The following is a 225,523-nucleotide window of genomic DNA, read 5'->3' on the forward strand; positions in this document are numbered from 1 at the left end:
GCCCGAGCGGCTGGACGTCGCCGCAGACGATGTCGGCGCCGTACCCCGCCGGCGGGGCGGGCCCCCAGGGCCCGGCACCCCACGACCGCGATCAGGCAGAGAAACGCTTCAGGCGCAGGCTGTTGGTCACGACGAAGACCGAGGAGAAGGCCATGGCCCCTCCGGCGATCATGGGGGTGAGCAGGCCCGACGCCGCGAGCGGGAGGGCGGCCACGTTGTAGGCGAAGGCCCAGAACAGGTTGCCCCTGATCGTGCCCAGCGTGCGGCGCGCCAGCCGGATGGCGTCGGCCGCGGCGCGCAGGTCGCCGCGCACCAGGGTCAGGTCGGACGCCTCGATCGCCACGTCCGTGCCGGTGCCCATCGCCAGGCCGAGGTCGGCCTGGGCCAGCGCGGCGGCGTCGTTGATCCCGTCGCCGACCATGGCGACCGTCCGGCCCTCCGACTGGAGGCGCTTGACGACGTCCACCTTGTCCTGCGGCAGGACGTCGGCGATGACCTCCTCGATCCCCACCTCCGCGGCGACCGTGCGGGCCACCGTCTCGTTGTCGCCGGTCAGCAGGACCGGGCGCAGCCCGAGCGCGCGCAGCCGCTCGATCGCCTCCCGCGAGGTGGGCTTGACCTGGTCCGCGACGGTGATCACCGCGCGGGCCTCGCCGTCCCAGCCGACCGCGACCGCGGTGCGGCCGAGCGCCCGGGCCTTCTCCATGGCGCCTTCGAGGTCGGGCGTGAGGTGCTGCGACCACTCGGCGAGCAGCCGCGGGCGGCCCGCCAGGACGCCGTGGCCGTCCACCACGCCCTGGACGCCGAGGCCCTCGACGTTGGCGAAGTCCTCGACCGCGCCGAGGTCGCCGATCCGCTCGACGGCCCCCTTCGCGATGGCCTGGGCGATGGGGTGCTCGGACGCGTTCTCCAGCGCGCCCGCCAGCCGGAGCACGTCCTCCTCCGCGACGCCGTCGGCGGTGATGACGTCGACCAGGGCCATCCGGCCGGTGGTGACGGTGCCGGTCTTGTCCAGGACGACGGTGTCGATCGCGCGGGTGGACTCCAGCACCTCCGGGCCCTTGATCAGGATGCCGAGCTGCGCGCCGCGCCCCGTCCCGACCATCAGCGCGGTCGGGGTGGCGAGGCCGAGGGCGCACGGGCAGGCGATGATCAGCACGGCGACCGCGGCGGTGAAGGCGCCGGCGAGCGGCTCGCCGGTGCCGATCCAGAAGCCGAGCGTGCCGAGCGCCAGCGCGATCACGACCGGGACGAAGACGCCCGAGATCCGGTCGGCGAGCCGCTGCACCTGCGCCTTGCCGGTCTGCGCGTCCTCCACCAGCCGCGCCATCTGCGCGAGCTGGGTGTCGGAGCCGATCCGGGTGGCGCGCACCAGCAGCCGCCCGCCCGCGTTCACGGTCGCGCCGACCACGGTGTCGCCGGGCCCGACCTCGACCGGGACGGACTCGCCGGTCAGCATGGACGCGTCCACGGCGGACGAGCCCTCCTCGACCGTCCCGTCCGTGGCGATCTTCTCGCCGGGACGGACGACGAACAGGTCGCCCGCGGCGAGCCGGTCGACCGGGATCCGCTCCTCGCGCCCGTCCCGGACGACCGAGACCTCCTTGGCGCCGAGCTCCAGCAGGGCCCGCAGCGCGGCCCCCGCGCGGCGCTTGGAGCGCGTCTCGAAGTACCGCCCGGCGAGGATGAACATGATCACGCCGGAGGCGGCCTCCAGGTAGATGTTCATCGACCCGTCCGAGCGGGTCATGGAGAACTCGAACCCGTGCTTGATGCCCAGCTCGCCCGCGGTGCCGAAGAACAGCGCCCACAGCGACCACGCGAACGCGGCCAGCGTGCCGAGCGAGATCAGCGTGTCCATGGTCGCCGCGCCGTGCCGCAGGTTGACCGCCGCGGCCCGGTGGAACGGCCAGCCCGCGTACACGACGACCGGGGCGGCGAGCGTCAGCGACAGCCACTGCCACGCCTCGAACTGGATCGCCGGGATCATCGCCATCGCGATCACCGGGACCGACAGCACCACCGCGGTGACCAGCCGCTGCCGCAGCGGGCGCAGTTCGTCGGCCGGCTCCGGGGCGGCGTCCTCGGCGGCCTTCGGCGGGGCGGGGAGGGCGGCGGAGTAGCCCGCCTTCTCGACCGTGGCGACCAGCTCCTCGGGCGACACCCCCGACCCGAACTCGACCCTGGCCTTCTCGGTGGCGTAGTTGACCGTGGCGGTCACGCCGTCCAGCTTGTTGAGCTTCCGCTCGATGCGGTTGGCGCACGACGCGCACGTCATACCGCCGATCGCCAGCTCGATACGCCCGGACACAGCGTCCGTGCTCATCGCGTCCTCCTCTGCTTCGATCGTGCGGAACGTCAGTGGGTGTGGGGTTGGTCGTCGTGCCCCTGCTCGGGCTCCTCGCCCTGCTCCTGGACGGGGACGTGCCCGGCGTGCACCGTGAACTCGGCCGTGCGGACCTTGCCGTCGTGCTTGAAGTCCAGGTACAGGCGGTACGCGCCGGAGCTGGGCGCCTCGGCGAAGAACGTGATGCCGGGACCGGGCCTGGTCTCGCCGTCACCGGGCTCCCCGTCCGGGTGGACGTGGAGGTAGGCCAGGTCGCCCTGCCGCAGAGCGACGAGGTGCCCGTAGGCCTCCAGGTACGGCTGCAGGTCGGTGACCGGCTCGCCGTCCTTGCTCACGGCGAGGGTCAGCTCGGTGGACCTGCCGGGAGTGAGGCCCCCGGTGAGCCGCACCTCGTAGCCGTCCACCTTCGCGACCTGCTCGGGCTTGGGCAGCGGGGCCGGGCGCAGGTCGCCGGGGACGAACACGTCCGTGCCGAGCGTGATCTGCCGCTTCGCGCCGGCCGGCTGGATGTCGGTGAAGAACCGGTACACGCCGGGCTTGGCCAGCGTGATCGGGACGGTCCAGACGCCGCCCCCGGCCTCGGTCGGGTGCAGGTGCTGGAAGCCGGACAGGTCGCGCCGCGCCACGATCAGGTGCAGGCGCTTGCCGTGCAGCGGCGTGAACCCGGTGACGGGCCTGCCGTCCGGTCCGTTGATCGTGAACCGGAAGTCCGTCTTCTTGCCGGAGTCGAGGACGGTCCGCTCCGGGGCCAGCGTGAAGCCGTCCTCCGACACCTGGAGCCCGCCCGGCGCGTGGGACGCCGTGCCTTCGTGGCCTCCGGCGCCGTGCCCGCCGCCCTCGCCCGCACCGCCGTGGCCCCCGCCGTTCTGATGGGACGCCATCTCCGCCGTGCCGCCGACGGGACCGACGATCTTGCCGACGCCAGCGGCGCCGCCGAAGACGACCGCCACACCCACGGCGTAGGCCCCTAGCCTGGTCGCGCTGTTCATGCCGTTCACTCCGCTCGATGTTCCGAGGGACGCACCCCGCCCGGGGGCGAGGCGCGGTCCGCTCATGAGGTCAGCTGGTATCCGGCCTCCTCGACGGCGTCCTTGACCCGGGCGTCGTCGAGGGGGGTTTCGCTGGTGACGGTGACCCTGCCGGACTGGAGGTCGACGTCCACGCCGGTCACACCGGTGATCTGCTCGACCTCCTCGGTCACCGAGCTCACGCAGTGGCCGCAGGTCATCCCGCTGACGGTGTAGGTGGCGGTGCTCATCGGCGTCTCCTTCGCTTATTACCCCTGGGGGGTATCTCGTCGGCCTCATGCTGCCATAACCGGACACCTGTGACAACCCCTAGGGGGTATGGGTGATTCCGAGATCCGGGTCACACCGGCCCCAGGGTTTTCCACAGGTGTCCACAGGGCTGTGGACGAACGTTCCGGCGGCGCTGCTCTTCGCGGATACTGAAGCCATGCCTGAGCTACCTGAAGTGGAGGCGCTGGCGGGGTTCCTGCGGGAGCGCGCGGTCGGCCATGCCGTCGCCCGTGTCGATGTTCTCGCCATCTCCGCGCTGAAGACCTACGACCCGCCGGTGACCGCGCTCGGCGGGCTGACCGTCACCGGCGCGGCCCGGCACGGCAAGTTCCTCGACCTGGACGTCGACGGGCTGCACCTCGTCGTCCATCTCGCCCGCGCCGGCTGGCTGCGCTGGCGCGACGAGATCCCGGTCAAGCCCGTCCGGCCCGGGGGGAAGAACCCGCTCGCCCTGCGCGTGCACCTGGACGACGGCTCGGGCTTCGACCTCACCGAGGCCGGCACCAAGAAGGGGCTCGCCGTCTACGTCGTCCGCGACCCCGACGACGTGCCCGGCGTGGCGTCCCTCGGCCCCGACCCGCTGGACGAGTCGTTCACCACCGCGGCCCTGGCCGGGATCGTCAACGGCAAGCGCGGCCAGATCAAGGGCCTGCTGCGCGACCAGAAGGTGATCGCCGGGATCGGCAACGCCTACTCCGACGAGGTGCTGCACGTCGCCAGGATGTCCCCGTTCAAGATCGCTTCCTCGCTGACCGAGGAGGACGTCGCCGTCCTGCACGAGGCGATCGTCACCACGCTGCGGGACGCGGTGGAGCGCTCGCGCGGCCTCGAAGCGCAGGACCTCAAGGGCGAGAAGAAGACCGGCCTGCGGGTGCACGGGCGCGCCGGGCAGAAATGCCCGGTGTGCGGGGACACGGTCCGCGAGGTGTCGTTCGCCGACTCCGCGCTCCAGTACTGCCCCACCTGCCAGACGGGCGGCAAGCCGCTCGCCGACCGCCGCATGTCCCGCCTCCTCAAGTAGCGCCGGGCGAATCCGGCCGTGGGCCGGAGGGCCCGGGCGTATCCTGTCGCGCGTCGACTGCGGTGATCGCGTTCTCAGGAGCCGCCATGGGATACCCCCCACCCCCACCCTTCCCGCCCGGCGGCCCTGGTCACGGCGCCCCGCCGCCGCCCTACGGCGCGCCTCCGCCCGCTCCGCCGTACCCGCCTCAGGGCCCGCCTCCCGGCTACGGCCGTCCGCCGCAGGCGCCCGGTTACCCGGCACCCCAGCAGGGCGGTTACCCGGCACCGCAGCAGGGCGGCTACCCCATGCCGCAGCATCCGCAGCACCACCAGCCGCCGCCGCAGCAGCCCGCCGACCTGTACGGGTCGCCGATCCTCGTCTACGACCAGCCGGCGCAGTTCTTCTCCACCGAGGCGAACTACACGATCTGGAGCCCGCAGGGGCAGCCCGCGGCGTACGTCCGGGAGGAGGGTGTGAGCGGCGCGAAGAAGGCCCTGCGCGTCATGAACCAGGGCAGCCAGACCAAGGCCGAGCGCAAGCTGTCGATCTTCCGTCCGGACGGCATGCCGTACTTCCTGTTCCACAAGCCGTACGGGTTCATGGGCACGCCCCGGATGCAGATCCTGACCCCGCACGGCGGGCTGGTCGGGCACCTGCGCAAGCGGGCGATGCGCGGCTGGGAGATCCTCGACCCGCACGAGCGGCAGATCGGCTACTACGAGCTGCTGAGCGGCCGGATCACCGACTGGCAGCAGCAGGAGCTCGCCCGCATCCAGCGCGGCTTCGACGGGATGGGCGAGTTCCTCTCCCAGGTGTTCACCGGGGCCGACCGCTACGTCCTGCGCATGCACGTCCAGTTGCAGGAGCCGATGCGCACGCTCGTGCTGGCCTGCCCGCTGGCGTTCGACACCGCCGTCTCCCAGAACCGCAGCATCGGCGGCTGGCTCTGACCGGCGGCCGCACGCGCAGTGAGACGGGTCAGGCCCCGGCGGGCGCCGGGGCCTGGCCTTCGGGTCGTGAACGGAGCCGGAACGGGGATGGCTCGTCCGGATGGATCGAGATGGGTCGGGACGGGGTCAGCGGACCTTCGGGACGTTCCCGAAGACCGGGCCGATCTGGCTCCAGCGGTGCAGCTGGCAGCCGTCGTCGCGGGTGAACGTGGTGTCGATCTGCTTGCCCTGCCAGGTGCCCTTGACCGTGGCGATCTCCGGACCGCCGTAGATCTTGGTGCACATCTGGTCCTTGGGGACGGGTGTGAAGGGTTCCTTGACCTTGGTGAGCGCCGCGCAGGCGCCCGCCGCCTCGGGATGGTCGCCGCCGGGCGGGTCGCAGGTCAGCCGCCAGGTCTTGGCGGGCGCCTCCTTGGAGGCCTTGACCTGCACGGTCAGCGTGTCCGCCGGTGAGCCGGACGGCTGCACGGATGTCGTGCCCGAAGGTGCTCCGGCGGAGTTTCCGTTTGCCTGTTCGTCGCCGCAGGCGGCCGTGGACAGGAGCATGGCCAGCCCGGGCGCTGCCAAAAGGAGCGTCCGATACCGCATGCGTGATTCGACGCAGGGGGGCTTCGCGCGGTTCCATGGGGGGTGTGATGAATTTCGGGGAAGACGTACCGGCCGTGGTCGCCGCGGACGTTCCGCAGGACGGCTACCTGCTGGACGTCCGGGAACAGGACGAGTGGGACGCGGGCCACGCGCCCGCGGCGGTCCACATCCCCATGCGCCAGCTCGGCGACCGCGCGGGGGAGGTCCCGCGCGACCGGGAGGTCTATGTGATCTGCCGGTCCGGGGCACGGTCCGCGCAGGTCACGTCCGCCTTGAACCAGGCGGGGTGGCTGGCGAGGAACGTCGACGACGGCATGCACGGGTGGGCCGAGGCCGGGCGCCCGATGGAGGGTGCGGGGGACGGCCCGCCCTACGTCGCGTGATCTAACGGATGTTGTGTGATCTGACCCGGATGCCCTCTTTTAGGGCGTGACGGGCGGTTGTACGATCGGGCCTGACCGATAACCGCGGGAGCTCGGGCCACAGCCGGGCTGAGAGGGCGGCCTCCAAGGCGTCGCCGACCGCATGAACCTGTCCGGGTAATGCCGGCGTAGGGAGCGTGTCCCGTGACGTCCGATGTCGACAAGCGCCCTCAGGGCGAGCGCGCCCGCGACGAGGTCCCGTACACCCTCGACGAGCCGGCCCCCAAGGTCCTCGGATTCTGGGACCAGAGCGCCTTCTGGGGGAACCTCGGCGTCAGCCTTCTGGCCTTCTCCGGCGCCTACACCGTCCTCGCGCCGGACGCCGACGGCCGGCCGACGATCTCGATCATGGCGGGCATCGTCGCGATGGCCGTCGGGACGATCCTCGGCGGGCTGATGCTCGGCCTCGCCGCCGTGCCGGGCGCGCGCACCGGGCAGCCCGCAATGGTGCTGCTGCGCGGCCTGTTCGGCGCGAAGCTGTCGTACGCGCCGACCGTCCTCAACATCGCCCAGCTCGTCGGGTGGGGCACCTTCGAGCTGATCGTCATCGCCGACGCCGCCCGCGAGCTGTGGGACGGCGTCCCGCGCTGGGGCTACGTGGTCGCCGCCGGCGCGGTCACGACCGTGCTGACGGTCTGGCCGCTCGGCTCGGTGCGGTTGCTGCGCCGCTACGTGACCGTCGCGGTGGCGATCGCGCTCGTGTACTTCTACGTCCGGCTCGTCCGGGAGCCGCTGCCCGACCTGACGCAGGGCTCGTGGGGCGGGTTCTGGCTCGGCGCGGACGCCGCGCTCGCCGTGTCGATCTCCTGGGTCCCGGTCGCCGCCGACTACACCCGGCACGCGCGCACCGAGCGCGGGGCGTTCGGCGCCGCGGCCGTCGGCTACTCCGTCACGCAGATCGTCGCCTACGTCCTCGGGCTGCTCGCGCTGGCGCTGGTCGCGGGCGACTCGGGCAAGATCTTCGACCCGTTCCTCGGCGCCTCGCTGGGCGTGGTGTTCTTCGCGGTGTTCGTGCTGCGGGAGGCCGACCAGTCGTTCGCCGACACCTACTCCACCGCGGTGTCGATCCAGAACCTGTTCCCCCGGGCCGACCGCCGGGTGCTGAGCGTCGCGCTCGGCATCGGCATCACCGTGCTCGCGCTGGTCCTGGACATCGGCGACTACGCCGGCTTCCTGTCACTGATCGGATCGGTGTTCGTGCCGATGCTCGGCGTCCTCGCCGCCGACTTCTTCCTCGGCCGCCGCCGGGCGGGCGGCTGGGACGTCTCGCGGACCGCGCCGTCCCGCTGGGGCATGATCGCGGCATGGGCGATCGGGTTCGTCGTCTACCAGCTCGTCAACCCGGGCACGGTCGCCCGCTGGACCGCGTTCTGGTCGGACGTCCGGGACGCGCTGCACGTCACGCCGCAGACGTGGATGAGCGCCTCGCTGCTGTCGTTCCTGGTCGCAGGGGTCGCGGCCCTGCTCATCGGCAGGCTTACCAGACGGTAAGGTTTGGGTCGAAAGCAAGTTTCGGCGCAAGTTGCCCGGCGGCAGGCCGGAGTGCGGTGGCACGATGACAGACGTGTATCAGCACGTGCACGATCCGATCGCGCGGGCCGTCATCGAGAGCGCCGCCGACGCGATCGTAGCCGTGGACCAGCGGCACCGGGTCACCGTGTGGAACCCGGCGGCCGAGCGCATGTTCGGCTGGACCGCCGAGGAGGTGCTCGGCCGGGTCCCGCCGATCGTCCCCGACGAGCTGAAGGCCGAGCACAACGCCGTCCAGGAGCGGCTCCTCACCCGGCCCGGCGGCGAGGGCGACGGCGACGGCGGGCAGATCTCGATCGCCACCCGCCGCTTCCACCGCGGCGGACGGCTCATCGACGTCCGCATCGACACGAGCCTGCTGAAGGATCCGAGCGGCACGCTGCTCGGCTGGGTCGGGGTGTACCACCCGGTCGAGGACGACGAGATCGTCCAGCACCGCATGACCGAGCGGGCCCGGCTCGTCCGGCGGCTGAACGACATCGTCGCCGACCTCGGCGCCGAGCTCGACCTCGCCGTCGTGCTCGACCGGATCACCGCCGCGCTCATCGAGCTCACCGGCGCCGACGCCGGCGGCTTCGTCAAGATCGAGGGCGATCGGCTGCGGCTGGTCAGCATGTCCGGGCTGCCGGAGCGGATGCGCGGCCGGTGCGCCGAGCTGCGGCCGAGCCTGGTCGGGGAGCTGCTGCGGTCGGGCAAGACCGTCAAGCTGGCGACGGGCGAGCGGCGCCTCGGCGACCTGATCTGGTCGGAGCTGCCCGGCCTGCACACGATCGCCCTCGGCCTGTCGTACCTGCAGAACCGGCCGTACGGCGCGATGTACGCGCTGTTCTCCGGCCGCAAGGTCGGGCACACCGAGCTCGAACTGCTGGAGCTGCTCGCCGGGCACGCCGGGGTCGCGGTCGGCAACGCCGTCGCCTACGCGGAGGTCGTCCGGCAGCGGGCGCACGAGCGCGCCGTCATCGACTCCAGCGCCGACGGCATCGCGGTGCTGGACCACGACCTCGTCGTCCGGCACTGGAACAACGCCGCGCACACCCTCACCGGCATCCCGCCGGAGGACGCGATCGGGCGTCCGCTGCCGTTCGACATGCCCGCGCTCGGCGAGATGCTCACGTTCCGCCTGGAGTCGGGCACGTGGCTGAACGTGCTGGCCGCCGAGATCGAGGAGACCGGCGAGCTGGTCGTCGACTTCCGCGACGTCTCGGAGGCCAAGGCGCTGGAGGAGGCCAAGGACCTGTTCCTCGCCACGACCAGCCACGAGCTGCGGACCCCGATCACGGTCGTGCAGGGGTTCGCGTCCACGCTGGTCAACCGGTGGGACGAGCTGACCGACGCCGACCGCCGCGCCGCCGTCGCCACCATCGCCGAGCGCGCCCAGTCGCTCGGGCGGCTCGTCGAGCACCTGCTGCTCGGCTCCCGCGCCGGGGCCGACGAGCTGGCCGTGACGATCGAGCCGTTCGACCTCGCCCGCGTCCTGGAGGGCGTGGTCGCCGGGTTCCGCTCGCTGTCGCCGCTGCACCGGGTGGAGCTGGAGATCGAGCCCGACCTGCCGCTGTGCAGCGGGGACGCGATGGCCACCGACATCGTCCTCGGGCAACTGCTGGAGAACGCGTTCAAGTACTCCCCGGACGGCGGAACCGTGCGGGTGCGGGCCCGCCGCGAGGGCCCGGGCATCGTCGTCACGGTCTCCGACGAGGGCATCGGCATCCCGATCGGGGACCATGAGCGGATCTTCGAGCGGTTCGTCCAGGGGGACGCGGGGGACCGCCGCCGGTTCGGCGGAATCGGGCTCGGCCTGTACATCGTCAGACGGCTGACGGAGGCGCAGGGCGGCACGATCTCCGCCCATCCCGCTCGACGTGAGACATCTCACATCGAACCCACCCAAACTTCCAATAACGGGACTTTTGGCGCTGAAATCCCCGAAGAGCAGCAGACCACTCGACTACTCTCCGTCACCGAAAGGCGCGGACCCGCAGGTGGCGCACGGGCGGGCGAGGGGACGTGCATGCGCCTCGTGTTGCGTCCGGCGCGCTGAGCGGACGGTTACTTACCGTGCGGACAGTCCGTCCCGGGCGGTCCGGTGAGACGTGCGTGACCAGCGCTTTCGGCGGTCTCGCGGGGTGGCAGGCTGGGAACGGTGCGGAGAAGTGCGGTGTCGGCGGGGTGTGACGGACGAAACGCGTGTGTGAGGAGTAAATCCGCCGTTGGCTGGATAGATCCTTGGTTGGTCGCCGTTGGTGACGAGATTCCGATCCCGGGGGTGATCACCGTGACCGGACGGCCGATGACTCGTTGTGCAGGTGGTGAACTGATCCGTTCGGGTTTCCCGTCATGGCCATCAGGGCATTTCGGACGTACCGGAAGGGTGATGACGGGACTCGTCCGAGCGAGCGGAGTATCGGGGAGGTGAGGGCGTCGAGCGTCGTACTGCTGCCACACGCACCGTCCAGCGTCGCGGTCGCCCGCAGGCGCCTCAGCTCGGAGCTGACCGACTCCGGCGTCTACGACTCGGTCGTGGACGACGCCAGTGTCATCGTCAGCGAGCTGCTCAGCAACGCTCTGCGGCACGCGCGGCCGCTGCCGTCCGGCCAGGTGAAGGTCTGCTGGCTGTGCCGCGGTGACCTCCTCGAAGTGGAGGTCAGCGACGGCGGCGCCATGACCGAGCCGCGTCGCGGCCCGGGAACGCTGTCCTCGCTCGGCGGGCGCGGGCTCGGCATCGTCGAGGCCCTGTCCGAGGGCTGGGGAGTACGCCACGAGGACGGCACCACGACGGTCTGGGCCATTCTGCGGACGCCCAGGTCGTCCGGCGACGACCGGATGGACGCTCCTGCCGGTGCGCACGCCGTCGTACCGGATCTCTCCGCATTTCCGGACCTGCTCGACGAGCCGGACGAAGACCTCTGCAACGGAAGCAGGAGTGAAGTGGCTCGAAGCCGGGCATATCCGGCATAGAGCGACCCTGCCTGGAAGGAACCCCGCCCGACCTTGTATGGTCCTCTCCAACGCTCGGGCGATGTCGTGCCCCCGTCGACATCGCGAGCGTTGATGGTTCTTCCCGGCGCCGCGCGCCTCTGAGCCCCCGGCGCCGGGAAGAACACAAAATCCGCTCTTGAGCCGTGCGGCTCGGGCGAGGCTCAGATCTCCTCGCGGAGGATCGGGCACGACATGCAGCGGGGACCGCCCCGCCCCGTCCCGAGCTCGCTCCCGCTGATCCGGATGACCTCGATCCCGGACGCCTCCAGCTGCGCGTTGGTCTCGATGTTGCGTTCGTAGGCGACGCACAGCCGCGGGGCCACGGCCAGGGTGTTGTTCCCGTCGTCCCACTGCTCGCGCTCGGCGGTGACCGGGTCGAGGCCGGTGTCGATCACCTTGAGGCGGTCCAGGCCCATCGCGTCGGCGGCGGCCTGGAGGAACGGGCGCGGCTCGGCGACGTGCAGGTGGCCGTCGTCCAGCGTCACCGTGTAGGCGGTCAGCGAGTGCGCCACCGGCGGGTACATCACGACGGTGTCGACGTCGACCATCGTGCAGACGGTGTCGAGGTGCATGGTGGCGCGCTCCTGCGCGATCGGCACGGCCAGCACCGTACGGGCCAGGCCGGCCCCGATCACCTGGCGGGCCAGGCGCTCGACGCCCGCCGGAGTCGTCCGCTCGCCGGTGCCGACGGCGACCACACCCGGGCGCAGGAGCAGGACGTCGCCGCCCTCCAGATGCTCCAGCGACGGCGTGTAGACCGGCTCCACCCCGGCGAACCGCGGATGGTGCGCGTAGACCAGCCCGGTGAGGGCCGACTCGCGCCGCCGCGCCTCCATTGCGAGGCTCGTCACCGCGACGCGGTCGCCGATCCAGGTGCTGTTGTCGCGGGTGAACAGCAGGCCCGGCAGCGGGTCGACGATGAAGTCCTGCTCGTCCATCAGCCGGTAGACGAGGCCGTGCCCGGCCTTCAGCTCCTCGTGAGCGAGCCCGGCGATCAGGGTGTGCGCGAGGTTCTCCGGGTCGAGCCCGCGCAGATGGTCCTCGACGACGCGGCGGAGCTGGTCGCCGAGGCGCAGGTCGACGATGGCGTCGGCGATCGCCTGCTCGCGCGCGCCCTCGTACTCCAGGGCGTCCTGCAGCAGCTCGGTCACGTAAAGGACCTCGACGCCGCGCGACCGCAGCGCCTCGGCGAACGCGTCGTGCTCCTCCTGCGCGCGGCCCGCCCACGGGATCGCGTCGAACAGGAGCTTGTCGCTGTTGCGCGGGGTCAGCCGCTTGAGCTCCGCGCCGGGACGGTGCAGCAGCACCGTCCGCAGCCGTCCGACCTCGCTGGTGACCCGGTGCTCGTGCGCTGTCTTCGCTGCCGTCACCCTCCGCAGTCTAGGTGGCGGACGCTATGCCACCATTCGAGGGTGATCGGCAGGAACGCGGGGCTTCCCCTCCACCTCACGTCGGCGACGATGCTGCGCGTGTCCGCCGAGGGGGTCGCGACCGCGCTCGTCCTGACCGTCCAGGCGCGGACGGGCCACGCCGCCACCGCCGGGTACCTGCAGACCGCGATGACGCTGCCGTACGTGCTGAGCGGGCCCGTGATCGGGAACGCGCTGGACCGGGTGGCGCGCCCCCGCCGCGGCGCCGTCGCCCTCGCCGTCTGCTACGTCGCCGCGACCGGGCTGCTGCTGGTCCTCGCGGGGCGCTCGCCGCTCGTCCTGGCGCTGGTCGTCGCCGCCGTGATCGGCTGCACCGAGCCCATCGTCGTCGCGCTGACCAGCCTGCTGCCCCGGTTCGTCCCCGCCGGCCGGCTCTCGCGCGCCTACGGCCTGGAGGCCTCCAGCTACAACGTCGCCGGGATCGCCGGCCCCGGCCTCGCCGCCGGCCTGGCCGCCGTGGCCGGCGGCCAGTACGCCGGGATCGCCGTGGTCGCGGTCGGCGCCCTCGGCCTCCTGACCCTCCCGTTCCTGCCCTTTCCCGGCCCGTCCGCGAGCGCGGACGGCGCGGCTCCGGGTTCGGCTGCGGTGGAGGCCGCCGCCGACACGGGCGCGGTCGGCGGGCGGGCGGCGGCCATCGAGACGGCGACGGGCGCCGAGGCGCGTCCGGTGCCGGCCGGAGTGGTCTCGGTGATCACGGGCGGGCTGGTGGTGCTGGCGCAGGGCCGGGTGCTGCGGGCGCTGACCGTCGCGACGACGCTCGCGTGGATGGGCTTCGGCGGCGTCGCCGTCACGGCGGTGCTGCTCGCCGAGCACATCGGCGCGCCGCCCAGCGCGGGCGGACGGCTCCTGGTGGCCATGGCGGTCGGCTCGCTGATCGGCTCCCTGGCGGCCAGCCGGTGGCTGACGCCCAAGCACGCCGAACCCGTCATGATCGCCGGGCTCGTCGCGTTCGGGGCGTCGCTCGCCGCCCTCGCCGTCACGCCGTCCATGCCATGGGCGACGGCGGCGTTCGTCTTCGCGGGGATCGCGGAGGGACCGGTGTTCGCGGCCACGCTCATGCTGCGCCAGCGCGAGTCGCCCCCGGACCGGCTCGGTCAGGTCAACACCACGGGCGGCAGCCTCAAGATCGGCGCATCCGCGGTCGGCGCCGCGCTGACCGCCGCGTCCGCCGACGCGATCGGCCCGGTCGGCCTGGTCCTCGCGATCGCCGGATTCCAGCTCGCGGGCGCCCTCCTCGGCTACCTCCTCCTGCGCACTCCCGAACGCGAGGCCGGCGTCGTCGAGGACGGTGCCTGAACCGGAGGGACCCGCGCACGGCCGCACGGACAAGGGGGGAAACGTCCACGACCGAGAGGCCGGCGCATGCCGACAACGAGCCGCCCCTCGCCACCGCGGCCCGGGCCGGCGTCGACGCCGCGGGACGCCATGGGCTCGCGGTCACCCGTGTCCGGGACGGTGTCCGCGACGAGCTGGTCTTCGACCGCGTGACCCACCGCTTCCTGGGCACCCGCACCGTCATCGCGGGCAAGGGCCATCCGTTCGGGCCGCCGGGCACGACGACCCAGTCCAGCGCCCTTCTGAACACAGCGATCGTGGACCGGGCCCCGCGGGCGGCTGAATAATCGGTCGACTTCCGCCGGGGGCGGCCGTAATGTCCGAGGCATGTTCTTCGCAGCCGGCACCCGGACGCTCGCAGGCATCGCCCTGCTGAGCGCGGTGCCGGCTGCCTTCTCGGCAGTGGCAGCGGGCGCGGCAGTCCGAAGCTGACCCCTCTCCGTCCCGCCTCCGGAGAACCAGCGGAGGGGGGTGGTCCAGCACTGGGCGCCTGTGTGCGCCCAATCGGTTCTCACCGGATCCACCAGTGAGGACGAGACCATGGCCAAGCAGCTCTACGAGCGCGACAAGCCGCATCTGAACATCGGCACGATGGGGCACGTCGACCACGGCAAGACGACGCTGACCGCGGCGATCACCAAGGTGCTCGCCGACCGCGGGCTGGCGTCCCCGGTGCCGTTCGAGCGCATCGACCGCGCGCCCGAGGAGCGCGACCGAGGCATCACGATCAACGTCGCGCACGTCGAGTACGCGACCGCGACGCGGCACTACGCCCATGTCGACATGCCGGGCCACGCCGACTACGTCAAGAACATGATCTCTGGTGCCGCCCAGGTGGACGGGGCCGTGCTGGTCGTGTCCGCCCAGGACGGCGCCATGCCGCAGACGCGCGAGCACATCGTGCTGGCGCGGCAGGTCGGCGTCGGGCACGTCGTGGTGGCGCTGAACAAGGCCGACATGGTCGAGGACACCGAGCTCCTCGACCTCGTCGAGCTGGAGGTCAGGGAGCTGCTCACCGAGTACGGGTTCCCCGGCGAGGAGGTCCCGATCGTGCGCGTGTCCGGCCTCCGGGCGCTGGAGGGCGACCCGTACTGGACGGCCCGGATCGTCGACCTGCTCGACGCGATCGACGCCTACGTGCCCGTGCCGCGCCGGGTGCTCGACAGGCCGTTCCTGATGCCGGTCGAGAGCGTCCTCACGATCACCGGGCGCGGCACCGTCGTGACCGGCGTCGTGGCGCAGGGCGCGATACGGGTCGGGGACGCCGTGGAGGTCGTCGGGCTCGGCGCGACGTTCGGCTCCGTCGCGACGGGGCTGGAGACGTTCGGGCAGACGATGGACCACGCCGAGGCGGGCGACAACACCGCCATGCTGCTGCGCGGCGTCAAGCGGGACCAGGTGCGGCGCGGTCAGGTGGTCAGCGCACCGGGCGCGATCCGGCCGCACCTGCGGTTCCGGGCGCAGGTCCGGGTGCTGACCGCCGACGAGGGCGGGCGGAGCAGGCCCTTCCTCCACGGCTACCGGCCGCAGTTCCACTTCCGCACCACGGACGTGGTCGGCGGCGTCGACCTCGGCGAGGGCGGCATGGCGCTGCCCGGCGACTCGGTCGAGATGGCCGTCGAGCTGGGCAAGCCGGTCGCGATGACCGAGGGGCTCGGTTTCGCCATCCGTGAGGGCGGCCGGACGGTCGGCGCGGGCACCGTGACCGCGTTGCTCGACTAGCGGCAGAGGGGCTCCGGCATCCGCCGGGGCCCCTTAGCCTTGATCGGGTAGACCCCCGCCCTCCGGTGACCGAGTGGTCGCGAACGGCTGGCGGATGCGATCTTGATGTGGTGAGATTCCGGCATCACCCCCGCAGCATTCCCCGTCTGGAGCACGTGTGCGATCCCCCCGCGCCCTGATTCCCCTGCTCTCGGTCTGTGCGGCCGCCGCGGTCGTGGCCGCGGCCGCCACCGGTGCCAGCATCGAGGGCCTGCCGGGCGGCGGAGGTCCCGCCCACGCCGACGGGGCGGCCCCCCGCCCCGCCGCCGTGACGATCAACGCGGTGAGCTGGAACGTCTGCGGCGGCTCCGACTGCCCCTCCGGCGCCGCGCCCGCCAAGCTCACCAAGGAGGTCGTCCAGCGGATGCGGGCGACCGAGGTCGGCGGGCGCACGGTGCGGCCGAACGCCGCCCTCCTCCAGGAGGTCTGCGAGGGTCAGATCCGCACGTTCAAGACGTCCCTGCCCAAGTGGAGCTGGGCGTTCGCGCCCGGCGACGAGGCGTGCGCGGCCGGGCAGGGCCGCGCGGGCGTCGCCATCGGCACCGACGCCCCGCTCACCGCGCACCGGCAGGCCAGGCTGCCCGCCCCCTCCGGGAGCACCCGGATCGCCCTGTGCGGCGAGGTCACGTCCTGGACGACCCGCGTCTGCGTCGCCCAGCTCAGCGAGACCGAAAGCGCCCAGTGGCGCCGCAAGGAGGCCGGAGCCCTCACCACCCTCGCGGGCACGGACCGCGTCCTCGTCGGCGGCGACCTCGCCGACGCCCCCGAGAGCCCGGCGCTCGACCCCCTCTACGCCGCCTACGACGAGTGCGACCAGTCCGGCTCCTCCCGGACCGGGGCGAACACCCGGCAGAACTGGCAGGGCACCGCGCTCACCAAGACCGACTACCTGTTCATCGGCAAGTCGGCCGCCGTCTCCTGCAGCGTCCCGGCGACCCCCGTCAAGACCTCCGACCACCGCCCCCTCTCAGCGGTAGTCCGCTACCAGTAACCCCACCCCCCTCGCACCTCGCACCCCTCGCACCCCGCGACCTGGTAACCCCGCAACAACCTGAATGGTCGCGATCGCGTCCGAAGGCAGATTCGAGCGAAGCAAGAATCTGATCGCGCAGCGAGCCGCAAGGCGAGACGAAGCGATGCCAGCGATCGCCCGCAGTGCCCGACGATGGAGGGCGCTCAGCGCCCGAAGGAGAAGGGCGCTGCAGTAAATACGTCAGCGATCGCCCCGCGTTTCTCGACGATGGAGGGCCGCCAGGCCCGAAGGAGGAGAGAAATGCATAAATTACTGAACTCCGCGCTCCTTGCCCTGCCAGTAGGGGGCGCGGAGGTCGCGCTTGAGGATCTTTCCGGTGGGGTTGCGCGGGATCGCCTCGCGGCGCTCGACCGAGGTGGGGCACTTGAAGTGGGCCAGGCGGTCGCGGCAGTAGTCGATGATCTCCTGGTCGGAGACGTCCTCGGTCGTCACGACGATCGCCTTCGGCGTCTCGCCCCAGCGCTCGTCCGGGACGCCGATGACCGCGCAGTCGCCGACGGCGGGGTGGCCCATCAGGACGTTCTCCACCTCGGCGGGGTAGATGTTCTCCCCGCCCGAGATGATCATGTCCTTGACGCGGTCGTGGATGTAGAGGTAGCCGTCCTCGTCGAGGTAGCCGGCGTCGCCCGTCCGGAACCAGTTGTCCTCGGACAGCGCGCTCGCGGTCGCGTCCGGCATGCCCCAGTAGCCCTTCATGTTCTGCGGCGTCCGGCAGATGATCTCGCCCACCCGGCCGGACGGCAGCTCCTCCTCGGTGGCCGGGTCCACGATCCTGAGCTCGGTGGTGTCGTTCGGCAGGCCGGCGCTGCGCAGCCGGTGCGCGTTCGGACCGTCCGGGTCGTGGTCCTCGGGGGGCAGCGAGGTGATCGCACCGGTGACCTCCGTCAGGCCGTACACCTGCCGGAACTCGGTGGTCGGCAGCATCGCCATGGCGGTGCGCAGGACGTCCTCGCTGATCGGGGACGCGCCGTACAGCATGAGCCGCAGGCTGGACATGTCGGACGCGGTGACCTCGGGGATCAGCGGCATGAACTGCAGCAGCACCGGGACGAGGAAGATGTGCGTGACGCGGTTCCGCTCGATGCCCCGCGCGATCGCGGTCGGGTCGGGCTCGCGCGTGATCACCCCGGTGAGGCCGTTGTAGACCGCGGAGACGGTGAGCACGTTGCCGGCCACGTGGTACATCGGCATCGCGATCATCAGCACGGACGACTCGTCGATGTTCCACACGTCGTTGGTCGCCGCGAGCGCCGCGAGGAAGTTGTCGTGCGTCAGCATGACGCCCTTGGGCAGCCCCGTCGTGCCGGACGAGTAGAGCTGGACGAACACGTCCCCGCTGTCGGGCTCGTATGCCGGGATCTCGGCGGGGGCGGCGTCGATCCAGGCGGCATAGTCCTGGTGGGCGGGGTCGGCGCCGGCGATGACGACCGTCAGGTCGGTGTGTTCCAGCTTGCCGGCGATCGCGTCCAGGACGGGGAGGAACTCGGGGCCGACGACGAAGACCTTCGCCTGCGCGTTGTTGACGATGTAGGCGACCTCGTCGGGCGCCAGCCGGTAGTTCACCGGGACCTGCGCGGCGCCGATCCGGGTCGCGCCGAAGAGCAGCTCGGCGTATTCGAGGGAGTTCTTGTCGAGGACGGCGACCCGGTCGCCGGGGCCCAATCCGGCGGCGGCGAGGGCCGCGGCCACCCGGTCGACGCGCCGGTCGAAGTCGCGGTAGGAGATCTCGGTGTCGCCGGCGATGTACGCGACACGATCGGGATAGGCGAGCGCTCGTTCGCGCAGCACTCCGTCAAGACCTGGCACGTTGGGCCCCTTCGCCGATGACCGCCTGGTTATTCCGGCATCATGCGGTCACCGGTGACATCGCGGCAAGGGGATCGGGCCGCTCGCCTAGCGGCTTTTCGACATCTTGGAGACCGCGGTCACGGCGAGTACCACCACGACGGCGACGAGTCCGATGAAGAAGAAGAACTTCAGCATCGAGAAGACCGCGCCGATGACGGTGACCACCAGCCACACCGCGAGAAGCACACCGAGGATGGTCAGAATCGTCTTACCCATGACTCCACCGTATGCGCTCGCCCCCCAGGGGTCATCAGCCTGCGGGACGACCTGGGCACCGCCGTGCGGCGGAGGCGCACCCTGAGGACCCCCGGGGTCGGGACCCTGACCCCGACCAGGGCGGCGCCGCCGGTGGGGCTGCATGATCGACTCCTTACGGGGTGGTGACATCCGGTGTGGGGTCCGGCGGCCGGGGCCTAGCTTTGGGGGGTGAACACCCTCCCCCACGCCGGGCGCGTCCTGGTGGTCGACGACGACCCGACGGTCGCCGAGGTCGTCGCCCGCTACCTGGCCCGCGACGGGCACGAGGTCGTGTGCGTCGCCGATGGCCGGACCGCCCTGCGCCGGGCGCTCGACGAGCCCCCGGACCTGGTCGTCCTCGACCTCATGCTGCCCGGGATGGACGGCCTGGAGGTGTGCCGCCGGCTCCGCGAGACCTCGACCGTCCCGATCGTGATGCTGACGGCGCTCGGCGCGGAGACCGACCGGCTCGTCGGGTTGGAGACCGGCGCCGACGACTACGTGACGAAGCCGTTCAGCCCGCGCGAGCTGGCGCTGCGCGTCCGGTCGGTGCTGCGGCGGGCGCGGGGCGCGCTCGTCCCGACCGGCCCGTCCGGCCCGCTGCGCGACGGCGACCTCCTCGTGGACGTCAGCGCGCACGAGGCGGAGCTGGGCGGCGCGCGGCTCGCGCTCACCTCCCGCGAGTTCGACCTGCTGGCGTTCCTGCTGCGCCATCCGCGGCGGGCCTTCACCCGCGAGGAGCTGCTCGAACGCGTCTGGGACTGGACGTTCGGCGACTCCTCCACGGTGACCGTCCACGTCCGGCGGCTGCGCGAGAAGATCGAGGACGACCCGACCGCGCCGCGCCGCATCGTCACCGTGTGGGGCGTCGGCTACCGCTACGAGCCCGCGGAGACCGGCCCATGATCCCCTTCGAGGATCTGCTGTGGGTGGTCTTCTACGCGGCGCTGGCCGCGTTCGCCGTCGCGGCGGTCGCCCTCGCCGTCCTGCACGCGCTGCGCGGCCGCTCGGTCGGCACCCAGCTGATCGTCGTCGGCGCCGCCACGGTGCTGGCGACCATCTCCGGCATCCTGGTGATCTCGTTCCTGATGCTGCTGAACGACCACGACCGCTCCGTGGTGCTCGCCGTCGTGACGTCGGCCGGGCTGGTCGCGATGGCGGTGTCGGTCCTGCTCGGCCGGCGTCTGGTGGCCGCGAACCGGACCCTGGTCGAGGCCGTGCGCGCGGACCGGTTCCGTCCCCCGTCGGCGCACCTTCCGGCCGAGCTGGCGGAGCTCTCCCGCGAACTGGAGGCCGCCTACGACCGGCTGGCCGCCGCGCACGAGCGCGAGCAGGCCCTGGAGGCGAGCCGCCGCGAGCTGGTCGCCTGGGTGAGCCACGACCTGCGCACCCCGCTGGCCGGGCTCCGCGCGATGGCCGAGGCCCTGGAGGACGAGGTCGTCGCCGACGAGGAGACGACCCGCCGCTACCACGCCCGCATCCGCGTCGAGGTGGAGCGGCTGACCGAGATGGTGGACGACCTGTTCGAGCTGTCCCGCATCCACGCGGGCGCCCTGCGCCTGTCCCGCGAGCGCGTCGGCCTCGCGGACCTGGTCGCCGAGGCCGTCGCCGGCGCGGAGGCCCTGGCCCGCGCCAAGGGCGTCCGGCTGCGCGGAGACGTCCGGGAGGGCCTGCCCGTCCAGGTCGACGCGAGCGAGCTGGGCCGCGCGCTGCGCAACCTCGTCGTGAACGCGATCCGGCACACGCCGAGCGACGGCGCGGTCGAGATCACCGGCGAGGTCCGCGGCGGCGAGGCCCGGGTGACGGTGGCCGACGCCTGCGGCGGCATCCCGGAGGGCGACCTGCCCCGCGTGTTCGACGTGGCGTTCCGCGGCGAGGCGGCCCGCACCCCGGGCGGCGGCGCCGGCCTCGGCCTCGCCATCGCCCGCGGCATCGTCGAGGCCCACGCGGGCGAGATCGGCGTCGCCAACACCGGCCCCGGCTGCCGCTTCGAGGTCCGTCTCCCGTGCTAGCTCTGCGTTTTTCTCCTCCTTCGGGCCTGGCGGCCCTCCATCGTCGAGAAACGCGGGCGATCGCCGGCATCGCTTCGGCTCGCCTTGCGGCTCGCTGCGCGATCAGGTTCTTGCTTCGCTCGAATCTGCCTTCGGACGCGATCGCGGCCACGAGGTCGTTGCGTGGTGGTCGGGGTCTGCGCGTTCGGGTGTGGGAGGGAGCGGGTCAGGGGTCCAGGGCTTCGGTGATGGTGCGGTAGGTGGGGCAGGGCCAGCGGGACATGCAGGCGCGGCAGCGGCGGATGGGGCGGTCGGGGTCGCTGGTGATGCCGCCGCCGGCCTCCTGCGGGCGGTGCAGGTCGACGAGGCGCAGGGTGAGGTCGGCGAAGGCGATGACCTCTTCGCGGGCGCCGGCGAGGAAGGCGAGGTCCTCGCGGGAAAGACGCGTTCTGACGGGGACGAAGCCGTCCTTGTTCACCAGGCGGAACAGGATCTGGGTGGACGTCCGCCACGTGCTGGACTTCGCCGCCCGCGCCCGGACGGTCTCCAGGCGCTCGCGCAGTCGACCATGCCGCTGTTGCACCCGTTCAGGTTCCCCTACTCCGAGCGATCGTGCGGGGCGAACCCGCGATATCGGCGGACCGGATCAGCGCCTCCGGCCACTGGAATCCCCACATTACGGTGCGTAGTTCTCAAAGCGTGCGGGACTGGCAAGGCGGCGACACGCCCCGGAAACGCCCACGGCGCAGGGGACTTGGCGAACCGCCTGGCTCCCGGGCCGTTCGCGAGATAGTGTGCCGGACGTGGAGCTAAATGTCTCGACCGCGTCTCAGGGAGGTCACGCCGTTGTCACGGCGACCGGTGAGCTCGACCTGTACACCGCGCCACGGCTGCAGGCGGCCCTCGCGGGCCTCCTGCGCGACCAGGCCGACCACATCGTGGTCGACATGAGCGGCGTCGAGTTCTGCGACTCGACGGGCATGAACGTGCTGCTCTCGGCCATGAAGCGGCTGAAGGAGCAGGGCGGCGCGCTGGAACTGGCGGCGCCGCGCCCGGCCGTGAAGCGGATCCTGCAGGTGACCGGGCTCGACACCGTCTTCACCGTGACGGAGGCGGCGCCGGTTCTGGACGCCGGCTGACCTTTCCGACCACTCGTCCCTACCGCCGGCGCCGCGGGTGAACCCCGCGGGTCGCCGTCCGGTCGCACGGGTAACGGCTTGGGCCGTTCCCCGGTGCCCTGCGGCATCGCGCGCCCGTCCCCGACTACGATCGCGGATATGCAGGACGTAGCGGTATGCATCCCAGCCAAGGACGAAGCCGACCGCATCGCGGCCACGGTCAAGGCAGCGCAGGAGCTTCCCGGCGCCGACCTGGTCGTGGTGATCGACGACGGCTCGTCCGACGGCACCGGGCGGGTGGCCCGCGAGGCCGGGGCGCGGGTCGTGCGGCACAGCCGGAACCGGGGCAAGGGCGCCGCGATGGAGAGCGGGGCCGAGGCCGTCCGGCTGCTGGACGAGGGCCGCGACCGGCCCCGCCACCTGCTGTTCCTGGACGCCGACCTCGCCGAGACCGCGCGCGAGGCCGCGCCGCTGGTCGAGCCGGTCAGGTCCGGTGAGGCCGACATGACGATCGCCGTGTTCACCACGACCGTGAAGCTCGGCGGGCACGGGTTCGTCGTGCGGCTGTCGCGCGACGGGATCCGCCGCGCCACCGGCTGGGAGGCCACCGCGCCGCTGAACGGGCAGCGCTGCCTGACCCGGGCCGCGTTCGACGCCGCTCTCCCGCTCGCCGCCGGGTTCGGGGTGGAGACCGCGCTCACCGTCGACCTGCTGCGCGCCGGGTTCCGGGTGGCGGAGGTGGAGGTGCCGCTCTCCCACCGCGCCACCGGCACGGACTGGCGCTCCCAGCTGCACCGGGCCCGGCAGTTCCGGGACGTGGCAAGGGCGCTCGCCGTGCGCGAACCGGCGGTGACCAGAGGGCTGGACCGCCTGCGCGGCAGCCGCCCGTGACCCGTCTCGGCACGGGCGGGCTGTGGGGGATCGGGGCCGGCGTCGCCTGCTTCGTCGCCACCGCCCTCCTCGGGCCGTCGGTGTTCGAGCCGGAGCTGGAGGGCCCGCGCACCGAGCCGCCGTACGCGCTGGACGTCCATCCGTCGCCGTACCTGGTGATCGGCCTCGTCGTCGCGGGGATCGCCGCGAGCGCGCTGGGGCTCGGGTTGTGCTTCGCCGCCGTCCGCAGGGGCTGGCGCGTGCGGGCCCTGCCGCTGGTGGCCGCGGGACTGCTGGCGGCGGCCGCGTTCATGCTCATGCCGCCGGTCGGGTCCACCGACCACCTGAACTACGCCTCCTACGGGCGGATGGCGGCGACCGGCCACGATCCGTACCGCACGAGCGCCGTCGACCTGCCGAAGGACCCGGTCGCCGGGGCACCCGAGGAGTGGCGGACGACGCCGTCGGTGTACGGGCCGGTCGCCACGGGCGGGCAGGCGTTCGCCGCGTGGATCGGCAGCGGCTCGGTGCGGCTGACCGTCTTCGTCCTGTCGGTGCTGAACGTGCTCGCGTTCGCGGTGACGGCCCTGATCCTCTACCGGATGGCCGGGACGGAGGAGCGGCGGCTCCGCACGGCGCTGCTGTGGACGTGCAACCCGCTCGTGCTGTTCCACCTGGTGGCGGGGGCGCACAACGACGTCCTCGCGATCGCCCCGATGGTGGCCGCGCTGGCCGTCTTCGGCGGCGGGGCCGCGGGCCGGGCGGGCTGGGCGCGCTCCCTGGCGGCCGGGGCGCTGGCCGGGCTCGGGACGGCGATCAAGCTGCCCGCCGCGCTCGTGGCCGGGGGCCCCGCCTGGGGCCTGCTGCGCCGGACCTGGACGGAACGCCGCAAATGGCCGGTCGGCCACCTGATCGCGCTGTTCGCCGGGGGAGCGGCCGTCACGGCGCTGTCCTACGCGCTCGCCGGGCCGCACGCGCTCGACCAGGTCCGCGAGGCCAGCAACATGGTCTCCTTCGCGACCCCCTGGCACCTGCTGGACGAGTCGCTCGGCCGCGGCTCCCAGCGCGACGTCATCAAGCTGGGCGCGATGCTGCTCGGCCTGGTGCTGCTCCTGCTGCTCGTCCGGGCCCTGCCCAAGGAGGACGCCCTCGTGCCCGGCGCGGAGGAGCGGCGCGTCGCCGCCGCGATCGCCCTCGCGTGGCTCCTCGCCGCGCCCTACGCGCTGCCCTGGTACGACGGGTTCGGGTGGGCGCTGCTGGCGCTGCTGCCCTGGACGCGGATCGACTGGATCCTGCTCGCCCACACCACCGCCCTCAGCCTCGCCTACCTGCCGGCCCGCGCGCCCGCCCGCATCCGGCTGCCGGACGATCTGGAGTGGCTGTTCACCGTCGTTCGGCCGACCGTGGTCCCGTGGACGCTTCTGGCGATCCTGACGGCGCTGGTGGCGGCGTGTCTGCGTTCCTCAGGTCGATCTCCAGCGACCGGAGCCCCGCGGCGAGCATCAGCGGGGTCGCCAGGCTGAACGCCACCGACAGGATCACCACGCCCGAGTCGTTCACCAGCGTGCCGATGACGCCGACCGCCAGCGCGCAGATCACCGCCGGGCGCATCGTCATGTTCTTCTCGTAGGCGCCCTGCAGCAGCGACACCCGCCACCGCGTCGGCCGCGCCAGGACGAAGAACAGGAACACGACCGCGGCGGCGAGCGCGAGCGTGTAGGGCCAGTACCCGAGGCTGTTCAGCATCGCGTTGAACTTGCGGGTGACGACGTCCCACGCGTCCCCGGCCATGAGGTCCTGCCAGAACCGGCCGAGATGCGTCGGGTTGGCCGACCGGGCGTTCAGGTACGAGATGAACAGCACGAGCGCCAGGCCGGCCAGGAAGAACAGGCCGAGCTTGAGCGGCGACATGCGCTTGCCCGCGACCATCAGGCCGAGCATCGCGAACGCCGGGACGATCGCCAGCACGCCGCCGAAGTCGCTGCCGAACGCGGGCAGGCCGTCCACCGCGACCGTGAACGCGCCGATCACCGCCACGATCGCGACGGCGACGGCCTTGCCGCCCCTGCGCAGCGGGTACTCCGTCAGCCACGCCGCCGTCAGGATCGCGGCCACCGCGAACAGCGAGAACGCCTGGTTGCCGAAGCCGTAGAACCGTCCGGCGACGAGGGCGGTGTAGCCCATCAGCGTGTTGAGCTGGAGGGAGGAGCCCGTCATCACGTCCAGTGCGAGGACGAGCGCCGTCACGCCGGTGATCACCAGGCCGGGGACGACGGTGGAGCGGCGCCACGGCCCGGCGAGAGCCACGCCCGTCAGCAGCCCGGCGAAGCCCAGCACGGTGCAGATCAGGACGGGCGTCGGGTGCTCGGCCCGCCACCACGGCAGCAGCCCGGCGAGGAAGGACGCGCCGGGCGCCGCGCCGCCGAGCAGCGCTATCACCCGGGTGCCGCCGAGGATCCGCGCCCGCGAGCGGCGGTCGCCGCCGAGGCGCCGCAGCGCGACCACGGCGATCCCGTACAGGACGAGCTGCACCGCGAACAGCACCCAGTAGAACGACGTCTGGACGGCCCGGATCGCCTGCGCCGCGACGTCCTCGTCCATGAGCGCGTCGACCCGGTCGTGCGTGGACGACGTGGACGGCTGCGACCGCCACGCCGACCCGACGGCCTGCTTGGGCTGCTTCACCCCGAGCAGCTTCAGCGTCGTCGCGGTGAGGTCGGTCAGCGTGACCAGCCCGTCCTGGCGGGTGGCGCTGGAGGTCATGTAGCCGGGCCCGTAGGCGGCGCCCTTGGCCACGGCCACGCGCAGGTGCGGGTTGACGCCGGTGTCGGACAGGCCCGCGACCAGCACGGTCGTCCCCTCCGGGAGCCCGGTCACGACCTGCGCGATCCGCCGGTCGGCGGCCTTCGCGGCGGCGGCGCGGACCTCGTCCGACAGCGGGACCTGGTCGCCGTGCGGGTCGACGCCCGCGTTGATGTAGGCGCGGAAGAGGTCGTCCACGTCGACCGCGGCGAGCGGGCAGCGCGCCCAGTCGGCGGCGGTGACCTTGTCGGGCGAGGCGGCGTAGCGGTCGACCCGGCCGGCGCCGTCGGCGGCGCCGAATACCGCGCCGGGGCCGACCGCCATCGTGCAGCCGCCCGCCCGGTGGACCTCGTCGCCGAGCAGCCCGATCCGCGCGTGGTAGTTGGTGCCCGCGTTGTCGCTCTTGATCGCGGGCCAGCCGGCGGCGACGGCGCCGCCGGCGGGCGGCGGGCCGGAGGGGGAGGCCTGGCCGGGCAGGACCGGCGTGGACGGCAGCGCGCAGTCGCCGTGCGCCAGCCGCGACCGCTGCCCCGCCGACAAGGTCAGCCAGCCGTCGGTCGGGCAGGTGATGACGCGGGTGGTGCGGACGCTGAGGCCCGCGGCCGAGCCCTGCGAGGTCAGCCCCCACAGCGCCGGGGTGTTCTCGCGGGTGACGTCGCTCCACATCAGCGCCGGCACCCCGATGACCACCACGCGGCCGGTGACGGCCCGCTCGGCGGGGGCCGAGGGCGCGGCGTGCGCCGCCGCCGGGCCGAGAACGGCCGCGAGCGCCGCCGCGAGGGTCGCGAGGAACATGGCGATCTTCGTTCCCCGGGACGTCATGGCGTTCAGGTTACAAGAGCCCCACCACCGGGCAGGGGCCATATCCTGCGGGCTGTGGACGGTCTGATGGCGCGGGATGCCCGCGACTCCCCCGGCGAGGCTTCCGGCGCCCCCGCCCGGCGGGGCGTCCGCGACCTGCTGGTCCTGCTCGCCGGGATCGCCGTCGCCGTGGCCGCCGCCGCGCCGGTCGTCCACCAGTGGCTCGGCAACCAGCCCGACCAGCGGCTCGTCGATCTGGAGGTCTACCGGGAGGGCGGGCTGGCGGTCCTGCGCGGTGCGCCCCTGTACGACTTCCTCACGCAGCCGCCGCAACTGCTCCCCTTCACCTACCCGCCGATCGCCGCCGCCCTGGCGGTCCCGTTCACGCTCCTGCCGTGGCGTGCGGCGCAGTGGGTGTGGACGGGGCTGATCTACCTGTCGCTCGTGATCGTCGTCTGCTACGCCTTCCGCGACCTCATCCGCCGGACGGGACGCTGGGCGCCGCTCACCGCGGGCGTCCTGGTCGCGGCGATGACGTGGCTAGACCCCGTCCGCGACCAGGTCAGGTTCGGGCAGGTCGGGCTGTTCCTGCTGGCCATGTGCCTGGCCGACTGCTGCGCCCGCACCGCCCGCTGGCCGCGCGGCATGCTCGTCGGCCTCGCCCTGGCGATCAAGCTGGTGCCGGGCGTCTTCCTCATCTACTTCCTGGTCACCGGACGGCGGGACGCGCTGGTCAACGCCGTGCTGACCGCCGTCGTCGCCACGCTGGGCGGGTTCGCGCTGCTGCCGTCCGACTCGTCCGCCTACTGGTTCGGCGCGCTGCTGGAGGGCGGCGACCGGACCGGCGCGGTCGACGGCACCACCAACCAGGCGATCCAGGGGATCGTGGCCCGCGTCCTGGACGAGGGGCCGGCCCGGACGCTGGTGTGGCTGGCCCTCGCCCTGGTCGTCGCCTGGTTCGGCTTCGGCTGGGCGCGCCGGGCGACGCTCGCCGCCGACGCGGCGTCCGGCGCCGACGCCTCCAGCCTCCTGCTCGCCGGGGTCGCGATCGTCGGGCTGCTGTCCGTCGTCCTGTCCCCTGTGGGGTGGATCCATCACCTGGTGTGGATGATCGCGGTTGTGGGGGCTTTGGTGGGTGATGGGCGTGACACGCGAAGATGTCTTGTCGCGTTCGGCCTGTGGCTGCTGTTCCTGTTCCCGGTCCCGTGGTGGGCGCGGGGCTTGATCGGCCCGGATCATTCCCCCGTAACGGTTCTCGCGGGGCAGGTGCTGCGCGATTCGTTCGGACTCGCCGCCCTGGCATCGATCTTGGTCCTCGGAACATGGCTGGTGAAACGGCTCGATCCGGACAACCACCCCCGAGATCCTTCGCAACACCAGGTCGGCATGGGTACGCTCGGCCCGTGATGCTCGTCGCGGTGGCCGTCGCCGGCCTGGTCGCCGGGATTGCGGGGCTCTCCATCGCGGTGGTCGCGCACAACCGGGTCAACCAGGTCGTCGACGAGTGCGGGGAAATGCTGAGGCGCCAGCTCCAGGTCGCGAGCGGCGAGGTGGACGAGCGCGCCCTGCGCGACCTCGCGATCGTCCACTACGACGCTCTCAAGGAGATGTCCGGGCACCGGTCCTTCTCCCTCGCGCTGATCAACGCGGTCGGGGACGGCGTGGTGGTCAGCTCCATCAACGGGCGGACCGAGACGCGGACCTACGCCAAGGCCGTCCAGGGCGGGCACGCCGTCGAGACGCTCTCCCCCGAGGAGAACCAGGCCCTGCGGGCCGCCCGGCTCGGCAAGGGCCCCGTCGTCTCGATGGACGACCCGCTGCCCGACTTCGGCAACGGCGCCCGCACCCCCACGCCCAGCGCCTGAGGCGATGCCCGAACGGGCGCCCGACCGGCGCCTGAGGGGGTGGCGCCCCGGACGGTAGACTCGGCTTTCTCGCCTTGCCGCAAGACGGCTTCCGCACAGCCGAAACACCCACCGGGGGACCCTAGTGACCGCAGACGACAGGCCAGCGCGCTACGCCTACCTGGGTCCGCGGGGCACCTTCACCGAGGCCGCGCTGCTCACCCTCCCCGGTGCCGCCGGGGCCGAGCACATCCCCTACGCGACCGTCCCGGCCGCTCTCGAAGCCCTGCGCCGCGGCGAGGTCGACACCGCCGTCGTCGCCCTGGAGAACTCCGTCGAGGGCTCGGTCCCCACGACGCTGGACGAGCTGGCGACCGGCGAGCCCCTCCAGATCGTCGGCGAGATCCACCTGCCGGTCTCGTTCGCGCTCCTCGTCCGTCCCGGCACGGCGCTGGACGACATCAAGACCGTCGCGTCCCACCCGATCGCGCAGCCGCAGTGCCGCCGCTGGCTCATGGAGAACGTCCCGGACGCCGAGTGGCGCGCCGCCACCTCCAACGCCGAGGCCGCCCAGCACGTCGCCGACGGCCACTACGACGCCGCCCTCGCCGGCTCGTTCGCGGCCGCCCGCTACGGCCTGTCGGTCCTCGCGGAGGACATCCACGACGTCGCCGACGCCGTCACCCGCTTCGTCGTCCTGAGCCGCCCGTGCCCCCCGCCGCCGCCCACCGGCATGGACAAGACGACCGTCGTCGCGTTCATCGGCGAGGACCACCCGGGCGCCCTGCTGGAGATCCTCACCGAGTTCTCGGTCCGCGGCATCAACCTCACGCTGATCCAGTCGCGCCCGACCGGCGCCGGCCTCGGCTCCTACCTGTTCTGGATGGACTTCGAGGGCCACGTCATCGACGCCCGGGTCGGCGAGGCCATGATGGGGCTGCGCCGCGTCTGCGCCGACGTCCGCTTCGTCGGCTCCTACACCCGCGCCGACCAGGTCCGCCCCGAGATCCGCCGCGGCACCCACGATGCCGACTTCACCGAGGCCGCCGCCTGGATCACCGGCATCCGCACCGGCTACGCCTGAGCCCGCGCCCGGAAATCAAATCAGCCGGGGGCGCGTTGGCACGGTAGACCGTCCTGAGAGGGGTATTCCCGTGCGTGTTGAGATCTGGGCCGACGTCGTATGCCCCTGGTGCTATCTCGGTAAGCGGCATTTCGAACGCGCTCTGGAAGGGTTCGCGCACCGGGACCAGGTCGAGGTGGTCTACCGCGCCTTCCAGCTCGATCCTTCGTTCCCGCAGGGCGCGACGATCGACGTGGCGCAGATGCTGGCGGAGAAGTACGGCCTGACGCGCGAGGAGGCCGCCGAGAAGAACCGGGAGATGGAGGAGCGCGCCGCCGCGGCCGGTCTGGAGTACCACCTCGAAGGCCGCCAGGCGGGCAACACCGCCGACGCGCACCGGCTCGTCTACCTCGCGGGCCAGCGCGGAGTGCAGGGCGCGGTCGTGGAGGCTCTGTTCAAGGCCTACTTCACCGACGAGCGCCCGGTGTTCGACCGGGACACCCTCGTGGACGTCGTCGCCGAAGCGGGCCTGGACGCCGCCGAGGCACGCGACGTGCTCGCGTCCGGGAAGTTCGCCTCAGAGGTGGACACCGAGCAGAGCGCCGCGCGCGACATCGGCGCGACCGGCGTGCCCTTCTTCGTCATCGACCGCCGCTACGGAGTCTCGGGCGCCCAGCCCTCCGAGACGTTCGCGCAGGTCCTCGACCAGGCCTGGGCGGACGCGAACAAGTGACCGGCCACGCCTCCCCGGGCGTGACGCAACCGAGATCATCAACGACCGCCCCGGCGACAACCGGCTGTGGATCTTGAACGTCCTCTTCACACCAGTGAACAGTGGAGAGGTCGTCCCGTGCGCCGATTGCTCGCCCTCGTCACGGCCCTGGCCGTGACATTCTCCCTGGCCGCGGTCCCCGCAGACGCGGCGGCGACCCTGCGGGTGATCAGCACCCGCGTGCTGTCGCCCGGCGCCACCACGAAGATCGAGGTGGCGGCGGAATCGGGACTGGACATCACCAAGGTGCGCGCCGTCACGGAACCGTACGAGGGCGGATCCGCGACGCCGCTCACCGCGGACGACTTCGAACTCGTCGAGGGCACCGCGACGAACGGCGTCTGGCGGACGAAGACGGCCGTCACCGTCGACCCGGGACGCTGGTGGGTGAACGTCGAGCTGACCAACGCCGAGCAGACCGTCCTGGCCCGCCACCGCGCCACCGTCGACAACGGCGCGGACACGGTGATCAGCGACTTCACGGTGACCCCGGACGTGGTCGACATCGAGAACCCCTCGGCCACCTTCCGGGGGCGGCTGATGAGCCGGGCCGCGAACGGCGACCTGGTGCCCGTTGCGGGTGAGACGCTGCGCCTCATCCCGGACATCGGCCAGTTCGCGACGGCGGTCTCCGGTGCGGACGGCAGGGTGGAGGGGCAGGCCTCCTTCTCCGGCTACACCCGGATGTCCCTCGTCTATCGCGGCTCCTTCCTGTACCGGCCCACCGAGAGCGGGCTCGGCACCGTCGCCATGCGGCGGCTGAACACGCGGCTCACTGTGGACGTGCCCGAGCACCTCGTCGCGGGCGACCGGGTCAACGTGACGGGCCGGCTGGAACGCGAGGACCACAACGGCGTCTGGGCGCCGCTCGCGGGCAAGCAGGTCGAGATCAAGTTCGCCGGGTCGGCCCCCGAGCCGGTCTGGACGACCCTGGGCCGTGCCACGACCGGCGCCGGGGGCGCCTTCACGTTCCTGATCAACCCGAGCGAGGACGGCGCATGGTCGGCCTCCTTCGCGACGGACGCCCTCGGCTGGCCCGCCGACCACCCCGGCTACTTCAGGTCCGAGGGGCAGCCGCGCTACCGGAGCGTCGCGTACCGGACGTCCGTCACCGGGTTCAACGCCACGCCCGAGCCGGTCGGCCGGGGCGAGAACGTGACGGCGTACGGGCGCGTCCTGACCCGGCTCGCGGACGGCCGCTGGACCGGCGCCCCCGGCAACGCCTCCGTGCAACTGCAGTTCTCCACCGACCGCAAGACGTGGAGCACCAAGGGCGCGGTCGGCGTCTTCCGGGACGGCACGTTCAGCGTCGAGGGCAGGGCCGACCGGACCGGCTACTGGCGGGCCCTGGTCCCCAAGAGCGACAGCACCGAGCAGTCGGTCAGCGGTAACGACAACGTCGAGGTCCGGTACCGGACGAAGATCCTCGACTTCAACGCGGCGCCCGAGCCGGTGAAGAAGGGCGGCACCGTCACGGTGATGGGCACGGTCTACCGCCAGACCTCGAAGTGGTACACCTACGGCGGTAAGACGGTCGTCTTCTACTTCCTGCCCAAGGGATCCTCCAAGTGGGTCTACATGGGCAAGCAGGCCACCGACAGGATCGGCCGGTTCCGCAAGGGCTTCAAGGCGACCAAGGACGGCACCTGGCGCGCCTACTCCGGTGCCACCTCCACCTACGCCAAGACGTACCGGGACGACTACGTGGACGTGCGCTGACGAGCGCGGGGCCCGCCGGGATGCCGATGCGGCACCGGGACGGCGGGCCCGCGATCGGCGTGATCCAAGCGTGATCGGCGGTGGTCAACCGCCGACCGATCGTGGGCGTCAACTCCATACCAGTAATCAGTGGAGAGGTTCCCCATGCGCCGCTCGTCCGCACTGCTCGCCACCGCCGCCTTAACGTCGTCCCTCTTCCTCGTGCCCGGCGCCGCCCACGCCGACGCGACCGGGGTCAGCCTGACCCTCGACTACGACAAGCTCGCCAAGGACCGCGTGGTCAAGCTGACACTGGGCGCCAAGTCCGCGAGCGGGGTCACGAAGGTCCGCGCGAACATGCGGTATCAGACCCCCGAGGCGGAGCCCTATGCGACCGTCGAGTTCACCCGGAGCAGCGGGACGGACAACGACGGGGTCTGGCAGGCCGAGTTCCGCCCCGACATCGAGGCCCGCCCCGGCGTGACGCGGGTCGAGGTGCTGATCAACACGGCCGACGGCGCAACGTACACGCGCAACAGCGAGTTCGACGACTGCTACACGACGAGCATCACCGACTTCTCGAACTCGCCGGGCGTCATCGACATCGAGCACTCCGACGTGACGATGCGCGGCCGGGTCACGGTCCAGAAGTACCGCGAGGCCGCGCCCGAGCCGGCGTCGGGCGCGAAGGTCAGGACAGGGACGAGCACGGAGACGACGGCGGGCGAGGACGGCTCGTTCACGCTGACCTCCGGCGGCGACGCGTCCCCGGCCGCCTCCGTCCCCCGGGAAGGGCGGTTCTGCGGAACGACGCGCGCCGCTTCCGTCACCGTCGACAGGCAGGCCACGGTCATCACCGCGAACATGGTGCCGGGGCCTTTGGTGGCGCCGCAGTCGCTGGTGTCGGTGTACGGCAGGATCGTCCGGCGGGGCTCCACAGGTCCGGTGCCCGTGGCCGGGCTCGAGATCCAGCTCGACGTGCCGGACGGCCTCCATGACGCCGGAGGCGTCACGTCGACCCCGACCTCCGCGGACGGCACCTTCCGCGCCGCCTTCTTCGCCGCGCGGGAGGTCGGGAGGTCGGGAGCCGTGACAGTGCGGCTCGGGGAGACCGGCTTCCTCACCGGAGGCCAGGCAGGCCTCGGGACGGTGAGCATCCGGAACAGCTCCGAGATCACCGGCTTCGACGCCTTCCCCGGACCGCTCGCCTATCGTGATCCGATCACTGCGCGCGGGCGGCTGGACCTCCGGCCCGGCGACACCGGCGCCGCGAACCTGCCGGTGCACCTGGAGTACTCCCTGGACGGCCATGTGTGGAAGGTCTGGGCGACCCGGACCCTGGCGCGGCCGGGGCCCTTCTCCTTCGACGACGTGAGGCCGGTGACGAAGGACGCGTACTGGCGCGTCCGTTACCCGGGCAGCGATCTGAACATGCCAGTCATCAGCGACCTTCGCTATGTCGAGGTCAAGTACCGGACGCAGTGGTACGACTTCAACGCCTCGCCCGAGCCCGTGAAGAAGGGCGGGAGCATCACGGTCAAGGGGCGGCTCTACCGGTTCCGGGACGCGGCGGGGCCGGGGCCGAACGCGCCCGTGTACGTCTACTTCAAGGCCGCCAGGACGACGACGTACAAGCAGGTCGCCGCCACCAAGACCGATGCCGACGGCTGGTTCGCCAAGTCCTTCAAGGCGTCCGTGGACGGTACCTGGAAGGCGGTCTACAAGGAGACGTCCGGCTATCTGGGCTCGGTCTCGCAGGGCGACGCCGTGGACGTGCGCTGACGTAGGCTGCGGGGCGTGGCGCAGGACTTCGACCTTTACGAGCGGGAGCTGTGGGCCGGGCGGGCCCCCGCGTACGAGCGGGGGTTCGCCCACGTCACGCGGTACATGATCGAGCCGCTGCTCGACGCGGCCGGGGTGGCGGACGGCACGCGGCTGCTCGACGTCGGCACCGGGCCCGGGTTCGTCTCGCGGGAGGCGGCGCGGCGCGGCGCGCGGGTGTCGGCCATGGACGCCGAGCCGGGCATGGCCGAGACGGCGCGCCGGAACGTCCCCGGGCTGGACGCGCGGGTCGCCGTCCTGCCCGAGGTCCCCTTCGAGGACGGGACGTTCGACGCGGTCGCCGGCAACTTCGTCATCAACCACGTGGGCGCCCCCGACGTGGCGCTGGCCCGGCTGCGGCGCGTGCTCCGCAAGGGCGGGCGGCTGGCGGTGACCTGCTGGGTGATGCCGGGCAGCGGCGCCCTCGCGATCGTCCGGGAGGCGATCGAGGCGGCGGGCGTGCCGTGGCCGGACGACATCCCCGCGCCGCCGTTCCTGGAGTACGGCGAGGCGGCGGCGTTCCGGCGGCTGGTCGCCGAGGCCGGGTTCGCCGAGGTCGCGGTCGAGGAGGTGACCTGGGAGCACCTCGTCGACCCCGAGGAGTGGTGGGAGACGGGCGCGCTGGCCCGGGTCGGCACGAACGGCGTGGTCGTCGGACGGCAGGACACGCCTACCGTCGCCCGGGTCAAGGCCGCCTACGACGAGATCGTCGCCGATTACGCGGCCGGCGACGGGAAGGTCGCGCTGCCCGCGCACGCGCTGCTGGCGAGCGGCGTCCATGAACGGGCGCGAACCGCCGATACTCGCGCGCGGACGAGGGCGCCGGGCCGGTAGCCTCGGGTCTGTGATTGACCTGCGAGCTCTTCGAGAGGATCCCGAGCGGCTGCGCGCCTCGCAGCGCGCCCGCGGTGAGGATGACGGCGTCGTCGACCGGCTGCTCGACCTGGACGGGAGGCGCCGCTCGGCGCTGACCTCGTTCGAGCAGCTCAGGGCGGAGCAGAAGAGTTTCGGCAAGTCGGTGTCCAAGGCGCAGGGCGACGAGCGGCAGGCGCTGCTGGCCCGCGCCAAGCAGCTGGCGCAGCAGGTGAAGGAGCGCGAGGCGGAGGCCGACCGCCTCGGCGAGGAGCTCGACGCGCTGCTCAAGGGCGTCCCGAACCTCATCGAGGAGGGCGCCCCGCCCGGCGGCGAGCAGGACTTCGTCGTCCTGGAGCACGTCGGCGAGCCGACCGCGTTCGACTTCGAGCCGAAGGACCACCTGGAGCTCGGCGAGAGCCTCGGCGCCATCGACATGGAGCGCGGCGCGAAGGTGTCGGGCGCGCGGTTCTACTACCTGACGGGCGTGGGCGCGCGGCTCCAGTACGCGCTGCTCAACCTCGCCATGGAGCAGGCCGTCGCGAGCGGGTTCGTGCCGATGTACCCGCCCGTCCTGGTGAAGCCGGAGGCGATGGAGGGCACCGGGTTCCTCGGCGCGCACGCCGCCGAGGTGTACCAGCTCCCGCAGGAAGAGCTGTACCTCGTCGGGACGTCGGAGGTGCCGCTCGCCGCGTTCCACATGAACGAGATCATCGACGAGCTGCCGCGGCGGTACGTGGCGTGGTCGTCCTGCTTCCGCCGCGAGGCCGGCTCCTACGGCAAGGACACGCGCGGCATCATCCGCGTCCACCAGTTCGACAAGGTGGAGATGTTCTCCTACTGCGACCCGGCCGACTCCCACGCCGAGCACCTGCGGCTGCTGGAGTGGGAGAAGGAGATGCTCGCCAAGGTCGAGATCCCGTACCGGGTGATCGACGTGGCGGCGGGCGACCTCGGCGCCAGCGCGGCCCGCAAGTACGACTGCGAGGCGTGGGTGCCGACGCAGAACACCTACCGCGAGGTCACCTCGACGTCGAACTGCACCGAGTACCAGGCGCGGCGCCTGGCGGTGCGGCACCGCGACGCCGACGGCAAGAACCAGCCGGTGGCGACCCTGAACGGGACGCTGGCGACCACGCGCTGGATGGTCGCGATCCTGGAGAACCACCAGCAGGCCGACGGTTCGGTGCGCGTCCCGAAGGCGCTGCAGAAGTTCCTGGGCCTGGAAGTCCTGGAGCCGGTCAAGCGCTGAACGTCCGTGGAGCGGGGCCCGTCCTGGCTTGGACGGGCCCCGCTCGCGTCACCCGGGCCCTGGGGCGATGCCGGGAGTCGGGCGTGTCATGCCCCTGGCCTAGGGTGTGTCCCATCTGCCCAGGAAGGTGACATGTCTGAGTCCTCGCCGCGCGTGATCGCCACCGACCTCGACGGCACGATCGTGCGCTCGGACGGCACGATCTCCGCCCGGACCGTCGCCGCCCTCGCCCGGGTCGAGCGGGCCGGGGCGATGCTCGTCATGGTCACCGGACGGCCGCCGCGCTGGATGACGGAGATCGCCGCGGCCGTCGACCACCGCGGCGTCGCGATCTGCGCCAACGGCGCCGTCCTCTACGACCTGCACACCGAGACGGTGCTCCAGGCCAACGAGATCGCGCCGGACGTGCTCGCCGAGGTGATCGGGCGGCTGCGCGGCGTCGTGCCCGAGCTGCGCTTCGCGGTGGAGTACCCGACCGGCTTCGTGTTCGAGGCCAGCTACAACCTCGGCCGGTGGGACGCGGCGGCGCTCGGCGGCCGTCCCGTCGACGACGCCGAGCTGGTCAGCCGGGGCGGAACCAAGCTGCTCGCGTTCCACCCGGCCGCCGACCCCGACGCGCTCTCGGCGAAGGCGGTCCAGGCCGTCGGCGACCTCGTGACCGTGACGCACTCCTCCGGACGGGGGCTGCTGGAGATGAGCGCGCTCGGCGTCACCAAGGCCAGCGCCCTGGCGGCCCTGTGCACCGAGCTCGGCATCACGGCGGGGGACGTCACCGCGTTCGGCGACATGCCCAACGACCTGCCGATGCTGACCTGGGCGGGCACGTCCTACGGGGTCGCGAACGCGCACCCGCTCGTGCTGGCCGCCGTGTCGCACAAGACGTCCCGCAACGACGACGACGGCGTGGCCGAGGTCCTGGAGCGCCTCTTCCCCTAGCGCGGCCGCACCCGCTGCCGGGTGCGGCCGGGGGGCGGAGTCCTACAGGTAGGGGCCGGACGAGCGCGGCCCGGGCTGGGAGTCCTCCTCGACACCGGAGGGCATCATTCCCGCGGGCAGGGCGCGCCGCATCTGCTCGAGCTGCGCGCGCGCCGCCATCTGCTGGGCGAACAGGGTCGTCTGGATGCCGTGGAACAGGCCCTCCAGCCAGCCGACGAGCTGCGCCTGCGCGATCCGCAGCTCCGACTCGCTCGGCACCGTGCCCTCGGTGAACGGCAGCGACAGGCGCTCCAGCTCCGCGACCAGCTCGGGCGCGAGTCCGTCCTCCAGTTCCTTGATGGACGACTGGTGGATCTCCCGCAGCCGGGCCCGGCTCGCCTCGTCCAGCGGGGCGGCCTTGACCTCCTCCAGCAGCTGCCGGATCATCCCGCCGATCCGCATGACCTTCGCCGGCTGCTCGACCATCTCGGTCACCGACTTGCCCTCGGACTCGCCTTCGCCGACGCCCTCGACGGCGATGCCGTTCGGGCCCAGGACGAGCACCTGGGGCTCTTCCGACTGCTTCTTCGAAGCCTCGCTCATAAACTCCACATCCTCACACGGTCAGCAGGATCTTGCCGACATGACCGCCTTCTTCCATCAATTCGTGCGCGCGGGACGCCTCCGCCATGGGGATCCGCCGGTCGACGACCGTCCGGATCCGTCCCGACTCCAGGAGCGGCCACACCTGCTCCCGGACGCCGGCCACGATCTCCGCCTTCTCCTCCAACGGACGGGCCCGCAAAGTCGTGGCGTGCACCAGCGCCCGCTTGCGCAGCAGCACGCCGATGTCCAGCTCCGCCTTCGCGCCGCCCTGGAGCCCGATCACCATCAGCCGCCCGCCGGAGGCGAGGGCGTCCACGTTGCGCTTCAGGTACTTGGCGCCGATGAGATCCAGGATCACGTCGTAGGGGCCGCTGTCGACGAAGTCGTCCTCGCGGTAGTTGACCGTGACGTCCGCGCCCAGCTCCCGGCACCTCTCGGCCTTCTCCGGGCTCCCCACCGTCGTCACCACGCGCGCCCCGCGCGCCTTGGCGAGCTGGATGGCGAACGTCCCGATGCCGCTGCCGCCGCCGTGGACGAGCAGCGTCTCGCCCTCGCGCAGGCCGGCCAGCATGAACACGTTCGACCACACCGTGCAGGCGACCTCCGGCAGCCCGGCGGCCTCCGCGACGTCCACGCCGCGCGGCACCGGCAGCACCTGCGAGGCGGGGACCGCGACGCGTTCGGCGTAGCCTCCGCCGCCGAGCAGCGCGCACACCTCGTCGCCGACGTTCGGCCCGGTCACGCCCTCGCCCAGCTCGGCGATCCGGCCGGACACCTCAAGGCCCGGATACGGGGGAGCGTCCTGCGGCGGCGGATAGAAGCCCCTGCGCTGCATGACGTCGGCGCGGTTGACGGCGCTCGCCGTCACGTCGATCAGCACCTCGCCCGGCTTCGGCTCCGGATCCGGCACCGGCTTCCATTCCAGGACGTCGGCGTCGCCCGGCTCGCGAATCACGATCGCATGCATACCGGCCACGCTACCGGGCGCCTCCAAGGCGTCCCCCGTCCCCGGGTGCCGTCGAGGCAAGGCCGATCTACGCGTGGGATGCCCGGTATTGACGCACCGGTATCCTGCGTGGGGGTCTTTTTGCCCGCCTGCACCGTGTGGATCATCAGAGGCGTGCCCGAGGGGGAAAACGGTGGCGAGGAACGAGCACGACGGGCGCTCACTGGAGGAGCGGCTGGCCTCTCTGGACGCGATGAGCGGCGACACGACGGGACCGTCCCCCGCCCCCGAGGGAGCGCAGCCGCCGCAGGCGCCCGAGGAGCCGGAGAACGCGCCGCCCGCCCCCGCCGAGCCGGCCGAGCCGAACACCGAGCCCTGGCTCGCGGCGCCCCCCGCCTACCAGGACCCTCCGGAGAACTTCGGCCCGCCGCAGCCGGCGCCCTACGAGGGCGGCCCGATGCCGCAGCCGTTCGACGGCGGGATGCTCCCGCCCCCGTACGCGACGGGCGGCTACCAGCCCCAGCCGTCCCCGTACGACGCCAACGGCAACGCGGCCCCGCCCCTCGACCAGCTGCCGCCCTACCCGTCCGACCAGTTCGGCCGCCAGGACGCGGCCGGCCAGGTCTACCAGCCGATCGACCCCGCGACGGGCCGGCCCTACCCGCAGGACACGGACGCCTCGGGCCGTCCGTACGTCCCCCTCGACCCGGCCACGGGCCACCCCCTCGCCACCGACCCGAACGCGCCCGGCCAGCCCTACCCGCCCGTGGACCCGACCACCGGCCAGCCGTACGACGCCAACGCGGGTGCCCAGCCCTACCCGCCGGTGGACCCCGGCACGGGTCAGCCTTACGCGCCTGACCCGAATGCGGGCGACCAGCAGTTCCCCCTGGTCGAGCCCACCACCGGTCAGCCGATCCAGCCCGGTCCGAACCCGCCGGGCGGTCAGCCGTACCCGCCCGCGGACCCTGCCATGGGCCTGCCCTTCGCGCCTGACCCGAGTGCGGAGGGGCAGCCCCCCTTCCCGCCCGCCGACCCGAACATCGGCCAGCAGTTCCAGCCGGGCCCGAACGCGCCGGGCGGCCAGCCGTACCCGCCGGTCGACCCCGGCACGGGCCAGCCTTACGCGCCTGACCCGAACATGGCGCAGCCCTTCCTGTTCGGCCCGGCCCCGGAGGGACAGCAGTTCCCTCCGGCGGACCCGAACGCCGGCCAACCGTACGAGCCTTACCCGAACACGGGCCAGCCGTACGCGCCTGACCCGAGCGCCGCGGGCCCGCAGTTCCCGACGGCCGATCCGAACACCGGGCAGCCGTACGCGCCGGACCCGAACGCCGCAGGCCCGCAGTTCCCGGCGGTAGACCCGAACACGGGCCAACCGTACGCGCCGGACCCGAACACCGGGCAGCCGTTCCAGCCGGGCCCGCCCGCGCCCGGCCTGCCGTACCCCCCGATGGACCCTGCAATGGGCCAGCCCTACGCGCCGGACCCGAATGCGGGCGGCCAGCCGTATCCCCCGGTGGACCCGAACACCGGGCAGCCCTACCCGCCACCCGGCTACGGGTATCCGGCCGGGCCGCCGCAGGGGGAGGGGCAGTACCCGCCGGCGCTCGGCCAGATGATGCAGCCGGGCCACCCCGCCCAGCCCCAGCAGCAGGAGCCGCAGAGCGCCGACAGCCTCAGCTCCGAGAACCTGCTCGGCGAGCGCCGCATCGCACCCTCGTCCGGCTGGCGGCGCGCGGTCTACAAGGCGACCGCGGGCAGCATCCACCCGGGCGAGTCGCAGGTCGACCTGCGCCGCAAGGACCTGATCGGGCGGGCGCGCACCGCCGTGGCGGGCGGCCACCACCGGGTGGCCGTCATGTCGCTGAAGGGCGGCGTCGGCAAGACGACCACGACCACCGGCCTCGGCTCGATGCTGGGATCGCTGCGCGGCGACCGCGTCATCGCGGTGGACGCGAACCCCGACCGCGGCACCCTGTCGGACAAGGTCAGGCTGGAGACCGCCGCGACCGTCCGCGACCTGCTCAACAACCGCGACCAGATCCAGCGGTACGCCGACGTCCGCGCGTTCACCTCGCAGAACGAGGCGCGCCTGGAGATCCTCGCGTCGGACCGCGACCCGGCGGTCAGCGAGGCGTTCAGCGCCGAGGACTACGCGGCCGTCGCGGTCGTCCTGGAGCAGTACTACTCGGTCTGCATCACCGACTGCGGCACCGGGCTGCTGCACTCGGCGATGGCGGGCGTGCTGAGCCTGGCCGACCAGCTCGTCCTGGTCAGCTCCCCGTCGGTGGACGGCGCCCGGTCCGCGAGCGCGACCCTCGACTGGCTGGAGGCGCACGACCACGGCCACCTGGTCCGCAACGGCGTCGTCGTCCTGTCGATGGTCCGCAACCGCACCCGCAGCCAGGTCGACCTGGACAAGCTCCAGGCCCACTTCGAGAGCCGCTGCCGCGCCGTCGTCCGCATCCCCTACGACGACCACCTGGAAGAGGGCGCCGAGGTCGAGCTGGAGCAGCTCGCCCCCACGACGCGCGAGGCGTACCTGACGCTCGCCGCCGTGGTGGGCGACGGCTTCGCCTTCCAGCGCCCGCAGTCCTGACCGGGTTACCGTTGCCATCTGTGACGGGCGACGACGGTGTGTACGTGGGGAAGGCGGCGCCTGACGCGGCCGCCGACCGCGGCTGGCTGCTCGGGCACTTCAAGACGCCCGGCGACCTGCGGCACAGCGCCGAGGTCGAGATCAAGTGGGGCGTGCACCCGAAGGGCGAGCGCCGCGCCGCGTGGACGGACGGCGAGAAGCGCACCGCCCTGCTCGTGCTGATCAGCGGCCGCTTCCGGCTGGAGTTCCCCGGCCGCGACGTCGTCCTCGACGAACAGGGCGACTACGTGGTGTGGGCGCGCGGCGTCGACCACTCATGGGAGGCCGAGGAGGAGTCGGTGGTGCTCACGGTGCGCTGGCCGTCCATCCCCGGCTACCGCGTCCCCTAGAGGCGGTCGTCTTATGCGGTCGAACGCAGCCGCCCCCGCCCGCTATCGTGGGCGATGGCCGCCGCGAGGCGGTCACCTGGAGAGTTCGCATAGTGGACTAGTGCAGGCGCCTTGAAAGCGCCCAGGGCTGGGGACAGTCCTCGTGGGTTCGAATCCCACACTCTCCGCTCACGCTCCGGCAGCGTCCACGGTCACGTTGTTGAGCCGGGTAGACGGCTCGCTCCCGCTCGCCGAGCCACCGGGGTACCACCCTGGCGGCGGCGCACCGAGTTCGGCGGGACGAAGCTCACCCCGGGGCACGACGGCCTGGTCGCCTGGGTGAAGGAGCCTTGAAACCGGAGGACATGGGGCTGACCGGTCTGCCAGTCTGGTGAGCCGATCATGGAGGAGGCCCTGTGCCGGAGAGCGATGTAGCGTCGTTTCTCGGGGAGTTCAGTCAACGGCTGCACAGTGGCGACCTCGGTGTCGTGTGCGATGCGTTGAGCGACTACCAGCAGGCGCAGGCCGACACCAGATGGGGAGTGGACAACCCGTACTGGCCGCTGAACAACGAGGTGCTCTTCGTCGCCCGCGACCTCCTGGACCGGTCGTCCACGCTCGACGACGAGAACCGGCAACGGGCGATCTCCTGGTCGCTCACCGCGGTGTGGCATCTCGGTGAAGACGAGGACGCCGACCGGATCGCCGAGATTCTGGAAACCACCTCGGACCCCGGGCTGCGGGAGGAAGGGCTGATGGCCGCGTCCACTGCTCTCGAGGACGCGGAGGAGCCGAACCCTCGGCTCCTGGCGGCCGTCCGCGCGATCGCCCTCGACGAGGGCCTGGCCGCGCGGGATCGCGGCTCCGCGATCCATGCCCTGGGCTCTCTCGACATGCCCGAGGTGGACGCGCTCTTCATCCGCCTTACCGAGTCCGGCGACCTCAAGGTCCAGGTCAGTGCCGCCGGGCAGCTGACATCGCCCAAGAAGGTCCGTGTGCACCGCGAGCTGCTCCAGCAGCTCGTCGACTCCTGGCCGGAGGACGCGGGCCCCTTTTCCAGGGACGTTCGTGATGCGCTCGTGGGCTTCCACAGCACGTACTGGAAGGACGCCCACCTGGACGATCCGGCCCTCCGGAACGCTCACGACGAGCTGCGTTTCCCGCTGACCGACGAGACGTGCCTGGAGGCGTTCACCACGCTGCTGCGCAGCGACGACCCGGTCGCCGTGGGCATCGCGCTCGACCACTACGAGCACTGGGAGGGGCTGCGGCACGTCCTGGACGACTCCGACCTGGCGGACGCCTGCCTGCCCGAGGTGCTGGAGCGCGCCCGCGAGGTGCTCCGCCGTCCGATCTCGCCCGCCGAGGTGAGCGCGCTGAACATGATCGGGGCACAGCACGCGGAACCGGGTGACACCGACCTGCTGGTGGACATCCTCGGCCGGACGGATTCCGACACCGTCCGGTACAGGGCCGTCTGGATGGCGTACGGGCTCTTCGACGAGGCCGAGACCGCGGACGCCCGGCTCGTCGAGGCGGTGTGCGATGTGATCTTCGGCCCGTCCTCCCAGGGCACCAGGAAGGCGGCGATCCGGATCCTGGCCGACGGGCTCGGCGCGGGCGCCGACGACGTCCTTCTGCGTGCGATCCGCGAGGGAGAGACGGACGTGCAGGTGCACGCGGTCTCCTACCTGGTGAAGACCGGCGGCCTGGACCGCCACCGTGCGGTCATGGAAGAACTGGCCGAAAGCTGGGAGGAGCGTCCTCCGGTGCGCTTCTGGGGCCGGAATCCCATCGACCTGGTCTTCGGGAAGCCCCACAGCGTTCACTGGGAGGGGCATCGGCTGCAGGACCCGGACCTGCGTCGCGCGCACAGAAGGCTGCGCCTCCCCACGGCGGACGAGCCGTACCACGTCGCCATGCGCACGATGCTGGAAAGCGGTGACGTGGCCGCCGTCGGCATCGCCCTGGACCATTGGTGGGACTCGGAAGGCGCCCTCGCGCGAGGTGGTGAAGAGGCACGGCGACCGGCGAGGGCGCTCGTCCACACGCTGATCCAGGAGATCTTGCGGCAGCCGCAGTCCCCGCCCGAGCTCAGCCGCGAGTACGGTCCCCTCGCGGCCCACCTCACCGCCCTGTCCGCGCTGGGGGTCGCGGCGAAGGACGACCTGTCCGTGCTCGCCGACTCGCTCCAGTGCGCCGACTCGCTCCGCGGCCAGGTCCTCGACACCGTGAGGGACGTGCTCCGATCCGTCGACCACTCCCACCCCCGGCTCGTCCAGGCCCTTGGGGCCATCGCGTGCGACGAAGCCGTCCCGATGAGCGAGCGCAATCAGGCCATGTACCTGCTGGGGGAGTTTCGGAGCGACAACTCCGTCGACGTCCTCTTGAGCGCGACCCGCTGCCCCGAGCTGGAGATCCAGGCGGCCGCCGCCCTTGTCCTCGCACGGGACGAGACGTTCGACGAGCACCGTCCGATGATTCAGGCCCTCGCCGTGAGCTGGCCCGAGGAAGACGTCCCGACCGAAGTCATCGAGGTGCGCGAGCTTCTCGAAGACTCGGACGAAGAGTAGGGCTCGGGCTCCTCGGCCCACCCGCCATCTGATGGTCGTCGCGGACGACTCGGGTTGCTCTCGTGGTGAAATCGTCCGACTCGGGCGTAAGGGTTCGTTACCCTCTTCGGCATGTCGCAGACACCGCAGGACCCTGCAGGCACGACGCACCAGTTCCAGAACTTCGCCAGCCAGGCGCAGCCGGAGAAGTCCGGACCCAGTATCGGCCTGATCGTCGGCATCGTCGCCGTGGTGGCCGTCGTCGCGGTCCTCGTGATCGCCCTGATGATGATGTGACGCTCAGCGGCCCGAGCTGGAGAAGTGCTGGTAGTCGCGGGCACCGCTCCAGGTACCGCCCCAGCTCCAGCCGATCGAGGCGAACGCCTTGACGACCTTGTCGCCGGCGTGGATGACGCCCGGGTCGTCGTTCTTGCGGTTCTTGTACTTGACGCAGTCCTTGTGGGCGACGCGCCCGTCCGCGTAGACGTACGGGTTCTGGCACGGATTGATGTCGACCGCGAGACCGTAGGCGTGGTTGGAGAACGAACTCGACCCGGTCGCCTGGCGGCAGTTGAACGCCGAGGTGTTGTTCGCCTCGATCGAGTCGAAGTCGCTGCCCTTGTACTTGTCGACCGGCTGCATGCGCTCGATCGGGTAGCGCATGGCGTACAGCTTCCTGAACACCTTCACCAGGTCGCCGGCCGCCTTGGCGTTGACGACGAGCCGCCCACCGGTGTGCGGCTTGTCGTCCATCCCCCAGTAGGTCATCTCGATCATCCGGAGCCCGGACGGCGACACGGGGCAGCCGCGCCGCCACGAGTGGTCGAGGTCCCCGGCCGTGACCTTCTTGGTCGTGGACTGGAAGCCCTGCTTGCTCGGCGACGGGGACGGCGACGGGGAGCCGGGAGCGGACGCGGTCGGCGGGGTCGCCGGAGGCGCCGACTCGCCCGAGTCGTCGCCGCCGCGGCCACATCCGGCCGCGGCGAGCGGCACGGTCAGCAGCGTGGCGAGGAAAGTCGCGGTTCCTATAGCCCCTCTACCTGGCATCTTTGCAGCATACGCAGGCCACCGGGTGCGCGCGGCGGGCCGGGTATTCGCTACGGTGCGTTTGAAGGCGCGCCCGCCGGAAAAGGGCCGGGACGGACGGGCCGTGATCCCCAACCATCCGCCGGGCATGTCGCCCGGTGGCGTCCGGCCCCAGGGAGCCGGCATGGCGGAACCTCAGGAGAGGGACCTCCCCAGCCTCGAAGACGAGATCTTCGCGGTCGCGCACAGCGTGGAGGTCGAGCAGGCGGCGCATGCGCAGCCTTTGTTGCAGACAGAGAGGGCGCAGGTCGCCGCAGAGCGCGCGCGGGCGTTCCTCGGCCGGGACGTCAAGGCGCTGGCGGCCGGCATGGCGGCCTTCGTCTTCGTCGACGCCGTGATGATGTACCCGCCGCTGATGATGAGCCGCAGGCCCAGCCTGCTGCCGCAGTTCGTGACGCTGCTGGTGCTGGCGTTCGGGCTCGGCGGCCTGCTCGCCTGGAAGGTCGGCGGGCGGTGGCGGACGTTCGGCATCGGGATGATGCTCGCCTGGGGCCTGCTGACCCTGCTGTCCGTCGGGTTCCTGACCGGCGTGACCGCCCCGCTCTAGGACGGGCCGCCGAGGCGCTTGAGGACGACGCCGAACGCGCGCCCGATGGCCTCCAGATCCTGGGGCTCGACCACGTCGATGAAGAACGTCCGGACGACCTCGACGTGGTCGCGGGCGGCGCGCTCCAGCGCGGCGAAGCCCTCGTCGGTCAGGTGCGCGTAGACGCCGCGCTTGTCGTTCGGGCAGCTGTCCCGCTTGACCAGGCCCTTGGTCTCCAGGCGGGAGCAGGTGTGGGAGAGACGGCTGCGCGACTGGCTGGCGTTGTCGGCGAGCTCCGCCATCCGCAGCCGCCGGTCGGGCGCCTCCGACAGCCGGACGAGGATCTCGTACTCGGAGTTCGACAGGCCGTGCTTGGTCTTGAGATCGCGGTCCATGACCTCGGCGAGCCGGACGCTGCCGTCCACGTATGCCCGCCAATCGCGCTGCTGAGTGGCATCGAGCCAGCGAGGTTCGGTCATGTCCCGAGTATAGACCATTATGTTGAAGATTCAACTAACTCGCGCTATCTTCAGCCTAGCAGGACGGGTGCCTCCGTCCGAGGAAATAGTTGAAGCATCAACTATGTTGCAGGGACCAGTGCACCGCCCGACCGCGGACGGACACCCGGACGAGGGAGAACCCGATGCCTGCCGTGATGGCCGACCCGCTGACCCTGCCCCGCCTGCCGCTGCTGCCGCAGGAGGGCACCGACTGGCGCCGCGTCGCGAAGGTCGTGACCGCCAAGCGCCACCTGGAGGGCGAGGGCTTCCAGGTCAGGCGCCCCTTCCCGGGCATCGACCTGTCCCTGGCCGACCCGTTCCTGCTCCTGGACCACATGGGCGCCGTCGAGTACGCGCCGGGCGAGGCGAAAGGCACCCCGTGGCATCCGCACCGGGGTTTCGAGACCGTCACCTACATCATCGACGGGGCGTTCCAGCACCAGGACACCACCGGTGGCGGCGGCCTCATCGCCGACGGCGCCACGCAGTGGATGACGGCCGCGTCCGGGCTCCAGCACATCGAGCAGCCGCCGCCCGAGCTGGTGGCCAAGGGTGGCCTCTTCCACGGCATCCAGCTCTGGGTCAACCTGCCGCGCGCCCAGAAGTGGGTCCCGCCGCGCTACCAGGACATCGAGGCCCGCGACGTCAAGCTGCTCGCCGCCGACGACGGCTCGTCCCTCGTGCGCGTCATCGCCGGGTCGCTCGCCGGATACGACGGTCCCGGCGTCACCTACACGCCGATCAACTACCTGCACGCGACCGTCGCGCCCGGGGCGCGCCTGGCGCTGCCCTGGCCGCGCGACTTCAACGCGCTGGTGTACGTCCTGTCGGGCCGCGGGACGGCCGGCGTCGAGGAGGCGGCGCTGGACGAGGGGCAGCTCGCCGTGTTCGCCGGCTCGCACCACAAGGGCGAGGGGGACGGTCTCGTCGTCCGCGCCGCCGACAGCCAGCCGACCGCCAGTGCCGCGGGCTGGGAGATCCTCGTTCTCGGGGGCCTGCCCATCCGGGAGCCGATCGCCCGGTACGGCCCCTTCGTGATGAACACCCGCGACGAGATCGTCCAGGCGTTCGAGGACTTCCAGGCCGGGCGCATGGGCACCGTGCCAGCCGAGAAGGTCCCTCACCGGTCCGACGCGGACGAGCCCCTGTCCTGACCCTCGGGTCGGGACGTCGAGCTCCCCGGCCGCGGGGGTGGTGCCCGCGGCCGGGGTCTTCCGTGTTCGCGTGACGGAGGAAGACGGCGTGCGCTACTGTGTTCGAACAGTCGAACAGAAGTTCGACCACCTTGTTCGAACGCGCTCGCCCGGGAGGCGACATGGTGGCGACCATGGCCACACGGGGGCCCGAGGGCTCCGCGCGCTGCGGGCGGCGGCGTGACCACGCGACACGCCGCAGCGTTCTCTACGCAAATCTACGGCCGCAGCTATATCGCCTCATAGAGTCCGAGAGCGTGGACCCCGTGCGGAACCCCTATGCCCCCGGCGCCGGGCAGCGCCCGCCCGAGCTGGCCGGCCGCGACCGCGAGCTCCGGCAGTTCGAGGTGGTGCTCGAACGCGTGGCCCGCGGCCGCCCCGAGCGCAGCATGATCGTCACCGGGCTGCGCGGGGTGGGCAAGACCGTGCTGCTCAACGCCTTCCGGTCGCAGGCGATCCAGCGGCTGTGGGGGACGGGGAAGATCGAGGCCCGTCCCGACCAGTCGATCCGCCGTCCGGTCGCGTCCGCGCTGCACCGGGCGGTCCGGGAGCTGGCGCCCCGGCACCGCGCGCCCGACCGCATCGAGGAGTTCCTCGGCGTGCTCAAGTCGTTCGCGCAGGCGGGCCCCGAGCCGTCCGGCAAGGCCAAGGCGCGGGCGCACCGCTGGCAGCCCGGCATCGACGTGCCCGCCGCGCGCGGCCGCGCCGACTCCGGCGATCTGGAGATCGACCTCACCGAGCTGTTCGTCGACGCCGCCTCCGTCGCGACCGACGTCGGCGTCGGCATCGCCCTGTTCGTCGACGAGATGCAGGACATCCCGGCCGACGACGTGTCCGCGCTGTGCGCCGCGTGCCACGAGCTGTCGCAGGTCGGCGGCCCGCTGATCGTGGTGGGCGCGGGCCTGCCGCACCTGCCGGCCGTCCTGTCGGCGAGCAAGTCCTACTCCGAGCGGCTCTTCCGGTACGCGCGCATCGACCGGCTCGACCGCGAGTCGGCCGACGTCGCGCTGCTGGCCCCCGCCGAGCGCGAGGACGTCACCTTCACCCAGGACGCCCTCGACGCACTGTACGGCGCGGCCGACGGCTACCCCTACTTCGTCCAGGCGTACGCCAAGGTCGTCTGGGACGTCGCCCCCGACAGCCCCATCACCGCCGACGACATCAAGGTCGCCGCGCCGGAGGCGGAGAGCGAGCTCGCCGTCGGCTTCTTCGGCAGCCGCTACGAGCGCGCCACCCCCGCCGAGCGCGACTACATGCGCGCCATGGCCATGCTCGGCGACGACCCGGTGCCCACCGCGTCCGTCGCCGACGAACTGGGTCGCAAACCGTCCAGCCTGTCGCCCGCCCGCGACGGACTCATCAAGAAGGGCCTCATCTACAGCGCCGAACGCGGCATGGTCGCGTTCACCGTCCCGCACTTCGGCAAGTTCCTCCGCTCGCAGCCCGCCTGACCTATCCGTCTATCGGGCTCTCTAGCGACACCGCTAGAGAGCGGTAGAAGGCCGCATCGAGCCGCCCTGTCGCGGCGAGTATCCGGCTCCCTAGCGACAGTGCTAGAGAGCCGTAGATTTTGCTCGTCCTTCCTCTGGCGCCCTCTAAGCCTTTCTAGATCTTTTCTTAGAGAGCGCTAGAGAGTCGCAGAGAGGCGATCAGGTGTCGTCCGCGCGACGTGGGTAGGAGCCACGGCGCGTGCCCGCGAACGGGCACGGAAGCCGACGTCGGGAGAGACATGGCAGACCGATTCCGAGGCCAGGACCCGGACCACCAGCACGGCGGCCTGGACGAGGACGCCGTCGAGGACGAGTTCGCCGTCGAGGAGGAGTACGGCGACCAGAGCGACATGTCCCTGCGCGACGAGGAGGCGATGCAGCAGGAGCAGGGCGGCCTGCCCCCGGGTGCGGACGGCGACCACCCCGCCTCGTCCGACGTCTCGTTCGACGTGGCAGAGGAGGCCCCCGAAGGCGGCCCGTGAACCGCGCAGCCGATCCACCGGCGGCGGTCCCGTGTGTTGTCATGCCAGGTCGGCGGGTAGGAGACGGGTGGCGACCCGCGGCGGGCATCTGGGCGATGCCAGGGGAACACATGACAGTGCGACGCCGGCCCCGCGGCCACGAGACCGACGACGAGTTCGTGGACGAGGACGAGATCTCCGCCTCGATCCTCGGCTACGACGACTCCGCGATGCGGCAGGACCAGGGCGGCCGTCCGCCGGATACCGGGTCGGAGAACCGGTACATGGTCCGGCTGCGCGAGACGCTGCACGCCCGAACCCGGCGCCTCCTCTTCCGGCGCTCGCGCGGGGGCACCGCCCAGCAGTTCTGACGGCGCCCCGGCCGAGCGGTCTCTCACCGGCCTTCGGACACGAGATTCGGCTGGACGGGCGCGGCGACCTCGGACGCCACCACCTCGGACGCCACCACCTCGGACGCCACCACCTCGGACGCCACCACCTCGGACGCCACCACCTCGGACGCCACCACCACCGACCGGACGGCCCGGTCCCGCTCCGACGTCGACACCGCGAACACGATCTCCACGTCCCGCTCGCGCACCCGTCCGGGGAAGGCCACGAACCGCCAGCAGCCCTCCCGCCAGACGTCCAGCGGTACGGCGCTCTTGATCGCGTTCTCGTGGTCGGTCCACGCCGAGCTGTCGTACAGCCGCGCGTAGGTCTCCGGCATCGGGCTGCGGCGCCGCTCGCACGGGACGGCGCGCGGCAGCCGGTGCCGCCCGGCCAGCTCCGCCAGTTCGGGGGACAGCGCCAAGAACAGCGCGACCTCGACCGCGAACATGAGCCCGACCTGCGTGTGGACGTCCCGCAGCACCTCCACGCCCGCGTGCGGCGCGCCGAGCGAGACGACCGCCGCGCAGGTGAACAGCATCGCCCGCAGCACGCTGCGCCGGTCCACCTTCTTGGCGCTGAGCGCGCCGAAACAGCCGCAACCCGCGTCCGGCCTGTGCACCCGCAGCTCGCCGACGACCCAGGTCGCTGCGGCGAACGCCACCGTCGTCGCCAGCCGCACCGACAGGTGCGAGGTCACCAGCAGCGCGAGGCCGAGCAGGCCCTCGCCGATGCCGAGCCCGACCGTCATGCCCCGGCTGCGGCGCAGCGCCGACAGCCGCGCGAGCCCGGCCGGCACCGGGACTCCGTGCACGTGGTCCGGCGCGCCCGCCGTCCGCTCCCGCATCGTCAGCTTCGCCAGGCACGCCACCAGCAGCACCGCCGCCAGCAGCAGGACCTGCGTGTTCTGGATCGCCGTCACCATCGCCCCTCCACCCCCTGCGGCGCGCCCGGCCGGACGCTCGCGTTGAAGCAGCCGGCCGCGAGGTCGCCGCCGAGCCCGGCGAAGACGGCCGGGGTCAGTTCGACGATCCGGCCCCGCGGCGAGGCGTCGCACTCCACGCACCGGTCGCAGAACCGGGCCGCCGTGCAGCCGCACTCGATCACCGGTACCGGCGCCGACCGCCCCCCGCACTCGTTGCGGACGGTGATCTCACTGCCGATCGACAGGTACGGCATCGGCGCGCATCCGGACGGGGCGTCCGCGCAGCCCCCGGCGTCCCCCTCGGAGTCGACCGCCGGGTAGGACGCCCCGTCCCGCCACTCCCCCTCCACGCCGCCGAACCAGGTCGCGGTCCCGCTCGACTCCCGCGGAACCGGCGCGGCCGCCGCTGGCGCGGCGAGGTCGGCCACCCGGTACCCGGGCTGCGACGTGCCCGGACGCACCGCCTGCGGGCCGCCGGGGGACCCCACGCAGATCACGTCGATCAGGTAGCCGGGCTCCAGGCGCGGATGCCGGACCAGCACCGGGCCGAGGACGGACGGCGGGACCACCACATGGGCGCGCCCGCGGTGCGGCCCCATGTCCACCTCCACGGAGCCGCGCCCGCACGCGAGGATCGTCCCGCTGACCCGGCCGATGCCCACCCAGATCTTCTCGGCGCGGCCGGCGCCGGTCCGCCGGACGACCACGGGCCGGCCCGGCCGCAGCGCGGCGGGGCCCCCGCGCCCGCCGTGCCAGATCTCGGTGTCCTCGCTCATCGTGATGCGGGTCTCGGCCCCCCGCGCCCCCGCCTCGCCCACGACCAGCAGGTGCGGGCTCGCGTCCAGGACGATCCCGCTCACCCCGCGCGTGCGGCGATCGGCCTCCGGACCTTCGGGGGCCGCGAACAACGCCCGGCGGTGCGCCGCCCGGCGGAGGTGGGTCGTCGGCATCGCGGCACTCCGGCATCGATCGTCGTGACGTACGGCAACAGCTGTTAGGGCCGTGAGTCAAGAGTCACGCGCCGTGACCCGCCTGTCGACGGATTTGTCGCGATAAGTCAATGAGCGGAGGAAGTTTGATCTACCTAGGTTGAAGAATATAAACTGGTTGACCCGGATATGTTGTTCCAGTAGGCCCGAAATGACGCCGGACCTGCGATCGTCGTCATACCGGGAGTCGGCGCGGCTCCCCAACCCCTGGTCGGGTGGTGGGTGTGAACGCGACGCGGCACGAGGAGTTCCGCGCATACGTGGTGGAACGCGGCCCCGTCCTGCTGAGGGCCGCCACCCAGCTCACCAGCGACCGCGCCGAGGCCGAGGACCTCCTCCAGGCCGCCCTCGCCAAGACCTACCTCGCCTGGGACCGCATCGAGGACCGCTCCGCCCTGGACGGCTACGTCCGCCGCGCCATGGTCAACACCCAGATCTCCTGGTGGCGCCGCCGCAAGTTGGACGTCTACCCCACCGACCAGCTCCCCGAACGCCCCGTCGAGGACCACACCGACCGCAGCGAGATGCGCGACGCCCTGGGCCGCGCCCTCAGCCGCCTCCCCGAACGCCAGCGCCTGGCCGTCATGCTCCGCTACTACGAGGACATGTCCGAACGCGAGATCGCCGAAGTCCTGGGCGTCAGCATCGGCACGGTCAAGTCCACCGTCTCCCGGGCCATGGCCCGCCTCCGCGAGTTGTACTAGCTGTGTCTTCTCAGGGGGGCGACCCCCTGGAACCCCCGTTACGAGCCGACCGAAACTCACCCCACGGTGCCGGTGGCCCGTGCTCTGGCTCAGGTCAACTTCAGGAGGGGCGCAGAACGGTGTGTCAGGGGGACGTGCGGCCTGGATGATTCGCACCCTCTTGGAGCAGGGGCGGGCTTTAGTTCGAGAGGGTTGATTTGTCCCCATCCAGCGCTCTTGGATGAGGACACTTGTTTCCACTCACGAGGATCGCCCGGCTCGTGACGGGGGTTTCAGGGGGTCGCCCCCTGGGAGAAAGAGAGGCTTGCCGTGTGGAGCACGATGCAGGACTTTCCGCTGACCATTACGACGATCATGCGCTGCGGGGCCGGGGTCTTCGGGGAGGCCTCGGTCTCCACGTGGACGGGGGACGGGACGCGGCGCCGCACGTACGCGGAGGTGGGTGAGCGCGCCGCGCGGCTGGCGGGGGCGCTGCGGGGGCTCGGCGTGGACGGGGACCAGCGGGTCGCCACGTTCGCGTGGAACAACACCGAGCATCTGGAGGCGTACCTGGCGGTGCCGTCCATGGGGGCCGTGCTGCACACGCTCAACCTGCGGTTGTTCCCCGACCAGCTCGTCTACATCGCCAACCACGCCGAGGACCGGGTCGTCATCGCGGACGCGTCGCTGATCCCGCTGCTCGCGCCGGTGCTGGAGCGGCTCGAGACCGTCCGGCACGTGGTGCTCGTGGGGGAGGGCGACACCGCGCCGCTGGAGGGCGCCGGCAAGGAACTGCACGACTACGAGGAACTGCTCGCGGCGGCGCCGGCGACGTTCGCGTGGCCGGAGATCGACGAGCGGTCGGCCGCCGCGATGTGCTACACGAGCGGGACGACGGGCAACCCGAAGGGCGTCGTCTACTCGCACCGGTCGGCGTACCTGCACTCGATGTCGACGTGCACGGGGAACGCGATGGGGCTGAGCGCGTCCGACGTGGTCCTGCCTGTGGTCCCGATGTTCCACGCGAACGCCTGGGGGCTGCCCTACGCGGCGGTGATGGCGGGCGCGTCGCTGGTGATGCCTGACCGGTTCCTGCAGGCGGAGCCGCTCGTCCGGCTCATCGAGGCCGAGCGGCCGACGGTCGCGGGCGCGGTGCCGACGATCTGGTCGGACGTGCTGCGGCACGCGAAGGAGCACGGATCGGACCTGACCTCGCTGCGGCTCGTCCCGTGCGGAGGGTCGGCGGTGCCGGAGTCGCTGATGCGCGGGTTCGAGGAGATCGGCGTCCGGATCGTGCAGGCGTGGGGGATGACGGAGACCTCGCCGGTCGCGTCGGTCGCGCACCCGCCGCCCGGGGCGGCGGGCGAGGACGTGTGGCGGGCGCGGGCGAGCCAGGGCCGCGTCCTCGCCGGGCTGGAGATGCGGATCGTGGGGGACGGCGACGTGGTGCTGCCGCGCGACGGGGAGGCCGTCGGGGAGGTCGAGATCCGCGGGCCGTGGATCACCGGCGCCTACCACCTGGACGAGGACCCCGGGAGGTTCCACGACGGCTGGCTGCGCACCGGGGACGTGGGGACGCTGTCGTCGGACGGGTACCTCGTCCTCACCGACCGGGCGAAGGACGTCATCAAGTCGGGCGGGGAGTGGATCTCGTCGGTGGAGCTGGAGAACCACCTCATGGCCCATCCGGACGTCGTGGAGGCGGCCGTGGTGGGCGTGCCCGACGACCGCTGGCAGGAGCGCCCGCTCGCGTCCGTCGTCGTGCGGGACGGGGCGGAGGTCACGGCGGCGCAGTTGCGCGAGTTCCTCGCCGGGCGGGTCGCGAAGTGGCAGCTTCCCGAGCGCTGGACGTTCGTCGCGGAGATCCCGAAGACCAGCGTCGGCAAGTTCTCCAAGAAGACGCTTCGGCAGATGTACCGGGACGGCGACCTCACGGTGCAGAAGATCATCTGACGACCCGGCCCCCCGGTTTCCTCGCCGTCACATGAGGTGCTCGTCGTCCGCGTGCTCGTGCCCCCGTGCGGGCCGACCGCGAGCCGGGTCCGCCCCTGTGCGCCGATGCGCGGTCGGTGCGCGCCGCGGGAGCCGGATTCGACGGAAAGGTGTTCTGGTGCCGGTGCGCGGACGGTGATCCGGAAGGGCGGCAGGCCGATTGACACCGGTTCGATTACTGGATTCTGACGCCGAGTCATTGATCGGGTGGTCACTCAGAGACGTACTTGACTCACCGTCGGTCACTCTCGTTGCGATTTCAGTGGATCAAGTGGTGCGGGCGGGGTTCGGGGGTGTATGCAAGGTGGGCTGAATGTCCGGATGGCCCCCATGGGGGCAACTTCCACACTCCGCTGCCGGGAGCGTGAATGCCCAGGTTGACCACCTCCGCCCCCACAGCCGATCGCAAGCTTGTCAAGGGCCTGAACGAGGGTGACGAGGCGGCCCTGGCCGCGCTCTACGACGAATACGGTGAGCGCCTTTACGATTACGTGCTGTCCATGTCGGGGGACGAGAAAGCGGCCGCCGACATCGTCCATGACGCGTTCATCGACGCCTGCCGCCGCGCCCCCCGAATGCGCGACCACCTGTATCTGAGTTCCTGGCTGTACGGCGCGGCGCGGCGCCGCTGCATCCGCCGCGGCCGTCCCAAGGTGCTGTTCTGGGACCGGGAGGGCGAGTTCTCCGACGCGCCGTTTCTGGACCGTGCCGACGACGGCGACGCGCCGGACCGCCCGCGGTCGGACGAGCTGCACGACCTGCTGCGCGCGAGCCTGTCCCGGCTGGAGCCCGTCGACCAGGAGGTCATGCTCCTGACGCACCGGCACGGCCTGCGTGCGGCCCGCCTCGGGGCGACGCTCGGCCTGTCGGCGCGGCGGGCCGCCGCGCGGGTGCGCAGGACGCGCGCCCAGCTCGACGCCGCCGTGCAGCGGGAGATCGGCCGCGCGGGACGGGAGTGCGCCGCCGCCGCGCGCACGGCCGAGGAGTCCCGGTCCGCGGCGATCCCCGTCCTGGCCGCACGCGCCCCGGCCCCCCCGGAGGAGGCCCCTCCGGCGGAGCCGAGCAGGGGGCCGTGGTGGCGTTTCCAGCGCCGCGGCGAGGTCTCCCCGGTCGACCCCGCGATCGAGCTGCACGCCGCCGGCTGCGACGACTGCCGCGCCCGGGCCCGGGTGACCGCGGCCGCGCTGCTGGGACGGGCGCCCGCGCCGGTGCTGCCCGCGGCGCTGCGGCACCGCGTCATGCACACCGCGACGGACCCCGAGCTGGCGGGCTACCGCGCCGACATCGCGGCGCGCGGCGGGACGCTGACCCCGTCCGGACTGCCGAGCCAGCCGGACGTGCCGTCGCCTTTCACGCGCCGGTGGCTGTTCACCGGGGGCGGCATGGTGGGCGCGCTGGCCGCGGCCCTCGTCGTCGTGTTCGTGATGGGGCCCGGGATCGGCGACGGGACGCTGTCGTGGCCGCCGTTCCGCACGCATCCGCAGCCGTCGATCACGCAGGAGAGGCCGGAGGGCCAGGGGCACGGCAGGGGGGCGCCGCACGGGCCCGGCGGGGGCGCTCAGGCCCGTCCCGGCCAGCCGCCGCCCGACCCGCAGACCCACGAGAAGAACCAGGAGCGCCCGGAGGATCCGGCGCAGACGCCGCAGCGACCGCCGCCCTCGTCCAACCTGCCCAAGCCGCCCGGCGTCCTCGTGGTGAACCCCGCCAAGGTCGAGATGTACGGGACCAAGACCGCCCAGGTCAGCCTTGCGGCGAAGAGCGGCCCGGTGTCCTGGACGGCGATGACGTCGTCGAACCAGCTGATCCTGTCGCAGATGCAGGGCGGCATGCCCGAGGACGGCACGACGAGCCTGACGATCACGCTGCGGACGGCGCTCATCGGCCTGCCGGGACAGGGCACGCTGACCTTCACCGACTCCGAGGGCGCTCCGCACGAGGTTAAGGTCGTCTGGGGCGCGACGCTGCTGTAGCGGCTCAGCCCCCGGCGGCGGGGCGCTCCCCGAGGTGGCCTCTGATCATTTCGAGGTGGTCGCCGAGCGCCGCCTGGACGCGGGTCTCCATGGCCCGCGCGATGAAGGGGTCGACGACCATCTTCACCAGCGGCCGCATCCGGCGGACCACGGCGGCGACCTCGCCCACCTCGTCGCCGTCCGGGACGGGCTGGCGCTCCAGCCGCGTGAACACGTGCTCCTGGACGAGGTTCACGAACCGTCCGGCGATCACGTCGCAGTCGGCGCGAATCTGCCCGGCGATGTCGAGGACGGAGTCCAGCGGGATGCCGGCGGCGACGAGTTCGGCGCCGACGTGCAGCAGCCGCGGGCTCGGTACGCGGTACTTGTCCCCGTCCGGCTCGATCAGGCCGAGCTCGACCGTCCGCTCCAGGGTCCGGGCGACCTGGTCCTCGTCGAGGCCGGTGCCGAACTTCGCCACCAGCTCCTCGTAGGTGACGGTGCCGGGGATCTCGTCCGACCACGGGTCGGTGAGGACCTTCTCCAGTCCGAGGACCTCGGCGACGTCCTTGCCGGTCTCCCAGGCGCCCAGCAGGTCCTTGATGATCGCGAAGGTGTAGCCGCGGCCGAGCAGCTTGCCGATCAGCCGCAGCCGCGCCAGGTGCGTGTCGTCGTAGAGGCCGACCCGGCCTTCGAGGCGGGGCGGCGGCAGCAGGCCGCGGTCCTGGTAGGCGCGGATGTTGCGCACCGTGCTGCCCGCCAGCCGCGCCAGCTCGTCGATTCGGTACTCGGCCATGCCCCGTCCGCCGGCTCGTGTCGTCTCACCGCCGTGATCTTACCCCCACCTCATTGTTACATCGATCGATGGCACATAGGGTTGCCGCATGGCGGACGACATCGAGGAGACACTCCTCGGCGGCCCCCTGCGCTACACGCGCAGTGAGGTCGAGGCCCGGGCGGGCGTCTCGGACGACTTCGCGCGGCGCATCTGGCAGGCGCTCGGCTTCCCGGTCCCGCCTGACGACGAGGTCGCCTTCACCGACGGCGACGTGGCCGCGCTCCAGGAGATCCGCGAGGTCCTGTCCCACGAGCTGGTGGACGAGGACACCGTGCTCCAGCTCGTCCGCGCCGTCGGCCAGACGATGGGACGGCTCGCCAGCTGGCTCGGCGACGTGTGGCTCCAGCGCCTGAGCGCCCTGCCGTCCGACGAGCCGGTGACGTCCGACCTGGTCACCGCGGCCCTGGTCGCCACCGAGGAGCTGCGGCCCTCGTTCGAGCGGCTGCTGCTGCACGGCTGGCGCCGCCAGCTCACCGCCGCCGGCATGCGCGCCGCCGCGTCCACCGCCACCGCGCAGGCCGACCCGGCCGCGGGCGTCGCGCTCCTCGCCGTCGGGTTCGCCGACGTCGTCTCGTTCACCCGGCTGAGCCGCAGCCTCGACGGTGACGCCCTGGCCGGCTTCGTCGAGCGCTTCGAGTGGGCCGTCACGCACATCGTCGCCGAGTGCGGGGGCCGCGTGGTCAAGACGCTCGGCGACGAGGTCCTGTTCGTCGCGCCCGCCGCCGGCGCCGCCGCGGAGATCGGGCTGCGCGTCGCGGAGCGGTTCAACGAGGACCCCGACTTCCCCAAGGTCCGCGTCGGTCTCGCCTACGGCGAGGTCATCCAGCGGCTGGGCGACGTGTTCGGCACGCCCGTCAACATGGCCGCGCGCCTGACGTCCACCGCCTACCCGGGGACGGTCCTGGCCGACGCCGGCGTGGTCTCGGCGCTCCCGTCCGGGGTCTACGACGCCTCCGGCCTGCGTCCCCGGCCGTTGCAGGGGCTGGGCCGCGTGCGGCCGTTCCTGCTGCGCCGCCCCAAGGCGTAGGGCGACCCTTCACCGCCGCCGGTCCCACCGGTGTCGGCTAACGTCGCAGGTCAAGAGCTGGTTGTGCAGTGCAAAATCATGTGTTGCAAATCTGGCGCCGCGCTTGGTGCGGCCCATAACCTCCACGAGTACCGACACGGCTCCGGTTGCGCGCTCGTAGGGGTGAATGAGGTCAGATGTACGATCTGCTGCTTCGCGGGGGGACGGTGCTGGACGGCACCGGGGTCCCGGGGCGCCGCGCGGACGTGGCCGTCACCGCCGGGCGGATCGCCGCGGTCGGCGTCCTGGACGGCGCGCGGGCGTCCGCGGAGATCGACGCGACCGGCAGGTACGTCATGCCGGGCTTCATCGACACCCACGTCCACGGCGACGCGGCCGTGTTCGACCCCGACGTGCAGCTCGCGGCGCTGCGGCAGGGCGTCACCACGTTCGTCCTCGGCCAGGACGGGATCTCCTACGCACCGGCCGGCGCGGAGACGCTCCGCTATGTGAGCCGGTACTTCGCGCCGATCAACGGCGCGCACCCCGGGCTGGACGGCGGGCCGGTGACCGTCGCGGAGCTGCTCGCCGCCTACGACCGCCGCACCCCGCTCAACACCGTCTACCTGCTGCCGCACGGGACGATCCGGCACGGCGTCATGGGGACCGCGCGGCGGGCACCGGAGCCCGGCGAGCTGGCGGCCATGCTGGCGCACGTCGAGCGCGGCCTCTCCGAAGGGGCGGCCGGGCTGTCCACGGGGCTGGAGTACGTGCCCGGCGCCTACGCCGGCGCCGCCGAGATCGCGGCGCTGTGCGCGCCGGTCGGCTCGGCCGGGCTGCCCTACGTCACGCACATGCGCGGGTACGAGTCCGCCGCCGGCGCGGCGATGGCGGAGGTGCTGGAGATCGCGCGGGCCGGGCACGTCGCTCCGCACGTCTCGCACTACCACGGCCCCGGCGGCGAGCTCGCCGCGCTCGTGGACGGCGCACGCGCGGAGGGTATCGACCTGACCTTCGACACCTACCCCTACCTGCGGGGATCCAGCACGCTGACGCTGGTCACGCTGCCGGACTGGCTCCCCCTCGCCGACCTGGACGCCGCACTGGACGCGCTCGCCGACCCGTCCGTCCGGGAGAGGCTGGAGCGCGACTGGTTCGCGCACCGCCCCGAGGTGTGGCCCCGCATCACGCTCTCGCACGTGCCCGCCGACGGGTTCCGTTGGGCCGAGGGCATGACCCTGCCGGACGCGGCCGAACAGGCCGGTTCGGGCCCCGGGGCGTTCTGCTGCGACCTGCTCGTCGCGACCCGGCTGGAGGCCGGGTGCGTGTTCGGGCAGCCGCCGACCAACAGCGAGGAGTCGGTGCGGGCGCTGCTGCGGCACCCGGCCCAGACGACCGGATCGGACGCCATCTACCAGGGCGGGCACCCGCATCCGCGCGGCTGGGGCGCGTTCGCCCGGATGCTCGGGCGGCACGTCCGGGAGCTCGGCGACTGGACGTGGGAGCAGGCCGCCGTGCACCTGGCCGGACGCGCCGCCGACCGGTTCCGGCTCGCCGACCGGGGCCGCGTCGAGACCGGGCGCGCCGCCGACCTCGCCGTCGTCGACCCGGCCGCCGTCACCGACCTCGCCACCTACGACAGACCCAGGGTGCCCGCCGAGGGCGTCGAGCACGTCGTGGTCAACGGCGTTCCCGTCCTGTCCGGCGGCGTTCTCGCCGAGACCGCGACCCCGCCGGGACGGGCCCTCACACCAGCCTGACCGAGCCTGCCCGGTTCGTCCGAGCCGCCAGGGCCCCAGACCAGCACAAGGAGTCATCCGTGATCGGTAGGTTCAGGCGCGCTGCGCGGGACGTGCTGCGCCGCGGCCTGCTTGCGGGGGGCACCACATGACGACCGACCAGGCGAAACCGAGGAACCAGTCGTCGTCGCTGCGCCGCGCGCTCGCCGTCCTCGACCACGTCCGCGACCACGCCGGGGCGCGCGGGGTGTCGCTGACCCGCATCGCCGACGACCTCGACATCAGCAAGAGCACCGTGCTGCGGCTCGCGCAGCCGCTCATCGACGGCGACCTGCTCGCCCGCGACCGCGAGACCGGCTGGTTCCGGCTCGGGCACGGCGCGCTGCGGCTCGGCCAGGCGTACCTGTCGACGCTGGACATGCGGTCGGTCGCCGCCGACCCGCTGCGCCGCCTCCAGCACCTCGCGGGGGAGACGTGCCACCTCGTCGTCTACGAGGCCCCCGACGTCGTCTACATCGACAAGGTGGAGAACGAGCACAACGTCCGGATGGCGTCCCGCGTCGGGCTGCGGATGCCCGCCTACCGGACGGCCGTCGGCAAGGCCGTCCTCGCCTGGCTCGGCGAGGACGACCTCCAGAGGGTCGTCGCCGCCGGGATGCCGGCGCGCACCGAGCGGACGATCACCGACCCGGCGCGGCTGACCGCCGAGCTGGAGCGGGTGCGCCTCACCGGGTACGCCGTGGACGACCGGGAGAACGAGCCCGAGGTCCGCTGCGTCGCCGCGCCGATCTTCGACCACACCGACCGGCCCGTCGGGGCGCTCAGCGTGTCCGGGCTGACGTCCCGGATGACGCCGGCGCGGGTCCGGGAGGTCGGGCCGATGGTCGAGCGGGCGGGCCTGGAGATCTCCCGCGTGCTCGGCTCGTCCCGGCCGTTCCGCCGCCGCCCCGACCGGCCCCGCCACGACACGTCCCGCCACGACACGCAGGAAGGGAACCAGCCGTGAGCCTCACCATTCCCGGCGAGCACGTCGACTGGCGGACCAAGGGCCTCTGGGTGCCCGGTCCGCCCGTCCCCCTGGAGGAGTTCGCCGCCGCCCGGCATCCGCTGTTCGGCGGCCCGTTCACCTGGCCGGTGATGGTGGCGCGGCGGTCGGCGATGGACCACAACATCGCGGCCCTCGCCGCGTTCGGCCGGGAGCACGGGCTCGCGTTCGCGCCGCACGGCAAGACGTCCATGGCGCCGACGCTGTTCCAGGCCCAGCTGGACGCGGGCGCCTGGGGCATCACCGCCGCGACCGCCAACCAGGTGCTCGCCTACCGGACGTTCGGCGTACCCCGCATCCTGCTGGCCAACGAACTGCTCGACCCGACCGCGCTGCGCTGGCTCGGCGGCGAGATCGACCGCGGCCTGGAGTTCCTGCTGTACGCCGACTCCGCCGAGGGCGTCGCGGCGATCTCCGCGGCGGCCGGCGAGCGCCCGTTCCGGGTGCTCGTCGAGCTCGGCCACGGCAACGGCCGCACCGGCTGCCGCACCGTGGCGGAACTGACCGCCGTCGCCCGCGCCGTCGCCGACGCGCCCGGCACGGAACTCGCCGGCGTCGCCGGGTACGAGGGCGGACTGCCGGACGTCGCGGCGGCCGGCGCCTATCTCGGCGCGCTGCGCGACGCGACCGCCGAGCTGTCGCCGCTGCTCCCCCGCGACGTCGTCGTCACCGCCGGCGGCAGCGCCTACTTCGACCAGGTCGCCGAGAAGCTCGCGGGCGACTGGCTGCCCGGCCACGACCTCACCGTGGTGCTGCGCAGCGGCGCCTACGTCTCCCACGACGACGGCATCTACACCGAGCGGACGCCGTTCAACCGCGTCCCCGGCTCGCTGGACGCGGCGCTGGAGATCTGGGCGCAGGTCACGTCCGTCCCGGAACCCGGCCTCGCGATCGTCGGGATGGGCAAGCGGGAGGCCCCCTACGACGCGGGCCTGCCCGTCCCGCTGCGGATCCGCGGGGCGGACGGGAGGATCGCCCCCGCGGACGGCATGCGCGTCACCGACACCAACGACCACCACGCCTACGTCGCGACCGGGGACGCCTCCCCGCGTCCGGGGGACCTGATCTGCTTCGGCATCTCCCACCCCTGCACGGCCTTCGACAAGTGGCAGGTCATCCCCGTCGTGGACGACGACCACACGGTGGTCGACCTGATCCGCACGTACTTCTGAGACCGGTACCTCCGAGAAGGGAATCCCATGATCCCCCGCCTGGCGCCGGGACCCGCGCTGACCGCGACCGGAGTGGTCGCGGTCGGCGCCGGGGGCTCCCTCATCGGCGACGCCCTCGACGGCGGCTCCCTCACCGCCCTGGCCGACCGGGCGCGGGCGCTGCTCGCCGCGGCGGCCCCGCGGGAGGCCGTCCGATGAGCCTCGACCTCGTCACGTTCGGCGAGACCATGGCGCGGCTGGAGAACCCCGCCGTCGGGCCGATGCGGCACGCCCGCTCGCTCGACCTCGGCATCGGCGGCGCCGAGTCGAACACGGCGATCGGGCTGTCGCGGCTCGGCGGCAGCGCGGCCTGGTTCGGCCGCGTCGGCGACGACGAGTTCGGCCGGCTGATCACCACGGTGCTCGCCGGGGAGGGCGTCCGGCTCGGCCACACGGTGGTGGACGGCACCGCGCCCACCGCGCTGCTGTTCAAGGAGCGCCGCTCGGGCACGCTCACCCGCGTCCAGTACTACCGGACGGGCAGCGCGGGCTCCCGGCTGCGCCCGTCCGACGTCCCGCACGACCTGATCCGGACCGCGCGCGTCCTGCACGTCACCGGCATCACCGCCGCGATCAGCGACACCGCCCGCCAGGCGCTGGACGACGCCGTCGAGACCGCGCGGGACGCGGGCGTCCCGGTCTCTCTCGACCTCAACTACCGGTCGGCGCTGTGGACGCCCTCCGAGGCCGGCGCATGCCTGCACACCCTGGTCAAGCGCGCCGACCTGGTGTTCGCGACCGAGCAGGAGGCCCGCCTCGTCGTGCCCGGCGACGACCCGGGCGCGCTCGCCACCGCTCTGGCCGCGCTGGGCCCCCGCGACGTCCTCGTCAAGCGGGGCGCCGCCGGGGTGGTCGCGTTCTGCGAGGGCCGGCTGCACGTCCGGCCCGCCCACCGGGTCCCCGTCGTGGACCCGGTCGGCGCCGGGGACGCGTTCGCCGCCGGCTACCTCGCCGAGTTCGTCCGCGGCCTGCCCGTCGCCGCCCGCCTGGCCACGGCCACGGCCACGGGCGCCTACGCCGTCACCGTCCGGGGCGACTGGGAGGGCCTGCCCGGCCGCGCCGATCTGGAACTCTTGAGAACCACGGAAAGCGACGTCACCCGATGACCGGCGTCACCAGATGAGGAGACAGACATGAGCAAGCGCGAACTTCGCAGCGCGGACTCCGCCCCGCCCATCGGCACCTACTCGCAGGGGCTCGTGGTCGGCGACTTCGTGTACACGTCCGGCATGGGGCCGTTGGATCCGAAGACCGGCGAGATCGTCGGCACGGACGTCGCCGCGCAGACCCGGCAGACCCTCGCCAACCTGGCCGCGATCCTGCGCGAGCACGGGCTCGGGCTGGACGACGTGGTGAAGTCGACCGTCCACCTCCAGGACCTCCACCGCGACTTCGCCGCCTACGACGAGGTCTACCGGGAGCACTTCACCAAGCCCTACCCGGTGCGCACCACCGTGGGCTCCGAGCTGATGAACATCCTCGTCGAGATCGACTTCGTCGCCTACAAGAAGAGCTGACGGACTCGTCCCTCTTTGCCAGGGGAGGAGGAACTGCGAGGATGGTCGCATGAACGCGTGGATCACCGTCGTCACGTACGAGAACGTCCGGGGCTGCCCGGGCCCCGCGGCCGCGCTGCGGGGTTGACTGCGTGACCGCGGCATCGACTGGATGCCCTTCCAGGACGACGAGGTCATGATAGGGCTCGCCTGCGGGCGCGACGACGACGGGCGCGCACGCGGCTGGTACAGCGTCCAGGTGCGGGCCGAGGCCCTCCGGCCCCTCGGTCTGCATCCCGACCAGCCGACGTCCCGGGTCACCGGTCCCTCGCCCCCGGCGTGGTGGCACGCCGCCGCGGAGCGCGGGGCGCGCTCGCGGTGACTCAGTCGTCCGCGGCCGAGAGGCGGCGGGCGAACATCGGGATGATGATCGCCGCGGCCAGGACGTGCGCGGCGCACAGCATCACCTTCGTCGAGGTCGCCGTCGCCCCCGCGGCAACGGGCGTCGTGAACGACAGCACCGTCAGCGCGACCGCCGCCCACACGAACGTCCGGGACGGCCTCCCGGCGAACCGCGCGAGGAGCATCGCGAGGACCGTCCCCCAGAACGTGCAGATGACGGTCCCCATCGCGAACATGCCGACCATGATCGGTTCGGTGGCGTCGGCGCCGACGCCGCCGGCCTCCATCGGGACGCCTGCCGCGCGGGCGGCCAGGCCGAACAGTTCGGTGGCGACGGATCCGGCCAGCGCCGCGGCCGCGCCGGTCAGCCAGATCGGGCGGCCGCTGCCGGTGAACGTCTGAGCGATGTCCATGATGTGCTCCTTTCAGGGCTTCTGAAAGGAAGTCGAAGCCGCGGCGCCGGAATCGACATCATCCGCCGAATATCTCCGGCAGATCGAACGCGGCGAACACCCGGGCGTCCTGGAAGACGACGTTGCGCGCCACACCCCGCGGGGTCACGGTGAAGACCTGCAGCGTGTGCAGCCGGTACGCGCCCTCGGACCGCCGGTACGCGACAAGGGCCGGCTGCCCGTTGGCGGACGTCCGCGCCATCCGCCAGTCGGCGCCCGCCATCGCGAACACCCGCGCCATGAACCGCCCGTAGTCGCGCCGCCCGCGGTACCAGAGCGGCACGGGCGGCATCTCCATGACGGCGTCGTCGGTCAGCAGCGCCACCAGGCCGTCGACGTCGGCCGCCTCGAACGACCTCACGTACCGGTCGAGGACCGCGGCGATCTCCGCGTCGTCCGGCTCGGCGATCTCCTCCTCCGCCGCGACGCCCGACAGGCCCGCCCGGGCGCGCTGCAGGGCGCTGTTCACCGCGGCCGGAGAGGTCTCCAGCAGTTCCGCCGTCTCGGCCGCGCCGCACTCCAGGACGTCCCGCAGAATCAGCACGGCCCGCTGTCGGGGCGGCAACACCTGCATCGCCGCCACCAGCGCCAACCGCAGGCTGCCGCGCCGCACGACCCGCGCCGCCGGGTCGTCCAGCAGCGCGTCCGGGAACGGCTGCAACCACGGCACCTCCAGCGACGGGGTCAGCGGCGCGTCCGGGTCGTCGCTCGGCCCGCCGAGCCCGGACGGGAGCGGGCGCCGGGCCCGCCCCCGCAGCGCCGTCAGGCACACGTTCGTCGCGATCTTGTAGAGCCAGGTGCGGACGGACGCCAGGCGCGGCTCGTAGCGGTCCCGGGCCCGCCACGCGCGCAGCATCGTCTCCTGGACGAGGTCCTCCGCCTCGTGCACCGAGCCGACCATCCGGTAGCAGTGCACCAGCAGCTCGCGCCGGTAGGAGTCGAGATCCTCGTCCACGGTGGTCCTCCGGTCAGCGGGCGGGCGCGTTGGCGTAGGCGGCGACGAGCCACCGCCCGTCCCGCCGCGACAGCACCCAGGTGGCGAGCCGCTCGCTTTCGGGCGGGAACTCCTGCTCCCCCGCCATGATGATGCCCGCCCTGCTGACGACGATCGCGGTGTCGCCGTGCACGCGGACGTCCTGCGGCTCGTCCACGCCCCGGGAGCCCTTGAGCGGCCCGTCGAACGCGGCGGCCATGTAGCCGCGCACCGCCTCGCGGCCCTGGTTGAACACACCGGGCATCACCACGGTCGCGTCCTCGACGTAGAGGTCGGCGAACGCGTCGGCGTCGCCGTCGCCCCACGCCTTGTACAGCCGCTCGAAGACTTCGCGGACGGCCGTCTCGTCGCTGTTCATCGCTTGAGTCCCTTCTCGAACCGGATCGGTCGAGGTGTGTACTGCGGGGAGCTCACCGATTCATCGCTCCGCCGCAGGAAATCTCGCGGCGGAAACGACAAGGGGCCCGGCGTGAACCGGGCCCCTCGGCCGTGATCGATGAGGGGTCGATCGCGGTCGGTCGGTGCGTCAGACCTCAGACCGTGACCGGTCCAGAGCCTTCAGCGCCGTGTGCACCAGCAGCTGGACGCCGAGCGCGATGCAGCTCTCGTCGACGTCGAAACCGCCCTGGTGCAGGTCGTACTTCGGCGTGCCGGGCCTGCGCACGCCGAAGCGTCCGAGGGCGCCCTTGGTCAGTTCGAGGTACAGGGCGAAGTCCTCCCCGCCGATGCTCTGACCGGTGGGGTTGATCTTGTCCTCGCCGAGCGCCAGACGACCGGAGTCCCGGAAGATCTGCACGCTCGCCGCCTCGTTGATCGTGGGCGGCAGGCCGATCGAGGTGATCAGCTCCGCCTGGATCCCGTAGAGCCCTGCCAGATGGCCGAGCAGCCTCCGCAGCTCGACCAGGGCGAACTGCCGGTCCTGCGGGTCCAGGCAGCGGAGCGTCCCCTCGAGGAACCCCTCGGTGGGAATCGAGTTCGCCGCCGCGCCCGCCTCGATGCGGCCCCAGGCCAGCGCGTGGGCGGAACGCGCGTCGATCCCGCGCGACAGCACCGCCGGCAGGCCGACCTGGATGGCCCCCATGGCCGTGATCAGGTCGGCGGTCAGGTGCGGCCGTGCGGTGTGCCCGCCCGGCCCGGTGACCTCCACCCGGATCTTGTCGTAGGACGCCGTGATCGCCCCGGTCCGCAGACCGAGGTATCCGACCTCCTGCGCCGGATCGCAGTGCAGCGCGAAGATGCGCTCCACCCCGTCCAGACCGCCGGCGGCGATCACGTTCCGCGCGCCGCCGGGCAGCTCCTCGGCGGGCTGGAAGATCAGCCGCACCGTTCCGGGAAGCAGGCCGGCCTCGGCCAGCATCGCCAGGAAGCGCCCCGTGCCCAGCACCATGGTGGTGTGGACGTCGTGGCCGCAGTTGTGCGCGACGCCCGGCACCGTCGAGCGGTACGGGACGTCCTTGGTGTCGTGCTGCGGCAGCGCGTCGATGTCCGCGCGCAGCGCGATCATCGGACCGTCGCCCCCGCGGATGTCGCAGATGACGCCGGTACCGCCGGGCAGGACCCGCGACTGGAGGCCGATCGCGGTCAGGAACCCGACGATGGCCGTGGTCGTGCGGTGCTCCGTGAATGCGACCTCCGGGTGCGCGTGCAGGTCACGGCGGAAGCCGATCAGCTGCTGCTCGCACCGGGAGAGGTATTCGTCGACCCGGCGCCTCAGGCCGCCGAGGTCGAAACCGGACGCGCCCGCGCCCGGAGTCCAGATTTCGGACATGGCTTTTCCTTACGTGTCTTGTTTGTCGTGTGGCGTCTGATGATCACCACGGGGAACAACGTACACGGATAGTGCGATTTTGCAACACGTGCCGACCGCGGTAAGCGAGCCTTAGGAATCGACCAAACCCGGGAAAAAGGAAAAATGGTCGGAAAGGGGAAGAAGGTAACTGTATCCCGGCGCAGAGAAGCGGGTCAGAGACGGGCTCGCTCGGCGCGCGTGAGCTTGGCGACCACGAGGTCGTAGGAGTGGTCGACCAGCTCCCACACCTCCTCGGCCGGCACCGAGCCGTCGAGGACGACGGTGTTCCAGTGCCGCTTGTTGAGGTGGTAGCCGGGCGTGACCGAGGCATGGCGGGCGCGCAGCTCCTCGGCCAGGCCCGGGTCGCACTTGAGGCTGACGCTCGGCGGCGACGCGCCCAGCGGAACCAGGGCGAACATCCGCCCGGCGACCTTGAACACGGCCACGTCGTCGCCGAACGGGTAGTCCTCCACCGCGCCCGGCTTGGCCACGCACTCCGCGATCACCCGATCACGCCACGACCCGTCCGTCACCCCTCACACCCTAGAGCCCCGTCCCGGCGCGGCCCCCGTCTCAGCGGAGGTAGACGAGGCCGTCGATGCCGACCATGGGACGGCCCGAGGTGCCCGCCACGACGATCTTGATGGTGTGGCTGCCGCTGCTGCTCCAGGTGCGCGTCCACATCAGCTGGCGGTAGGCCGTGGTCGACGCCCGGGTGTCCAGCGTGCCGATCTTGGCGCCGTCCACGTAGACGTCCACGGCGCCCAGGTAGGAGGCGCGCTTGAAGATGAGGCCCGCGGTGCGCCCGGTGAACGTCCAGCTCGCGCTCGCGCCCCGGTACTTGCTGTAGAGGCCGCGTCCGCCCAGGTAGGAACTGGTCGTGCTGAGACCCCAGGTGCCGGTGCGGCGCGCGGCGCCCTCGCTCTGGCCGCCGGTGTAGCGGCTCAGGCTGGAGGTGCCGGCGTTGCCCGCGGCGTCCGTGGCGGCCAGCGTCCAGGTCTGGGTCGTGGACGGCTTGGCGACCGCGGCCCACTGCGTCGTGGTGGTGGAGAACGTCTTGGCCGCGGGGGACGTGGCCTTCAGCGAGCCGAGGAGGGCGTTGTCGCCGGCCTTCCAGGTGAGCCAGACGGGCCACGCGCCGCTGTTGACCGTCGCCTTGCGCAGCGAGAGCGCCTCGGACGAGATGACGGGGCGCGTCGTGTCCGCGACGACCGTGAAGACGGGGGACGCCGAGGCCGTCCCGTCGGCGAAGGCGGCGTTCAACCGGACCGCGTGCGTCCCCGGCGCGAGGGTCACCGTGGCGGAGGCGGCGCCCGCGGCCGGTGTCGCGGCCGTCGCGCCGTCCACGCTGACGGTGTAGGTCGCGCCGTCCGCCGGCGTCCAGTTCAGGGTGGCCGTGCTCTTGGTGTAGTAACGGCCCCCGGCGGCGTTCGCGCCGGTCACGGTGGCGGCCAGGGCCGGGACGGTGATCTGCTTGGCCGCCGTCCGGACGGCGGGAAGCGCGGAGTAGAGCTGCGCGCCGGGGCACGCGGTCGCGAACCCGTCGCGGTGGCCGGAGATCGTGTTGAACTCGACCTGCTGCCCGAAGGGGTACTTCCCGCCCGTCCCGTTGGGCGCGGCCGACGTCAGCGTCGTTTTGGCCGTCGGATCGACCCCGGTCAGGCCGAGCTTCCACGCGGCGATCCTCGCGACGCCGTCCAGGGCGGCCTTGGTGGGCGCGACTCCGGGAACGTCCGGGTCGTTCGCGGCGGTGTAGGTGCCGAGGACGGCGATCCCGGTGGTGTCGGTGTTGAACCCGTAGGTGTGGGCGCCGTGGACGGGACGGTCGACGCCCCCGCCCCGTCCCTCGAAGACCGTGCCGCACTTGTCGACCAGGAAGTTGTAGCCGATGTCGTCCCAGCCCTGGCTCTGCACGTGGTACAGGAACACCGACCGGATCACCGACGCCGACTCGGTGCAGGAGTAGCCGTTGCCCGTGTCGGTGTGGTGGACGAACGCGGCCTTGACCGAGGTGTCATAGGCCGGCGGGTTCCGGACGATGGACTCGTCCGCGCCCCACCCGGCCCGCGCCACGATCGCCGGCTTCGGCGCGGTGACGGGCCCGGCGAGGGGCGTGGTCGCCGCCACGAGCTTCATCCCGGTTCCACCGGCCGGTCCCGCCGCCCGCGGCGTCGGCGCCGCCGCGGAGGCGCCCGGGTCGATCAGGTCGACGCGCAGGCCCGCCGGCAGCGCGCGGCCCTGCCCGGTCACGCGCACGTCGACACCATTGGACGGGCCGACCCACAGCCCGTTCGTCCCGCCACGTCCACCCTGGTCAGGGGCATCGGCCAGCTCCGGCTCCAGCGTGCGCCAGCCCGACCAGCGGCCGGTCTTGGCGTCCCGCGTGCGGAGCCGGACGGTTCCCCTGAGCTCCTCGCGGGGCTTGTCCCAGGTGACGCCGACGAGGCTGAACGGCTCGGTCTCCGCGGCCGGCAGCCCCTTGACCCTCTTGTCCGCGGCGGCCGCGGTGGCCATGTCCGCCAGCGGGCGGGCCTGGACCCGTCCCGGCCCCGGCCGGGTCGCGGAGGCCGTCGTCGCCGTGGAGGTCGAGGAGACCGTCCAGACCACCGTCCCCGCCACCGCCATGGCGGCGAGCGAGGTCCCGATCACTGTGCGCTTGAGCATTCTTCCCCGTTCACAAGGCCGACCCCGGTGATCATTCAGCGCCGAGATCATCCAGAACGTTACAGCTCGCCCGCGTCCGTCTGCCTGGTGCCCCCGGCAGGGTCGGCGGGAGGCAATGACCTGCCCAAACCCGTATCGAAGGGCACTTGCCGCGCCACCGGCGGGTACCTCGCACACGAGCCGCGATCGGGGGTGGGGGCGGTGCGCATCCAAGGGCCCGTCGCCCCCATGGCCGCGACCGCCCTCGACCACGTCCCGCAGGAAAGGGCCTGCTCGGGCGGCTGCCGCTACGAGCCGAAGTTCGACGGGTTCCGCTGCGTCGCGCGTGTGAGCGAGGAAGGCGACGTCCAGCTCTGGTCGCGCCGCCTCAAGCGCCTGGACGCGGCCTTCCCCGAGATCGTCTCGGCCGTCTCCGGAACCCTCCCGCCCGGCACGGTCGTGGACGGCGAGATCGTCCGCTGGGGACGCGACGGCCGCCTGGACTTCTCCGCCCTCCAGCGCCGTCACGTCACACGCCGCACCGGCTCCCCGATCACCGAGCCATGCCACTACGTCGTCTTCGACGTCCTGGAAGCCGGCGGAACCGACCACCGCTCCGCCCCCCTCGCCTCCCGCCGCACCGAGCTGGAGCGCCTCCTGAGCGACCTCCCCGGCACGTCCCGCATCGTCCTCTGCCCGCAACTCCGCGACGTGGGCGAAGCCCGCCTGTGGTTCGAGATCCTCGTCGCGCAGGGCGTCGAGGGCCTGGTCGTGAAGGCCGCGGGCGACCCCTACCAGGAGGGCAAGCGCGGCTGGTGGAAGGTGAAGCACCGCACCACGACCGAGGCGATCATCGGCGGAGTGACCGGCACCCGTGAACAGCCGGAGGCCCTGCTTCTGGGCAGGCACACGACCGCCGGAACATTCCGAGTGGTCGCGCGCACCACACCACTCAACCCCCGAGCCCGCACGGCACTGACCGGCGCCCTGTCCCAGGCGGGCGCGGACCACCCCTGGCCGGAGCCCCTGCCCGCAGGCTGGGCGGGCGGCCTCCCCGCCACCAGGGATCCGATCCACTACACCCGCGTCACCCCGAACACCGTCGTGGAGATCAGCGTGGACGCCGCAGTGGAACACGGCCGCTGGCGCCACGCCGCCCGCTTCGTCCGCCTGAGACCCGACCTCGCTCCCGAAGACGTCCCCCACGACCTGAACCTGGAGTGACCCTGAAGTGCTCGGTAGCGGTGCCCCCGGCCCGGTCAGGCGGTCCCGGCGGAACGGCCGAGTCCGGCGAGGTGGACGGCGATGATCTCGCGCATCCGCGCCGGGGTGATCAGGTGGGGATGGGTGGCGGCGTGGACGGCCAGACCGTCGACGAAGGCGTGCAGCCGGTCGGTCTCGTACTCCACGGCGGGTTCGGGAACGTCAAGGGAGCGCACTAGGGAGCGGCAGCCCTCGCGCAGGAGGCCGTACCCCTCGCTCTGCAGGGCCCGCAGCTTCGGATCGACCATCGCGCGGGCGGTGAAGGCCAGCCACACCCGGTTCTCGACGGCCCGCTCCTCGTCCATCGGCAGGAGTTCGGCCAGCACCAGCTCGGCGCGGCGACGCTGGTCGGGCTCGGGGGGAAGCGCCGCCATGCGTCGTTCGATCCGCTCGATGATCGCGCGCAGGGTGAACGCCAGCAGCTCGGACTGCGTCGCGAAGTAGTGCCGCAGCGACCCCATCGACAGCCCGGCCTCACTCGCCACGTTGCGGACCGAGGCCCGATCGAGTCCGTCGCGAAGGATCACCCGCAACACCGCCCCCGCCACGTCCAGGCGCCGTTGCTCGCCGTCCACCACTCTAGGCATCCCCCATTACTAGCACAGTCGTGCTACTATCCGCCCGTAAGTAGCACAGGTGTACTAGTAAGCGCCGAACGGAGACCGCCCGATGTACCTGAGGTCCCCCTCGCGACGTCCGTCCGGCACCGGTCCGCCGGCAGGCGGCCGCACGGCCCCGTCGCTGCTCCGCAGCCGCACCGTGGGGCTGGCCGCCCTGGGATGGGTGGCGGCGAACGCGCTGACGCTGGCCCTGGCCGGCCGCAGGCTCCCCCTCGATCTGCACGATGCCGGGGAGCGCACCACGTCCGCCCATCTGGTGGACCTCAACGTCCGGCTCGCAGAGGTCCTCCTCATCATGGCCCTGGTCTTCCTCCTCACCCGGCGCCGGACCATGCCCGACCTGGCGGCCCGCGCCCCCGAGCGCGCCACCGCGCTCCGCGAGACCCTGCTGCTCCTCGCCTACGGCGCGGGCGGGCTCGCCCTCGGGTTCGCGGTGGGGCGGGCGTTCGGCTGGCACCCGTTCGGCCTGCACCTGGCCGGCTCGATGAACGAGACGAACGACCACGTCACGCGGGCCGAGGCGATCGCCTGGGCCGGTTACAACCTGGTGGTGTTCGCGATCGCGCCGCTGGTGCACTTCCGGCGCCGCTACTCCGCCCGGGCTCTCAACCTGGTCTCCGCAGACCGGCGCCGCGACCTCCGCCTGATCGTCGTCGTGCTGCTGGTCGAGGCGGCCGTGCAGACCGCCGCGCTGCGACCGGAGATCTTCGGCCTCGGCGCCAGGCAGCTGCTGCTGGGCGCGCCGCTCACCTTCGTCCTCTACATGGCGGGGACGGTCCTGCCGACCATGGTGTTCGTCTACGCGATCCTGATCCCGCGCTTCGTCAGGCTGACCGGCTCGACCGCGACCACCGTGGTCTTCGGCGGACTGGCCTACGCGGCCCTGCACGTGAGCGACTCCTGGACGGAGTACGGCTCCCTCCGGGAGGCGGCCGTCTCGATCGCCTTCCTGCTGCTCACCTACTTCGGCCCCGGCATGGTGAAGGCCTGGCTGACCGTGCGCACCGGCAACGCGTGGGTGCACGTCTGGGCCTACCACGCCCTGGCGCCCCACACCTTGGTCGACACACCCCACGTCGCCCACACCTTCGGCATCCACCGATGATCACGGTCACTGCTCCAGTGCGCTGACCAAGGCGTCCTGAGCCGGTTCCTTGACCGCCCCCGGTCCCTCGCCGGCCTCGCGGAACCGCTCGGCCACCGGATCCCCGGCGACCCGTCGCGGGGACGAATCGGATCACTGATCGTGGTTCTCTGGCGACTCTCCCTCGTTCTACGGTAAAACAGACACTGATGTTCTTCTGAGCTTGTCGCCGACGACCGGGATCCATCGATCCTCGCCAAGGGCTGCGGCGCCAAGGGCATCTCCAGTGCACGAGAGTCGACCTGAAAGGCATCGCCAGATGACACGTCCATCGGACGACAAGGGCACGGCCACCAGCGGTCTCTCCCGCCGCAAGCTCCTCAGGGCGGGTGCCGGCGTGGCGCTCGGCGCGGGGGCGGTCGGCGCAGGCTGGGTCGGGTTCAGCCAGGACGGGCGGCAGGCGACGGTGAGGACGGCCGGCGGACCGGGCGACCCGTCCAGCCCGACCCTCGCGACCAAGATCAAGAACTTGAGCGGCCCGATCGAGACCGGCCCGTTCGCCTCGCCCTGGACCGACCTCGGCATCCCCGTGCGGTGCCCGGACGGCACCATGCTGTTCGTCTGCGGCGACACCTTCAACGGCGACCACGTGCCGAACCCGGGCGAGCCCGCCGACGACTGGCGCGCCCCGGTGGGCCTGCGTTCCAGCAACGGCGACGTGAACAACCTGCGCATCGACGGAAGCGTCGGCGGAGGCCACGCCCGGGCCATGGTCGACGAACCGCACAACCCGGTCGGTGACAAGGCCACGACCGCGATCCCGTCCGACGCGTTCGTCGTGGACGGCGTCATGTACATGCACCTCATGCGCGGCGTCATCTACGACACCCACCACACCGACTTCTGGCGCTCCACCGACAACGGCGAGACCTGGGAGTACCTGTGCCAGTGGCCGGGTGACCTGCACGGCGGCCAGTTCCAGCAGAAGACCTACGCGGTGGCCGACGACGGGTGGTGCTACGTCCTGTCGACGGTCTTCAACCGCGACCGGGACTCGGGGATGCTGCTCCACCGGGTCCGCAAGGAGAGGCTCGGCGACCCTGGCGCCTACGAGCCGTGGGGATACGCGGACGGCGACTGGCGCTGGGGGGCGCCTCCGACGACGGTCTTCGGTGTCCGCAAGTGGGGCGAGATCTGCTTCCGCGCCATGGACGGCAAGTACGTTCTCACCTGGCTGAACATGAACGCGCTGTCGATCCGGGCGATGGTCTTCCCGCTCCCGACCTCGGACCTGACGAGGACGCTGGAGCAGACGATGATCCTGCCGTCCGCTCCCGGGGCGGAGGCGGCCAACCTGGTCGCCAGCCCCTACGGCGGCTTCGTCGTCCCCGGCTCGACGTTCGGCAACTTCCACATCATCGTCAGCCAGTGGTACGACCCGAAGAACTACCGGATCATGCAGTACAAGATCAACATGCTCTCCTGAGCCGGGACCGGGCGCCGTCCCCGGACGGCGCCCGGCACCGCCCGACCGCCCACAGCCCAGGCACTTGCCCTGCCGGGTCTGTGGGCCGTTCTCATTCCGGCCAGATCGGAGCGCCGGGCCCGGGGGAGGCATGGCCCATGCGTCACCGGCAGGCCGGGCGTTCCCCGGCCTGCCGGTGACGAGTCCTCCTGGACGGACGATGGGGATCAGGCGGTCTCGATGCGCTGGGCGAGCCAGTTCTCAAGGACCTCCAGCGCGGGGCGCCCGCTGCCGTCGACGGGGGCGGTGCCGTACATCACGTGCCGCTGCGTGCCGTAGAAGACCGCGGCGTCGAGGCCCTCCTTGACCAGGTTGCTCGGGTTGAGCCGGGTCTTGAGCAGCCCGTTGAGCGTGCCCTTGGGCAGCGGCACGCCGGCGACGTTCAGGCCGTGTTCGGTCAGATCGGTGACCTGGGGGACCAGGGAGAGGAGATCGACGCCGTAGAAGGCGTTGAGCGACTTGACCGGGTCGGCCGGGTCGATGGCCGGAGGACGCTTCGGGTCGAAGTCGTCCAGCTTGTTCTGGATGGCGCGCAGGTCGCGGGTGATCCGGACCCAGTCGACGCGGTCGAGGACGGCGAGGGCCTCCCCGACGGCGCGCTCCGGGGAGCCGGGGGGCCACATGGCCAGCAGCGCGGCGAGGGGGGTGAGGTCGACCCGGTTGGCCGTCTCGGCCAGCGGCATCAGCCGGTCCTCGATCGCGACCAGGGAACGGTAGACGCCTCGCGTGTCGCCCCGCTGCGCGTACACGGGGACGGCCCGCGCGGCGCGCTGGATGCCGCGGTAGTCGATCCTGCTGATCCCGCCGATGACGTTGCTCGCCTGGGCCAGCAGCGCGACGGGCTGGAGCCCCTGGATGACCTTGGTGACCTTGGCCACCTGGTCGGAGGGCAGCCCGGTCAGCGGCGCGGCCTTGGCGGCGGCGGCCAGCGCCGCCCGTGCCAGCGCGGCCGTGTCCCCCGCCTTCGCGGCGGCCTGCACCGCGTCGAGGTCGGTGGCGAGTCCCACCAGGTCGGTGTTGGACAGCGCCTGGAGCACCTGGCCCGCCATGTGGTTCTGCGAGCCGGGCGGGGAGTTCAGCAGCGTGTTCACCAGGACGGGGTTGGCGACCAGGCGGGTGAGCGTCTGCAGCGGGCCGACGAGTTTCGCCAGCTCGCCGGCGGTGCCGGCCGCCCCGGTGGTGTCCTTGCCGCGCGCCTGGCCGGTCAGCGTCTTCAGGCCGGTGGGGACGGCGGTGAGGTCGGCCGGCTTGCCGTTGGCGGTGCCGAGGTCGGTGGAGAGCTCGCGCTCGGCCGAGCCCTGGAGGTTGGCGAGGCCGACACGGCTCAGCACGGTGCCGAGGGTGGCGGTGAGCTCGTTCTCCTCCGGCAGGGCGCAGTACAGGTCGCCCTTGAGGCACACGTTCGCGACCCGGCCGGACAGCTCGCCGAATCCCTGCGGCCGCGGCCCGGCGAGGCCCCTGGTGCCGGGGAGCGGATCGCCGAGGTTCACCTCGCCCTTGGTCCCCCTGCCGGGGTCGGCCGCGCCTCCGCCCGCGATGTAGGAGGCCGCGGGGACCGGACCCTGTCCCGCCCCGATCTGGGCGGCGATGTCGCCGTTGACGTCCGCGCCCTGGCTGAAGCCGAGCCCGACGAACCGGGTGCCGGGGCAGTCACGGGCGATGTCCGTCATCGCCTTGCGGGCGGCGTCGATCCCGGTCTGCTTGGAGTCGTTGTAGGTCTTGCCCTGGTCGAACGCGGTCGCGTTGTAGCCGACCCAGTACGCGGATATCCGGTCACCGAACCGTTGTTCCAGCGGTTCGGTGACGCCGCGGAGCATGCCGACGGGCGTGTCGGGGTCGGCGGCCGACGTGGTCTCCCAGGTGCCGGGCACGACGATCAGCTTGATCGGTGTGCAGGACATGGCCTCGGACGTCCGCGCCGCGTTGACCGTCCCGTCGGTGTTCAGCAGCGGCACCGCGGCGGCGGCCGCGACCGCTCCGGCCACCGCGACCGCGATGGCCGACCTGCGGTAGCGCTGCCTCATCGGCTTTCTGGCATGCAGTCCGGAGCTCATCACTGGCCCTTCAGCGCGCAGTAGGAGTCCTGGGCGGCCTTGACGACCGCAGTTTCGGCCTTGCCGGGGATCATGTTGTAGCGGTTGGTGGCCACGACGGCCTGGGTCTTGCCGTCCGGGCTCGTGAACCACTGGCTGAAGTAGCCGAGCGCGGCGCCGTTGTGCGACCACGCGGTGCCGCACGGCGTCTTCGCCATGATCACGCCGAGGCCGTAGGGCTTGTCGGACGCGACCTGCTGCAACTCCCGCTGCTGCGCGGGGGGAAGCAGGCGGCCGGACGCGAGCGCGCGGGTGAAGTCGGCGAGGTCCTCCTGGGTGGACACGATGGCGCCCGCCGCACCGAGCACCTGGACGTTGGAGAACGAGATGTCCCGGATGGTGAAGTAGCCGTGCAGCCAGTTCCCGTACAGCTTGGGGTCGGCCTCGGGGAAGGTGGTGTCGGTGAGGCCGAGCGGCTTGATGATCCGGCTGCTCACCTCGGCCGCCGGGTGGTGCCCGGTCGCGGCCTGGATGATCAACCCGCCGAGGATGTAGTTGGTGTTGGCGTAGTTGAACTTGGTGCCGGGCGCCGACAGCGACTTCTTGGACGTGGCGACCTTCACCAGAGCGCGCGGATCCCACCGCTTGTGGGGGTTGATGTCGACGACGTAGGACCCCGAGATCCACAGGTCGTTGAGGTAGTCGGGGAGCCCGCTGGTGTGGTTGAGCAGCTGCCGGATCGTGATCTTGCGGCCGTCGTTGCCGTTCGCCGCGACCAGGCCGGGCAGCCACCGGTCCACGGTGTCGTTCATGGACAGCTTGCCCTCGGCCTCCAACTGCAGCAGGACCGTGGCCACGAACGCCTTGGTGTTGCTGGCGATGCGGAACTTCGCCTTCGGGTCGGCCGGCACGCGCCGGAACATGTCGCCGTAACCGGACGCGGCATACTGGGTGTTGGTGCCGCTGCGGACCATCCCGATCATGCCGGGCAGCTTCTGCTCCGCCTGGACCTTCGCCACGCGCTCCTGGAGGAGGGCGCCGGCCCGCACTTCGTTACCGGTCCCGGTCTTCGCGCCGACCGAGCCGACCGTGGCCTCCCGGTCCTGCACGCCCACCGTCACCGCCGTCACGGTGGCGGCCGCCGCCACCAGCGTCGCGCCGGCGCGGACAAGGAACTTCCGACTTCGCATTCGGTCTCCCAGACAATTCGACGATCGTGTCCGCGACGCTAGTGAGACCCGTTGACATTACGATGACAAGCGAATATCGAGGCCGCCTTGCCCGTCGTATCGGCCTGGCATTCCATGGACATGCCGAAAACGCGCCGAACGCTTCTGGGAATCGTTCGGCGCGTGCTGCCGGAGAAATGGACGACGAACGGCGGCTAAAGGCGGGAAGGCGTGCCTGCGACGGCGACCAGGCCCGCCATGCCCGGGGTCTGTGACTCCTCCGCGGCGAGTTCTTGCGCGAACAGTGCGAGCAGTCCGTTCAGCCGGTACTGGTGGACGGACGGCTGCTGCACGAGGTTCGCGTCCACCAGGTTCTCGAGCGCCCGCTCGGCCCCCTGGGCGGCCCAGCCGAGGGCGGCCGCCAGCGCCCGATGGCCGGATCGCCCGTCCGGAGCCGTTCCGAGCGCGCGGAACGCCCGCCGCTCGGCGGCCGGAAGCCGGTCGTAGGAGAGCCGGAACGCCCCTTCCACGCTCCGGTCCTCCGCGGTGAGCTCGGCCAGGCGGCCCCGAGCGTCGGCCATCCGGTGCACCAGATGGCCGATCGCCCAGGACGGGCGGCTCTGGAGGCGCGCGCCCGCGATGCACAGCGCCAGAGGCAACCGGTCGCACATGGCCGCCAGCTCCCGCACGGCGACCGGCTCGGCGGCGGCGCGCTCGGCGCCCACGATCCGGGTCAGCAGCGCCTCCGCCGCCTGCCGGGTGAGTCCCCCCAGCGAGACCCGGCGGTCCACGTCCAGCCCGACCAGCCGCCGGCGGCCGGTGACCAGCACCCGGCTGCCCGCTCCCGCGGGGAGCAGCGGGCGCACCTGGTCGGCGCCGGACGCGTCGTCGAGGACCAGCAGCAGGCGCAGCCCGGCGGTCGCGCTCCGCCAGGACGCCGCGAGCTCGTCCAGGTCGCCGGACGCGTTCCCGGCGCCGACCGCCCGCAGCAGCCGCCGCAGCGCGCGTTCCGGCGGCACCGCGTCCCGCCGCTCGTCGTGCCCGTGCAGCTCGACGAACAGGCAGCCGTCCGGGTGGTCGCGGCGCAGCGCACGCGCGGCGCACACCGCGAGCGCGGTCTTGCCGGCGCCCGCCACCCCGTCCACCGCCACCACCGCGGGCCCGCCCCCGCCGGTGAGCAGCGCCAGCTCGTCCTGCCGCCCGACCAGCTCACCGACCTCCGCGGGCAGCTCGTCGGGGACGCGCCGCGCGGACGGAACCGGCGAGCTCGCCCCCCGCCCGGCCTCGTCTCGCGGAACGAGGTCCAGGGCCGCGTCGTCACCGCGCAGAACCGCCTGATGTACCCGCCGCAGCCGCTCGCCCGGCTCCACCCCGAGGTCCTCCACCAGTCGGTGGCGCAGGTGCGAGTACGCGGCCAGCGCGTCGGCCTGGCGGCCGCTCCCGTACAGCGCGCGCATGAGCAGCGAGGTCAGCGACTCGCTGTGCGGGTGCTTGGGCATCAGGGCGTGCAGCTCACCGACGGCGTCCACGAACCTGCCGAGCTGGAACTGGCATTCGATCTTCTCCTGCAGAAGGGAGAGCCTGCGCTCCTCCAGCCGCAGACGTTCCGCCTCCGCGAACGGCCCCGGAAGCCCGGCCAGCGGCTCGCCCTGGAACAGCGCGAGGGCATCGAGGCAGGCGCTCGCCGCGGCCGCCAGATCGCCGGACCTCCTGGCGGCGGCCGCCTCGTCCGCGGTCTCGTCGAGCCGCATCAGGTCGACCGCCGTCCCCCGGCTGACGAAGCGGTAGCCGCCCCGCTCCCGGGCGATCACCGACTCCTGCGCGTGCTCGCCGAGCGTGCCGAGGCAGCGGCGCAGCCGGTGGACGTACACCGGCACGATCTTGCTTCCCGAGCCCGGCGGTTCGACGCCCCAGACGCCGTCGAGCAGCTCCCGCTGGCTGACGGTCATGTCCGGGCGCAGCAGCAGGGCGGCCAGGAGGGCCTGCTGCCTGAGGGGGCCGAGGTCGAGCCGGGTCGCCCCGCGCCACGCCCGGACCGGGCCCAGCACGGTGAAGTCGAGCAGGCGGGGGGCCGGGTCCGGCGTCGTGTCCGAGGTCATCGCCATCGCCATCATCAGACCGATCTCTTCGAACTGCTGATCAAGGACGATCCGCGCGTACAGGGGAGCGCAACGGACCTTGGCATAACTTTGTAATGGGTAGGTTATTACTATGTGATGGCCCGGTGCGGCGATTGGTTCGGACCATCGGCGTGGCGATCGTCACGTCACTGTGCGGGGCGCGGCCGCCGGCCCCGGCGGGGCGCGGGCTCCGGTGCGACGGCCGCGGCCGCCTCGACGTTCAGCAGCGACTGCCCGGCGGAGTGCTCGGCCGCCGCGCGGTCGTCCCCGAGCCCCACCAGCAGATTGATCACGTGCGGGCCCAGGATGTGCAGGACGCCGCGGCTCTCCTGGCCGAACACCCCCGTGCTCTCCAGCAGCACGTAGCCGTGGATCATGCACCAGATCTGCCCGGCCACCAGGACCGGGTCGTCCCGGCGGATCCGCCCGGCGTTCATGGCGCGCCGCACCAGCCGCGGCAGCAGCGCGAAGGCGTCGTTCACCTCGGCGGCGGTCGCCGGCGTGCCCTCGGCGGTGAGGTCGTGCCCGAACGATGGAAGCGCCCCCGGCGAGGCGATCCCGAACATCAGCCGGTAGCGCTGCGGGCTGGCCATCGCGAACTCCCGGTAGGCCAGCCCCAGGACCAGCAGGTCGGTCACCGGGTCGTCGGTGTCGGGCACCTGCCGCAGGTGCCGCTCGAAGCGCGCGAACGCCTCCCGCCCGATCGCCTCGTACAGCCCGGCCATCCCGCCGAAGTGGGTGTAGACGGCCATGGTGGACGCCCCGATCTCGGCGGCGAGCCCCCGCGCGTTCAGCGCCTCGGGACCCCGTTCCTCCAGCAGCCGCATCCCGGCTTCGATCAGCTTCTCGCGGGACCCTGCCGACGTCTTGGACATGACAATGTTATAGCGCGCCCAGAAGGGTCCGCTATCACCTGAACGGCCCTGTCTTTCTGTTGCGACACCCTCCGCGGGGTCAGGCGGTACCGGGGGCCCGCTCGGTGGACATGGTCGGCACGACCTTGAGGAAGGCATCGGCGATCTCCTGGTACCCCGCCGCCGTCGCATGGCCGTCGTCGTCGCTGCACTGGTACGTCCACGCGCAGATCCGTGCCACGGCCCGGGGGACGGTGCCGTACGGAGGGGCCGGCACCTCGGTGAGGTCGTGTCCGGCGAAGGCGCCGTTGACGTCCGCGACCCTGAACCCGGCGGCCACGTAGACGCCGTGCTCGTAGGCGTTGAAGGTGTCGATGACCGGAATCGAGGCGAGGGCGGCGGCCCTGCCGCCCGACACCCAGGACGCCAGGCCGGGGTTGTAGTAGTTCATGGCGGTGTAGAGGGGGGAGCCGCCTCCCGCCAGCCGCAGCCGCGCGGTGATCTGGGGCAGATTGACGATCAGCGAGCCCACGCCCTGGAGCGCGCAGCCCGCGTCGACGCCACCGCCGGGCAGGCACCCGTTGGTGTCATTGGCCCCGATGTCCAGAGTCACGTACCGGACGTGGCCAGGGTGCGCCTTCAGAAAGGCTTCGGCGGCGTCCGTCTGGGAGCCGGCCGCGTACCGGCAGATGCCGCCCTTGAGCATCGTCGTGGTGGTCTCCCCAGGGCAGCCGAGTTTCACCAGTTTCAACCGGGGATTCCGCGCCTTCAACGCGGCATGGAGCCGGTCGGTGTAACCCTGATCGGTCCTCCCCGCACCGGCCTGCACGCCCACGGACAACGAGTCGCCGAGCGCCAGGTAGTACTCCGGACCGCTCGCCGAGGCGACCGGCCCCACCAGCCCCAGCCCCGCCACGGCGGCGACCACGACGGCGATCGATCTGACCAGCCCCATCCCCGCTCCAGCGACCTCGGCACAAGCGCACCCCACCCGGCACGCACGTAACAGACGGCCCAAGCTAACAAACATCGCTGTCTATTTAAAGGCCCGGGCGTCGTCGGCGCCGAGTCGGCGGGGTCGACATGAGAGCCCACCGGGGCTCCGTCCGAATGCCCGGGACGAATTCCGACACCAGGCGCATCCATTTCGACTGACGCCGGGCCCCGCGTGTCACGGCGCGCGGTCTGGCGGGTGGGTCAGCGGGCTCGGGGTGGGGCGCAGGAGCCTCGCTGGACGAGTTGGGCTCCTACGCGGTAGGTGCGGCCGTTTCGGGCGGGGGGCACGTTGCCCCGGCCGCGTTCCAGTTGCTGGAGGAGCAGGTCCATGGCGAGTTCGCCCAGTTCCCGGGCGCCGTTGTCGACGACGGTGACGGGTGGGTGCCACCAGCGCAGCCAGCTGATGTCCTCGTAGCAGATGAGGGAGAGGTCGTCGGGGACGCTGACCCCGGCGGCCACGAGGGCGGGCAGGACCCCGAAGACGGCCTCGTGGTTGGCCGCCAGCAGGGCGGTCGTCTCCGGGGCGCGGCGCAGCAGCCGGTCGGTCGCGTCGGAGCCGAACGCCGGCTCGAACGGGCCGCGCTCGACCAGCCGCTCGTCGACCTCCAGGCCGCGCTCGCGCAGGGCCTGCTCGTATCCCGCGAAGCGCTCCTGCCCGGAGTTGGTGTCCGACGGCCCGCCGATGTAGCCGATGTGGCGGTGGCCGAGGTCCAGCAGGTGCCGGGTCGCCTCGTGGGCGCCGTCGCGGTCGGCCGCGAGCACGGTCGGGGCGGCGCTCTCGGGCGCGCCGCGGATGAGGTTGACCACGGCGGTGCCGCTCGCCAGCAGGGCGTTGGAGGCGGCGGCGTTGGAACCGGTGCCGATCAGGATGAGGCCGTCCACGCCGTGCTCGCCGAGCGTCTTGAGGATGGTCTCCTCGCGGCGCGGGTCGGCGTCGGTGATGTAGAGCATCATCTGGTAGTCCTCGGCCGCGGCGCGGCGCTGGACGACCTCGGCGACGGTGTGGAACGAGGCGTTCACCAGGTTGCCGACGACGAGCCCGATCAGGTGCGACTGCCGGGACCGCAGCGAACTGGCCGCGCGGTTCGGCCGGTAGCCCAGCCGCCGGGCGGCGTCCTCGACGAGGGCGCGCGTCTCGGCGGCGATCAAGGACGAGCCGCTCAGCGCCCGGGAGGCGGTGCTGCGGGACACGCCGGCGGCGGCGGCCACGTCCTTCAGGGTGACGCTCATCGTGCTCCGCTTCTGCAATCGATCCCACTGGCGGGCCAATCATGCCACAGGACGACGGGGGAGGGCAGGGCAACAAAAAGGAAGAAGACGACTCTTGACACCCGAGTTGGCTCTGCCGCAACCTTGTGCAACCGATCCCAGCGGGATGAGCTCTACAGACTCGGGGAAAGATCTTGGATCGCGACGACGTCTCATGGCACGGCTACTGGCCGGCGGCGCCCACGCCGTTCGCCGCGGATGGCGCGCTGGACGAGGACGCCTGGCGTGCGCTGCTGCGGCTGTACCTGCGGCAGGGCGTGCACGGCGTGCTGGTCAACGGCAGCACCGGCGAGTGGTTCGGCCAGAGCCCGGCCGAGCGCCGGCGGGTCGCCGAGATCGCCGTCGCCGAGGTGGCCGGCCGGGTTCCGGTGGTCGTCGGCGTCACCGCCTACACCCCGGCCGAGGCGATCGGGCTGGCCAGGCACGCCGCCGACGCGGGGGCCGACGGCGTGCTCGCCACCCCGCCGCCCTACGTCCACCCGGGGCCGGAGGAGCTCCTCGCGTTCTTCGCCGAGGTCAGTGCGGCCACGGACCTGCCGTTCATGGTCTACAACTGGCCGCGCGGCGTCGCCGTCGACATCGGCGACCACCCGGACCTGGTCCGGCGGCTGGCGGACCTGCCCCACGTCGCCGCGATCAAGGACAGCACCGGCGACTGGCTGCGGATGCTCGCGACGGTCGAGGCCGTCGCCGACCGGGTCCGCGTCTTCGGCAGCTTCCTGCACCGCCGCGGCCTGGCCGTGCTGCTGGAGCTCGGCGGCGACGGCAACATCGACGGGGGCGGGCTCGGCGCCCCGTTCGCCGTCCCGTACTACGAAGCGGTCGCGCGCCGCGACGGCGCCGCCGCCCGCACCTGGGCGGACCGCTACACCGGCCTGTCGGGACGGCTCATCCGCCCCGACTACAGCGGCGTGTTCGGCTCGCCGATCGCGCAGCTCAAGGGGGCCATGTCCCTGCTCGGGCAGCCGGGCGGGCACGTCCGCCCCCCGCTGCGGCCGGTCACCGGCGTCGCGCTGGAGGCGATCGGCGCGGTCCTGGAGGAGTCCGGCCTGACGAAGGCCCTCGCGCGGGAGCGGGACGCGGCCGGGGCGCGGCCGTGACCACCGGCACCCGGATCACCATCGACGGGGAACCCGTGGACGCCGCCGCGGGCGCGTCCCTGACGGCCGTGTTCGTCGCCGCCGGCCGCTGGCGGCTGCGCGACAACCCGGTCAGCGGGGAGCCGCGCGGGCCGTTCTGCGGGATGGGCGTGTGCTTCGAGTGCGAGGTCACCGTCGACGGACGGCCCGGTGTGCGGGCGTGCCTGACCAGGGTCCTGCCCGGCATGGCGATCGAGACGGGGACGGTCCGATGACCGCCTCGCGCGACGTGCTGGTCGTGGGCGGCGGCCCGGCGGGGCTGTCGGCCGCGGCCCGGCTGGCCGCCGCCGGGCTCGGCGTGACCCTCGTCGACGAGCAGCCCGAGCTCGGCGGCCAGTACTACCGCCGCCCGTCGCCCGCCGTGCTGCGCGAGCACGGCGATCACCGCCCGGAGGGCGGACGGCTGATCGCGCACGTGCGGAGCCTCGGCGTCGACTGCCTGACGGGCCACCTGGTCTGGGGAGTCGATGACGACGGACGGACGCTCCTGGCCACCGGCCCGGACGGGACTCCGGTCCGGCTGCGCGCACGCCACGTGATCGTGGCCACCGGCGCCTACGAACGGACCCACCCGTTCCCCGGCTGGCAGCTTCCCGGCGTCACGACGCCCGGGTTCGCCCAGCACCTGGCCGCCGCCGACGGCACCCCGCCGGGCAGGCGGGTGCTGGTCGCCGGGTCGGGCCCCTTCCTGCTGCCCGTCGCCTGCTCGCTGCTGGCCGCCGGCGCCGACGTGGTCGGTGTGGCGGAGGCCGGGCACCCCTACCGGCCGTCGCTGCGGGCCGCCCCGGCGCTGCGGCATCCCGCCCGGCTCCGCGAGCTGGCGGGATACGTGGCGCGCCTGGCCCGTGCGCGCGTTCCGCTCTGGCAGGGGCGCGTGGTGAGCGGGGCCGCGGGCGGTGACCGCGTCACGTCGGTCACGCTCGCCGCCACCGGTGATCCGGGACGGCCGCTGCGGACGCTGGACGTCGACGCCCTCTGCGTCGGCTACGGCTTCCGGCCGCAGACCGAGCTGGCCCGCCTGCTCGGCTGCGAGATCAGCGCCGACGCCGTGACCGGCGACGCCGAACCCGTCACCGACGCCTTCGGCCGCACGAGCCGCCCCGGCGTGTACGTGGTCGGTGAGGCGGCGGGCGTCGGCGGCGTCCACCGGGCCCGCGTCCGCGGGGCGATGGCCGCCGCGCACATCCTCCTCCGGGAGGGGAGCCCCGCCGCCCCGGGTCCCCGGGAGATCGCCCGGCTCGCCGCGCAGGGCCGCGCGCTCACCCGGTTCACGGCGATGAGCGACGCCCTGTACCCGAGCCCTGCCCGGTTGCAGGAGGTGCTCGCAGCCACCCTGGACGACGACACGATCGTGTGCCGCTGCGAGGCGGTGACCGCCGCCGCCGTGCGCTCCGCCGCCGGGGAGCGGGCCGGTGGCGATCTGAACGCCGCGAAGTCCTGGTCGCGCGCCGGGATGGGGCCCTGCCAGGGCCGCTTCTGCGGGTTCGCCGTCGCCGGTCTCGTCCGCGACGCCGCGGAGGCCCCGCCCGCGGGCGGGTCGCGGTGCGGCGTCCCGGTCTTCCCGGCGCGCCAGCCCGTCCGCCCCGTGCCCGTCGAGACGCTGCTCGCGCTCGGCGAGCAGGACGGGGGCGACGGATGAGCGCGCAGACCGCCGACGTGGTCGTGATCGGCGCCGGGGTGCTGGGCGGCGCGGCGGCCTTCCATCTCGCCCGGGGCGGGCACCGGGTGATCGTCCTGGACCGCGGCGCTCCGGGCCGGGAGGGATCGGGCACAACAGCGGGTAACCTGCACGTTCAGGCCGTCCACACCCGGCGGCCGGGGCAGGAGGTCCCGCTCGACAGCGCCCGGTTCCTGCCCCTCCAGCGTGCCGCGAGCGACCGGTGGAACTCGGTCGAGGCGGAGCTGGAGGCCTCGGTGGAACTGCGCCGCAGCGGCGGTTTCACCATCGCCGAGACGCCCGAGCAGCGTGCCGAGCTGATCGCCAAGCACGCGTGGGAGGAACGGGCCGGGATCCGCACCGAGGTCCTGGACGGCGACGGGGCCCGCGCCGCGCTGCCGCTGCTCGGCCCCACCGTCACCGCGGCCACCTGGTGTCCGCTGGACGGGTACGCCAACCCGCTGCTGACCACCCCCGCCTACCTGGCGGCGGCGGTGCGGCACGGAGCCCGGCTGCACCCGTTCTGCCCCGTCCGCGCCGTGGAACGTTCCGGATCGGGCTGGCGGGTCACCGCCGGGGACCTCACCGTCGAGGCCCCGCACGTGGTCGACGTGGCCGGGCCCTGGCTCGGGGAGATCGCCGCGCTGGCGGGGATCGGCCTGCGGATGACGCCCGTCGCCATCCAGATGCACGTGACCGTGCGGCTGCCCGAGACGCTGCGGTACCTCGTCCAGCACATCGGCGAGGGCCTGTCGGTCAAGCAGGTCACCGCGGGGAACCTGCTGATCGGAGGCGGCTGGCCCGCCCTGCGGCTGGAACCCGACGGCCGGAGCCCGGTCAGCCTGTCCAGCGTCCTCGGCAACGTCGCCCAGGCCGCCCGTGTCCTGCCGTTCGTGCGGGACCTGCGCCTGCTGCGGACGTGGGCCGGCCCCCTGGCCGCCACCCCGGACGAGATGCCGGTGATCGGGGAGGTGCCGGGCGCGCCCGGCTTCCTGGTCGCGGGCGGAACCTACGCCTTCACGTTCGCCCCGCTGTGGGGCGAGACCCTGCGCTGCCTGGTCGAGGGGAAGCCGACCCCGGTCGACGTCCGCGACCTCGGGCCGGACCGGCTCCTGGAGCCCGCCGCGCCCGCCGCGCCTTATGAGGAGGCCCGATGAGAGAGGAGACAGCGGTGCCGACAACGACCACCGCGCGGCGTCCCGTGCCGCGGGAGGGGACCCTCTGGCTGACCGGCGGGCACGTCGTCGACGTGCTCGGCGGGACGGTCCGCCGCAACGCCAACGTCGCGGTCGCGGCGGGCCGGATCGAGAAGATCACCACCGAGGCGCCGGAGCCGGGCGCCCAGCGCGTCGATCTCGGCGGCCGGTACCTGCTGCCCGGCCTGATCTCGGTGCACACGCACCTGTCGGTCGTGTACCCGTTCTCCGCCACCGACGAGGCCGAGAGCCCCGGCCTGACCGCGATGCGGGCCCTGTCACGGGCGCAGGACGCGCTGCACGCGGGCGTCACGTCGATCCGCTGCGTCCACGAGCAGAACCGCGCCGACCTGCTCGTCCGCACCGGCGTCGAGCAGGGCTGGGTGGACGCGCCCCGCATCATCGGCGCGGGCCGCGCCGTCTCCACCACCGGCGGCCACGGCCACGGCTCCGCCTGCTCCTACGCCGACGGCCACGACGGCTTCCTGCGCGCGGCGCGCACGGAGCTGGCCGCGGGCGCGGACCTGATCAAGGTGTTCATCACCGGCGGCATCGCGCACGAGGGCGAGTCGTTCACCGGCGCCCAGATGACGCTGGACGAGATGCGCGGGGTGGTCCGGGCCGCGCAGGAGCACGGCACCTACGTCACCGCGCACGCGGGGTCGGGGTCGGCGATCCGGGAGGCGCTCGCCGCCGGGGTCCGCGGCTACGAGCACGCCTACGAGCTGGACGACGCCACCGCGAAGGAGATGGCCGAGCGGCGCGTCTTCCTCACCCCCACCCTGTGCGTCACCCGCTGCCCCGACTGGATGGCCGAGCACTCCTTCAGCGAGTGGCAGATCCAGCGCGCCCTGGAGGTCGGCCCCGGCCACCTCGCCAGCATCCGCCGGGCGGTCGCCGCGGGCATCGCCGACCCGCGGGACCCGGGCGCGCCCGGGATCACCATGCTCGCCGGCACGGACTACCCGCCGGGCGAGCCCATCGAGGACACCGTCGTCGCCGTCCGCGAGATGGAGTTCCTCACCGAGGCCGGGCTGAGCCCGGAACAGGCGCTGCGCGCCGGCACCAGCGACGCCGCCCGGCTCGTCGGCCTGCACGGCAAGGCCGGGGCGGTCGAGGAGGGCCTGCTCGCCGACCTGATCGTCACCGACCGCGACCCGCTCTCGGACCTGTCCGCGCTGCGCCGCATTCCCTTCGTCATGCAGGGCGGACGCGTCGTCCGCGACGACCTGCCCGCCGCGCCGGCCGGACGGGCCGCCGCCGACGCCCCCGGAGGCACCCTGTGACGTCCTCGCCCCGTACCCGGCTCGCGGTCGACATCGGCGGCACGTTCGTCGACGCCATCGCCTACGACGAGGGGACCGGCGAGCTGCGGCTGCACAAGGCCCCGACCACTCCGGACGCCCCCGCGCGGGGTGTCCTGGACGCCGTCGGCGGGCTCGCCGGACGGCTGGACGACGTCGAGGCGTTCGTGCACGGCACCACGCTCGGGCTCAACGCCATCCTCCAGCGCCGCGGCGCCGACGTCGGGATCATCACCAACGCCGGGTTCCGGGACCTGCTGGAGATCGCCCGCGCCAATGTGCCCGGCCAGCACATGTACGACTTCGCCTACGCGCCCCCGCCGCCGCTCGTCCCGCGCCGGCACCGGACGGGAGTGCCCGGCCGGATCGACGCCCAGGGCGCCGAGGTGGAGCCGCTCGACGAGGACGCCGTCCGCGAGGCGGGCCGGATCCTGGTCGAGGAGCACGGGCTGCGCTCCCTCGCCGTCTGCTTCCTGCACTCCTACGCCGAGCCCGCGCACGAGCGGCGCGCGGCGCAGATCCTGCGCGACGCCCACCCGGACGTGTCGATCTCGGTGTCGACCGACATCAGCCGGGAGTACCGGGAGTACGAGCGGACGAGCACCGCGACCCTGGACGCCTACATCCGGCCCGTCCTCAGCGACTACATCGGGGCCCTGGAGGGACGCCTCGGCGACGCCGGGCTCGCCCGCCCGCTGCACATCATGCGGTCGGGCGGCGGCGCGATGACCGCCGAGCTGGCCCGCCGCGCGCCGCTGATGACGGTCCTGTCGGGTCCGGCGGGCGGCGTGGTCGGCGCCTCGTTCCTGGCCCGCGAGCTCGGCCGGGACAAGCTGATCTCGTTCGACGTCGGCGGCACCAGCGTGGACTGCTGCGTGATCGAGGACGGCTCCCCCGGCGAGGTGCACGAGGCCGCGATCGACGGCTTCCCGCTGCTCATCCCGATCTTCGACATCCGCACGGTCGGCGCGGGCGGCGGCTCGATCGCCTGGATGGACCACGGGCTGCTCAAGGTCGGGCCGCAGAGCGCCGGCGCGGTGCCCGGCCCCGTCGCCTACCGGGCCGGCGGCACCGAGCCGACCGTGACCGACGCCGCGCTGGTGCTCGGCTACCTCGATCCGGCCGCGTTCCTCGGCGGCGACATGAGCATCGACGCGGACGCGGCCCGCGCCGCCGTGGCGGACAGGCTCGCCCGCCCGCTCGGCGTCGGGGTGACCGAGGCCGCCGCGAGCGTCCTGCGCGTCCTGCTCGCCCGGACGGTCGGCGCGCTCCGCGAGATCACGGTCGAGCGGGCCCTGGACCCCCGCGAGTTCGCGCTGCTGGCGTTCGGCGGCGCCGGCCCGCTGCTCGGCCCGATGCTGGCCCGCGAGATGGGCATCACCGAGACCGTCGTCCCGCAGGTCCCGGCGGCGTTCTCGGCGTTCGGGATGCTCATGTCGGACCTGGAGTACGAGTTCGCCACCACCGTGCTCAAGCCGCTCAGCGACGCCACCCTCGCCGAGCTGGAACCGGCCTTCGCCGATCTGGAGAACCAGGGCGAGGAGGTGCTGTCGCTCCAGGGCGTCAAGCCGGAGGACCGCACCCTCGTCCGCCGCCTGGACGTCCGCTACCACGGCCAGGAGCACACGCTGGCCATCGACCTGCGGCCCGGGGACGACGCCGCCGCGATCCTCGACCGGTTCCACGGGCTGCACCGCGCCCGCTACGGGCACGCCATGCCGGACGGCGGGCAGATCCTCACGCTGCGGGTACGGGCGGTCGGCGTCCTGCCGAAGCCCGGCCTGCGCAGGCTCTCCGGCAGCGGCTCCGGCACGCCCGACCCCGCCGGGAGCCGCCCCGCCTTCGACGTCGCCACCGGCGAGACCGTGCCGTTCCCCGTCTACGAGCGGCAGGCCCTCGCGCCCGGCCACGCGGTGCCGGGGCCCGCGATCGTCGAGGAGGGCACCTCCACCACCGTGATCTTCAGTGACCAGCGGCTCACCGTGGACGTCCACGGCCACCTGCTGGTGAGCAGCCCGGAGACGGCCCAGTGAGCCAGACAGGAGATGGTCCGATGAGCACGACCCGGCCCAGTGGAGAGGCGGCGGCCGCGCTGGACGGCGCGACCGTCGAGGTGATCCGCAACTACCTGGTCTCCGTCGGCGAGCAGATGCGCCGCACGCTGGTGCGGGCCGCGTTCAACCCCGTGATCTACGAGGTCCTCGACTTCGGCATCTCGATCTACGACGGGGACCTGGAGCTGATGGCCGAGGCCGCCGGGATCACCTCGTTCCTCGGCGCCAACGACCACGCGATCGTCAAGGGCGTCGAGTACGTGGGCCGGGAGAACCTCGCGCCCGGCGACGTCTACCTGCTCAACTACCCGTACTGGAGCGGCGCGCACTCCTACGACGCGATGCTGTTCGCGCCGGTGTTCCGGGAGGGCCGCGACGAGCCGTCCGCCTACCTCGCCGTCCGCGCCCACTGGATGGACCTCGGCGCGAAGGCCCCGGGCTACGTCCTCGACTCCACCGACATGCACCAGGAAGGGCTGATCTTCCCCGGCACGAGGATCGTGCACGGGGGGGAGGTCGTCCGCGACGTCGTCGAGCTGATCCGCTTCAACTCGCGGCTGCCGGACCTCACCGTCGGCGACTTCCACGCCCAGCTCGCCGCCCTGCGCACCGGGGAGAACCGGCTCGCGCAGGTGTGGGACAAGTTCGGCGGCGAGGTCGTGGACCGGGCCGTCAAGCAGATCATCGAGCACGGCGAGCGCGTCGCGCGCACGGCGGTCGCCGCCCTGCCGGACGGCACCTGGACCGCCGCCGACTACTGCGACGACGACGGCATCACCGACGACCTGATCCGCATGGAGGTCAGGGTCACCATCGACGGCGACCGGATGGAGGTCGACTTCAACGGCTCGGACGGCGCCGTGCTCGGCCCGGTGAACCTTCCGATCGGGGCCACCGAGAGCCTCGCCAAGTCCACCTTCAAGGAGCTGACCACGCCGGACGAGCCGTCCAACGCCGGCCACTACCGGGCCCTGACCGTCAAGGCGGACCCGGGGAACTTCTTCCACGCCGTCTACCCGTCCGCGACCTTCACCCAATGGAGCGGCATCGTCGCCTTCGAGCTGATCCACAAGGCGCTCGCGGGCGTCCTCGACTCGATCCCGGCCTCCTCCGGGGGCGACGAGCCCGGATTCATGGCCCTCGGCCACGACCCGCGCACCGGCGACGACTTCGTCATCAGCAACAACGAGGGCATCGGCTGGGGCGCGCGGCGGGACCACGACGGCGCCAACGCGCAGCAGCACCCGTCGCAGAGCGTTGTCCGCAACACCCCGATCGAGGTGCTGGAGCACAAGTCGACGGTCTTCCACGAGCGGCTGGAGCTGATCCCCGACTCCGGCGGCGCGGGCCGCTACCGCGGCGGCGTCGGCGTCCTGCGTGAGGTCCGCTACCTCGCCGACGGCGAGGTGCTGTCGATGAAGAAGAAGAGCAAGACGCGGCCGTGGGCGCTGCACGGCGGGCTGGAGCCCGAGCCCAGCGGGATGACGCTGTGGCCCGGAACCGACCGCGAGAAGCGGGTCGGCATGTACCGCGCCGCGATGCGGGCCGGCGACCGGTTCGTCAACCGCACCGCGGGCGGGGGCGGCCACGGCGACCCCCTCGACCGCGACCCCGCCGCCGTCGTCGCGGACGTCCTGGACGGCTACGTCACCGCCCAGACCGCCGAGCGCGACTACGGCCTGGTCATCGCCCCCGACGGCTCCCACACCGAGACCCCGGCCCGCGCCGAACGGCGCCGGACGCAGCCCCCCGCCGATCGGCACGACACCTGACACCGTCCGCCCGGACACGTCCACGAAGGGGAGACACCAGTGCTCCACACAACTGTCACGGCCGGTGAGCCGTCGAGGACCAGGTGGTTCCCCGGTCCGCTCCGCACCCGCGGACGCGCCGGGCTGCGGCTGACGGCCGTCCTCGCGGCGGGGGCGCTCGCCGCCGCCGCGTGCGGCGGCTCCGCCGGCGGGACCTCCGCCCGCACCCAGACGCTGATCATCGCCGAGAACGAGCCGCCCGCGACGTTCGACCCCGTCCAGGCCGACAACTCCACGGTCGACGAGGTGGCCCGTCCCGCCTACGACACCCTCGTCAGGTACGACGCGAACAACAAGATCGTTCCGAGCGTGGCCACCGAGTGGAAGGTCTCCGGGGACGGCCGCTCCATCGACGTCACCCTGCGCGGGGACGTCACCTTCCACGACGGCGCGAAGCTCACCGCGGCCGACGTCCGGTACAGCCTGGACCGGATCAAGAAGCTGAAGGTGGGGGTCGCGTCGCTGCTGACGCCCTACGAGTCCACCACGGTCACCGACGACACCCATCTGACGATCAAGCTGGCCCGGCCCTACGCCCCGATGATCCCCGCGCTGACCCGCGTGTACGTGCTCAACGCCAAGCTGGTCGGCGCGCACGAGGGCGACGACCAGGGGCAGAAGTGGCTCGCCACCGCCGACGCCGGCTCGGGCCCCTACAGGCTGACCGGCTACACCGCCAACCAGGAGGCGAAGTACACCCAGTACGCCAAGTACTGGGGCGGCTTCTCCGGCCAGGCCAAGAACGTCGTGTTCCGGTACCTGCCGCAGGCCGCGACGCAGAAGAGCTCGCTGCTGGCCGGTGACATCGACATCGCGATGGACATCGACCCCAACGACTGGAAGTCCTTCGAGGGCAACGGCGGCTACAAGGTCGACAAGGCCGACACCAACGTCCAGCTCTACGTGTTCTTCAAGATGAAGGACTCGCCGGTGTCGAGCAGGCCGCTGCGCGAGGCGATCGCGTCCGCCTACCAGTACGACCAGCACATCGGCTCGATCCTCAAGGGCGCCGGCAAGAAGGCGGTGGGCGTGCTGCCGTCCACGATGGCCTGCTTCGACTCGTCCGCCCCCCAGCCGGCGTACGACGTCGCCAAGGCGCAGGCGGCGCTGAAGTCCGCCGGGCTCTCCGGCGTCTCCCTCACGATGACCTACCTCAAGGCGACCGCCGAGATGGAACAGGCCGCCACGCTGCTCCAGTCCGACCTGGCCAAGGTCGGGATCAAGCTGAAGCTGGAGGCGATCACCTACCCCGAGCACGTGGAACGGCTGAAGAGCAACAAGACCACGCCCGACCTGGCCATGATCTACGCCTTCCCGCCCAACCCCGACCCCGACTCGGTCCTGTACCAGCTCTTCGACTCCAAGTTCATCAACAACGGGCAGAACACCGGCGGCTACGACAACCCGAAGGTCGACTCGCTGGTCGAGAAGGCCCAGGCCCTCACCGACGAGAACGAGCGCTGCGGCCTCTACAAGCAGGCGCAGCAGCTCATCGCGGCCGACGTCCCGTCGGTCAACATGTCCAACCCGCAGACCGTGACCGTCCTGCGCAAGGGCGTCGAGGGCTACGCCTACCAGGCGTCGCACCACCAGACCGTCGACGTCTACGGCGTCAAGGTCGGCTGACCCGCCCGCGCCGGGCCCCCGGCCCCCGCGAGGGACGCCGCGGGCCCGGCGCACACCATCCATGAGATCTCCAGCGAGGGGAGGCACGGCATGGCGCGTTTCCTGCTGAGGCGGCTCGTCACCAGCGTCGTCGTGCTGTTCGGCCTGGGCGTCGTCACGTTCCTGATGACCCAGGTGCTGCCCGGCGACCCCGCGCGGGCGGCCGCCGGCCGCAACGCCACCGCCGAGCAGGTCGCCGCGGTGTCCGCGCGGCTCGGACTCGACCGGCCGATCTGGGAGCAGTTCCCGCGCTACCTCGGGAACCTCCTGCAAGGCGACCTCGGCACATCGGTGTTCACCCAGCGCCCCGTCCTGGACGACATCGCCGGCGCGCTGCCGTCGTCGATCGAGCTCGTCCTCGCCGCGATGCTGATCAACGTGGCGGTCGCGGTGCCGCTCGGCGTGTACGCCGCCTACCGCCGGGGGCGCGCCGCCGACGTCGCGGCCCGGCTCATCGTGCTGTTCGGCGCCGGCGTCCCGGTGTTCTGGCTGGGGCTGATGCTCCAGCTCGTGTTCGCCGACCGGCTCGGCCTGCTGCCGCTGACCGGGCAGCTCGGCTTCGGCCGCGAGGTGCCCGAGATCACCGGCATGACCTCGCTGGACGCGCTGCTCGCCGGGGACCCGGCCGCGTTCGGCGACGCGGCGTCCCACCTGCTGCTGCCCGCCGTCACGCTCGCGGCCGCGTTCGTCGCGGTGGTCGCCCGCACCGTCCGCTCCTCCATGATCAGCGTGCTGGACTCGGACTACATCACGCTGGCCCGCGCGACCGGGGCCTCAGAGCGCCGGGTGGTGATCCGGCACGGCCTGCGCAACGCGCTCGTCCCGGTCAGCACCATCCTCGGCATGCAGCTCGGCTGGATGCTCGGCTCCACGGTGCTGGTCGAGTCGGTGTTCGGGCGCAAGGGGATCGGCGCCTACGCGGTCAACGCCGTCCTGCAGAACGACCTGTACGCGGTGATCGGCAGCGTGCTCGTGATCGGAGTGGTGTTCGTGCTGGCCAACATCGTCGTCGACCTCGTCCAGCTCTGGCTCAACCCGCGCCTGCGCCAACCCGCGCGGGCACGCCCGGCGGCCGTCCCCGGTGGAGAACCGCTGGAGAAGGGCGCCATGGAAGGGGCGGCACTGTGAAGACCGCCGCCGTCCCCGCGACGAAGCAGGATTCCGCGGCCCCCGGACGCGGCAGGTCCGTCCTGCGCCGGAGGCGCGCAGGGTCGGGACGCATGTCCATCGTGGACCGGGCCGCCCTGGCGGTCGCGGCGCTGATGGTCCTCATCGCGTTGGTCGGCCCCTTCCTGGCGCCCCACGACCCCTACGCGGTCGACCTCGCGCAGGCGCTGCACGCCCCCTCGGGCGCGCACTGGTTCGGCACCGACGCCAACGGCCGCGACGTCTTCAGCCGCGTCCTGTACGGCGCGCGGGTGTCGCTCCTGGCGACCGTGATCGTGATCGCCGTCGCCACGCTGATCGGCACGCTGATCGGCACGCTCGCCGCACTCGGCGGGCGGGTCGTCGACGAGGTCCTCATGCGGATCTGCGACATCGGCCTGTCCCTCCCGGCGATCATCCTGGCGCTCGGGCTGGCCGCCGCGCTCGGCCCCGGCCTGCGCTCCGCCGTGATCGCCCTCTGCCTCACCTGGTGGCCCGGGTACGCCCGCCTCGTCCGCACCCTGGTGCGCGACGTCCGGGACGCCGAGTACGTCGAGGCGGCCCGCACGCTGGGCGTCTCCACGCCGCGGCTGGTGTTCCGGCACGTCCTGCCGAACTCCCTCGACACCCTCTACGTGCAGACGACCCTGGACGTGTCGGCGGTCATGCTCGTCATCTCCGGCCTGTCGTTCGTCGGGGTCGGCGCCCAGGTCCCCTCCGCCGAATGGGGCGCGACGATCGCCGGAGCCGCCGGGAACCTGACCAACGGCTGGTGGGCCGTCGCCCTCCCCGGCCTCGCGATCATGCTGACGGCGATCTCCTTCAACCTCGTGGGCGACTGGCTGCGCGTCCGCAACGACCCGACTCTCCGCGGGAGGCGGCCATGAAGCCACTGCTGGCACTGCGGGACCTGCGCGCCGCCTTCCCCGGGCCGGACGGGCCCGTCGAGGTCCTGCGCGGAGTGGACCTGGACATCGCGGCGGGCGAGAAGGTCGCGCTGGTCGGCGAGTCCGGCTCCGGCAAGTCGGTCACGGCGCGTGCCGTCCTGCGCCTGGACCACGACGCCGACCTCACGGGCCGCGCCACCCTGGACGGCGCCGACCTGCTCGCCCTGTCCGAACGGGAGATGCGCGACGTCCGGGGCGCCCGGATCGGGCTGGTCTTCCAGGACCCGCTCGCCTCCCTCAACCCGGTGATGACGATCGGCTGGCAGATCACGCAGCCGCTCCTCATCCGGGGCGTCCGCAAGAAGGAGGCCCGGCGGCGCGGCATCGACCTGCTCGGCCGGCTCGGCGTCCGCGACGCCGCCCGCCGCTTCGACGACTACCCGCACCAGTTCTCCGGCGGCATGCGCCAGCGCGTCGTCATCGCCATCGCGGTGATCGCCGAACCCGCGCTGCTCATCGCGGACGAACCGACGACCGCGCTCGACGTCCGGGTGCAGGCGCAGGTCCTGACCCTGCTGCGGGAACTCGCCGACGAACGCTCCATGGCCGTGCTGCTCATCACCCACGACCTCGGCATCGTGGCGGGCTTCGCCGACCGCGTCGTGGTCATGCGGCACGGCGCGCCCGTCGAGGAGGGCCCGGTCGACGAGATCTACGCCGAGCCCGAGCACCCCTACACGCGCGGGCTGCTGGCCTCGGTGCCGCGCATCGACGACGACCCGTCCCGCCGGCTGAGCACCGTCGACGCCGCGGACGTCCCGGCGGCCCTGGAAGGAGGGGGCCGATGACCGCCCTCAGCGTGCGGAACCTGGTGAAGAGCTTCGGCGGACGTCCGGTGGTGAAGGACGTCTCGTTCGACCTCGCGCCCGGCGAGGTGCTCGGCCTCGTCGGGGAGTCGGGTTCCGGCAAGTCCACGGTGGCCCGCTGCGTCGCCCGGCTGACCAGGCCGGACTCCGGCCAGGTCCTGCTCGGCGGCCGCGACGTGCTCGGCGCGTCCCACCGCGAGATGCGCGCGCTCCGCCGGGACGTCCAGATGGTCTTCCAGGACCCCTACTCGTCCCTCAACCCGCGGATGACCGCCGGCGCGCTGGTCGGGGAAGGGCTGCTCGTCCACGGCCTGGAACCGGACCCCCGGGCACGCGCCGCACGGGCCGCCGCGCTGCTGGAGACCGTCGGGCTCTCCGCCGCCGACGCGGGCCGCCATCCGCGCTCCTTCTCCGGCGGCCAGCGGCAGCGCATCGCGATCGCCCGCGCCCTCGCCGTCGAACCGAAGGTGCTGATCTGCGACGAGGTCGTCTCCTCCCTCGACGTCTCCGTCCAGGCGCAGGTGCTCAACCTCTTCCGCGACCTGAGGGAACGGCTCGACCTGTCGATCCTCTTCATCGCCCACGACCTCGCCGTCGTGCACTACCTGTGCGACCGCGTCGCGGTGCTCGACCAGGGCGTCCTGGTGGAGACCGGCACCCGCGAGGAGATCTACCGCCGCCCCCGGCACCCCTACACCCGTTCGCTGCTGGACGCCGTGCCCGTCCCGGACCCGGCCGCCGAACGAGCCCGCCAGACCACCTGAGGAAGGCCCCCATGGAAACCCTGCGGATGTTCGTCAACGGACAGGCCATGTCCGGCGGCTCGCTGAACGCGGCGCTGGAGGGCGCCCACTTCCTCGGACCGGCCGAGACGGCGCCCCGCTACCGCTTCTACTCCGTCCGCGACGAGTTCCCCGGCCTCCACCCCGTCCCGTCCGGCGGCCGCGCCGTGCCCGGCGAGCTGTACGCCGTCACCTACGCGATCCTGCGCGACCACCTGCTGCCCGGCGAGCCGCCCGAACTGGAACTCGGAGCGATCGAACTCGCCGACGGCTCCGGCTCCCTGTGCATGCGCATGCGCGCCGAGTCGCTGACCCTGCCCGGAGTCGCGGACATCAGCTACGCCGGCGGCTGGCGCGCCCACCTGGCCGCCCGGTGAAGGCCGACGTGGTGGTCCGCGGCGGCACCGTGGTCGAGGCGAACTGGTCGGGCCCCGCCGACGTCGTCATCGCGGGCGGCCGCGTCACCGCGCTCGCCGCCCCCGGCACGGCGCCCCCCGCCGCGACCGTGATCGACGCGAGCGGGCACCTCGTCATGCCCGGCGGCGTCGACCCGCACTGCCACGTCGGCTTCACGTCCGGCGACTTCACCTCGCTGGACGACTACCGCCGCTGCACCACCGCGGCCGTGCACGGCGGCACCACCACGATCGTGGACTTCGCGATACCGCGCCCCGGCGAGAACCCCGCCGACGTCGCCTACGCCCAGCGCGCCAAGGCCGCCGAGGGCCTGTGCGACAGCGCACTGCACGCCTGCGTCGTCCAGTGGGACGACACCGTCCCCGACCAGCTCGCCTCGCTCGTCGCGGACGGCATGCCCACCGTCAAGATGTTCACCACCTACCGCGGCGAGACCATGGCCGACGAGGACACCGTCCTGCGCACCATGAAGACGCTCGCCGCCCTGGGCGGCATGGTCGTCGTCCACTGCGAGGCCGACCACATCATCGGCGACGCCCAGCAACGCGGCGCCGACGCCGGCCGCATCGGCGCGCCCCACATGGCCGCCACCCGTCCCGGCCTCGCCGAGACCGCCTCGGTCGCCGAGATCCTCGCGATCGCCGAGTCGGTGGACGCGCCCGTCTACTTCGTCCACCAGTCCACCGCCGAGGCCGTCGAACTCGTGGCCGCCGCCCGCCGCCGCGGCGTCCGCGCGTTCAGCGAGACGGTCGCGCACCACCTCGTCCTGGACGACTCCGCCTACCGGGGCGACCACCCCGAACGCTTCGTGTGCTGCCCGCCCCTGCGTTCCGCCGACCAGGTGAGGGCACTCGGACGGCACCTGTTCACCGGCGAGGTCACCACCATCGGCAGCGACCACTGCTGCTACGACACCGCACAGAAGGAGTCGCGCAGCACCGACGTCCGCGCCATGCCCAACGGCCTCCCCGGCGTCGAGACCCGCCTCCCGGTCATCTTCTCCGACTACGTGGCCCGCCGCGGCCTGCCGGCCACGCGCTTCGTCGAACTCACCTCCGCGAACCCGGCCCGCACGAACGGCCTCTACCCCCGCAAGGGAACCCTGCTCCCCGGCGCGGACGCGGACATCGCCATCTGGGACCCGTCCGCCAAATGGCAGGTCACCGCCGCCTCCCTCCACATGGCCACGGACTACACCCCCTACGAGGGCATGACCCTCACAGGCCGCCCGAGAACAGTCCTGGTAGGAGGCCGAGTCATCATCGACGACGGCACCCTCACAGACCCCACCCCCCAAGGCCGCCACCTCAAGGCCACCCCGATCTGACCGGAAGAGCCGGTGGTCAGCAGATCGCGGGCCGGGGTTCCCAGGATCACGTGGCGTTCTTGAGCGTCCCGCAGAACGTTCGCCATGGAGGAGCCCGGGCACCCTTCACGGGTTGGGCGAAGATCACCAGCAGGCCCGTGACCATGGTCAGTGTGGTCGCCGGGTTGCAGGCGTGCAGGACGGCGCGGCCGGGTCGGCGGGCGCGGTCGGTGAGTGCGCTGACGGTTTCGGTACGCAAGGCCCGCACGGTCGGACCGAGGGTGGTGAGGCCCGCCACGGCCAGGGCGACGATGGTCGTGAGGGCGATGGTGTCGGCGCTCGGCCCGGTGGCGGCGGTGTTCGGCGGGGGCTACGTGTTAAGGCGCCGGCCTGGGGTTGCCGGGACCACGCCCGTCGCTCACGCGCGAAGGGTCGCGGCGAGGCGCTTGGGGGCTGAGAGCCGCCAGGCCTCGGTGACCAGTTCGTTCAGTTCGCCGGGGTCGACGGCGGCCAGCTTGATCTTCAGCCATGCGAAGCGTCCGCTGGCCCAGGACGGGGCGAAGGTGTCCGGGTCTTCGGCGACGAGGGCGCCCTGCTCCTCCCGGGTGGCTTTGAGCATGACGACGCCTTCGGCCTCGTCGAGGTAGCAGAATCCCTTGTCGCGGACTCGAAAGCCGATCATGTTCCCGTAGGACTCGCGCTCGGTGACCTCCGGCAAGCCGAGCACGATCTGCAGGAACTCCTCAGGACCCATGCCTCAAGGTCTACCAGCCGGATCGGACACTTCACCGCGCCTGCGGTCCGTGCCCGGCTCCCGCTGGACGGACGCAGCCGCAGCGGCGTCGCCACGCCGGGCACTGCCTGTCACTGCTGCGTCCTCGGGTCCTGGGTGGGGTCGGCATACATGCGCGGGCAGCCTTGAGCGATCGCGTTGGTGCGCAGTTCGTAGTGCCAGGGTTCATTCCTGTAGATCTGGCACAGCCCGTACTCGGCCCCTTGCTTCGACAGCCATTCCGCGGCATCGGGACGTCCGATGTCGACCGCCTTCCCTTTTACGTGCAGCGAGGTCGCCGCAGTGGCCACCCAACGAGCGGCTTCCTTTTCAGATCCGTACTTGGAAACCGCCTCGCGAAGAAGCTGATTCTGGTACGCCGGGGAGCGCCAGCCGCTGTTGACGTAGAACTTGGTTCCGTCGTCCGCGGCTTCCGACGCGGCCTGCCGGAGGGCCGTGAGGAGACGCGGATCGAGGTTGGCCACGGCTGGAAACGCGTCGTCGAAGACGGTCACATCGTCGGGGACGACACCGTCGCTCTCGCCCACCGGACCACGAGGCACGCGGCGAGGAGGGTGCTTGCCGGGCGCGGCGCGCTGCTCTTCACGAGGACCATTCGAGGGTGATGCGGCAGAGGAAGGCCATGACGAAATCGAGGGAGGTGAAGAATACGACTGGTGGCCGATAGCTGAGACGATCAGCGCTATGGTGACCATCAGGCCGATGCCGATGAACCAGTAGATCTTGCGGGACGACTTTCGCGTCGTCGGCGGTATTTCTGGCATGCCGCCAGTGAAGGCAGTGGGGTGTTGCCGGGACGTATGGGGTTTTCCATATGCCGACGATAATGACCGGTTCGTAGCATCGCCCGTCTGCGCGTGCTGGTCGTCGAGACGAACCCGATCCGTGGGGGGCAGGACGGCGGTCCCGTTAGGGTCACGTGATGATGATCTTTGGCCCGGCCGTCGACGTTCGTCCCCTGTTCCCACGCGAACGGCAGGCCATGCTCGACCTGCTCGGCGCCCTGGGCCCCGCCGAGTGGGCCATGCCCACGGTCTGCCCCGGCTGGGACGTGCACGACGTCGTCGCCCATGTGCTCAACGACTACATGCGGCGCTTGTCCGGCAGCCGCGACGGGTACGGCGGCGCGATATTCGCCGATGATGAGACGCTTCCCGCCTATCTGGCGCGCACCAACGACGAGTTCGTCCGGGCGTCCCGCCAGCTCAGCCCCCAACTGATGATCGAACTGCTGGACCACCTGGGACCACGACTCGACGCCGTGTGGGCGGCACGAGACCTCCAGGCCGCCGCCGACCTGAACGTCTCCTGGGCCTCCACCGACATCGCCAGCCCGACCTGGCTGGACATCGGCCGCGACTACACCGAGTTCTGGGTCCACCAGCAGCAGGTACGCGACGCCGTCTCCGTTCCGGGCGCCGTCGAACCCGATCTCATGGCTCCGGTGCTGGACGTCTTCGCGCGCGGCCTGCCGCACGCCCTGCGGATGCACGGCCGCCCCGACGGCGCCACGGCTCACCTGGAGGTGCGCGGCCCGGCAGGCGGGCTGTGGGGCGTGGTCCGGCAGGACGCACGATGGCAGATCACCCAGCCCCTGGGGGAGCCGACCGCACGCGTCTCGATGGACCAGGACACCTTCTGGCGGCTGGCGACCAGAGGCATCACCGTGGAGCAGGCCCGTCAACGATCGACGACGACCGGCGACGCGGACCTCGCCTCGTCCATCACGGCCCTCCTCGCGGTCGTCGCCTAGCCCGGCACCGTGGGGGTCCGTTCCTGATCAGGCGGGGTCCACCGTGAACTGCAAGATCAAATGTGCACGCGATGGTCCAGCCCACCAGGCTGGACCATCGCTGTTGACGGCGTGTCAGTGCCCGGCCGTGTCGAGCAGACGGGCGGTGATCGCCGCCGGGCCGTCCTTGGTTCCGGGCTCGACGACGGTCTCCGCGCTCCCGTAGACCACCGTCACGGGCTCGCCGGACGCGTTGGCCTCTTCGATCGCGTCGTACGCGACATCGTCGAGGTGCACTTGCGAGTCAGTGGGCACGTCGATTCGTTTCGGCATATGCCTTCCATCCCTCCATCTGGTTTGCATTGGCGCCCTTGCCGATGTGCCGGGCGCGCTTCAGGGTCGACCGTCCGAGCCGGGCGGGCGGACGCAAGGGGACTCACGAGACGGTGCCGCCGCAGCCGGCCAGCGCTGATGTGAGCGGCCACCGGCGGCTTGTCGAGGTCGACTGCCTTCGGAGGCGGAAGAAGCAGGTGTCCGACTTCGCGTGGCCTGAGCGTGTTCCACCTGCAAGGGCCGTTGTTTCTCGGCCGCCCGATGATCATCTAAGCGCCTGCGAAATGCGTTCGCCATGCCTGGACGGTCTGAGGCAGCATGGGAGAGCGGCGGGCGCGGAGGGCGGGTGGCGGTGCTGAAAATACGGGGTGGATCCAGGGGCGTACAGTCGGCCCGGCAGCGAGCGGTTCTGCTGGCCCTGCGCCATTACCTCGGTGTGCTGCGCCGTCAGTGGCGTATCTCGCTTCCGGCGATGACTTTACCGGCGCTCGGGAATACCTGCCTGTTCTACCTGACCCCGCTGCTGGTCGCCGCCCTGGTAGGGCACCTGGCCGAAGGCGGGGAAAGCGACCTCGCCGCTCTCCTGCCCTACGTTCTCGGGTTCGCCGGGATGCTGCTGGCGGGCGAGGCGCTGTGGCGAGTGGGACTGCACTTCCTCAACCGGTTGAACGGCCGCGGCATCGAATATCTCGGCATCGCCGGCATGGACGAGTTGCTCGCCAAAGACACCGCGTTCTTCCATGACAACTTCGCCGGTTCACTGACCAAACGGATACTGAGCTACTCCGGCGGCTTCGAAAACTTCGCCGACACTCTCACCTTCTCGGTCGTGGCCAACGTGATCCCGTTGTCCTTCGCCTCGGTGATCCTGTGGCGGTACCACCCGCTCCTGGTCGTCGTCCTCGTGGGGCTGATCGTCGTCACCGGCTTCCTCGTCACCCCGTTCATCCGCCGCAGGCAGGTGCTGGTGGACCGGCGCGAGGCGGCCAAGGTGCGAGTGTCGGGCCACGTCGCCGACGTGCTGACCAACATGGAGACGGTCCGCGCGTTCGCGGCCGAGGAGCGGGAGGCCGCCGAGTTCCGTGGCCGGGTCGTCGAGCAGCACCGCCTGTCCCTGCGCTCCTGGGACTACGCCAACCTGCGGGTCGACACGATCGTCGCTCCGATGTCGATCCTCACCAGCGCCCTGGGTCTGCTCGTCGCGGTGGCGCTTCGCGGCGGCCTCGGGGTGGAGGCCATCGTGGTGACGTTCTCCTACTACACCAACGCGACACGGATCATGTTCGAGTTCAACCAGATCTACCGGCGGATGGAGAGCACGCTCACCGAGAGCGCGCAGTTCACCGAGTTGCTCCTGATGCCGCCGACGGTCGTGGACCCGCCCGACCCGCAGCCGTTGCGTCCGGTCGACGCCTCGGTCCGCTTCGAGCGGGTGCTCTTCGCGCACGGCGACGGCCCACCCCTGTTCGAAGGGCTGGATCTGGAGATCCCCAGCGGCGCCAAGATCGGCTTGGTGGGCCGGTCCGGCGGTGGCAAGACCACCCTCTCCCGGCTGCTGCTGCGTCTCATGGACGTCGACGGCGGCCGGATCCTCATCGGCGGACAGGACATCGCGCGGCTGCGCCAGAGCGACCTGCGCAACCTGATCGCGTACGTCCCGCAGGAACCCGCGATGTTCCATCGGTCGGTGCGCGACAACATCGCCTTCGCCCGTCCGGGTGCCACCGAGACCGAGATCCTCCGAGCCGCGCGCGCGGCACACGTCACCGAGTTCGTCGAGAGCCTGCCGGACGGGTTCGACACGCTGGTCGGCGAGCGAGGCGTCAAGCTCTCCGGGGGTCAGCGGCAGCGCGTCGCGCTGGCCCGCGCCATCCTGCGAGACACCCCGATCCTCCTCCTGGACGAGGCGACCAGCGCGCTGGACTCCGAGAGCGAACTCCTCGTCCAGGAGGCTCTGTGGCACCTGATGCGCGACCGCACCGCACTGGTCGTCGCGCACCGTCTGAGCACGGTCGTCCGCATGGACCGACTGGTCGTTCTCGACCGCGGCCGCGTCCTTGAGGAGGGCTCCCACCGGGAGCTCCTCCAGTCCGAGGGCCCTTATGCCCGCCTCTGGCACCACCAGTCCGGCGGCTTCCTCACCGACGAAGCCACCCCGGACACCGTCCACAACACCCAGTCGGTGACGGGCTGACGCCCAGGCCACCTCTTCGACCGGGCCGCGGCGATCATCCCGAGCCGTCAGAGCAGGTCGGCCACCGACGCATGCAAGGCGAGCAGGGCGGGGATCTGTTCGGGCGGACGTCTGCCCATGCCGCATTCGGTGGCCACGCCGAACGTCTTCACCGCCCCGCGTGCCGCCTCGATCCTCGCTGCGGCGCCTTCGAGCCCGTCCGTGGCATGCACGAGTCCAAGGAACAGGGTGGTCTCCGCCGGTAGCGACAAGGTCGCCAGCGGCGCGAAGTACGCCTCGTCGGCACGGTCGCGCGGGACGGGCATGTGCACCCAGTCCAAGCGCCGCCCGAGCCCATCGGCCACGCTCCTGGTAACGGCCGCGAGTTTGGACGTGTCGGGAGGCTCGACGAAATGCCTGTGCTCGAAGTCGCCGTAGCACAGGTGGTATCCCAGCTCGGCCTCCTCCGGTACCGCGGTGCCGAGCCGTACCAGGCGCGTCACGATCTCGGCCAGGCGGGACGGATGGTCGGTGCCGAACCAGGCCGGATAGACCCCTTCGAAGACGGCGAACTCGACCGCGGTGTCCCACTGGACGGCCAGGTCCCCGGCCGGGATCACGGCCAGGATCTCCTCCAGCTCGGCCAGCAGCCGGGCCTCGTAGGCGGCCTCGAGCTCCGCCTGATGCGCACCGACGAACGCGGCGACCACGGCGACCGGTGTCGGCAGGCTGACCTGGAACCGCACGTCCGGTGGGATGACGCCGTCCGCGCGCAGGCGCCTGAACACCTGCCAGGAGTCGAGTGCGGCCGCCGCATACCCGAGCGGCCCGAAGGTCACCGACGCCGGGTCGACGCCGGGTCGCGGCCGTACCCGCATCGTGGGCCCGTACTCCCGGCCGGGCGGCGGCACCGTCTCCAGGTCCGGGTGCGCCGCGAGTTTCGGCAACTGCCAGACGACCCAGTTGTCCCGCTCACCCGGCTCGCCGTCCGGGATCCGCCGCACACGGCCGTTGAGCGTGTTCGCGACCGTGCAGAACACGGTCTCGGAATCGGCGAGCGGCACGCTGCCGCACAGGTGCACGGTCGGTTCCACGGAGGTCACTCCAGATCTACAAGTTGCATGTGGTGCGTGGTGGGGGGTGCGACGGCAGGTCCGCCGGCTCGGCCGGTTCCGGCACGGCGCCGCCGGACGTTCTGTCGCGGCGGGGAGGTCAGCGGCGCTCGGCGCCGAGGCGGATGGGGAGTGACAGCGGGCCCACGGTGAAGAAGGACGGCGAGTAGGGGATGTCGTCCGGGTCGATCGCGAGGGAGAGGCCCGGCAGCCGCCGGTACAGGGAGGTGAGCGCGAGCCTGCTTTCCAGGCGGGCCAGCGGGGCGCCGATGCAGTACCGGGGACCATGGCCGAAGCCGAGACCGTCCCTCTGCTCGCGGGTGATGTCGAACCGGTCCGCGGTGTCCCCGTACCGCTCCGGATCGAGGCCGCTCGCCTGGTACACCACACCGACCGCTCTGCCCTTGGGAATGAGCACGTCCGAGATCGTCACGTCGGTGAGCGTGAAGCGGAAGCTGGTCATCATCACCGAGTGGCGGTACCGCAGAGTCTCCTCGATCACGTCGCCCCAGCGGTCCTCGGCCATGGCCAACGCCAGCTGGTCGGGATGCTCCGACAGCGCGGCGATGGCGTGCCCCAGCAGGTGGACCGTGGTCTCGTGTCCCGCGACGAGCATCAGCCACAGAACGGCGACCAGTTCGTCGGTGGTGAGCCTGTCGTCCCGGTCACGGGACTGGACCAGGCCAGAGGTGAGGTCGTCGCCGGGGTCCAGCCTCTTGCGCTCCGCCAGTGCGTACAGGTACGCCATGAGCGCCCTCTGGGTCTCGAACGCCTCCTCTGGAGGGGTGGTGTGCGCCAGCAGAGCGGCCGTCCACCTCCGCAGCCGGGCCCGTTCCGGCTCAGGCACACCGAACAGTTCGCAGATCACCGCCATCGGCAGCGCCTCGGTGAAGGAGGGCACCAGGTCGACGCCGTCGCCGGCCGCCACCACGTCGTCCAGCAGCCGGTCGATGATCTCCTGGATCCGCGGTTCCAGCCCCTGCACCCGGCCCGGGGTGAACGCCCTGCCGACCAGGCCCCGCAGCCGCCGGTGATCGTCACCGTCCTTGGTGGACAGGTGGTCGCCCTGGACGATGGCGCGCAGCGGCCAGTCCTCGGGGATCGATCCGTCGTGCAGGGCCGGCCAGTGCTTCGGGTCGCGGGCGAAGGTCCTGTTGTCCCCGGCGAGGATCTCGCGTGCGGCTCTGTGGGTCAGTGCCAGGTAGGCCGGCACGCCACCGGGGAACTCCACCTCGACCACGGGCGCGATCTCCCGGAGCCGGATGCAGGTGTCGAGCGGGCTCTCGTCGAGGGCGGGAAACGCGGGCAGGCTCATCGTCAACGGATTCCCCTCGGTCTCACACCCGCCGAGGCCTCTTCTGCCGGGGGCTGGGCCCGAGTATCGCCGGGGGCGGACCCACCGGCCACGTCCGGAGACGGATCCTGCCCCGAACCAGAAGTCGGACGTCACGAAAACAGAGGACCGGCGGGCCGACGAGGGGGGAACACTTGACAGCGACCGTGCGGAGACGTTGGGTTACCGGGCGATGTGCGGGCTCACAGCGGAGGTAGGCCCCATGCTGTACCACTCCTGGACCACCGACGACACCGACGCCTGGCGCGATCTCAGCAACAGCATCCTGCCGATGGACCACCGCTTCCGGAATCCGGGGAGCTGGCGTGCGGACCTCACCGCCCAGGAAAGCGGCAGCTACAGGCTGATGCACTGGGACCAGCGCGGGGACCGGATCGCCGCCAGGACACCGTCGCACGTCCGCAGAGTCCCCGGCGACGAGCACTACTGGATCGTCGTTCCGCAACACGGCGTCTACACCGTCCGGCACGGCCAAGACGAAACACGGACCCCGCCGGGGCACGCTTCCGTGATGGGCATGGACGAATCCTGCTGGCTCACCGTCCCGCAGTCCGCGGCATACGCCTTCCAGGTCCCGCGCCCCGAACTCGACAACCACATCGGCTCGCCCACACCACTGCGTCTGGTCCTCGACCTGAACACCGGTCTCGGCCGCATCCTCAGCAACCTGCTGGGAAGCACCCATGCCGAACAGGACGATCTCTCCGACCACGAGTTCCACGCGGTATGCGATCGGATCACCGAACTGTTCTGCATGATCGCTCTCAGGGACACGCGACCGCCGGACGCCCACCTCACCGACGTCGCCCGACTCGTCCGCGAGTACGTACGGCGGCATCTCGGCACCGGCAAGGTCCCGCTCGCAGCCGTAGCCGACGCGCTCGGCTGGTCGCCACGCCACCTTCGCAACGCCCTCCACCAAACCGGCACCACCTACCGCGACCTGCGCCATGAGGAAACGCTGCGAGACGCCAGGGACGTCCTCCAGGACCCGGCCCGCAGCGACCTCAGCATCAGTGACATCGCCTCCCGCGCCGGCCTCACCTCCACCTGGTTCTCCTCAGCCTTCAAAAGCCGCTACGGCGAAACCCCCAGAGAATTCCGCCGCCGCAGACTCGCCGAAATCCCCACCGGGGAAAAGCTCGGCGATGCCCAGGCCGCCGAGGGCAACGACCACTGACCAAGAGCGCGCCCATCACAGCCGTGGGCTTCAGCGCCCGGTCACCAGCCTCTCGGCCGACGACCCACGACCCTGCATATGGTGGACGCATGGCCTTCGAGGAACGGTTGGAAGCGCATCGGGTCGACCTGACCGGCCATTGCTACCGCATGCTCGCCTGCGCCGCCGAGGCTGAGGACGCCGTTCAGGAGACCCTGTTGCGCGCCTGGAAGAACGCCGATCGCTTCGACGAGCGCAAAGCCGGTCTGCGCACATGGCTGCACAGGATCGCCACCAACGTCTGCCTCGACATGACCCGCAGCGTCCAGCGGCGCGCGCTCGCGATGGACCTCGGCCCGTCCTCCCCCGCCGGCGCCTTCCTCGGCGCGCCGTTGGGAGCCGCCGCCTTCGTGCAACCGGTCCCCGACCGGCATGTGCTGCCCGCCGACGGCGATCCGGCCGAGCTGGCCGCCGGGCGCGAAACGATCCGGTTGGCGTTCGTCGCCGCCCTGCAAGCCCTGCCGCCGCGCCAGCGGGCCGTCCTCATCCTGCGTGAGGTGCTCTGCTGGTCGGCGGAGGAGGTGGCCGGGCTGCTCGACAGCAGCCCGGCCGCGATCAACAGTGCCCTGCAACGAGCACGTGCCACCATGTCCGCACGTCGCACACCGGGCGGGAGCGGCGAGGTCGACGAGGACCTGCTCGGGCGGTACGTCGAGGCGTTCACCGCCTACGACGTCGACGGCCTGGTGTCGCTGCTCCACCAGGACGCCACCATGTCGATGCCGCCGTTCGCCTGGTGGCTCGGCGGCCGGGAGGCGATCCGGGCCGCCCTGCTGGGTGCGGCCGGCGCCTGTGCCGATGACCGGCTGGTCCGCACGGCGGCCAACGGATCGCCCGCAATCGCGCAGTACCGCGACGGGAAGGCGTTCGGCCTGACCATCATCGACTTCCGCGACGGACTGATCGCGAACACGACGACCTACCTCGACCCCTCCCTGTTCGCGTTGTTCGGACTGCCGATGACTCCGGAGCCGTCGTCCCGTATGTAGTGCATGACCGACATCGTTCACATGTGGCATGACCAGCGCGGCGAGGGCGACCCGGTGGTGCTCCTGCACGGCGGGCTGACCGACGGCCGCTGTTTCACCGGCAACCTCGACGGCCTCGCCGACACGTTCACGATCTACCTGCCCGACCGCCGCGGCCACGGCCGCACGCCCGACGCCCCCGGCCCGATCACCATGGAGCTCATGGCGCAGGACACGATCGCGTTCTTGGAGCGGGTGGTCGGCGGCCCGGCCCGGCTCGTGGGCTACAGCGCCGGCGGAACGGTAGCGCTCTGGGTGGCGATGCGTCGCCCTGACCTGGTCGAGCGCCTGGTCCTCATCAGTGCGGCCTACGACCTGGACGGACTGATCTTCAAGCCGTCCGCGGACGGCGAGATGCCCGCCGCGCTCGTTGACGCCTACGCCGAGGTGTCGCCCGACGGCCGTGACCACTTCGCGGTCGTCATCGGCAAGATCGCGCACGCGGCGGCGACCGAGCCGAGCCTGGACCCGACCGAGCTGCGCGCGGTGACACCCCGGACCCTCGTCCTGGCCGGCGACGACGATCTGGTCACGCTCGACCACACGGTGGCCCTCTACCGGGCGCTGCCCAACGCCGAACTGGCCGTGCTGCCCAACGCCAGCCACCTGCTGCTGATGGAGCACGCCGAAGCGGTGCGCGCCATCGTCCTGGCGTTCCTCACCACCGACGCGGCCCCGACGTACATGCCCATCGCACGCGGCCACCAGGGCACCCCCGAAGCGGGGTAGCTACAAGATCAAGGAAACCACTGGTCAGAGTGACGGAGGATCGGGTGATGCGCCGTCCCATGGCGTCGTAGGACACATGTCTCGCTGATTTACGTCAAGCAGCCGACGCGACGCCATGGGGCGATCGACCAGCCTTGGCACGGACCGTTCGCATCACCAACTGGGGCTGATATGAAACGCCGTGCCATCGTCGTCGCCGTGGCGTTGGTCGCCGCGTCCGCCGTTTCCGGCTTGGGTGCGGTGCTGTCCGGATCGGCGTCGGCGGGCACCGCTTCGGCCATCGACTGGGCCCCGTGCGAGGAGGACGTCACCGCCGAGTGCGGCACCCTGTCCGTCCCGGTGGACTGGACTCGCCCGCGGGGGCCGAAGATCGACCTCGCCTTGATCCGCCGACACGCCATCGACCCGGCGGCCCGAATCGGGTCGCTGATCGACGCCCCCGGCGGCCCGGGCGATTCCGGCGTGGACGGTGTGCTGGCCAACCGCAGCCGGTTCATCACCGACCTCAACCGCCGCTTCGACATCGTCGGATACGACGCCCGCGGTATCGGCCGCAGCCATCCTGTGATGTGCTCGGCCGACCTGTTGGCGCACGAACCCCCGCCGGTACTGTCCGGCCAAGCCGACTTCGATGCTCGCCTCGTCTACAACCGGAGGCTGCGCGAGGACTGCCGGGCGCGTACAGGGCCGCTGTTCGACCATGTGGACACCCTCAGCGGTGTACGCGACCTCGACGCCATCCGGGCCGCCCTCGGCGAGGACGCCCTGACCTTCCGCGGGCGTTCCTACGGCACCCTGCTCGGCGCGCAGTACGCCGAACGGTACCCGCGGCGGATCCGCGCGATGGTGCTGGACAGCGTCACCGACCACAGCCTCGGCACCCGCTCCAATTTGGATACGCAGGCGGCGAACGTCCAGGACTCCTTCAACGAGTTCGCGGCATGGTGCACCCGCACCAGCACCTGCGCCCTGCACGGCCGAGACGTCCGCACCGTCTTCGCCGACCTGCGGCTTCGGGCCGAGCGCGGAGAACTGCGCCACCCGGACGACCCGCAGACCGCGCTGACTCCGTTCTCCCTCATCGATCTCGCCGAACAGGGCTTCCGCGGCCCGTACTGGGCGGAGCTGGCGCAGGTCCTCGCCACACTGGTGGCCGGTCCGCCTGCCGCGGCGGCCGCCCCGGCCGCGCGGACGATCCCCTACGCGCCCCTGGCGATCTTCTGCTCGGACTACGGCCTACCGGTCCGCGACTACCGCGAGTACGCCGCCCACCTGCGCCGCACCGCGAGAATCGCGCCCGACATGCGGTACAGCACCTTCGCGGTGTACGGAACCACGGCGTGCCTGGGTGCGCCCGCACCGGTCAACCCGCAACACCGGCTGAAGGTCCGTGGCAGTGCGACGCCGCTGCTACTGATCAATGCCCGCCACGACCCCGCCACCGGGTACAGCTGGGCCACCGGCATCGCCAAGCAACTTCGCGGCGAAGCGGTACTGCTCACTTACCGGGGTTGGGGTCACATCGTCTACGGCCGCAGCGCATGCATCGACAACGCCGTCAACCGCTACCTGCAGACGCAGACCCTGCCGGCGTCCGGCAGCGCCTGTCCGGCCGTGCCACGTCCGCCCCAAGCGGCTGCGAAAGCGTGAGACGGATAATGATGCTGGATCAGGGTGACGAGAGTCAGGATCACGGTGGCATGGACCACGACTACCGGGTAGGCGACACCGAGCGGGACCGGGTCACCGACCGACTGCAGACGCACTGCGGCGCGGGTCGGCTAAACCTGGACGAACTGCTACAGCGCACCGAAGCGGCCCGTAACGCCGTCACATGGGCCGAGCTGGCCACGCTTCTCCACGACCTTCCCGACGAGGAACCACCGCAACGCGGGTGGCGGGCCCCGGTCTGGGGTGCTCACGCCTTGATGGCAGGCCTGCCCATCGGCGGTCTGATCGGGCTTTGGCAGATAACCCGTGATCCCACCCCCACCCCGAAGGACTACGGAGCCGACTACTGGTGGCCGCTGTGGGCCGCATTCTTCTGGGGCATGGCAGTGCTCCTGCACTACATGTTCACAACAGGTCGGCTGACCTTGCCCAGGTGGCGTCACCCGACGGTGCAGGCGCCTCCATCCGCACCTGGCCTGCCGCCACAGATCCGTCAGCACGGTAACGAGCCCACCAGCCGGCGTCCGACCGCGCCGGCGCCACCGCTCGGGCAATCAACGTCCGACACCCCGAGCCCCGCCCAACTCGACACGCTCACACCGCGCGAACGGGAGATCCTCGTCCTGGTCGCCGAAGGACACGCGAACAAACAGATCGCCCAGCGGCTGGTCATCAGCGAGCGCACCGCGCGCACCCATGTCAGCAACATCCTGCATAAACTCGGTCTGCCATCGCGGACGCACGCCGCGCTCACCGCAGTCCGCGCAGGTCTGACCCAGCCGATTCACCAACCAGACCGGTCAGCCGCAAGCCCTCCACATGGAGCCTCGCCCGGTCCGAAGCCGTGACACCTCCGAACTCCGGCCCCGCCCCAGCAGGACCACCCGGGATGGATCATTCGGTCAGGGACCGTAGGTAAGCCATGAGGGCCTTGCCGCGCGGGGAGAGGCGGTATCCGGTCTCCAGGCTTTCGGTGAGGCCGAGGGCTTTGAGACGGCGGACGTCGGCCTTGAAGGGGAGTTTGTCGCGGTCCAGGTGTTCGGCCAGGTCCAGGGCGCGCAGCCCGGGGTGTTCCTCGATGACGCGGAGGACCTCGCGAGTCCAGGGGCCGCGGTGGCTGCGGGTGTCGATGGCGTCCAGGGAGGCTTTGAGGTCGGCCAGTTCCTGGTCGGTCAGGTCGGCGTTCCCGGCCAGCTCCGATCGGGGGTCGGGGCCGCCCAGATGAAGCATGACGCGGTGGTATCCGCCCTCCTTGGTGCTCTTGGACAGAGCGGTGAGCAGCGCCGCGCGGCCATCGAAGCCCGAACGCAGCGCGTCCTCCTCGGTGATCTCCTCGGGGGTGACGGCCGTGACCGAGTCGATGACGATGATTCCCGCCCAGGTGCGCTGAGTGCTCCCCGCGCGGACCCGGGGGGCTCGGCCCACACCCGGAACACCCGGTCGATCCGCCCACCCGCGATCCCCTCAAGAACCTCCCGCCTGAACAGCATCGTTCCCCCCCGGGGTGATACGCCTCTCCTCCTGCAATCTTCGTCGGAAGCACCTCAGAAGACCACCTGCCCGGCCCCGCGGCCGGAGGTTACCGAGGCGGTGCCGCGGGTCGGCGGGCGAACAGGATCGCACCCGGCTTCGGCTCGTCCGGATTCAGTAGATGTTGCGCCTCCACGGTAAAGCCCGCCTCGCGGAGCCAGTCGGCCACGCGGGACGGTTGGCGGTGGTGCACATACGCCTGCACTGCCTGGTCGCCGTCACCGGTCGTCTCGATCTTCGTCTCGTCACCGACGTGGAATCCCACGGCCAGCACCCCACCCGGCCGCAGCACCCGGTGGAACTGTCCGAGCACGCCCGGCACCGCCTCGTCCGGGATGTAGATCAGCGACCACCACGCGAGCACACCGGCGAGAGAGTCGTCGGCGAGTTCCAGGTCGGTCATCGAACCGACCTCGAACCGCGCGTCGGGGTGCTCGCGGCGGGCGTTCTCGATCATCGCGGGTGACAGGTCGATGCCGAACGCGTCCGCGCCCAGCTCCCGCAGCAGGGCGGTGGTGTGCCCCGGCCCGCAGCCCACGTCGGCGACGGGCCCACCGCCGATCGCGCGGACCAGGTCGGCGAACAGCACAACCCCCGCGCGGACGTGCAGCAGCCTGTCGAGCAGATCGCGGGTCTCGTCGGCGTAGCTGGCCGCGAGGGCGTCGTAGGAGTTCCGGGTATCGGTCAACCAGGTCATCAAAGGACCGTAGCCCCTCCAACCGACCGTTTGCAGGGCGCGCACCCTCCTCGACCGCCGAACCGCCTCGTCTCGGCGGGGCGCAGGGCCGCGCGGTTCAGCAGGAGGACGAGCTCGTCCGGGTCCTTGCCGTCCCGCACCGCCACCACACCGGTCGCGCCCGCCAGTTCGACGACGTCCCCACCACTGTGGCTACGCGGATGTCGATGAGGTCGCGGCAGAGCCGGAACAACTCCGAGACCGTCTGTACGTCGCCCACGTGCGCGGCCGCGGCGATACGTGCGAACGCCGGCCGCTCCAGCGCGGGCGTCTGGAGGTGGTCGCCAGGTCCTCGAACAGCAGGACGCCTTCGGCGCGTCGGTCCGGGCCCGGAATCGCTCTTCTGGAGGGGCGTTTCTCTCCCCACTATTCGGTTTCCGGGTGGCGCGGGCGCAGGTCGGCGGGGTGTCGGGAAACCTTCGGAACTCGACACCCACTCCCCGGCGATCGGAGTCCCGGGATCGGACTGCGAAGATCAGCCGAGCGTGAACGTCCTGGCTCGGATACGGCGCCGGCTGGGAGGGTGGGCCTCATGGAAGACTTGCGGGACGCCGAGCGCCGACTTCAGACCGCGCAGCTCGCTGGAGACGTCGAGGCGCTGGATCGGCTGCTGGATGATCGGCTGATCTTCACCTTCGGTGCGAACGTTCAGACCAAGGCGGACGACCTGGAGGTGCACCGCACTCGGGCGCAGGTGGTGACGAGGGTGGCTGAGGAGGAGTTGACCGTGCTCGCCGATGGGCGCACCGGGGTGACGTGGTTTCTCGGCACCATCGAAGGGACCGTCTCCGGGGCGCCGTTCTCGGCCAGGATGCGCTACACCCGTACTTGGCTACACGACGAGACGCACGGCTGGCGAATCATCGCCGTGCACGCCAGCACGACCGATTGACATAGCCGACACGTTGTAGGGCGAACCACCACACAACGGTAGACGGCGCTAAGCTTGTTCTTTATCTACCAAGATCTTCCAGGCTTGCCGATGGCCTTGAGGGTTTCGGGGCGTTTGACAGTCTTGCCGACGTCGTAGCAGGGTGCCCGGTGTCTGTTCTTGGCGCCGGGTGGACGCCCGGGACCAGTTCCTTGGGGTTTGGGAACACGAGTCGGGCAGGCGAGGTGAGCGCGGATGTTCCTGAACACCCGGCGAACCCGGGCCGGTGTGAGCCGGTCCGCGGCGGTGGGTTTCTCCCAGGGCCGACGGAGGTCGGTGGCTAGCAGTCGCGCGAGTCGGAGCTGAGTGTGAGCGACGATCAGGATCCAGGTCCAGCGGTCCGCCGCCTGGGGAGCGCGGAGTCTTGGGGTGGTCCAGCCCAGGGTCTGCTTCGCGAAGCGGAAGGTGTGTTCCAGGTCGAAACGGCGGAGAAATGCCTGCCAGAAACGATCCACATCGTCGGCAGTGGCACCGATCTTCGAGGACCACAGCCACACCGGCGGAGCATCCCGGTCCTTCGACAGATGCTCGACCTTCAGCCGTATCAACGTGCCCTCGACCAAGGGCAGTTCGCCGTCGTGGTCCAGCCATGAGGAACGGTGGGTGAGCCGGGGGGGTGGACCCGGTCCCATGCCTGCGTTTGGGCCTTGCCGTAGTTGGTGGTGTCGGTGACCGTGGTGATCGCGGGTTCGGGCCAGGTCTGCGGCTTGGTGAAGCGGAACTCCGGGCCGTGCTTGGGCGGCCGGCCGTTGGTTCCCGGCTGACGGGGCGGCTTGGGTAGCCGCATGACGCGGTCGGGACCGGACCGGACCCTGCCAACCAGCTCGACGGGTAGGTCACGCAGAACCCACGCCAGGCGGGTGACGTCATATCCGGCGTCACTGACGATCACGATATGCGGGTCCCCGGCCTGCCACTGCCCCGCGGCGATCAGCCGCTCCACGACACCTCGCAGCTGGGCGACGGTGACCGCGGTCGCGTCGTCGGTCGGACCGAGCCGAACCCCGTCCAGGATCGCGGTCCAGGATGTGGCGCCCGGCTCCAGCGCAGCGACAAAGGAGTAGGGCCAGCCCGGGTTGAACTGCGAGGCTGTCTTCGCCCGGCCGTAGACGTGGCAGAACAGCCTCTCGGCCGAGCACGGCGCGTCCGAGCGAAGCCACGGTGACACATCGACCGCCAGGACCAGGCGCCCGCCCTCGAAACGAGGCAGCGGCTGCCCGGCCAGCACCGTCCGCAGCCGATCGACATCGATCCGGCCGCGGTTCAGGCCGCCGTACATCGCTCCGTGCCCACGACGACGTTCGGGCAGCAGCGTCAGATCCACCGGGGACCTCACCGCCCCGTCCGCACAAAGCACCGCGTCCATCAGCTCGAACAACTCATCGCGTCGAGCAGTCAGACACTCGTAGAACTCGCTCCGGAAGCGTGACGCTTGCGCGAACGCTTCCCTCTGGACAGCATCAGGCAGCAGACTCACCCTCACGGCCTTCGTCTCGGTCAGTGCACCTTGGTCGGAGCACATGATCAGGCGAAGGCCGCCCTCACGTCCGGCAAACCCTCAGATGAGCGACTCAGCTTGAGATGCCGTTCGAGGTGACAGCGGCCAGAGCAGAGTCCCATGTACGGCTAGTTAGGTGAGCACTCTCTGTGACTGCCCTTGAGCGTCAGGGTCGTTCGCCAAAGGGCCGGGGAGTGGCCGGTCCTGTTCGTTGCCGACTTACCCGATCGCCTTCCACCGGACCCAGGTGTCGATCCCCTCGGCCCGGTAGCGGGCGCCCGGGCCGAACCGCCACTCGGCCACCAGGCGCAGCGCATCAGCCGGCGCCCGGCGGTGCGGCATGAGCAACGATGTCAGCTCGTCATACCGCGCGTCGATCCCTCCGTGCCCTGGATGGCTGTCCACCCCGGCCTCTCCGGCCTCATAACGCCGGTTCCACTCGACATAGATGACCCATTGCTCGCGTTCCATCGCCGCAACGTCGTCGCTCGCGGGCCACACGTAGTACTCAACTTCATCAACCATGTCGAGCTGGTTGAGGCTTTGAAAGTAGTGCACCTTGCCGTCTACCTCGGCAAGACCTGCGCGTACGCCGTCATACCAATCCAATTCGACGAGGACACGCCGAAAGCCGTCGGCAACAAGTCGATCTTCGCTCCAAGTCTCAGCCACATCGGCAGACTAGCGTCCGCCACCTTCACGAACTTTCCCCAGATGCACGCCAGGCTGGATCCACACAGAGTGACGAGTGACGGCCAGATGCCTCCCCACCATCTGGCCGCCGGTGGGGAATTCCGAACTGGCCGCTGACATCGAGGCCGGTAGATAAAGAACAAGCTAAGAAGCTGTTTTCGAACCACGCGGCTGTAGCCGTCGTCAGAGATGAACTGCAAAAGGTGCAGGGTCTTGAAGATTCGCCCGTAGTGGGCGAACGCGTCCCCCAGGCCGGTGGGGTCGCCGTCGCGGGACAGCCTCCGGATCAGGTCGTAGGCCCGCACCTTCCCGGTGGTCAGGGATCCGGCGACGCGGAGCATGTCGTCCCAGTGCGCGCGAATGCGGTCGAGGCGGACGGTGTGCCGGGAGCATGTGGTCACCGCAACCGGCGCGGCCAACACGCAGGGTAACCACAGCCGGTCCGGTCAGCACCCGCATCGTCCGGGGACGAAAGCACCCCGCCGACCTCCTGTGCACACCGGACCAGGAAAAACGGACGTCTGGAATGCGACAGGGACTTCGCTCAAGATCGCAATCTTGGACGAAGTCCCTGGTCAGATGAGCGGAGGATCGGGGATTTGAACCCCGGATGGGCTTGCACCCAAACCGCATTAGCAGTGCGGCGCCATAGACCGGACTAGGCGAATCCTCCAGGAGCCATCAGGCCCAGGTCAGGTTACCGGGTTGGCGAGCCAACCGGCAAAGTCTGAACCTTGGCCCCGACAGCATAGTCGGAAACACGTCCGGGCGCCGCGCTCCCGGGGCCGCGGGAGCGGATCGCGCCGGGCGTCAGCCGCCGAGCCGGAACCCGGTGAATCCGCAGGCCTCAGCGAGGTCGTTGCCGTGCTGCCGCATTCCCGCGAGGTCGGGCTGGCGCGGGGTCGTGCTGCCGGACTGCACCTGCCGCAGCATCGACGCGGTCTCGTCGAGGTCGCCCGCGAACGCGGTCGCGGCGGTCTCGACGTCCCCGCCGGCGCTCTGGCCCTCGGAACGCACCTTGGAGGCCGTGTCCGAGAACTTCTGCGCGGTGGCAGAGGCGCCGCTGGGGGACGACATCGACATTCCGCCGGTGGAGAAGCTCCGCAGCTCCGTCTCGATGTTCTTGCAGGCGGTCTTCTTCTTCCCGCCGGCGATGGCGTCGACCGCGCCACAGCCCGTGGAACCGAGCATCAGTCCACCGACGGCGAGGACGCCGACCAGCTTGGTGGCGGACATGCGCATGGGGTTTCTCCTTCAGGGGGGTTGGGCTTTCGGACGGGCTACACCCTCGCAGGTCACACCCGGCCTAATCACCCCTTTGGCGTACCTACCCCACCAAGGGTTCCGTGACTCAAGTCACACCGCAGGCCGCTCGCGTCCGTCAATCGATTCGCAGTCGAGTCCCCGGAGCCGGTACAGTAACTCCGGCAGGCACCCGTAGCTCAACGGATAGAGCATCTGACTACGGATCAGAAGGTTAGGGGTTCGAATCCCTTCGGGTGCGCACAGCTCAGAGGCCCCTTCCGATCCCGGGAGGGGCTTCTTGCGTGCGCCATGGGAGCCACGTTGGGAGCCACAGGATCCGATCAGGCCCCGAGGAGGGCACCGCTCATGGCCTCAGCCGCCGCCCGCTTGTCATCGACGAGCAGATGCCCATAGACGTCCTTGGTGATCGCGATCGACGTGTGCCCGAGGATCTCGGAGACCACGTGCAACGGCGTCCCTTGAGCCAGCCTCAGCGAGGCCCCCGAGTGCCGCAGCTCATGCGGATGCCAGTTCCCGAGCTCCGCGCGCTTGGCCAGCTTGGAGAAGGTGCGCGAGAGGTTGTCGGGATCCATCGGTGTTCCGACCTTGCTCGCGAAGATCAGCCGTGATCGTTCCGCAGCTCACCGGCCGCGATCTTGGCCTCAGCCTGCTGGACATGGAGCCGCCGAAGCTTGGCCACGAGCTGTGGCGTGAGGACCAGCGTCCGGCGTGACTTGGGCGTCTTCAGTTCGCTGAGCACCAGGCGCGTCTTACGTTTGATCGCCTTGTCTCGGTTCTTGATTCGCTTCACGGCGTGCGTGAGCCGCACCGTGCCTGCATCCCAGTCCAGCGACGAGTGACGTCCGAGAACCTCACCGCGGCGCAGCCCGTAGGCCAAGGCGATCATGACTGTTACCTCGAAGCGGTGGCCGGTCACCGTGTCGAGCAGCGATTTCGCCTGATCGATCGTGAGTGTCCGCCCTTCTTTGGCCACGTGAGGCGCTGCCGAAAGAGCGCCGACGTTGCGCGCGATGATGCCCTCACGCTCAGCCTGACCGAGCGCCTTGCGGAGGACGGTGCGCATGATCCGGATGCTGTTGGCGCTGTAGCCAGCTTCCCGCTTGGGGGCCTGCTACAGCTTGTCGACATCCAGGACGGTGAGCTTGGCCAGTCGCTTCCGCCCCAGCGTCGGCGACAGGTGGAGCCGAACCGTGTCGTGGTAGTCGTCTTCCGTCGACTCGGCCACCACGCCCGGCAGGTTGTGAGCCGACCAGCGCTCCAGGAACGCCTTGACCGTGATCCTTTCATCGGGAACCGTCCCGGCGTCGGGATTTTCGAGAGCCACCGGACCGGACCGACCGCAGCGCACCAGGGCGCATCAGGTCATAGACCTTGGTGCGTCCGATGCCGAGCTTCACGGCCGCCTGTTCCGGCTTCCAAATGAGCGGTTCATCCGCCCCAGTCGCCGCAGTCGTCACGTTGCCTCCGCAGTTGCCGAGAGTTCGGGGGTGGGGTTGTGGGTCGCGGCGTCGAGTTGGCGGCGCCGTTGGACGCGTTCGTTGATCAGGTGCAGGAGCCTCGCTTCGGTCGGCTTGACGTAGGGATCGGCGGGCCCGGCGCGTTCCCAGACGTGGACGGCGTTCGGGTCAGCCGGGTTGGATACCGGGACGCCAGCCTCAGCGAGCCGCGCCAGGACCCGGGCCTTCCGGTCGGCTTTGTTGGTCGGCGAGGGTCTTGCCGGACCCTACGGGGCGGCCTTCGGCCATATCCGCCGGCCCCGCCCCTCACGTGACAGCGAAAGGGGAGCCGCGGCACTTATTCCATGTGGCAGAATCTAGCAGCCGACAAGGGGGGTCTTAGGGTCCCTTCTGTGTGGCAGATTCGAAATTCTGGTTGCCAGGAAACTGGACTTGAGCGTGCTCTCGTCGCCCATCACTCCAGTCAAGCCGTCGGACTCTAACGACCCTTAGTCATGGCGCCTTCGGAGCTGTTGCGGTGATCGGTCTTCTCAGCCGTGTCAATCGATCGTACGATCGGCATTGTGGACAAAAGAATATGGATCTGCACAGCAGTGGCCATGGCCGTGCTCCTCACCGGGTGCGGGGGCGGTCACCCGAAGGCCGGAGCCACCTCGGGCAAGTCCGCGACCGGACGGTCGAGTGCCGCGACGGCCCCGGCCGTCCCCGTCGCCGACCCTCCCGTCCGGTTCGACACCCGGCGCGCGGTCGAACTGCCGGCCGAGGCCAGGCAGTCCGGTTACACGACCAGCTACGGCGCGCTTCCCGTGCTGCTCGACGATCGCACTGCGGTGTCGGTCGCCGATGGCGTGATGTACGGAGTGGACATCCTCACGGGTCGGCAGGTGTGGAAAACAGGACCGCGCAAGAAACTGTTCAGCCGGTCGAGTGACACGCGCGCCACGGTGGTCATGCTGCAGGGCCGCCGGACGGCGCTCGCGGCGTTCATGACGGAGGTCCCCGGGCAGGGCACCACGCCCTCGGGCGCGGCGATCGAACTCATCGGAGTAGACCTGGCGAGCGGTAAGAACGTCCTCAACGATGACCTGCCTCTGCCCCAGGACAGCGCCCCCTGGGGTAATCCGGTCAGCGTGGTCGGGGTCGACGCGACGACCGCGGTGCTGAACTGGAGCGGCGGCGGGACCGTGGTGGCCGATCTCGCGGCCCACAAGGTGCGCTGGATCCGGCGCGGCTTCGACGCGATCGGGCTGGACGGCGGTGTGATCGCGGGACAGACCGGAGACCTGCTCCACTACCGGCTTCTCGGGCTGCGCGCCACCGACCAGCGGCAGGAGTGGGCGTCCAAGGAGTACGAGGTGCCGACCTTCGAGGCCGAACCGGCCGGACCCGGCCTGTATTCACTGCACCATTCGACGGGTTCCGTCAGGGACAGGAGCTCCACGGTCCTGCACGACATCAAGACTGGAAAACCCCGCAAACACCTCGGCCTCGAATACAGGTGGCACTGCGTCTCCGACGGCGCCGAGACCCTGTTGTGCAACGGGGCGGACGGCGGGATCGTCGGGCTGGACGCCGGCACGCTGGACACCCTGTGGCGCCTGCCGTCCGACGGGCGGCTCGCCCCGAAGGTCACCGCGTTCTGGCATGGCGCGGTCTACGGAACGACGCCCAACGGCCCGGTCGTCCTGGACGCCCGTTCAGGCAAGGACCGGGAGGTCAGGCCTGGTGCCGCTCCGCGCGTGGTGAGCCGGTACGGCGGGCTGGTAGTGGGCCCCGAAGGCGCCTGGATGGTGTATTCGACAGCCCCCTAAGAGGTCATAACAAATTGTGCATGTGATGCGACATGGCGTGATGTCCGGGTGTGGTGTGGGCAGGTGCGTAAGGGTGAGCAACCTCCATGGATCGTGGGGCGGCCCAAAACCGGGCCGAGCCCTCGCGGTCGACTGGGCTCGGAACACCACGTGCTGACCGGCGGGCGCGGCACCCCGCTCGCCCCTGTCGTTGACCGGCGGCAACCGCAACGACGTCACCCAGTTGATGCCGCTGCCGAACAAGGTGCCGCCCATCCGAGGCCGGGTCGGACGCCCCCGCCGCCGGCCCGAGCGGCTGCTGGCCGACCGCGGCTACGACCACGACAGATACCGCCGACTGGTGTGGGCCAAGGGCGTCAAGGGGCGGCGGCGCTCAGGCCGCTGCGCGGCCCCGCGCCAGGCCGCCCGGAGCGTGCGGCGTGGGCGCCGGTCACCGGCCGACCGCGCCGAGCCGCGCATCGCGACGCCTCCTCACCGCCCGCCAGCCGTCGGCGGTCAGCAGGGCGCACCGCCGCCCAGAATTCGAAGCCCAGCCGAAGAGGGGCATCGCCACCACAGGGACGTTGTCAGCTGGCCTGGAATGGCACAGGGCTCCCCCGACCCCGGAGCCTTGAGGGTGGCGGCGGCCAGAACCCGTCAAGGGCGCCCTATGGGCGTCACGTTGTGATGGCTGCGCCACCCTTGACAGAACCTGTCCGCCGCTAGTGCAGGACGCGTCGGGGCCGGGGGAGGAATGTGGGGGATGGAACCGCGGCTACGCCGAAAAAGCTTCGGCGACATCGAAAGTTGCATCGCAACTATGATTTTTTTTGAAGCTTTCGGCGGCTGCGCCAGCGGCGATGCCCAACCCGGCCAGGCCGCTTGCGCCAAGAAGAGCGAGTAGCTGGGTCTCTGCCGGTGCTTCGGAGTACCCCGCGATACCTGCCAAGAAGGTACTCAGGGAGGTCATCATGGTCATGCTGGTGAGAACCCAGCGATTGCTGGGTCGCCAACGCCGTTTCTGCCCCACCCTGACCTCCGTCTCCAACCGAGACGTTATCCCGTACGAGTGAGACGCGTAGGTCCCTGCTTAGTGCCATGTTCGTACCAGCGTGCTCTGAGCAATCGCGGAGGGGGCGTCCCCGTTCGGGCGGGGTAGCTCCCGGGAGCCACGGTGGGAGCCACGCGGATGGATGATCTCGGATTGGGGTGAACGAGATCTGACGGTGTGCAGGTCAAAGGCCGAGCGCGCGGACTGATCCGGACGGGGCCGGTGATCGTTTGGGAATCTCGGATCAGAAGGTTAGGGGTTCGAATCCCTTCGGGTGCGCACAGTTCAGAGGCCCCTTCCGATCTCGGGAGGGGCCTCTTGCGTGCGCCATGGGGGCCTCGGCCGCTGGTTGCACTTGTGCGCCCGAGATCCCGCAAGCATCCGGGCGGGACGGAGAACCCGGTCGCGGATAGCTTCGTACGGGATGTCGGTGGCAAGGGCACCGGGCCGTGATCGCCTGCGCCCGAGCCGGGCGTGACGCTGCGCTGGGAGCGATTCGTGAAGCTGCGAGACGAGATCGAGACGACGCTGCGAGGGTGGCACGCCTACGAGGCGGAGCGCGGGTCGGCAGCCGTCATCGACTTCGATTGCGCACCCACCACCGCACCCACCGAGCCGGCGACCAGCCGTCTTGCGGTCTACCGGCGCCTGGCCGATCTGCGCGCCCGCACCGTCGAGGCCGGCGCCGACTGTCTCACCACCCGTCTGACCGCCGATCTCGCCTATCTCGGCGCGCTCATGGGTGAACATCCGCCGCTGGGCGACTACGTCCGGGCCACTCAAGGGTGCGCCGCGCTCGGTTGGCGGGACGAATACGTCGCCTACCGCGGTGACCAGGCCCGCCAGGCACTCGGCGCGCTGGGGGTCGGGTGGGGTTCCGAGACCGTCCGGGAGTTGAGGGCGGTCGAGGGGCCGATCGAGGCCGGGGAGGCGCCCGACGCGATCAGGCAGGCCGCCGCAGACTACGAGACGGTCGTCCGCCAGGCCACCGGCAGCCAGGCCCCGTTCAACCTCACCATCGAGACCGCCGAGGTGGACGCCTACTGGGCGTACTGGCTGGACGGTTCCGGCGACAATGTCCGGCTGCGCCTCAACCTTCGCCGCGCCGGCTTCACCAAGGTCGCCGCCCGCCAGTTCGCTCTTCATGAGGTCCTCGGCCACGGTCTCCAAAGCGCGAGTTGGACGGCCCGGGCCGCTGCGCAGGAGGTCCCCTGGGTGCGTCTGATGTCGGTGCACGCGCCGCAACAGGTCCTGCTCGAAGGGCTCGCGCAAGCGCTCCCCCTGTTCGTCGCTCCCGATGACGAACAACTGGTCGCTCGCACCAAGTTCGACCACTACAACCAACTTGTGCGCGCCGAGTTGCACATCGCCCTCAATCAGGGGGCAGGTATCGCGGAGTTGGCCGAGCGCGCCCGTTTCCGGGTGCCCTGGACGACCGAGGCCGCGGTTGCCGACGTCCTCGCGGACAGGGGAGCCGACCCGCAACTTCGCTCATACCTTTGGGCCTACCCTGCCGGAATCGACTGGTTCGCCAACCTCGCCGCCGCAGACCAGGCCACCAGGACAGCCGCCCTCCAAGCCGCCTACCGAGACCCGTTGACGCCCACGGATCTGGCAACGCTCTGGCCGGCAGGCCCCGCCATCGGCGGCCAAGACGCCTCCGGGAGCATCACGGCTGATTCCCGAGTGGCCGTGAAGCGTGGCTCGTAGCCTGAGGCATGCCGAGTGGGTGGGATGTGCGAGAAGTCAGGTTCGGTGCAGAGGACGTCTCGTTGGCCGGCTCGCTCGGGGTTCCAGGTGAAGGGGCAGCGGCAGGCGTGGTTCTGATCGGGGGATCGGGGCCGTCGGATCGGGACAACGACGGCTACTTCCGCCCGATCCGTCGATATCTGCTGGAGGCCGGAATCGCGGTCCTCGGCTACGACAAGCGCGGGGTGGGGCGGTCGTCGGGCCGGTGGCGTGCGGCGACGATGGACGACCTGGCCTCCGACGCGCTGGCGGCGCTGGACTTACTACGCGCGCAGCCGGAGGTGCCGGACGAGGCGGTCGGGTTGTTCGGTCACAGTGAGGGCGGCTGGGTGGCCCTGCGCGCGGCCGCCCGCGATGCACCGTCCTGGGTCATCACCAACAGCTGCCCTGGAGTGACCCCGGCAGAACAGGAACGTTACGCGGTGGCCAACGCTGTCAAAGCGTCCGGCACCCAATCTCAGCAGGACAATGCCGACGTCTTGGCGCTCTACGACCGGCTGGTGGAGGCGGGCCGACGTGGTGTCGACTTCGCTGAGGCGACCCGGCTCGTTGCCCGGGCCGGGCATCCGCCAGGTCTGGCCGCCTACTGGGGTGATGTCGACGCCGATGGTTGGGAGTTCCTCAAGCGCAAGCAGGATCACGACCCCCTGCCCGATGCGCGCCGATTGCGATGTCCCCACTTGGCGATCTTCGGTGGTTCTGACGTGCTCGTTCCCGTCGCCGACAGCATCCGGCTGTTCAGTGCCGTCGCCTGTTCCGGCGACCGTGACCAGCGGGCGACGTTGACCGTGGAGGTGTTCCCCGGAGCCGACCATCGAGTGCAACGGGGTGGTGTGCTTGCCCCGGGTTACCTTCGAACCCTCGCGCAGTGGATTCACGCGGCCGCCCCGGATCGGGGATCGAGGTCGAACGCGTCCAGATGAGGGTCCGCTCAGGACGGTTCGCGCTCAGTGGGACGCCGTACTGAGGTCGTGTCGCTCGTCAGGGGGGCGCCGTTCGCTGCGATGGGCAGGAGGTCGGGTACGCGGGCGCCGTCGTCGTCGACCAGGACGGAGTGCGTCTCGCCCGCTGTGAAGGCGTGGCGTTCGCCCCACTGCCGCAGCGTGACGATCACGGGGAAGAGGTCCTTGCCCGCCTCGGTGAGCGCGTACAGCCGGCGCCTGCCCGAAGGGGCGTCGACCTGGGTGAGCAGGCCGTGGGCGGTCAGCTTGCGGAGCCGGTCGCTGAGGATGTTGCGGGCGATTCCGGTGCGCTGCTGGAAGTCGGTGAACGAGCGGGCGCCGTCCATCGCGTCGCGGACGATGAGCAGGCTCCACCGGTCGCCGACCAGGTCGGCGGTGCGGGCGACCGGGCAGACCGGGTCCGTCCAAGCGGGGTTCTGTCCGTCGGTCTCGTCGCGTGCCATCAGCCCTCCAACGAGTTGCGTAATGAAACCATTCTGACCTAACCTCCGTTCGGTTTCAAAATGAAACCAAACGGAGGTGGACTGTGCACGGGAGGACGAGGCTGCTGCTGGCGGCGGTGTGCGGGGTCGCGGTGGCGAGCGTCTACGCCGGGCAGCCGGTACTGGGCGTGATGGGACGCGATCTGGGCGTTCCGGTCGACTCGCTCGGCTGGTTCGTGGCCGCCGGCCAGCTCGGGTATCTGGCAGGGCTGGTGCTGCTGGTGCCGTTGGGCGACATGCTCGACCGCCGGCGCCTGATCGCCGCACACCTCGGCCTCGTGGCCGCGGGTGCGGTGACCACCGCGGCCGCCCCGGTCGCCTGGGCGGCCTTCTCCGGACTGGCCGCGGCGGGCGTGTTCGCGGTGGTGGTGCAGACCGCGGTCGCGTACACGGCGTCGATCTCCCCGTCGGCCGAGCGCGGGCGCAACCTCGGCATCGTGACCTCGGGCGTGGTGATCGGCATCCTCGGCGCGCGGGTCGTGGCGGGAGTCCTCGCGGACCTGTGGGGATGGCGGAGCGTCTACCTGGCCCTGGCCGCCCTCGCCGGCGTGCTCGCCCTGCTCACCCTCACCGTGCTGCCCGCAGATGTCCGCTCTGACGGGGCACGGTACGGACAGGTGCTCCGGTCCCTCGGTGGGTTGTTCGTGCGGCCGGTGTTCCTCAGCCGTGGGCTGATCGCGTTCTTCCTGTTCGCGTCGTTCGGCACCCTGTGGAGCGGCATGGCCCTGCCGCTGGCCGCTGCGCCGTGGCATCTCAGCGAAGCGCAGATCGGGCTTTTCGGTGTCGCGGGGCTGGCCGGGGCTCTGGGCGCCGCCCGGTCCGGACGGTGGGGCGACGCCGGGCACGCGCGCCGGGTCACCGGCCTCGCACTCGGGCTCCTGCTCGTCTCCTGGGCCGCGATCGGACAGCTCTCGTGGTCGCTGCCCCTGCTGGTCATCGGCGTGATCGTGCTCGACTTCGCCGTCCAGGCCGTCCACGTGAGCAACCAGCACACTCTCACCGCCGCCTACCCCGACCGCACCAGCACCACCATCGGCGCCTACATGGTCTTCTACTCCCTCGGCTCGGCCCTGGGGGCGGCCGCGACGACGGCCCTGTTCGACGCCGCCGGCTGGATCGGCCCCACCGTCCTCGGCGCGACGCTTGCGCTCTGCGCCCTTGCCACCTGGGCTTTCACCCCCTACACGGCGGACCGCGTCGCCCACCGTCCGCAGCTCGAACAGGCGGAGAACGTTTGAGCGGGTGGCGAGATCGTCACCGACGACGTCGAGTCGGCGCGGCGGTGGTCGGGTCCGAGCCGGGTCGTGGACGCGAGGGCCGCAAGGCCGGGGAATCGCTAGCGGCGGGCGTGGCGGATCTTGAGGCGGCCGAGGCCCATGGCGCCGGTGATGCGGATCTTGGGGCCGCCGGGGCGGGTGGGACGGCGGGGCGTGTAGCGCGCGTCCTTCAGCCCGGTGTGCAGACCCTCGATCTCGACGATCGCGTCACGAGGGACGGTGATCTTGGCACGGCCGGTGCCGACCTGCAGTTCGATGTCGACCACCGGGTGATCGATGATCGCCTTGGACAGGTCCAGGTGCACCCGTCCGAAGGCGGACTCGACCTTGAGGACGCGGGGTACCCGCCAGGGGCCGCGACGCTTGATCCGTCCGGTGGCGGCGCCGATCGTGGACGTGGTGCCTGCGTCCTCGTCCGGGAGTGCGGCCAGGGGCGTCGCGAGGTCGCCGTGGGTTCTGGCGCTGAGCACCTGGTCGAGGCGCTCGTCCATCTCCTCGTGCGTGAGGTGCCCTTTGGCGTACGCCTCCCGCAGGCGCTGCACGGCGGTGTCGCGCTCGTCGTCGCCGACGAGGCGCGCCAGATTCTCCGGACGGGGGGTCACGCCATCACCTTAGCGCCGTCCCCGCGATCCGGCCCGGGAGGGAGCCGCGGATCAGCGGGGTTCGATGCCGGGGACCAGGCGGTGCCTGAGGGGCTTGCCGACGCCGAGGAAGGTGTGGCCCGTCATGCCGTTGATGACCCCGGCGGCGGAGGCGTACCAGGCGCAGATCGCGGTGAGGACGCCGAGGTAGCCGCCGATCTTGATCGTGGTCTCGCTGGTGGCGAAGTTCCCGATGAACAGGATGATCTCCGTGGCCTCCAGGGCGACGAACACCGCCAGGACGGCCTGGTTGACCTGGGTCGCCCAGAGCATCATGTAGGTGTTGAAGATCGCGAAGGCGAGCAGGATCCAGCCGAGGTCGTTGGCCTCCTGGGCGGGAGTCGTCTCCCCGGCGATGAGGACGGCGTACAGGCCGAGACCGAGCCAGAAGCCGCCGTAGGACGAGAAGGCCGTCGCGCCGAACACGTTGCGACCGCGGAACTCCCACATCCCGGCCAGGATCAGGACGAGGCCGCCGTAGGCGAGGGCGTAGGCCAGCCAGGCGTCGGTGCCGTCGGTCCACCCGGCGTTCTTGACGGACAGAAGGAACAGGGTCAGGGCGAAGGCCGCCAGGCCCAGGGGGGCCGGATCGGCGATACCGGACGGGGTGTGCGGGATGGACTCTTGCTCGACGTGGGTCATGGTGCCTCCTCGCTGGAGTCCCATCGCCTTGTCTCGCGCGGTCTCGGCCGGACAGGGATGGACGAAGGAATGCGGACAACGGACGTCCGGACGTCCCGGATGGGACCGTTATCTCCTCGGCCCTGATTCGGATCATAACTCCGCTCGCACGTCAGGTCAGGCGCCCCTTCGTGGGGCATTTCCGGCATATCCCCACTAATCACGGTCACCGAGGCGGAGGGGCGAAACGGCGTCCCCCGATATGGGAAATCATTTGCCTCGTGCGGAAGGTGTTCCCTCTCCATGGGGAAGCTTCGTTGAATGGCCGATCGGTTGGGCGGGCAAGCCTTGGCGAAGGCGTTGCCGACTACTTGACGACGGCGGGGCTGAAGATGGGCGGGTCGCCGAGGTGCCCGCGGTGGGAGCGGGGACTGCTTCCGTCGACGTCCACCACGCCCAGTTCGGCGCCGAGTTCGGCCCCGATGTGGACCTGCCCGCTCCACCGCATGAACTCCGGGTGCCGGGCGAGCGCGTCGATCACCCGTCCGCTGAACTCGGCGGACTCCGCCCCCGCGGCGAACGACTTGTACCGGTCGGGGACGCCCTCGAAGAGCGCTCTGTTGCGCTCGGTCTTCAGCAGACCCATCCACAGCGAGATGACGGCGACATTGTAGGGCTCGAAGTCGACCGCCATGTCGTGCGCCATCTTGTCGACGGCGGCCTTTCCCGCGCCATAGGCCGGGCCGTGCATGTAACAACGTCCGCCGAAAGAGGAGGTGTTGACGACGAGGCCCGCATTGTTCCTCACCAGCAACGGGGCGGCGTAGTAGCCGGCCACGTAGGCGGAGCGCATCCCCACGTCGAACATGCTCTGGAGCCCCAGCGGCTTTTCCCAGAACGGCCCTTCGCGGGTGAGGCCGTCCGGAATCGTGAACGCGTTGTTGACGAGGACGTCCAGCCTGCCGTGCTCGCGTTCCACCCGCCTGAACAGGTCCGCGACCTGCGCGTCGTCGGAGTGGTCGCAGATCACGGGCACGCCGGTGCCGCCGCGGGCGTCGATCTCCTCGGCCGTGGCGAGGACCGTGCCCGGAAGGTCGGCGTCGCCCTCCGAGCGGGTCCGGCCCGTCACGTAGACCGTCGCGCCGGTCGCGCCGAGGGCCAGCGCGATGCCCTTCCCGGCGCCGCGGCTGGCGCCGGTGACCACGACGACCCGGTCTCCGGTCAGGCTCACCTGTCGCTCCCCGCGAGGAATCCGAGCATCGCCGCCGTGGTCTCGGCGGGCCTCTCCATCTGCATCATGTGGCCGGCCTGCTTGATCATGTGGACGCCGCGGACGTCGGCGTGGTGGTCGCCGAGCCTGTTCAGGGGGTCGTCGCCGTGCCAGCCCTCAAGGTCGGCGTCCTGCTCGCTGCCGATGAAGTAGTACGGGACGGGATTCTTCCGGTCGCCGTAGGACTTGCGGTACTCCCAGGACAGGTCCATCGCCCGGTACCAGTTGAGCCCGCCGGTGAAGCCGCTGCGGCCGTAGGCGTCGACGTAGAACTCCAGTTCCGGCTCGGTCAGCCACGTCCACGGGAGCGGCGGCGTCTCGGGGAGGGCGTCGATATAGGACGTGCCCGGAGGTTGCCGCCAGACGTCGAGGTAGTGGTAGTCGCTGGAAAGCGCGTAGAAGACCTTGCGCAGGAACGCGCGGGGCGCGGCGGCGAGGTCGCGGTCGGCGACGCCCGGCTCGACGAAGTAGTGGATGTGGTTGAAGTGCCGTTCGGCCTGGCGGGCGGCCAGCGTCAGGGGCGACTCGTCGCTCGGGGTGAAGAACGGGTTCTCCAGGCCGATGATCGCGGCGACGCGGTCCGGGTGGTGGTGGGCGAGGTCGTAGGCGGCGAAGAGGCCGAAGTCCAGGCCGCTGAAGACGGCCTTCTCCTCGCCGAGGTGGTCGAGGAGGCCGGTGAGGTCGCCCACGATGCGGTCGACGTCGTACTCGCGGTGGTCCCGGGGGCCGCTGGTGTGCCCCATGCCGCGCATGTCGGGCGCGACGACGCGGAATCCCGCGTCGGCGATCGGACCGATCTGGTGGCGCCAGCTGAACCAGATGTGCGGGAAGCCGTGCAGGAGGACGACGAGCGGCCCCTCGCCCTGCTCCACGTAGTGGACGTCCAGGCCGTTGATGCGCGCGTACCGATGACTCCAGCCCGCCATGCTGCGGTTCCTTCGGTTCGGGGAGCCGACCTTCGGACTGTGCAGGACGATGCCCTCGGCGGCACCGGCAGGTCCCGCTCAGTGGGAACCCAGCGTGATGCGGACGATCGTCCCCTTGGACGGTTCGGACAGCAGTTCGGCCCGTCCGCCATGGGCGGCGGCGATCGCGGCGACGATGGGAAGGCCGAGGCCGGTACCGCCCTGCGTGCCACGGTGGAAGCGTTCGAAGGCGCGGGCGGCGTCTTCCGGGGACATGCCCGGTCCCTCGTCCGCCACCTCGATGAGGCCCGGCGCCAGACGGATGGTCGTGGGCGTTCCGGGGGGTGTGTGGGCCCGCACGTTGGCCAGAAGGTTGGCGAAGACCTGGCGGATGCGGGCCTCATCGACGGTCGCGACCAGGGTGTCAGGGGCGTCCAGCACGATGGGACGGTCGGGGGCGGCGACGGCCGCGTCGGCCACGGCGTCCCGGGCGAGGGCGGCGAGGTCGGTGGGGGCGGGGTGCAGGGACGCCTCGCGGTCGAGGCGGGCGAGTTCGAGGAGGTCGGTGACGAGACTGTTCATCCTGCGGGCCTCCTCCTCGATGCGGCGCATCGCGTCGGGCAGCTCGTCCGGCCCGAGCGCACCGTGCCGGTAGAGCTCGGCGTAGCCCTGGATGGCCGTGAGCGGCGTGCGCAGCTCGTGGGACGCGTCGGCGGCGAACTCGCGGACGCGGGCCTCGGAACGGCTGCGCGCCCAGAACGCATGCTCGATCCGCTCCAGCATCACGTTGATGGCGGACGCCAGGCGGGCCACCTCGGTGCGCCGTCCGGGAGCGGGCATGCGGGCGCGCAGGTCGCCGCCCGCGGTGATGGCGTGCGCCGTGGCGGCCATCCGGCTCAGCGGCAGCAGGCCGCGGCGGATGAGCCACCGGCCGAGCACGAGCAGGACCGCGAGCAGGAGGGCGGCGGTGGCGATCTCGGACAGCACGAGGTTGCGGACGGCTGCGTGGATCTCGGTGAGGGGGGACGCCACGACGACGAAGCCCTTCCCCCAGGGACGCGCCACCGCGCGCAACCCGGGGAGGGAGAACGGTTCGAGGTCGCGCGCGCGGGCGGCCAGCTCGTCCGGGCCCAGCCGCCCCACCTCGCGGACGGCCTGCTCGGGCGCGGGCCCGTCCCCGCTGAGGACCCGGACCCGCCCCGCCGGGCCGACGGCCAGCACGACGAACTGCGCTGGAGCGACGCCCTGCTCGGGCAGGCCGGGACGCAGCAGACGCGTCACGGCGCGGTCGCGGGTGGCCTGGAGCTGGCCGTCCACGCGGTGCATCAGGTACCCGTTCAGGACGAGCGCGCTGACCAGGCCCATGATCGCCAGCCCGGCGGTGGTGATCGCGAGCAGGCCGGTGAGCAGCCGTGCGTTGAGCGTCATGGCCGCAGCGCGTAGCCCACCCCGCGCTGGGTGTGGATGAGCGGGGTGCCGAGCGGGTCCAGCTTGCGGCGCAGGTAGCTGATGTAGGTCTCCACGACCTGCGGGTTGCCGTGGTCCCAGCCCCACACGCCGTCGAGGAGCTGGGCGCGGGAGAGCACCATGCCCGCGTTGCGCATCAGGTAGGCGAGCAGCCGGAACTCGGTAGGCGACAGCTCGACGGGGACGCCGCCGCGCCGCACCGTCCAGTGCGCCTCGTCGAGTTCGAGGTCGGCGACGCGCAGCACGGGCCCGGCGGAGGGCTCCGGCGGGGCCGCCCGGCGCAGGACGGCCCGCACCCGGGCGATCAGCGCCTCGATCGAGAACGGCTTGGTGACGTAGTCGTCACCGCCGAGCGTGAGACCCGTGACGGTGTCGGACGGCGTGTCCCGCGCGGTCAGGAAGATCACTGGGATCTGGTCGCCGCCCCCGCGCAGCCGCCGGCACACCTCGAAGCCGTCCAGGTCGGGCAGCATGACGTCCAGCAGGACGAGGTCGGGCCGAGACTCCCGGACGGCCCCGAGCGCCTCCTCGCCCGTGCCGGCGGTGGCGGTCGCGAAGCCGTGGAAGCGCAGCGCGACCTCGATGAGGTCACGGATGTTGGCCTCGTCGTCCACGACGAGGACCCGCCGGGTCTCGCTCATCGGCTCCCGCAGCTCGCTCCCTCGCCGGCCTCGTGCCGGCACATCGGGCTCACCCGCCCGAAACTACCCGGCACGGTGAGCGCCGGTGCACTAGCGGTGCCGGGGGACGCGGATCAGGCGCGCGGTCCGGGTGCCGCCGGAGCGCTCCCCGGCCACGAGCACTTGGTCGCCGCCGGCCAGGCCCTTGAGGGACGACTTCTCGCCGTTCTTGCGGACGTGGGTCTTGCCGTCGGACGTCCACGTCCAGGAGACGCCGTCGTCGCTGCGGACGGTCACCCCGGTCGCCGAGACGGCGGTGATCTTGCCGCGCTGCCAGGTGGCGAGGTGGAATCCGTCCTTGCGCTTGACGGTGGCCTCGCCATGGACGCCGCGCAGAGCGCGCGCCCGGCGGAGGGGGTGCCCCTTGCCGGGGTGGCCCTTGCCCGCGTGCGCCGTGGGGGAGGGGGAGGGAGCGGGGTCGTCGGCGAAGGCGGGGACGGAGAAGTAGAGTCCGAGCCCGAGGAGCCCGGCGGCACCGGCCCCGGCCGCGATCGTCTTCCGGTTGTTTCGCATGCCGGACATGTAAGCGGTCGCGTCTGGCAGAAGTCCACGCGGAACCCTGGGAGAACCCTGAGAGTTCCCGAGCACCGCCTGGAGGATCGGACGCGTTCCGCCGCCTCTCGTCCCTCGCCTGAGGTCGGGGCACCGCCCGCTGCCCTGCGGAGAAGGCGGGGCGGTGGCCTTGGTCTAGTCGGAGGCCAGGGTTTCGAGGACCTGGTCGCCGTACTTGGCGAGCTTGTTCTCGCCCACGCCGTTGACGCGCCCCAGGGCCGCCAGGGAGGTGGGGAGGGCCGTGGCGATCTCGCGCAGGGTCGCGTCGTGGAAGATGACGTAGGCGGGGACGCCCTGCTCCTTGGCGGTCGCGGCGCGCCAGGCGCGGAGGCGCTCGAAGATCGGCATCGACTCGGCGGGGAGCTCGACCTGGGCCTTGGCCGCCTTGGCGGTCTTCGCCGCCTTCGCGACGGGGCGTTCGGCCTCGCGGCGCATCATCACCTTGCGCTCGCCGCGCAGCACGCCGGCGCTCTCGTCGGTCAGGACGAGCGTGCCGTGGTTGCTCTCCACCGCGATCAGGCCCTGGGCGAGGAGCTGGCGGACGACGCCGCGCCACTCGACGTCGCGCAGTTCGGCGCCGATGCCGAAGACCTTCAGCGAGTCGTGGTCGAACTGGATGACCTTCGCGTTCTTCTTGCCGATGAGGATGTCGACGATGTGGCCGGCGCCGAACTTCTGGCGCCGCTCGCGGTCGAGCCGGACCACGGTCGACAGGACCTTCTGGGCGGGGACGGTCGCGTCCCACGTCTCGGGCGGCGTGAGGCAGGTGTCGCAGTTGCCGCAGGGCTCGCCGGACTGGCCGAAGTAGTTCAGCAGCTGGACGCGGCGGCACTCGACCGTCTCGCAGAGGGCGAGCATGGAGTCGAGGTGCATGCCCTGGCGGCGGCGGTGCGCGGCGTCGCCCTCGCCGCCGTCGATCATCTTGCGCAGGTTGACGACGTCCTGCAGGCCGTAGGCGAGCCAGGCGGTGGACGGGAGGCCGTCGCGTCCGGCGCGGCCCGTCTCCTGGTAGTAGCCCTCGACGGACTTCGGCAGGTCGAGGTGCGCGACGAAGCGGACGTCGGGCTTGTCGATGCCCATGCCGAAGGCGATGGTCGCGACCATGACGAGGCCGTCCTCGCGGAGGAACCGCGCCTGGTTCGCCGCGCGGATCTCGGCGTCGAGGCCCGCGTGGTAGGGGAGGGCCTCGATGCCGTTCTCGCTCAGGAACGCCGCGTTCTTCTCCACCGAGTTGCGGGACAGGCAGTAGACGATGCCCGCGTCGCCCTTGTGCTCGCTCTGGAGCAGGCGCAGCAGCTGGCGCTTGGCGTCGGTCTTCGGCTCGATCCGGTACTGGATGTTGGGACGGTCGAAGCTCGCCACGAAGTGGCGGGCCTGCTCGAGCCGGAGGCGTGACGCGATCTCGCCGCGGGTGGCCTCGGTGGCGGTCGCGGTCAGCGCGATGCGGGGGATCTCGGGCCAGCGTTCGTGCAGGCCGGACAGCGTCAGGTAGTCGGGGCGGAAATCGTGCCCCCACTGCGAGACGCAGTGCGCCTCGTCGATCGCGAAGAGGGAGACGTCGCCCCGGTCGAGCAGCTCGACGGTCGCGGCGAGCTTCAGCCGCTCCGGCGCCAGGTACAGCAGATCGAGCTCGCCCGCCGTGAACTGCGCCTCGGTCACGCGGCGCTCGTCGAAGTCCTGGGTGGAGTTGAGGAAGCCCGCGCGGACGCCGAGGGCGCGCAGCGCGTCCACCTGGTCCTGCATGAGGGCGATGAGGGGCGACACGACGATGCCGGTGCCCTTCCGGACGAGCGCCGGGATCTGGTAGCACAGCGACTTGCCGCCGCCGGTCGGCATCAGGACGAGGGCGTCCCCACCGGCGACCACATGCTCGATGATCTCCCGCTGGCCGTCCCGGAACGCGTCGTAGCCGAACACGCGCCGCAGGGTGTCGAGGGTCTCCGGGGTCTCAGGGGAAGTCACCGGGCCATACTACGAACCGCCGCGGACACCCGTCCCCCGAACCTTCACCTGTGGACGACCGCCTCCGCGAGCTCGGGCGTCAGCTCGTCCAGGCCGTCCGCGACGTGCGCGGCCAGCGCCAATGCGTCGGGCGAGGGCGGGTGCGCCGGACGCGGGATCGCGATCACCGCCATCCCCGCCGCGTGCGCCGACCGGAGCCCGTTGCCGGAGTCCTCGACGGCGACGCAGTCGCGCGCCGCGACCTCCAGCCGCGCCGCGACGGTGAGGTAGCCGTCCGGGGCGGGCTTGCCGCGCTCGACCTCCTCGGTCGACACGGTGGCGCGGAACAGGCCGTCCACCCCGAGATGCCCGAGCACGAGGTCGATCAGGGCGCGCGGGGACGAGCTGGCCAGCCCCAGCGGGCGGTACCCGGCCATCCGGCGGACGGCGTCCTCGGCGCCCGGCAGCAGCGGCGGCCCGTCCGCGTACCGCTGCGACATCCGGTCGACCACCTCGTAGGCGACCTCCTCGGCCGTGACGCCGTCGACGAGGTCGGAGGCGATGTAGTCCGCCCACTCCTCGGTGCTCATGCCCATGAGCCGGTCCTGGGTGTCGGGGAGCCAGCGCCCGCCGCGCTCGGCGACGTAGCCGCGCCGCACCTCCTCCCACACCGGCTCGGAGTCGATCAGGACGCCGTCCAGGTCGAACACGATGGCCTGCACGGGCATGGGCCCTCCACGGATCTCGTCGCGACGTCCCGTCACTACCCGCCGCGATCACATCGGAACCCGCCGCGGTCGGTTCGGACGAATGCCTCTGACCAGCATTTATCCGGCGAATCCGACATGATCGACTTTTGGTCTGGCATGGTGGGGGGCCTCCGTTCCCCCTCCGGAGTCACTGCAGAGGAGATCTGCCCATGGTGTTCCTCGGTTTTCTCCTGGTCGCGGCCGCCATCACGGTCGGCGCCGGTGTCGTCATGGACAACACCGGCCCCGCGAACCTCGTCGTCTTCGGCCAGACCGTCCCGGGCCTGGAGAGCGAATGGCAGGTGTTCCTCTCCGGCGCGGGCGTGGCCCTCGTCTTCCTCGCCGGCATGTCGCTCGCCTTCACCGGCGCGGCCCGCCGCATCCGCACCCGCCGCGACCTGCGCGACCTGCGCGAGGAGCACGAGGAGTCGCTGACCACGCTGGAGATGGAGAAGCGCCGCCTGGAGCGCGAACTTGCCCGCGTCCGGCAGAGCCCGCCCCGGCGGGACGCCGCGCGGACGGGCGCGCCGCGCGAGCCCGCCGTGCAGGGTGCCCGCGTCGCGGGCGGGAGGTCCGACACCCGCTCGCAGGCCGCCGCCACCTCCCCGTTCTTCGACCGCACCGAGTAGGACGCGGCGCCGGCGGGTCATCCGCGGTGATGACGGGAGTCACCGCCTGGATCGTCTCGCAGTGGGATGACATGGCCGGTTCCCGGCCAGCATGATGCGTGGCGTGCGCATTCTTCTCAAGGTCGGCGCCACCGCGGTCGCCCTGTGGGTCGCCACGGTCCTGATCGACGGCATCACGCTCGGCGATCAGACCACCGCCCGGCGGATCCTCACGCTGCTCGCGGTCGCCGTCATCTTCGGGCTGGTCAACGCCGTCCTCAAGCCGATCATCAAGACCCTCGGCTGTGCCTTCTACGTCGTCACGCTCGGGCTCATCGGGCTCGTCGTGAACGCGCTGCTCCTCTGGCTGACGAGCGAGCTGGCGGAAAGGCTCGACCTGCCGTTCCACGTGACCGGGTTCTGGCCGGCCTTCTGGGGCGCGATCGTCGTCGGCGTCGTCGGCTGGCTGCTCCACCTGTTCCTCCCCGACGGCGACGAGGACAGGGGCCGGGACCGGGACTAGCCCGCCAGGCCGGGCGCGGCCGTCGAGGCGCGCTCGAACGGGCTCAGCTCCAGCCGCCCGGACGGCGAGCCCGCGTACTCCCGGTATCCCGGCGGGCGCGTTCCGGCCGTCCCCACGAGGATCCAGCGGCGCGCCCGGACGGCCCCGATGAGGAACTCGCCGTCGGTCACCGCCCCCGCGTCCGCGACGATCAGCGCGTCGAACTCCTCGTCGCGGACGGTCAGCCCGGCGCCCGCCGGGGTCCCGACGACGAGGTCGGCGGTGCGGAGCAGGACCTCGCTCCCCGCCGCCCGGCCGCCCTCCAGGTACCCGGTGAGCTCCTCGATCCGGGCCATCGCACGGCGCTGGTGCGCGGGGACGACCTCCGGGTCGTCGTCGGGGTCGGCGCCGCAGATCTCCAGGACGTTCGACCGCGACCGCCCCTCGGCCGCCGCCACCGTCTCCAGCTCGGCCTCCCGCGCGGCGATCTCCGCCGCCGCCTCCTCGGCGCGGCGCGCCAGCTCGGACGCGGTCTCCGCCGCGCGCGCCGTTGCGGTCTCCGCGTCCGACCGGGCCCGCGCCGCGGCCGCGAGCGCCGCCTCGCGGGACGTCCGGGCGGCGGTCACCCGCTCCTCGATCGCCTGCGCGGCCTGGTGCGCCGCGCGGGCCCGCAGGCCCGCCTCGGTGGCACGCTCGACCGCCTCCGACGCCTGCCGCGCCTGCTCCCGGTGCTCGGCGCCGACCTTCTCCCGCTCGGCCGCGAGCCAGGTCAGCTCCGTCCCGAGCCGCTCCTGCGCCTCCTGCGCCGCCTTCAGCCGCGCCCCGCCCTCGGACACGAACGACGCCAGCCCGCGCCGCAACCGCTCCGCGTGCTCCGCCGCCTCCTTGGCCTCCCGCGCCCGCGTCGCCGCCTCGTCCGCCTCCCGCGTCCGGGTCCTGACCTCGGCGCGCAGGCCGCGCAGCTCCGACGGCGGCGACGCCACGTGCAGCCGCTGCCCGAGCGTCATCTTGCGGCGCAGCGCCGACAGCGCCGACTCCGCCGACACCAGCCGGTAGTAGGCGGCGTGCCCCTCCGCCGCGGCGTCGGCGTCGGCCGCCGTCAGCCGGTGCGCCTCCTCGGCCGCGCCGGGCAGCGCCTCCCGCGCCCGCGTCAGCTCGTCGGTGAGGGACGCCTCCGCCTGCCGCGCGCCCTGCAACTCCGACTGCGCCGTCTTGGCGCGCTCGTCGATCTGGACGCACCGCGCGTAGGTGGCGTCGGCCGTCCGCGTCAGCGCGGCCGCGTCGGCGCCCGCCTCGTCCGCGGCCCCCTGCAACCGCTCCGCCTCGGCCCGCGGCCCCGCCAGCTCCGCCTCGGCCTCCTCCTGGACGCCGGAGAGCCGCTCCGCCTCGGCGTCGCCGGCGGCGGCCGCCTCCTCCGCGCCCGCCGCCGCGGCCCGCGCCTCCTCGATCGCGCGGGCCAGACCCGCCTTCTCCGCCTCAAGCTGCTCGGACCGCCGCAGGTTCTCCGCCTGGACGGACTGGAGCGCCGCCGCGTCCCGCGGCCACTGCTCCAGCGACATCAAGCCGCGCTGCAGCAGCCGCGCCTCCGTCTGCCACGACAGCCGCCACGCCTCTCCGACCGGACGGAGCGCCGCCGACCGGACCCGCGCCTCCGGCGCCGACGGCCCCTCCCCGGGCTCCACCGGCTCCACGGGCGGCAGCGTGGGCAGCGGCTCGGCCCTGGTCACCACGGCCTCCGGCTCCGGGAGCGGGCCGACCAGGGGCCTGAACTCGACCGTCCCGTGGGACCCCGGCTCCCGCAGGGGCGGCGGCTCCTGCTCGGCGGGCGGCGCCTCGACGGGCGGCGCCTCGACGGGCGGCGCCTCGACGGGCGGCAGTCCCTGCGTCCGCACCGACCGGGCCTCCGCCGTCTCCGGCTGCGTCTCGATCAGCAGCGAGAAGACGTCGGGGTCGCCCTCCACGGCGCGCAGCAGCTCGGCGGCCTTCTCCGGGGTGGGGGCGATCAGCAGGGCCCGCCCGTCCGACTCCGTGAGCTCCTTGACCGCGTCCCGTACGACCTGGGCCTCGTCGCCCTCGTCCACCTGGACGAGCCGCAGCCCCTCCGCGCCCTCCAGCGTCCCGGGCGCCACCAGGAACCGGGCGAGCACGTCCCACTCCCCCGCGGCCCGACCGTCCCGCAGCGCCCGGACGGCCGCGATGTGCGGCGCCCACCCCACGGGCGGGACGTCCTCGGGCACCTCGCGCAGGCGCGCGTCGATCCCCTCGTAGAACTCGCTCAGCGGCCCGTAGACGCTCTCGACCAACTCGCGCCAGCCCCCTTCGCCGGCGTCCGTCCCCAACGGAGGCGTCGGCTCGGCGACGTCGATGGGCACGGTCCCCAGGACCGCCCGAGGATCAAGCCCCTCGCCCCCGACGCCCTCCTCCACGCCGGGCACCTCATCGGCGGGCCCCTCGTCCACGACCGGCTCCGCGCCCGCCGCGGGCTCCACGTCCTCTGCCGGTACGTGCCGCGCCGCCTCAGCGCCACCGGCAGCCCGGCCGCCGACGAGCGACGCCGCCTCGGGCGGTTCGTGAGCGGCCGTCGACCCGCTGTCGGCAAGGTCGCCGGCGGGCGGGACGGCAGGCACCGTCTCCTGATCGGTCATGCCGCCGTCGGCCACTTCCGCCGCGGCCGCGTCGTCGGCGAGCTGATCGGCGATCGGCGCCGCCTCCGCCGGGGCGTCCATGGGACGGTCGCTGCCGACGGGCTCCGCGCCGGCGGCGTCCCCTGCCGGAAGCGGGTTCTCCAGCGGGCTGTGCTGTGTCGACTCGGCGTCCACCTCGCCGAGGTCTGGCAGATCAACGGCCGTCGTCTCCGCGGCGGGCGCGTCACCGAGGGGCCGGTCGTCTGCGGTTTCCTCTGGTGGGACGTGCTGTGCCGCGTCGTTCATGGGCTGTTCAGGGGCCGTCGCGGCCGGGCTCTCGCCGGGCGGGCCGCCGACCGGCGGCGTGGCCTCGGACGGTGCGTCAGGGATTTCGTCGGTCTGAGCGGGCTCGGGCTCCGGCTCGGGGGACGGCGGGATGACAGGGAGGGCCTGGGTGGCCTCGGCCGACGGTTCCTGCTCGTCCGTGCCGGGGAGGGGGACGATGACCGTGGGGAGGTCGGAGTCCGGGACGTAGGGGGGTCTGGTGTTCTCGTCGGGTCCGTTGGTTTCCGAAGGCTGGTTCACGACGCCATCCCGTCCCAGATCGATCGTCCGGGGCCAGTATGTTCCCCTTCTGCTCCCGACTAACGTCTCACAGGCCGCAGACTCAGCGGTGTCCCGCGAGAGCGGCGTGATGATCTTCACCGGGGCGGGGTTCGGGGTCGGGGTGGACCACCGCGCCGGTGAGGCGGGGCAGGGCGTGCAGGAGGCTGTGCTCGGCGTCCACGGCGATCTGGTGGGCCCGGACGACGGTGGAGGCGGGGTCGACGACCACGTCGCACTCGGCGCGCAAACTGTGGCCGATCCACCGGAGGCGGACGTCGCCCACGCCCCGGACGCCGGGCGTGGCGGAGAGAGCGGCTTCGGCCTGGTCGACCAGGGCGGGGTCCACGGCGTCCATCAGGCGGCGCCAGACCTCGCGGGCCGTCTGCCACAGGACGGTCAGGATCGCCACCGTGATGAGCAGTCCGACGACCGGGTCGGCCCAGGGGGCGCCCAGCGCGACGCCTGCGGCGCCCAGGAGGACGGCCAGGGACGCGAAGCCGTCCGTGCGGGCGTGGAGGCCGTCGGCGACGAGCGCGGCGGAGCCGATGCGGCGGCCCGTGCGGATGCGGTAGCGGGCCACCAGCTCGTTGCCCAGGAAGCCGACCAGCGCGGCGCCCGCCACGGCGGCCACGTGGTCCACAGGCTGTGGATGGGCCAGGCGCTGGACGGCGGCGTACCCGGCGACGGCGCAGGACGCGGCGATGGCCAGGACGATGACGACACCGGCCAGGTCCTCGGCGCGTCCGTAGCCGTAGGTGTACCGGCGGGACGGCGGGCGGCGGCCGAGCAGGAACGCGATGCCCAGCGGGACGGCCGTCAACGCGTCGGCGGCGTTGTGGAGCGTGTCGCCCAGCAGCGCCACCGAGCCGGTGAACGCGACCACGGCGGCTTGCAGGGCCGTGGTCGCGCCGAGAGCCGCCAGGGAGATCCACAGAGCGCGCATGCCCTGGGCGCTCGCCTCCATGGCCGAGTCCACCTTGTCGGCCGCCTCGTGCGAGTGCGGGCGCACCAGGTGGGCGAGGCGCCCTTTCCGCGAGTGACCGTGCCCGTGTCCGTGACCGTGTCCGCTCATCCTCCGATGATGGACCGGAAAACCCGTTGCAGCACCTCGACACCTGCGGTGTCGTCGCAGGTACGCGGGCTGTGTCAGTGCGGATTGGTGGCCAGAAGCTCCGCCAGGAGGTCGTCCAGGGTGACGATTCCGGCGAACTCGTCGCCGTCGCCGTTGACCACGGCGAGCTGGGCGCGACCGCGGCGCATGCGGCTGACCGCGTCCAGCACGGTCGTCTCCGCCGTGAGGACGGGGGCCGGGTGCGCCAGCTCGCCCGCGCGGCGCTCGTCGCCCGGCTCGATGATGGCGGCCCGGACGTGGACGATCCCCGTCATCGCGCCGTCCAGGTCGCGGACCAGGAGGCGGCTGTGGCCGCTGGCGGTGGCGGTCCGGCGGATCTGCGCGGCGGTCGCGTCCGCGTCGATCGTGGTGACGGACGTGGCGGGCACGACGAGGTGCCCGACCGTGGCCTCCCGCGCGGAGATCGCCCGGTGCAGGAGCTCGTGGTCGCGGCGCCCGATGAGGCCGAGGCGGCGGGACTCGCCGACCAGGTGGCTGAGCCGCGCCGGGTCGGTGTGGCTGTCCAGCTCGTCCTTCGGCGTGACGCGGATGAGGCGCAGCAGCGCGTTGGTCACCGCGTTCAGCGCCGACAGGATCGGGCGGGACACCTTCGCGAACGCGCGGAACGGCAGGGCGAGGATCATCGCGGACCGCTCCGGGTGCGCGATCGCCCACGACTTCGGGGCCATCTCGCCGACGACCATGTGCAGGAACGTCACGACGGCGAGCGCGCAGCCGAGCGCGATGGCCTTGGAGCCCGCCTCGGGGACGCCGAGCGCGTGCAGCGGCGGTTCGAGGAAGTGCTCGAAGGCGGGCTCGGTGACGATGGCGAGGCCGAGCGAGCACATCGTGATGCCGAACTGCGCGCCGGCCAGCATCAGTGACAGCTCGCGGACGCCCGCGACGGCGGCCACGGCGGGACGGCTGCCCTTCGCGGCGGCGCGTTCCAGCTGCGGGCGGTTGGCCGCGACCAGCGCGAACTCGGCGGCGACGAAGAAGCCGTTGCCGAGCAGCAGCGCGGCGGTGATCAGCAGCGAGGTCAGCGGGTCCACGCGACCTCCTCCTCGCCGGACGGGACGTCCGCGGGCGCGGCCGCGCGGATCAGGATCTTCTCGGCGACCCGGCGGGCCACGCTCACGACCTCCAGCTCGACGGCGCCGCCGTCCAGTTCGAAGGTGAGGCGGTCGCCGGGGCTCGGCAGCCGGCGCAGCTCCGCCATGACCAGGCCGCCGAGGGTGTCGTAGGCGTCGCCCTCGGGCAGGTCGAGGCCGGTGAGGCGGCCGACCTCGTCGATGCGCATGCCGGCGTCGACCAGCCAGGACCCGTCCGGCCCGGACGTCGGGGCGTCCTCGGGGCCGTCGGTCTCGTCGGCGATCTCCCCGACGAGCTCCTCGGCGACGTCCTCGAAGGTGAGGATGCCGGCGAGCCCGCCGTACTCGTCCACGACGCAGGCGAACTCCTCGCCGGAGTCGCGCATGTGCTCGATGACGCCGTACAGCGGCTGGCTGCCGGGCACCAGCAGCGCGGGCCGGGCGACGGACCCGACCGGGGTGGACGGGTCGAGCGTGTCGTCGGCGACCTCGCGGACGCCCGCGACGCCGACCACGTCGTCGACCTCCTGCCCGTAGACGGGGTAGGCGCTGTGACCGGTCTCGCGGATCAGCGCGACCAGGTCGGCGAGGGGCGCGGTCGCCGGCAGCGCGCGGACGTGCGGGCGCGGCACCATGACCTCGTCGGCCGTGAGGTCGCCGAACGACAGGGCGCGGTCGAGCAGGCCGGACAGGTCGGCGGGCAGGTGCCCGGCGCTGTGCGACTTGCCGATGATGTCGCCGAGCTCCTCCAGCGTCGCTCCGCTGTGCAGCTCCTCGACGGGCTCGACGCCCACGGCGCGCAGCAGCCGCTCCGCCGCGCGGTCGAACAGCCGGATCAGCGGCCCCGCGACCGTCAGGTAGACGAGCGTGGACGCGGCCAGCACGCGCGCCAGTTGCTCGGCGCGGGCCAGGGCGAGGTTCTTCGGGAACAGCTCGCCGAGCAGCATCTGGATGAGCGTCGCCACGACGAAGCCGGTGGCGAGGGCGATCGCGCCCGTGGCCCCTTCGGGGATGCCCACCAGGCCCAGCAGCGGCTGGATCAGCTCGGCGAGGGCGGGTTTGGCGATGAAGCCGACGACCAGGGTCGTCATCGTGATGCCGAGCTGCGCGCCCGACAGCATGAAGGAGACACTGCCGATGACCTTGAGGGCCCTGCGGGCGGAGGTGTCGCCGCGTTCGGCGGCCTGTTCCAGGGTCGCGCGGTCGGCGGCGACGTAGGCGAACTCCTGGGCGACGAAGTATCCGGTGGCGGCGGTAAGGACGATCACCGCGAGAACACCCAGTGCCGCGCTCAGCATGTGGCACCGGGTCTATGACTGGGGTCCGACACCGCGGACTCACCACTCCTCTCGTTAAATGACGTATCTGTCGTAACGTCACCAGGGACAACGAGGTTCCCCCTGCACAGGGTACGGGCACGTGAGGATCAGCGGAGAGCGGCGGTCTCGCGACGCGGACCTGTCGAGACGGAAAGCACCTTGTCTCGGTTAGTGTCACGGATCACACTTGTATGAGAGCGTACGTCCGATAGTGGACCGGTCCGTGCTCCCAGACCGGCTCTGCGGGCATGCTCAGGGGGGACCGGAGAAGACGATCGCGGGGCAGACGTTGGACCAGAGCGGGGCAGGGGCCGCTGCGCCCATGAGCCGTGAAGGCGTCGACCATGCCCTGCGCACGCTGCGGGACGAGCGCGACCGCATCGCCTCGAACCTCCTCGAACTGGAGAGCCACGACGGAGGCCGCCTGCTCCAGGGCGCCCGGCTCACCGGCGAGACGTGGCGGCGCTGGGAGGTCGCGCAGGCCCGGCTGGCGACGCTGTGGCGGCTGTTCGACGCCTACCAGCGCGTCCTGGACGCGGCGGGGGAGCTGCGCGAACGGTCGCCCCGGCTGGACCCGGCCGCGCTGATGGAGCTGTCGGGCCTGCTGTCGGGCCAGTCGGTGGAGCTGCCCGACGGGGAGATCCCGCTGGAGCACCGGACGCTGCTCGGCCCGCAGGAGCGCCGCATCACGCTGGACGAGGCCGTCGCGATGATGGCGGACGCCTACGAGTTCGTCGCGGGCGAGATCGCCGCCGCCGACGCCGCCTGGTCGGCGCTGCTGCAGCCGCTGGAGGACGCCGAGGAGAGCTGGCGCAGGACGGCCCGGCTGGCGCACGCGCTGGACGGCACCCGGCATCCGGAGCTGGACCGGGTCGGCCGCGAGCTGACCGCGCTCGGCCGGCTCGTCCGCACCGACCCGCTTTCCCTGGTCAAGGACGGCCGCGCCGACACCTCCCGCCTCGACCGGGTCTGCGCCATACTGACCTCGCTCGGCGACGAACTCGCCGGCGTGGCCCGCATGCGCGAGGACTACGAGGAGCTCGCGGCGCGGGTCGCGGCCTCCGTCGAGGAGGTCGAGGAGACGGAGCGGCGGGCCCACGACGCCCACGCGACGGCCCTCGACAAGATCCACTCCCCGAACCTCCCGGAGCCCGCGCGGGGCCTCGGCGCCGCGCTGCGGGATCGGCTCGCCGCCCTCGAACGGCTGCGCGAGGCCGGCCGCTGGGTCGAGATGGCGGGACGGTTCGCCGAACTGGAGCGCGCCGTCGAGGAGGCGCTGGAACGGGCGCGCGGTGATCTGCGTCTCAGTGCCGGCCTGCTCGACCGGCGGGGCGAGCTGCGGGGGCGCCTGGAGGCGTACCGGGCGAAGGCCGCGAGGCTCGGCCTGGCCGAGGACGAGCGGCTCACCGTGCTGTACGGGGAGGCGCGCGAGGTGCTGTGGACGGCGCCCTGCGACCTGCGCAGGGCGACCACGGTCCTGGCGGAGTACCAGCGAGCGATCAGGGCGTGCGAGAGCGAGACGGGGACCCGGCGATGAACCGATGCACCCAGCCCGGCTGCACGGGCGAGGTGGAGGCGGACGGATTCTGCGACGTCTGCGGCATGGCTCCCGCCGCCGCCGCGCCCCCCCCGGCGAACTCGTCACCGCAGTGGGCGCCCCAGCAAGCACCTTCCGCGCCCCAGTCGGCACCCCATCCAGCACCCCATCCAGCACCCCAGTCGGCGCCCCAGTCCGCGCCGTCGCGTCCCTCCGGGCCGTTCAGCCCGTCGCACACCGGTCCGGCGCCCATCAGTCCGTCGCCCGCCGGTCCGGCGCAGCCCGCGCGGACGGCGGCGCCCGTGCGTCCGGCCGGGCCCGCGATGCCCGGCTACCCGGGCGCGTACGGGCGGCCCCCGGGCCCGGCTCCGGCCGCCGCCCCGGGGCAGACGCCGGTGACCAATCCGGTGACCCCCGCGCCGCCCGCGGGCATGCCGCCGGGTTCGTCCGGCCAGAGCGGGCGCGGCGGGCAGGGCTCCTCGTACGGCAGCGCGCCGACGAGCGGGTCGGGCAGCGTCGGGTCCGGGCGGACGGCCTCGCGCGGCGGCACCCGGGGGACGGGCTCCAGCGGCTCGGCCAGGCGCGGGATGCTCGGCGCCGGGCTCGTCGAGGTGCCGCCGGTGCCGGCCCGCGACCCGGCCTCGGCGATCATGGAGAACCCGGAGGTGCCGGAGAACCGGCGCTTCTGCAGCAAGTGCGACGAGAAGGTCGGGCGCAGCCGGGGCGGGCGCCCGGGACGCACCGAGGGCTTCTGCCGCAACTGCGGGCACCCGTTCTCGTTCACCCCGAAGCTCCGGCCCGGCGAGATGATCGGCGGGCAGTACGAGGTGCTCGGCTGCCTCGCCCACGGCGGGCTCGGCTGGGTGTACCTGGCCCGCGACCACAACGTGAGCGAGCGGTGGGTCGTCCTCAAGGGCCTGCTCGACACCGGCGACGCCGACTCGCTGGCCGCCGCCACCGCCGAGCGCGCGTTCCTCGCCGAGGTCGAGCACCCCAACATCGTCAAGATCTACAACTTCGTGCGGCACGGCGAGTCCGGCTACATCGTCATGGAGTACGTCGGCGGCCGCTCGCTGAAGGACATCCTGCTCAGCGCCCGCCAGGCGCAGGGCGACCAGGCGTCGCTGCCGCTCGGCCAGGTCATCGCCTACGGCCTGGAGGTGCTGAGCGCCCTCGGCTACCTGCACGGCGTCGGGCTGCTGTACTGCGACTTCAAGCCCGACAACGCCATCCAGTCCGAGGAGCAGCTCAAGCTGATCGACCTCGGCGGCGTCCGGCGGGCGTTCGACGCGGACAGCCCGATCTTCGGCACGCCCGGCTACCAGGCCCCCGAGATCGGCTCGCAGGGTCCCTCGGTCAGCTCCGACCTCTACACCGTCGGCCGGACGCTGGCCGTGCTGAGCTTCGCGTTCCGCGGCTACACCGGGCGGCACCTGCGCAGCCTGCCGCCGCGCGAGGAGGTGCCGCTCTTCCAGCGGCACGAGTCCTACCACCGGCTGCTGCGCCGTGCCACGCACCCCGATCCGGCCCGCCGGTTCCAGACCGCCGCCGAGATGGCCGAGCAGCTCACGGGCGTGCTGCGGGAGGTCCTGTCGGCCGAGGACGGGCGCCCGCGCCCCGCGCCGTCCCCGCTGTTCGGGCCCGAGCAGCAGACCGCCGGAACGGAGATCGTCGGCGGCCTGGACGGCGCCGGGCGCGGCGAGGGGGCGCCGCCGATCCTGGCGCCGGTGGAGCCGGCCGCCGCCGCGGCGGCGCTGCCCGTCCCGCTGGTGTACGCCTCCGACCCGGCCGCGGCGTTCCTCGCCGGGCTCACCGCCCGCGACCCCGCCGACCTGGCCGCGGCCCTGGCCTCCGCGCCGGCCGCGTCCCGCGAGGTGCGGCTCGCGCTGGTGCGCGTCCGCATCGAGCTGGGCGACCTCGACGGCGCCGCGCACCTCCTGGAGGACATCGCCGCCGAGGCCCCCGACGACTGGCGCGTCGACTGGTACCGGGGCGTGCGCGCCCTCGCCGGCGGGCGCGGCACCGAGGCCGTCGCGGTGTTCAACGACCTGTACGACCTCGCTCCCGGCGAGCAGGCGCCCAAGCTGGCGCTGGCGTTCTGCCACGAGACCCTGGGCGAGACGGCCGCCGCGGGCTACTACTACGAGACGGTGTGGCGCACCGATCCCACCCACGTCAGCGCCGCGTTCGGGCTGGCCCGCACGCGGCTCGCGGCGGGCGACCGCGCGTCCGCCGAACGCGTCCTCGACTCGGTCCCGCGCATCTCCAGCCACTACCTCGCCGCGCAGCTCGCCGCCGTCGCCACCACCGTGCGGGGGCGCGGCCCTTCCGAGCTGGACGCGCCCGCGCTCGTCGAGGCGGGGCGGCGGCTGTCGGCCCTGCGCCTGGACACCGAGCGGTCGGCCGCGTTCGCCGCCGAGGTGCTGGAGGCGGCGCTGACCTGGGTCCGCGCCGACCGCGGCTCGGCCCCGCCCGGCGTGCGGCAGCAGATCCTCGGCACCGACCTGGACGAGCAGGCCCTCCGCAAGAAGCTGGAGGACGTCTACCGCGTGCTCGCCAAGCTCGCCGACGGGGCCGAGCAGCGCCACGCGATGGTCAAACGGGCCAACGCCGTCCGCCCGAGGACGCTCTTCTGACCATGAACGCGGACCAGCACACCCCCGTCGCGCTCTGCCGTACCTGCGGCGAGCCCGTCAACGAACGCGACCGCTTCTGCGAGGAGTGCGGACGCCCCGACCCCACCACGCCCAGGACCCCGCCGCTCGGCACCGCCCTTCCGCACGCCTCGCCGCCCCCGGCGTCGCGCGACGTCGCGTCCGTGCCCGTCCCGGCCCCGCGCCGGGCCCTCCCGCCGGAGCGGCGGCCCGACCCCCGCACGCCCCCGGCCGGTCCGGGCGGGGGCATCGCCGCCGGGAGCGCCTGCGTGGACTGCGGCAGCGGGGCCGTCGGGGCCGACGGGTACTGCGAGCAGTGCGGGCTGCGGCAGCCGAGCGGGCGGGAGCACGTCGAGGCCGAGGCCGGGCGGTTCGGGGCGGCGGTGAGCGACCTCGGGCTGCGGCGCAGCCGCAACGAGGACGCGTTCGCGCTGGCGGCGCTGCCCGCGGGCGTGTGCGCGGTGGTCTGCGACGGGGTCGCGACGGCGCCCGGGTCGGAGGAGGCGTCGCGGCTGGCCGCCGAGGCGGCGCTGGCCGTGCTGACGGGCCGCGTCACGGCCGGCGTGGACCCGCGGGGCGCGATGCGCGACGCGGCGGCGCGGGCGGGCGAGGTCGTGGCGGGGATGCCCGGCGATCCCGACTCCTCGCCCGCGTGCACGTTCGTGTCGGCCGTCGTGGACGCGGGCGGCATCACCGTCGGGTGGGTCGGCGACAGCCGCGCCTACTGGCTGTCGGCGGCGGGCTCGTGCCGGCTCACCACGGACGACTCGTGGGCCTCGTCCATGATCGAGCAGGGCGCGATGAGCGCCGAGGACGCGTGGGCCGACCGGCGGGCGCACGTGCTGACAGCCTGGCTGGGGGCGGACGCGGGCCCGCTCGACCCGCACGTGGCGGCGTTCCGGCCGACGGGCCCCGGGCTGGTGGTGCTGTGCAGCGACGGGCTGTGGAACGACCTGCCGGAGCCGTCCGACCTCGCGGCCGTGGCCCTCACCGGCCGGGACGGCCCGCTGGACGCGGCACGGCGGCTGCTGCGGGCGGCACTGGACGCGGGAGGGCACGACAACGTGACGGTGGCGGTCCTTCGCTACCCGCCGCCAGGACCGAGCAGGGAGCGGGGCAGATGAGCGATTTTCCGGAGTTCACCGTGCGGGTGGACCAGAACCCCTATCTCCCGGCCGGCGGACGGGAGATGCACGCGATCGTCTCGGTGGAGGCGCGCTCGTCCGGCGGTCCGGGCCCGGTGGCGGACGGGGGGCGCGCCCCCGCCGCGGAGATCATCATGATCGACACCTCCGGGTCGATGTCCTACCGGGGCAAGATGGCGGCGGCGAAGCGGGCGGCGCGGGCGGCGGTGAACGTGCTGCGCGACGGCGTGCACTTCGCGGTGGTCGCGGGCGCGAACCGGCCGCGGATGGTCTACCCGCAGGGGGAGCGGCTCGTCCGGGCGGACGCGGCGTCCCGGCGCGGCGCGGTGGACGCGGTGGGGCGGCTGGAGGCGGCGGGCGGGACGGCGATCGGGTCGTGGCTGCGGCTCGCCGACCGGCTGTTCACCGGGCACGACGCCGTCGCCGAGGGGGCCGTCAAGCACGCGATCCTGCTCACCGACGGCAAGAACCAGCACGAGTCGGACGAGGAACTGGACGCGGCGCTGCGCCAGTGCACCGGCCGCTTCCTGTGCGACGCGCGGGGCGTCGGCACCGACTGGAACGTCGCCGAGCTCCGCAAGATCACCTCGGTGCTGCTGGGCGGGTTCCTGGACGTCCCCGACCCGGCCGACCTGGAGGCCGACTTCCTGGCGATGACGCGGGCCGCGATGAGCAAGCAGGTCGCGGACGTGACGCTGCGCGTGTGGACGCCGCAGCAGGCGCGGCTGCGGTTCATCAAGCAGATGGTCCCCGCCGTGGAGGACCTCACCGGCCGCCGGGGCGCCTCGGGCGCGCAGACCGGCGACTACCCCCTCGGCGCGTGGGGCGACGAGAACCGCGAGTACCACCTGTGCGTGGAGGTGCAGCCCGGCGACGTGGGGCGGCAGATGCGGGCCGCGTGGGTGAAGCTCGTCGCGGGCGACCATGTCCTCGCGTCCGGCAACGTCATCGCCGAGTGGACCGACGACGAGGCCAGGTCGACGCGCATCAACGGCCGGGTCGCGCACCACACCGGGCAGTCCGAGCTCGCCGAGGCGATCCAGCAGGGCCTGGAGGCGCGGCGGGAGGGCGACGAGGACACCGCGACCGCCCGGCTCGGGCGCGCCGTGGTGCTGGCGCGGGAGGTCGGCAACGAGCAGATCTCCGGCCTGCTCGACAAGGTCGTGGACGTGGTCGACCCGGCGCGCGGCACCGTGCGGCTGAAACGGGACGTGGCGAAGGCGGACGAGATGTCGCTCGACACCCGTTCCGTCCGGACCGTGCGGACCCGGCACGGCGACGAGGCAGGGGGCTGAGGCCCATGCCGGTCTGCCCGAGCGGGCACACGTCCCAGTCCACCGACTACTGCGACGTGTGCGGCGACCTCATGGACGGCGCGCAGCGCGCCGAGTTCGCCGAGCCCGCGCCCGAGCCCGCGCCGGTGCCCGCGCCGGCCGCCGAGCCCGCGGCGGCGGAGGAGCCGGCCTGCCCGCACTGCGGGACGCCGCGCTCCGGCCGCTTCTGCGAGGAGGACGGGTACGACTTCGAGACCGGCACGGTCTACACCGTCGAGTTCACCCCGGCGGGCACCGCGCACGCGGTGCCGCTGGTGCCGCAGCAGCGGGACGGCAGCGTGCCCGTCGTCCCACGGCCGGTCCCGGCCCCCGCGGCCGGCCCGCACGCGCTGGTCATGGCCGACCGCGCCTACTTCGACTCGGTCGTCGCGGAGATGGGACCGGACGGAGGCGGACTCGCGTTCCCGCCGTACTGCCCGGAGCGCCGCGTCCCGCTGCTCGGCGGCCAGATCCGGATCGGGCGGCGCAGCGCCACCCGCGCGCTGCTGCCCGAGATCGACCTCAGCGCGCCGCCCGAGGACCCGGGCGTCTCGCATCTGCACGCCGTCCTGCTCGCACGGCCGGACGGCGCGTGGAACCTGATCGACCCCGGTTCGACCAACGGCACCACGGTGAACGGCGGAACGGAGCCGATCCCGGTGAACGTGCCCGTTCCGGTCGGCGACGGCGACCGCATCCATGTGGGCGCCTGGACGACCATCACGCTGTCCCTGCAGGAGGGCACGTCATGACGATGAGTCCCGCACCGCCGGCGGCTCCCGCTCCACGGCCGCCCGCCCCGCCCGCGCCGCTCCCGGACAGGACGCCCGCCGAAACGCGGCGCGGCGGCCGCCTGAGGACGTTCGTGCGCGGACGGTGGCTCAAGACGATCCCGGGCCGCATCCGGGCGCATGTCGTGCTCTGCGTGGCCGCGCTCGTGGCGCTGCTGGCCGTCCTCACCGTGGCCATCGGCAACGCGCGCGACTCCGTCGAGACGATCGGGCACGACGCCGGCCCGCAGGTCGTCGCGACCGGCACCCTGTACTTCGCGCTCAGCGACATGGACGCGCAGGTCTCCAGCATCCTGCTGATCGGCCGCGAGCACGGCCTCGGCATCGGCTACGACGAGACCCTGCGGGTGTACGAGAGGCGCCGCGCGGAGGCCGACGCGGCGGCGGTGCAGGCCGCGCAGCTCGCCGGGCGCGACCCGGCGCTGCGGCGGACCGTCCAGGAGGTGCTGAACGGCCTCGGCAGGTACGAGCGGCTCGTCGGCCAGGCCATGCAGCTCGACGCGCAGTCGAACCACGCGCCCGGCGAGACGCCGCAGCAGGTACTGGAGGCCTACCGGCAGGCCACCGACCTGATGAGGCTGCAACTGCTGCCGAAGGCGTACAACATCACGCTCGACACCGGCGCGAACGTCCGGCAGTCGTACGAGACGAAGCGGTCCGCGGTGCTCACCGGGCGCACCTGGGTCGCCCTCACCGGTCTGGTCGTGCTGCTGCTCCTGATCGCGACGCAGTTGTACCTGGTGCGGACGTTCCGGCGGGTGCTGAACCCGGCGCTGGTGCTGGCGACGCTCGCGACCGTCGTCCTCACCGCGGTCGGGGCGGGCCTGCTCACCGCCCACGCGGGGCACATCAGGACCGCCAAGGAGGACGGCTTCGACTCGATCCTGCAGCTCTCGCGGGCCCGCGCGATCAGCCACAGCGCGTTCGGGGACGAGAGCCGCTACCTCCTCGACCCCGGCCGCGCCGACACCTACGAGCAGACCTACCTCGACAAGTCGCTGTCGGTCATCTACCCCGACATCGGCGACAAGCCGGTGAACCTGGAGAACTACTACGCGGGCCTGGAGCAGAAGGTCGCCCCGTACCGGCCCGACAAGGGCCCCGAGCCGTTCCTCGGCCTCTTCGAGAGCGAAGCGAGCACGGCCTGGAGCGGCCGCGAGGGCGACGCGGTGGTGAAGATGCTGCGCGCGTACATCGCCGTCCAGCGCAACGACGCGCGGATGCGGCAGCTGGCGTCGGCGGGGAACCGGTCGGGCGCGGTCGACCTGCGGATGGGCCGCACGTCCAACGCGATCCGCGACTTCGACGCCTACGACGCGGCGCTGAGCTCGCTGACCGCCGTCCACCAGGACGCCTTCGACAAGGCGATCAGGGACGCCGACGGCGGGCTGCGCGGCTGGAACGCGGTGCCGCCGGTGGCCGCCGTCGTCATCGCCGCACTGATCATCGCGGGGGTCCGTCCCCGGCTGGCCGAGTTCCGCTGACCGAGTTCGCCTGATCAAGGAGACCAAGCCATGCGCGCGACCCGTGCCATCGCCGCCCCGGGGGCCGTCCTCGCCGCGGGGGCGCTGCTGTCCGCCTGCGGCCTCGGCGCCGAGGAGGAGCAGTCCGTCGCCGAGAAGGGCTCCCTCGTGATCGGCGTGAAGGAGGACCAGCCGGCCCTCGGCGTGAAGCGCCCGGACGGGGTCTACGAGGGTTTCGACGTCGACGTCGCGACCTACATCGCCGGCAAGCTGGGCGTCCCGAAGAGCCGCCTGACGTTCAGGACGACGAACTCCTCGGTCCGCGAGGACGCGCTCGCCAAGGGCGACGTCGACATGATCGTCGCGACGTACTCGATCACGGCGAAGCGGAAGTCGAAGGTCACCTTCGCCGGGCCGTACTACGTCGCCCACCAGGACACCTTCGTCCGTGCCGACGCCGCCGCGATCAAGGACGTGCGGGACCTGAAGGGCAAGCGGATCTGCGAGGTGAAGGGGTCCAACTCCTGGCGCCGCGTGATCGAGGAGCGCAAGGTGGCCGCGCAGCCGGTCACCGTGGACACCTACGGCGCCTGCATGGACGCGCTCGCCGGCGGCCGGCTCGACGCGGTGTCGACCGACGACCTGATCCTCGCCGGGTTCGCCACCGGCCGCCCCGGACGGATGATCAACGCGCCGTTCACCGACGAGAAGTACGGCGTCGGCCTGAAGAAGGGGGACCTCAAGGGCTGCGAGGAGGTCAACCGGGCGATCACGGACATGTACCAGGACGGCACCGCCCAGCGGCTGCTGAACACGTGGTTCGGCAAGTCGGGGCTCAAGCTGACGACCAGCGTGCCCCAGTTCGAGGGCTGTACCTGACCCGGCCGGGCAGGGCCCTACGGAGTGGTGGACGGGAAGGCGGTGACGGCCTCGCGCAGCGTCTCGTGGATCGGGATGAACTTGTCGAGCCCGGTGATGCGGAAGACCCGCTGGACGCGGGGCGGCAGCGCCACCAGCGCGAGGTGCGTCCCGTGCTCGCCGGCGCGGCGGTTGGCGGCGACGATCGCGTTCAGGCCGGTGGAGTCGCAGAACGTGACCTCGCGCATGTCGACGACCATCGCCTCGCCCGACTCGACGGCTTCGAAGAGGGCCTCCTCGAAGCGCGCTCGGGACACGACGTCGATGTCGCCCTTCACGCGAACGAGCGTGCAGCGGTCGTCGCGCATCAGGCTGATGTCGAAGTCCATCGTCACCTCACGCCCCACTCCGGTGGTACCCGGCCATCTCAGGTGACTCCTCAGGATTGCGCACCCGTGCCCGCATTCCAAGCAGTTCCCGGGTAAGGGACCAGGTCGCCCGCCCCCGGCTCGGACCGTAACGTGGGTCCGGACGCCCGTCTGATCCCCGGTCCCGACTGTACCTGACGATGCGCCCGGGGCATCCGGGTGCCTCCCGGGAGATCCGGTAAACGAGGTAATAACTTACCGAAGAGAAACTTACTTGGCAGTAAGGAATGGTCTCGAATCCCGTCCACCCGGCCTTTGACCAGCACTTTGGTCATTCATGGCACTCTCTGGGGCGGGGAAAGGAGGACGCTGACCCGGGCCCGGATCGGTGCAGAGGTTACAGTGGCGGTGGCGAAATTCGGGAGGCTGGGTGTTCTACACGTTCATGACGCGCGTGGTGCGTCCGATCCTCTGGCTGCTTTTCCGTCCGCGGGTGGTGGGCGGCGAGAACGTGCCGAGCTACGGGCCGCTCATCGTGGCGAGCAACCACCTGTCGTTCATCGACAGCTTCATCATCCCCCTGGCGGTCCCGCGCCCGGTCACCTACATCGCCAAGGCGGCCTACTTCGAGGGCGGCGGGCTCAAGAACCGCTTCGTCCGCTGGTTCCTCACCAACCTCGGCCACGTCCCGGTGCGGCGCGGCGCCCGGCGAGCCGCCATGGGCGCCCTGGAGCAGGCCGCCGAGGTCCTCGACAACGCCGGCGCGTTCGCGATCTATCCCGAGGGCACCCGCTCGCCCGACGGCCGCCTCTACCGCGGCCGGACGGGCATCGGCTGGCTCGTCCTGGAGTCCGGCGCCCGCGTCCTGCCGGTCGCGTTGGAGGGCACCGAGAAGATCCAGCCGATCGGCGCGGGGCTCCCGCGCGTGTTCGGCCCGCGCCCCACCGTGCGGATCGGCCCGCCGATGGACTTCTCCCACTACCGGGACCTGCCGCCCGCCAAGGCCCGCCGCGCCATCACCGACGAGATCGTCGAGACGATCCAGAAGATGTCCGGCCAGGAGTACGCCGCGGAGTACAACGAGCGGGCCGAAAAGGGCTGACCCGCGTGTCGTCCGGGGCGGTGCGCCCCTTTCGCGCCGTAGTGTCGCCGCCATGGCGCACAGGCTCCTCCCGGTCACGCTGCTGCTGTCGACGGCCGTCGCGGCCACCGCGTGCGGCGGCGACGCCGAGCGCGCCCGCCAGGTGCGCGGCACCGCCCGCGCCGAGGTGGCGGGCATCGGCCACACCTCCGCCCAGCTCGCGCAGGCGCTGCTCCAGCAGCCGTCCGGCTACCGGCGTGCGGGCGAGCCCGACTGGGGCGAGTACGGCTCGCTGAAGGCCATCCAGAACGCCTCCAGGCTCCAGCGGGAGGCCGTCCTGGACAAGCCCTCCTGCGGGAAGGCCCGCCCGGGCGGCGACGTGGCCGGCGACGTGCCCGCCGCGCTCGTCTCGTTCACCGGCGGCCGCGGCCTGACCGCGACCGAGACCCTCATGAGCCTGTCCGCCGCCGACGCCGAGAAGCAGGTCAACGCCCGCGTGCCTCCCGGCTGCCTGAAGTTCCGCACCCGGGTGGGCACCACCTGGGCCGCGCACAAGGTGGCCGAGGCGCCGAAGGGCGAGATCGGCGAGGGCTCGCGCACCATCGGCGTCGCCACCGTCGGCGGCGGCACCCGCACCCGGACGTGGTACGTCGTGTTCCGCGGCCCCCGCTACCTCGCCACGATCACCGTCTTCGGGCCCGGCGCCACCCGCGCCGACGCCGAGCGCCTGGCCGGCGAGGCGCTGGCCCAGGCCGGCCGCGTCCTGTCCTGAGTCCCGCCGCTCGCCGTCCCCGCCGCGCAGCGGATAGCGTTCGCCCTACGCGGCGCGGAGAGCGGCTCCGGGCGGACCGGGCCAGGGGGTTTCCTTGATCGGTAAGGAGGGCCGGGTGACCGGCCGGATCGGACCCGGGCTGGTCGGCGAGGTCATGATCGCGGTCCGCGGCGGGGCGGAGGCGTTCTACGCCCATTCCGTCGACCCGCGCGACGAGATCGGCGTCGGCTCGATCGTCGTCGTGGTCGAGTACCACCCGCCCCGGACGGTGTACGTGGCGCCCGCGCTGGCCCACTGAGCGTCCCGCGGAGCCTGGCCTGATGCGGACGTGAAGATCCGGTTCGGAGACCGAACCGAACACCCCTCCGCCGCGTCTGATGGGAAACGCGGACGGGCCTGACGCTTCGGGCCGGCCGCCCTACCCCCGGAGGAGGAGGCCCGTATGCCCGTGCTCGTCCTGGCGATCGGTGTCGTCGTCGCCGTCATCGTGCTGATCGTTCTGTTCAAGATGGTGTGGCGGGTCGCCGAGCCGAACGAGGCCCTGATCATCTCCGGGCTCGGCGCCAGGTCCAAGCCGATCGACGGCGTGGACAGCCTCGGGTTCAAGATCGTGACCGGCAAGGGGACGTCCGTCCTGCCGGGCTTCCAGGTCGCCCGCCGGCTGCGGCTCGACAGCCGGGCCGCGAACCTGGAGGTCAACTGCGTGACGCAGCAGGGCATCCCGGTCAAGGTCCGCGGGGTGGTCATCTACAAGGTCGGCGACGACTTCGTGTCGATCGCCAACGCCGCGCGCCGCTTCCTGGAGCAGCAGAACTCGATGGACGGCGCGATCCACGAGCTGTTCACCGGCCACCTGCGCTCCATCATCGGCAACCTCACCGTCGAGGACCTGATCCTCAACCGCGAGCGGCTCACCTCCGAGACCCGCGGCTCGGCCGCCGACGAGATGAGCAAGCTCGGCCTGGTCGTCGACTCCCTGCAGATCCAGGAGATCGACGACGAGACCGGCTACATCACCAACCTCGGCCGCCCGCACGCCGCCAGGGTCGCCTCGTCCGCCCGCATCGCCGAGGCCGAGCGCAACCAGGAGGCCACCGAGCGCGAGCAGGAGACCGAGCGGCAGAACGCGGCGGTCATCCGGGACACCGAGATGAAGAAGGCCGAGTACCAGGGCCAGGTGCAGCAGGCCGCGCAGCAGGCGCGCCAGGAGGTCATCCTCAAGGAGACCCGCAACGCCGAACTGGAGGCCGAGCGCACCGAGAAGCGGCTGGAGAGCGAGATCCGCAAGCCCGCCGACGCCCGCGCCTACGAGCAGGTCAAGCTGGCCGAGGCCGAGCGCGAGGAGCGCATCTCCTACGCCCAGGCCGCGGCGACCGAGGTCCAGCTCAAGGCGCAGCGCGAGTCCGAGGCCATCCGGCTGATGGGTGAGGCCGAGGCCGACGCGATCCGGCGCAAGGGCCTGGCCGAGGCCGAGGCGATCAAGGCCCGCGCGGAGGCGCTGGCGGAGAACACCGACGCCGTCATCGCCCAGCAGCTCGCCGAGCAGTGGCCGCAGATCGTCGAGGCCGGCGCGGGCGTGTTCGGCAACGTCGACAACATGGTCGTGCTGAACGGCGCCCAGGGCGTCGAGGACATGCTCGCCAAGGCCCTCACGCTCGGCGGCACCGGCCTCGGCGTCGCCCGCCAGCTGCTCGCCGGGCTGAACCAGAGCGCCCCCGCGGGAGCCAACGGCCACAACGGCGTCCCGGCCGCGACCGTCCCCGTCGAGATCCCCAAGGAAGACTAGGCGCCGATGCGCGGAAGGCCCGGCCCCGCCGGGCCTTCCTGGCCTCAGTGGGGGGCCGGCCCCGCTAAGTTCGTTGCATGCCCGTGCCCCGGCTTGCCGTCTCCGTCGACCTCGTGGTGCTCACCGTCCGGGAGCAGCGCCTGTGCGCTCTGCGGTGGCGGCGCGACCGGCCGCCGTACGAGGGGGCGTGGTCGCTGCCGGGCGGGTTCATCCAGCTCGACGAGGACCTGCCGGTGGCCGCGGCCCGGCTGATGGCCGAGCGGGCCGGGCTCGCGGACGTGCGGATCCACCTGGAGCAGCTCGCCACCTACGGGTACCCGGACCGCGACCCCCGGCAGCGGGTGGTGAGCGTGGCGTACCTGGGGCTGGCGCCGGACCTGCCCGCCTCCAGCCGCGCCCAGGTGCTGTGGACGGCCGTGGACGACCTCCTCCACCACGACCGGGCCGCGTTCGACCACCGCCGGATCCTCGGCGACGGGATGGAGCGGGCGCGCGCGAAGCTGGAGTACACCTCCCTGGCGGCGGCGTTCTGCCCGCCCGAGTTCACGGTCGCCGAGCTGCGGCGCGTCTACGAGATCGTGTGGGGCACCACCCTGGACCCGCGGAACTTCCATCGGAAGGTGACCGGCGCCGACCGGTTCCTCATCCCGACCGATCAGACCACGACGCGCGACGGCGGACGTCCCGCGCGCCTTTACCGCAGGGGCGATGCCGAGCAGTTGAGGCCGCCCATGCTGCGGCCCCGCGGATGAGCTTTTACCTGGGGTGATGTTCCGAGCAGCGCCGGACCGTTGCTAGTTTCACCCCCTATGAACGGTGACTCGCCCGAAGTGCTCGGCCTGCTCGTCCGGGACATCGGTGAGGCGGGCGTCGCGGAGATGGCCGGTTCGCCGGGCCTCGCGGCGGCCGTCGACCAGCACGTGGCCGGCCTCCGCGACGAGCTCGGCGCGCCCGGCGAACCGCCCGGCGTGGACGAGCTGATGGGGTACCTGCACGGTTTCGCGGAGGACGCGTTCAGGCGGGGATGGTGGCCGCAGGACACCCAGGACTGGGAGTTCGTCCGGATCGTGGCTGTTTGTTGGATGATGAGGAACGCTGCGTAGGCTGGGGATCACCACCCCTGTGCAATCTGGAGGACAACGGTGTCCGAGGCAACCACACCCCGCTTCCGCTCCGTCCTCGACCGCTTCGTGGCCTACAGGCCCGGCAAGGTCGTGGTGTCGCCCGAGGGGCGCTCGTTCAAGCTGTCGTCCAACGAGTCGCCGCACGGGCCGCTGCCCTCGGTCGTGGAGGCGATCGGCGAGGCGGCGCGCAACGTCAACCGCTACCCGGACAACAACGCGACCTCGCTGACCGAGGCGATCGCGTCGTTCTGCGGCGTCCCCGCCGACCACGTCGCGGTGGGCTGCGGTTCCGTCGGGATGACCCAGATGCTGCTGGAGGCGGTCGCCGAGCCGGGCGCCGAGGTCGTGTACGCGTGGCGGTCGTTCGAGGCGTACCCGCTGCTGGTGTCGCTGTCGGGCGCGACGAGCGTCCAGGTGCCCCTGCGGGACGAGACCCACGACCTGCGCGCGATGGCGGACGCCATCACCGAGAACACGCGCGTGGTCTTCGTCTGCAACCCGAACAACCCCACCGGCACCGCCGTCGGCCGCGCGGAGATCGAGGCGTTCCTGGACCGGGTCCCCGCCGACTGCCTGGTCGTCCTGGACGAGGCGTACCGCGAGTACGTCCGCGACGACGACGTGCCCGACGGCCTCACCCTCTACGGCGACCGCCCGAACCTGGCGATCCTGCGCACGTTCTCCAAGGCCTACGGGCTCGCGGGCCTGCGCATCGGCTACCTCGTGGCGCATCCGCTCGTCGCCGGGTCCATCCGCAAGACGTTCCTGCCGTTCAGCGTGAACTCCGTCGCGCAGGCCGCCGGCATCGCGTCCCTGGACGCCACCGACGAGCTGATGGAACGGGTCGAGGGCACGGTGAAGGAGCGCGACCGCGTCCGCGCCGCCCTCCTCGCCGACGGCTGGACGGTCCCGCCCACCGAGGCCAACTTCGTCTGGCTGCGCCTCGGCGACCGCACGATGGAGTTCTCCGCCGCCTGCGACGCCCACGGCGTGAGCGTCCGCCCCTTCGACGGCGAGGGCGCCCGCGTCTCCATCGGCTCCCCCGAGGAGAACGACGCCTTCCTGACCGTCGCCGGCACCTTCAGGCGCTGACCGCAGCCCGCCCCCTCAGCTCGTCTTCGCCGGGCCCAGCTTCTCGACGATCAGGCGGTAGAGCTGGCGGGGGCGGCCGGGCTGGGGGGTGCGGTTCGGCGGGAGCGGCCAGGCGAGGCCCTCCTCGACGAGCGTGCGCAGGAGGCGGCGGGCCGTGCGGGGCGTGACGCCGAGCATCTTGCCGGCGTTCTCCGCGTCCACGATGAGGGGCTGCTCCTGGTCGCCGAGCTTGTCGGCGAGCCGGGCCAGGATCTCCAGGCCCTTCGGCTTGGCCTGCGGCTGGGTGCGCGGCGGCGTGCGGGGCGCGGGGACGAGCGCGCGGCCGTCGCGGTCCAGCGCGAAGCCCTGCGCCCGCTGGGAGCTCTGGGAGCGTGCCAGGGCGGCGCGGGCGTGGTTCTCCGCCTCGTGGGCCGTGCGGCCCATCCCGATGCCGACCTCGATGGCCAGGCCGAGCTCCTCGCGGACGCGCTCGACGAACGGCGGCGTCCGGAAGCCCTCGGTGGACGCGGTGACCGAGCCGCGCGTGGCGATGACGAGGTAGCTGTGGTCGTCGACGGGCCACACCGAGGCGTTCATCCGGTGCGCCTCCTGGAGGAGCACCCGGTGCAGGGCCAGCTTCAGCTCGTCGCGCCAGTAGCGCGGGGTGACGCGGCGCGGAGTCTCGCGGAGGGTCGGCACGTCCACCAGGACGACGACGAGCTGCGACTCCTCCAGGCGGTGGTGCGCGCCGAGGAGCGCGGCGGTCTGCAGGGAGCTGCGGATCGCGGCGCCGGTCGGCCGGACGCGGATGGTCGGGACGCCCGCCATCTCCATGCGCTCGGCGGTGGCGTGTACGCAGGTCATCGCGACGGTGGTCGCGCCGCGCCGCCAGAGCCGCTCGTGGAACGCGGCGAGCGTGCCGGGACCGGCGGCCTCCTCGCGCAGGTGCACCTGCTCGGTGCCGAGGCTGATCTCGGAGTAGGCCTCCTCGACCTCGGCCCGTCCGAGCACGTCGATGCTGACCCTGGACGGGTCGAAGCGCTCGTCGAGCGAGGCCCGCAGCAGCGCGCCCTGCAGTGCGGCGCCGTTCAGCGGCACGTAGGTGGCGGGCATCGTCAGGACGCCGGCCTTGCGCGCGAAGTCGTACGGGACCGGGCTGGCGAACAGGCACACGTCCACGCCCGAGCCGAGGCGCACGACCTTGTCGGCCGCCTCCTGCTCGTCGCGGTACGCGGCGGCCACCAGCCTGCTCGGTACGGGTGTGGGGCCGTGGCCCATGAGCATGACCCGTTCGACGAGGTCATGGGGGCCGACGACCCCGATCGTGAGGTCGGGGGTGACGGACCCCGTTCGCGCCGCGGTCATCGGTGATCGCTCGCTTCCCATCCGGCCTCTCGGCGGGGGCGCCGCCCCGGCCATCTGATCGCGCACGTTCCGCCCAACGGTTGACTCATGGCTTGACGCCCCTGCCTTCTGACCCAGCACCCGCAGTTCCCGTGCGATTCGACTTCCCGCGAACCCGCCTCCGGAAAGTGGAGGAGGTCCGTCTTGCCCGAGCTCCCTCCCGCCTCGCGAAGCGGGGGAGATCTCCTTCTAGCTGGCAGATCGGGTCAGGGCGACGCGATGTGACACCCAGACGCGAAATCGAATCAAGAGTGCGGCGAAAAAGTAACCTACGCGACCCCTTGGTCAGTAATTTGTCACCAATCGGCCAGTCTTGATCCTGCATCTTCGGATGTCCGAAGTTGAAAAACAAGACCCGAAATCACAGCGGGGGCCCCTTCCTGACGCTCCTACGTACTGGAGGGACCCCTGCGGTGTCCGTTTGGTTTACGCGAGGGCCGAAATCCGGCGACCCGATCTCGCCTGCTCCGGAAAGACGAGTGATCCGTCCAGGCCGTGCGGCCCGAGGCGGTCGGTGATTTTTTACCGCGTTACGGTCCGGTCGATTCGGACCGTTCCACGCATGACATCGCAGGTCAGAGAGTCGGTGTTCGGGCGGTAAGGAAGCTCCGCCCGAGCCGTGCGTGACCAGGCGGTAACGCACGGCTCAACGGATTTGCCGCGGATCGTTACACGGCTCGTCAGGGATCAACCAGGAGTTGGTCAGGCCCGAGGCCACATTCGGCCGAGCGGCGCGCGGTGGCCCCGGACCTCGCGGCGCCGCGAGAGCGCCCCGGCGCTAGCCGACTTCTCGGACGATCTCGGCACCGAGCTGGGAGAGCCGCTCGGCCGTGTGCGCGTGCCCGCGGTCGAGGTAGTAGGCCGAGGTGATGGTGGTCTCGCCCTCGGCGGCGAGGCCGGCCAGCACCAGGGCGCTGCCGCAGCGCAGGTCGTGGGCCTCGACCTCGGCGCCGCGCAGCCCGCGCGGGCCGTTGACCTTCGCGCGGTTGCCGTCCACCTCGATGTCGGCGCCCATCTTCGCCAGCTCGCCGGCCAGCTTGAACCGGCCGTCGAAGATCCGCTCGTAGATGTAGGACGGGCCCTCGGCCAGGCAGGACACCGCCATGATCGGCGACTGCAGGTCGGTGGCGAAGCCCGGGTACTCGTCGGTGATGACGTTGATCGGGCGGAGCGTCCGGTCGCGGCGCACCTGCAGGACGGCGCCCTGCTGGTGGAACTCCACGCCCATCTGCTCCAGCTTGTCGGCGGCGACGCCGAGGTGCTCCAGCGAGGCGCCGACGAGGCTGAGGTCGCCACCGGTGATCGCGGCGGCCATCACGAACACGCCGGCGTCGATCCGGTCGGGCATCACGGTGTGCTCGACGGCGGTCAGCTCGTCCACGCCCTCGACCGTGATGAACCCGGTGCCGCCGCCGCTGATCCGGGCGCCCATCGCCTGGAGGATGGCGATGTTGTCCAGCACCTCCGGCTCCAGTGCCGCGTTCTTGATCAGCGTGGTGCCGTGCGCCAGCGCCGCAGCCATGATCAGGTTCTCGGTGCCGGTGTGCGAGGGGGTGTCGCAGTAGAGCGTGCCGCCGCGCAGGTCGCCGGCCTTGATGTGGATGATGCCGTCGCCGTTGTCGGCCACGTGCTCGGTGACCGTGGCGCCCATCCGCTTGAAGCCGTTGTAGTGGAAGTCCAGGTTGCGGCTGCCGAGGTTGCAGCCGCCGACGCCCTCGATGACCGCCTCGCCGAGGCGGTGCAGCAGCGCCGGGACGAACAGGAACGAGCCGCGGAACCGGGACGCGATCTCTGCGGGCAGCACGGGGCTGCTCAGCGTCGAGGCGTCGATCACCAGCGTGCGCTCGGTCTCGTGGAGCTCGGCCTTGGCGCCGATGGCCCGCGCCAGCTCCACCGCCCGCCGCACGTCCTCGATGATCGGGACGTTGCGCAGCACGGTGCGTCCCCGGGAGGCCATCAGCGAGGCGCCGATCATCGGCAGGACGGCGTTCTTCGCCCCCTGGATGAAGACCGTGCCGTGCAGCTGTCGGCCGCCGCGCATGCGGTAGCGAACCTCGTGGCCCATGCTCATGCCGCCTAACTTCCTCTCGGGTGCGCTTGCTGTGCGATCCAGTTGGGAGCACGAGGGCCGAGCGTGCCTGACGGTGTCCCCCCGCTGCCGACGCGACCCCAGTAAACCATCGGGCCGGAGGTGTGGCGTCCGGCCCGGCCCCGCGGGCGTCAGTCTGCTCGTTGAGACCTCCGGAACACGCCAAAGGTTCGCGTTCCCTGGGAAAATTCCCAGGGGGGAGCCTAGGGGCGGCGGCCCTCCGCCGCCGGGGTTTTGAAGATCATCAGGGGGTGCGGGCCGCCACGGCCTCCACCGGGTCGCCCACCCTGAGCGTGCCGAGGACGCGCGGGACGCAGTTCTGGCCGAACTGGATGCCGCGGTCCCGGGTGCGGTAGGAGGCGAGCGTCCGCAGCGGCTCACGGCCGCGCTCGGCGGTCCGCTGGTCGGTGGTGGTGATGACGCAGCGGGTGCACGGCTTGACCATCTCGATGACGGTCTCGCCGACGCGCAGCAGGCGCACCTCGTCCTCGCCGTAGGGGCCGAGGCCCTCGACGACGAGGGACGGGCGGAACCTGTTCATCGGGAGCGGCTCGTCCAGCCGCGCGTTGAGGTCGGCGAGGGACTCGGCGGAGATCACCAGCAGCGGGTAGCCGTCGGCGAACATGACCTCGCCCCCGCCGCGGGACGTGGGACGCAGGCCGGTGAAGCGCACGAGGCGGCAGTCGGCGCCGAGCAGGTCGCCGAACCAGGCCGCCGCCTCGTCGCCCTGGTCGACGCCCTGGCACTGCGACCGCTGGACGGAGACCTCCCGCACCTCGCCCTCGTCCGCGGCCTTGTGGACGAGCCGCGGGGCGCCGGGGGCGTCCACCGTGAGGACCGTCCCGTCGTAGGACGGGCGCATCAGCGCCATCCGGGCGTGGTCGCGCTGGGACAGGAAGCGGCCCTCGGGGGTGACCAGCATGAACTCGCGGTCGAACGGCAGGCCGCGCGCAGTCAGCTCGGCGCTGCGCAGCGCGGTCCCGCCGCCGCTCTTGAGCGGGTAGGCGTTCAGCTCGGTCAGGGTCCCCTGCACGGCCCCTCCTACCTGAGAGCGGTCAGGCGGTCGAACATCGGGCCGAGGCGCTTGACGAAGCGCTCGGGGCGGCACACCTCGTCCAGGCGCTTCTCGTCCAGCGTGAGGCCCGCCTCCGCCGCGTGCACGCGCAGGGTCTCGCGGAACGGAGCGCCGGTCTCCCACGTCTGCATGGCGGCCTTCTGGACGAGCGGGTAGGCCTCGTCGTCGCGCGACATGCCCGCCTCGACCAGCTCCAGCAGGACGGTCGAGGTGTAGATGAGCCCGCCGGTCGAATCCAGGTTCTCCCGCATCCGCGCCTCGTCGACGACGAGGCCGGACATGAGGCGGTTCGTCAGGTTCAGCATGTAGTCGAGCGCGACGGAGGCGTCCGGCAGCGCGATCCGCTCGGTGGAGGAGTGCGAGATGTCGCGCTCGTGCCACAGCGGGATGCCCTCCAGCACCGGGACGATCTGGGCCCGCACGATCCGCGCCATCCCCGCCAGCCGCTCGGAGATGATCGGGTTCTTCTTGTGCGGCATCGCCGACGAGCCCTTCTGGCCCTTGCCGAACGGCTCCCACAGCTCCCGGACCTCGGTGCGCTGCCCGTGCCGCACCTCCAGCGCGATCGCCTCGCACACCGTCGCCATGATCGCCAGGGACGAGACCCACTCGCTGATCCCGTCCCGCAGGACGACCTGCGTCGACACGTCCGCGGCCTTCAGGCCGAGCTTGCGCGCGACGTGCAGCTCGACCGCCGGGTCGATGTTGGAGTACGTCCCGACCGCACCGGAGATCGCCATCACGCCCACGGCCTCGCGGGCGCGCCGCAGCCGGTCGCGGGACCGGCCCATGGCGAACGCGAAGTCGGCGACGCGGTGGCCCCACACGTCCGGCTCGCCGTGGATGCCGTGCGTGCGCCCGACCCGCAGCGTCGCCCGGTGGGCCAGCGCGTGGTCGCGCAGCGTCGCGACGAGCGCGTCCGCCTTCTCCAGCAGGATGTCGGTGGCCTCGACCAGCTGCAGCGCGAGCGCCGTGTCGAGCAGGTCGGACGACGTCATGCCGAAGTGGACGAACCGGGCGGCCTCGCGGGGCTCGGTGTTGTCCGCCCACGCCGACAGGAAGGCGATCACGTCGTGCTGCGTCACCGCCTCGATGGCGTGCACGGCCTCCGGCGTCGGCGGCGGCGCCTTGCGCACCGGCTCCACCACCTCCGGCGGGATCGTGCCGGCCTCGGCGTGGGCCTCGACGACGAGGACCTCCACCTGGCACCACAGCTCGTACTTGTGCGCGTCGCTCCAGACGCGTCCCATCTCCGGAAGGGTGTAGCGCTCAATCACCCGACGATTGTCCCAGGCCGGGAACCGCGGCGTCCGGCCGGGTCGCCGCGTGTTCGAGCGCCAGCGCCGCGGCGACCACCAGGACGAGGGCGGCGATCTCGGCGGCGGCCAGCCAGAGGCCCAGCGGGGCGGCCGCGAGCGCGACCGCGGCGGCGCCGAGCCGGATGCGGGACGGCCCGATGCGGACGGCCCGGCGGAACGCCACGTCGCCCGCCAGGTAGAGCGCGACGCCGCCCGCCAGGGCGAGCGCGGAGCCGGTGTGCAGGCCGTCCCAGGCGTGCCCGACGGCCGTCCCCATGCCGGCCGCCGCGACGATGATCCCGACGACCAGCGGGATGTGGGCGTAGAAGTAGCCGAACATCGTCATCTGGGTGCGGCGCACGTCGTCGGCGGCGGTCAGCGACTCCTCGGCGCGCTCGTCGTCGCGGGCGAAGTAGCTCCACCAGAAGGCCGCCGCGAGCGCCAGCCCGAGCAGCACGGCGACGACCAGCCCCGCGTCCAGGTGCGCGTGCTCGGCCCCCGCCCCGACCGCGATCACCGACTCACCGATCGTGATCATGACGAGCAGCCCGTGCCGCTCGACGATGTGCGCGGGCTGGATGGTGAACAGCCCGCCCGCCGGCACGATGTACGGCTGGACGATCGGGACGACGAGCGCGAGCGTCCACAGCACGTACACCGCCGGCCCGTGGTCGAAGATCCCGGCGACGATGATGAGCACGGCCGCGAGGAGGTTGGCCGGCAGGACGCGCAGGATGTTCGGGTTGCCCTGCGCGTACAGCGTCACGTGGGCGAGCACCAGGACCAGGTACCCGACGCCCCACAGGACGCCGCCGCCCTTGAACGCCGTCGGGGTGGCCAGCGCGACCATGAAGAACCCGCCCATCCCGACCAGGAGCAGCAGGCGCCGCCCCGCGGTCGTGGGCGTGAGGGTGTTGGTCAGCCAGGCGTAGCCGCCGTACATCCACCACAGGACGCCGAACATCAGCACGACCTGGACCAGGCCCAGCACGTTCAGTTCCTTGACCAGCACGTGGCTGAGCTGGGTCACCGCGAAGACGAACACCAGGTCGAAGAAGAGCTCCAGCGTCGTGACGCGGTACACCTCTCCGCCCACCGGCACGGAGGGGGAAGCCATGCTCGACCTACCTTGTATCGATGTAATCAGGTAATCAGGTAATCATGGCATGGAGATCGCCTTCAGCGCGATGTCCGTCCGGTGGTGGGACCCGCGCAGGCCGATCTTGGACGCGGCCTCGTAGGCGGCGGCGCGGGCGGTGGCGAGGTCGGGTCCGGTGCCGACGACGTTGAGGACCCGTCCGCCGTTCGCGACCGGCTGCCCCTCGCCGCCGAGCGCGGTGCCCGCGTGCAGGACGTAGGTCCCCTCGACCGCGGCGGCCTCGTCCAGGCCGGTGATCTCATCGCCCTTCACCGGGGCGGCCGGGTAGCCCTCGGCGGCCACGACCACGGTGACGGCCGCGCCCGGCAGCCATTCGAGCCGCAGGCTCGGGTCGAGCCCGCCGATCGCGCACGCCTGGAGCAGCGTGGCGACGGGGGTGGCAAGCCGGTCCAGCACCACCTGGGTCTCGGGGTCGCCGAAGCGCGCGTTGAACTCCACCACCCGCACGCCCCTGGACGTCAGCGCGAGCCCGGCGTACAGGACGCCGACGTACGGGGTCTCGCGGCGGCGCAGTTCGTCCACGGTGGGCTGGACGACCGTGGACATGACCTCGTCCACCAGTTCGGGCGGCGCCCAGGGCAGCGGTGTGTACGCGCCCATCCCGCCGGTGTTCGGGCCCTCGTCGCCGTCGTAGGCGCGCTTGAAGTCCTGCGCGGGCAGCAGCGGGACGGCGTGCTGCCCGTCGCACAGCGCGAACAGGGAGACCTCGGGACCGTCCAGGTACTCCTCCACAACGACGCGGTCGCAGGCGTCGGCGTGCCGCAATGCCTCGTCGCGGCTCTCGGTGACGACCACGCCCTTGCCGGCCGCGAGCCCGTCGTCCTTCACCACGTACGGCGGGCCGAAGGCGTCGAGCGCCTCCTCGACCTCCCCGCTCGACTCGCACACCCGCGCGTCGGCGGTGGGCACGCCCGCCGCGGCCATGACCTCCTTGGCGAACGCCTTGGACGCCTCGATCTTGGCGGCGGCCCGGTCCGGCCCGAAGCAGGGGATGCCGGCCTTGCGCAGGGCGTCGCCGACGCCGGCCACGAGCACGGCCTCCGGACCGATGACGACCAGGCCGACCCGGAGCCGCGCGGCCAGTTCCACCACCGCCGTGCGGTTCGTCGGATCGAGCTGGTGATTGTCCGCGATCTCTGCCGTGCCCGGATTGCCCGGGGCGCAGTGGAGGGCGGTGACGGAAGGGTCGCGGTGCAGGGCGCGGGCGAGCGCATGCTCGCGGCCACCTGATCCAAGGACGAGTACTCGCACGTCGCGAGCCTACTGGTCCCCCGTCCCGTGCAGGGCGGGCATAACCCTTGCGCGAAGGGGCATGCAGCGGGGTGAGGCCCCCATCACACCGGGGATGTGTGAACCTCAACGATACGGGCGGCGTCCTACATATCGGCTGGTAGGCTGCCACGGGCTTGACCGCCCGGTGTCGAGGTGCCCGAAAGGAGGTGGTCGGGATGAGTCCTGGTGATACTTGCAGTTCGCCGGAGAACCCTCACAGTCCGAGCAGGACTGTTCCACCGTCCGCCTACCTCTGGCGCCCGGCCGTCGCCCTCGCGCGCTCCCTTCGCTGACCAGCTTGGGTTGAGCGCGCGCTACGTGCGTGGCCGGCGGGTTAGGAGCACCTCCCATGGCCATGACACGAGTCCGCCCGAGCCGCGCGCTGTTCAAGACGCGCGGCCGCCCCAGCGGCGTGCAGGCTGCGAACCGCGATTCCGCCGTCATCGACTGGGCCGCCTACATCGACGGCCACCGCGTCTGCACCGCCACCGTCGCCGACGCCGTCCGCCTCGTCCGCGACGGCCGGCTCGTCCCCGACGGCGACAGCGCCGGCTTCGTCTGGGTCGGCCTCCATGAGCCGTCCGCCGGCGAGCTCTCCGACCTCGCCGAGGTCTTCGGCCTGCACCCGCTCGCCGTCGAGGACGCCATCCACGCCCACCAGCGCCCCAAGCTCGAGCGCTACGACGACGTCCACTTCGTCGTCATGAAGACCGTCGGCTACGTCTCCAGCGGCCCCAGCGGAGCCGAGGTCGTCGAGACCGGCGAGATCATGCTGTTCTGCGGCCCCGACTTCGTCGTCACCGTCCGGCACGGCGCCCACGGCGCGCTCGGCCCCGTCCGCCGCGACCTGGAGAAGGACCCCGCGCGCCTCGCCCTCGGCCCCGCCGCCGTCCTCCACGCCGTCACCGACCGCGTCGTGGACGGCTACGTGAGCGTCGCCGACGCCGTCATGGAGGACATCGACGAGGTCGAGGAGGCCGTCTTCTCCCCCGAGCGCACCGACGAGTCCCGCCGCATCTACCGGCTCAAGCGCGAGGTCATCCAGCTCAAGCGCGCCGTGGGCCCGCTCGCCGGCCCGCTGCGCAACCTGACCGGCCGCCGCTTCGTCCCGACCGAGATCAAGGAGTACCTCCGCGACGTCGAGGACCACCTCACCCGCGTCCGCGAGCAGGTCGAGTCCTACGACGAGCTCCTCAACCCCATCCTCCAGGCGCACATGACCCAGGTCACCGTCGCCGACAACAAGGACATGCGCAAGATCTCCGCGTGGGGCGCCATCTTCATGGTCCCCACCGCCATCGCCGGCGTCTACGGCATGAACTTCGACCACATGCCCGAAACCCGCTGGCAGTACGGCTACCCCATGATCCTCAGCGTCATCTCCCTCGCCTGCTTCGCCCTCTACCGAGGCTTCCGCCGCAACGGCTGGCTCTGACACTGCATTTCTCTCCTCCTTCGGGCCTGGCGGCCCTCCATCGTCGAGAAACGCGGGCGATCGCTGGCATCGCTCCGGCTCGCCTTGCGGCTCGCTGCGCGATCAGATTCTTGCTTCGCTCGAATCTGCCTTTGGACGCGATCGCGGCCCTTGAGGTTGTTGCGGGGTTGCCGCGGTGGCTGGGGTCTGTGCGCTTGTGGGCGCGGGTCTGGTGCGGCCCTGTTTCAGAGGGCGGGGGCTGGTGCTTGGAGGGATTTGAGGCGGTCTGGGTAGTCGGTGACTATCCCGTCTACGCCGTAGTTGATGAAGCGGGCCATGTCTGTGGGGGTGTTCACCGTCCAGACGATGACCGGGAGGGCCAGGGAGTGGGCCTGGTCTATGAGGGCGGGCGTGGTGATGTGGTGCTCGGGGGAGACCGCGGTGGCGCCGAGCGTGAAGGCGGCGGCCACCGGGTCGGCCGGGGAGTGGCCTGCGCGCCAGTCGCTTTCCGGGACGAGGGTCTTGCGCTCCATCAGGGCGACGCGGCCCAGGTCCGGGTGGTTTCGGCGGGCTTCGGCCAGGACGCGCCAGTCGAAGGCCAGGAGCTGGGAGCGTCCGGTGCAGCCGAAGGCCCTCAGCACGGCCGCCACGGAGGCGGTCAGGAGCTCCACCTCTTCGCCGGTCCAGGACGGGTCGGTCTTGAGCTCGACGGAGAGCCCGACGCCGCTGGGGGCCAGCAGGGCGCACGCCTCGGCGAGCGTGGGGATGCGGGTGCCGGGCATCGGGGCGGCCTCGCAGCCGCGGCCCGCGTCGAGCGTCCGCAACTGCGCGAGGGACAGTTCGCGGACGGGCTTGCCGAGGTAAGGGTAGGCGGGGTCGCCCGGCCAGGCGGGGCCCGTGTCGGCGAGGACGGCGGGGGAGAGCACCTGGTCGTGGCCGAGGACGACGACGCCGTCCGAGGACAGGCCCACGTCCAGCTCGATCGTGTCGACGCCGAGGTCGAGGGCGTGGGCGAAGCCGGGCAGGGTGTTCTCCGGACGGAGGCCGCGCGCCCCCCGGTGTCCGTGCACCTCGACGGAAGAGATCACCGAACGCACGCTACCGTCCGTCACCGAACACCCGGTGAGGAACGGGTGAGCTCAAGGGGAACGCGAGGTCAGACCAGGGGACGTATCGAAAGGGTCTGGGTGCGGCCGGGGCCTACGCCGATCGCGGAGATCTGGGCGCCGGACATCTCTTCCAGCGCCCGGACGTACGCCTGCGCGTTGGCGGGGAGGTCCTCGAACTTCTCGGCGCCCGTGATGTCCTCCTGCCAGCCGTCCAGGTACTCCAGGACGGGCTTGGCGTGGTGGAACTCGGTCTGCGTCGTGGGCAGCTCGTCCACCCGGACGCCGTCGACCTCGTAGGCGACGCACACCGGGACCTGCTCCAGGCCGGACAGGACGTCCAGCTTCGTCAGGAAGTAGTCGGTGATGCCGTTGACGCGGGTGGCGTAGCGGGCGATCACGGCGTCGAACCAGCCGCAGCGGCGGTCGCGGCCCGTGGTCACGCCGTACTCGCCGCCGGTCGTGCGCAGGTACTCGCCCTGCTCGTCCAGCAGCTCGGTGGGGAACGGCCCGGACCCGACACGGGTCGTGTAGGCCTTGAGGATGCCGATCACGCGGCTGATCTTGGTGGGGCCGACGCCGGAGCCCGCGCACGCGCCGCCGGCCGTGGGGCTGGACGACGTCACGAACGGGTAGGTGCCGTGGTCGATGTCCAGCAGCGTGCCCTGCGCGCCTTCCAGCAGGACGACCTTGCCGTCGTCCAGCGCCTTGTTCAGGACGAGCGTGGTGTCGGCGACGAACGGCTTGAGGCGCTCGCCGTAGGCCAGGTACTCCTGGACGATCGGCCCGGTCTCGATGCGGCGGCGGTTGTAGACCTTCGTCAGGACCTGGTTCTTCTCGCGCAGGGCCAGGTCGAGCTTCTGCGTGAGGATGTTCGGGTCGAACAGGTCCTGGACGCGGATGCCCATCCGGTTGATCTTGTCGGCGTAGGTGGGGCCGATGCCGCGGCCGGTGGTGCCGATCCGGGCCTTGCCGAGGTAGCGCTCGGTGACCTTGTCGAGGGCACGGTGGTGGGGCATGATCAGGTGCGCGTTCGCCGAGATCAGCAGCCGCTCGCAGCCGATGCCGCGGTCCCGCAGGCCGTCGATCTCCTGCAGCAGCACGGCCGGGTCGATCACCACGCCGTTGCCGATCACCGGGATGACGTCGGGCGACAGCACTCCGGACGGCAGCAGGTGCAGCGCGTAGCTCTTGTCGCCGATGACCACGGTGTGGCCCGCGTTGTTGCCGCCCTGGTAGCGGACGACGTAGTCGACGTCCCCACCGAGCAGGTCTGTCGCCTTGCCCTTGCCCTCATCTCCCCACTGGGCACCGACAAGAACGATGGCAGGCATGCCACTTTCCTTCCCACGACGAAGGCCCCGGTCGCTGCAAGCGCGAAGGGGCCTCTTGCGATCAAAGCGTACCCGCAGGAGCGCGACAAGGAAACCGGAGGCCGGTTCCTCGCCGCCGGTCACCGGCCCCGGCGCGGCCAGTAGTTCTCGGCGAACAGCTTCGCGACCAGCTCGCCGCGGCTCGACACGCGCATCTTGGCGAACACGGTCTTGACGTGGTCGCGGACGGTGTGCGGGGAGATGACCAGCTCGGCGGCGATTCCGCTCGTGGTCAACCCGCGCGCGATCAGCTGGGTGATCTCCAGCTCGCGAGCGGACAGACCGTACGCCTCCGCGATGACCGGCGCCATGTCGGAGCCGGCGGCCGGCTGGACGACCACGGCGGTGGGGCCGGGCGAGCCGGGAACCCCGTCCATGCAGGAGGCGTGGACGACGAGCCACTGGCCGTCGCGGGTGCGGATCCGGATGCGGGCCGCTCCGCGGTCGTGGCCGGCGGCGACGGCGCGGGCCTGCGCGGCCGTCCCAGCGAGCCAGACCGGCAGAGGCGGGCCCAGCGGGGACGGAACGGACGGGCCGTCCGGGAGCCGGGAGAGGAGGTGGCGCGCCTCGTCGTTGATCGAGAAGGGCGTGCCGGCAGGGTCGAACAGGATGAGCCCCGGGTCCTGCCCCGCGGCCTGTCCCGGCGGCCGGACGGGCCGGGCCAGCTCGCGTAGGCGGTCGGCGAGGGGCACGGAGAGGCCCGCGACGAGGGAGACCTCCGCGGGGCCGAACGGCTCCCGGCCCTTCTCGCGGAACAGGCTGACGACGCCCCAGGGCCGGCCGCCGGTCCGCATGACGGCGCGCAGCTCGTCCCCGATCCCCTGGCGGCCGAGCAGCCTGCGGTACTGCGCGCTGCGGGCGGGCAGGCCGTCGGTGCTCGCCACGAGCCCGGCGGCCGGGACGGTGGCGCGGGCCAGGTCGCGGTAGGGCAGCACGGTCTCTTCCAGGAGCGCGCACTCCCAGTAGGCGAAGCACTGCTCACCGCGCCCGAGGTTATCGAGCAGCATCGGCGCGGTGATCAATCCGGTCTCCGGGTCGGTGGCCGACCACGCGGCGGCCTGGAAGCCCAGCAGCCGTCCGAGCCGCGACGAGGCGCCCGCGAACAGGCCGGACGCGTCCCGTGCGCGTGCGGCCCGGTCGAGCAGGGCCCGCCGTTCCCGCTGGTCGATCATCGTTCCATTCTGCCCGCCGTGCGCGGCGGAGGTTCCCCCTCAGATGGGGGATCGCGGTCCGGAACGTCCCCTTGCCCGCGGGGATGGGGCGGACGCGGCCGGGCGGCGAGGCTCGGCGCATGGACATCGCGATCATCGGGGCGGGTGCGGCGGCCGTCGCGCTGCTGGACGCCCTCGACCCCTCGGACATCCGGTCCGTCACCGTGTTCGACCCCTCGACGCCGCCATGGCGCGGCCGTCCCTACCAGCCGGACCTGGACTCCGTGCTCGTCAACGCCCCGCCGGAGATCATGTCGATCCGGTTCGGGGACCGGGAGCATTACCGGCGCTGGCTGGACGGGGACGCGCCCGCCGGAGCCCACTCCGACGAGCGGCTCGGCAGCCCGATCCCACCGCGCGCAGTGTACGGGCGGTACCTGGCGGACACGGTGAAGGCCGCGCTCGCCCGGTTCGCCCGGACGGAGCTCGTCGACGCGGCCGTGACCGGGGTGTCCCTCGCGGGCCGCCCGGCCGTGCGAACGGCGGACGGGCATCGGTACACCGCCGACCAGGTCGTCCTCTGCGTCGGCGGGGGCGCCCCCCGCGACGGCTACGGGCTGGCGGGCGCGCCCGGCTTCGTCGCCGACCCGTATCCCCTGCGGCGGACCCTCGCCGACGTCCCGCCCCGAAGGGACGTGGCGGTCATCGGGACCGGCCTGACCGCGGTCGACATCGTGGCGTCACTGGCCGCGCGCGGGCACACCGGCCGGATCAGCATGGTGTCGCGAAGCGGGACGCTCCCGTTCGTCTGGCAGCGTCTCGCTCCGACCGACCTCCAGTACCTGGCGCCCGACCGCCTGCGGTCCCTGGAGGGCCCGATCCGGCTGGCGGAGTTCACCGACCTGATCCGCATGGAGCTGGCGGGGCACGGCGAGAGCTGGGACGCCCTCGCGGCCTGGATCGCCGCGGCACCGGACCGGGACCCGGCGGCGAGCCTGCGCGAGCAACTCGCCATGGTGGACGCGCCGCAGCTCGGCCGCCGGATCGTGCAGGAGGCCGCGCACACCGCCGGTCCGGTCGCGTGGCGGCTGCTCCCGGCGAGCGACCGGGAGCGGCTCCGCGGCCGCCACTTCCGGACGATCACGAGCGTGGCCTCGCCGATGGTGCCCCGCAACGCCGCTCTGCTGCTGGAACTGTTCGAGGCGGGGGCGCTGGAGGCGCTGTCCGGGATCGAGAAGATCGAGGCCGGGTCCGGATTCGAGATCACGCATGCGGCGGGCGTCCGCACCGCCGACGTCGTGATCAACGCGGTCAACCCGCCGCCGCACGCGATCCCGCGGGCGGCCGAGCCGCTCGTCTCGTCCCTCCTGGCCCGGGGCGCGGCGCTGGACCCGGACGGCGGCCTCGCCACCGACCCCGGTACGGGACGGGTCCTCGTCGGCGGCCGTCCCGATCATCGCCTGCACGTGGCCGGCGACCTCGCCGGCGGCGGCCCCTTCCTGGTGTCGGGCATCCCCGGCGTCGCCGCCCAGGCATCCCGGGCGGCGCGCTCGATCGGTGGCGTCAGGAGCCGTTGAGGGCGTCGGCGGCCTCGGCGCTGCTGTCGCGCAGGAACGTCTTGCAGCGCTCGGCCTCGGACTCTTCGCCGATGGCTGCGGCGGCCCTGGCGAGGGCGTGCAGGGCGCGCAGGAAGCCGCGGTTCGGTTCGTGCTCCCACGGGATGGGGCCGTGGCCCTTCCAGCCCGCCCGGCGCAGCTGGTCCAGCCCGCGGTGGTAGCCGGTGCGGGCGAACGCGTAGGAGTCGATGACGCTGCCCTTGGCGAAGGAACGGTCGGCCAGCTCGGCCCACGCGCCCGGGTGGTCCGGGTGGCGCGCGGCGACCTCGAACGGGTCGACGCCCTCCTCCAGGGCCGTCCGGGCCTCGACGTTGTCCGGAAGTTCGGTCGGAGCGGGGCCGCCGAGCAGGTTCTGGGTCATGCCGGTCATGGTAAGCGGGCGCCCCCGTCCGGATTCAACCGGCCGGGGTCAGGCGGGCACGGGGAGCGGCAGGCGGAAGTGGGCGGAGCCGCCGTCCCTGGTGGATCGGGCCGCCGGCCAGCCGCTCCGGACGAACATCAGCGCCTGCCGGTTGGTGAGGATGACGTCCGCGTCGAACTCGGTGATGCCGCGCCGTCCGGCGAGCTCGGACAGGCAGCCGACGAGGACGCTGCCGAGGCCCCGGCGCTGCCAGGGGTCGGCGACGAGGACGGCGAGGTCGGCGCGCCAGGTCCGCGATGCGTCGCGGACGTACTCGGCGATGCCGAGGATCTCGTCCCCGTCCAGCGCGACGAGGGCCTCGCGGTCCCAGTGGTCGAGGCTCTCCAGGAGGCCGACGTAGTGGTCGGGTATGCGGGGCATGCCGGAGAAGAAGCGCGTGTAGAGGCTGGCGGCCGACAGCCGGTCCGACATCCGCCGCACGCGGTCGCGGTCGGTGACGCCGTACGGGCGGATCCGGACGTCGTCCGGCGCGGTGGGGATGCGGGCGACGCTGCGCACATCGAGTTGCTTCACGAAACTTATTGGATCGCAGAAAGTTGTGTGAAGCAACCTCCTGCGAGGGTTCTCTCAGGTCATCGGGCGGCGGCCGAGGAAGGCGACGAGACGGTCGCCGGGCGACGCGTGCGGGCGGGGATCCACCGGCTCGCCGAACAGCGGCCGCCGGCAGCGGGGCGGCGCCAGCGTCCTCGACACGTCCAGGAGGTCGGCGGCCAGGTCCGGAGGTAGGGGACGCCTCTCGCCGGTCGCCTGGGCGATGTCCCAGCCGTGCACGGCCGCTTCCAGGGCGCCCGCGCCGGCCACCGTCTCGACGGGGAGGCTCAGGTCGCCGACCGCCGCCGTCCCCGCGCCGCGGTCCGGGCGGCCGGAGGAGGCCATGGAGTGGCGGAGCAGGCGGACGGCGCGGACGCGCAGCGCCGACACCGGATCGCCGGACGCGTCGGCCGCGACCGGACGGATGCCGACCCGGCCCGCCGCCAGGCCCTCGTGCACCGCCGCGAGGGAGTCGTCGACGTGCAGCAGCAGCATGTTGAGATCCCATGCCGCACACGGCGTCGGGTGCGCGAGCATGGACCGCGTCACGGGCTGGACGGCGGTCAGGAGAAAACCGATCGAGCGCTCCAGGACGCACGCGCTCGATCGGGGGGGCGCCGATGCGCCGGTCGCCTCACGCATTCGGCTCCTCAGCTCGCTGGAATGATCACCTGTATAGACCTCCGGCGCGGCGAGAAGTCATCGGTGACGGCGGTCGCTTCCCCCGTGAGGGGGGCCGGCGAAAGCGAAGCGTCGCCGTTTATGAGGGAAGACGCATGATGCGGAGGAACGCGGGGAGCACCCAGGGCCGCCGGCCCCGAATGACGACCTTCCGGCCCAGCACCGCCCGCGCTCTGCCGATCCGTCCGAACAGCATCAGGTTGAGCGCCGTCGGGTCGAAGAAGAGCCGCACGTCGGGGCGGTCGCCGGGCTCCTCCACGGTGACGAACCCGTCGGTCATCGCCATCACCACGGGGGCGGTGTGGTCGGAGCGGAACTCGACGGCGATCCGTCCGGCGGGCGCGGGGCCGTGGCCCTCCAGCAGCCGCCCGTATCCGTACTCGGTCACCCCGACGAGGAACATCTCGAAGAAGGGCGCCGCCTCCTGCGGCGGGACGTCCCAGCGCATGCGCAGGGGCCGGGCCATGTCGCGCCCGTGGATCTGGAGCTCGTTGAGCAGATGCGCCAGCAGCCCGCCGACCGGGACGCGCGAGCCTCCCAGCCAGGGCAGCGCCGTCGCCGGATCGGCGTCCCGGGTCGCCGTCAGGAGCCGGTCGATATCGCGGACCAGGACGTCCGCGAGCGCTTGCGGATCGCGCTCGGGGAAAAGGCGCAGCAATTCCTCGTTCGCGGTGTCGACCGTATCGACGATCGTGCTCCGGATGAGGTCCTCGGATACGGCCAGTGGATCCTCGCAACCGGCGGGATCGACCATCTGGTGATACATCCGCGCGAGGGTGGCGACGTGCGCCGCCGTATCGGTGACCGTCCAGGTGGCGGTGGCCTTGGTCTGGGAACCGGGCGAGGTCAGCAGCCCGGCGAACCGGTCGCCGGTCTCGCGCAGATACTTCCGGGTCGCCGCCCAGTTCTCCTCGGTGAGCCGAACCACCATGGGCCGATGGTCGCAATTTCCTGCGGGCCGGGCAAGGGCCCCAAGGAGGACGGAATTGTGCGAGGCGGCCCCGGTCGCCGCGGTCCGCAGGTCAGGCCGTCGCCGCCCGCGCGGCGGTGAACGCGGCCCATGCGAGGCATTCCAGCAGGCGGGCGTCCGCGCCGTCGTCGCGGCGGAACTCCGCGATGACCGCCGGGCCGACCCGGTACGAGGCGAGCGCGGTCAGCAGCACGAGCCGCCCGGCGGGACGGTCCGGCGCGGGCAGACCGTCGACGGCCTCGTCGATCCGCGCGGGCTCGGCCGTGCGCCCGTCCCATCCGGCGAGCTCGGCGACCAGCAGGTCCCGGACCGGCTCCGGCACCACCCGCTCGCCCGCCCGGTCGATGACCGCCGACGCGCGCGCGAACGCATCGGCGATCACCTCGTTGCCCGCCGTCCAGGGCAGGTCGCCGGACGCCGGCGCGGCCGGCAGCAGGTCGAGGGACTCGCCGGGGGCATGGCGGGCGCGCGAGCTCGCGGCCATCAGGCGGCCCACCACCCGGCTCACCGCGCCGTGCGCGCGCGCCGGGGCGTTCGGGGGGAACGGCGACTCGCCCAGGAAGATGTTGACCATCCGGTTGTAGTAGTGGAAGACGAACGCGGTCCCGACGATCTCGGGCGCCTGCTCGGGCGGGAACGGTCGCTCGGGGGCCCCGGGCGTGCCGAACCGTTCGCCCCACCCGGCGACCGCGCGGATGTGCGGGTCGCCGATGTCGCCGAGCCTGCCCGCCGCGATCGCGGCGGCGTCGCGCCCCCGCACGAGGCCGTGCAACGTGGTGCTGTGCGCCGCCACGCAGTAGGGGCAGGAGTTGCCGAGCGACACCGCCGCGGCGGCGGCCTCCTTGGCCGCGCGGTCGGCCCTCCCCGTCGCGACCAGGGTCTCGCGCAGCATCATCCACACGGCGGCGAGCAGGTCGGGGACGGGGGAGTGCAGGATCACGGGCGGCGCGAGGATGCCGAAGTCGCGTTCGAGCTGGTCGTAGACCCGCGCGACCAGCCCCTCGGCGGAGGCGTGGCGGACGAGCGAGACGTGCGCGATCTGTTCCTCCGCGCCGCTCCGGGCCACCCGGACGAAACGGTCGTTCATCGAACCGCCGATCAGTCGCGGGTCAGCGGCGGCGGTAGCGCGCCCGGGCCCCCGGCGGCCGCGGGTCGACCACGGCTGCCAGCGCTTGAGCAGCTCTTTCTTCTCCACGCCGAACCGCGCGCCCTGCCGTCCTCTCTGCGCGCCTGCGCTCGGATGGTACCGAGGGAGGGCGGGAAGCACAGCCGCTCCGCCGAGGTCCGCGGGTCCTCGGGCGGCGTCTCGGGCCGTCCGGAAAGGGAGACGAGGCGGGAACCGACTCCGGTTGCAGGGGCGTCCGGCTGATCAGGCGCTGGGGCCGGGGCGGGGGTCGACGTCGGCGGGGCCGAGGTGCGCACCGCAGGAGCCGCACGTGAACGCGGGGGTCAGCGTGCCGTCGCAGCCCCGGTGTCCGATGATCAAGGGCGGGCCGCCCGGCGCGTAGTGGCGGTCGCCCCACATCATCAGGGTCATGACCGCGGGCCAGAGCTCCACGCCCTTGCGGGTGAGCCGGTACTCGTGCCGCTCCGGCCGCTGCTGGTACGGGACGCGGCGCATGATGCCCTCGTCGCAGAGCCGGTTGAGCCGGTCGGTGAGGACGTTGCGGGCCACGCCCAGGGCGTCCTGGAAGTCGTCGAAGCGCCGCACTCCCTGGAACGCGCTGCGGATCAGCAGCATCGTCCAGCGGTCGCCCACGACCTCCAGCGAGCGGGCGATCGAGCAGTTCTGCGAGTCGTACGTGCGGGGCAGTGCCACGCTTCGGAGCCTACCCGCGTTTCGTCAGGCAACGGGCGTGGCCGGGGGCCGTGCGGCCCCCGGCCGGCTCCGCTACTTCAGCTTCTTGCCGGCGGACTGGAGGTTCTCGGCGGCCTCGACGATGCGGGCGGCCATCGCGGCCTCCGCCGCCTTGCCCCAGGCGCGCGGGTCGTACTGCTTCTTGTTGCCGACCTCGCCGTCGACCTTCAGCACGCCGTCGTAGTTGCGGAACATGTGATCGGCGACCGGGCGGGTGAAGGCGTACTGCGTGTCGGTGTCGATGTTCATCTTGACGACGCCGTACGACACCGCCTCCCGGATCTCCTCCAGCGTGGAGCCCGAGCCGCCGTGGAACACCAGGTCGAACGGCTTGTCCTTGCCGTACTTGGCGCCGACCGCGTCCTGGATCTCCTTGAGCACCTCGGGACGCAGCTTGACCGACCCCGGCTTGTAGACGCCGTGCACGTTCCCGAACGTCGCGGCCAGGATGTAGCGGCCCTTCTCGCCCACGCCGACGGCCTCGGCGGTCGCGAGCGCGTCGCCCGGCGTCGTGTACAGCTTCTCGTTGATCTCGTTGGCGACGCCGTCCTCCTCGCCGCCGACGACCCCGATCTCCATCTCCATGATGATCCGGGCCTTGGCGCACTCCTCCAGCAGGTCGGCGGCGATCCGCAGGTTCTCGTGCAGCTCGACCGCGGACCCGTCCCACATGTGCGACTGGAACAGCGGCTCCTCGCCGCGCGCCACCCGCTCCTGCGAGATCTTCACCAGCGGCCGCATGAAGCCGTCCAGCTTGTCCTTCGGGCAGTGGTCGGTGTGCAGGGCGATGTTCACCGGGTACTTGGCCGCCACGACCCGGGCGTACTCGGCCAGCGCGGTCGCGCCCGTGACCATGTCCTTCACCGTGGAGCCGGACAGATAATCGGCTCCGCCGGTGGACACCTGCACGATGCCGTCGCTCTCGGCCTCCGCGAACCCGCGCAGCGCGGCGTTCAGCGTCTGGCTGGACGTCACGTTGATCGCGGGGAAGGCGAAGCCGTCGCGCTTCGCACGGTCGAGCATCTCCGCGTAGACCTCGGGCGTTGCGATGGGCATTGTCAGCGTCCTTTCATACGCAGGGTGCCGCCGGGCATCCGGCCGGGCGGTAGCTCCCGGACGTCCGCGTACCCAGTGACTGCCCAGGTCACGCGGTTTCCGGGTCGGGCATGCCGTCCGCGCCCAGTATCTCGCCTAATCGGAGCGTGGGGAAAGGTACGCTCGCGGTGTGGATCTCACTGCCCTTCCCCTTGACATCACCGAGTGGCTGCATCCCACCGCATGGCTGCAGCTTTTCGGCACGTTCGCGACGATCGGCGTGCTCGCCATCATCTTCGCGGAGACCGGCCTGCTGGTCGGCTGCATCCTTCCGGGCGACTCGCTGCTGTTCACGGCGGGGATCCTCACGGCGGTCTCGACCGTCAACGGCCAGGAGTTCCAGTCGCTGTCGCTGCCCTGGCTGCTGGTCGGCGGCCCGGTGGCGGCGATCGCCGGCGCCCAGCTCGGCCACTTCCTCGGCGCCCGCTACGGCCGCAGGCTCTTCGACCGGCCCGACTCGCGCATCTTCAAGCAGGAGTGGGTGGAGAAGGCCGAGCACTACTTCAACCGGTTCGGCCCCGCGAAGGCGGTGGTGCTGGCCCGATTCATCCCGATTGTCCGGACGTTCCTGAACCCGCTCGCCGGGATGCTCGGCATGGACGCGAAGAAATTCTTCATCTGGAACGCGATCGGCGGCATCGTCTGGACGGACGCGCTGTTCCTCCTCGGCCACTTCCTCGGGTCCGAAGTGCCCGACGTTGAGAAATACATCCTCCCGGGCGTAGCGGTCATCCTGGTTCTCTCGGTCATTCCGATCATTCGGGAGGTCCTGAAGGGCCGCAAAGCGGACCACGGTCCGAATAAGAATGGTCCGGAAGAGTCCCGTCCGTCGCTCAGCGGTGACAGTTATCGCTAACCTCCCCATGTGGGACGTCACCGGTCGGACCCTAGGGGTCTCGCGCGCATAGTCATCGCGGCCTTGGCCGTGATGGCTGCCTTGGCCCTGCTCATCGTCGGGGGCATGGCCCTGGTCAACGCGATCATGAGCGAGCCCGACAAGAAGGGCCCGGCGACGGGGGCCTCGCCGTCGGGTGGCGGCGGGCGGACCACGCCCAGCAGCAACGAGACCACGACGTCGCCCACGGCGCCGCTCCCGCTGGTGATCCGCGTGACCGGGCAGCCCACGACGGTCGTCGTCCGCGTCGCCGACGCCGGCGGCAAGGTGCTCGCCAACAGCACGCTCAACACCGGCGACACCCTGCAGTTCAAGGAGGCGCCCCTGCAGGTCGTCGCCCTCAACGGCGGCTCCCTGCAGGTCGCGATCTACGGCAAGGTCCAGCCGCGCGAGCCGAACGGCCAGCGCGCCCAGTGGCTCGTCAAGGCCCGCTAGCCGAGACCGAGGTCGGCGACCTCGTAGGGGTGCCGGTACTCCAGGCCCTCCCCGGCGATCCGGCCGGCGGCGCCGCGCTCCAGGATGGTCGCGACCGCCACCACCTCCGCCCCCGCCTCGCGGAGCGCCTCCACCGCCGTGAGCACGGAGCCGCCCGTGGTCGAGGTGTCCTCCACCGCGAGGACCCGCCGGCCCGCCACGTCCGGCCCCTCGATCCGGCGCTGCAGCCCGTGGGCCTTGCCCGCCTTGCGGACGACGAACGCGTCCAGCGCCCGTCCGCGCGCCGCCGCCGCGTGCAGCATCGCGGCGGCCACCGGGTCCGCCCCGAGCGTCAGCCCGCCCACGGCCTCGTAGTCGAGGTCGGCGGTCTCGTCCAGCATGACCCGTCCCACCAGCGGGGCCGCGGCCCCGTCCAGCGTCACCCGGCGGAGGTCCACGTACCAGGACGCCCGCTTGCCCGAGGACAGGACGAAGTCCCCGTGCACCACGGCCTTGTTCTTGATCTTCTGCAGCAGCTCTTCACGATCGCTCACGTGCAGAACCCTAATCACCCTGCGTACGCGCTCCGCCGCCGCCGTGTACGTTCGCGGGGTGACACCCGGAACCGTCGTCCTGCTGCACGCCCCCGGCGCCACCGCGGCCTCCTGGGGCGACCTGCCCGAGATGCTCCGCTCCTACGGCCTGGACGTCGTGGCACCGGACGTCCCGGACGACGCCGGCCCCCGCTACATCGCGCGCGTCTCGCTCACCATCACCGCGACCGACCCGGTGCCCCCGCTCGTCCTCGTGGCCCACGGCGCCGCCGGCCCCCTGCTGCCCGGCATCGGCCTCGCCCAGCGCGCCGCCCACCGCCCCGTAGGCGGCTACGTCTTCGTCGACGCCGATCTCCCCCGCCCGGCCCGACACGACCACGGCGCCCCGCAGGACGACCTCCCCACGGCCCCAGATTGGCCGGAGGCGCCCTGCGGCTACCTCCGCACCCACGCGGACCGCTCCGCCTCCCCCGAGCACGATCAGGCCGTCAGAGAGGCGCACCTACGCGGCTGGCTCGCAACCGAACACGAACCCCCCACCGCCGCCGCCCAATCCCTAAGCGAACTCATAGCCCGGTTGTGAGGTGTCTGCCCAGGGGGACGCCTCCCGGGCAAGCACAGCCCGGCTCGTGACGGGGGTTCCAGGGGTCGCCCCCTGGGGGATCAGGAGTTTTTCAGGAGGTCGTCTAGGAGGGCGTCGTAGTCGTCTTCGTTGCGGCCCAGGTCTATGCGGGCGCGGTACCGGAGGCGGAGGAGGGCTTCGAGGCTGTCCTCGGCCAGGGCGACGTCGTCCAGGCCCGGAGTGAGGGAGTCGGCGTCCGGGGCGGGGGCCTCGTCGGGGCCGCCGCCCATGCCGGTGCCCACGGCGCGGTCGCGGAGGGCCAGGACGACGTCGGCGCCGCTGGTGGCCCATTCGTGGGCGCCGGTGGCGTCGCCCTGGGCGTAGAGCACCTCGGCGACGGCGCGGTACACCTCGGGGTCGCGCGGCTTGTCGGCGCGGATCTCGTCGACGAGGGCGCGGGCCTCGTCACCGCGGCCCAGTTCGAAGAGCGCGTCGGCGAGGTAGGCGCGCGGGTCGCCGTAGGTCTCGCCGCCGTCCTCCATGGCCCTGCGGTACAGCTCGGCGGCCCTCGCGTGGTCGCCGGCGTGCTGCCACTGCTCGCCGGCGCGCAGCAGGACGTTGGCGCGTGTCACCCCGCCGGACACCGACTCGGCCAGCTCGGACAGCCGACGGGCCGCCGAGATGTGATCGCCGGTGCGCAGGGTGTCGAACTCCAGGTCGTCGAGATCGTCTTCCGTCACATGCGTCACGGTTCAACGCTACCCGGCACCGCCCGGCCGAAGCGGGCGAATCGATGATGATCGTGGAATACCGGTGCTAATGACTGGACGTCACCTGCGTGAACGTTCGAGCGCGTCCCAGAAGCCGCGGCGCAGGGCGTGGCGGACCTCGTCGTGCAGGAGGAAGTCGATGGGCAGCGAGGAGCCCTGCAGGAGCCGGGCCTCCAGGTCGGACGGCATGCGCGGCTTGCGGGCGAGGACGGCCTCCAGCCACAGCGCGGGGGCGTCGCGGGCGACGGACTCGCCGAAGTCCTGGCCTTCCTGGTGGGCGGCTTTGACGGCGTCCGAGAGGGTCGGCGTCTGCTGCACCGGGACGGGGGAGATCTGCTGCGGGCCGGTGTAGGGGCCGTGCTGGCCGCCGGACGGCGCCGGCTGCGAGTGCATGGTCTGCGGAGGAGGCGGCGGGGAGGGCGCCGGGATGGGGGAGGAGGTGTACTGCGGGCTGGGGGAGGAGCTGTACTGCGGGCTGGAGGGCGGCGGCGCGGGCGGAGACGGGGCCTGCGCCGGGGACGGCCCGGCCGTCGGGGCGGGGTTCGGCGGGAGCGGCAGCCCGCCGGTGCCGTAGGACGATCCGCCGAGCCCGCCGCCCGTGCCGCCGGGCAGCGGCATGGGGCCGGTGCCGTAGGACGATCCGCCGGCCGGCGAGGATCCGCCGCCCAGCCCGCCCGTCATGGCCGGGCCGAGGTCGCGGACGGCCGGGGACGGGGACGCGGGCGCGGGCGGGATGCTCAGCGGGGACGAGGGCGGCGGCCCGTTGCTCGACGTGCTCTGGAGCGGTCCGAGCGAGGCGGCGTGCCCGTTCGTGGCGCCGTGCCCGTTGGACAGCGGGCTCGTCCCGAGCGAGGAGCCGCCGTCGACGCCGGCGAGAAGGTTGACGTAGGGGCGCAGGTGGCCGGAGCCGATCTCGATGAGGTCGTCGCACTCCTGGCGCAGCACCCGGGAGATCGTCCAGTTGCCGTCGACGGCGACGTGCACGACCGTGACGCGGACGCCGAGGTCCTGGGCGTCCGCGACGACCTGGGCGAGGTCCTCGTCGCCGCTGACCAGGACGGCGTCGGCGAGCGCGGCGTTGCGGGCCAGGGCCATCAGGTCGCGGTGGATCTCGGTGTCGACGCCCTCGCGGCGGCCGGGGCGGATCCGGCCGAGCCGCAGCTTGAGGCCGGGCAGGTCGGCCAGCGCGTCGTGCTCGGGGTTGCGGCGCCCCTCGACCGTCGCCTCGTACCAGTAGCAGCGCAGCAACGGCATGCCGGTGCGTTCCCTGGCGAGGTTGCCGAGTAGTTGCAGGAGGCCGCCGAAGTCCCACGAGACGGTCTCGCGATGGCGCGTGCCGTGTACCGCCATGGCACCGTCCGCCAGCAGGTAGCCGGCGTCCACGAACAGCGCGCAGCGATCCATGCGGCACCGTCCTTCCTCAACACGGGAGCTCACAGCGTGCCCATTTCGGCGTAACGTCACCGGGCGCTTATAGCGTAGTGAAGCCCGTCTGCCCGGTAGGCCGTTACGGCGATTCGCCACTCTTTCATGGCAAGCCGCCGGTTGGCGACTCCTCGGTAACAAGGATTCGGGAGCCGCGGCGGACGCTACCAGCCCTTTAGGCTCCGTCCGGCCCTTCCGAAGGATCTTTACGGGAAGAATCAGGTGGCGGGTTCAGTCCAGGCGTGCCCGCGACCCTCGCTTCAACCCCGGATGGCGGCCGTGCCCGTGAGCGGTGCCGTAAGGGGGGCGCAGTGCCGTATGGAGGGGATTTCGCCGCTTGGCAGGTCGATGTCCAGATGGACGCCCACCTCGGCCGACAGCAGCGGCACCCGCACTTTGATGTGGACCAGCAGCCCTCCAGGGCTTTCGATCGGACGAGATGGGGCCGGGCTGGGCTCGGCGGGCTTCTTCACATGCGGCGGTCTCTCCCGAGGCTTCGGCGCCGGGTGCGGTGGTCGGGCCCGAGGCTCGGCCGCAGCCGGACGGACGGGAGCATGCCGCTTCGCAAGCGGCTCGGGGGCGGGCGGCCTGGCCGCGGGCGGCGTCACGGGGGGCGGTCGGGCGGCGGGCGGGGCGACCGGCTCGGCGGCGGGCGGCGGTGTGCGCGGTTCGGGCGCCCGCCGGTCGTCGGACACGAGCGCGAGGCCGAGGGCCATGGCCCCGGCGACGGTCACGACGGCCCCGGCGAGCACCTGCTGCTGCCGCCTGGGCAGGCGCCGCACCCACAGGAAGAAGCCGCCCCTGGACGCCAGGTAGGCGGCGCTCGCCGAGCCCAGGACGAGCGGTCCGATGACGTCGCGCAGCGCCGTGTTCGCCTGCGCCAGTTCCCCATGGAGGCCCTTGCAGCGCTTGCAGCCGTCCAGGTGGCGCTTGACCCTGCGGGACTCGCGGCCCGGCAAGGCGTCGCGCACGTAGGAGCCGAGCTTGTCCAGGACGGGACGGCACGCGTCGCCGGCGTCGAGGCCGTCCAGGTGCATCCGCAGGTAGGCCTCCCGCAGCCCCTCGCGGGCCCGGTGGGCGAGCGCGGCGGTGCCGTTCGCGGTCAGGCCGAGGATCGGGGCGACGTCGACCGGCTTCCCGTCCTCGACCTCGGTGTGCCAGAGGACGGTCTGCCATCGCGCGGGCAGCGACAGGAACGCCCTCGCGACGATCGAACGCTCCCACTCCTCGACCGCGGGGTCGTCGAAGGGCTCCCCGACGTCGTACGTCTCGGTGTCGTCGGTGTGGTGGACGTCGGGGCGCTGCCGGTCGTAGACCGTCCGCCGCACGGCCGTGAGCAGGTAGGGCCGGAACCCGGAGTCGGGCCCGCCGCCGCGCCTGAGGGCGGAGAGGACCTTCGCGAACGCGTCCTGGACGGCGTCGTCGGCGGCCTCGCGCCCGGCCAGATGGCCGGCGAGCCCGCGCGCGGCGGGCAGGTGCCGCTGGTAGAGCGTTCCGTAGGCGGCGTCGTCCCCCTCGCGGATCCGGGAGATGAGCGCGGCATCGCTGGGCTCGGCGTCGCCGGGCGCCGTCCTTTCGTCCCGTGGCTCCATGCTTGCTCATTGTGACTGAGTGACCACTTGTTGTCGCTCGTTTTGGTCACAGATATCCACGCGAGCCGCGTCATGGCCGGGACACCCTGCCCGTCACGTGATGCCGGCGCGTCCCATCTCGGACATCGTGCCGCTGGTCCCCGGCGTCTCCCACCGCACGCCGCAGTCGCGTCCGGACAGCTCGACGGTGGCGATGGCGTTGTCGAACCAGGGGCCGCTCGTCATCCGCCACCGGACCGGCGGGGCCGGCACCTTCGCCAGCTTCGCCAGGACGCGGAACGGCCGTCCGGCGGCCCGCGAGTAGGCGATGCGGTTCGCCCACCGGAACTTGCCCTCCAGCGGGTTGCGCAGCGGCGAGCAGACGATCTGGGTGATCTTCGACTGGGTGGCGGGCTCGGTGATCCGCGCCAGGTAGGAGTAGTGGATGTCGCCGGACAGGAACGAGATGCTCGCCGGCGCGGGGCCGCGCTCCCCGCGCCCGACGGCGACGACGCCGGCGGCGACGGCGCGGAACGACCGTTCGAACGCGGCCCAGTGCTCCAGGTCGGCGGCCTGGCGGATCTTCTCGCCGACCGCCGCGCCGCGCCTGCCCCACGCGCCCTCGGCGACGGCCTCGTTCCACGATTCGGCGTGGTGGATCGCCATGGGCAGGAGGTAGGGGAGCGAGCTGGCGATGAGCAGGTGGTCCATGCCGCCCTGGCAGCGGCCGTCCAGCCAGTCGGACTCCTCGTCGTCGAGCATGCCGCGCCGGTCGGCCGTGAGCAGGCGGGAGCACCGGCTGTCGACGACGATCAGGCGCGTGCCGGCCCAGTCGTGGGAGTAGCTCCAGCGCATCGTCTCGGGGTGCTTGTCGGCCTTCTCGGCGAACGCGTCCAGGACGTCGCCCGCGTCGCCGGTCTCGTCGGAGGCCGCCCGGACGGCCTCGAAGACGGCATCGGACGCCCGGTCCTGGGGCGACATGTTCCCGAGGTGCTGGTAGATCCAGTACGACCCGATGCCACCCGTGATGCGCGCCTTCCACCAGGGCTGGGCCCACATCTGCCGGCGCCAGGTGTAGGAGGTGTTCCAGTCGTCGCGGATGTCGTGGTCGTCGAAGATCGTGAAGGTGGGGACGGTGGACAGCAGCCACCGGACGGCCGGGTCGTCGTGCCAGGCGAGCTTGTAGAGCTGGGTGTAGTCCTCGTAGTCGGCGACCTCGCCGTCCGGCGGCGAGCCCGGGGCGCGGCGGCCGCCGATGAACTCGCGCATCTGGGGGGTCAGCTCGTCGGCGTACACCTGGTCGCCGACCATGAGCAGGACGTCCGGCCAGACGGCGCCCTCCCCGCCGATGCGGAGCCTGTCGGCGAACGCGGTGAGGGCGTCGTGCCCGTACTCCTCCACGGTGCCGGGCGAGCGGCGGCAGGAGCCGAAGGAGATGCGCAGCTCGCCGTGCTCGCGCAGGGTCCTGATCTGGGACGGGGGGAATCCTGCGCCGGCCTCGGGCCAGACGGTCTCGCCGTCCGCCACCACCTCGTACGGGATCCGCGCCCCTGGCGCGAGCCCGTCGATCTCGACGACGGCGTAGTGGTGGCCGTGCGCCGTGAAGGTGCGGGCGGCGGCGTCGACCCCCTGCTCCCGGTTGACGACCCTGACCTCGCACGGACGATCGGTCTCCACCCAGATCGTCGCGGTGCGGTGACTCACGTGCCGGAGGTGGGGGCCGAGTACCAAAGCGGTCATAGAACGCCTCTCTAGCGGACGGGCGCCCCTGTGTCCACCGCGCGGCCGGCCGCACGGCGTCCCTGTGACCGGGCCGCGAGGGTGGTGAGGGCCGGGCCCGCGCCGGAGGTCAGCGGGGGTTCAGGACCTCGTCCTCCTTCTCGGGAGGCAGGCCGAGCACGGGTCGGTCGGGACGCTGCGGTGCCGTGCCGCCTATCGACTGGAGCCAGGCCCAGGTGTCCGCGACCGTCTCCTGGACGGGCCTGCAACGCAGCCCCGCGGCAAGGGCCTTGCCGACGTTGCCCTGGTGCAGGGTGTCGTAGTCCTCGCCAGGCGGAAGCCAGGCGGGAAGGTCGGTCCACGGCTCGATGCCCGCTTCCAGGATCGTTTCCGGGGCCGTCCAGACGAGGTTCGCGCTCGACCCCGTCACGTCGGTGCAGGTTTGGAGCAGCTCGCCCATCGTCGTGTGGCCGGGCGGGCTGACCAGGTCGTAGGGGCCGCCGAGTCCGTGTTCGACAGCGTCCAGGGTCCAGATGGCGAGGTCCCGCACGTCGATGTACTGGAGGCCGGCGTCGCGCGGGCCGGGCGCCAGGACGTCGCCGCCCCGTGCCATACGTGACAGCCACCAGGGCAGCCGCCCGATGTTCTCGTACGGGCCCAGGATGAGGCCCGCCCGCACCAGGAGGGCGTTGTCCCCGTACACGTCGAGTGCTGCCAGTTCTCCGCCGCGCTTCGCCGCCGCGTAGTCGACCTCGCCGTCGTCCGGGGAGCCTTCGACCACCTCGGCTTCTTCGCCGAGCCCGGACGGTTCTGGATACCGGTACACCGAACGGCTGGAGATGTAGACGTACCGCGCGACACGTCCATCGAGCAGGCGCGCCGTTTCTCGGACGACGAGCGGTGCGCCGGACCAGGTGTCGACGACGGCGTCCCATTCCCCGTCCTCAAGCGCCTTGAGGCCGCCCTCTGCGGTGCGGTCGCCGCGCAACGACGCGACTCCCTGGGGCGGCTCATGGCGCCCCCTGTGGAAGACCGTGACGTCCCAGCCGCGGGCAAGCGCCTCTTCGGTGATGGCACGTCCGACGAACTCCGTCCCGCCCAGCATCAGAAGCCTCATGAGAGAACTCTGCCTTCTGTACGTTCTGTACGGAACGACTGCACGCTCACAGCGTAAAGAGCCGCCTGGCGCGCCGGCCGACGCGGTTGCGGACGACCCCCATCGGTGGCCCGGAGGGAACCGATTTCCAGGGCCGGCGCCTCACAACGATCCTGACCGCCCGTCATACCGTGCGGTATTTATACCCCATACATGATTGTCGCGGGAAATTTACGGATTGGCGTTGCGAGCGGCAATGTTCTGGCTATGGTCGAGTTCTTGCAACTCTCATTCGGTGGGGAAATGGGCTTGGGCATTGACGGGTGCCTCGCGTCGATGATGACCATTCCGGGGGCGCGGCGGGTCACGCTGGTCGACTGCGCCAGCGGGCTCGCCGTGGCGGCGGCCGGCCGGGAGGACGTCCTCGACCAGCACGAGGACGCGGCCGGCGCGACCGACGTGGTGCGGGCGGTGCTGGCGTCGCCGGCGCTCAGCGCCACCGCGGCGGGGGACGACGTCGAGGAGATCATCGTTTGCGGAACGGACGGATATCACGTGTTGGCCCTGACCGGAGCGAATCTCGACGGACATCTCTTCGTCCATTTACTGCTCGATCGGGAAAAGGGCAACATCGCGCTCGCCCGGCTCCGCATGCGCGACCTCCTCGGCGAGATCACGGGCGGATGACATGGCGGACGCGAACGCGGGAGGGGTCGCCGGAGCCTTGGCGGCGCTGGAACGGGAGAAGGCCACCGGCCTGCTGCGGGTGGGCGGCGACGGCACGTTCCATGTCGACCGCGGGGCCGTCACCCTCGCCGAGAGCCGGCACACGCCGGGTCCCGGCGACCTGCCGGACGGGCCCGACCCGGAACTGGCGGGGCTGCTCGCGATGTTCGACGCCGCCTGCCTCCTGCTCGCCTCGCGGGCCGAGCCGGCGTTCACCGAGGGGCCGCCGGGCGGCGGCTCCCGGCGGGTCACCGTGGCGACGCTCGTCCACGAGCAGCGCCGCCGCCGCGCCCTCCTCGACGCCGCCTGGCCCGACGGGAGCGTGGACGTCGCGCCGGTGGTGCCGGTCCGGCGCGTCAGGCGGCAGCGCGTCATCCTGACCGGCCTCCAGGCGGAGATCCTGCTCAACGCCGACGGCCTGCGCACCCCCGCGCAGCTGGCCGGCGAGCTCGGGCGGACGGTGTTCGCGTGCCTGCTCGCCGTGCGCGGGCTCGCCGCGGCGTCGCTGGTAAGGACCGGCCCGCCGGACGGGCCCGGCGCCGCGCCGGTCCGGGACGAGGTCTCCGCCGACTGGGCGCCCGCGGACCGCGACCTGCTCGTCCGGCTCCACACGGCGCTGGTGGAGCTCCGCTGACCGTGCTGGGGACCGAGTGGCTCACTTGATCGAAAGGCTGGCGAAGGTGGCGAAACGAGCGGGGGCGGGCCTACCGGGCACGCCCGGCGGGCCGGCCGCGGGGGTCGCGGCGGTGCGGGCGACCGAGCAGGCGGTGGTGGCCGAGCTGAGGTCGCTGCGGGCCCGCGTCCCGCAGCTCGGCGGGAGCCTCGTGGCCTCGGTGGACGGGCTGCTCATCGCGCACGACCTGCCCGGATCGGTCGAACCCGCCGGCATGGCGGCCGTGACGGCGACGGGCCTGTCCCTCGCGCACCGGATCGCGCAGACCGCGCACGGCGGCGCCTTCCACGAGGTCGTGATCCGCGGCGTGGACGGCTACGTGGTCATCTACGCCGCCGGCCCCACCGCGTCCCTCACCGTCCTCGCGGATCCGGACGTCAACGTGGGCCGCCTCCACCTGGAGTCGCGGCCCGCCGCCCGCGCCGTCGCCGCCTGCCTCACGGGCACGCGCCGTCCCTGACGGAGCGGCGCCCACGACGGCGCGGCACCACGACAACGAACCACCCACGACCAGGAAAGAGGAGTACCCATGTCGAACCTCGACCTCGCCCTCAAGGACATGATGACGATCGACGGGGCCATCGGCGTCGCCGTCGTCGACTACAACAGCGGGATGACCCTCGGCCAGCTCGGCAGTTCCAAGGGCCTCGACCTGCAGGTCGCGGGCGCCGGGAACACCGAGGTGGTGCGCGCCAAACTCCGCACGATGGAGCAGCTCGGCATCAAGGAGGAGATCGAGGACATCCTCATCAGCATCTCCAGCCAGTACCACGTCATCCGGCCGGTCACGGGCCGCAAGGGCAAGGGGCTGTTCCTCTACATGGCCCTCGACCGCACCCGCGGAAACCTGGCGCTGGCCCGCCACCGCCTCCGCGAGATCGAGGAGAACCTCGAAGTCTGACGCACCGCGAAGGCGGCCCCGGGGAGTCCCCGGGGCCGCCTTCCTCACGTCACCTCGTCAGCGCGTCACTTCGTCAGCTTCAGGCCGCCGGACCGCTGTACGGTCAGGCGGTCGGCGGCCTCGTCGAGGTCGACGACCACCTCGTCGCCGTCGCGGACCTCGCCGGACAGCAGCTCGCGGGCGAGCTGGTCGCCGATCGCCGTCTGCACGAGGCGGCGCAGCGGGCGCGCGCCGTACAGCGGGTCGTAGCCGGTCAGCGCCAGCCACTCGCGGGCCGCGGGCGTGACCCGCAGCGTGAGCTGCCGGTCGGCGAGGCGGTCGGCCAGCCGGTCCACCTGCAGGTCGACGATGCGGGTCAGCTCGTCGGTCGACAGTGCGTCGAAAAGGATCACGTCGTCCAGGCGGTTGAGGAACTCCGGCTTGAACGAGTTCCGGACGGCGTTCCACACCGCCTCCCGCTTGGCCCCGTTCTCCAGCGTCGGGTCGACGAGGAACTGCGACCCGATGTTGGACGTGAGGATCAGGATCGTGTTGCGGAAGTCGACCGTGCGGCCCTGACCGTCGGTGAGGCGGCCGTCGTCCAGCACCTGCAGGAGGATGTCGAAGACCTCCGGGTGCGCCTTCTCCACCTCGTCCAGCAGGACCACCGAGTACGGGCGGCGCCGGACGGCCTCGGTGAGCTGGCCGCCCTCCTCGTACCCGATGTATCCGGGCGGCGCGCCGACCAGGCGGGCGACGCTGTGCTTCTCGGAGTACTCGCTCATGTCGATGCGGGTCATCGCCCGCTCGTCGTCGAACAGGAACTCCGCGAGCGCCTTCGCCAGCTCCGTCTTGCCGACGCCCGTCGGGCCGAGGAACAGGAACGAGCCGGTCGGGCGGTCGGGGTCGGAGATGCCCGCGCGGGCGCGGCGCACCGCGTCCGACACCGTGCGGACCGCGGCCTCCTGCCCGATCAGCCGCCGGCCGAGGTCGTCCTCCATGCGCAGCAGCTTCGCGGTCTCGCCTTCGAGCAGCCGCCCCGCCGGGATGCCGGTCCAGGACGCGACCACGTCGGCGACGTCGTCCGGGCCGACCTCCTCCTTGACCATCGTGTGGCGGGTCTCGGTCGCCTCCGACGCCTCCTCCAGCTGCTTCTCCAGCGCCGGGATCTCGCCGTAGACGAGCCGCGAGGACGTCTCCAGGTCGCCGTCGCGCTCGGCCCGCGCCGCCTCGCCGCGCAGCTGGTCGATCCGCTCCTTGATCTCGCCGACCCGGTTCAGCTCCGCCTTCTCCCGCTCCCAGCGGGCGTTCACGCCGCTCAGCTGCTCCTGCCTGTCGGCGAGGTCGGCGCGGAGCCGTTCGAGGCGCTGCCGGGACGCCTCGTCGGTCTCCTTCTCCAGGTTCATCTGCTCCATCTTGAGCCGGTCGACGGCGCGCTGCAGCTCGTCGACCTCGACCGGCCGGGAGTCGATCTCCATGCGCAGCCGGGACGCGGCCTCGTCCACCAGGTCGATCGCCTTGTCCGGCAGGAACCGGGAGGTGATGTAGCGGTCGGACAGCGTCGCCGCCGCCACCATCGCCGAGTCGTTGATCTGCACCTTGTGGTGCGCCTCGTACCGGCCCTTCAGCCCGCGCAGGATCGCGATCGTGTCCTCGACGGTCGGCTCCCCGACGAACACCTGCTGGAACCGGCGCTCCAGGGCGGCGTCCTTCTCGATCCGCTCCCGGTACTCGTCCAGCGTCGTCGCGCCGATCATCCGCAGCTCGCCGCGGGCCAGCATCGGCTTCAGCATGTTGCCGGCGTCCATCGCGCCCTCGGCCGCGCCCGCCCCGACGACGGTGTGCAGCTCGTCGATGAACGTGACGACCTGCCCCTCGCTCTGCCTGATCTCGTTCAGGACGGCCTTCAGCCGCTCCTCGAACTCGCCGCGGTACTTCGCGCCCGCGACCATCGCGCCGAGGTCCAGCGAGACCAGCCGCTTGCCCCGCAGCGACTCGGGGACGTCGCCCGCGATGATCCGCTGCGCCAGGCCCTCCACCACGGCGGTCTTGCCGACGCCGGGCTCGCCGATCAGCACCGGGTTGTTCTTCGTCCGGCGCGACAGCACCTGGATCACGCGGCGGATCTCGGGGTCGCGGCCGATGACCGGGTCGAGCCGGCCGTCGCGGGCCGCCGCCGTCAGGTCGACGCCGTACTTCTCCAGCGACTGGTAGGTGCCCTCGGGGTTCTCGCTGGTGACGCGGGCGTGGCCGCGCACCTTCTCGAACGCGTCGAGCAGCGCCTCCGGCGTCGCGCCGAACTCCTTCAGCAGGCCCGCCGCCGGACCGCCGTCCGCCGCCAGCCCGACCAGCAGGTGCTCGGTCGAGACGTACTCGTCCTCCAGCTGCTGCGCGCGGTTGGCCGCCGTGTTGACCGACCGCTGGAGCTGGCCGGACAGCCGCGGCGTCGCCACCGTCGACCCCTGCGCCTTCGGCATCGCCGCGAGCTGCTCCTCGGCCCGCCGCCGGATCACCTGCCAGTCGGCGCCGACCGCCTCCAGCAGCGGCACCGCCGTCCCGTCCGGCAGCCCGATCAGCGCCACCAGCAGGTGCTGCGGCTCCACCTCGGGGTGCCCTTCGGCCGCCGCCCTGCGGACCGCGACCGACAGCGCCTCCTGGCTCTTCTGCGTCAGCTTGTAGTCCATGACCCCACCCAGTAGCCGTGTTCCATCTGGGGGACCCCCCAGACCCCCGACAGTTGCCCTGTTCAGTCCGAGTTGCGCTCGTGCCACACCACGACGCTCGTGCGCCTGATGGGCACGAGGTCGGCGCCGGGAGTGCGGCCCGGTTCCCCGTGCCGCCGCTGCTGCGCCAGCCGCGCCGCGACCGCACGGGTCGATTCGAGTTCGTTCGCGAGCTCCTCCAGCGCCGCGTGCGCCTTGGTGAGCTCCTCGCGGAGCCGCACGTTGTCGCGCTGCAGCTCCAGGATGTGCTTGATGCCGGACAGGTTGATGCCCTCCTCCTGGGAGAGCCGCTGGATCTCGCGGAGCATCACGATGTCCCGCATCGAGTAGCGGCGACCCCGGCCCGCCGTCCGGCCGGGGGACACCAGGCCCATCCGGTCGTAGGTGCGCAGCGTCTGCGGGTGCAGTCCGGACAGCTGCGCCGCCACGGAGATCACGTAGACCGGAGTGTCGTCGCCGAAGGGATCCATGAAGATCACTCCTGTCTGGCCTGCTGGAGGAGGTCGGCGCGCAGGTCGTCTCCCGTCCCCGCCGTCCGGAGCCGGTCGAGCGCCTCGCGCGTCTGCTCGTCGAGCTTCTGCGGGACGTGCACGTCGACGGTGACCAGCAGGTCGCCCTTCGTGCCGTCGCGCCGCGGCGCGCCCCGGCCCTTCACGCGGAACTTGCGGCCGTTCGGGGTGCCCTCGGGCAGCTTCAGCGTGACGGGCTGCCCCTGGAAGGTCGGCACCCGGATCTCGCCGCCGAGCGCCGCCTCGGGGAAGGTCACCGGGACGGTCAGCGTCAGGTTGTCGCCGCTGCGCCCGAACACCTTGTGCGGCAGCACCTTGATGTTGACGTACAGGTCGCCGGCCGGGCCGCCGTTCTCGCCGGGCGCGCCCTTGCCCTTCAGCCGGATCTTCTGCCCGTCCGCCACGCCCGCCGGGATGCGGGCCTGGATCGTGCGGGTGCCGGTCGCGCGGCCGCTGCCGTGGCAGATCGGGCACGGGTCGTCCACGACCAGGCCCCGGCCGCGGCACTCCTTGCACGGCTCCTGGAAGCCGAAGTTGCCGAGATTGCGGGTCTCGTGCCCGGTGCCCTCGCAGTTCGGGCACACACGCGGCACGGTGCCGGCCTTGGCGCCCGTCCCGCGGCAGCCGTTGCAGGCCGCCTCGCTGGTCAGCTTGATCGGGACGGTGACGCCGTTCATCGCGCGGCCGAACGACAGGGTCACCTCGGTCTCGACGTCCGCGCCGCGCCGCGCGCGCCGCGTCCCCGCCGTGCGGGTGCCGCCGCCTGCGCCGCCGCGCCCGCCGAACAGGCCGCCGAACAGGTCGCCGATGCGCTCCCCGGCGCCGCCCGGCTGCGTCCCGCCGCCGGTCTGGCCGAACAGGTCGCCGAGGTCGAAGCCGAACCCGCCCCCCTGCTGGCCGCGGAAACCGCCCGGCATCGAGCGCACCGCGTCGTACTCCTTGCGGCGCTTCTCGTCGGACAGGACGTCGTAGGCCTCCGAGACCTCCTTGAAGCGGTCCTCGGCCTCCGCGTCGCCCTTGTTGGCGTCCGGGTGGTACTTGCGGGCCAGCTTCCGGTAGGACTTCTTGATCTCCTCCTGCGAGGCCGTCTTCGCGACACCGAGGACCTTGTAGTAGTCCTTCTCCAGGTAGTCCTTGGTGCTCACGGCGCCCCGCCTTCTGCTATCGCCACTTGCCACATGTCTTCAGGCCCCTGCGGGGCCCGCCCTCGCGGGCGGGCCCCCTGGGAGTCATTCGCCCGGTTCGTCGTCCGCGTCGCCCGGCCCGTCGCCGGGCTCGCCGGCCCCGGAGCCCGGGTCGGGGTCGGCCACCGCCACGCGGGCGGGCCGCAGGATCCGCTCGCCGATCCGGTAGCCGGGCTGCAGGACGTCGGTGACGCTCGTCTCGGTCACCTCGGCCGAGAGCGAGTGCATCAGCGCCTCGTGCACGACCGGGTCGAAGGGCTCGCCCTTCTCCCCGTACCGCTCCAGGCCGAGCTTGCCGGTGACCGCCTCAAGGCTCTCCGCGACGGACTTGAACCCGCCGGTGAGCTCCTCGTGGTCCCGGGCGCGGCCGATGTCGTCCAGCACCGGGAGCAGTTCGGACAGCACCTGCCCGAGGGCCTGCTCGCGGACCGCGACCCGGTCGCGCTCGACGCGCTTGCGGTAGTTGTCGTACTCCGCCTTCAGGCGCTGGAGGTCGGCGAGCCGTTCCGCCAGCTGGGTCTTCAGCGCGGAGTCCTCCTCACCCGTGGCCTTGGCGCCGCCCCCGCCCACCGGGGCCTCCGGGGCCGGCGAGGACTCCCCCGCCTGCGCCCGGACCTCCCCCGTCTCGGGATCGATGCGCCGCTTGTCGCGGATCACCGGGCCCTCCTTCTCCTCGCCCCCGTTGGGAGAGGACGTCACGATGCATCACCCTTCGGCTTGTCCTCGTCCACGATCTCGGCGTCGACGACCTCGTCGTCCTGCGGCTCGCCGCCCTGGGCGCCGGCCGTCGGCCCGTGGTCCTCGGCGCCGGCCTGGGCGCCCTCGGGGTTCTGCGCGTACATCGCGGCGCCCATCTTCTGGCTCACCTGCGCGAGCTTCTCGGCGCTGCCCTTGATCGCGTCGACGTCGGTGCCCTCCAGGGCCTTCTTGACCTCGGCGACCGCGTCGTTGACCTCGGTCTTCAGCTCCGCGGGGACCTTCTCGTCGTTCTCCCGCAGGAACTTCTCGGTCGAGTACGCGAGGGTGTCGGCCTGGTTGCGGACCTCGGCCTCCTCCTTGCGCCGGCGGTCCTCCTCGGCGAACTGCTCGGCGTCGCGCATCATCTTCTCGATGTCGTCCTTGGGCAGCGCGCTGCCGCCCGTGATGACCATCGACTGCTCGCGGCCGGTGCCCTGGTCCTTCGCGCTGACGTTCACGATGCCGTTGGCGTCGATGTCGAAGGTGACCTCGATCTGCGGGACGCCGCGCGGCGCCGGCGGCAGGCCGGTGAGCTGGAAGGTGCCGAGCTTCTTGTTGTACGCGGCGATCTCGCGCTCGCCCTGGTAGACCTGGATCTCCACGGACGGCTGGTTGTCGTCGGCGGTGGTGAACGTCTCCGACCGCTTGGTCGGGATCGTGGTGTTCCGCTCGATGATCTTGGTGAAGATGCCGCCCTTGGTCTCGATGCCGAGGCTCAACGGGGTCACGTCCAGCAGCAGGACGTCCTTGACCTCGCCCTTGAGCACGCCGGCCTGGAGGCTGGCGCCGATCGCGACGACCTCGTCGGGGTTGACGCCCTTGTTCGGCTCCTTGCCGCCGGTCAGCTCCTTGACCAGCTCGGAGACCGCGGGCATCCGGGTGGAGCCGCCGACCATGACGACCTGGTCGATCTCCTTCACCGAGATGCCGGCGTCCTTCAGCACCTGCTGGAACGGCGCCTTGGTGCGCTCCAGGAGGTCGGAGGTCATCCGCTGGAACTCGGCGCGGGTGAGCTTCTCGTCCAGGTGCAGCGGGCCCTCGGCGGACGCGGTGATGTAGGGCAGGTTGATCTGTGTCTCGGACGAGCCGGACAGCTCGATCTTGGCCTTCTCCGCGGCCTCGCGGAGCCGCTGCAGCGCCATCTTGTCCTTGGCCAGGTCGACGCCGTTGGCGTTCTTGAACCGCTCGACCAGCCAGTCGACGACCTTGTTGTCCCAGTCGTCGCCGCCCAGGTGGTTGTCGCCGCTGGTGGCCTTCACCTCGACCACGCCGTCGCCGACCTCCAGCAGGGACACGTCGAACGTGCCGCCGCCGAGGTCGAAGACCAGGATGGTGGCCTCGTTCTCCTTCTCCAGGTGGTAGGCCAGCGCCGCCGAGGTCGGCTCGTTGATGATGCGCAGGACGTTCAGGCCCGCGATCTGGCCGGCCTCCTTGGTGGCCTGCCGCTGGTGGTCGGAGAAGTAGGCGGGGACGGTGATGACCGCGTCGGTGACCGTCTCACCCAGGTAGGACTCGGCGTCCCGCTTGAGCTTCTGCAGCACGAACGCGCTGATCTGCTGCGGGTTGAAGTCCTTGTCGTCGATCTTGGTCTTCCAGTCGGTGCCCATCTCGCGCTTGACCGACCGGATCGTCCGGTCGACGTTGGTCACCGCCTGGCGCTTGGCGACCTCTCCGACCAGGACCTCGCCGTTCTTGGCGAAGGCGACGACGGACGGCGTGGTCCGCGACCCCTCCGCGTTCGCGATGACGGTGGGCTCGCCGCCCTCCAGGATCGCGACGACCGAGTTGGTCGTCCCGAGGTCGATGCCGACCGCACGTGCCATGTTTCTCGTCCTCCGTCGTATCCGGTGTTATCGCAGCCCCGGTCGCCCCCGAGGCGCGGCCGGTTGAGTCTTCTGTCCGCTAGGTTGCCCGGCGCCCTCGTCCTTGTCAAATGACTTGAGTCGGCCGGACTCAACTTTGCTGACGACCTCTACAACAGGACGAATGAGTGCCCTATTCCGGTTCCCGGCACGGGTTCCGTCGGCGGGTCCGCCCACCGGCCATGACGGCGACGTCCCCGTCCCGACCGTGATCGGCCGTCCTCAGCGAGGGTCGGGACGGCGGCCCGGGACGACGATGCCGTGCTCGTAGGCCAGCACGACGGCCTGGACGCGGTCGCGGAGGTGGAGCTTGGCGAACACGCTGCCGACGTGGCTCTTGACGGTGGCCTCGGTGACGACGAGCCGCGCCGCTATCTCCTGGTTCGACAGGCCCTGGGCCACGAGCAGGAGCATCTCGCGCTCGCGCGGGGTCAGCGCGGTCAGCAGGTCCGGCGACGGCCGGACCGGGTCGGTGCGGTCGGCGTAGTCCTCGATCAGGCGGCGGGTGATCGACGGGGACAGCAGCGCCTCGCCCTGGTGGACGACGTGGATCGCTTCCAGGAGCCGCTCGCGGGGCGCGTCCTTCAGCAGGAATCCCGACGCCCCCGCACGCAGCGCGCCGAACACGTACTCGTCGAGGTCGTAGGTGGTGAGGATCAGCACGCGAGGCGGACGGCCGGCAGCGGTGAGGCGGGCGGTGGCCTCGACGCCGTCCATCCGCGGCATCCGGACGTCCATCAGGACGACGTCGGGCCGCAGCTCCGCCGCCCGCTCGACGGCCTCGCGGCCGTCCGCGGCCTCGCCGACGACCTCCAGGTCGCCCCGGGTCTGCAGGAACAGCCGGAAACCGATCCGGATCAGTTCCTGATCGTCGACGATCAGCACCCGGATCGTCACGCCCGCCCCCCGATCGGCAGCCGTGCCGCTACCCGGAACCCGCCGCCGGGGCCCCGGCCCGTCTCCAGCTCGCCGCCGAGGACCGCGACCCGCTCCCGCATCCCCACCAGGCCGTGCCCGCCGGGACCCGGGTCGCCGGTTCCCGCCCCGTCGTCGTGGACCCGGACCTCCAGGTCCGCTCCGCGGTAGTCCAGCCGTACCGTGACCAGTGTCGCCCCGGCGTGTTTCAGCACGTTGGTCAACGCCTCCTCGATGATCCGGTAGGCCGACAACTCCACCCCGCTCGGCAGGTCCAGCGGTTCCCCGGCGATCTCCAGGCGGACCGGCAGCCCCGCCGCGCGGTACCCGGCGACCAGTTCGCCCAGGTCCGCCAGTGACGGCTGCGGTCGCGTGTCCGCCGCCTCCCGCCCGCGCAGCAGGACGAGGATCCGGCGCAACTCGGCCAGGCTCTGCTCGGCGCTGGTCTCCACCCGCTCCAGCGTCCGCGCGGCCACCTGCGGTTCGGTGGCGAGGACGTCGCGGGCGCCGCGCACCCCGATCAGCATCACCGTCACCGAGTGGGCGACGATGTCGTGCAGTTCCCGGGCGATCGAGTCGCGTTCGCGCTGCGCCGCGATCAGGTCGAGCTGCTCCCGTTCGCGTTCGAGGGTGGCGGCTCGTTCCTCCACCGCCTGGACGTAGCGGCGGCGCGTCTGCATGTAGGCGCCCAGCATCCACGCCCCGATCGACACCGGCGGGCTGCAGATGTTGTCGGCCTCCAGGAACACGACCATCGGTGCCAGCACCGCGAGCGAGACGCGCCGGTCGCGTGTTCCGGCGAGCGACCACAGCGCGACGACGGCCGGCGCGCCTCCGGGCGAGTACCCGGCCGCGGTCACCGCGGCGGCCGTCACGGCCGTCACCGCCGTCACCGCCACCCCGAACCGGCGGCGGGCCAGGAGCGCCGCACCGGCGAGGACGGTCACGGCGATCGGCAGGGGCGCGGCCCGGGTGCCGTCGTTGAACAGCAGCCCCACTTCCACGACGGTCGCCACCACGGCGAGCACGATGTCGAACAGCACCGGGCGGTGCGCGGCCTGCAGGCCCCGCACCGCCCGAATCCTCTCCGCGACGTTCACGCCAGGTCACGCCGTCGTTCGAACCCGACCGCGACCAGCACCACGAGCACCGTCCAGACCGCGAACACCGCGCCGGCCTGCGTGACCGTGAGGGTCGTGTTGTGGGTCCCGCCCGTCATGATGCCCGCCGCGCCGAACGGTGAGAGGTTCGCCTCCCGCTCATACGCCCCGCCCACCAGGGGCTGCACCACCAGTGCCAGGATCAGCAGGACCACCGCGCCGACGACCGGGACGCGGATCAGCGCACCGAGCGCCGCGCCCAGCACCGTCGCCAGCACGAGCGCGGAGACGTTGCCCGCCACGACCCCGGCCACCTGGCCGGACGTCAGGTCCGGACCGGGCTGGTCGGCCAGCAGCGGCAGCGCCACGCCGACCGCGACCGCGTTGATCAGCAGCGCCAGCCCGAGCCCGGTCAGCGCGTACGCCGCGATCCGCACCGAGAGGACGGTTCCGCGGCCGCGCCGGGCCACCAGCGCCGTGGGCGCGGCGGTCCGGTGGCGGTACTCGCCCGCCGCGCCGACCAGTCCCCACAGCAGCAGCAGGACGGGGAGCCCCGACAGCGCCTCCTTCTTCTCCGGCACCTCGTCGAGCGTTCCCGACGCCACGGCGACGAGCACCGCGTTCAGGGCGGCGAAGGCCATCCCCCCGGCCGCGAATCCCCACACGGCACGGGTCGTCATCGACTTGAGCAGTTCCCCTCGAAGCAGGCCGATCACCGCTCCAACCCTCCGGTGAGCTCCAGGAACACGTCCTCCAGCGACTCCACCTCACTGATCGGTCCCTCGTGCACCAGCCTGCCACGGTCGATGACGACCACGTCGTCGACCGTCTGCGCGGCCTCCGCGAGCAGGTGGCTGGACAGCAGCACCGTGCCGCCCTTCGCCGCCCTCTCCCGCAGCATCGTCCGGAGCCAGCGGATCCCCTGGGGGTCCAGCCCGTTGGCCGGCTCGTCCAGCACCAGGATCTCCGGGTCGCCCAGCAGCGCGGCGGCGAGCCCGAGCCGCTGCCGCATACCGAGCGAGAAGGCGCCGACCCGGCGGCCCGCCGCCCGCGTCAACTCGGCGACCTCCAGAACCTCCTCGACGCGGCGGCGCGGCAACCCCGCCGACAGCGCCAGCGCCCGCAGATGCGCGCGGGCCGACCGGGCCGGGTGCGCGCCGCACGGCTCGATGTGGACGCCGATCCGGCGCGCGTCCGGCACCGTCGAGGCCACCGGCGCTCCCAGGACCGACACCGTGCCCGCCGACGGCCGCGCCAGTCCCACGACCGCCTTCAGCGCCGTCGTCTTGCCCGCGCCGTTCGGGCCGAAGAAGCCCGTCACCGCGCCCGGCCGGACCGTGAACGTCAGATCGTCGACCACCGTGCGCCGGCCGTACCGTTTCGTCAGCCCCTCGACCCTGATCGCCGGGGGAGCCTTCGTCTGTGATGTCATGCCGCCCAGCTTCGGCCGCCCGCGTCTCCCGGTCATCCGACCACGGTCGAAACCCGTTCTCCGACCGCGGCATGACTTTCGCCCTTCGTCGTTCGGCTCCGGAACCGGGCCCATCGAGTCTCCGCCGTGAAGCCGATCAGCCGCTGCGGTTGATCAACATCGACCGTCCCATCGCGGGACGGCGATGGCTGAGGAGACTCGATGACCCACAGACGCCGGAGCCGGGCCCTGCTCGGCCTCCTGCTGGCGGCCGGGGCGCTGGCCGCGGTCCCGCCGCCCGCCCAGGCCGCACCCGGCCCGGCGGGCGGCCTGGACACCGGCCGCTCCTGGAAGGTGACCCTGCTGACCGGGGACGTGGTCGGGGTGCGGACGGTCAAGGGCCGTCCGCCCATGGTCTCGGTGACCCCCGCCCCGGGCCGGGAGAAGCGCTCGTTCCGCAAGGAGATCCGTCCGGACGGGCACGTCGTGGTCACCCCGGTCGACGTCGCCGGCCTGGTCGGCCGGGTGATCGATCCCGAACTGTTCGACGTCACCGCCCTGATCGCGCAGGGCTACGACGACGCCCGCAGCGACGACCTGCCGCTGATCGTGCAGCGGTCCGCGGGGACGAGCCCCCGCAAGGCGCTCGGCGGGACGCTCGCCACGACGCGGGAACTCCCGAGCATCGGCGCCGTCGCCGCCCGGCAGCCCAAGAGCGGCGCGCGGCGCCTCGGCGACGCGCTGGCCGGGATGCCGTCGGTCAAGGCCACCGGCGGCATCAGGCACATTTGGCTGGACGGGAGGGTCAAAGCGAGTTTCGCCCCGCCGCCCGGCGCCCTCGCCCCGGCTCACGCGGACAGGCTCGACCGCAATCTGCGGCAGGTCGGCGCGCCGGGAGCCTGGAGCGCCGGATACACCGGCAAGGGCGCGAAGGTCGCCGTCCTGGACACCGGCGTGGACGCCGGGCACCCCGACCTCCGGGGACGCATCGTCGAGACGAGGAACTTCTCCGAGGCGGCCGACGCCCTCGACCGTGTCGGGCACGGCACGCACGTCGCCTCGACCGTCGCCGGAACGGGCGCCGCCTCCCACGGGGAGCGCAGGGGCGTCGCCCCGCAGGCGGACCTGCTGATCGGCAAGGTCCTCGACGACGAGGGCTCCGGCACGGACTCCGGCGTGATCGCCGGGATGGAGTGGGCCGCGCCGCGCGCCGACGTCGTCAACATGAGCCTCGGCGGCGGCCCCACCGACGGCACGGACCCCCTCTCGCTGGCCCTGAACGACCTGACGAAGACGCACGGGACGCTGTTCGTCGTCGCGGCGGGCAACGACGGCCTGGTCGGGTCGGTCGGCGCGCCCGGTACGGCCGACGCCGCGCTGACCGTCGGAGCGGTCGACGCCCGCGACCGGCTCGCGGAGTTCTCCAGCCGGGGGCCGCGCGGGCACGTCGCCAAGCCGGAGATCGTCGCGCCGGGCGTCGACATCATCGCGGCCCGCGCCGAGGGCACCGCCATGGGCACTCCGACCGGGGCGGCCTACACCAGGGCGTCCGGGACGTCGATGGCCACGCCGCACGTCGCCGGCGCCGCCGCGCTGCTCGCCGCGAAGCACCCGGACTGGGAGCCCTCCCGGCTCAAGGCCGCCCTGGTCGGGACGGCCGACCCCGCGACCGGCGGTGACGCCTACGAGCGCGGTGCCGGGCGCCTCGACGTGGGCGAGGCCGCGAGCAGCCCCGTCCTCCCCGCGCAGGGCATCGTCGACCTCGGCACGTCGCGGTTCCCCGAGCACGGCGCGCTGTCCGCGAAGCTCGGCTGGACGTCCGAGGCCCCCGAGGCCGTCCGCATGCGGTTGAGCGTGGAGGTCGTCGACCGCGGCGGTCACCCGGCGAACGGCGCCGCGAGCGTCCCGTCCGATGTGGAGGTCCCGGCGGGCGGAACCGGCGAGGCCCCGCTGACCGTGGACGCGGCCGGGCTCGCCGGCCGTCCCGGCCTGTACACGGCCGTGGTGACGGCGGAGGGCGGCGGCGCCGTCCTCCGAACGCCCGTGACGTTCTACGTCGAGCCTCCGTCGCACGATCTCACGATCAGGGCGACGCCGCTGCCCGGCACCGACCCCGCGAACTTCTCCGCCTCGGCCACGGTGGTCAACCTGGCGGACATGGCGCTGTTCGCCGAGTGGGTCGACGCCACCGGGACGGCGACGGTCCGCGTCCCCGACGGCCGCTACTCGGTCCTCGGCAACGTGGACGACGGCGGCGACCGGCGCTCGGCCCTGGCCGGCGATCCCGAGGTGGTCGTCGGCGGGCCCACGACCGTCACGCTCGACGGCGCCGCCGCCGTACGGGTCGGCGCGCGCGTCGAGGGCACCGAGACCGAGCAGGCGATGGTGTCCGCGGACATCGTCCGCGACGCGGGCCAGGGGCTGTGGTGGTTCAGCGCGTACGCCTTCGATCCCGCGAAGGCGCCCGTGTACGCCCAGCCGATGGACGGCGTGGAGACCGGGACGTTCCGCGCGTACACCAACCATCGGCTGACCGCGCCCGGCACGGTCTACGACGTCCTCCACCCCCTGGGCAACGGCGTCCCCGCCGATCTGACGCACGTGGTCACCGGCGCCGAGCTCCAGCGGATGGCGCGCGTCGACCAGCGGTTCGCCGCGTTCGACGGGGACCCGGGCACTCCCATGATCGAGAAGCGCTACGGCACCACCCCGGAGGGCCTGCCGGCGTTCGAGGGGAGCGGTGACGTCAAGCCCGGAACGGCCCGTACCGACTACGTCTCGACCGGCCCCGGCCTGCTGTGGGGGGACGAGGGGTTCGTCAAGTTCGGTGAGGAGTTCTGGGTGGACCAGGCGCCCTTCAGCGAGCTGAAGCCGGGGGAGCGGGTCTCCGAGCGCTGGGGCCGCCAGCCGCTGCGCCCCGGGCCCTATTCGGGCACCGGCGTCACGCCCAGCGGCTGCGCCCGGTACCCCGCGGCCCGCACCGGGCAGAGCATGCGCGTCGCGCTCGTCGACCTCCAGACCCGTCCGGACGGTTTCGACTGCGCCATGCACGAGGTGAAGGGGCACCTGGCGCTGTTCGCGGGAGACGAGAAGGTCGGCGAGAAGAACGGCCCGTTCGGCGCGTTCACCGTCCCGTCCACGGAGGCGGAGTACCGGCTGACGTACGAGAACGACGCGTCGGCCGTCATTCCGGTGTCGACCCGCACGTCGACGTCCTGGACGTTCCGCTCCAGCGAGCCGTCCGGCCACAGGAGCGCCAACCTGCCGCTCCTTCTCGTCGACTACGACCTGAAACTCGACCTGCTCAACCAGCCGTCCGGTGAGCCCGCCCTGTTCACCGTGGCACGGATGGCGGGCTCCGGGCGGGCCGAGGTCACCGGGCTGCGGTTCTGGACGTCCGCGGACGACGGCGTGACCTGGCAGGCCGTCCAGGCGAGGTCCCTCGGCGGCGGACGGTTCAGCGCTCCGCTCCCGGCGCCGGTCAAGGGGCAGGCCGTGTCGCTGCGCGTCAGCGCGAAGGACGCGGGCGGCAGCGGCGTCGACCAGCGCATCATCCGCGCCTACCGCGTCCGGTAGCCGCGTCCGCCCGCGCGCCCTCCGCCCGACGTCCGGGCGGAGGGCGCGTTCGCGTGAAGGGTGATCGGGGGATCGGTTGAGAACGGGTGACCGAGCACTCCCCCGACGACGAGGATCACCCCCATGGCCCACCACCACCCGCCGGATCCCGGGTCCCGTTCCGGTGCGGAGCCGGACGCTTCCGGCTCCGACGCCTCGGACGCGGCGGCGATCGTCCGGTCGCGGCGCGAGCCCGCCGCGTTCGCGGAGATCTTCCACCGTCACTTCCCCGCGATCCACGGGTACGCGGCGCGGCGCCTCGGGGCCGACGCGGCGGACGACATCGCCGCCGAGACCTTCCTCGCCGCGTTCAACAAGCGCGGCCGGTTCGACCCCGACCGCGGCACGGTCCGCCCGTGGCTGTACGGCATCGCGACCCGGCTGATCGGGCTGCACCGGCGGACGGAGGGCCGCCGCTACCGGGCGCTGGCGCGCACGCCCGCCGAGCACGTCCAGGACGGCCACGAGGACCGGGTCACGGCGCGCGTCACGGCGGGCGGCGCGGGCGCGGACCTCGCCGACGCGCTGGCCCGGCTGCCGCGCGGGGACCGGGACGTCCTGCTGCTGGTGGCGCTGGCCGACCTGACCTACGAGGAGGTCGGGCAGGCGCTCGGCCTCAAGACGGGCACCGTCGCGTCCCGCCTGCACCGTGCCCGGCGCCGCCTGAGGGAGTCGCTCGGCGGAACCAATCCCGCGCTGATCGTTGAGGAGACCCCCGCGTGAACGAGATCGACATGAACGAGACGGCCCGGCTCCGGCGGCTGCTGGGCGAGCCGCCGCCCCCGTCGGCGGAGGCGTCGGCGCGGGCGCTGGCCAGGCTGGAGGACGCGATGGCGCCGGGCGGGAAGCGCGTCCGGCCGTCCAGGACGGGAAGGCGCCGCTTCGGCCGGCCGGTCCAGCTGGGCGCCGGGCTCGTCGCGGCCGGAGTCGCGGCGGCCGTCGCCATCGTGGTCACCGGCCAGGGTTCGCCGGGTTCGCCGCCGGACGCGCCCCCCGGGGCCCTCGACCTCGGCAGGCAGGCGGTGCTCGTGGCGGCGGACAAGGCCGCCGAGCAGCCGACGGGCAACTACTGGTCCGCCGAGAGGATCAGCGGACAGGCCTACGTGGTGCGGGCGAGGACGGGAACGTACGCGATCTTCGGTGCGCACGACGAGACGTTCAACTGGGCCGGTGCGAGGAAGGGCATGGGCGAGGCCTACTACGCCCGTGACCTGCCGGCCCGCCCGCAGACCCCGGAGGACGAGGCGCTGTGGCGCAAGGCCGGGTCGCCGTCGGCCATCCGCGTCTGGTCCAACGACCACTACTTCACCTACACCACCAGGGCGTCGAGGTGGCGGTCGGAAGGTCCCGAGGTCGGCATCGACCGGGAGGGGGGCGGGACGTTCCTGGACAAGTCGGTTGAGGAGCTGCGGAACCTGCCGACCGACCCGGCCAAGCTCGCCGAGATGTTCCTGGACGACGACGCGATGACCATGGCGGTCGGCCGGGACCCGAAGCGGGCGAAGGCGGAGAAGCTGCGGCTGGGGCCCGGGCAGCTCGCCACCCTCAAGATCATGCGGGTGTCGGCGCTGCTCGGCACGCCGATCCCGCCGAAGGTGCGGTCGGGCCTGATGAGGGCGCTGGCCGCGCAGCCGGGCGTCCACGCGATCGGCCGGGTCACCGACCCGCTGGGCCGCCGGGGCGTCGCGCTGGCCTCCGACGACCGCGCCGTCACGGTCACCGGGGAGTACGGCGGGCCGAAGGCCGAGCAGGGGACCTACCGCGCCCGCCAGACGATCGTCTTCGACGAGCGGACCGGCGCGCTGCTGTCCCGGCAGTACGTGCTGACCCAGCCGGGCGGTCCGTACGCGCGGATGAAGCCGGGCTTCGTCATCGAGTACCAGGCCGTCCGCGGGGCGGGCTGGACCGACGCCAGGCCGAAGCCGCCCGCGGAGCTGCCCTTCTGATCGGGTTCCCGGCCGGCGTCCGCCGCAGGCCCCCCGCCCGCTACCGGGCGGGGGGCCTGCGCGCTTCCAGCCCGTCGAGGACGCAGGCGAGCCCGAACGCGAAGCGGCCCTCCAGGACGTCGCCGGTCTCCTTCATCCAGATCTCGCGGATGTGGGACGCGAGACCGGGGCGCTCCTCGTCCAGCCGGTCCAGGTAGGGGCCGAGGTTGTCGACCCATTCGGCGGCGGACGTGCCGGGCTGGGCGCGCTGCCAGCTCGCCTCGCTGCCGGCCGCGCCGATGACGTAGTCGACCACCGCCGACCACGCGTATTCGAGGTCGAAGCCGGTGAACCCGGCGGAGCCGAACGCGGCGAGGACCTCGTCCAGGACGCGGGTCGCGTTCGGGCCGATCATCGGGCGGCCGCCGAACAGCGTCACCGTCCACGGATGCCGGTGGATCATCGCGCGGAGGCTGCGCGCGTAGCCGGTCGCGGCGGCCCGCCAGTCGTCCCCGGACGGGACCGCCACCTCGGCCATGACCCGGTCGAGGGCGAGCTCCAGCAGCTCGTCCTTGTTCGCGACGTGCCAGTACACCGACGTCGCACCCGAGTTCAGGCGGGTGCCGAGGCGGCGCATGCTGAGGCCGTCCAGCCCCTCGGCGTCGAGCAGGTCGAGCGCGGCGTCGACGATCTGCGTCCGGCTGAGGGCGGGCTGGGCGCGCCGCGCGCGCTCCGGCCGCACCCAGACGGACGGCGTCCTGTTCTCCTCGGCCATCGGCATGCCCCTCCCCAGTTCTCGTACAGGGTACCGGGACTTGAACACCGTGCGAGTCAGGTCGTACAGTGTGCGAGTCAACTCGAACGCTGTACGAGAATTGGGAGTGGTCATGGACGAACCCCCCGCCCCGCATCCGCGGCGCTGGCAGATCCTCGGCGTGCTGTGCCTCAGCCTGTTCGTCGTCGTGGTCGACAACACGATCCTCAACGTGGCGATCCCGTCCCTGCTGCGGGACCTCGACGCCACCACGTCCGACGTCCAGTGGGTGATCGACGCCTACTCGCTGGTGTTCGCCGGCCTGCTGATCACGGCGGGCAGCCTCGGCGACCGGTACGGGCGCCGCCGCGCGATGCTGGCCGGCTTCGCCCTGTTCGGCGCCGGCTCCCTGCTCGCCGCCTTCGCGGAGAGCCCCGCCCAGCTCGTCGCGATGCGGGCGCTGATGGGCGTGGGGGGCGCGTTCCTCATGCCGGGGACGCTGTCGATCATGGCGCAGGTGTTCGGGCCGGACGAGCGGGGCAAGGCGTTCGCCATCTGGGGCGCGACCTCCATGGTCGGGCTCGCCGCGGGGCCGACGCTCGGCGGGTTCCTGCTGGAGCACTTCTGGTGGGGCTCGGTCTTCCTGGTGAACGTCCCCGTCGCCGTTGCCGCCGTCGCCGGGCTGCTCGTCCTCGTCCCCGAGTCGCGCGGGGTGCGCCGCCGCCCGGACGTGCCCGGCGCCGTGCTGTCCACGGCGGGGATGTCGGCGCTGGTGTGGGCGGTCATCTCCGGCCCCGCGCACGGCTGGACCGGCGCCCGCACGCTCGGCGGGCTCGCCGCCGGCGCCGCCGCGCTGGCGCTGTTCGCCGCCTGGCAGCACCGCAACCCCGAGCCGATGCTCGACCTGCGCCTGCTGCGCGACCGCGACTTCTCCGGGGCCGCCGCCATGATCGCCCTGTTCGGGTTCGCCCTGGCCGGGATGCTGTTCGCCCTGACCCAGCTGCTCCAGTTCGTGCACGGCTACGGGCCGCTCAAGGCCGGGCTCGCGCTGCTGCCGGTCGCCGTCTCCGCCGGCCTCGGCAACGGCCTCGGCGCGTCGCTGGAATCGCGGTTCGGTGCCCGTCCCGCCCTCGTCGCCGGGTTCTGCGTCCTCGCGGCCGCGTTCGGGGCCCTCGGGCTGACCGGACCGGACGACGGCTACGCCGCGCTCGCGGCCGGACTCGTCGTCCTCGGATTCGGCGCCGGGCTCGGCACACCGCCCGCCTACAGCACGCTCATGGCCGCCGTCCCGCCCGACGAGGCGGGGGTCGGCTCGGCGGTGAACGACGCGGGCCAGGAGCTCGGCAGCGCGCTCGGCGTCGCCGTCCTCGGCAGCGTCGTCTCCGCCGCCTACGCCCGCGACCTGCCGGGCACCGCGCCCGCGGCGGCGCGCCACTCGCTGGGCGAGGCCCTGGCCCTCGGCGACCCCGGCCTCGCCCGCACCGCACGCGACGCCTTCGCCCACGCGGTGTCGACCGCCTCGTTCGCCGCGTGCGGCGCGATGCTGGCCGCCGCGCTGTTCGCAGCGTTCGTCGTGCGCGCCCGCCGTCCCGTGACCGCGGACGCGCCGGAGGCCGTCAGGACATGAGGTCGGACGGGGCCGTCCCCGTCTCGGTGAGCGGCAGGCCGAGCGCGACCCGCTCGGCCAGCCAGGCGCTCGGACGGTAACGCGGGTCGCGGGTCGACTCGTGCATCTGGTTCAGGACGCCGAGCACGCGCTCGGCGCCCACGTGGTCGCCCCACTCCAGCGGCCCGCGCGGGTAGCCGAGCCCGAGCCGGACGGCGGTGTCGATGTCCTCCGGGGCGGCGAGGCGCTGTTCGGCGATGCCGCAGCCCACATTGACGATCGACGCCAGCAGCCGCGGCGCGACGGCGACGGGCGCGTCCCGCACGACGGTCACCGGCCGTTCCGCGGCGAGCAGGGAGGCGAGAGCCGCGCGGCCCGCCTCCGGATCGAGCGCGGGCTGCACGGTGAGGGTGATCCGGCTGAAGAACCCGAAGAACCCGTCGATCCCCAGCGTCCGCTCCCCGGGGAGGCCGTTCGCGACCTGGTCCGCGACGCTCATGTCCGTCGATGCGTCGACCAGCAGGAGGGCCTCCCCGGTCGGCTCGTCACCCGCCTCGACCTCCACCCCGGCCTCGGACAGCAGCATCCCCAGCGTCTCGCGGTGCTGCGGTTCCTGGAACCAGACGGGCCGGAAATCGGTGGCGGGGACGCCGGCCTCGGCGGGCTCCTGCTTCACCCCGTCCACGTACCTGTAGAAGCCCTCGCCGGTCTTGCGTCCGAGGAGCCCGGCCTCCAGGCGCGCCCTGCCGATCCTGGACGGGCGGAACCGCGGCTCGGTGTAGAAGCCCGTCCAGACGGACTCCATCACCGGGTGCGACACGTCCATCCCGGTCAGGTCGAGCAGCTCGCACGGCCCCATCTTCAGGCCGAGGACGTCCCGCGCGATGCGGTCGATGTCCACGGGCTCGGCGCCGCCCTCGGAGAGGATCTGCAACGCCTCCGTCACCAGGCCGCGCCCAGCGTGGTTGACGAGGAAGCCGGGCGCGTCGGGCGCGAGCACCGGAGTGTGACCGAGACGCCTCACCAGGTCGGCGAGCGCGTCCGGGATCCACTCGGCCGTGCGCGTCCCCGGAATCACCTCGACGAGCTTCATCAGCGGCACAGGGTTGAAGAAGTGCAGCCCCGCCAGCCTGGACGGGTCGTCCAGTGCGGCGGCGATCGCCGTCACCGGCAGCGAACTGGTGTTGGTCGCGAGGATCGTGTGCTCCGGGCAGACCTTCTCCAGCGACCTGAACAGTTCCCGCTTGGTCTCCATGTCCTCCCGGACGGCCTCCACGACGAGGTCGCAGTCCTGGAACGGGGTGAGCGGCTCGCCGACCGGCCGGAGCCGTCCCTTCGCCGCCTGCGCGTCGGCCGCCGTCATGCGCCCCTTCGCGGCGAGCCTGTCGAACATGGCCGCGACGTACTCGGTCGCCTCCATCACGGCCTGCGTCCGCAGGTCGGCCAGCTCCACCGTCAGCCCGCCCGCCGCGGCGAGCTGCGCGATCCCGCGCCCCATCGCCCCGGCCCCGATCACCCGGATCGTCGTCGCCCGGCCCGCCCACTGCTCCACGTCGCCTCCCGCGCTCGCCCAGCCCTCCGGCCCACGTCCCGGTTCGCCACCGCCATGGGTACCCAGCATTCAACCCTCCACCGGGCGCAAGCCCGGACGCCACCCTCCCGGGCGGGGGCCGTACCCTGCGAAGTGCCCCGCGACCCCGTCCCGAGGAGACCACCATGCGCGACGCGGTGATCTGCGAGCCGCTGCGGACCCCCATCGGCCGGTTCGGCGGGGCCCTCACGACCGTCACGGCCGCCGAGCTCGCCGCCGCCGTCGTCCGCGCCCTGGTCGAGCGGACCGGCCTGCCCGGGGACGCGATCGACGAGGTGATCCTCGGGCACTGCTACCCCACCTCCGAAGCCCCCGCCATCGGGCGCGTCGCCGCGCTGGACGCCGGGCTCCCCGTCACGGTCGGCGGCGCCCAGCTCGACCGGCGCTGCGGGTCGGGGCTCCAGGCCGTCCTGAACGCCGCGATGCAGATCCAGACCGGCGTCAGCGACGTGGTCATCGCGGGCGGCGCGGAGAGCATGAGCGGCGCGCCCTTCTACACGACCGCGGCGCGCTGGGGCGTGCGCGGGCCGTCCCTCGAACTGCACGACGCGCTCGCGCGGGGCCGCGTCACCGCCGGCGGCGTCCACCACCCCGTCCCGGGCGGGATGCTGGAGACCGCCGAGAACCTGCGCCGCGAATACGGCATCGGACGCCGGGAGCAGGACGAGCTGGCCGTCCGGTCCCACGAGCGCGCCGTCGCCGCCCAGCGCTCGGGGGTGTTCGCCGAGGAGATCGTCCCGGTGACCGTCCGGTCGCGGAAGGGCGACACGGTCGTCGACACCGACGAGCACCCGCGTCCCGGCACCACCGTCGAGGGCCTGGCGAGGCTGCGTCCCGTCCTCGGCGGGAAGGACCCCGAGGCCACCGTGACGGCGGGCAACGCCAGCGGCCAGAACGACGCGGCCGCCGCCTGCGTGGTCACCACCCCCGAACGCGCCGCCGAGCTGGGCCTGCGGCCCCTCGTCCGGCTCGTCTCCTGGGGCCGCGCCGGGGTGCCGCCCGAGACGATGGGCATCGGGCCCGTCCCCGCCACCGCCAAGGCCCTCGCCGCCGCCGGCCTCGCCCTCGCCGACATGGACCTCATCGAGCTGAACGAGGCGTTCGCCGCGCAGGTCCTCGCCGTCACCCGCGCATGGGGCCTGAAGGACGCCGACTGGGACCGCGTCAACGTGCACGGCTCCGGCATCTCCCTCGGCCACCCCGTCGGCGCGACCGGCGCCCGCATCCTCGCCACCCTCGCCCGCGAGATGGACCGCCGGGAGGCCCGCTACGGGCTGGAGACCATGTGCATCGGCGGCGGCCAGGGCCTCGCCGCGATCTTCGAGCGGGTCTGACCGGCACGCGGTGGCGCCGCCGGAACGCCTACACCGCGATCACATCGGCCGCATGCGTCGCGGGCGGCCCGTGGTTGGATGTCGCGAGTCACCGTGGGACCAGCGAATCGGCTGGGCAGTGGAGGGAATTGCATGAACAGGTTGATGCGCGCGCTGATGGTGGTTCCCGCGACGGCGGTGCTCATCACGGCCGGGACGGCGGCCGTGGCATCGGCCGCGACGGGCACGCCGAGCGGCGCGCCGCCGGCCGAGGACGACTCCAGCGTCTGGTGCGTGTCGACGAGCGGCGCGAAGGCATGCTTCGCCGAGTACGGCGACCGCGTGTGGGTGAAGGACACCAAGGCGAACGGAGCGTCCGCCGCCGCCACGCTCCAGGACAACGAATCGTCCGCGTCGTGGTACCGGGAATGCTTCAACGACCGCGGTGCGGACGGCGGTTGGGTGATGTGCAACTTCGACGTGCCGGAATACCAGAACGGGTACCTGTGGGCCGTTGACAACCCCTTCGTCGGCAGCCAGGCGTACACGAAGATCTACACCAGCGGCATCATCTGACCCCCGTGACCCCCGAAGACGGCTCCGATCCGCCGCCGCCTTCGCCGAACACGAGGGGGGCCGGTGGCGTCTGAGGGGTCATGAGTCCGAAGTGCGAACGGTGTGACGGTCCGCTGGTCCCGGTCGAGTACGGCATGCCCGTCGGCGACGAGCTGTACCGGCGGCACGAGCGTCGTGAGATCTACTTCACCGGCGGCTGCATGGGCGGGCCCGAGCCGTGGTGGTGCTGGTCGTGCGAGCGGTTCGCCGACCCCGAGCCGCGCCCCCCTCGCTCGATGACCGTGGAGGGCTATCAGCTGTACGTGCTCGACGACATGCGCGGCATCGCCCCGGAGTCTCTCCCTGCCCTCCCGGCGCCCTACGACGACCCTCCGGCCGGCCTGGTGGAGGAGGTCGGCCGGTGGCGCGCCATGCAGTCACCGAAGATCAAGGATCTGGCGGCGATCCTGGGCGATCCGGTCAGTGGCGGCCCCTCCAGGCACCGGTTCGCCCTCCCGCTCTGGCCCGACTTCTGGCTGGAGCACACCAGCATGGACACCGAGGTCGGCGAGTACGTCCTCGACCGGAGGTTCGTGCGCAGGGCGGGCGAGCCGATGCGGTCGGCGGACGACATGCGCCCCTGGTCGGTCCTGCGGCTGGAGGCGGAGGCGTTCTTCGGGTGGGAGCCCACGCGCAGTCCGTACATGTACTACCACGTCATGCCGTTCCAGCTTGGAGGACGCCCGATGGAGGCGTACTTCGTCCACGACCTCCTCCTGAAGGTCTCCGAGCGCTCCGAGAGTTAGGTCCGCTCCGCCGTCCAGGACGGGTCCCGGCCGGTCATGGCGATGAGGCGGTCGAGAGCGGACGCGTCCCCGCTCACGTCGACGGCGGGACCGAACAGGCCCGGGACGCCCTGGCCGCCGCTCTGCTCGACGGACGGGGCGACGAAGGCGAGGCACGCCTCGATCTCGCCCGCACCGGCGTCGTAGGGCCGGCCGATGGCGCGGGAGACGTCCCAGCCGTGCACGACCAGCTCGTTCATCGCGACGTGGCCCGCCTGGCCGCCGGGCAGGTCGATGCCGCCGGCCTGGGTCATGCCCTGCCACGCGTCCGGGGAGCGCCATGCCGCCGCCAGCGCGTCGAGCTGCTCGGGGACGCGGGACCGCCAGTCCGGGGCGAGCCGGGCGGCGTCGGCGGAAGGCGGCTGCGACGGGCCGTCGGGGAAGTCCTTCGCCGCTGCCCGGGTGAAGGCCAGGGCCAGGCCGTTCACGTGGTCGACGAGGGTGCCGAGGGACATCCCGCCGGCGGGCGTCGGCCCGGTGAGCTGGGAGTCGCGCACCTCCGCGAGCAGGCCGGCCATCCGCCGCGCGGCCGGACCGAGGTCGGGCATCGAGGTCATCTGGGATCCTTCCGTTTCGTATACCGCTGGACGGGACGCAGGTGGACGTATCCCGTCCCGTGATATGGACTCGGGAACCGCCGGATACTCATCGCTGCGCGGGTAAGACCAAGATCGAGGGCCTCAGCGGTCCGGACATCGGCGCAGACTGTTCTGACCAGGGGATGTGACTCGTAAGCTACTACCGAGTAGTATTCGGGCCCCGGATGGAGAGCAGTCTGACGCGAGCCCTACGCTGGCTGCCATCGCCCGTACCCCAGGAGGACGGAACAGTGTTCTGGATCACATTGGTCATCGGGCTCGCCGGAGCGGCGGCCGCGCTGGCGCTCGCCGGGAGGCGAGTGCTGTTCCTGTACGCGATCGCCAAGAGCGGGCAGCCCGACCCCCAGCGGACGCTGCAGGTCAAGCGTGAGCCCACCAAGGCCGTCGAGGGCCAGGCCGTCGAGGTCCTCGGCCAGCGCAAGCTGCTGAAGTGGACCGTCGCCGGCGCCGCGCACGCCGCGGTCATGTGGGCGTTCATCCTGCTGATCACCGTCTACCTGGAGGCGGGCGTCGCGCTGCTGTTCGGGCTGGACGCCAAGATCCCCGGCCTGCAGACCTGGCCGCCGATCGGCTTCGTCCAGGACACGATCGCCCTCGCCTGCACCGCCGGCCTGATCGTCTTCACCGCGATCCGGATCAAGAACTCGCCGAAGCGGCTGGACCGAGGGTCCCGGTTCAAGGGCTCGCACCTGTCCGGCGCCTGGATCACGCTGTTCATGATCTTCAACGTGATCTGGACGATGTTCTTCTTCCGCGGCGTCGAGTGGGCCAGCGGCAACCTCCCCTACGGCAAGGGCGCCTACTTCTCCTACCTGGTCGGCCACCTGTTCGACGGGCTGGGCGACCACACGCTGGAGGTCCTGGAGTCGGTCGGCCTGCTGGTGCACATCGCCGTCGCGCTGATCTTCCTGGTCTTCGTCGTCCACTCCAAGCACCTGCACATCTTCCTGGCCCCGCTGAACGTCATGTTCAAGCGCCGCCCGGACGGCCTCGGCGCCGCGCAGCCGATGATGTCGGGCGGCAAGCCGCTCGACTTCGAGGAGGCCGACCCCGACGAGGACGTCTTCGGCCGCGGCAAGATCGAGGACTTCACCTGGAAGGGCTTCCTCGACATGGCGACCTGCACCGAGTGCGGTCGCTGCCAGTCGCAGTGCCCCGCCTGGAACACCGGCAAGCCGCTGTCGCCGAAGATGCTCGTCCTGGAGCTGCGCGACCACGCCCTGGCCAAGGCGCCCTACTTCACCGCGTCGGAAGACGCGCGCGGCGCGTTCACCGACGAGCAGAAGCTCGCCATGGAGGTGGACAAGGCCCTCGTCGGCGAGGACGGCGTCATCCACCCCGACGTCCTGTGGTCCTGCACCAACTGCGGGGCGTGCGTCGAGCAGTGCCCGGTCGACATCGAGCACATCGACCACATCCTGGACATGCGCCGCTTCCAGGTCATGATCGAGTCCTCGTTCCCCTCCGAGGCCGGCGTCATGCTGAAGAACCTGGAGAACAAGGGCAACCCGTGGGGCATGTCCGAGATGAAGCGCCTCGAATGGATCGAGGAGCTCGACTTCGAGGTCGACGTCGTCGACGACAAGGTCTCCGAGGACACCGAGTACCTGTTCTGGGTCGGCTGCGCCGGCGCCCTGGAGGACCGCGCCAAGAAGACCACCAAGGCCGTCGCCGAGCTGCTGCACATCGCGGGCGTCAAGTTCGCCGTCCTCGGCCCCATGGAGGCGTGCACCGGTGACCCGGCCCGCCGCCTCGGCATGGAGTTCGTCTTCCAGATGCTCGGCCAGCAGAACGTCGAGACGCTGAACGACGCCGGCGTCAAGAAGATCGTCGCGACCTGCCCCCACTGCTTCAACACCCTGGCCAACGAGTACCCGCAGATCGGCGGGAACTACGAGGTCGTCCACCACACCCAGCTGCTCGCGCACCTGGTCGAGGAGGGCAGGCTCACCCCGGTCACGCCGATCGAGGAGAACATCACCTACCACGACCCCTGCTTCCTCGGCCGCCACAACAAGGTCTACAAGCAGCCGCGCGACATCATGGCGACCGTCCCCGGCGTCAGGACGAAGGAGATGCACCGGCACAAGGACCGCGGCTTCTGCTGCGGCGCCGGCGGCGCCCGGATGTGGATGGAGGAGCGCATCGGCAAGCGGATCAACACCGAGCGCGTGGACGAGGCACTGGAGACCGACCCCGACACCGTCTCCACCGCCTGCCCGTTCTGCCTGGTCATGCTGGGCGACGCCATCAACGAGAAGAAGAACGCGGGCGACGCCAAGGAGTCGCTGGAGGTCGTCGACGTCTCCCAGCTCCTGATCCGCTCCATCAAGGGCGAGGGCACCGCCCCCGCGAAGGAGGCGGTCGCCGCCGAATAGGGGCGCCTGCCCGACGGCCCCGTTCCCGCTCCGGCGGGGGCGGGGCCGGTTCGCGCTCCGGCCACGGTTGAGGGGCGGGCTCGCTGGTAAGACCTGGGGATGGCCGTGCTCGTGTCCCTCCTCGCGTTCCTGATGACGCTCGCGGGCGGCCTGACCGCGATGCGCGTCCGCGACCACCGGCACCTCGTCCTCGGCCTCGCCGGCGGGCTGATGCTCGGCGTCGTCGCGTTCGACCTGATCCCCGAGTCGCTGGAGCTGACGCGGCACCGCCCGTTCGGCGTCCCCGCCTCCATGATCGGCTTCGCGGCGGGCTTCGTGCTCCTGCACGTCGTCGAGCAGGCGGTGGCGATCCACCGCGCCCACGAGGAGGAGTACGCCCCGCACGAGCACGTCCACGGCTCAGGCTCCGGCGGGCTGCTCGCCGCGCTCGCCCTCGTCCTGCACAGCCTCGTGGACGGCCTCAGCATCGGCTTCGGCTTCCAGTCCGGCACCGAGACCGGCGTCTTCGTGGCGCTCGCCGTCATCACCCACGACTTCGCGGACGGGTTCAACACCTTCACCGCCGCCTCGCTGTACCGCGGCGACCGGCGCCCCGCCGTCCTGCTGCTGCTCGCCGACGCCGCCGCCCCGGTCGCCGGGGCCGCCATCGGCATGCTGGCGACCGTCCCGGACGCCGTCCTCGGCCCCTACCTCGGGGTCTTCGCCGGCGTCCTGCTGTACCTGGCCGCCGCCGAGATCCTGCCCGAGGCGCACAGCGTCCACCCGCGGATCATGACCCTGGCCGCCACCGGGCTCGGGCTCCTCGCCGTGCTGCTCAGCGTCGGGCTCGCGAGCTGACGGAGGGCCGCCCGGAAATCCGGACGGCCCTCTTCGGGAACGTTCCCGGCGTCAGCCCGTCAGGGACGTGGCGTAGCTCTGGTTCGACTTCAGCCACGCGTCGACCGCCTGTTCGGGCTTGCCCTTGTACTGGTTCTCCATCAGGTCCTCAAGGGAGCCGAGCTGCTTGTCGTCCATCCGGAACTTCTTCAGCCAGCCGGTGACCTCGGGCTGGTCCTTGCCGAAGTCCTTGCGGGCGATGGTGTTGATGCCGTCCGGCTTGCCCATCGCGCCCTTCGGGTCCTGCAGGTCGCGGATGGGGTACTTCGTGTACGCCCAGTGCGGGCGCCACAGCGTGACGACGATGTCCTTCTTGGCGTCGATGGACTTCTTCAGCTCGGTCAGCATCGCCGCCGTCGAGGACGTCGTGACCTTGTACTCGTCCTTCAGGCCGTACGCGGGGAGCATCTCCTCCTGCGACACCCGGTACAGGCCGGAGCTCTTCTCGATGCCGACGATCTTGCCGCCGTACTGGCCGCCCTTGCCCTTCAGGTCGTCGAGCGTCTTCAGCGGGGAGTAGTTCGGGACCGCGATCGTCAACGGCGCCGAGTCGTACCAGACGCCGACCTTCTCCAGCTTGTCGCCGTACTGCTTCCAGTAGTCCTCGTGCGTGCCCGGCAGCCAGGAGTCCACGAACAGGTCGACGTCGCCCTTCGACATGCCCGCGTAGAGCGGTCCCGTGTCGAGGGTCTTGACCTCCACCTTGTAGCCCTTGTCGGTCAGGAGCCTCTTCCACAGGGCGGTGGCGGCCTCACCCTCGGCCCAGCCCGAGACCATGCCGATGGTGATCTCCTTGTCGTTCCCACCCCCGCCGGAGTCGGAGTCGCCGCACGCCGCGGCGCTCAGCCCGAGCGTCAGCGTCAGCGCGGCGACCGTCAGGCCCTTGAACTTGGAGCGCATGCGCGTCCTTTCGTTGGCTTGCATGGTGAAGTGGGGGGAGCGGGAAGTCAGTTGGACGTTCCCGCGGCGGAGGCGACGGCGACCGGGACGGTCGCGGCGGCGCGGCGGCGCGTGAACAGCGCGCGCAGCATGCTCGGCCCCTCGCCCAGGGCGCCGGTCAGGCGGTCCAGGTAGATGGCGAGGACCACGACGGCGATGCCGCCCTCGAAGCCCTTGGCGACGTCCACCCGGTTGATGCCCTCCAGCACCTCGCCGCCGAGGCCGCCCGCCCCCACCATGCCGGCGATGACGACCATGGACAGCGACAGCATGATCAGCTGGTTGACCCCGGCCATGATCGACGGCATCGCGAGCGGGATCTGGATCCGGGTCAGGATCCGGCCCGGCGGCGTGCCGAACGCCTCGCCCGCCTCGACCATCTCCGGGTCCACCCCGCGGATGCCGAGTTCGGTCAGCCGCACCCCCGGCGGCATCGCGAAGATCACCGTCGCCACCACGCCGGGCACCGAGCCGATGCTGAAGAAGAAGATCGCCGGAATCAGGTACACGAACGCCGGCATCGTCTGCATGAAGTCCAGGACCGGCCGGACGATCCGGCTCACCACGTCGCTGCGCGCGGCCGCGATGCCGATCGGGATCGCCACCACGGTCGACACCACCGCCGACACCAGCACCAGGGCCAGCGAGTCCATCGCCGACTCCCACAGCTCCATGCTGTCGACCAGCGCGAACCCGAGGATCGTGAACAGGCCGAGCTTCCAGCCGCTCAGCACCAGCGCGATCACGGCCAGCACCAGCGTCAGCCCCAGCGGCGGCAGGACCGTCAGGACGCTCGTCAGCCCGTCCACCGACGCCTCGATCGCCGAGCCGATCCCGTCGAACAGCCACGCCAGGTTGTCGGTGCACCAGGTCACCAGGCTGTCGAACCACTCGCCGACCGGAACCCGGGGCAGCTTCATCGCAGCGTCACTCATCGCCGCCGCCCTCCTTCGTCAGCGCCAGTTCCGGCTCGTCCTCCTCGACCATCTCCTCCACGTGGGAGTTGATCGCGCCGAGCGCCGCCAGCAGCGTCACCCGGGGGATCACGCCGAGCAGCGTCCCCTTCTCGTCCGCCACCGGCACCGGCAGATCGCTCTCGGCGACCCGCACGAACAGGTCCGCGACCGGGGTGTCCGGCGCCACCGGCGCCGGATCCTCGGGGTCGATCAGGCCGTCCAGCGTCTGGACGTTCTCCTGCACCGCGTCCGCGATCACGGTCGCCCGCACCCGTCCGACGAGCCTGCGGTCCCGCCCGACCACGAACGCCGCCGATGTCTGCTGCTCGCGCATCGTCCGCAGGGCCGTCCGGGGCCCGGTCGACGCCAGCACCGTGACCAGCGGCTTCTCCATCACCGAGGCGGCCGTCAGCACTCTGGTACGGTCCACATCCGCGACGAACTGAGCGACATAGTCGTTGGCGGGATCGGTGAGGATCTCCTCGGCCGTCCCGATCTGCACGATCCGGCCCTCCCGCATCACCGCGATGCGGTCGCCGATGCGCATGGCCTCGTTCAGGTCGTGCGTGATGAAGACGATCGTCTTGCCGAACCGGCTCTGCAGGTCCAGGAGCAGGTCCTGGACCTCCCGGCGGATCAGCGGGTCCAGAGCGCTGAAGGCCTCGTCCATCAGGATGATGTCGGTGCCCGAAGCGAGCGCGCGGGCAAGCCCCACCCGCTGCTTCATTCCGCCCGACAACTCACCGGGGACCTTGTTCTCCCAGCCTTCGAGACCCACCAGGGCCAGGAACTCCCGGGCGGTCTTCTCTCGTTCTTCCCTGGGAACACCGCGGACCTCGAGCCCGTACGCGGCATTGGCCAGAACCGTCCGATGGGGGAACAGCGCGAAGTGCTGGAAGACCATGCTGACCTTGTTCTGCCGAAGCGCGCGCAGCGCCTTCGGCGGCAGCTTGGCGATGTCCTGGCCGTCGATCTCGACACTTCCGGACGTGACGCCGAGCAACCCGTTCAGCATCCGGATGAGGGTCGACTTCCCCGACCCCGACAGGCCCATGACCACGAAGATCTCGCCCTGCCGGACCTCGAACGTGGCGTCCACCACCGCCGGGGTGACCCCGAGGTCGCGGACCACCGACAGATCGGCCCCCGCCCTGAGCTTCCGCTGTGCCTCCGCCGCCTTACGGCCGAAGAGTTTGGTGACGCTTTCCGCGCGGAGTACTGACACGATCTCCTTCCGGGTTCCCACGTCGATGCGCGGAAACGGGTCGCCTCGTCCGTCCAGGCGCCCGGGCCTCACCTAAAGAGGCTGTCAACCAGACGCCATGCCTGTGCGTCGCCCGAAACTACCCGGCCAGAGAACATGTTTCATCTTTTGGTGATTTCCGTCACGTTCGGGTAACGAACTGACTACACTTTCGTCCGGTGAAAGTTCTGGTACGACCGCGACGGCGTCGGCCCCCGCTGGTCCTGGTACCGCGACCCGTACTTCGCCGACCCGTAGGGGTACTCCGCCGGCGAACTCGTCCGGAACAGGCACATCTGCCCGATCTTCATCCCGGGCCACAACTTGATCGGCAACGTCGCCACGTTCGACAGCTCCAGCGTCACGTGCCCGTTGAACCCCGGATCGATCCACCCCGCCGTCGAGTGCGTGAGCAGCCCCAGCCGCCCCAGCGAGCTCTTCCCCTCCAGCCGCGCCGCGAGATCCTCGGGCAGCCCGAACACCTCGTACGTCGAGGCCAGCACGAACTCCCCGGGATGCAGCACGAACGCCTCGTCGGCCTCCACCTCCACCAGCCGCGTCAGATCCGGCTGCTCCACAGCGGGATCGATGTGCGGATACCGGTGGTTCTCGAACACCCGGAAGTACCGGTCCAGCCGCACGTCCACACTGGACGGCTGAACCATGACCGGCTCGTACGGGTCGATCTTCACTCGCCCAGACTCAAGCTCGGCCCTGATGTCGCGATCGGAGAGCAGCACCCCAGAAAGCTATCCCACGCCACACCCCCACCGACGATCCGGTACAGTAACCAAAACGCGGGCGTCTCCAGGCAGCCCCACGCGGGTGTAGTTCAATGGTAGAACTTCAGCTTCCCAAGCTGACAGCGCGGGTTCGATTCCCGTCACCCGCTCCACCGCGAAGGCCCAGGCCAGGGACATGATCCCCGAACCTGGGCCTTGATCGTTTCTGGTCGCCTTCACAGCCGGGCCATGAGCGGGCCATGAGGCCACTGGCACCAGCGCCCCGCCCGCTCGCTGTCGTGGCCCATGCGCGCCATCTGGTTCTTGGTCGACACGCCCATGTCCGCCGCGAGCTGGTTACTGGTGACCCGGAGGTCATGGAAGTACAGGTTCGGAATGCCGAGCGCGTTCACCAGGTGGCGCCAGTTCGCGACCTTGTTGAACCCGCTCCGGCGCAGCGGCCCGCCCTTGAGCCCCATGAAGATCAGGGCGTGAGGCTCCTTGCCTGTGTACTTGTTCAGGTGCGCTGTCAGGTGGGGGACTATCGCAGCCGGAATGGTGACCGTGCGAACCCCCGCCTTGGACTTCGGTGGCCTGAGGCGAAATCTACCCCTGGGGCAACCAGCGGACCCCCGCGAAGGTCAACTGCCGAGAGGACGGGAAGCGCACCACCACCCCCATTGACTGCTACGCAAGCGGAGTCAGCCCGTACGGGGTCTACGACATGTGGGCAACGCATGGGATTGGCGCTCGACCGAGTCCGAGCCCGGCCGGTACGAGCCGACGTTCAACGCCGCATCAGCAGACATGCACGACGATGACACCGGCTTCCGATGCGTCACTCCAGCCGAGACCATGCGAGCCCTGCTGAACGTGAAGGGCCGGTCAGTCAAAGTCTGAGGTCAGCACTGCGCACCGGGGCCGGATGAGAACTTTCTTTACGTCTTCAAGGGCGGCCCGCAAGCGGGCCGCCGGGCGACCGCGCCCGGCTCTGCGAGCCGGGCATGCGGCCTGTACCGTCCGGTCCTATCTCGCAGCCCGGCCACGGCCGCCCCACTCCCCATGTGAGACCTAGGAACGCAAGACAGCCCACTCAAGGTGGTCGCCCCCCGACTCCCTCAGTCATCATCAGACGCCGCCATGAGTCGCTACCCCTCGTCTCCGGCGCCGAGACAGCTAACGAGTCCTGTGAGCAGGACGCTGACCTCCTGCTACGCCTTACCTTGAGCGAGTAAGGCTCCCGGTTCCGGGAAAGTATCGCGAGGACACGGCATGGTCGAGCTGACCCTTCTGATCAACCAGAGGATGGAGCCTGCCCATGAACACCCGAAACATGATCCTCGCCTTGGTGACAGCCGCGGGACTCGTCACAGCCTGCGCACCCACAAAACAGGCGGAGAAGAGGGGCGGGGAGACACCGACGACCACCCAACCTGCCAAAGGCGCCAAGATCGGCCAATCTGTCAAGGACGGGAAGTTCACCTTCGTAGTCACCAAGGTCTCCACCCGTACCAGCAGTATCGGCCCCGAGGGGGTCGGCAAGAAGCCTCAGGGCAAGTTCGTGCTGGTCAACATGAAGGTCACCAACCACGGCAAGGAGGCCCAGACCTTCGACGGTGACTCTCAGAAGCTCCTAGCCGGGGACAAGGAGTACTCGGCAGACACCGAAGCGGCCATCTACCTTGAGTCCGCCAGATCGCTCCTGGAGGAGATCAACCCCGGCAACACAGTCAACGGCACCGTGATCTTCGATGTCCCCACAGAGGTCACCCCCTCAGCGATCGAATTGCACGACTCGCCGTTCTCGGCGGGAGTCCGAGTCAATCTGAGGTGACGCGCCCGGGGAGGGTATCGGTCCTGAATGGCGGCCGGTTGAGCGAGCTCGAACCAGGGAGCTGACGCCGCCCCCTGGACCCCCGCGTGCCGGGCGCTCATTCGCGCGATACTGCCTGTCACGCCTAGCGCGCCGTTCGCGCGAACGAACACCCCGGAGCGATGCGCTCACGTGCGGTACGCGGCGCGCCATTGCGGCCAGAGGACGTCTGTGGACGGGTGTGGATCTTGTTCTTCAGACTCGTAATGAATCGTTCCGCAGTTCAGCCTACGATCGCCTCAGCGTGGTTGAGGAGGGTTGCAGGGTTGGGGGTGATCGCTGCCGCGCGGCTTCCGGTGCTCGGGCCGTGGCCGGCCCTGCGCTCCGGGTCTGCTTGCCCTCGGATGACCGGGTGCTGTCGCCGTTCCGATCGGTCGAAGGGGCGCAGGTCAGGGGCTATAGCGGCGGGCCATTAGCGGGCCATTAATAAGGGTGATCAGGGAGCAATCGCGGTCACTTGCGGTGCCGGGCTACGCCAGGTCAGGGGTATCAGCAGGCAGGTTCGGGGCTATTCCCAAGCTGACAGCGCGGGTTCGATTCCCGTCACCCGCTCCCATAACGAAGGCCCAGGTCAGCGGTTTCCGCCGAGCCTGGGCCTTGGCCTTGTGGGGGCTCAGTCACACCCGCGTGCCATTAGGGCAGCGGCATCAGAGAGCCCGCCGCACCGCCGTCATCATCGTCGTCTTGGTCTTGCTCGGCCCGGACGAGCGCGTCAAGCCCGTCCGCGATGATGCGATCTGCCTACCTTCGCAAGCAGTTGAGGACGGGCAAACCAGTCAGGATCGAGTCGCTGGGCGCTCAACGACTCCAGGGTGGCCATCGCGGTCTCCCAGTCCGGGCCCGGGCCGGAGCGATCGTGGAGGTCGCGCAACGCATCGAGGTGGTCGGTCAATGCCTCCGGGTCGGTACCCCACCGGTCCAGCGGGCGCAGCATGTCCAGTTCGGTGACCACCACGCCATCGACGATGTAGTAGAGCCTGTTGAAGTTGTTGATCGCCCAGAACACCGAATGAACGGTGGCGCTCTGGCTAAGCCGCCGCAACGCCTCCTCCTCGGCGGTGGCGGTGCCGAACCCTACGATGATGACGGCGTCGCCGCGCTGCTCGAGAAAGACCGTGTCAGCTAGGTCGTCGTATTCGAGGTCAGAGACACAATCAGCCGGCCGGTCCGTCGTCATGGTGTCCGGTTCACCGTGCAACCGGCGTACTACGTCATCCACGGTCAACCGCGCCTGGCGAGGGCGTACCACCGTCCAAGACAGGTTTTCCTTAACCGAGGAATACTCCGAAAGGTCGCTCAACTGCTCGAACATCCGCACATAGTGCTCGATCTGCCCAGGTGTCGGACCCGCCATGGTGCCATCCAATACAGTCGACGGTCGCCTGACCGTACCCCCAGCCCCCGCGAGTCGAAGCACTCACCCGCGCGAAACTGTCTGTCGCACTATCTCGCTGAGGCGGGGTCCGCGCACTCTCGGAGGATCGGGGGCTGTCGCCGTTCCGAGCAGGCCGAGATGCGCAAGTCAGGAGCTCGGCCGCCATGAGTTGAAGGCAGCGCGTTCACTAGCCCATTCCAACGGCCAGGCACCTCACCGGTGCCGCCGCTAGGCTCCTGGCCATGGCCGGCGTCCTGCGGATCCATTTCACGCGCCAAGACCTGCTGCTCATGCAGTTGGCCGGGCAATCCGACCCGATGTGGGAGGCGGTGCTTGGAACCCACGTCCTCGTCGCACCCGCGGGCCGGTTGACGCCACGGCTGAGCGCTTGGAAGGCGAACGCCCGGCGGAAGATCGACCCTGAAGTCCGTTCAGCGTGCCGTCTCCTCATGGACCTCGCACCTGCTGATGCGAGTTACTTCCCCGACTTCCTCACGCCCATCGAGGCCATGGAGGGTCTTGACGCGGGACTGGACGCCCTTCGGTCGACGCCGCGCAGCCGGATCAGGGACGAGTTGGGCTTCGCATCGAAGCGTCGCGCTCTCCCCAATTGGGCATGCAGCCTCGCCCGCGGCGAAGGGGAGGCCATGCAGGACGTGGCCCGCTCCTTTCAGGTCATTAATGACAGGCTGATACGCCCGGACTGGACCCAGGTGGCAGCGGCTCTCGAGATGGATCGCTCGCAGAGGCTGAGCGCGCTGGAGCGCAGTTTCTCCTCCCTGCTCGATTCCATGTACCCGTTCACCTGGAATGATCCCGTGCTCTCCGCGCCCTATCCCATGGATTGGGACATCCGCCTGGGAGGGCGTGGCATCTGCTTTATTCCTTCCTATTTTTGCGACGGATCGCCTGTAGCAATCGTCGACCCCAAGCTCCCCCCTGTGGTGGTTTACCCCCTGCAGGTCGCATCGCGAAGAACTGCACACGACGAAGCGTTGGGGGCACTCCTGGGCGACAACCGCGCCAAGGTCCTGGTCTCTCTGCGCACCGCGTCAACGACGGGCGATATCGCCGCCATGGCCGGACTGCGTCCTTCAGTGGTCTCCGGACATCTGAAGATCCTTCGCAACGCCGGGCTCGTCGAAAGTGAACGGCAGGGCCAACACGTCCTGCACACCCTGACCCCTCGCGGTGCGGTCCTCACGACTGAAAACAACCCCGGCTGACCTGGATAATTCTCCTCCAGCAGAAAACTTCCGCATGGCCGGATGCCCAACCCTCCTACGGTGTGACCATGCTCCACCGAGAC

General features: G+C 72.0%; 209 protein-coding genes, 4 tRNA genes, 2 pseudogenes and 1 riboswitch. Of the genes and pseudogenes, 112 read left to right on the forward strand and 103 right to left on the reverse strand.

Features of this window, described 5'->3' with window-relative positions:
- Nucleotides 1-91: 91 nt before the first annotated feature.
- From AB0H37_RS15660 to AB0H37_RS15670, 3 genes are all read right to left on the reverse strand, one after another.
- The gene (locus AB0H37_RS15660; protein WP_360613241.1) at nt 92-2,326 is read right to left on the reverse strand and encodes a heavy metal translocating P-type ATPase; all 2,235 of its coding nucleotides are present in this window, start codon (nt 2,324-2,326) and stop codon (nt 92-94) included.
- 32 nt (nt 2,327-2,358) lie between these two features.
- Nucleotides 2,359-3,336, reverse strand: coding sequence for a hypothetical protein (locus tag AB0H37_RS15665; RefSeq protein ID WP_360613243.1), 978 nt, complete (start codon nt 3,334-3,336; stop codon nt 2,359-2,361).
- Nucleotides 3,337-3,398: 62 nt separating this feature from the next.
- Entirely contained in the window at nt 3,399-3,605 is a 207-nt protein-coding gene (locus AB0H37_RS15670) for a heavy-metal-associated domain-containing protein (protein ID WP_179831555.1), read from the reverse strand.
- A 197-nt stretch (nt 3,606-3,802) separates the two neighbouring features.
- Between AB0H37_RS15670 and AB0H37_RS15675 the strand changes: the two genes are divergently transcribed.
- Nucleotides 3,803-4,666 (forward strand): DNA-formamidopyrimidine glycosylase family protein, encoded by an 864-nt coding sequence (locus tag AB0H37_RS15675; RefSeq protein WP_360613245.1) that lies wholly within the window; start codon nt 3,803-3,805, stop codon nt 4,664-4,666.
- 86 nt (nt 4,667-4,752) lie between these two features.
- Nucleotides 4,753-5,598 (forward strand): hypothetical protein, encoded by an 846-nt coding sequence (locus AB0H37_RS15680; RefSeq protein ID WP_329097087.1) that lies wholly within the window; start codon nt 4,753-4,755, stop codon nt 5,596-5,598.
- 126 nt (nt 5,599-5,724) lie between these two features.
- Here the strand turns inward: AB0H37_RS15680 and AB0H37_RS15685 are convergent, their stop codons facing one another.
- A complete protein-coding gene (locus tag AB0H37_RS15685; protein ID WP_360613248.1) occupies nt 5,725-6,066 on the reverse strand; it encodes an SSI family serine proteinase inhibitor in 342 nt (113 codons plus the stop codon).
- Between the two features lie 167 nt (nt 6,067-6,233).
- Here AB0H37_RS15685 and AB0H37_RS15690 point away from each other — a divergent pair, with 167 nt between their 5' ends.
- The 4 genes from AB0H37_RS15690 to AB0H37_RS15705 all read left to right on the forward strand — a co-directional run bounded on the left by AB0H37_RS15690 (nt 6,234) and on the right by AB0H37_RS15705 (nt 11,093).
- Nucleotides 6,234-6,569, forward strand: a complete 336-nt coding sequence (locus tag AB0H37_RS15690) for a rhodanese-like domain-containing protein (protein ID WP_179831559.1) — start codon at nt 6,234-6,236, stop codon at nt 6,567-6,569.
- Nucleotides 6,570-6,643: 74 nt separating this feature from the next.
- A riboswitch (TPP riboswitch) is annotated at nt 6,644-6,760 on the forward strand.
- Entirely contained in the window at nt 6,753-8,099 is a 1,347-nt protein-coding gene (locus tag AB0H37_RS15695) for a cytosine permease (protein WP_360613250.1), read from the forward strand. (Overlaps the previous riboswitch by 8 nt.)
- A gap of 64 nt (nt 8,100-8,163) precedes the next feature.
- On the forward strand, nt 8,164-10,176 hold the full coding sequence (locus AB0H37_RS15700; protein WP_360613252.1) for a PAS domain-containing protein: 2,013 nt from the start codon (nt 8,164-8,166) through the stop codon (nt 10,174-10,176).
- A 371-nt stretch (nt 10,177-10,547) separates the two neighbouring features.
- Nucleotides 10,548-11,093, forward strand: a complete 546-nt coding sequence (locus AB0H37_RS15705; protein ID WP_229810171.1) for an ATP-binding protein — start codon at nt 10,548-10,550, stop codon at nt 11,091-11,093.
- A gap of 182 nt (nt 11,094-11,275) precedes the next feature.
- Here the strand turns inward: AB0H37_RS15705 and AB0H37_RS15710 are convergent, their stop codons facing one another.
- Nucleotides 11,276-12,484, reverse strand: coding sequence for an arginine deiminase (locus tag AB0H37_RS15710; protein WP_360613254.1), 1,209 nt, complete (start codon nt 12,482-12,484; stop codon nt 11,276-11,278).
- A gap of 42 nt (nt 12,485-12,526) precedes the next feature.
- On the opposite strand from AB0H37_RS15710, the gene AB0H37_RS15715 reads away from it, so the two are divergent.
- The 3 genes from AB0H37_RS15715 to AB0H37_RS15725 all read left to right on the forward strand — a co-directional run bounded on the left by AB0H37_RS15715 (nt 12,527) and on the right by AB0H37_RS15725 (nt 16,631).
- Complete coding sequence (locus AB0H37_RS15715; protein WP_360613255.1) at nt 12,527-13,840, forward strand: MFS transporter; 1,314 nt, start codon at nt 12,527-12,529, stop codon at nt 13,838-13,840.
- 579 nt (nt 13,841-14,419) lie between these two features.
- Nucleotides 14,420-15,601, forward strand: a complete 1,182-nt coding sequence (gene tuf / locus AB0H37_RS15720) for an elongation factor Tu (protein ID WP_360613257.1) — start codon at nt 14,420-14,422, stop codon at nt 15,599-15,601.
- A gap of 157 nt (nt 15,602-15,758) precedes the next feature.
- Nucleotides 15,759-16,631, forward strand: coding sequence for an endonuclease/exonuclease/phosphatase family protein (locus AB0H37_RS15725; RefSeq protein WP_329097071.1), 873 nt, complete (start codon nt 15,759-15,761; stop codon nt 16,629-16,631).
- 291 nt (nt 16,632-16,922) lie between these two features.
- Here the strand turns inward: AB0H37_RS15725 and AB0H37_RS15730 are convergent, their stop codons facing one another.
- Nucleotides 16,923-18,479 carry a long-chain-fatty-acid--CoA ligase gene (locus AB0H37_RS15730; RefSeq protein WP_360613260.1) on the reverse strand — a complete coding sequence of 519 codons (1,557 nt, stop codon included), beginning with the start codon at nt 18,477-18,479 and terminating at the stop codon, nt 16,923-16,925.
- A gap of 87 nt (nt 18,480-18,566) precedes the next feature.
- Nucleotides 18,567-18,737, reverse strand: coding sequence for a hypothetical protein (locus tag AB0H37_RS15735; protein WP_329097067.1), 171 nt, complete (start codon nt 18,735-18,737; stop codon nt 18,567-18,569).
- A gap of 210 nt (nt 18,738-18,947) precedes the next feature.
- On the opposite strand from AB0H37_RS15735, the gene AB0H37_RS15740 reads away from it, so the two are divergent.
- Together AB0H37_RS15740 and AB0H37_RS15745 are read left to right on the forward strand one after the other, a co-directional pair.
- Entirely contained in the window at nt 18,948-19,664 is a 717-nt protein-coding gene (locus tag AB0H37_RS15740; RefSeq protein WP_329097065.1) for a response regulator transcription factor, read from the forward strand.
- The gene (locus AB0H37_RS15745) at nt 19,661-20,770 is read left to right on the forward strand and encodes a HAMP domain-containing sensor histidine kinase (protein ID WP_360613262.1); all 1,110 of its coding nucleotides are present in this window, start codon (nt 19,661-19,663) and stop codon (nt 20,768-20,770) included. The genes AB0H37_RS15740 and AB0H37_RS15745 overlap by 4 nt, the downstream gene beginning before the upstream one ends.
- A 205-nt stretch (nt 20,771-20,975) precedes the next feature.
- On the opposite strand, the gene AB0H37_RS15750 is transcribed toward AB0H37_RS15745, so the two are convergent.
- On the reverse strand, nt 20,976-21,332 hold the full coding sequence (locus AB0H37_RS15750; protein ID WP_179831568.1) for a hypothetical protein: 357 nt from the start codon (nt 21,330-21,332) through the stop codon (nt 20,976-20,978).
- 220 nt (nt 21,333-21,552) lie between these two features.
- Here AB0H37_RS15750 and AB0H37_RS15755 point away from each other — a divergent pair, with 220 nt between their 5' ends.
- From AB0H37_RS15755 to mptB, 3 genes and pseudogenes are all read left to right on the forward strand, one after another.
- Complete coding sequence (locus AB0H37_RS15755; RefSeq protein ID WP_179831569.1) at nt 21,553-21,888, forward strand: STAS domain-containing protein; 336 nt, start codon at nt 21,553-21,555, stop codon at nt 21,886-21,888.
- Between the two features lie 138 nt (nt 21,889-22,026).
- Nucleotides 22,027-22,758 (forward strand): glycosyltransferase family 2 protein, encoded by a 732-nt coding sequence (locus AB0H37_RS15760; RefSeq protein WP_179831570.1) that lies wholly within the window; start codon nt 22,027-22,029, stop codon nt 22,756-22,758.
- 296 nt (nt 22,759-23,054) lie between these two features.
- Nucleotides 23,055-23,462: pseudogene (gene mptB / locus AB0H37_RS15765) on the forward strand (polyprenol phosphomannose-dependent alpha 1,6 mannosyltransferase MptB); the annotation flags it as partial.
- 658 nt (nt 23,463-24,120) lie between these two features.
- On the opposite strand, the gene AB0H37_RS15770 reads toward mptB, so the two are convergent.
- Nucleotides 24,121-26,361: a hypothetical protein gene (locus AB0H37_RS15770; protein ID WP_329097058.1), complete on the reverse strand. Its 2,241-nt coding sequence runs from the start codon at nt 26,359-26,361 to the stop codon at nt 24,121-24,123.
- A gap of 54 nt (nt 26,362-26,415) precedes the next feature.
- Here AB0H37_RS15770 and AB0H37_RS15775 point away from each other — a divergent pair, with 54 nt between their 5' ends.
- From AB0H37_RS15775 to AB0H37_RS15815, 9 genes are all read left to right on the forward strand, one after another.
- On the forward strand, nt 26,416-27,747 hold the full coding sequence (locus AB0H37_RS15775; RefSeq protein WP_329097056.1) for a glycosyltransferase 87 family protein: 1,332 nt from the start codon (nt 26,416-26,418) through the stop codon (nt 27,745-27,747).
- Complete coding sequence (locus AB0H37_RS15780) at nt 27,747-28,205, forward strand: DUF4446 family protein (RefSeq protein WP_329098451.1); 459 nt, start codon at nt 27,747-27,749, stop codon at nt 28,203-28,205. Before AB0H37_RS15775 ends, AB0H37_RS15780 begins: the two co-directional genes overlap by 1 nt.
- Nucleotides 28,206-28,329: 124 nt before the next feature.
- Nucleotides 28,330-29,268: a prephenate dehydratase gene (pheA, locus tag AB0H37_RS15785; protein ID WP_179831572.1), complete on the forward strand. Its 939-nt coding sequence runs from the start codon at nt 28,330-28,332 to the stop codon at nt 29,266-29,268.
- A 70-nt stretch (nt 29,269-29,338) separates the two neighbouring features.
- Complete coding sequence (locus tag AB0H37_RS15790) at nt 29,339-29,980, forward strand: DsbA family oxidoreductase (protein WP_329097054.1); 642 nt, start codon at nt 29,339-29,341, stop codon at nt 29,978-29,980.
- Between the two features lie 117 nt (nt 29,981-30,097).
- Nucleotides 30,098-31,738: a hypothetical protein gene (locus AB0H37_RS15795; protein ID WP_360613267.1), complete on the forward strand. Its 1,641-nt coding sequence runs from the start codon at nt 30,098-30,100 to the stop codon at nt 31,736-31,738.
- A 129-nt stretch (nt 31,739-31,867) separates the two neighbouring features.
- Entirely contained in the window at nt 31,868-33,499 is a 1,632-nt protein-coding gene (locus AB0H37_RS15800; RefSeq protein WP_360613269.1) for a hypothetical protein, read from the forward strand.
- 15 nt (nt 33,500-33,514) lie between these two features.
- Nucleotides 33,515-34,372, forward strand: a complete 858-nt coding sequence (locus tag AB0H37_RS15805) for a methyltransferase domain-containing protein (protein ID WP_360613270.1) — start codon at nt 33,515-33,517, stop codon at nt 34,370-34,372.
- A 10-nt stretch (nt 34,373-34,382) separates the two neighbouring features.
- On the forward strand, nt 34,383-35,642 hold the full coding sequence (gene serS / locus AB0H37_RS15810; RefSeq protein ID WP_329097046.1) for a serine--tRNA ligase: 1,260 nt from the start codon (nt 34,383-34,385) through the stop codon (nt 35,640-35,642).
- Between the two features lie 132 nt (nt 35,643-35,774).
- Nucleotides 35,775-36,578: a Cof-type HAD-IIB family hydrolase gene (locus AB0H37_RS15815; protein ID WP_329097045.1), complete on the forward strand. Its 804-nt coding sequence runs from the start codon at nt 35,775-35,777 to the stop codon at nt 36,576-36,578.
- Between the two features lie 42 nt (nt 36,579-36,620).
- Here AB0H37_RS15815 and AB0H37_RS15820 read toward each other — a convergent pair whose 3' ends face one another.
- Both AB0H37_RS15820 and AB0H37_RS15825 read right to left on the reverse strand, forming a co-directional pair.
- Entirely contained in the window at nt 36,621-37,160 is a 540-nt protein-coding gene (locus tag AB0H37_RS15820; protein WP_179831579.1) for a bacterial proteasome activator family protein, read from the reverse strand.
- A 13-nt stretch (nt 37,161-37,173) separates the two neighbouring features.
- Entirely contained in the window at nt 37,174-38,130 is a 957-nt protein-coding gene (locus AB0H37_RS15825) for an NAD(P)H-quinone oxidoreductase (protein ID WP_360613273.1), read from the reverse strand.
- A 172-nt stretch (nt 38,131-38,302) separates the two neighbouring features.
- Between AB0H37_RS15825 and AB0H37_RS15830 the strand changes: the two genes are divergently transcribed.
- The 5 genes from AB0H37_RS15830 to AB0H37_RS15850 all read left to right on the forward strand — a co-directional run bounded on the left by AB0H37_RS15830 (nt 38,303) and on the right by AB0H37_RS15850 (nt 43,928).
- Nucleotides 38,303-40,711 (forward strand): AAA family ATPase, encoded by a 2,409-nt coding sequence (locus AB0H37_RS15830; RefSeq protein ID WP_360613275.1) that lies wholly within the window; start codon nt 38,303-38,305, stop codon nt 40,709-40,711.
- Nucleotides 40,712-40,731: 20 nt separating this feature from the next.
- Entirely contained in the window at nt 40,732-41,100 is a 369-nt protein-coding gene (locus AB0H37_RS15835; RefSeq protein WP_360613277.1) for a signal peptidase I, read from the forward strand.
- 78 nt (nt 41,101-41,178) lie between these two features.
- Nucleotides 41,179-41,267, forward strand: a tRNA-Ser gene (locus AB0H37_RS15840).
- 300 nt (nt 41,268-41,567) lie between these two features.
- Nucleotides 41,568-43,652, forward strand: coding sequence for a hypothetical protein (locus AB0H37_RS15845; RefSeq protein ID WP_360613278.1), 2,085 nt, complete (start codon nt 41,568-41,570; stop codon nt 43,650-43,652).
- Between the two features lie 111 nt (nt 43,653-43,763).
- Nucleotides 43,764-43,928 (forward strand): hypothetical protein, encoded by a 165-nt coding sequence (locus tag AB0H37_RS15850; RefSeq protein ID WP_329097035.1) that lies wholly within the window; start codon nt 43,764-43,766, stop codon nt 43,926-43,928.
- 3 nt (nt 43,929-43,931) lie between these two features.
- Here AB0H37_RS15850 and AB0H37_RS15855 read toward each other — a convergent pair whose 3' ends face one another.
- Nucleotides 43,932-44,678, reverse strand: coding sequence for a M15 family metallopeptidase (locus AB0H37_RS15855; RefSeq protein WP_329097033.1), 747 nt, complete (start codon nt 44,676-44,678; stop codon nt 43,932-43,934).
- Nucleotides 44,679-44,841: 163 nt separating this feature from the next.
- Between AB0H37_RS15855 and AB0H37_RS15860 the strand changes: the two genes are divergently transcribed.
- The gene (locus AB0H37_RS15860; RefSeq protein WP_329097031.1) at nt 44,842-45,264 is read left to right on the forward strand and encodes a hypothetical protein; all 423 of its coding nucleotides are present in this window, start codon (nt 44,842-44,844) and stop codon (nt 45,262-45,264) included.
- Here the strand turns inward: AB0H37_RS15860 and AB0H37_RS15865 are convergent.
- On the reverse strand, nt 45,261-45,722 hold the full coding sequence (locus tag AB0H37_RS15865; RefSeq protein WP_329097030.1) for a MarR family transcriptional regulator: 462 nt from the start codon (nt 45,720-45,722) through the stop codon (nt 45,261-45,263). The two genes, AB0H37_RS15860 and AB0H37_RS15865, sit on opposite strands and share 4 nt — an antisense overlap.
- Nucleotides 45,723-45,886: 164 nt before the next feature.
- Here AB0H37_RS15865 and AB0H37_RS15870 point away from each other — a divergent pair, with 164 nt between their 5' ends.
- The 4 genes from AB0H37_RS15870 to AB0H37_RS15885 all read left to right on the forward strand — a co-directional run bounded on the left by AB0H37_RS15870 (nt 45,887) and on the right by AB0H37_RS15885 (nt 49,258).
- Complete coding sequence (locus AB0H37_RS15870; RefSeq protein WP_360613282.1) at nt 45,887-46,897, forward strand: pirin family protein; 1,011 nt, start codon at nt 45,887-45,889, stop codon at nt 46,895-46,897.
- Between the two features lie 296 nt (nt 46,898-47,193).
- A complete protein-coding gene (locus AB0H37_RS15875; RefSeq protein ID WP_329097012.1) occupies nt 47,194-48,387 on the forward strand; it encodes an ATP-binding protein in 1,194 nt (397 codons plus the stop codon).
- Between the two features lie 278 nt (nt 48,388-48,665).
- Nucleotides 48,666-48,908, forward strand: a complete 243-nt coding sequence (locus AB0H37_RS15880; RefSeq protein WP_360613284.1) for a hypothetical protein — start codon at nt 48,666-48,668, stop codon at nt 48,906-48,908.
- A 110-nt stretch (nt 48,909-49,018) separates the two neighbouring features.
- On the forward strand, nt 49,019-49,258 hold the full coding sequence (locus tag AB0H37_RS15885; RefSeq protein ID WP_329097008.1) for a hypothetical protein: 240 nt from the start codon (nt 49,019-49,021) through the stop codon (nt 49,256-49,258).
- A gap of 23 nt (nt 49,259-49,281) precedes the next feature.
- On the opposite strand, the gene AB0H37_RS15890 is transcribed toward AB0H37_RS15885, so the two are convergent.
- The gene (locus AB0H37_RS15890; RefSeq protein ID WP_360613286.1) at nt 49,282-50,202 is read right to left on the reverse strand and encodes a MauE/DoxX family redox-associated membrane protein; all 921 of its coding nucleotides are present in this window, start codon (nt 50,200-50,202) and stop codon (nt 49,282-49,284) included.
- A complete protein-coding gene (locus tag AB0H37_RS15895) occupies nt 50,196-51,152 on the reverse strand; it encodes a hypothetical protein (RefSeq protein WP_360613288.1) in 957 nt (318 codons plus the stop codon). Before AB0H37_RS15895 ends, AB0H37_RS15890 begins: the two co-directional genes overlap by 7 nt.
- Nucleotides 51,153-51,415: 263 nt before the next feature.
- Here AB0H37_RS15895 and AB0H37_RS15900 point away from each other — a divergent pair, with 263 nt between their 5' ends.
- The 3 genes from AB0H37_RS15900 (at nt 51,416) to AB0H37_RS15910 (ending at nt 55,836) form a co-directional block, all read left to right on the forward strand.
- Nucleotides 51,416-51,895, forward strand: a complete 480-nt coding sequence (locus AB0H37_RS15900) for a SigE family RNA polymerase sigma factor (protein WP_329097004.1) — start codon at nt 51,416-51,418, stop codon at nt 51,893-51,895.
- Between the two features lie 321 nt (nt 51,896-52,216).
- On the forward strand, nt 52,217-53,827 hold the full coding sequence (locus tag AB0H37_RS15905; protein WP_360613291.1) for a long-chain fatty acid--CoA ligase: 1,611 nt from the start codon (nt 52,217-52,219) through the stop codon (nt 53,825-53,827).
- Nucleotides 53,828-54,234: 407 nt separating this feature from the next.
- Complete coding sequence (locus AB0H37_RS15910) at nt 54,235-55,836, forward strand: sigma-70 family RNA polymerase sigma factor (protein WP_329097001.1); 1,602 nt, start codon at nt 54,235-54,237, stop codon at nt 55,834-55,836.
- Between the two features lie 4 nt (nt 55,837-55,840).
- On the opposite strand, the gene AB0H37_RS15915 is transcribed toward AB0H37_RS15910, so the two are convergent.
- Nucleotides 55,841-56,611, reverse strand: coding sequence for a MerR family transcriptional regulator (locus AB0H37_RS15915; RefSeq protein ID WP_360613293.1), 771 nt, complete (start codon nt 56,609-56,611; stop codon nt 55,841-55,843).
- An 88-nt stretch (nt 56,612-56,699) separates the two neighbouring features.
- Here AB0H37_RS15915 and AB0H37_RS15920 point away from each other — a divergent pair, with 88 nt between their 5' ends.
- From AB0H37_RS15920 to AB0H37_RS15955, 8 genes are all read left to right on the forward strand, one after another.
- Nucleotides 56,700-57,680: an adenylate/guanylate cyclase domain-containing protein gene (locus AB0H37_RS15920; protein ID WP_360613295.1), complete on the forward strand. Its 981-nt coding sequence runs from the start codon at nt 56,700-56,702 to the stop codon at nt 57,678-57,680.
- A 176-nt stretch (nt 57,681-57,856) separates the two neighbouring features.
- On the forward strand, nt 57,857-59,419 hold the full coding sequence (locus AB0H37_RS15925) for an amidohydrolase family protein (protein ID WP_360613297.1): 1,563 nt from the start codon (nt 57,857-57,859) through the stop codon (nt 59,417-59,419).
- 127 nt (nt 59,420-59,546) lie between these two features.
- A complete protein-coding gene (locus AB0H37_RS15930; protein WP_360613298.1) occupies nt 59,547-60,404 on the forward strand; it encodes an IclR family transcriptional regulator in 858 nt (285 codons plus the stop codon).
- A complete protein-coding gene (locus AB0H37_RS15935; protein ID WP_329096993.1) occupies nt 60,401-61,615 on the forward strand; it encodes an alanine racemase in 1,215 nt (404 codons plus the stop codon). The genes AB0H37_RS15930 and AB0H37_RS15935 overlap by 4 nt, the downstream gene beginning before the upstream one ends.
- Before the next feature lie 27 nt (nt 61,616-61,642).
- The gene (locus AB0H37_RS15940; protein WP_360613300.1) at nt 61,643-61,813 is read left to right on the forward strand and encodes a hypothetical protein; all 171 of its coding nucleotides are present in this window, start codon (nt 61,643-61,645) and stop codon (nt 61,811-61,813) included.
- On the forward strand, nt 61,810-62,760 hold the full coding sequence (locus AB0H37_RS15945) for a sugar kinase (RefSeq protein WP_360613302.1): 951 nt from the start codon (nt 61,810-61,812) through the stop codon (nt 62,758-62,760). The genes AB0H37_RS15940 and AB0H37_RS15945 overlap by 4 nt, the downstream gene beginning before the upstream one ends.
- Before the next feature lie 27 nt (nt 62,761-62,787).
- A complete protein-coding gene (locus AB0H37_RS15950; RefSeq protein ID WP_329096987.1) occupies nt 62,788-63,171 on the forward strand; it encodes a Rid family detoxifying hydrolase in 384 nt (127 codons plus the stop codon).
- Nucleotides 63,172-63,322: 151 nt separating this feature from the next.
- Entirely contained in the window at nt 63,323-63,532 is a 210-nt protein-coding gene (locus tag AB0H37_RS15955; protein WP_360613304.1) for a hypothetical protein, read from the forward strand.
- 1 nt (nt 63,533) lies between these two features.
- Here the strand turns inward: AB0H37_RS15955 and AB0H37_RS15960 are convergent, their stop codons facing one another.
- The 6 genes from AB0H37_RS15960 to AB0H37_RS15985 all read right to left on the reverse strand — a co-directional run bounded on the left by AB0H37_RS15960 (nt 63,534) and on the right by AB0H37_RS15985 (nt 69,451).
- Nucleotides 63,534-63,965 carry a DUF6069 family protein gene (locus tag AB0H37_RS15960; protein WP_329096983.1) on the reverse strand — a complete coding sequence of 144 codons (432 nt, stop codon included), beginning with the start codon at nt 63,963-63,965 and terminating at the stop codon, nt 63,534-63,536.
- Nucleotides 63,966-64,023: 58 nt separating this feature from the next.
- Entirely contained in the window at nt 64,024-64,959 is a 936-nt protein-coding gene (locus tag AB0H37_RS15965; protein WP_360613306.1) for a sigma-70 family RNA polymerase sigma factor, read from the reverse strand.
- Nucleotides 64,960-64,972: 13 nt separating this feature from the next.
- Nucleotides 64,973-65,356 carry an SgcJ/EcaC family oxidoreductase gene (locus AB0H37_RS15970; RefSeq protein WP_360613308.1) on the reverse strand — a complete coding sequence of 128 codons (384 nt, stop codon included), beginning with the start codon at nt 65,354-65,356 and terminating at the stop codon, nt 64,973-64,975.
- 168 nt (nt 65,357-65,524) lie between these two features.
- Nucleotides 65,525-66,766 (reverse strand): amidohydrolase, encoded by a 1,242-nt coding sequence (locus AB0H37_RS15975; protein ID WP_360613310.1) that lies wholly within the window; start codon nt 66,764-66,766, stop codon nt 65,525-65,527.
- A 194-nt stretch (nt 66,767-66,960) separates the two neighbouring features.
- On the reverse strand, nt 66,961-67,320 hold the full coding sequence (locus tag AB0H37_RS15980; protein ID WP_360613312.1) for an MmcQ/YjbR family DNA-binding protein: 360 nt from the start codon (nt 67,318-67,320) through the stop codon (nt 66,961-66,963).
- Between the two features lie 40 nt (nt 67,321-67,360).
- Nucleotides 67,361-69,451, reverse strand: a complete 2,091-nt coding sequence (locus tag AB0H37_RS15985; protein WP_360613314.1) for a peptidoglycan recognition protein — start codon at nt 69,449-69,451, stop codon at nt 67,361-67,363.
- 201 nt (nt 69,452-69,652) lie between these two features.
- Between AB0H37_RS15985 and AB0H37_RS15990 the strand changes: the two genes are divergently transcribed.
- Nucleotides 69,653-70,654, forward strand: a complete 1,002-nt coding sequence (locus tag AB0H37_RS15990; protein WP_329096971.1) for an ATP-dependent DNA ligase — start codon at nt 69,653-69,655, stop codon at nt 70,652-70,654.
- Nucleotides 70,655-70,689: 35 nt separating this feature from the next.
- Here the strand turns inward: AB0H37_RS15990 and AB0H37_RS15995 are convergent, their stop codons facing one another.
- A complete protein-coding gene (locus AB0H37_RS15995) occupies nt 70,690-71,280 on the reverse strand; it encodes a TetR/AcrR family transcriptional regulator (protein WP_329096969.1) in 591 nt (196 codons plus the stop codon).
- Between the two features lie 82 nt (nt 71,281-71,362).
- On the opposite strand from AB0H37_RS15995, the gene AB0H37_RS16000 reads away from it, so the two are divergent.
- Nucleotides 71,363-72,418, forward strand: a complete 1,056-nt coding sequence (locus AB0H37_RS16000) for a hypothetical protein (protein ID WP_329096968.1) — start codon at nt 71,363-71,365, stop codon at nt 72,416-72,418.
- Between the two features lie 298 nt (nt 72,419-72,716).
- Nucleotides 72,717-73,883 (forward strand): DUF4185 domain-containing protein, encoded by a 1,167-nt coding sequence (locus AB0H37_RS16005; protein WP_329096966.1) that lies wholly within the window; start codon nt 72,717-72,719, stop codon nt 73,881-73,883.
- Nucleotides 73,884-74,089: 206 nt separating this feature from the next.
- On the opposite strand, the gene AB0H37_RS16010 is transcribed toward AB0H37_RS16005, so the two are convergent.
- The 6 genes from AB0H37_RS16010 to AB0H37_RS16035 form a co-directional block, all read right to left on the reverse strand.
- On the reverse strand, nt 74,090-75,976 hold the full coding sequence (locus AB0H37_RS16010) for a cutinase family protein (RefSeq protein ID WP_360613317.1): 1,887 nt from the start codon (nt 75,974-75,976) through the stop codon (nt 74,090-74,092).
- A complete protein-coding gene (locus AB0H37_RS16015) occupies nt 75,976-77,145 on the reverse strand; it encodes a serine hydrolase domain-containing protein (protein ID WP_360613318.1) in 1,170 nt (389 codons plus the stop codon). The genes AB0H37_RS16010 and AB0H37_RS16015 overlap by 1 nt, the downstream gene beginning before the upstream one ends.
- Nucleotides 77,146-77,339: 194 nt before the next feature.
- Nucleotides 77,340-79,229: a BTAD domain-containing putative transcriptional regulator gene (locus AB0H37_RS16020; RefSeq protein WP_360613320.1), complete on the reverse strand. Its 1,890-nt coding sequence runs from the start codon at nt 79,227-79,229 to the stop codon at nt 77,340-77,342.
- 161 nt (nt 79,230-79,390) lie between these two features.
- Nucleotides 79,391-80,119, reverse strand: coding sequence for a TetR/AcrR family transcriptional regulator (locus tag AB0H37_RS16025; protein ID WP_360613322.1), 729 nt, complete (start codon nt 80,117-80,119; stop codon nt 79,391-79,393).
- A 79-nt stretch (nt 80,120-80,198) separates the two neighbouring features.
- Nucleotides 80,199-81,053, reverse strand: a complete 855-nt coding sequence (locus tag AB0H37_RS16030) for an SGNH/GDSL hydrolase family protein (protein ID WP_360613324.1) — start codon at nt 81,051-81,053, stop codon at nt 80,199-80,201.
- 242 nt (nt 81,054-81,295) lie between these two features.
- Nucleotides 81,296-82,324 carry a LacI family DNA-binding transcriptional regulator gene (locus AB0H37_RS16035; protein WP_360613326.1) on the reverse strand — a complete coding sequence of 343 codons (1,029 nt, stop codon included), beginning with the start codon at nt 82,322-82,324 and terminating at the stop codon, nt 81,296-81,298.
- A 173-nt stretch (nt 82,325-82,497) separates the two neighbouring features.
- On the opposite strand from AB0H37_RS16035, the gene AB0H37_RS16040 reads away from it, so the two are divergent.
- The 14 genes from AB0H37_RS16040 (at nt 82,498) to hydA (ending at nt 98,614) form a co-directional block, all read left to right on the forward strand.
- Nucleotides 82,498-83,463: a dihydrodipicolinate synthase family protein gene (locus AB0H37_RS16040; protein WP_179831617.1), complete on the forward strand. Its 966-nt coding sequence runs from the start codon at nt 82,498-82,500 to the stop codon at nt 83,461-83,463.
- The gene (locus AB0H37_RS16045) at nt 83,460-83,717 is read left to right on the forward strand and encodes a (2Fe-2S)-binding protein (RefSeq protein WP_179831618.1); all 258 of its coding nucleotides are present in this window, start codon (nt 83,460-83,462) and stop codon (nt 83,715-83,717) included. The genes AB0H37_RS16040 and AB0H37_RS16045 overlap by 4 nt, the downstream gene beginning before the upstream one ends.
- On the forward strand, nt 83,714-85,141 hold the full coding sequence (locus AB0H37_RS16050) for an NAD(P)/FAD-dependent oxidoreductase (protein WP_360613328.1): 1,428 nt from the start codon (nt 83,714-83,716) through the stop codon (nt 85,139-85,141). The genes AB0H37_RS16045 and AB0H37_RS16050 overlap by 4 nt, the downstream gene beginning before the upstream one ends.
- A complete protein-coding gene (locus AB0H37_RS16055) occupies nt 85,138-86,316 on the forward strand; it encodes an FAD-binding oxidoreductase (protein WP_360613330.1) in 1,179 nt (392 codons plus the stop codon). The genes AB0H37_RS16050 and AB0H37_RS16055 overlap by 4 nt, the downstream gene beginning before the upstream one ends.
- A complete protein-coding gene (locus tag AB0H37_RS16060; protein ID WP_179831621.1) occupies nt 86,313-87,641 on the forward strand; it encodes an amidohydrolase family protein in 1,329 nt (442 codons plus the stop codon). The genes AB0H37_RS16055 and AB0H37_RS16060 overlap by 4 nt, the downstream gene beginning before the upstream one ends.
- A complete protein-coding gene (locus AB0H37_RS16065) occupies nt 87,638-89,692 on the forward strand; it encodes a hydantoinase/oxoprolinase family protein (protein ID WP_360613332.1) in 2,055 nt (684 codons plus the stop codon). Before AB0H37_RS16060 ends, AB0H37_RS16065 begins: the two co-directional genes overlap by 4 nt.
- Nucleotides 89,693-89,712: 20 nt before the next feature.
- Nucleotides 89,713-91,485: a hydantoinase B/oxoprolinase family protein gene (locus AB0H37_RS16070; protein WP_360613334.1), complete on the forward strand. Its 1,773-nt coding sequence runs from the start codon at nt 89,713-89,715 to the stop codon at nt 91,483-91,485.
- 39 nt (nt 91,486-91,524) lie between these two features.
- The gene (locus tag AB0H37_RS16075; RefSeq protein WP_360613336.1) at nt 91,525-93,150 is read left to right on the forward strand and encodes an ABC transporter substrate-binding protein; all 1,626 of its coding nucleotides are present in this window, start codon (nt 91,525-91,527) and stop codon (nt 93,148-93,150) included.
- A gap of 90 nt (nt 93,151-93,240) precedes the next feature.
- Complete coding sequence (locus AB0H37_RS16080; protein WP_360613338.1) at nt 93,241-94,317, forward strand: ABC transporter permease; 1,077 nt, start codon at nt 93,241-93,243, stop codon at nt 94,315-94,317.
- 92 nt (nt 94,318-94,409) lie between these two features.
- Nucleotides 94,410-95,222 carry an ABC transporter permease gene (locus AB0H37_RS16085; RefSeq protein WP_179831626.1) on the forward strand — a complete coding sequence of 271 codons (813 nt, stop codon included), beginning with the start codon at nt 94,410-94,412 and terminating at the stop codon, nt 95,220-95,222.
- Nucleotides 95,219-96,070 (forward strand): ABC transporter ATP-binding protein, encoded by an 852-nt coding sequence (locus AB0H37_RS16090; protein ID WP_360613340.1) that lies wholly within the window; start codon nt 95,219-95,221, stop codon nt 96,068-96,070. The genes AB0H37_RS16085 and AB0H37_RS16090 overlap by 4 nt, the downstream gene beginning before the upstream one ends.
- Nucleotides 96,067-96,852 carry an ATP-binding cassette domain-containing protein gene (locus AB0H37_RS16095; protein WP_179831628.1) on the forward strand — a complete coding sequence of 262 codons (786 nt, stop codon included), beginning with the start codon at nt 96,067-96,069 and terminating at the stop codon, nt 96,850-96,852. Before AB0H37_RS16090 ends, AB0H37_RS16095 begins: the two co-directional genes overlap by 4 nt.
- Nucleotides 96,853-96,863: 11 nt before the next feature.
- Nucleotides 96,864-97,247, forward strand: coding sequence for a gamma-glutamylcyclotransferase (locus AB0H37_RS16100; protein ID WP_360613342.1), 384 nt, complete (start codon nt 96,864-96,866; stop codon nt 97,245-97,247).
- The gene (hydA, locus tag AB0H37_RS16105) at nt 97,244-98,614 is read left to right on the forward strand and encodes a dihydropyrimidinase (protein ID WP_329096939.1); all 1,371 of its coding nucleotides are present in this window, start codon (nt 97,244-97,246) and stop codon (nt 98,612-98,614) included. Before AB0H37_RS16100 ends, hydA begins: the two co-directional genes overlap by 4 nt.
- Before the next feature lie 46 nt (nt 98,615-98,660).
- Here the strand turns inward: hydA and AB0H37_RS16110 are convergent, their stop codons facing one another.
- From AB0H37_RS16110 to AB0H37_RS16120, 3 genes are all read right to left on the reverse strand, one after another.
- Complete coding sequence (locus tag AB0H37_RS16110) at nt 98,661-98,852, reverse strand: hypothetical protein (RefSeq protein ID WP_360613345.1); 192 nt, start codon at nt 98,850-98,852, stop codon at nt 98,661-98,663.
- A gap of 159 nt (nt 98,853-99,011) precedes the next feature.
- The gene (locus AB0H37_RS16115; RefSeq protein ID WP_329096937.1) at nt 99,012-99,347 is read right to left on the reverse strand and encodes an MmcQ/YjbR family DNA-binding protein; all 336 of its coding nucleotides are present in this window, start codon (nt 99,345-99,347) and stop codon (nt 99,012-99,014) included.
- A gap of 110 nt (nt 99,348-99,457) precedes the next feature.
- Nucleotides 99,458-100,150 (reverse strand): M15 family metallopeptidase, encoded by a 693-nt coding sequence (locus AB0H37_RS16120; RefSeq protein ID WP_360613347.1) that lies wholly within the window; start codon nt 100,148-100,150, stop codon nt 99,458-99,460.
- Between the two features lie 158 nt (nt 100,151-100,308).
- On the opposite strand from AB0H37_RS16120, the gene AB0H37_RS16125 reads away from it, so the two are divergent.
- Nucleotides 100,309-101,139 (forward strand): maleylpyruvate isomerase family mycothiol-dependent enzyme, encoded by an 831-nt coding sequence (locus AB0H37_RS16125; RefSeq protein WP_360613348.1) that lies wholly within the window; start codon nt 100,309-100,311, stop codon nt 101,137-101,139.
- A gap of 114 nt (nt 101,140-101,253) precedes the next feature.
- On the opposite strand, the gene AB0H37_RS16130 is transcribed toward AB0H37_RS16125, so the two are convergent.
- Nucleotides 101,254-101,433 (reverse strand): hypothetical protein, encoded by a 180-nt coding sequence (locus AB0H37_RS16130; RefSeq protein WP_360613350.1) that lies wholly within the window; start codon nt 101,431-101,433, stop codon nt 101,254-101,256.
- Nucleotides 101,434-101,923: 490 nt separating this feature from the next.
- Between AB0H37_RS16130 and AB0H37_RS16135 the strand changes: the two genes are divergently transcribed.
- Nucleotides 101,924-103,645, forward strand: coding sequence for an ABC transporter ATP-binding protein (locus AB0H37_RS16135; protein ID WP_360613352.1), 1,722 nt, complete (start codon nt 101,924-101,926; stop codon nt 103,643-103,645).
- A 47-nt stretch (nt 103,646-103,692) separates the two neighbouring features.
- On the opposite strand, the gene AB0H37_RS16140 is transcribed toward AB0H37_RS16135, so the two are convergent.
- Nucleotides 103,693-104,718, reverse strand: coding sequence for a hypothetical protein (locus AB0H37_RS16140; RefSeq protein WP_360613354.1), 1,026 nt, complete (start codon nt 104,716-104,718; stop codon nt 103,693-103,695).
- Nucleotides 104,719-104,836: 118 nt separating this feature from the next.
- The gene (locus AB0H37_RS16145; protein ID WP_329096928.1) at nt 104,837-106,051 is read right to left on the reverse strand and encodes a cytochrome P450; all 1,215 of its coding nucleotides are present in this window, start codon (nt 106,049-106,051) and stop codon (nt 104,837-104,839) included.
- 241 nt (nt 106,052-106,292) lie between these two features.
- Between AB0H37_RS16145 and AB0H37_RS16150 the strand changes: the two genes are divergently transcribed.
- The 5 genes from AB0H37_RS16150 (at nt 106,293) to AB0H37_RS16170 (ending at nt 111,585) form a co-directional block, all read left to right on the forward strand.
- Nucleotides 106,293-107,270, forward strand: coding sequence for an AraC family transcriptional regulator (locus AB0H37_RS16150; protein ID WP_360613355.1), 978 nt, complete (start codon nt 106,293-106,295; stop codon nt 107,268-107,270).
- Between the two features lie 23 nt (nt 107,271-107,293).
- Nucleotides 107,294-108,298, forward strand: a complete 1,005-nt coding sequence (locus AB0H37_RS16155; RefSeq protein WP_360613356.1) for a sigma-70 family RNA polymerase sigma factor — start codon at nt 107,294-107,296, stop codon at nt 108,296-108,298.
- Nucleotides 108,299-108,301: 3 nt separating this feature from the next.
- The gene (locus AB0H37_RS16160) at nt 108,302-109,066 is read left to right on the forward strand and encodes an alpha/beta hydrolase (protein ID WP_360613358.1); all 765 of its coding nucleotides are present in this window, start codon (nt 108,302-108,304) and stop codon (nt 109,064-109,066) included.
- Nucleotides 109,067-109,237: 171 nt separating this feature from the next.
- Nucleotides 109,238-110,716, forward strand: coding sequence for an alpha/beta hydrolase (locus AB0H37_RS16165; RefSeq protein WP_360613360.1), 1,479 nt, complete (start codon nt 109,238-109,240; stop codon nt 110,714-110,716).
- 50 nt (nt 110,717-110,766) lie between these two features.
- A complete protein-coding gene (locus tag AB0H37_RS16170) occupies nt 110,767-111,585 on the forward strand; it encodes a LuxR C-terminal-related transcriptional regulator (protein WP_360613362.1) in 819 nt (272 codons plus the stop codon).
- Between the two features lie 46 nt (nt 111,586-111,631).
- Here the strand turns inward: AB0H37_RS16170 and AB0H37_RS16175 are convergent, their stop codons facing one another.
- The gene (locus AB0H37_RS16175) at nt 111,632-112,162 is read right to left on the reverse strand and encodes a hypothetical protein (protein ID WP_360613364.1); all 531 of its coding nucleotides are present in this window, start codon (nt 112,160-112,162) and stop codon (nt 111,632-111,634) included.
- 154 nt (nt 112,163-112,316) lie between these two features.
- Nucleotides 112,317-112,964: a methyltransferase domain-containing protein gene (locus AB0H37_RS16180; protein WP_360613365.1), complete on the reverse strand. Its 648-nt coding sequence runs from the start codon at nt 112,962-112,964 to the stop codon at nt 112,317-112,319.
- A gap of 571 nt (nt 112,965-113,535) precedes the next feature.
- Between AB0H37_RS16180 and AB0H37_RS16185 the strand changes: the two genes are divergently transcribed.
- Complete coding sequence (locus AB0H37_RS16185) at nt 113,536-113,895, forward strand: nuclear transport factor 2 family protein (protein ID WP_329096914.1); 360 nt, start codon at nt 113,536-113,538, stop codon at nt 113,893-113,895.
- A 65-nt stretch (nt 113,896-113,960) separates the two neighbouring features.
- Here AB0H37_RS16185 and AB0H37_RS16190 read toward each other — a convergent pair whose 3' ends face one another.
- From AB0H37_RS16190 to AB0H37_RS16215, 6 genes are all read right to left on the reverse strand, one after another.
- Entirely contained in the window at nt 113,961-114,497 is a 537-nt protein-coding gene (locus tag AB0H37_RS16190) for a hypothetical protein (protein ID WP_360613367.1), read from the reverse strand.
- Nucleotides 114,479-115,411, reverse strand: a complete 933-nt coding sequence (locus AB0H37_RS16195) for a transposase (RefSeq protein ID WP_360613369.1) — start codon at nt 115,409-115,411, stop codon at nt 114,479-114,481. The genes AB0H37_RS16190 and AB0H37_RS16195 overlap by 19 nt, the downstream gene beginning before the upstream one ends.
- A gap of 240 nt (nt 115,412-115,651) precedes the next feature.
- The gene (locus tag AB0H37_RS16200; RefSeq protein ID WP_360613501.1) at nt 115,652-116,104 is read right to left on the reverse strand and encodes a hypothetical protein; all 453 of its coding nucleotides are present in this window, start codon (nt 116,102-116,104) and stop codon (nt 115,652-115,654) included.
- Entirely contained in the window at nt 115,999-116,547 is a 549-nt protein-coding gene (locus AB0H37_RS16205; protein WP_360613371.1) for a Tn3 family transposase, read from the reverse strand. The genes AB0H37_RS16200 and AB0H37_RS16205 overlap by 106 nt, the downstream gene beginning before the upstream one ends.
- A gap of 162 nt (nt 116,548-116,709) precedes the next feature.
- A tRNA-Ser gene (locus AB0H37_RS16210) sits at nt 116,710-116,798 on the reverse strand.
- Between the two features lie 137 nt (nt 116,799-116,935).
- Complete coding sequence (locus tag AB0H37_RS16215; protein ID WP_179831669.1) at nt 116,936-117,367, reverse strand: hypothetical protein; 432 nt, start codon at nt 117,365-117,367, stop codon at nt 116,936-116,938.
- A 189-nt stretch (nt 117,368-117,556) separates the two neighbouring features.
- Here AB0H37_RS16215 and AB0H37_RS16220 point away from each other — a divergent pair.
- Nucleotides 117,557-117,629 (forward strand) — tRNA-Arg (locus tag AB0H37_RS16220).
- A gap of 82 nt (nt 117,630-117,711) precedes the next feature.
- On the opposite strand, the gene AB0H37_RS16225 is transcribed toward AB0H37_RS16220, so the two are convergent.
- Genes AB0H37_RS16225 through AB0H37_RS16235 form a run of 3 tightly spaced genes read right to left on the reverse strand, consistent with a single transcriptional unit; the run spans nt 117,712 to nt 118,715 of the window.
- Entirely contained in the window at nt 117,712-117,963 is a 252-nt protein-coding gene (locus AB0H37_RS16225; protein WP_360613374.1) for a tyrosine-type recombinase/integrase, read from the reverse strand.
- Between the two features lie 26 nt (nt 117,964-117,989).
- Nucleotides 117,990-118,454: a hypothetical protein gene (locus tag AB0H37_RS16230; RefSeq protein ID WP_329096896.1), complete on the reverse strand. Its 465-nt coding sequence runs from the start codon at nt 118,452-118,454 to the stop codon at nt 117,990-117,992.
- A 48-nt stretch (nt 118,455-118,502) separates the two neighbouring features.
- Complete coding sequence (locus tag AB0H37_RS16235; protein WP_360613376.1) at nt 118,503-118,715, reverse strand: hypothetical protein; 213 nt, start codon at nt 118,713-118,715, stop codon at nt 118,503-118,505.
- Nucleotides 118,716-119,411: 696 nt separating this feature from the next.
- On the opposite strand from AB0H37_RS16235, the gene AB0H37_RS16240 reads away from it, so the two are divergent.
- Both AB0H37_RS16240 and AB0H37_RS16245 read left to right on the forward strand, forming a co-directional pair.
- Complete coding sequence (locus tag AB0H37_RS16240; protein WP_360613378.1) at nt 119,412-120,659, forward strand: PQQ-binding-like beta-propeller repeat protein; 1,248 nt, start codon at nt 119,412-119,414, stop codon at nt 120,657-120,659.
- A gap of 105 nt (nt 120,660-120,764) precedes the next feature.
- Nucleotides 120,765-121,017 (forward strand): annotated as a pseudogene (locus AB0H37_RS16245) (transposase); the annotation flags it as partial.
- A 396-nt stretch (nt 121,018-121,413) separates the two neighbouring features.
- Here the strand turns inward: AB0H37_RS16245 and AB0H37_RS16250 are convergent.
- Entirely contained in the window at nt 121,414-121,617 is a 204-nt protein-coding gene (locus AB0H37_RS16250; RefSeq protein ID WP_329096893.1) for a hypothetical protein, read from the reverse strand.
- 570 nt (nt 121,618-122,187) lie between these two features.
- On the opposite strand from AB0H37_RS16250, the gene AB0H37_RS16255 reads away from it, so the two are divergent.
- On the forward strand, nt 122,188-123,399 hold the full coding sequence (locus tag AB0H37_RS16255) for a hypothetical protein (RefSeq protein WP_360613380.1): 1,212 nt from the start codon (nt 122,188-122,190) through the stop codon (nt 123,397-123,399).
- 8 nt (nt 123,400-123,407) lie between these two features.
- Complete coding sequence (locus AB0H37_RS16260) at nt 123,408-124,361, forward strand: alpha/beta hydrolase (protein WP_360613382.1); 954 nt, start codon at nt 123,408-123,410, stop codon at nt 124,359-124,361.
- 8 nt (nt 124,362-124,369) lie between these two features.
- Here AB0H37_RS16260 and AB0H37_RS16265 read toward each other — a convergent pair whose 3' ends face one another.
- Entirely contained in the window at nt 124,370-124,843 is a 474-nt protein-coding gene (locus AB0H37_RS16265) for a helix-turn-helix domain-containing protein (protein WP_360613384.1), read from the reverse strand.
- Nucleotides 124,844-124,926: 83 nt separating this feature from the next.
- On the opposite strand from AB0H37_RS16265, the gene AB0H37_RS16270 reads away from it, so the two are divergent.
- Nucleotides 124,927-126,120, forward strand: coding sequence for an MFS transporter (locus tag AB0H37_RS16270; protein ID WP_360613386.1), 1,194 nt, complete (start codon nt 124,927-124,929; stop codon nt 126,118-126,120).
- A 98-nt stretch (nt 126,121-126,218) separates the two neighbouring features.
- On the opposite strand, the gene AB0H37_RS16275 is transcribed toward AB0H37_RS16270, so the two are convergent.
- From AB0H37_RS16275 to AB0H37_RS16315, 9 genes are all read right to left on the reverse strand, one after another.
- Nucleotides 126,219-126,761, reverse strand: a complete 543-nt coding sequence (locus AB0H37_RS16275) for a DUF1707 domain-containing protein (RefSeq protein WP_360613388.1) — start codon at nt 126,759-126,761, stop codon at nt 126,219-126,221.
- A gap of 51 nt (nt 126,762-126,812) precedes the next feature.
- Nucleotides 126,813-127,442, reverse strand: a complete 630-nt coding sequence (locus tag AB0H37_RS16280) for an acetate uptake transporter (protein WP_360613390.1) — start codon at nt 127,440-127,442, stop codon at nt 126,813-126,815.
- 346 nt (nt 127,443-127,788) lie between these two features.
- Complete coding sequence (locus AB0H37_RS16285) at nt 127,789-128,652, reverse strand: SDR family NAD(P)-dependent oxidoreductase (protein WP_360613392.1); 864 nt, start codon at nt 128,650-128,652, stop codon at nt 127,789-127,791.
- Nucleotides 128,649-129,617: an alpha/beta hydrolase gene (locus AB0H37_RS16290; RefSeq protein WP_329096878.1), complete on the reverse strand. Its 969-nt coding sequence runs from the start codon at nt 129,615-129,617 to the stop codon at nt 128,649-128,651. The genes AB0H37_RS16285 and AB0H37_RS16290 overlap by 4 nt, the downstream gene beginning before the upstream one ends.
- A gap of 78 nt (nt 129,618-129,695) precedes the next feature.
- Entirely contained in the window at nt 129,696-131,024 is a 1,329-nt protein-coding gene (locus tag AB0H37_RS16295) for a HAMP domain-containing sensor histidine kinase (RefSeq protein ID WP_360613394.1), read from the reverse strand.
- Nucleotides 131,021-131,704, reverse strand: a complete 684-nt coding sequence (locus AB0H37_RS16300) for a response regulator transcription factor (RefSeq protein ID WP_329096874.1) — start codon at nt 131,702-131,704, stop codon at nt 131,021-131,023. Before AB0H37_RS16300 ends, AB0H37_RS16295 begins: the two co-directional genes overlap by 4 nt.
- Before the next feature lie 90 nt (nt 131,705-131,794).
- Entirely contained in the window at nt 131,795-132,256 is a 462-nt protein-coding gene (locus tag AB0H37_RS16305) for a DUF5666 domain-containing protein (RefSeq protein WP_329096872.1), read from the reverse strand.
- 174 nt (nt 132,257-132,430) lie between these two features.
- Complete coding sequence (gene recQ / locus AB0H37_RS16310; RefSeq protein WP_360613397.1) at nt 132,431-134,257, reverse strand: DNA helicase RecQ; 1,827 nt, start codon at nt 134,255-134,257, stop codon at nt 132,431-132,433.
- A gap of 44 nt (nt 134,258-134,301) precedes the next feature.
- Nucleotides 134,302-134,964, reverse strand: coding sequence for an HAD family phosphatase (locus AB0H37_RS16315; protein ID WP_329096869.1), 663 nt, complete (start codon nt 134,962-134,964; stop codon nt 134,302-134,304).
- Between the two features lie 191 nt (nt 134,965-135,155).
- On the opposite strand from AB0H37_RS16315, the gene AB0H37_RS16320 reads away from it, so the two are divergent.
- Nucleotides 135,156-135,614, forward strand: a complete 459-nt coding sequence (locus tag AB0H37_RS16320) for a hypothetical protein (protein WP_329096868.1) — start codon at nt 135,156-135,158, stop codon at nt 135,612-135,614.
- 103 nt (nt 135,615-135,717) lie between these two features.
- On the forward strand, nt 135,718-136,116 hold the full coding sequence (locus AB0H37_RS16325; RefSeq protein ID WP_329096866.1) for a phage holin family protein: 399 nt from the start codon (nt 135,718-135,720) through the stop codon (nt 136,114-136,116).
- Here the strand turns inward: AB0H37_RS16325 and AB0H37_RS16330 are convergent.
- The 4 genes from AB0H37_RS16330 to AB0H37_RS16345 all read right to left on the reverse strand — a co-directional run bounded on the left by AB0H37_RS16330 (nt 136,113) and on the right by AB0H37_RS16345 (nt 142,825).
- The gene (locus AB0H37_RS16330; RefSeq protein WP_360613398.1) at nt 136,113-139,304 is read right to left on the reverse strand and encodes a hypothetical protein; all 3,192 of its coding nucleotides are present in this window, start codon (nt 139,302-139,304) and stop codon (nt 136,113-136,115) included. The genes AB0H37_RS16325 and AB0H37_RS16330 overlap by 4 nt on opposite strands.
- 82 nt (nt 139,305-139,386) lie before the next feature.
- Complete coding sequence (locus AB0H37_RS16335) at nt 139,387-140,397, reverse strand: cation diffusion facilitator family transporter (protein ID WP_360613400.1); 1,011 nt, start codon at nt 140,395-140,397, stop codon at nt 139,387-139,389.
- 74 nt (nt 140,398-140,471) lie between these two features.
- Nucleotides 140,472-141,488, reverse strand: coding sequence for a hemolysin family protein (locus tag AB0H37_RS16340; protein ID WP_329096862.1), 1,017 nt, complete (start codon nt 141,486-141,488; stop codon nt 140,472-140,474).
- Complete coding sequence (locus AB0H37_RS16345) at nt 141,476-142,825, reverse strand: hemolysin family protein (protein WP_360613402.1); 1,350 nt, start codon at nt 142,823-142,825, stop codon at nt 141,476-141,478. The genes AB0H37_RS16340 and AB0H37_RS16345 overlap by 13 nt, the downstream gene beginning before the upstream one ends.
- A 343-nt stretch (nt 142,826-143,168) precedes the next feature.
- On the opposite strand from AB0H37_RS16345, the gene AB0H37_RS16350 reads away from it, so the two are divergent.
- Nucleotides 143,169-144,383 (forward strand): hypothetical protein, encoded by a 1,215-nt coding sequence (locus AB0H37_RS16350; protein WP_360613404.1) that lies wholly within the window; start codon nt 143,169-143,171, stop codon nt 144,381-144,383.
- A gap of 331 nt (nt 144,384-144,714) precedes the next feature.
- Here the strand turns inward: AB0H37_RS16350 and AB0H37_RS16355 are convergent, their stop codons facing one another.
- Entirely contained in the window at nt 144,715-145,077 is a 363-nt protein-coding gene (locus tag AB0H37_RS16355) for a hypothetical protein (RefSeq protein ID WP_229810216.1), read from the reverse strand.
- On the opposite strand from AB0H37_RS16355, the gene AB0H37_RS16360 reads away from it, so the two are divergent.
- From AB0H37_RS16360 to AB0H37_RS16385, 6 genes are read left to right on the forward strand one after another with little or no spacing between them, the layout of a single operon-like run.
- Entirely contained in the window at nt 144,971-147,019 is a 2,049-nt protein-coding gene (locus tag AB0H37_RS16360; protein ID WP_360613497.1) for a tetratricopeptide repeat protein, read from the forward strand. The genes AB0H37_RS16355 and AB0H37_RS16360 overlap by 107 nt on opposite strands.
- Nucleotides 147,020-147,021: 2 nt before the next feature.
- Entirely contained in the window at nt 147,022-148,161 is a 1,140-nt protein-coding gene (locus AB0H37_RS16365; RefSeq protein ID WP_360613406.1) for a protein phosphatase 2C domain-containing protein, read from the forward strand.
- Nucleotides 148,158-149,477: a VWA domain-containing protein gene (locus tag AB0H37_RS16370; protein ID WP_360613408.1), complete on the forward strand. Its 1,320-nt coding sequence runs from the start codon at nt 148,158-148,160 to the stop codon at nt 149,475-149,477. The genes AB0H37_RS16365 and AB0H37_RS16370 overlap by 4 nt, the downstream gene beginning before the upstream one ends.
- Nucleotides 149,478-149,482: 5 nt before the next feature.
- Entirely contained in the window at nt 149,483-150,247 is a 765-nt protein-coding gene (locus AB0H37_RS16375; RefSeq protein WP_360613410.1) for an FHA domain-containing protein, read from the forward strand.
- On the forward strand, nt 150,244-151,770 hold the full coding sequence (locus tag AB0H37_RS16380) for a hypothetical protein (protein WP_360613411.1): 1,527 nt from the start codon (nt 150,244-150,246) through the stop codon (nt 151,768-151,770). Before AB0H37_RS16375 ends, AB0H37_RS16380 begins: the two co-directional genes overlap by 4 nt.
- 30 nt (nt 151,771-151,800) lie before the next feature.
- On the forward strand, nt 151,801-152,628 hold the full coding sequence (locus tag AB0H37_RS16385; protein ID WP_360613413.1) for a glutamate ABC transporter substrate-binding protein: 828 nt from the start codon (nt 151,801-151,803) through the stop codon (nt 152,626-152,628).
- Nucleotides 152,629-152,645: 17 nt separating this feature from the next.
- On the opposite strand, the gene AB0H37_RS16390 is transcribed toward AB0H37_RS16385, so the two are convergent.
- The gene (locus AB0H37_RS16390) at nt 152,646-152,996 is read right to left on the reverse strand and encodes an STAS domain-containing protein (protein WP_179831697.1); all 351 of its coding nucleotides are present in this window, start codon (nt 152,994-152,996) and stop codon (nt 152,646-152,648) included.
- A 409-nt stretch (nt 152,997-153,405) separates the two neighbouring features.
- On the opposite strand from AB0H37_RS16390, the gene AB0H37_RS16395 reads away from it, so the two are divergent.
- From AB0H37_RS16395 to hisC, 7 genes are all read left to right on the forward strand, one after another.
- Nucleotides 153,406-154,077 carry a lysophospholipid acyltransferase family protein gene (locus AB0H37_RS16395; protein WP_360613416.1) on the forward strand — a complete coding sequence of 224 codons (672 nt, stop codon included), beginning with the start codon at nt 153,406-153,408 and terminating at the stop codon, nt 154,075-154,077.
- A gap of 52 nt (nt 154,078-154,129) precedes the next feature.
- A complete protein-coding gene (locus tag AB0H37_RS16400) occupies nt 154,130-154,828 on the forward strand; it encodes a hypothetical protein (protein WP_329096851.1) in 699 nt (232 codons plus the stop codon).
- A gap of 115 nt (nt 154,829-154,943) precedes the next feature.
- Nucleotides 154,944-155,126 (forward strand): hypothetical protein, encoded by a 183-nt coding sequence (locus AB0H37_RS16405; protein ID WP_229810183.1) that lies wholly within the window; start codon nt 154,944-154,946, stop codon nt 155,124-155,126.
- 144 nt (nt 155,127-155,270) lie between these two features.
- Nucleotides 155,271-156,614: an SPFH domain-containing protein gene (locus tag AB0H37_RS16410; RefSeq protein WP_329096848.1), complete on the forward strand. Its 1,344-nt coding sequence runs from the start codon at nt 155,271-155,273 to the stop codon at nt 156,612-156,614.
- A gap of 77 nt (nt 156,615-156,691) precedes the next feature.
- Nucleotides 156,692-157,366 (forward strand): NUDIX domain-containing protein, encoded by a 675-nt coding sequence (locus AB0H37_RS16415; RefSeq protein WP_179831702.1) that lies wholly within the window; start codon nt 156,692-156,694, stop codon nt 157,364-157,366.
- 57 nt (nt 157,367-157,423) lie between these two features.
- A complete protein-coding gene (locus tag AB0H37_RS16420; protein ID WP_360613418.1) occupies nt 157,424-157,717 on the forward strand; it encodes a DUF6401 family natural product biosynthesis protein in 294 nt (97 codons plus the stop codon).
- Between the two features lie 39 nt (nt 157,718-157,756).
- Nucleotides 157,757-158,830 carry a histidinol-phosphate transaminase gene (gene hisC, locus AB0H37_RS16425; protein ID WP_329096845.1) on the forward strand — a complete coding sequence of 358 codons (1,074 nt, stop codon included), beginning with the start codon at nt 157,757-157,759 and terminating at the stop codon, nt 158,828-158,830.
- Between the two features lie 15 nt (nt 158,831-158,845).
- On the opposite strand, the gene AB0H37_RS16430 is transcribed toward hisC, so the two are convergent.
- The 6 genes from AB0H37_RS16430 to purD all read right to left on the reverse strand — a co-directional run bounded on the left by AB0H37_RS16430 (nt 158,846) and on the right by purD (nt 167,085).
- A complete protein-coding gene (locus AB0H37_RS16430) occupies nt 158,846-160,174 on the reverse strand; it encodes a transcriptional regulator (protein ID WP_179831705.1) in 1,329 nt (442 codons plus the stop codon).
- Between the two features lie 817 nt (nt 160,175-160,991).
- A complete protein-coding gene (murA, locus tag AB0H37_RS16435; RefSeq protein WP_179838279.1) occupies nt 160,992-162,278 on the reverse strand; it encodes a UDP-N-acetylglucosamine 1-carboxyvinyltransferase in 1,287 nt (428 codons plus the stop codon).
- Nucleotides 162,279-162,546: 268 nt separating this feature from the next.
- A complete protein-coding gene (locus AB0H37_RS16440; protein ID WP_329096842.1) occupies nt 162,547-163,335 on the reverse strand; it encodes an MOSC N-terminal beta barrel domain-containing protein in 789 nt (262 codons plus the stop codon).
- Nucleotides 163,336-163,343: 8 nt separating this feature from the next.
- Nucleotides 163,344-164,654, reverse strand: coding sequence for an adenylosuccinate lyase (purB, locus tag AB0H37_RS16445; protein WP_179831707.1), 1,311 nt, complete (start codon nt 164,652-164,654; stop codon nt 163,344-163,346).
- On the reverse strand, nt 164,647-165,792 hold the full coding sequence (locus tag AB0H37_RS16450; protein WP_179831708.1) for a low temperature requirement protein A: 1,146 nt from the start codon (nt 165,790-165,792) through the stop codon (nt 164,647-164,649). Before AB0H37_RS16450 ends, purB begins: the two co-directional genes overlap by 8 nt.
- 42 nt (nt 165,793-165,834) lie before the next feature.
- Nucleotides 165,835-167,085 (reverse strand): phosphoribosylamine--glycine ligase, encoded by a 1,251-nt coding sequence (gene purD, locus AB0H37_RS16455; protein ID WP_360613422.1) that lies wholly within the window; start codon nt 167,083-167,085, stop codon nt 165,835-165,837.
- Nucleotides 167,086-167,455: 370 nt separating this feature from the next.
- Here purD and AB0H37_RS16460 point away from each other — a divergent pair, with 370 nt between their 5' ends.
- Nucleotides 167,456-168,541, forward strand: coding sequence for a magnesium and cobalt transport protein CorA (locus AB0H37_RS16460; protein WP_329096838.1), 1,086 nt, complete (start codon nt 167,456-167,458; stop codon nt 168,539-168,541).
- A gap of 224 nt (nt 168,542-168,765) precedes the next feature.
- On the opposite strand, the gene AB0H37_RS16465 is transcribed toward AB0H37_RS16460, so the two are convergent.
- From AB0H37_RS16465 to AB0H37_RS16475, 3 genes are all read right to left on the reverse strand, one after another.
- The gene (locus tag AB0H37_RS16465) at nt 168,766-169,608 is read right to left on the reverse strand and encodes a glycerophosphodiester phosphodiesterase family protein (RefSeq protein ID WP_360613425.1); all 843 of its coding nucleotides are present in this window, start codon (nt 169,606-169,608) and stop codon (nt 168,766-168,768) included.
- Nucleotides 169,609-169,676: 68 nt separating this feature from the next.
- On the reverse strand, nt 169,677-170,960 hold the full coding sequence (locus tag AB0H37_RS16470) for an adenylosuccinate synthase (RefSeq protein ID WP_360613427.1): 1,284 nt from the start codon (nt 170,958-170,960) through the stop codon (nt 169,677-169,679).
- 119 nt (nt 170,961-171,079) lie between these two features.
- The gene (locus AB0H37_RS16475) at nt 171,080-172,171 is read right to left on the reverse strand and encodes a helix-turn-helix transcriptional regulator (RefSeq protein ID WP_360613429.1); all 1,092 of its coding nucleotides are present in this window, start codon (nt 172,169-172,171) and stop codon (nt 171,080-171,082) included.
- Between the two features lie 119 nt (nt 172,172-172,290).
- On the opposite strand from AB0H37_RS16475, the gene AB0H37_RS16480 reads away from it, so the two are divergent.
- Entirely contained in the window at nt 172,291-173,727 is a 1,437-nt protein-coding gene (locus AB0H37_RS16480) for an FAD/NAD(P)-binding protein (protein ID WP_360613431.1), read from the forward strand.
- Here the strand turns inward: AB0H37_RS16480 and AB0H37_RS16485 are convergent.
- The 7 genes from AB0H37_RS16485 to fbaA all read right to left on the reverse strand — a co-directional run bounded on the left by AB0H37_RS16485 (nt 173,714) and on the right by fbaA (nt 179,283).
- A complete protein-coding gene (locus tag AB0H37_RS16485) occupies nt 173,714-174,136 on the reverse strand; it encodes a DUF3151 domain-containing protein (protein WP_179831713.1) in 423 nt (140 codons plus the stop codon). The genes AB0H37_RS16480 and AB0H37_RS16485 overlap by 14 nt on opposite strands.
- A gap of 39 nt (nt 174,137-174,175) precedes the next feature.
- The gene (locus AB0H37_RS16490; RefSeq protein ID WP_229810184.1) at nt 174,176-174,700 is read right to left on the reverse strand and encodes a GNAT family N-acetyltransferase; all 525 of its coding nucleotides are present in this window, start codon (nt 174,698-174,700) and stop codon (nt 174,176-174,178) included.
- Nucleotides 174,701-174,754: 54 nt separating this feature from the next.
- A complete protein-coding gene (locus AB0H37_RS16495; protein ID WP_360613434.1) occupies nt 174,755-175,360 on the reverse strand; it encodes a TIGR03086 family metal-binding protein in 606 nt (201 codons plus the stop codon).
- Between the two features lie 118 nt (nt 175,361-175,478).
- Nucleotides 175,479-176,330, reverse strand: coding sequence for a maleylpyruvate isomerase N-terminal domain-containing protein (locus AB0H37_RS16500; RefSeq protein ID WP_360613436.1), 852 nt, complete (start codon nt 176,328-176,330; stop codon nt 175,479-175,481).
- 91 nt (nt 176,331-176,421) lie between these two features.
- Nucleotides 176,422-177,564, reverse strand: coding sequence for a carboxymuconolactone decarboxylase family protein (locus AB0H37_RS16505; protein ID WP_360613438.1), 1,143 nt, complete (start codon nt 177,562-177,564; stop codon nt 176,422-176,424).
- A 174-nt stretch (nt 177,565-177,738) separates the two neighbouring features.
- Nucleotides 177,739-178,188 carry a helix-turn-helix domain-containing protein gene (locus AB0H37_RS16510; protein ID WP_179831717.1) on the reverse strand — a complete coding sequence of 150 codons (450 nt, stop codon included), beginning with the start codon at nt 178,186-178,188 and terminating at the stop codon, nt 177,739-177,741.
- 72 nt (nt 178,189-178,260) lie between these two features.
- Nucleotides 178,261-179,283 (reverse strand): class II fructose-bisphosphate aldolase, encoded by a 1,023-nt coding sequence (gene fbaA, locus AB0H37_RS16515; protein WP_329096823.1) that lies wholly within the window; start codon nt 179,281-179,283, stop codon nt 178,261-178,263.
- Between the two features lie 169 nt (nt 179,284-179,452).
- Here fbaA and AB0H37_RS16520 point away from each other — a divergent pair, with 169 nt between their 5' ends.
- Together AB0H37_RS16520 and AB0H37_RS16525 are read left to right on the forward strand one after the other, a co-directional pair.
- Nucleotides 179,453-180,178 carry a DedA family protein gene (locus tag AB0H37_RS16520; RefSeq protein ID WP_179831719.1) on the forward strand — a complete coding sequence of 242 codons (726 nt, stop codon included), beginning with the start codon at nt 179,453-179,455 and terminating at the stop codon, nt 180,176-180,178.
- A gap of 72 nt (nt 180,179-180,250) precedes the next feature.
- Nucleotides 180,251-180,652, forward strand: a complete 402-nt coding sequence (locus AB0H37_RS16525) for a RodZ domain-containing protein (RefSeq protein WP_179831720.1) — start codon at nt 180,251-180,253, stop codon at nt 180,650-180,652.
- Here AB0H37_RS16525 and pyrE read toward each other — a convergent pair.
- Complete coding sequence (pyrE, locus tag AB0H37_RS16530) at nt 180,649-181,185, reverse strand: orotate phosphoribosyltransferase (RefSeq protein ID WP_329096820.1); 537 nt, start codon at nt 181,183-181,185, stop codon at nt 180,649-180,651. The genes AB0H37_RS16525 and pyrE overlap by 4 nt on opposite strands.
- Before the next feature lie 130 nt (nt 181,186-181,315).
- Here pyrE and AB0H37_RS16535 point away from each other — a divergent pair, with 130 nt between their 5' ends.
- Nucleotides 181,316-181,768 (forward strand): hypothetical protein, encoded by a 453-nt coding sequence (locus AB0H37_RS16535; RefSeq protein WP_360613499.1) that lies wholly within the window; start codon nt 181,316-181,318, stop codon nt 181,766-181,768.
- Between the two features lie 80 nt (nt 181,769-181,848).
- On the opposite strand, the gene AB0H37_RS16540 is transcribed toward AB0H37_RS16535, so the two are convergent.
- From AB0H37_RS16540 to AB0H37_RS16560, 5 genes are all read right to left on the reverse strand, one after another.
- A complete protein-coding gene (locus AB0H37_RS16540) occupies nt 181,849-182,496 on the reverse strand; it encodes a tetratricopeptide repeat protein (RefSeq protein WP_229810185.1) in 648 nt (215 codons plus the stop codon).
- An 81-nt stretch (nt 182,497-182,577) separates the two neighbouring features.
- A complete protein-coding gene (locus AB0H37_RS16545; protein ID WP_360613441.1) occupies nt 182,578-183,921 on the reverse strand; it encodes an NYN domain-containing protein in 1,344 nt (447 codons plus the stop codon).
- A gap of 281 nt (nt 183,922-184,202) precedes the next feature.
- Entirely contained in the window at nt 184,203-185,534 is a 1,332-nt protein-coding gene (locus AB0H37_RS16550) for a sigma-70 family RNA polymerase sigma factor (protein WP_360613443.1), read from the reverse strand.
- Between the two features lie 93 nt (nt 185,535-185,627).
- A complete protein-coding gene (locus tag AB0H37_RS16555; protein WP_360613445.1) occupies nt 185,628-187,253 on the reverse strand; it encodes an alkaline phosphatase D family protein in 1,626 nt (541 codons plus the stop codon).
- Nucleotides 187,254-187,362: 109 nt separating this feature from the next.
- Nucleotides 187,363-188,349 carry an NAD-dependent epimerase/dehydratase family protein gene (locus AB0H37_RS16560; protein ID WP_360613446.1) on the reverse strand — a complete coding sequence of 329 codons (987 nt, stop codon included), beginning with the start codon at nt 188,347-188,349 and terminating at the stop codon, nt 187,363-187,365.
- A gap of 246 nt (nt 188,350-188,595) precedes the next feature.
- On the opposite strand from AB0H37_RS16560, the gene AB0H37_RS16565 reads away from it, so the two are divergent.
- The 4 genes from AB0H37_RS16565 (at nt 188,596) to AB0H37_RS16580 (ending at nt 190,628) form a co-directional block, all read left to right on the forward strand.
- Nucleotides 188,596-189,015, forward strand: a complete 420-nt coding sequence (locus tag AB0H37_RS16565; protein WP_229810186.1) for a hypothetical protein — start codon at nt 188,596-188,598, stop codon at nt 189,013-189,015.
- Between the two features lies 1 nt (nt 189,016).
- Entirely contained in the window at nt 189,017-189,688 is a 672-nt protein-coding gene (locus AB0H37_RS16570; RefSeq protein ID WP_329096811.1) for a hypothetical protein, read from the forward strand.
- Nucleotides 189,689-189,734: 46 nt separating this feature from the next.
- Nucleotides 189,735-190,187, forward strand: a complete 453-nt coding sequence (locus AB0H37_RS16575; RefSeq protein ID WP_329096810.1) for a roadblock/LC7 domain-containing protein — start codon at nt 189,735-189,737, stop codon at nt 190,185-190,187.
- 69 nt (nt 190,188-190,256) lie between these two features.
- Nucleotides 190,257-190,628, forward strand: coding sequence for a hypothetical protein (locus AB0H37_RS16580; protein ID WP_179831728.1), 372 nt, complete (start codon nt 190,257-190,259; stop codon nt 190,626-190,628).
- A 65-nt stretch (nt 190,629-190,693) separates the two neighbouring features.
- Here AB0H37_RS16580 and clpB read toward each other — a convergent pair whose 3' ends face one another.
- From clpB to AB0H37_RS16625, 9 genes are all read right to left on the reverse strand, one after another.
- A complete protein-coding gene (clpB, locus tag AB0H37_RS16585; protein ID WP_329096809.1) occupies nt 190,694-193,291 on the reverse strand; it encodes an ATP-dependent chaperone ClpB in 2,598 nt (865 codons plus the stop codon).
- A gap of 62 nt (nt 193,292-193,353) precedes the next feature.
- Nucleotides 193,354-193,800, reverse strand: a complete 447-nt coding sequence (locus AB0H37_RS16590) for a helix-turn-helix transcriptional regulator (protein ID WP_329096808.1) — start codon at nt 193,798-193,800, stop codon at nt 193,354-193,356.
- Between the two features lie 5 nt (nt 193,801-193,805).
- On the reverse strand, nt 193,806-194,984 hold the full coding sequence (dnaJ, locus tag AB0H37_RS16595; RefSeq protein ID WP_360613450.1) for a molecular chaperone DnaJ: 1,179 nt from the start codon (nt 194,982-194,984) through the stop codon (nt 193,806-193,808).
- Between the two features lie 84 nt (nt 194,985-195,068).
- Entirely contained in the window at nt 195,069-195,722 is a 654-nt protein-coding gene (gene grpE, locus AB0H37_RS16600) for a nucleotide exchange factor GrpE (protein ID WP_360613452.1), read from the reverse strand.
- Complete coding sequence (gene dnaK, locus AB0H37_RS16605; protein ID WP_329096803.1) at nt 195,719-197,584, reverse strand: molecular chaperone DnaK; 1,866 nt, start codon at nt 197,582-197,584, stop codon at nt 195,719-195,721. The genes grpE and dnaK overlap by 4 nt, the downstream gene beginning before the upstream one ends.
- 261 nt (nt 197,585-197,845) lie before the next feature.
- The gene (locus AB0H37_RS16610; RefSeq protein WP_179831734.1) at nt 197,846-198,520 is read right to left on the reverse strand and encodes a response regulator transcription factor; all 675 of its coding nucleotides are present in this window, start codon (nt 198,518-198,520) and stop codon (nt 197,846-197,848) included.
- On the reverse strand, nt 198,517-199,611 hold the full coding sequence (locus tag AB0H37_RS16615) for a sensor histidine kinase (protein ID WP_360613454.1): 1,095 nt from the start codon (nt 199,609-199,611) through the stop codon (nt 198,517-198,519). The genes AB0H37_RS16610 and AB0H37_RS16615 overlap by 4 nt, the downstream gene beginning before the upstream one ends.
- Before the next feature lie 23 nt (nt 199,612-199,634).
- The gene (locus tag AB0H37_RS16620; protein ID WP_360613456.1) at nt 199,635-200,354 is read right to left on the reverse strand and encodes a hypothetical protein; all 720 of its coding nucleotides are present in this window, start codon (nt 200,352-200,354) and stop codon (nt 199,635-199,637) included.
- On the reverse strand, nt 200,351-201,070 hold the full coding sequence (locus AB0H37_RS16625) for an ATP-binding cassette domain-containing protein (RefSeq protein ID WP_329096799.1): 720 nt from the start codon (nt 201,068-201,070) through the stop codon (nt 200,351-200,353). Before AB0H37_RS16625 ends, AB0H37_RS16620 begins: the two co-directional genes overlap by 4 nt.
- 201 nt (nt 201,071-201,271) lie before the next feature.
- On the opposite strand from AB0H37_RS16625, the gene AB0H37_RS16630 reads away from it, so the two are divergent.
- The 3 genes from AB0H37_RS16630 (at nt 201,272) to AB0H37_RS16640 (ending at nt 206,610) form a co-directional block, all read left to right on the forward strand.
- Nucleotides 201,272-204,625 (forward strand): S8 family serine peptidase, encoded by a 3,354-nt coding sequence (locus AB0H37_RS16630; RefSeq protein WP_360613459.1) that lies wholly within the window; start codon nt 201,272-201,274, stop codon nt 204,623-204,625.
- A 123-nt stretch (nt 204,626-204,748) separates the two neighbouring features.
- Nucleotides 204,749-205,387, forward strand: a complete 639-nt coding sequence (locus AB0H37_RS16635) for a sigma-70 family RNA polymerase sigma factor (RefSeq protein WP_360613461.1) — start codon at nt 204,749-204,751, stop codon at nt 205,385-205,387.
- Nucleotides 205,384-206,610 carry a CU044_5270 family protein gene (locus tag AB0H37_RS16640; RefSeq protein WP_360613463.1) on the forward strand — a complete coding sequence of 409 codons (1,227 nt, stop codon included), beginning with the start codon at nt 205,384-205,386 and terminating at the stop codon, nt 206,608-206,610. The genes AB0H37_RS16635 and AB0H37_RS16640 overlap by 4 nt, the downstream gene beginning before the upstream one ends.
- Nucleotides 206,611-206,650: 40 nt before the next feature.
- Here the strand turns inward: AB0H37_RS16640 and AB0H37_RS16645 are convergent, their stop codons facing one another.
- Complete coding sequence (locus tag AB0H37_RS16645) at nt 206,651-207,445, reverse strand: TetR/AcrR family transcriptional regulator (RefSeq protein ID WP_360613465.1); 795 nt, start codon at nt 207,443-207,445, stop codon at nt 206,651-206,653.
- A gap of 31 nt (nt 207,446-207,476) precedes the next feature.
- Here AB0H37_RS16645 and AB0H37_RS16650 point away from each other — a divergent pair, with 31 nt between their 5' ends.
- Nucleotides 207,477-208,970, forward strand: coding sequence for an MFS transporter (locus AB0H37_RS16650; protein ID WP_329096794.1), 1,494 nt, complete (start codon nt 207,477-207,479; stop codon nt 208,968-208,970).
- On the opposite strand, the gene AB0H37_RS16655 is transcribed toward AB0H37_RS16650, so the two are convergent.
- Nucleotides 208,960-210,570: a 3-hydroxyacyl-CoA dehydrogenase gene (locus AB0H37_RS16655; RefSeq protein WP_360613467.1), complete on the reverse strand. Its 1,611-nt coding sequence runs from the start codon at nt 210,568-210,570 to the stop codon at nt 208,960-208,962. The two genes, AB0H37_RS16650 and AB0H37_RS16655, sit on opposite strands and share 11 nt — an antisense overlap.
- A gap of 95 nt (nt 210,571-210,665) precedes the next feature.
- Between AB0H37_RS16655 and AB0H37_RS16660 the strand changes: the two genes are divergently transcribed.
- The 3 genes from AB0H37_RS16660 to AB0H37_RS16670 all read left to right on the forward strand — a co-directional run bounded on the left by AB0H37_RS16660 (nt 210,666) and on the right by AB0H37_RS16670 (nt 213,214).
- Nucleotides 210,666-211,874, forward strand: coding sequence for an acetyl-CoA C-acetyltransferase (locus AB0H37_RS16660; protein ID WP_360613469.1), 1,209 nt, complete (start codon nt 210,666-210,668; stop codon nt 211,872-211,874).
- A gap of 132 nt (nt 211,875-212,006) precedes the next feature.
- On the forward strand, nt 212,007-212,429 hold the full coding sequence (locus tag AB0H37_RS16665; RefSeq protein ID WP_179831744.1) for a hypothetical protein: 423 nt from the start codon (nt 212,007-212,009) through the stop codon (nt 212,427-212,429).
- Between the two features lie 80 nt (nt 212,430-212,509).
- The gene (locus tag AB0H37_RS16670) at nt 212,510-213,214 is read left to right on the forward strand and encodes a hypothetical protein (RefSeq protein ID WP_329096791.1); all 705 of its coding nucleotides are present in this window, start codon (nt 212,510-212,512) and stop codon (nt 213,212-213,214) included.
- On the opposite strand, the gene AB0H37_RS16675 is transcribed toward AB0H37_RS16670, so the two are convergent.
- Entirely contained in the window at nt 213,211-213,810 is a 600-nt protein-coding gene (locus AB0H37_RS16675; RefSeq protein WP_360613472.1) for a TIGR03086 family metal-binding protein, read from the reverse strand. The genes AB0H37_RS16670 and AB0H37_RS16675 overlap by 4 nt on opposite strands.
- Nucleotides 213,811-214,082: 272 nt before the next feature.
- Between AB0H37_RS16675 and AB0H37_RS16680 the strand changes: the two genes are divergently transcribed.
- Nucleotides 214,083-216,230 carry a (Fe-S)-binding protein gene (locus AB0H37_RS16680; protein ID WP_360613474.1) on the forward strand — a complete coding sequence of 716 codons (2,148 nt, stop codon included), beginning with the start codon at nt 214,083-214,085 and terminating at the stop codon, nt 216,228-216,230.
- Between the two features lie 99 nt (nt 216,231-216,329).
- A complete protein-coding gene (locus AB0H37_RS16685; RefSeq protein WP_179831747.1) occupies nt 216,330-217,067 on the forward strand; it encodes a ZIP family metal transporter in 738 nt (245 codons plus the stop codon).
- Between the two features lie 51 nt (nt 217,068-217,118).
- Here the strand turns inward: AB0H37_RS16685 and AB0H37_RS16690 are convergent, their stop codons facing one another.
- The 4 genes from AB0H37_RS16690 to dcd form a co-directional block, all read right to left on the reverse strand.
- Nucleotides 217,119-218,006 (reverse strand): glycine betaine ABC transporter substrate-binding protein, encoded by an 888-nt coding sequence (locus tag AB0H37_RS16690; RefSeq protein WP_179831748.1) that lies wholly within the window; start codon nt 218,004-218,006, stop codon nt 217,119-217,121.
- Between the two features lie 47 nt (nt 218,007-218,053).
- The gene (locus AB0H37_RS16695) at nt 218,054-218,980 is read right to left on the reverse strand and encodes an ABC transporter permease subunit (RefSeq protein WP_179831749.1); all 927 of its coding nucleotides are present in this window, start codon (nt 218,978-218,980) and stop codon (nt 218,054-218,056) included.
- Complete coding sequence (locus tag AB0H37_RS16700; protein WP_179831750.1) at nt 218,973-220,226, reverse strand: glycine betaine/L-proline ABC transporter ATP-binding protein; 1,254 nt, start codon at nt 220,224-220,226, stop codon at nt 218,973-218,975. Before AB0H37_RS16700 ends, AB0H37_RS16695 begins: the two co-directional genes overlap by 8 nt.
- A 182-nt stretch (nt 220,227-220,408) precedes the next feature.
- The gene (gene dcd / locus AB0H37_RS16705) at nt 220,409-220,984 is read right to left on the reverse strand and encodes a dCTP deaminase (RefSeq protein ID WP_179831751.1); all 576 of its coding nucleotides are present in this window, start codon (nt 220,982-220,984) and stop codon (nt 220,409-220,411) included.
- Nucleotides 220,985-221,065: 81 nt separating this feature from the next.
- Between dcd and AB0H37_RS16710 the strand changes: the two genes are divergently transcribed.
- Nucleotides 221,066-221,139: transfer RNA gene (locus AB0H37_RS16710), tRNA-Gly, on the forward strand.
- Nucleotides 221,140-221,202: 63 nt separating this feature from the next.
- Here AB0H37_RS16710 and AB0H37_RS16715 read toward each other — a convergent pair.
- Nucleotides 221,203-221,445, reverse strand: a complete 243-nt coding sequence (locus tag AB0H37_RS16715) for a hypothetical protein (RefSeq protein ID WP_360613477.1) — start codon at nt 221,443-221,445, stop codon at nt 221,203-221,205.
- 839 nt (nt 221,446-222,284) lie between these two features.
- On the opposite strand from AB0H37_RS16715, the gene AB0H37_RS16720 reads away from it, so the two are divergent.
- Nucleotides 222,285-222,800: a DUF4352 domain-containing protein gene (locus tag AB0H37_RS16720; protein ID WP_360613479.1), complete on the forward strand. Its 516-nt coding sequence runs from the start codon at nt 222,285-222,287 to the stop codon at nt 222,798-222,800.
- Between the two features lie 751 nt (nt 222,801-223,551).
- Here AB0H37_RS16720 and AB0H37_RS16725 read toward each other — a convergent pair.
- Nucleotides 223,552-224,151, reverse strand: coding sequence for a DUF6461 domain-containing protein (locus AB0H37_RS16725; RefSeq protein ID WP_360613481.1), 600 nt, complete (start codon nt 224,149-224,151; stop codon nt 223,552-223,554).
- Between the two features lie 305 nt (nt 224,152-224,456).
- Between AB0H37_RS16725 and AB0H37_RS16730 the strand changes: the two genes are divergently transcribed.
- Nucleotides 224,457-225,440, forward strand: a complete 984-nt coding sequence (locus AB0H37_RS16730) for a winged helix-turn-helix domain-containing protein (RefSeq protein WP_360613483.1) — start codon at nt 224,457-224,459, stop codon at nt 225,438-225,440.
- Nucleotides 225,441-225,523: the final 83 nt, after the last annotated feature.

The organism is Actinomadura sp. NPDC023710 (assembly GCF_040639875.1).
In the GTDB taxonomy this organism is placed as follows: domain Bacteria; phylum Actinomycetota; class Actinomycetes; order Streptosporangiales; family Streptosporangiaceae; genus Spirillospora; species Spirillospora citrea.

Coding starts and splice junctions, on each gene's coding strand:
- AB0H37_RS15660 (WP_360613241.1), bottom strand. CDS start 2,326: ATGAGCACGGACGCTGTGTCCGGGCGTATCGAGCTGGCGATCGGCGGT.
- AB0H37_RS15665 (WP_360613243.1), bottom strand. CDS start 3,336: ATGAACAGCGCGACCAGGCTAGGGGCCTACGCCGTGGGTGTGGCGGTC.
- AB0H37_RS15670 (WP_179831555.1), bottom strand. CDS start 3,605: ATGAGCACCGCCACCTACACCGTCAGCGGGATGACCTGCGGCCACTGC.
- AB0H37_RS15675 (WP_360613245.1), top strand. CDS start 3,803: ATGCCTGAGCTACCTGAAGTGGAGGCGCTGGCGGGGTTCCTGCGGGAG.
- AB0H37_RS15680 (WP_329097087.1), top strand. CDS start 4,753: ATGGGATACCCCCCACCCCCACCCTTCCCGCCCGGCGGCCCTGGTCAC.
- AB0H37_RS15690 (WP_179831559.1), top strand. CDS start 6,234: ATGAATTTCGGGGAAGACGTACCGGCCGTGGTCGCCGCGGACGTTCCG.
- AB0H37_RS15700 (WP_360613252.1), top strand. CDS start 8,164: ATGACAGACGTGTATCAGCACGTGCACGATCCGATCGCGCGGGCCGTC.
- tuf (WP_360613257.1), top strand. CDS start 14,420: ATGGCCAAGCAGCTCTACGAGCGCGACAAGCCGCATCTGAACATCGGC.
- AB0H37_RS15735 (WP_329097067.1), bottom strand. CDS start 18,737: ATGGGTAAGACGATTCTGACCATCCTCGGTGTGCTTCTCGCGGTGTGG.
- AB0H37_RS15745 (WP_360613262.1), top strand. CDS start 19,661: ATGATCCCCTTCGAGGATCTGCTGTGGGTGGTCTTCTACGCGGCGCTG.
- AB0H37_RS15760 (WP_179831570.1), top strand. CDS start 22,027: ATGCAGGACGTAGCGGTATGCATCCCAGCCAAGGACGAAGCCGACCGC.
- AB0H37_RS15770 (WP_329097058.1), bottom strand. CDS start 26,361: ATGACGTCCCGGGGAACGAAGATCGCCATGTTCCTCGCGACCCTCGCG.
- AB0H37_RS15780 (WP_329098451.1), top strand. CDS start 27,747: ATGCTCGTCGCGGTGGCCGTCGCCGGCCTGGTCGCCGGGATTGCGGGG.
- AB0H37_RS15815 (WP_329097045.1), top strand. CDS start 35,775: ATGTCTGAGTCCTCGCCGCGCGTGATCGCCACCGACCTCGACGGCACG.
- AB0H37_RS15820 (WP_179831579.1), bottom strand. CDS start 37,160: ATGAGCGAGGCTTCGAAGAAGCAGTCGGAAGAGCCCCAGGTGCTCGTC.
- AB0H37_RS15825 (WP_360613273.1), bottom strand. CDS start 38,130: ATGCATGCGATCGTGATTCGCGAGCCGGGCGACGCCGACGTCCTGGAA.
- AB0H37_RS15850 (WP_329097035.1), top strand. CDS start 43,764: ATGTCGCAGACACCGCAGGACCCTGCAGGCACGACGCACCAGTTCCAG.
- AB0H37_RS15855 (WP_329097033.1), bottom strand. CDS start 44,678: ATGCCAGGTAGAGGGGCTATAGGAACCGCGACTTTCCTCGCCACGCTG.
- AB0H37_RS15860 (WP_329097031.1), top strand. CDS start 44,842: ATGGCGGAACCTCAGGAGAGGGACCTCCCCAGCCTCGAAGACGAGATC.
- AB0H37_RS15865 (WP_329097030.1), bottom strand. CDS start 45,722: ATGACCGAACCTCGCTGGCTCGATGCCACTCAGCAGCGCGATTGGCGG.
- AB0H37_RS15870 (WP_360613282.1), top strand. CDS start 45,887: ATGCCTGCCGTGATGGCCGACCCGCTGACCCTGCCCCGCCTGCCGCTG.
- AB0H37_RS15880 (WP_360613284.1), top strand. CDS start 48,666: ATGGCAGACCGATTCCGAGGCCAGGACCCGGACCACCAGCACGGCGGC.
- AB0H37_RS15885 (WP_329097008.1), top strand. CDS start 49,019: ATGACAGTGCGACGCCGGCCCCGCGGCCACGAGACCGACGACGAGTTC.
- AB0H37_RS15890 (WP_360613286.1), bottom strand. CDS start 50,202: ATGGTGACGGCGATCCAGAACACGCAGGTCCTGCTGCTGGCGGCGGTG.
- AB0H37_RS15895 (WP_360613288.1), bottom strand. CDS start 51,152: ATGCCGACGACCCACCTCCGCCGGGCGGCGCACCGCCGGGCGTTGTTC.
- AB0H37_RS15905 (WP_360613291.1), top strand. CDS start 52,217: ATGCAGGACTTTCCGCTGACCATTACGACGATCATGCGCTGCGGGGCC.
- AB0H37_RS15910 (WP_329097001.1), top strand. CDS start 54,235: ATGCCCAGGTTGACCACCTCCGCCCCCACAGCCGATCGCAAGCTTGTC.
- AB0H37_RS15915 (WP_360613293.1), bottom strand. CDS start 56,611: ATGGCCGAGTACCGAATCGACGAGCTGGCGCGGCTGGCGGGCAGCACG.
- AB0H37_RS15920 (WP_360613295.1), top strand. CDS start 56,700: ATGGCGGACGACATCGAGGAGACACTCCTCGGCGGCCCCCTGCGCTAC.
- AB0H37_RS15925 (WP_360613297.1), top strand. CDS start 57,857: ATGTACGATCTGCTGCTTCGCGGGGGGACGGTGCTGGACGGCACCGGG.
- AB0H37_RS15930 (WP_360613298.1), top strand. CDS start 59,547: ATGACGACCGACCAGGCGAAACCGAGGAACCAGTCGTCGTCGCTGCGC.
- AB0H37_RS15940 (WP_360613300.1), top strand. CDS start 61,643: ATGATCCCCCGCCTGGCGCCGGGACCCGCGCTGACCGCGACCGGAGTG.
- AB0H37_RS15945 (WP_360613302.1), top strand. CDS start 61,810: ATGAGCCTCGACCTCGTCACGTTCGGCGAGACCATGGCGCGGCTGGAG.
- AB0H37_RS15950 (WP_329096987.1), top strand. CDS start 62,788: ATGAGCAAGCGCGAACTTCGCAGCGCGGACTCCGCCCCGCCCATCGGC.
- AB0H37_RS15955 (WP_360613304.1), top strand. CDS start 63,323: ATGCCCTTCCAGGACGACGAGGTCATGATAGGGCTCGCCTGCGGGCGC.
- AB0H37_RS15960 (WP_329096983.1), bottom strand. CDS start 63,965: ATGGACATCGCTCAGACGTTCACCGGCAGCGGCCGCCCGATCTGGCTG.
- AB0H37_RS15970 (WP_360613308.1), bottom strand. CDS start 65,356: ATGAACAGCGACGAGACGGCCGTCCGCGAAGTCTTCGAGCGGCTGTAC.
- AB0H37_RS15975 (WP_360613310.1), bottom strand. CDS start 66,766: ATGTCCGAAATCTGGACTCCGGGCGCGGGCGCGTCCGGTTTCGACCTC.
- AB0H37_RS15985 (WP_360613314.1), bottom strand. CDS start 69,451: ATGCTCAAGCGCACAGTGATCGGGACCTCGCTCGCCGCCATGGCGGTG.
- AB0H37_RS15995 (WP_329096969.1), bottom strand. CDS start 71,280: ATGCCTAGAGTGGTGGACGGCGAGCAACGGCGCCTGGACGTGGCGGGG.
- AB0H37_RS16000 (WP_329096968.1), top strand. CDS start 71,363: ATGTACCTGAGGTCCCCCTCGCGACGTCCGTCCGGCACCGGTCCGCCG.
- AB0H37_RS16005 (WP_329096966.1), top strand. CDS start 72,717: ATGACACGTCCATCGGACGACAAGGGCACGGCCACCAGCGGTCTCTCC.
- AB0H37_RS16010 (WP_360613317.1), bottom strand. CDS start 75,976: ATGAGCTCCGGACTGCATGCCAGAAAGCCGATGAGGCAGCGCTACCGC.
- AB0H37_RS16015 (WP_360613318.1), bottom strand. CDS start 77,145: ATGCGAAGTCGGAAGTTCCTTGTCCGCGCCGGCGCGACGCTGGTGGCG.
- AB0H37_RS16020 (WP_360613320.1), bottom strand. CDS start 79,229: ATGGCGATGACCTCGGACACGACGCCGGACCCGGCCCCCCGCCTGCTC.
- AB0H37_RS16025 (WP_360613322.1), bottom strand. CDS start 80,119: ATGTCCAAGACGTCGGCAGGGTCCCGCGAGAAGCTGATCGAAGCCGGG.
- AB0H37_RS16030 (WP_360613324.1), bottom strand. CDS start 81,053: ATGGGGCTGGTCAGATCGATCGCCGTCGTGGTCGCCGCCGTGGCGGGG.
- AB0H37_RS16035 (WP_360613326.1), bottom strand. CDS start 82,324: ATGAGCGTCACCCTGAAGGACGTGGCCGCCGCCGCCGGCGTGTCCCGC.
- AB0H37_RS16050 (WP_360613328.1), top strand. CDS start 83,714: ATGACCGCCTCGCGCGACGTGCTGGTCGTGGGCGGCGGCCCGGCGGGG.
- AB0H37_RS16055 (WP_360613330.1), top strand. CDS start 85,138: ATGAGCGCGCAGACCGCCGACGTGGTCGTGATCGGCGCCGGGGTGCTG.
- AB0H37_RS16060 (WP_179831621.1), top strand. CDS start 86,313: ATGAGAGAGGAGACAGCGGTGCCGACAACGACCACCGCGCGGCGTCCC.
- AB0H37_RS16070 (WP_360613334.1), top strand. CDS start 89,713: ATGAGCACGACCCGGCCCAGTGGAGAGGCGGCGGCCGCGCTGGACGGC.
- AB0H37_RS16080 (WP_360613338.1), top strand. CDS start 93,241: ATGGCGCGTTTCCTGCTGAGGCGGCTCGTCACCAGCGTCGTCGTGCTG.
- AB0H37_RS16085 (WP_179831626.1), top strand. CDS start 94,410: ATGTCCATCGTGGACCGGGCCGCCCTGGCGGTCGCGGCGCTGATGGTC.
- AB0H37_RS16090 (WP_360613340.1), top strand. CDS start 95,219: ATGAAGCCACTGCTGGCACTGCGGGACCTGCGCGCCGCCTTCCCCGGG.
- AB0H37_RS16095 (WP_179831628.1), top strand. CDS start 96,067: ATGACCGCCCTCAGCGTGCGGAACCTGGTGAAGAGCTTCGGCGGACGT.
- AB0H37_RS16100 (WP_360613342.1), top strand. CDS start 96,864: ATGGAAACCCTGCGGATGTTCGTCAACGGACAGGCCATGTCCGGCGGC.
- AB0H37_RS16115 (WP_329096937.1), bottom strand. CDS start 99,347: ATGGGTCCTGAGGAGTTCCTGCAGATCGTGCTCGGCTTGCCGGAGGTC.
- AB0H37_RS16120 (WP_360613347.1), bottom strand. CDS start 100,150: ATGCCAGAAATACCGCCGACGACGCGAAAGTCGTCCCGCAAGATCTAC.
- AB0H37_RS16125 (WP_360613348.1), top strand. CDS start 100,309: ATGATGATCTTTGGCCCGGCCGTCGACGTTCGTCCCCTGTTCCCACGC.
- AB0H37_RS16135 (WP_360613352.1), top strand. CDS start 101,924: ATGACTTTACCGGCGCTCGGGAATACCTGCCTGTTCTACCTGACCCCG.
- AB0H37_RS16145 (WP_329096928.1), bottom strand. CDS start 106,051: ATGAGCCTGCCCGCGTTTCCCGCCCTCGACGAGAGCCCGCTCGACACC.
- AB0H37_RS16150 (WP_360613355.1), top strand. CDS start 106,293: ATGCTGTACCACTCCTGGACCACCGACGACACCGACGCCTGGCGCGAT.
- AB0H37_RS16160 (WP_360613358.1), top strand. CDS start 108,302: ATGACCGACATCGTTCACATGTGGCATGACCAGCGCGGCGAGGGCGAC.
- AB0H37_RS16165 (WP_360613360.1), top strand. CDS start 109,238: ATGAAACGCCGTGCCATCGTCGTCGCCGTGGCGTTGGTCGCCGCGTCC.
- AB0H37_RS16170 (WP_360613362.1), top strand. CDS start 110,767: ATGGACCACGACTACCGGGTAGGCGACACCGAGCGGGACCGGGTCACC.
- AB0H37_RS16180 (WP_360613365.1), bottom strand. CDS start 112,964: ATGACCTGGTTGACCGATACCCGGAACTCCTACGACGCCCTCGCGGCC.
- AB0H37_RS16185 (WP_329096914.1), top strand. CDS start 113,536: ATGGAAGACTTGCGGGACGCCGAGCGCCGACTTCAGACCGCGCAGCTC.
- AB0H37_RS16215 (WP_179831669.1), bottom strand. CDS start 117,367: ATGCGCATGTCCGCCACCAAGCTGGTCGGCGTCCTCGCCGTCGGTGGA.
- AB0H37_RS16225 (WP_360613374.1), bottom strand. CDS start 117,963: ATGGATCCCGACAACCTCTCGCGCACCTTCTCCAAGCTGGCCAAGCGC.
- AB0H37_RS16230 (WP_329096896.1), bottom strand. CDS start 118,454: ATGCGCACCGTCCTCCGCAAGGCGCTCGGTCAGGCTGAGCGTGAGGGC.
- AB0H37_RS16250 (WP_329096893.1), bottom strand. CDS start 121,617: ATGACCATGATGACCTCCCTGAGTACCTTCTTGGCAGGTATCGCGGGG.
- AB0H37_RS16260 (WP_360613382.1), top strand. CDS start 123,408: ATGCCGAGTGGGTGGGATGTGCGAGAAGTCAGGTTCGGTGCAGAGGAC.
- AB0H37_RS16265 (WP_360613384.1), bottom strand. CDS start 124,843: ATGGCACGCGACGAGACCGACGGACAGAACCCCGCTTGGACGGACCCG.
- AB0H37_RS16280 (WP_360613390.1), bottom strand. CDS start 127,442: ATGACCCACGTCGAGCAAGAGTCCATCCCGCACACCCCGTCCGGTATC.
- AB0H37_RS16290 (WP_329096878.1), bottom strand. CDS start 129,617: ATGGCGGGCTGGAGTCATCGGTACGCGCGCATCAACGGCCTGGACGTC.
- AB0H37_RS16295 (WP_360613394.1), bottom strand. CDS start 131,024: ATGACGCTCAACGCACGGCTGCTCACCGGCCTGCTCGCGATCACCACC.
- AB0H37_RS16300 (WP_329096874.1), bottom strand. CDS start 131,704: ATGAGCGAGACCCGGCGGGTCCTCGTCGTGGACGACGAGGCCAACATC.
- AB0H37_RS16305 (WP_329096872.1), bottom strand. CDS start 132,256: ATGCGAAACAACCGGAAGACGATCGCGGCCGGGGCCGGTGCCGCCGGG.
- AB0H37_RS16315 (WP_329096869.1), bottom strand. CDS start 134,964: ATGCCCGTGCAGGCCATCGTGTTCGACCTGGACGGCGTCCTGATCGAC.
- AB0H37_RS16320 (WP_329096868.1), top strand. CDS start 135,156: ATGGTGTTCCTCGGTTTTCTCCTGGTCGCGGCCGCCATCACGGTCGGC.
- AB0H37_RS16335 (WP_360613400.1), bottom strand. CDS start 140,397: ATGAGCGGACACGGTCACGGACACGGGCACGGTCACTCGCGGAAAGGG.
- AB0H37_RS16345 (WP_360613402.1), bottom strand. CDS start 142,825: ATGCTGAGCGCGGCACTGGGTGTTCTCGCGGTGATCGTCCTTACCGCC.
- AB0H37_RS16350 (WP_360613404.1), top strand. CDS start 143,169: ATGAGCCGTGAAGGCGTCGACCATGCCCTGCGCACGCTGCGGGACGAG.
- AB0H37_RS16360 (WP_360613497.1), top strand. CDS start 144,971: ATGCTCGGCGCCGGGCTCGTCGAGGTGCCGCCGGTGCCGGCCCGCGAC.
- AB0H37_RS16365 (WP_360613406.1), top strand. CDS start 147,022: ATGAACGCGGACCAGCACACCCCCGTCGCGCTCTGCCGTACCTGCGGC.
- AB0H37_RS16370 (WP_360613408.1), top strand. CDS start 148,158: ATGAGCGATTTTCCGGAGTTCACCGTGCGGGTGGACCAGAACCCCTAT.
- AB0H37_RS16375 (WP_360613410.1), top strand. CDS start 149,483: ATGCCGGTCTGCCCGAGCGGGCACACGTCCCAGTCCACCGACTACTGC.
- AB0H37_RS16380 (WP_360613411.1), top strand. CDS start 150,244: ATGACGATGAGTCCCGCACCGCCGGCGGCTCCCGCTCCACGGCCGCCC.
- AB0H37_RS16385 (WP_360613413.1), top strand. CDS start 151,801: ATGCGCGCGACCCGTGCCATCGCCGCCCCGGGGGCCGTCCTCGCCGCG.
- AB0H37_RS16390 (WP_179831697.1), bottom strand. CDS start 152,996: ATGGACTTCGACATCAGCCTGATGCGCGACGACCGCTGCACGCTCGTT.
- AB0H37_RS16400 (WP_329096851.1), top strand. CDS start 154,130: ATGGCGCACAGGCTCCTCCCGGTCACGCTGCTGCTGTCGACGGCCGTC.
- AB0H37_RS16410 (WP_329096848.1), top strand. CDS start 155,271: ATGCCCGTGCTCGTCCTGGCGATCGGTGTCGTCGTCGCCGTCATCGTG.
- AB0H37_RS16415 (WP_179831702.1), top strand. CDS start 156,692: ATGCCCGTGCCCCGGCTTGCCGTCTCCGTCGACCTCGTGGTGCTCACC.
- AB0H37_RS16420 (WP_360613418.1), top strand. CDS start 157,424: ATGAACGGTGACTCGCCCGAAGTGCTCGGCCTGCTCGTCCGGGACATC.
- AB0H37_RS16430 (WP_179831705.1), bottom strand. CDS start 160,174: ATGACCGCGGCGCGAACGGGGTCCGTCACCCCCGACCTCACGATCGGG.
- murA (WP_179838279.1), bottom strand. CDS start 162,278: ATGGGCCACGAGGTTCGCTACCGCATGCGCGGCGGCCGACAGCTGCAC.
- AB0H37_RS16450 (WP_179831708.1), bottom strand. CDS start 165,792: ATGGCTTCCCCCTCCGTGCCGGTGGGCGGAGAGGTGTACCGCGTCACG.
- AB0H37_RS16460 (WP_329096838.1), top strand. CDS start 167,456: ATGGCCATGACACGAGTCCGCCCGAGCCGCGCGCTGTTCAAGACGCGC.
- AB0H37_RS16470 (WP_360613427.1), bottom strand. CDS start 170,960: ATGCCTGCCATCGTTCTTGTCGGTGCCCAGTGGGGAGATGAGGGCAAG.
- AB0H37_RS16475 (WP_360613429.1), bottom strand. CDS start 172,171: ATGATCGACCAGCGGGAACGGCGGGCCCTGCTCGACCGGGCCGCACGC.
- AB0H37_RS16480 (WP_360613431.1), top strand. CDS start 172,291: ATGGACATCGCGATCATCGGGGCGGGTGCGGCGGCCGTCGCGCTGCTG.
- AB0H37_RS16485 (WP_179831713.1), bottom strand. CDS start 174,136: ATGACCGGCATGACCCAGAACCTGCTCGGCGGCCCCGCTCCGACCGAA.
- AB0H37_RS16495 (WP_360613434.1), bottom strand. CDS start 175,360: ATGCGTGAGGCGACCGGCGCATCGGCGCCCCCCCGATCGAGCGCGTGC.
- AB0H37_RS16500 (WP_360613436.1), bottom strand. CDS start 176,330: ATGGTGGTTCGGCTCACCGAGGAGAACTGGGCGGCGACCCGGAAGTAT.
- fbaA (WP_329096823.1), bottom strand. CDS start 179,283: ATGCCCATCGCAACGCCCGAGGTCTACGCGGAGATGCTCGACCGTGCG.
- AB0H37_RS16525 (WP_179831720.1), top strand. CDS start 180,251: ATGGCTGCCTTGGCCCTGCTCATCGTCGGGGGCATGGCCCTGGTCAAC.
- AB0H37_RS16535 (WP_360613499.1), top strand. CDS start 181,316: ATGCTCCGCTCCTACGGCCTGGACGTCGTGGCACCGGACGTCCCGGAC.
- AB0H37_RS16545 (WP_360613441.1), bottom strand. CDS start 183,921: ATGGATCGCTGCGCGCTGTTCGTGGACGCCGGCTACCTGCTGGCGGAC.
- AB0H37_RS16550 (WP_360613443.1), bottom strand. CDS start 185,534: ATGGAGCCACGGGACGAAAGGACGGCGCCCGGCGACGCCGAGCCCAGC.
- AB0H37_RS16555 (WP_360613445.1), bottom strand. CDS start 187,253: ATGACCGCTTTGGTACTCGGCCCCCACCTCCGGCACGTGAGTCACCGC.
- AB0H37_RS16560 (WP_360613446.1), bottom strand. CDS start 188,349: ATGAGGCTTCTGATGCTGGGCGGGACGGAGTTCGTCGGACGTGCCATC.
- AB0H37_RS16565 (WP_229810186.1), top strand. CDS start 188,596: ATGGTCGAGTTCTTGCAACTCTCATTCGGTGGGGAAATGGGCTTGGGC.
- AB0H37_RS16570 (WP_329096811.1), top strand. CDS start 189,017: ATGGCGGACGCGAACGCGGGAGGGGTCGCCGGAGCCTTGGCGGCGCTG.
- AB0H37_RS16580 (WP_179831728.1), top strand. CDS start 190,257: ATGTCGAACCTCGACCTCGCCCTCAAGGACATGATGACGATCGACGGG.
- clpB (WP_329096809.1), bottom strand. CDS start 193,291: ATGGACTACAAGCTGACGCAGAAGAGCCAGGAGGCGCTGTCGGTCGCG.
- AB0H37_RS16590 (WP_329096808.1), bottom strand. CDS start 193,800: ATGGATCCCTTCGGCGACGACACTCCGGTCTACGTGATCTCCGTGGCG.
- dnaK (WP_329096803.1), bottom strand. CDS start 197,584: ATGGCACGTGCGGTCGGCATCGACCTCGGGACGACCAACTCGGTCGTC.
- AB0H37_RS16625 (WP_329096799.1), bottom strand. CDS start 201,070: ATGACATCACAGACGAAGGCTCCCCCGGCGATCAGGGTCGAGGGGCTG.
- AB0H37_RS16630 (WP_360613459.1), top strand. CDS start 201,272: ATGACCCACAGACGCCGGAGCCGGGCCCTGCTCGGCCTCCTGCTGGCG.
- AB0H37_RS16635 (WP_360613461.1), top strand. CDS start 204,749: ATGGCCCACCACCACCCGCCGGATCCCGGGTCCCGTTCCGGTGCGGAG.
- AB0H37_RS16650 (WP_329096794.1), top strand. CDS start 207,477: ATGGACGAACCCCCCGCCCCGCATCCGCGGCGCTGGCAGATCCTCGGC.
- AB0H37_RS16655 (WP_360613467.1), bottom strand. CDS start 210,570: ATGCTGGGTACCCATGGCGGTGGCGAACCGGGACGTGGGCCGGAGGGC.
- AB0H37_RS16660 (WP_360613469.1), top strand. CDS start 210,666: ATGCGCGACGCGGTGATCTGCGAGCCGCTGCGGACCCCCATCGGCCGG.
- AB0H37_RS16665 (WP_179831744.1), top strand. CDS start 212,007: ATGAACAGGTTGATGCGCGCGCTGATGGTGGTTCCCGCGACGGCGGTG.
- AB0H37_RS16670 (WP_329096791.1), top strand. CDS start 212,510: ATGAGTCCGAAGTGCGAACGGTGTGACGGTCCGCTGGTCCCGGTCGAG.
- AB0H37_RS16675 (WP_360613472.1), bottom strand. CDS start 213,810: ATGACCTCGATGCCCGACCTCGGTCCGGCCGCGCGGCGGATGGCCGGC.
- AB0H37_RS16685 (WP_179831747.1), top strand. CDS start 216,330: ATGGCCGTGCTCGTGTCCCTCCTCGCGTTCCTGATGACGCTCGCGGGC.
- AB0H37_RS16690 (WP_179831748.1), bottom strand. CDS start 218,006: ATGCGCTCCAAGTTCAAGGGCCTGACGGTCGCCGCGCTGACGCTGACG.
- AB0H37_RS16695 (WP_179831749.1), bottom strand. CDS start 218,980: ATGAGTGACGCTGCGATGAAGCTGCCCCGGGTTCCGGTCGGCGAGTGG.
- AB0H37_RS16715 (WP_360613477.1), bottom strand. CDS start 221,445: ATGGGGCTCAAGGGCGGGCCGCTGCGCCGGAGCGGGTTCAACAAGGTC.
- AB0H37_RS16720 (WP_360613479.1), top strand. CDS start 222,285: ATGAACACCCGAAACATGATCCTCGCCTTGGTGACAGCCGCGGGACTC.
- AB0H37_RS16725 (WP_360613481.1), bottom strand. CDS start 224,151: ATGTTCGAGCAGTTGAGCGACCTTTCGGAGTATTCCTCGGTTAAGGAA.
- AB0H37_RS16730 (WP_360613483.1), top strand. CDS start 224,457: ATGGCCGGCGTCCTGCGGATCCATTTCACGCGCCAAGACCTGCTGCTC.